General features: G+C 62.8%; 202 protein-coding genes, 14 tRNA genes and 1 riboswitch (1 of these 217 only partly in view). Of the genes, 126 read left to right on the plus strand and 90 right to left on the minus strand.

Going from position 1 to position 211,421, the window contains the following annotated elements; genetic code table 11:
- From ASE26_RS28555 to ASE26_RS28585, 7 genes are all read left to right on the plus strand, one after another.
- Positions 1-496 carry the final stretch of an efflux transporter outer membrane subunit gene (locus tag ASE26_RS28555; protein ID WP_057247363.1) on the plus strand. The gene continues 878 nt to the left of window position 1, outside the view, so only the last 496 of its 1,374 coding nucleotides appear in the window; its start codon lies off the left edge, out of view; the stop codon is at positions 494-496.
- Positions 497-558: 62 nt separating this feature from the next.
- The gene (locus ASE26_RS28560) at positions 559-3,120 is read left to right on the plus strand and encodes a chemotaxis protein CheB (RefSeq protein WP_082591502.1); all 2,562 of its coding nucleotides are present in this window, start codon (positions 559-561) and stop codon (positions 3,118-3,120) included.
- Positions 3,117-4,649, plus strand: a complete 1,533-nt coding sequence (locus ASE26_RS28565; RefSeq protein WP_057247364.1) for a PAS domain-containing protein — start codon at positions 3,117-3,119, stop codon at positions 4,647-4,649. The genes ASE26_RS28560 and ASE26_RS28565 overlap by 4 nt, the downstream gene beginning before the upstream one ends.
- A gap of 69 nt (positions 4,650-4,718) precedes the next feature.
- Positions 4,719-6,854, plus strand: a complete 2,136-nt coding sequence (locus ASE26_RS28570; protein WP_373922096.1) for a S46 family peptidase — start codon at positions 4,719-4,721, stop codon at positions 6,852-6,854.
- 233 nt (positions 6,855-7,087) lie between these two features.
- Positions 7,088-7,702, plus strand: coding sequence for a nicotinamide riboside transporter PnuC (gene pnuC, locus ASE26_RS28575; RefSeq protein WP_055935785.1), 615 nt, complete (start codon positions 7,088-7,090; stop codon positions 7,700-7,702).
- Entirely contained in the window at positions 7,699-8,214 is a 516-nt protein-coding gene (locus ASE26_RS28580) for an AAA family ATPase (RefSeq protein ID WP_055935788.1), read from the plus strand. The genes pnuC and ASE26_RS28580 overlap by 4 nt, the downstream gene beginning before the upstream one ends.
- A 3-nt stretch (positions 8,215-8,217) precedes the next feature.
- Positions 8,218-8,922, plus strand: a complete 705-nt coding sequence (locus ASE26_RS28585; RefSeq protein WP_057247365.1) for a hypothetical protein — start codon at positions 8,218-8,220, stop codon at positions 8,920-8,922.
- Here ASE26_RS28585 and ASE26_RS28590 read toward each other — a convergent pair.
- Together ASE26_RS28590 and ASE26_RS28595 are read right to left on the minus strand one after the other, a co-directional pair.
- On the minus strand, positions 8,919-11,012 hold the full coding sequence (locus ASE26_RS28590) for a TonB-dependent siderophore receptor (protein WP_055935793.1): 2,094 nt from the start codon (positions 11,010-11,012) through the stop codon (positions 8,919-8,921). The two genes, ASE26_RS28585 and ASE26_RS28590, sit on opposite strands and share 4 nt — an antisense overlap.
- A gap of 73 nt (positions 11,013-11,085) precedes the next feature.
- Positions 11,086-11,184: riboswitch (TPP riboswitch) on the minus strand.
- Positions 11,185-11,191: 7 nt separating this feature from the next.
- On the minus strand, positions 11,192-12,361 hold the full coding sequence (locus ASE26_RS28595; RefSeq protein ID WP_055935796.1) for an iron-containing alcohol dehydrogenase: 1,170 nt from the start codon (positions 12,359-12,361) through the stop codon (positions 11,192-11,194).
- A gap of 125 nt (positions 12,362-12,486) precedes the next feature.
- Here ASE26_RS28595 and ASE26_RS28600 point away from each other — a divergent pair, with 125 nt between their 5' ends.
- From ASE26_RS28600 to ASE26_RS28610, 3 genes are read left to right on the plus strand one after another with little or no spacing between them, the layout of a single operon-like run.
- Complete coding sequence (locus ASE26_RS28600; protein WP_055935798.1) at positions 12,487-12,786, plus strand: hypothetical protein; 300 nt, start codon at positions 12,487-12,489, stop codon at positions 12,784-12,786.
- A gap of 36 nt (positions 12,787-12,822) precedes the next feature.
- The gene (locus ASE26_RS28605) at positions 12,823-13,281 is read left to right on the plus strand and encodes an immunity 26/phosphotriesterase HocA family protein (RefSeq protein WP_055935801.1); all 459 of its coding nucleotides are present in this window, start codon (positions 12,823-12,825) and stop codon (positions 13,279-13,281) included.
- A 40-nt stretch (positions 13,282-13,321) separates the two neighbouring features.
- Positions 13,322-13,705 (plus strand): GFA family protein, encoded by a 384-nt coding sequence (locus ASE26_RS28610; protein WP_229207265.1) that lies wholly within the window; start codon positions 13,322-13,324, stop codon positions 13,703-13,705.
- Between the two features lie 73 nt (positions 13,706-13,778).
- Here ASE26_RS28610 and ASE26_RS28615 read toward each other — a convergent pair whose 3' ends face one another.
- The 5 genes from ASE26_RS28615 to ASE26_RS28635 all read right to left on the minus strand — a co-directional run bounded on the left by ASE26_RS28615 (position 13,779) and on the right by ASE26_RS28635 (position 17,749).
- Positions 13,779-14,204 (minus strand): hypothetical protein, encoded by a 426-nt coding sequence (locus tag ASE26_RS28615; protein ID WP_057247366.1) that lies wholly within the window; start codon positions 14,202-14,204, stop codon positions 13,779-13,781.
- The gene (locus ASE26_RS28620) at positions 14,201-14,629 is read right to left on the minus strand and encodes an Imm50 family immunity protein (RefSeq protein ID WP_057247367.1); all 429 of its coding nucleotides are present in this window, start codon (positions 14,627-14,629) and stop codon (positions 14,201-14,203) included. Before ASE26_RS28620 ends, ASE26_RS28615 begins: the two co-directional genes overlap by 4 nt.
- 171 nt (positions 14,630-14,800) lie before the next feature.
- Positions 14,801-15,904, minus strand: a complete 1,104-nt coding sequence (locus ASE26_RS28625; RefSeq protein WP_057247368.1) for an alpha/beta fold hydrolase — start codon at positions 15,902-15,904, stop codon at positions 14,801-14,803.
- A complete protein-coding gene (locus tag ASE26_RS28630) occupies positions 15,901-16,446 on the minus strand; it encodes a hypothetical protein (RefSeq protein WP_057247369.1) in 546 nt (181 codons plus the stop codon). The genes ASE26_RS28625 and ASE26_RS28630 overlap by 4 nt, the downstream gene beginning before the upstream one ends.
- 43 nt (positions 16,447-16,489) lie before the next feature.
- Positions 16,490-17,749, minus strand: a complete 1,260-nt coding sequence (locus ASE26_RS28635; protein WP_057247370.1) for an RNA polymerase sigma factor — start codon at positions 17,747-17,749, stop codon at positions 16,490-16,492.
- A 71-nt stretch (positions 17,750-17,820) separates the two neighbouring features.
- Here ASE26_RS28635 and ASE26_RS28640 point away from each other — a divergent pair, with 71 nt between their 5' ends.
- Positions 17,821-18,813, plus strand: a complete 993-nt coding sequence (locus ASE26_RS28640; RefSeq protein ID WP_055935830.1) for a LacI family DNA-binding transcriptional regulator — start codon at positions 17,821-17,823, stop codon at positions 18,811-18,813.
- A gap of 1 nt (position 18,814) precedes the next feature.
- On the opposite strand, the gene ASE26_RS28645 is transcribed toward ASE26_RS28640, so the two are convergent.
- The 6 genes from ASE26_RS28645 to ompR form a co-directional block, all read right to left on the minus strand.
- Positions 18,815-19,561 carry a hypothetical protein gene (locus ASE26_RS28645; RefSeq protein ID WP_055935833.1) on the minus strand — a complete coding sequence of 249 codons (747 nt, stop codon included), beginning with the start codon at positions 19,559-19,561 and terminating at the stop codon, positions 18,815-18,817.
- Positions 19,562-19,645: 84 nt separating this feature from the next.
- On the minus strand, positions 19,646-20,344 hold the full coding sequence (locus ASE26_RS28650) for a YciI family protein (protein ID WP_055935837.1): 699 nt from the start codon (positions 20,342-20,344) through the stop codon (positions 19,646-19,648).
- Positions 20,345-20,355: 11 nt separating this feature from the next.
- The gene (locus ASE26_RS28655; protein WP_055935840.1) at positions 20,356-20,781 is read right to left on the minus strand and encodes a YciI family protein; all 426 of its coding nucleotides are present in this window, start codon (positions 20,779-20,781) and stop codon (positions 20,356-20,358) included.
- Positions 20,782-20,794: 13 nt separating this feature from the next.
- Complete coding sequence (locus ASE26_RS28660) at positions 20,795-21,280, minus strand: VOC family protein (protein WP_057247371.1); 486 nt, start codon at positions 21,278-21,280, stop codon at positions 20,795-20,797.
- A gap of 175 nt (positions 21,281-21,455) precedes the next feature.
- Positions 21,456-22,790: a sensor histidine kinase gene (locus ASE26_RS28665; RefSeq protein ID WP_229207266.1), complete on the minus strand. Its 1,335-nt coding sequence runs from the start codon at positions 22,788-22,790 to the stop codon at positions 21,456-21,458.
- A 25-nt stretch (positions 22,791-22,815) separates the two neighbouring features.
- Entirely contained in the window at positions 22,816-23,580 is a 765-nt protein-coding gene (gene ompR / locus ASE26_RS28670; RefSeq protein ID WP_055935850.1) for a two-component system response regulator OmpR, read from the minus strand.
- A 185-nt stretch (positions 23,581-23,765) separates the two neighbouring features.
- On the opposite strand from ompR, the gene ASE26_RS28675 reads away from it, so the two are divergent.
- From ASE26_RS28675 to ASE26_RS28685, 3 genes are all read left to right on the plus strand, one after another.
- Complete coding sequence (locus tag ASE26_RS28675) at positions 23,766-24,116, plus strand: hypothetical protein (protein WP_156410024.1); 351 nt, start codon at positions 23,766-23,768, stop codon at positions 24,114-24,116.
- Positions 24,117-24,254: 138 nt separating this feature from the next.
- Positions 24,255-26,144: a flagellar assembly protein A gene (locus ASE26_RS28680; protein ID WP_156410025.1), complete on the plus strand. Its 1,890-nt coding sequence runs from the start codon at positions 24,255-24,257 to the stop codon at positions 26,142-26,144.
- 48 nt (positions 26,145-26,192) lie between these two features.
- Entirely contained in the window at positions 26,193-28,055 is a 1,863-nt protein-coding gene (locus tag ASE26_RS28685) for a flagellar assembly protein A (protein ID WP_229208218.1), read from the plus strand.
- Between the two features lie 45 nt (positions 28,056-28,100).
- On the opposite strand, the gene ASE26_RS28690 is transcribed toward ASE26_RS28685, so the two are convergent.
- Complete coding sequence (locus ASE26_RS28690; protein WP_057247374.1) at positions 28,101-29,126, minus strand: HDOD domain-containing protein; 1,026 nt, start codon at positions 29,124-29,126, stop codon at positions 28,101-28,103.
- Positions 29,127-29,253: 127 nt separating this feature from the next.
- On the opposite strand from ASE26_RS28690, the gene ASE26_RS28695 reads away from it, so the two are divergent.
- On the plus strand, positions 29,254-29,724 hold the full coding sequence (locus tag ASE26_RS28695) for a chemotaxis protein CheW (protein ID WP_055935861.1): 471 nt from the start codon (positions 29,254-29,256) through the stop codon (positions 29,722-29,724).
- Here the strand turns inward: ASE26_RS28695 and ASE26_RS28700 are convergent.
- From ASE26_RS28700 to ASE26_RS28715, 4 genes are all read right to left on the minus strand, one after another.
- Positions 29,694-31,664, minus strand: coding sequence for an ATP-binding cassette domain-containing protein (locus ASE26_RS28700; protein ID WP_055935864.1), 1,971 nt, complete (start codon positions 31,662-31,664; stop codon positions 29,694-29,696). The two genes, ASE26_RS28695 and ASE26_RS28700, sit on opposite strands and share 31 nt — an antisense overlap.
- 71 nt (positions 31,665-31,735) lie before the next feature.
- Positions 31,736-32,626 carry a 50S ribosomal protein L3 N(5)-glutamine methyltransferase gene (gene prmB / locus ASE26_RS28705; protein ID WP_055935866.1) on the minus strand — a complete coding sequence of 297 codons (891 nt, stop codon included), beginning with the start codon at positions 32,624-32,626 and terminating at the stop codon, positions 31,736-31,738.
- A 10-nt stretch (positions 32,627-32,636) separates the two neighbouring features.
- On the minus strand, positions 32,637-33,770 hold the full coding sequence (gene dapE, locus ASE26_RS28710; protein ID WP_057247375.1) for a succinyl-diaminopimelate desuccinylase: 1,134 nt from the start codon (positions 33,768-33,770) through the stop codon (positions 32,637-32,639).
- Positions 33,767-34,120 carry an ArsC family reductase gene (locus tag ASE26_RS28715; protein WP_055935872.1) on the minus strand — a complete coding sequence of 118 codons (354 nt, stop codon included), beginning with the start codon at positions 34,118-34,120 and terminating at the stop codon, positions 33,767-33,769. The genes dapE and ASE26_RS28715 overlap by 4 nt, the downstream gene beginning before the upstream one ends.
- 118 nt (positions 34,121-34,238) lie before the next feature.
- Between ASE26_RS28715 and ASE26_RS28720 the strand changes: the two genes are divergently transcribed.
- Positions 34,239-35,117 carry a hypothetical protein gene (locus ASE26_RS28720; protein ID WP_055935876.1) on the plus strand — a complete coding sequence of 293 codons (879 nt, stop codon included), beginning with the start codon at positions 34,239-34,241 and terminating at the stop codon, positions 35,115-35,117.
- A gap of 9 nt (positions 35,118-35,126) precedes the next feature.
- On the opposite strand, the gene ASE26_RS28725 is transcribed toward ASE26_RS28720, so the two are convergent.
- From ASE26_RS28725 to dapC, 6 genes are all read right to left on the minus strand, one after another.
- Entirely contained in the window at positions 35,127-35,576 is a 450-nt protein-coding gene (locus ASE26_RS28725; RefSeq protein WP_200953846.1) for a thioesterase family protein, read from the minus strand.
- Complete coding sequence (locus ASE26_RS28730) at positions 35,576-37,114, minus strand: helicase HerA-like C-terminal domain-containing protein (protein ID WP_055935884.1); 1,539 nt, start codon at positions 37,112-37,114, stop codon at positions 35,576-35,578. Before ASE26_RS28730 ends, ASE26_RS28725 begins: the two co-directional genes overlap by 1 nt.
- A 42-nt stretch (positions 37,115-37,156) precedes the next feature.
- A complete protein-coding gene (locus ASE26_RS28735; protein ID WP_057247376.1) occupies positions 37,157-37,927 on the minus strand; it encodes a PEP-CTERM sorting domain-containing protein in 771 nt (256 codons plus the stop codon).
- 184 nt (positions 37,928-38,111) lie between these two features.
- A complete protein-coding gene (locus ASE26_RS28740; RefSeq protein ID WP_055935890.1) occupies positions 38,112-39,251 on the minus strand; it encodes a PilT/PilU family type 4a pilus ATPase in 1,140 nt (379 codons plus the stop codon).
- Positions 39,252-39,275: 24 nt separating this feature from the next.
- Positions 39,276-40,097 carry a 2,3,4,5-tetrahydropyridine-2,6-dicarboxylate N-succinyltransferase gene (dapD, locus tag ASE26_RS28745; protein WP_055935893.1) on the minus strand — a complete coding sequence of 274 codons (822 nt, stop codon included), beginning with the start codon at positions 40,095-40,097 and terminating at the stop codon, positions 39,276-39,278.
- Positions 40,094-41,311 carry a succinyldiaminopimelate transaminase gene (gene dapC / locus ASE26_RS28750; RefSeq protein ID WP_055935898.1) on the minus strand — a complete coding sequence of 406 codons (1,218 nt, stop codon included), beginning with the start codon at positions 41,309-41,311 and terminating at the stop codon, positions 40,094-40,096. Before dapC ends, dapD begins: the two co-directional genes overlap by 4 nt.
- An 89-nt stretch (positions 41,312-41,400) precedes the next feature.
- Between dapC and ASE26_RS28755 the strand changes: the two genes are divergently transcribed.
- Positions 41,401-43,224: a DUF4153 domain-containing protein gene (locus ASE26_RS28755; RefSeq protein ID WP_082507533.1), complete on the plus strand. Its 1,824-nt coding sequence runs from the start codon at positions 41,401-41,403 to the stop codon at positions 43,222-43,224.
- Here ASE26_RS28755 and ASE26_RS28760 read toward each other — a convergent pair.
- Positions 43,221-43,967, minus strand: a complete 747-nt coding sequence (locus ASE26_RS28760) for a Mut7-C RNAse domain-containing protein (RefSeq protein ID WP_055935900.1) — start codon at positions 43,965-43,967, stop codon at positions 43,221-43,223. The genes ASE26_RS28755 and ASE26_RS28760 overlap by 4 nt on opposite strands.
- Entirely contained in the window at positions 43,931-44,872 is a 942-nt protein-coding gene (gene gcvA, locus ASE26_RS28765; RefSeq protein ID WP_055935902.1) for a transcriptional regulator GcvA, read from the minus strand. The genes ASE26_RS28760 and gcvA overlap by 37 nt, the downstream gene beginning before the upstream one ends.
- A 98-nt stretch (positions 44,873-44,970) precedes the next feature.
- On the opposite strand from gcvA, the gene yfcF reads away from it, so the two are divergent.
- Positions 44,971-45,633: a glutathione transferase gene (gene yfcF, locus ASE26_RS28770; RefSeq protein ID WP_055935905.1), complete on the plus strand. Its 663-nt coding sequence runs from the start codon at positions 44,971-44,973 to the stop codon at positions 45,631-45,633.
- A 48-nt stretch (positions 45,634-45,681) separates the two neighbouring features.
- On the opposite strand, the gene ASE26_RS28775 is transcribed toward yfcF, so the two are convergent.
- Entirely contained in the window at positions 45,682-46,098 is a 417-nt protein-coding gene (locus ASE26_RS28775; RefSeq protein ID WP_373922097.1) for a MerR family transcriptional regulator, read from the minus strand.
- 31 nt (positions 46,099-46,129) lie between these two features.
- On the opposite strand from ASE26_RS28775, the gene ASE26_RS28780 reads away from it, so the two are divergent.
- On the plus strand, positions 46,130-46,537 hold the full coding sequence (locus ASE26_RS28780) for a hypothetical protein (protein ID WP_055935908.1): 408 nt from the start codon (positions 46,130-46,132) through the stop codon (positions 46,535-46,537).
- 1 nt (position 46,538) lies between these two features.
- The gene (locus ASE26_RS28785; protein ID WP_055935919.1) at positions 46,539-46,928 is read left to right on the plus strand and encodes a VOC family protein; all 390 of its coding nucleotides are present in this window, start codon (positions 46,539-46,541) and stop codon (positions 46,926-46,928) included.
- Here ASE26_RS28785 and ASE26_RS28790 read toward each other — a convergent pair whose 3' ends face one another.
- On the minus strand, positions 46,929-47,891 hold the full coding sequence (locus ASE26_RS28790) for a dipeptidase (RefSeq protein WP_055935921.1): 963 nt from the start codon (positions 47,889-47,891) through the stop codon (positions 46,929-46,931).
- A 93-nt stretch (positions 47,892-47,984) separates the two neighbouring features.
- On the opposite strand from ASE26_RS28790, the gene ASE26_RS28795 reads away from it, so the two are divergent.
- The gene (locus ASE26_RS28795; protein WP_057247377.1) at positions 47,985-49,241 is read left to right on the plus strand and encodes a DEAD/DEAH box helicase; all 1,257 of its coding nucleotides are present in this window, start codon (positions 47,985-47,987) and stop codon (positions 49,239-49,241) included.
- A 125-nt stretch (positions 49,242-49,366) separates the two neighbouring features.
- Here ASE26_RS28795 and ASE26_RS28800 read toward each other — a convergent pair whose 3' ends face one another.
- Genes ASE26_RS28800 through ASE26_RS28810 form a run of 3 tightly spaced genes read right to left on the minus strand, consistent with a single transcriptional unit; the run spans position 49,367 to position 51,760 of the window.
- On the minus strand, positions 49,367-50,026 hold the full coding sequence (locus tag ASE26_RS28800; protein WP_055935927.1) for a hypothetical protein: 660 nt from the start codon (positions 50,024-50,026) through the stop codon (positions 49,367-49,369).
- A complete protein-coding gene (locus tag ASE26_RS28805) occupies positions 50,023-50,988 on the minus strand; it encodes an MlaD family protein (RefSeq protein ID WP_055935929.1) in 966 nt (321 codons plus the stop codon). Before ASE26_RS28805 ends, ASE26_RS28800 begins: the two co-directional genes overlap by 4 nt.
- A 4-nt stretch (positions 50,989-50,992) precedes the next feature.
- Positions 50,993-51,760 (minus strand): ABC transporter permease, encoded by a 768-nt coding sequence (locus ASE26_RS28810; RefSeq protein WP_229207268.1) that lies wholly within the window; start codon positions 51,758-51,760, stop codon positions 50,993-50,995.
- A 49-nt stretch (positions 51,761-51,809) separates the two neighbouring features.
- Between ASE26_RS28810 and ASE26_RS28815 the strand changes: the two genes are divergently transcribed.
- The 4 genes from ASE26_RS28815 to ASE26_RS28830 all read left to right on the plus strand — a co-directional run bounded on the left by ASE26_RS28815 (position 51,810) and on the right by ASE26_RS28830 (position 57,552).
- Positions 51,810-54,692 carry a pitrilysin family protein gene (locus ASE26_RS28815; protein WP_082507546.1) on the plus strand — a complete coding sequence of 961 codons (2,883 nt, stop codon included), beginning with the start codon at positions 51,810-51,812 and terminating at the stop codon, positions 54,690-54,692.
- Positions 54,693-54,715: 23 nt separating this feature from the next.
- Positions 54,716-55,594, plus strand: coding sequence for a sulfurtransferase (locus ASE26_RS28820; RefSeq protein ID WP_055935935.1), 879 nt, complete (start codon positions 54,716-54,718; stop codon positions 55,592-55,594).
- Between the two features lie 37 nt (positions 55,595-55,631).
- Positions 55,632-57,005 (plus strand): cytochrome P450, encoded by a 1,374-nt coding sequence (locus ASE26_RS28825; protein ID WP_055935937.1) that lies wholly within the window; start codon positions 55,632-55,634, stop codon positions 57,003-57,005.
- Positions 57,006-57,129: 124 nt separating this feature from the next.
- Positions 57,130-57,552 (plus strand): hypothetical protein, encoded by a 423-nt coding sequence (locus tag ASE26_RS28830; protein WP_229207269.1) that lies wholly within the window; start codon positions 57,130-57,132, stop codon positions 57,550-57,552.
- On the opposite strand, the gene ASE26_RS28835 is transcribed toward ASE26_RS28830, so the two are convergent.
- The gene (locus ASE26_RS28835) at positions 57,549-58,586 is read right to left on the minus strand and encodes an AraC family transcriptional regulator (RefSeq protein WP_055935940.1); all 1,038 of its coding nucleotides are present in this window, start codon (positions 58,584-58,586) and stop codon (positions 57,549-57,551) included. The genes ASE26_RS28830 and ASE26_RS28835 overlap by 4 nt on opposite strands.
- 68 nt (positions 58,587-58,654) lie before the next feature.
- On the opposite strand from ASE26_RS28835, the gene ASE26_RS28840 reads away from it, so the two are divergent.
- From ASE26_RS28840 to ASE26_RS28850, 3 genes are read left to right on the plus strand one after another with little or no spacing between them, the layout of a single operon-like run.
- Positions 58,655-60,262 carry an FAD-binding oxidoreductase gene (locus ASE26_RS28840; protein WP_055935943.1) on the plus strand — a complete coding sequence of 536 codons (1,608 nt, stop codon included), beginning with the start codon at positions 58,655-58,657 and terminating at the stop codon, positions 60,260-60,262.
- A complete protein-coding gene (locus tag ASE26_RS28845; protein WP_082507534.1) occupies positions 60,259-61,878 on the plus strand; it encodes a glycerol-3-phosphate dehydrogenase/oxidase in 1,620 nt (539 codons plus the stop codon). The genes ASE26_RS28840 and ASE26_RS28845 overlap by 4 nt, the downstream gene beginning before the upstream one ends.
- Positions 61,875-63,437: an FGGY-family carbohydrate kinase gene (locus ASE26_RS28850; protein ID WP_055935946.1), complete on the plus strand. Its 1,563-nt coding sequence runs from the start codon at positions 61,875-61,877 to the stop codon at positions 63,435-63,437. The genes ASE26_RS28845 and ASE26_RS28850 overlap by 4 nt, the downstream gene beginning before the upstream one ends.
- A 72-nt stretch (positions 63,438-63,509) precedes the next feature.
- Here the strand turns inward: ASE26_RS28850 and ASE26_RS28855 are convergent, their stop codons facing one another.
- A complete protein-coding gene (locus ASE26_RS28855; protein ID WP_055935949.1) occupies positions 63,510-64,871 on the minus strand; it encodes a diguanylate cyclase domain-containing protein in 1,362 nt (453 codons plus the stop codon).
- Positions 64,872-65,141: 270 nt separating this feature from the next.
- On the opposite strand from ASE26_RS28855, the gene ASE26_RS28860 reads away from it, so the two are divergent.
- The 3 genes from ASE26_RS28860 (at position 65,142) to ASE26_RS28870 (ending at position 66,565) form a co-directional block, all read left to right on the plus strand.
- The gene (locus tag ASE26_RS28860) at positions 65,142-65,945 is read left to right on the plus strand and encodes an SPFH domain-containing protein (protein ID WP_055935952.1); all 804 of its coding nucleotides are present in this window, start codon (positions 65,142-65,144) and stop codon (positions 65,943-65,945) included.
- Positions 65,946-66,020: 75 nt separating this feature from the next.
- Positions 66,021-66,155 (plus strand): hypothetical protein, encoded by a 135-nt coding sequence (locus ASE26_RS31920; RefSeq protein ID WP_255357028.1) that lies wholly within the window; start codon positions 66,021-66,023, stop codon positions 66,153-66,155.
- Between the two features lie 95 nt (positions 66,156-66,250).
- On the plus strand, positions 66,251-66,565 hold the full coding sequence (locus ASE26_RS28870) for a hypothetical protein (protein WP_055935958.1): 315 nt from the start codon (positions 66,251-66,253) through the stop codon (positions 66,563-66,565).
- An 11-nt stretch (positions 66,566-66,576) separates the two neighbouring features.
- Here ASE26_RS28870 and ASE26_RS28875 read toward each other — a convergent pair whose 3' ends face one another.
- The 7 genes from ASE26_RS28875 to ASE26_RS28905 all read right to left on the minus strand — a co-directional run bounded on the left by ASE26_RS28875 (position 66,577) and on the right by ASE26_RS28905 (position 73,383).
- Entirely contained in the window at positions 66,577-67,050 is a 474-nt protein-coding gene (locus ASE26_RS28875; RefSeq protein WP_055935961.1) for a lipase secretion chaperone, read from the minus strand.
- Entirely contained in the window at positions 67,050-68,342 is a 1,293-nt protein-coding gene (locus ASE26_RS28880) for a triacylglycerol lipase (RefSeq protein ID WP_055935964.1), read from the minus strand. Before ASE26_RS28880 ends, ASE26_RS28875 begins: the two co-directional genes overlap by 1 nt.
- 118 nt (positions 68,343-68,460) lie before the next feature.
- Complete coding sequence (locus ASE26_RS28885; protein WP_057247378.1) at positions 68,461-69,717, minus strand: triacylglycerol lipase; 1,257 nt, start codon at positions 69,715-69,717, stop codon at positions 68,461-68,463.
- A gap of 16 nt (positions 69,718-69,733) precedes the next feature.
- Complete coding sequence (locus ASE26_RS28890) at positions 69,734-70,927, minus strand: PLP-dependent aminotransferase family protein (protein WP_055935969.1); 1,194 nt, start codon at positions 70,925-70,927, stop codon at positions 69,734-69,736.
- 19 nt (positions 70,928-70,946) lie between these two features.
- On the minus strand, positions 70,947-71,408 hold the full coding sequence (locus tag ASE26_RS28895) for a RidA family protein (RefSeq protein ID WP_055935973.1): 462 nt from the start codon (positions 71,406-71,408) through the stop codon (positions 70,947-70,949).
- A gap of 68 nt (positions 71,409-71,476) precedes the next feature.
- A complete protein-coding gene (locus ASE26_RS28900) occupies positions 71,477-72,409 on the minus strand; it encodes a DMT family transporter (RefSeq protein ID WP_082591503.1) in 933 nt (310 codons plus the stop codon).
- A complete protein-coding gene (locus tag ASE26_RS28905) occupies positions 72,406-73,383 on the minus strand; it encodes a threonine dehydratase (RefSeq protein ID WP_055935976.1) in 978 nt (325 codons plus the stop codon). Before ASE26_RS28905 ends, ASE26_RS28900 begins: the two co-directional genes overlap by 4 nt.
- A gap of 120 nt (positions 73,384-73,503) precedes the next feature.
- Here ASE26_RS28905 and ASE26_RS28910 point away from each other — a divergent pair, with 120 nt between their 5' ends.
- Positions 73,504-74,937 (plus strand): PLP-dependent aminotransferase family protein, encoded by a 1,434-nt coding sequence (locus tag ASE26_RS28910; protein WP_055935978.1) that lies wholly within the window; start codon positions 73,504-73,506, stop codon positions 74,935-74,937.
- Here the strand turns inward: ASE26_RS28910 and ASE26_RS28915 are convergent.
- The 19 genes from ASE26_RS28915 to ASE26_RS28995 form a co-directional block, all read right to left on the minus strand.
- Positions 74,934-76,268 carry a LytR C-terminal domain-containing protein gene (locus tag ASE26_RS28915; protein ID WP_055935981.1) on the minus strand — a complete coding sequence of 445 codons (1,335 nt, stop codon included), beginning with the start codon at positions 76,266-76,268 and terminating at the stop codon, positions 74,934-74,936. The genes ASE26_RS28910 and ASE26_RS28915 overlap by 4 nt on opposite strands.
- A gap of 12 nt (positions 76,269-76,280) precedes the next feature.
- Positions 76,281-77,240, minus strand: a complete 960-nt coding sequence (locus ASE26_RS28920) for a type II secretion system F family protein (protein WP_055935983.1) — start codon at positions 77,238-77,240, stop codon at positions 76,281-76,283.
- A 12-nt stretch (positions 77,241-77,252) separates the two neighbouring features.
- Positions 77,253-78,230: a type II secretion system F family protein gene (locus ASE26_RS28925; RefSeq protein WP_055935986.1), complete on the minus strand. Its 978-nt coding sequence runs from the start codon at positions 78,228-78,230 to the stop codon at positions 77,253-77,255.
- Between the two features lie 3 nt (positions 78,231-78,233).
- Complete coding sequence (locus ASE26_RS28930) at positions 78,234-79,607, minus strand: CpaF family protein (protein WP_082507536.1); 1,374 nt, start codon at positions 79,605-79,607, stop codon at positions 78,234-78,236.
- A gap of 34 nt (positions 79,608-79,641) precedes the next feature.
- Entirely contained in the window at positions 79,642-80,802 is a 1,161-nt protein-coding gene (locus ASE26_RS28935; RefSeq protein ID WP_055935990.1) for an AAA family ATPase, read from the minus strand.
- A gap of 8 nt (positions 80,803-80,810) precedes the next feature.
- Positions 80,811-81,338: a TadE/TadG family type IV pilus assembly protein gene (locus ASE26_RS28940; RefSeq protein ID WP_057247379.1), complete on the minus strand. Its 528-nt coding sequence runs from the start codon at positions 81,336-81,338 to the stop codon at positions 80,811-80,813.
- 7 nt (positions 81,339-81,345) lie between these two features.
- Positions 81,346-81,804 (minus strand): TadE/TadG family type IV pilus assembly protein, encoded by a 459-nt coding sequence (locus ASE26_RS28945; protein ID WP_055936433.1) that lies wholly within the window; start codon positions 81,802-81,804, stop codon positions 81,346-81,348.
- Positions 81,805-81,809: 5 nt separating this feature from the next.
- The gene (locus tag ASE26_RS28950) at positions 81,810-83,393 is read right to left on the minus strand and encodes a pilus assembly protein TadG-related protein (protein WP_055935997.1); all 1,584 of its coding nucleotides are present in this window, start codon (positions 83,391-83,393) and stop codon (positions 81,810-81,812) included.
- A gap of 9 nt (positions 83,394-83,402) precedes the next feature.
- The gene (locus ASE26_RS28955) at positions 83,403-83,678 is read right to left on the minus strand and encodes a hypothetical protein (protein ID WP_057247380.1); all 276 of its coding nucleotides are present in this window, start codon (positions 83,676-83,678) and stop codon (positions 83,403-83,405) included.
- A 9-nt stretch (positions 83,679-83,687) separates the two neighbouring features.
- On the minus strand, positions 83,688-85,259 hold the full coding sequence (locus ASE26_RS28960) for a type II and III secretion system protein family protein (RefSeq protein ID WP_057247381.1): 1,572 nt from the start codon (positions 85,257-85,259) through the stop codon (positions 83,688-83,690).
- Between the two features lie 13 nt (positions 85,260-85,272).
- Complete coding sequence (cpaB, locus tag ASE26_RS28965) at positions 85,273-86,121, minus strand: Flp pilus assembly protein CpaB (RefSeq protein WP_055936006.1); 849 nt, start codon at positions 86,119-86,121, stop codon at positions 85,273-85,275.
- 24 nt (positions 86,122-86,145) lie between these two features.
- Entirely contained in the window at positions 86,146-87,462 is a 1,317-nt protein-coding gene (locus ASE26_RS28970; RefSeq protein WP_200953848.1) for an ATP-binding protein, read from the minus strand.
- A 12-nt stretch (positions 87,463-87,474) separates the two neighbouring features.
- Positions 87,475-88,092: an isoprenylcysteine carboxylmethyltransferase family protein gene (locus tag ASE26_RS28975; protein ID WP_055936009.1), complete on the minus strand. Its 618-nt coding sequence runs from the start codon at positions 88,090-88,092 to the stop codon at positions 87,475-87,477.
- The gene (locus ASE26_RS28980) at positions 88,089-88,676 is read right to left on the minus strand and encodes a prepilin peptidase (protein ID WP_055936012.1); all 588 of its coding nucleotides are present in this window, start codon (positions 88,674-88,676) and stop codon (positions 88,089-88,091) included. Before ASE26_RS28980 ends, ASE26_RS28975 begins: the two co-directional genes overlap by 4 nt.
- On the minus strand, positions 88,673-89,725 hold the full coding sequence (locus ASE26_RS28985) for a phosphatase PAP2 family protein (protein WP_055936013.1): 1,053 nt from the start codon (positions 89,723-89,725) through the stop codon (positions 88,673-88,675). The genes ASE26_RS28980 and ASE26_RS28985 overlap by 4 nt, the downstream gene beginning before the upstream one ends.
- On the minus strand, positions 89,722-89,898 hold the full coding sequence (locus ASE26_RS30370; RefSeq protein ID WP_082507537.1) for a Flp family type IVb pilin: 177 nt from the start codon (positions 89,896-89,898) through the stop codon (positions 89,722-89,724). Before ASE26_RS30370 ends, ASE26_RS28985 begins: the two co-directional genes overlap by 4 nt.
- 66 nt (positions 89,899-89,964) lie before the next feature.
- Positions 89,965-90,138 (minus strand): Flp family type IVb pilin, encoded by a 174-nt coding sequence (locus ASE26_RS30375; protein WP_082507538.1) that lies wholly within the window; start codon positions 90,136-90,138, stop codon positions 89,965-89,967.
- 460 nt (positions 90,139-90,598) lie between these two features.
- The gene (locus ASE26_RS28990; protein ID WP_055936016.1) at positions 90,599-91,288 is read right to left on the minus strand and encodes a response regulator transcription factor; all 690 of its coding nucleotides are present in this window, start codon (positions 91,286-91,288) and stop codon (positions 90,599-90,601) included.
- 7 nt (positions 91,289-91,295) lie between these two features.
- Entirely contained in the window at positions 91,296-92,957 is a 1,662-nt protein-coding gene (locus tag ASE26_RS28995; protein WP_055936019.1) for a sensor histidine kinase, read from the minus strand.
- A 156-nt stretch (positions 92,958-93,113) separates the two neighbouring features.
- Between ASE26_RS28995 and htpG the strand changes: the two genes are divergently transcribed.
- Complete coding sequence (gene htpG, locus ASE26_RS29000) at positions 93,114-95,024, plus strand: molecular chaperone HtpG (RefSeq protein WP_055936021.1); 1,911 nt, start codon at positions 93,114-93,116, stop codon at positions 95,022-95,024.
- 9 nt (positions 95,025-95,033) lie between these two features.
- Here htpG and ASE26_RS29005 read toward each other — a convergent pair whose 3' ends face one another.
- Positions 95,034-96,926 (minus strand): hypothetical protein, encoded by a 1,893-nt coding sequence (locus tag ASE26_RS29005; protein ID WP_057247382.1) that lies wholly within the window; start codon positions 96,924-96,926, stop codon positions 95,034-95,036.
- A 125-nt stretch (positions 96,927-97,051) separates the two neighbouring features.
- Here ASE26_RS29005 and ASE26_RS29010 point away from each other — a divergent pair, with 125 nt between their 5' ends.
- From ASE26_RS29010 to ASE26_RS29035, 6 genes are all read left to right on the plus strand, one after another.
- Positions 97,052-98,248, plus strand: coding sequence for a hybrid sensor histidine kinase/response regulator (locus tag ASE26_RS29010; protein WP_057247383.1), 1,197 nt, complete (start codon positions 97,052-97,054; stop codon positions 98,246-98,248).
- Positions 98,241-99,248 carry an ABC transporter substrate-binding protein gene (locus ASE26_RS29015; RefSeq protein WP_055936038.1) on the plus strand — a complete coding sequence of 336 codons (1,008 nt, stop codon included), beginning with the start codon at positions 98,241-98,243 and terminating at the stop codon, positions 99,246-99,248. The genes ASE26_RS29010 and ASE26_RS29015 overlap by 8 nt, the downstream gene beginning before the upstream one ends.
- Before the next feature lie 6 nt (positions 99,249-99,254).
- Positions 99,255-101,780 carry an ATP-binding protein gene (locus ASE26_RS29020; protein ID WP_057247384.1) on the plus strand — a complete coding sequence of 842 codons (2,526 nt, stop codon included), beginning with the start codon at positions 99,255-99,257 and terminating at the stop codon, positions 101,778-101,780.
- Entirely contained in the window at positions 101,777-102,634 is an 858-nt protein-coding gene (locus tag ASE26_RS29025; RefSeq protein ID WP_057247385.1) for an RNA polymerase sigma-70 factor, read from the plus strand. Before ASE26_RS29020 ends, ASE26_RS29025 begins: the two co-directional genes overlap by 4 nt.
- Before the next feature lie 35 nt (positions 102,635-102,669).
- On the plus strand, positions 102,670-103,710 hold the full coding sequence (locus ASE26_RS29030) for a diguanylate cyclase domain-containing protein (protein ID WP_229208219.1): 1,041 nt from the start codon (positions 102,670-102,672) through the stop codon (positions 103,708-103,710).
- Positions 103,711-103,800: 90 nt separating this feature from the next.
- Positions 103,801-104,244: a carboxymuconolactone decarboxylase family protein gene (locus tag ASE26_RS29035; protein ID WP_057247386.1), complete on the plus strand. Its 444-nt coding sequence runs from the start codon at positions 103,801-103,803 to the stop codon at positions 104,242-104,244.
- Here the strand turns inward: ASE26_RS29035 and ASE26_RS29040 are convergent.
- From ASE26_RS29040 to kynU, 4 genes are all read right to left on the minus strand, one after another.
- Positions 104,241-104,831: a CHRD domain-containing protein gene (locus ASE26_RS29040; protein WP_057247387.1), complete on the minus strand. Its 591-nt coding sequence runs from the start codon at positions 104,829-104,831 to the stop codon at positions 104,241-104,243. The genes ASE26_RS29035 and ASE26_RS29040 overlap by 4 nt on opposite strands.
- 127 nt (positions 104,832-104,958) lie before the next feature.
- On the minus strand, positions 104,959-105,606 hold the full coding sequence (locus ASE26_RS29045; RefSeq protein WP_055936053.1) for a ribonuclease T2: 648 nt from the start codon (positions 105,604-105,606) through the stop codon (positions 104,959-104,961).
- Positions 105,603-106,442 carry a tryptophan 2,3-dioxygenase gene (gene kynA, locus ASE26_RS29050; protein ID WP_055936056.1) on the minus strand — a complete coding sequence of 280 codons (840 nt, stop codon included), beginning with the start codon at positions 106,440-106,442 and terminating at the stop codon, positions 105,603-105,605. Before kynA ends, ASE26_RS29045 begins: the two co-directional genes overlap by 4 nt.
- 8 nt (positions 106,443-106,450) lie before the next feature.
- The gene (gene kynU, locus ASE26_RS29055; RefSeq protein WP_057247388.1) at positions 106,451-107,689 is read right to left on the minus strand and encodes a kynureninase; all 1,239 of its coding nucleotides are present in this window, start codon (positions 107,687-107,689) and stop codon (positions 106,451-106,453) included.
- Positions 107,690-108,325: 636 nt separating this feature from the next.
- On the opposite strand from kynU, the gene flhD reads away from it, so the two are divergent.
- From flhD to ASE26_RS29130, 15 genes are all read left to right on the plus strand, one after another.
- Complete coding sequence (gene flhD, locus ASE26_RS29060) at positions 108,326-108,643, plus strand: flagellar transcriptional regulator FlhD (protein ID WP_055936061.1); 318 nt, start codon at positions 108,326-108,328, stop codon at positions 108,641-108,643.
- Positions 108,644-108,654: 11 nt separating this feature from the next.
- Positions 108,655-109,203 carry a flagellar transcriptional regulator FlhC gene (gene flhC / locus ASE26_RS29065; protein ID WP_055936066.1) on the plus strand — a complete coding sequence of 183 codons (549 nt, stop codon included), beginning with the start codon at positions 108,655-108,657 and terminating at the stop codon, positions 109,201-109,203.
- Positions 109,178-109,945, plus strand: a complete 768-nt coding sequence (locus ASE26_RS29070; RefSeq protein ID WP_057247389.1) for a class I SAM-dependent methyltransferase — start codon at positions 109,178-109,180, stop codon at positions 109,943-109,945. The genes flhC and ASE26_RS29070 overlap by 26 nt, the downstream gene beginning before the upstream one ends.
- 95 nt (positions 109,946-110,040) lie before the next feature.
- The gene (motA, locus tag ASE26_RS29075) at positions 110,041-110,901 is read left to right on the plus strand and encodes a flagellar motor stator protein MotA (protein ID WP_055936071.1); all 861 of its coding nucleotides are present in this window, start codon (positions 110,041-110,043) and stop codon (positions 110,899-110,901) included.
- Positions 110,902-110,919: 18 nt separating this feature from the next.
- On the plus strand, positions 110,920-111,864 hold the full coding sequence (motB, locus tag ASE26_RS29080; RefSeq protein WP_055936073.1) for a flagellar motor protein MotB: 945 nt from the start codon (positions 110,920-110,922) through the stop codon (positions 111,862-111,864).
- Positions 111,865-111,871: 7 nt separating this feature from the next.
- Positions 111,872-112,420 (plus strand): hypothetical protein, encoded by a 549-nt coding sequence (locus ASE26_RS29085; RefSeq protein WP_055936076.1) that lies wholly within the window; start codon positions 111,872-111,874, stop codon positions 112,418-112,420.
- A 35-nt stretch (positions 112,421-112,455) separates the two neighbouring features.
- Positions 112,456-112,821 carry a response regulator gene (locus ASE26_RS29090; protein WP_055936079.1) on the plus strand — a complete coding sequence of 122 codons (366 nt, stop codon included), beginning with the start codon at positions 112,456-112,458 and terminating at the stop codon, positions 112,819-112,821.
- Positions 112,822-112,835: 14 nt separating this feature from the next.
- Positions 112,836-115,067 (plus strand): chemotaxis protein CheA, encoded by a 2,232-nt coding sequence (gene cheA, locus ASE26_RS29095; RefSeq protein ID WP_055936082.1) that lies wholly within the window; start codon positions 112,836-112,838, stop codon positions 115,065-115,067.
- Complete coding sequence (locus ASE26_RS29100; protein WP_055936085.1) at positions 115,064-115,543, plus strand: chemotaxis protein CheW; 480 nt, start codon at positions 115,064-115,066, stop codon at positions 115,541-115,543. The genes cheA and ASE26_RS29100 overlap by 4 nt, the downstream gene beginning before the upstream one ends.
- Before the next feature lie 46 nt (positions 115,544-115,589).
- Positions 115,590-117,293 (plus strand): methyl-accepting chemotaxis protein, encoded by a 1,704-nt coding sequence (locus ASE26_RS29105; protein ID WP_057247390.1) that lies wholly within the window; start codon positions 115,590-115,592, stop codon positions 117,291-117,293.
- A 29-nt stretch (positions 117,294-117,322) separates the two neighbouring features.
- A complete protein-coding gene (locus tag ASE26_RS29110; protein WP_055936092.1) occupies positions 117,323-118,171 on the plus strand; it encodes a CheR family methyltransferase in 849 nt (282 codons plus the stop codon).
- Entirely contained in the window at positions 118,152-118,772 is a 621-nt protein-coding gene (gene cheD, locus ASE26_RS29115) for a chemoreceptor glutamine deamidase CheD (protein WP_200953849.1), read from the plus strand. The genes ASE26_RS29110 and cheD overlap by 20 nt, the downstream gene beginning before the upstream one ends.
- A gap of 17 nt (positions 118,773-118,789) precedes the next feature.
- On the plus strand, positions 118,790-119,869 hold the full coding sequence (locus tag ASE26_RS29120) for a chemotaxis response regulator protein-glutamate methylesterase (protein ID WP_055936098.1): 1,080 nt from the start codon (positions 118,790-118,792) through the stop codon (positions 119,867-119,869).
- Positions 119,870-119,990: 121 nt separating this feature from the next.
- Positions 119,991-120,380 (plus strand): chemotaxis response regulator CheY, encoded by a 390-nt coding sequence (gene cheY / locus ASE26_RS29125; protein WP_028104141.1) that lies wholly within the window; start codon positions 119,991-119,993, stop codon positions 120,378-120,380.
- 76 nt (positions 120,381-120,456) lie between these two features.
- The gene (locus ASE26_RS29130) at positions 120,457-121,668 is read left to right on the plus strand and encodes an EAL and HDOD domain-containing protein (protein WP_057247391.1); all 1,212 of its coding nucleotides are present in this window, start codon (positions 120,457-120,459) and stop codon (positions 121,666-121,668) included.
- 48 nt (positions 121,669-121,716) lie between these two features.
- Here ASE26_RS29130 and ASE26_RS29135 read toward each other — a convergent pair whose 3' ends face one another.
- Genes ASE26_RS29135 through ASE26_RS29150 form a run of 4 tightly spaced genes read right to left on the minus strand, consistent with a single transcriptional unit; the run spans position 121,717 to position 126,325 of the window.
- Positions 121,717-123,681 carry an LTA synthase family protein gene (locus tag ASE26_RS29135; protein WP_057247392.1) on the minus strand — a complete coding sequence of 655 codons (1,965 nt, stop codon included), beginning with the start codon at positions 123,679-123,681 and terminating at the stop codon, positions 121,717-121,719.
- A gap of 4 nt (positions 123,682-123,685) precedes the next feature.
- A complete protein-coding gene (locus ASE26_RS29140; RefSeq protein WP_055936113.1) occupies positions 123,686-124,489 on the minus strand; it encodes a hypothetical protein in 804 nt (267 codons plus the stop codon).
- Positions 124,476-125,129 carry a hypothetical protein gene (locus tag ASE26_RS29145; protein ID WP_055936115.1) on the minus strand — a complete coding sequence of 218 codons (654 nt, stop codon included), beginning with the start codon at positions 125,127-125,129 and terminating at the stop codon, positions 124,476-124,478. Before ASE26_RS29145 ends, ASE26_RS29140 begins: the two co-directional genes overlap by 14 nt.
- Positions 125,126-126,325 (minus strand): exo-alpha-sialidase, encoded by a 1,200-nt coding sequence (locus ASE26_RS29150; RefSeq protein WP_082507539.1) that lies wholly within the window; start codon positions 126,323-126,325, stop codon positions 125,126-125,128. Before ASE26_RS29150 ends, ASE26_RS29145 begins: the two co-directional genes overlap by 4 nt.
- Positions 126,326-126,531: 206 nt before the next feature.
- On the opposite strand from ASE26_RS29150, the gene ASE26_RS29155 reads away from it, so the two are divergent.
- Positions 126,532-126,786, plus strand: a complete 255-nt coding sequence (locus tag ASE26_RS29155; RefSeq protein WP_055936118.1) for a hypothetical protein — start codon at positions 126,532-126,534, stop codon at positions 126,784-126,786.
- Positions 126,787-126,793: 7 nt separating this feature from the next.
- Here the strand turns inward: ASE26_RS29155 and panC are convergent, their stop codons facing one another.
- From panC to ASE26_RS29175, 4 genes are read right to left on the minus strand one after another with little or no spacing between them, the layout of a single operon-like run.
- Positions 126,794-127,633 (minus strand): pantoate--beta-alanine ligase, encoded by an 840-nt coding sequence (gene panC, locus ASE26_RS29160; protein WP_055936121.1) that lies wholly within the window; start codon positions 127,631-127,633, stop codon positions 126,794-126,796.
- 9 nt (positions 127,634-127,642) lie between these two features.
- Positions 127,643-128,563 carry a ScpA family protein gene (locus ASE26_RS29165; protein WP_055936123.1) on the minus strand — a complete coding sequence of 307 codons (921 nt, stop codon included), beginning with the start codon at positions 128,561-128,563 and terminating at the stop codon, positions 127,643-127,645.
- A 20-nt stretch (positions 128,564-128,583) separates the two neighbouring features.
- Positions 128,584-128,826: a DUF3460 family protein gene (locus tag ASE26_RS29170; protein ID WP_307147164.1), complete on the minus strand. Its 243-nt coding sequence runs from the start codon at positions 128,824-128,826 to the stop codon at positions 128,584-128,586.
- 17 nt (positions 128,827-128,843) lie between these two features.
- A complete protein-coding gene (locus ASE26_RS29175; protein ID WP_055936129.1) occupies positions 128,844-129,851 on the minus strand; it encodes a porin in 1,008 nt (335 codons plus the stop codon).
- A 183-nt stretch (positions 129,852-130,034) separates the two neighbouring features.
- Between ASE26_RS29175 and ASE26_RS29180 the strand changes: the two genes are divergently transcribed.
- The 4 genes from ASE26_RS29180 to ASE26_RS29195 all read left to right on the plus strand — a co-directional run bounded on the left by ASE26_RS29180 (position 130,035) and on the right by ASE26_RS29195 (position 132,362).
- Complete coding sequence (locus ASE26_RS29180; protein WP_055936132.1) at positions 130,035-130,214, plus strand: hypothetical protein; 180 nt, start codon at positions 130,035-130,037, stop codon at positions 130,212-130,214.
- A 29-nt stretch (positions 130,215-130,243) separates the two neighbouring features.
- A complete protein-coding gene (locus ASE26_RS29185) occupies positions 130,244-131,146 on the plus strand; it encodes a DMT family transporter (protein WP_055936135.1) in 903 nt (300 codons plus the stop codon).
- A gap of 357 nt (positions 131,147-131,503) precedes the next feature.
- On the plus strand, positions 131,504-132,013 hold the full coding sequence (locus tag ASE26_RS29190; RefSeq protein WP_373922098.1) for a hypothetical protein: 510 nt from the start codon (positions 131,504-131,506) through the stop codon (positions 132,011-132,013).
- A 34-nt stretch (positions 132,014-132,047) separates the two neighbouring features.
- Positions 132,048-132,362 carry a hypothetical protein gene (locus tag ASE26_RS29195; RefSeq protein ID WP_055936138.1) on the plus strand — a complete coding sequence of 105 codons (315 nt, stop codon included), beginning with the start codon at positions 132,048-132,050 and terminating at the stop codon, positions 132,360-132,362.
- A 194-nt stretch (positions 132,363-132,556) separates the two neighbouring features.
- On the opposite strand, the gene ASE26_RS29200 is transcribed toward ASE26_RS29195, so the two are convergent.
- Positions 132,557-133,036: a GNAT family N-acetyltransferase gene (locus tag ASE26_RS29200; RefSeq protein WP_055936140.1), complete on the minus strand. Its 480-nt coding sequence runs from the start codon at positions 133,034-133,036 to the stop codon at positions 132,557-132,559.
- Between the two features lie 2 nt (positions 133,037-133,038).
- Positions 133,039-135,192 carry a methionine--tRNA ligase gene (gene metG / locus ASE26_RS29205; protein ID WP_055936143.1) on the minus strand — a complete coding sequence of 718 codons (2,154 nt, stop codon included), beginning with the start codon at positions 135,190-135,192 and terminating at the stop codon, positions 133,039-133,041.
- Between the two features lie 82 nt (positions 135,193-135,274).
- Between metG and apbC the strand changes: the two genes are divergently transcribed.
- From apbC to ASE26_RS29310, 21 genes are all read left to right on the plus strand, one after another.
- On the plus strand, positions 135,275-136,357 hold the full coding sequence (gene apbC / locus ASE26_RS29210; protein ID WP_055936146.1) for an iron-sulfur cluster carrier protein ApbC: 1,083 nt from the start codon (positions 135,275-135,277) through the stop codon (positions 136,355-136,357).
- Complete coding sequence (locus tag ASE26_RS29215) at positions 136,357-137,436, plus strand: hypothetical protein (RefSeq protein ID WP_055936148.1); 1,080 nt, start codon at positions 136,357-136,359, stop codon at positions 137,434-137,436. The genes apbC and ASE26_RS29215 overlap by 1 nt, the downstream gene beginning before the upstream one ends.
- A 10-nt stretch (positions 137,437-137,446) precedes the next feature.
- On the plus strand, positions 137,447-137,833 hold the full coding sequence (locus tag ASE26_RS29220) for a DUF4399 domain-containing protein (RefSeq protein WP_055936151.1): 387 nt from the start codon (positions 137,447-137,449) through the stop codon (positions 137,831-137,833).
- Positions 137,834-137,943: 110 nt separating this feature from the next.
- Positions 137,944-139,338, plus strand: a complete 1,395-nt coding sequence (gltX, locus tag ASE26_RS29225; RefSeq protein ID WP_057247393.1) for a glutamate--tRNA ligase — start codon at positions 137,944-137,946, stop codon at positions 139,336-139,338.
- A gap of 75 nt (positions 139,339-139,413) precedes the next feature.
- A tRNA-Ala gene (locus tag ASE26_RS29230) sits at positions 139,414-139,489 on the plus strand.
- A gap of 35 nt (positions 139,490-139,524) precedes the next feature.
- Positions 139,525-139,600: transfer RNA gene (locus ASE26_RS29235), tRNA-Glu, on the plus strand.
- Positions 139,601-139,626: 26 nt separating this feature from the next.
- Positions 139,627-139,702: transfer RNA gene (locus ASE26_RS29240), tRNA-Ala, on the plus strand.
- 38 nt (positions 139,703-139,740) lie between these two features.
- Positions 139,741-139,816, plus strand: a tRNA-Glu gene (locus ASE26_RS29245).
- Positions 139,817-139,841: 25 nt separating this feature from the next.
- A tRNA-Ala gene (locus ASE26_RS29250) sits at positions 139,842-139,917 on the plus strand.
- 30 nt (positions 139,918-139,947) lie between these two features.
- Positions 139,948-140,023, plus strand: a tRNA-Glu gene (locus ASE26_RS29255).
- Between the two features lie 113 nt (positions 140,024-140,136).
- Positions 140,137-140,640 carry a hypothetical protein gene (locus ASE26_RS29260; RefSeq protein WP_055936156.1) on the plus strand — a complete coding sequence of 168 codons (504 nt, stop codon included), beginning with the start codon at positions 140,137-140,139 and terminating at the stop codon, positions 140,638-140,640.
- 80 nt (positions 140,641-140,720) lie between these two features.
- Positions 140,721-141,818 carry a cytochrome c oxidase subunit II gene (locus ASE26_RS29265; protein ID WP_055936159.1) on the plus strand — a complete coding sequence of 366 codons (1,098 nt, stop codon included), beginning with the start codon at positions 140,721-140,723 and terminating at the stop codon, positions 141,816-141,818.
- Positions 141,819-141,829: 11 nt separating this feature from the next.
- Positions 141,830-143,644 (plus strand): cytochrome c oxidase subunit I, encoded by a 1,815-nt coding sequence (ctaD, locus tag ASE26_RS29270; RefSeq protein ID WP_055936162.1) that lies wholly within the window; start codon positions 141,830-141,832, stop codon positions 143,642-143,644.
- Complete coding sequence (locus ASE26_RS29275) at positions 143,641-144,276, plus strand: cytochrome c oxidase subunit 3 (RefSeq protein ID WP_156398161.1); 636 nt, start codon at positions 143,641-143,643, stop codon at positions 144,274-144,276. The genes ctaD and ASE26_RS29275 overlap by 4 nt, the downstream gene beginning before the upstream one ends.
- A 3-nt stretch (positions 144,277-144,279) precedes the next feature.
- The gene (locus ASE26_RS29280; RefSeq protein WP_055936165.1) at positions 144,280-144,936 is read left to right on the plus strand and encodes a heme-copper oxidase subunit III family protein; all 657 of its coding nucleotides are present in this window, start codon (positions 144,280-144,282) and stop codon (positions 144,934-144,936) included.
- Between the two features lie 9 nt (positions 144,937-144,945).
- Positions 144,946-145,281, plus strand: coding sequence for a cytochrome C oxidase subunit IV family protein (locus tag ASE26_RS29285; protein WP_055936168.1), 336 nt, complete (start codon positions 144,946-144,948; stop codon positions 145,279-145,281).
- 39 nt (positions 145,282-145,320) lie between these two features.
- Positions 145,321-145,396, plus strand: a tRNA-Glu gene (locus ASE26_RS29290).
- A gap of 31 nt (positions 145,397-145,427) precedes the next feature.
- Positions 145,428-145,503: transfer RNA gene (locus ASE26_RS29295), tRNA-Glu, on the plus strand.
- Between the two features lie 47 nt (positions 145,504-145,550).
- The gene (gene earP, locus ASE26_RS29300) at positions 145,551-146,696 is read left to right on the plus strand and encodes an elongation factor P maturation arginine rhamnosyltransferase EarP (protein ID WP_055936171.1); all 1,146 of its coding nucleotides are present in this window, start codon (positions 145,551-145,553) and stop codon (positions 146,694-146,696) included.
- Positions 146,697-146,761: 65 nt separating this feature from the next.
- Complete coding sequence (locus ASE26_RS29305; protein WP_055936174.1) at positions 146,762-147,337, plus strand: elongation factor P; 576 nt, start codon at positions 146,762-146,764, stop codon at positions 147,335-147,337.
- Between the two features lie 133 nt (positions 147,338-147,470).
- Positions 147,471-149,048 (plus strand): amidase, encoded by a 1,578-nt coding sequence (locus ASE26_RS29310; protein ID WP_055936177.1) that lies wholly within the window; start codon positions 147,471-147,473, stop codon positions 149,046-149,048.
- 83 nt (positions 149,049-149,131) lie between these two features.
- Here ASE26_RS29310 and dbpA read toward each other — a convergent pair whose 3' ends face one another.
- The 9 genes from dbpA to ASE26_RS29350 all read right to left on the minus strand — a co-directional run bounded on the left by dbpA (position 149,132) and on the right by ASE26_RS29350 (position 156,299).
- Complete coding sequence (gene dbpA / locus ASE26_RS29315) at positions 149,132-150,541, minus strand: ATP-dependent RNA helicase DbpA (RefSeq protein WP_057247394.1); 1,410 nt, start codon at positions 150,539-150,541, stop codon at positions 149,132-149,134.
- Positions 150,542-150,544: 3 nt separating this feature from the next.
- Entirely contained in the window at positions 150,545-150,778 is a 234-nt protein-coding gene (locus ASE26_RS29320) for a hypothetical protein (RefSeq protein ID WP_055936184.1), read from the minus strand.
- An 83-nt stretch (positions 150,779-150,861) separates the two neighbouring features.
- Positions 150,862-152,523 (minus strand): acid phosphatase, encoded by a 1,662-nt coding sequence (locus ASE26_RS29325; RefSeq protein WP_057247395.1) that lies wholly within the window; start codon positions 152,521-152,523, stop codon positions 150,862-150,864.
- A 45-nt stretch (positions 152,524-152,568) separates the two neighbouring features.
- On the minus strand, positions 152,569-153,117 hold the full coding sequence (locus ASE26_RS29330) for a hypothetical protein (RefSeq protein ID WP_057247396.1): 549 nt from the start codon (positions 153,115-153,117) through the stop codon (positions 152,569-152,571).
- Positions 153,118-153,170: 53 nt separating this feature from the next.
- A tRNA-Met gene (locus ASE26_RS29335) sits at positions 153,171-153,247 on the minus strand.
- A gap of 48 nt (positions 153,248-153,295) precedes the next feature.
- Positions 153,296-154,447, minus strand: coding sequence for a class I SAM-dependent methyltransferase (locus tag ASE26_RS29340; protein ID WP_055936447.1), 1,152 nt, complete (start codon positions 154,445-154,447; stop codon positions 153,296-153,298).
- Positions 154,448-154,562: 115 nt separating this feature from the next.
- Positions 154,563-155,486 (minus strand): hypothetical protein, encoded by a 924-nt coding sequence (locus ASE26_RS29345; protein WP_055936195.1) that lies wholly within the window; start codon positions 155,484-155,486, stop codon positions 154,563-154,565.
- A gap of 62 nt (positions 155,487-155,548) precedes the next feature.
- Positions 155,549-155,761, minus strand: a complete 213-nt coding sequence (locus ASE26_RS30380; RefSeq protein ID WP_200953850.1) for a hypothetical protein — start codon at positions 155,759-155,761, stop codon at positions 155,549-155,551.
- 31 nt (positions 155,762-155,792) lie between these two features.
- Positions 155,793-156,299 carry a putative metalloprotease CJM1_0395 family protein gene (locus tag ASE26_RS29350; RefSeq protein WP_057247398.1) on the minus strand — a complete coding sequence of 169 codons (507 nt, stop codon included), beginning with the start codon at positions 156,297-156,299 and terminating at the stop codon, positions 155,793-155,795.
- A gap of 93 nt (positions 156,300-156,392) precedes the next feature.
- Here ASE26_RS29350 and ASE26_RS31315 point away from each other — a divergent pair, with 93 nt between their 5' ends.
- Positions 156,393-156,557 carry a hypothetical protein gene (locus tag ASE26_RS31315; RefSeq protein WP_200953851.1) on the plus strand — a complete coding sequence of 55 codons (165 nt, stop codon included), beginning with the start codon at positions 156,393-156,395 and terminating at the stop codon, positions 156,555-156,557.
- On the opposite strand, the gene ASE26_RS29355 is transcribed toward ASE26_RS31315, so the two are convergent.
- From ASE26_RS29355 to ASE26_RS29365, 3 genes are all read right to left on the minus strand, one after another.
- Positions 156,546-160,283, minus strand: coding sequence for an AAA family ATPase (locus ASE26_RS29355; RefSeq protein ID WP_057247399.1), 3,738 nt, complete (start codon positions 160,281-160,283; stop codon positions 156,546-156,548). The genes ASE26_RS31315 and ASE26_RS29355 overlap by 12 nt on opposite strands.
- A complete protein-coding gene (locus ASE26_RS29360; RefSeq protein WP_057247400.1) occupies positions 160,280-161,530 on the minus strand; it encodes an exonuclease SbcCD subunit D C-terminal domain-containing protein in 1,251 nt (416 codons plus the stop codon). The genes ASE26_RS29355 and ASE26_RS29360 overlap by 4 nt, the downstream gene beginning before the upstream one ends.
- Before the next feature lie 67 nt (positions 161,531-161,597).
- Positions 161,598-164,198 (minus strand): diguanylate cyclase domain-containing protein, encoded by a 2,601-nt coding sequence (locus tag ASE26_RS29365; protein WP_055936207.1) that lies wholly within the window; start codon positions 164,196-164,198, stop codon positions 161,598-161,600.
- 189 nt (positions 164,199-164,387) lie between these two features.
- On the opposite strand from ASE26_RS29365, the gene ASE26_RS29370 reads away from it, so the two are divergent.
- From ASE26_RS29370 to ASE26_RS29405, 8 genes are all read left to right on the plus strand, one after another.
- Positions 164,388-165,620 carry a winged helix-turn-helix domain-containing protein gene (locus ASE26_RS29370; protein WP_055936210.1) on the plus strand — a complete coding sequence of 411 codons (1,233 nt, stop codon included), beginning with the start codon at positions 164,388-164,390 and terminating at the stop codon, positions 165,618-165,620.
- On the plus strand, positions 165,617-166,609 hold the full coding sequence (locus ASE26_RS29375) for a DUF2804 domain-containing protein (RefSeq protein WP_057247401.1): 993 nt from the start codon (positions 165,617-165,619) through the stop codon (positions 166,607-166,609). The genes ASE26_RS29370 and ASE26_RS29375 overlap by 4 nt, the downstream gene beginning before the upstream one ends.
- Positions 166,610-166,621: 12 nt before the next feature.
- Positions 166,622-168,985 carry a bifunctional acetate--CoA ligase family protein/GNAT family N-acetyltransferase gene (locus ASE26_RS29380; RefSeq protein WP_057247402.1) on the plus strand — a complete coding sequence of 788 codons (2,364 nt, stop codon included), beginning with the start codon at positions 166,622-166,624 and terminating at the stop codon, positions 168,983-168,985.
- Between the two features lie 156 nt (positions 168,986-169,141).
- Positions 169,142-169,762 carry a hemerythrin domain-containing protein gene (locus ASE26_RS29385; RefSeq protein ID WP_055936218.1) on the plus strand — a complete coding sequence of 207 codons (621 nt, stop codon included), beginning with the start codon at positions 169,142-169,144 and terminating at the stop codon, positions 169,760-169,762.
- A gap of 80 nt (positions 169,763-169,842) precedes the next feature.
- Positions 169,843-172,410: a DUF349 domain-containing protein gene (locus tag ASE26_RS29390; RefSeq protein WP_057247403.1), complete on the plus strand. Its 2,568-nt coding sequence runs from the start codon at positions 169,843-169,845 to the stop codon at positions 172,408-172,410.
- Entirely contained in the window at positions 172,407-172,859 is a 453-nt protein-coding gene (gene moaE / locus ASE26_RS29395; RefSeq protein ID WP_200953852.1) for a molybdopterin synthase catalytic subunit MoaE, read from the plus strand. The genes ASE26_RS29390 and moaE overlap by 4 nt, the downstream gene beginning before the upstream one ends.
- 54 nt (positions 172,860-172,913) lie before the next feature.
- Positions 172,914-175,496, plus strand: a complete 2,583-nt coding sequence (clpB, locus tag ASE26_RS29400; protein ID WP_055936224.1) for an ATP-dependent chaperone ClpB — start codon at positions 172,914-172,916, stop codon at positions 175,494-175,496.
- A 108-nt stretch (positions 175,497-175,604) separates the two neighbouring features.
- Positions 175,605-176,195 (plus strand): HD family hydrolase, encoded by a 591-nt coding sequence (locus ASE26_RS29405; RefSeq protein ID WP_057247404.1) that lies wholly within the window; start codon positions 175,605-175,607, stop codon positions 176,193-176,195.
- Here the strand turns inward: ASE26_RS29405 and ASE26_RS29410 are convergent.
- Entirely contained in the window at positions 176,179-176,973 is a 795-nt protein-coding gene (locus ASE26_RS29410) for a helix-turn-helix domain-containing protein (RefSeq protein ID WP_057247405.1), read from the minus strand. The genes ASE26_RS29405 and ASE26_RS29410 overlap by 17 nt on opposite strands.
- Before the next feature lie 99 nt (positions 176,974-177,072).
- Between ASE26_RS29410 and ASE26_RS29415 the strand changes: the two genes are divergently transcribed.
- The 3 genes from ASE26_RS29415 (at position 177,073) to aceA (ending at position 180,493) form a co-directional block, all read left to right on the plus strand.
- Complete coding sequence (locus ASE26_RS29415) at positions 177,073-178,281, plus strand: MFS transporter (protein WP_057247406.1); 1,209 nt, start codon at positions 177,073-177,075, stop codon at positions 178,279-178,281.
- A 167-nt stretch (positions 178,282-178,448) separates the two neighbouring features.
- Positions 178,449-178,943, plus strand: a complete 495-nt coding sequence (gene rraA / locus ASE26_RS29420; protein WP_055936236.1) for a ribonuclease E activity regulator RraA — start codon at positions 178,449-178,451, stop codon at positions 178,941-178,943.
- Positions 178,944-179,191: 248 nt separating this feature from the next.
- The gene (gene aceA / locus ASE26_RS29425) at positions 179,192-180,493 is read left to right on the plus strand and encodes an isocitrate lyase (protein ID WP_055936239.1); all 1,302 of its coding nucleotides are present in this window, start codon (positions 179,192-179,194) and stop codon (positions 180,491-180,493) included.
- On the opposite strand, the gene ASE26_RS29430 is transcribed toward aceA, so the two are convergent.
- On the minus strand, positions 180,490-180,948 hold the full coding sequence (locus ASE26_RS29430; protein WP_055936242.1) for a GNAT family N-acetyltransferase: 459 nt from the start codon (positions 180,946-180,948) through the stop codon (positions 180,490-180,492). The genes aceA and ASE26_RS29430 overlap by 4 nt on opposite strands.
- Positions 180,949-181,020: 72 nt before the next feature.
- On the opposite strand from ASE26_RS29430, the gene ASE26_RS29435 reads away from it, so the two are divergent.
- Positions 181,021-181,941 carry a 23S rRNA (adenine(2030)-N(6))-methyltransferase RlmJ gene (locus tag ASE26_RS29435; protein WP_055936245.1) on the plus strand — a complete coding sequence of 307 codons (921 nt, stop codon included), beginning with the start codon at positions 181,021-181,023 and terminating at the stop codon, positions 181,939-181,941.
- Between the two features lie 67 nt (positions 181,942-182,008).
- Complete coding sequence (locus ASE26_RS29440; RefSeq protein WP_057247407.1) at positions 182,009-183,277, plus strand: EAL and HDOD domain-containing protein; 1,269 nt, start codon at positions 182,009-182,011, stop codon at positions 183,275-183,277.
- 1 nt (position 183,278) lies between these two features.
- Here the strand turns inward: ASE26_RS29440 and ASE26_RS29445 are convergent, their stop codons facing one another.
- Positions 183,279-184,004, minus strand: coding sequence for an SAM-dependent methyltransferase (locus ASE26_RS29445; protein ID WP_055936250.1), 726 nt, complete (start codon positions 184,002-184,004; stop codon positions 183,279-183,281).
- A 1-nt stretch (position 184,005) separates the two neighbouring features.
- Positions 184,006-184,596, minus strand: a complete 591-nt coding sequence (locus ASE26_RS29450; protein ID WP_057247408.1) for a Maf-like protein — start codon at positions 184,594-184,596, stop codon at positions 184,006-184,008.
- Between the two features lie 117 nt (positions 184,597-184,713).
- Between ASE26_RS29450 and ASE26_RS29455 the strand changes: the two genes are divergently transcribed.
- The 32 genes from ASE26_RS29455 to ASE26_RS32230 all read left to right on the plus strand — a co-directional run.
- The gene (locus ASE26_RS29455) at positions 184,714-185,211 is read left to right on the plus strand and encodes a DUF177 domain-containing protein (RefSeq protein ID WP_055936256.1); all 498 of its coding nucleotides are present in this window, start codon (positions 184,714-184,716) and stop codon (positions 185,209-185,211) included.
- Between the two features lie 133 nt (positions 185,212-185,344).
- Positions 185,345-185,527, plus strand: a complete 183-nt coding sequence (rpmF, locus tag ASE26_RS29460; protein ID WP_055936259.1) for a 50S ribosomal protein L32 — start codon at positions 185,345-185,347, stop codon at positions 185,525-185,527.
- An 85-nt stretch (positions 185,528-185,612) separates the two neighbouring features.
- Positions 185,613-186,713: a phosphate acyltransferase PlsX gene (gene plsX / locus ASE26_RS29465; RefSeq protein ID WP_082507540.1), complete on the plus strand. Its 1,101-nt coding sequence runs from the start codon at positions 185,613-185,615 to the stop codon at positions 186,711-186,713.
- On the plus strand, positions 186,667-187,656 hold the full coding sequence (locus tag ASE26_RS29470; RefSeq protein ID WP_057247409.1) for a beta-ketoacyl-ACP synthase III: 990 nt from the start codon (positions 186,667-186,669) through the stop codon (positions 187,654-187,656). Before plsX ends, ASE26_RS29470 begins: the two co-directional genes overlap by 47 nt.
- Positions 187,657-187,697: 41 nt before the next feature.
- On the plus strand, positions 187,698-188,639 hold the full coding sequence (gene fabD, locus ASE26_RS29475) for an ACP S-malonyltransferase (RefSeq protein ID WP_055936265.1): 942 nt from the start codon (positions 187,698-187,700) through the stop codon (positions 188,637-188,639).
- Positions 188,640-188,651: 12 nt separating this feature from the next.
- On the plus strand, positions 188,652-189,398 hold the full coding sequence (fabG, locus tag ASE26_RS29480; protein ID WP_057247410.1) for a 3-oxoacyl-ACP reductase FabG: 747 nt from the start codon (positions 188,652-188,654) through the stop codon (positions 189,396-189,398).
- A 143-nt stretch (positions 189,399-189,541) separates the two neighbouring features.
- Entirely contained in the window at positions 189,542-189,781 is a 240-nt protein-coding gene (gene acpP, locus ASE26_RS29485) for an acyl carrier protein (RefSeq protein ID WP_055936274.1), read from the plus strand.
- Between the two features lie 39 nt (positions 189,782-189,820).
- Positions 189,821-191,065 carry a beta-ketoacyl-ACP synthase II gene (gene fabF, locus ASE26_RS29490; protein WP_055936277.1) on the plus strand — a complete coding sequence of 415 codons (1,245 nt, stop codon included), beginning with the start codon at positions 189,821-189,823 and terminating at the stop codon, positions 191,063-191,065.
- Positions 191,066-191,142: 77 nt separating this feature from the next.
- Positions 191,143-191,526: a protein YgfX gene (locus tag ASE26_RS29495; RefSeq protein ID WP_057247411.1), complete on the plus strand. Its 384-nt coding sequence runs from the start codon at positions 191,143-191,145 to the stop codon at positions 191,524-191,526.
- A 24-nt stretch (positions 191,527-191,550) separates the two neighbouring features.
- A complete protein-coding gene (locus ASE26_RS29500) occupies positions 191,551-192,129 on the plus strand; it encodes a sigma-70 family RNA polymerase sigma factor (protein ID WP_055936284.1) in 579 nt (192 codons plus the stop codon).
- 9 nt (positions 192,130-192,138) lie between these two features.
- Positions 192,139-192,396 carry a hypothetical protein gene (locus tag ASE26_RS29505; protein WP_055936287.1) on the plus strand — a complete coding sequence of 86 codons (258 nt, stop codon included), beginning with the start codon at positions 192,139-192,141 and terminating at the stop codon, positions 192,394-192,396.
- A 106-nt stretch (positions 192,397-192,502) separates the two neighbouring features.
- Positions 192,503-193,987 (plus strand): DegQ family serine endoprotease, encoded by a 1,485-nt coding sequence (locus ASE26_RS29510; RefSeq protein WP_055936291.1) that lies wholly within the window; start codon positions 192,503-192,505, stop codon positions 193,985-193,987.
- Positions 193,988-194,133: 146 nt separating this feature from the next.
- A complete protein-coding gene (locus ASE26_RS29515; RefSeq protein WP_055936294.1) occupies positions 194,134-194,376 on the plus strand; it encodes a glutaredoxin family protein in 243 nt (80 codons plus the stop codon).
- 137 nt (positions 194,377-194,513) lie between these two features.
- On the plus strand, positions 194,514-196,307 hold the full coding sequence (gene lepA / locus ASE26_RS29520; RefSeq protein ID WP_055936297.1) for a translation elongation factor 4: 1,794 nt from the start codon (positions 194,514-194,516) through the stop codon (positions 196,305-196,307).
- A complete protein-coding gene (gene lepB / locus ASE26_RS29525; protein ID WP_055936300.1) occupies positions 196,304-197,233 on the plus strand; it encodes a signal peptidase I in 930 nt (309 codons plus the stop codon). The genes lepA and lepB overlap by 4 nt, the downstream gene beginning before the upstream one ends.
- A gap of 27 nt (positions 197,234-197,260) precedes the next feature.
- The gene (locus tag ASE26_RS29530) at positions 197,261-197,632 is read left to right on the plus strand and encodes a DUF4845 domain-containing protein (protein ID WP_055936456.1); all 372 of its coding nucleotides are present in this window, start codon (positions 197,261-197,263) and stop codon (positions 197,630-197,632) included.
- A 6-nt stretch (positions 197,633-197,638) separates the two neighbouring features.
- The gene (gene rnc, locus ASE26_RS29535) at positions 197,639-198,427 is read left to right on the plus strand and encodes a ribonuclease III (protein WP_055936303.1); all 789 of its coding nucleotides are present in this window, start codon (positions 197,639-197,641) and stop codon (positions 198,425-198,427) included.
- 18 nt (positions 198,428-198,445) lie between these two features.
- Positions 198,446-199,348 (plus strand): GTPase Era, encoded by a 903-nt coding sequence (era, locus tag ASE26_RS29540; protein WP_055936306.1) that lies wholly within the window; start codon positions 198,446-198,448, stop codon positions 199,346-199,348.
- Positions 199,348-200,124: a DNA repair protein RecO gene (recO, locus tag ASE26_RS29545; protein ID WP_082507541.1), complete on the plus strand. Its 777-nt coding sequence runs from the start codon at positions 199,348-199,350 to the stop codon at positions 200,122-200,124. Before era ends, recO begins: the two co-directional genes overlap by 1 nt.
- A 9-nt stretch (positions 200,125-200,133) precedes the next feature.
- Positions 200,134-200,892 (plus strand): pyridoxine 5'-phosphate synthase, encoded by a 759-nt coding sequence (gene pdxJ, locus ASE26_RS29550; protein ID WP_057247412.1) that lies wholly within the window; start codon positions 200,134-200,136, stop codon positions 200,890-200,892.
- A complete protein-coding gene (gene acpS / locus ASE26_RS29555; RefSeq protein ID WP_055936317.1) occupies positions 200,889-201,287 on the plus strand; it encodes a holo-ACP synthase in 399 nt (132 codons plus the stop codon). Before pdxJ ends, acpS begins: the two co-directional genes overlap by 4 nt.
- Positions 201,280-203,133, plus strand: coding sequence for an excinuclease ABC subunit UvrC (uvrC, locus tag ASE26_RS29560; protein ID WP_055936320.1), 1,854 nt, complete (start codon positions 201,280-201,282; stop codon positions 203,131-203,133). The genes acpS and uvrC overlap by 8 nt, the downstream gene beginning before the upstream one ends.
- Before the next feature lie 65 nt (positions 203,134-203,198).
- Complete coding sequence (gene pgsA / locus ASE26_RS29565; protein ID WP_055936323.1) at positions 203,199-203,789, plus strand: CDP-diacylglycerol--glycerol-3-phosphate 3-phosphatidyltransferase; 591 nt, start codon at positions 203,199-203,201, stop codon at positions 203,787-203,789.
- An 80-nt stretch (positions 203,790-203,869) separates the two neighbouring features.
- A tRNA-Gly gene (locus tag ASE26_RS29570) sits at positions 203,870-203,945 on the plus strand.
- A gap of 90 nt (positions 203,946-204,035) precedes the next feature.
- Positions 204,036-204,111, plus strand: a tRNA-Gly gene (locus ASE26_RS29575).
- A 41-nt stretch (positions 204,112-204,152) separates the two neighbouring features.
- Positions 204,153-204,228: transfer RNA gene (locus ASE26_RS29580), tRNA-Gly, on the plus strand.
- Positions 204,229-204,244: 16 nt separating this feature from the next.
- A tRNA-Gly gene (locus ASE26_RS29585) sits at positions 204,245-204,320 on the plus strand.
- Positions 204,321-204,368: 48 nt separating this feature from the next.
- Positions 204,369-204,442 (plus strand) — tRNA-Cys (locus ASE26_RS29590).
- A gap of 362 nt (positions 204,443-204,804) precedes the next feature.
- Positions 204,805-205,272, plus strand: a complete 468-nt coding sequence (locus ASE26_RS31000) for a hypothetical protein (RefSeq protein WP_156398163.1) — start codon at positions 204,805-204,807, stop codon at positions 205,270-205,272.
- Positions 205,273-205,521: 249 nt separating this feature from the next.
- The gene (locus ASE26_RS29595) at positions 205,522-205,800 is read left to right on the plus strand and encodes a hypothetical protein (protein ID WP_055936326.1); all 279 of its coding nucleotides are present in this window, start codon (positions 205,522-205,524) and stop codon (positions 205,798-205,800) included.
- Positions 205,801-206,231: 431 nt separating this feature from the next.
- The gene (locus ASE26_RS29600; RefSeq protein WP_057247413.1) at positions 206,232-210,545 is read left to right on the plus strand and encodes a hypothetical protein; all 4,314 of its coding nucleotides are present in this window, start codon (positions 206,232-206,234) and stop codon (positions 210,543-210,545) included.
- Positions 210,546-210,591: 46 nt separating this feature from the next.
- Positions 210,592-211,421 (plus strand): RHS repeat domain-containing protein (locus ASE26_RS32230; RefSeq protein ID WP_162259205.1); only part of this gene is annotated, 830 nt, incomplete at its 3' end.

Below are 211,421 nucleotides of genomic sequence, written 5' to 3' on the forward strand. Positions count from 1 at the left end.
CGGCATTGCCCGCAGCGCCTATTTCCCCAGCCTGAGCCTGGGCGGCAGCTATGGCGTGGCAGGCAGCCAGCTGGGCGGCTTGTTCAGCGCCTCCAATACCCTGTGGTCGCTCGGCCTGTCGGCAGCGCAGGCGGTGTTCAATGCCGGCGCCACAGGCGCCCGCGTCGACCAGGCCAGCGCCGCAAGCGATGCGGCGGTGGCGGCCTATCGCCAGGCTGTCCTGAACGCCCTGGCCGACGTGGAGGACCAACTGGCGGCCAGCAGGGTGTTGGCGCAGCAGCAGTCGCTGCGCGAGACTTCGGCCAATTCCGCTACCCAGGCCGAGCAGCAGATGCTGAACCGCTACCGCGCCGGCCAGGTTGGCTATACGGACGTGGTGGCGGCGCAGGTCGCCGCGCTTAACGCCCGGCGCTCGCTGTTGCAGGCGCAAGCCGACCGGCAGTCAACCGCGGTGGCCCTGGTTCAGGCGCTGGGCGGCGGCTGGCACGTACGGTAAATCGTCCCGCCGGCGGTAACTGCCGGTTTGCCATTTTCTTGCCGCACTGGCATGATGGCGGGATGACTAATCCATTAGTTTCTTCCGATTCGGAGGCCGCAGAAGTGGTACGGCACCGCCACGTGGTGCAGATCGTCGGCATGGGCGCTTCCGCCGGTGGACTGGATGCGATTTCCGAGTTCCTTGCCTCCATGCCGTCCCGCACCGGCATGGCATTCGTGGTGCTCCAGCACCAGGATCCATCGCGCCGTGGCCTGTTGCCGGAACTGCTGCGCCGGATCACCTCCATGGAAGTATACGAAATCGCCGAGTCGACGGAAGTGCGGCCGGATCACGTGTACGTGGCGCCGCCCAATTTCGACCTGGCTTTTTCCGGCGGAAAGTTGATGGCGGTGGAAACCTCCGACACCCATGCCCGCTATCCGATCGATTCGTTTTTCCGTACGCTCGCCGCTGAAAAGGGGCAGGCGGCCGCCGGCGTGGTGTTTTCCGGCATGGGCACGGACGGCACTGCCGGCCTGCGCGCCATCCAGGAAGCGGGCGGGGTAACGCTGGCGCAGGAACCCAATTCGGCCAAGTTCGATTCCATGCCGCGCAGCGCCATCACGGCCGGCGTGGCCGATTTCGTGGCGCCGCCCGGTGCCATGCCGATGTGGCTGTGCCAGGTGCGCTCGGTGCCGCACGGCGGCGCCCACGGTGCGGCGCGGGCGCGGCGCCAGGCTTTGCGCGAGCTGATGTCGCTGCTGCAGCGCCATACCGGCAACAACTTCACCGAATACAAGATGAGCACTGTGCTGCGCCGCATCGAGCGCCGCATGAAACTGCACCAGCTCGATTCGATGGAGTCTTACGTGGCCTACCTGCGCGAGAACACCGGCGAGGTGCAGCTGCTGTTCCGCGAGATGCTGATCGGCGTGACCAGTTTTTTCCGCGACCCGACGGTCTGGGAACACCTGTGCAACGAGACCATTCCCGCACTGTTGGCGGCCAATCCGGACGGCGCCGCTTTCAAGGCGTGGGTGCCGGCCTGCTCGACCGGCGAGGAAGCCTACACCCTGGCCATGGTGTTCGACGAGGCAGTGACGCGCGCCAGCGGGTTGGGCAAATTTTCGCTGCAGATCTTTGCCACCGACCTGCATGGCGACGCCATCGACAAGGCGCGCCAGGGCATGTTCGGGCGCGCCGTGGAGGATGCGCTGTCGCACGAGCGCCTGCTGCGCTATTTTATAGTCGACGGTGCCGGCTACCGCATCCGCAAGGAGCTGCGCAATATGATCATCTTCGCGCAGCAGAACATCATTTCCGACCCGCCGTTCACCAAACTCGATATTCTTAGCTGCCGCAATCTGCTAATCTACTTCAACCCAAAACTGCAGGAACAGTTGATACCGTTGTTCCACTATGCCTTGAAACCGGAAGGCTTGCTGGTGCTGGGGAGCGCGGATACGCCAGGCAGCTACAACGAGTTGTTTACGCCGGTGCCGGGATGCGGGCGCATTTACCGCCGCCTGGACGCCAGCACGCAGCGCGTGGCGAACTATTTCCCGACCAAGATCGCGAAGGCTGCGCAACCAAGTTCCATCGAAGTTACTACCATGACCATGAACGGCAATATCCAGACACAAGTAGAACACCTGCTGCTCAAAGCCCATACGCCGGCGGCAGTCATGATCAATAGCGATGACGATATCCTCTACATCCACGGCCGCACCGGCACCTTCCTGGAGCCGGCTGCCGGCCGCGCCAACTGGAACATCCACGCCATGGCGCGCGACGGCCTGCGCTACGAACTGGCGGACCTGATCGAGCGCGCCAACCGCAGCGAGTCGACCGAAACCGTGCGCGAGCTGCTGTTCAAGGACGGCGCGGCCTCGCTGCTGGTCGACATGACGGCCGAAGTTCTCCGCGAAGACGCCCATTCCGGGCATAACCTGCTGGTGACGTTCAACGCTTCGCCGATGCCGGCACGCAAGCGCGGCAGCCGTGGCGCCGATCCGCGCCCGCAGGAGCTGGAACAGCAGCTGACCATGGCGCGCCTGGAACTGCAGGCGGTGCGCGAAGAAATGCAGACCTCGCGCGAGGAACTGAAGGCGGCCAACGAAGAACTGCAGTCGACCAACGAAGAACTGCAGTCGACCAACGAGGAACTCACCACCTCGAAGGAAGAAATGCAGTCGCTGAACGAAGAGCTGTACACCGTCAACGCCGAACTGCAGTCCAAGGTGGACGACCTGTCGCTGGTCAACAGCGACATGAAAAACCTGTTGAACAGCACCGACATCGCCGTCATCTTCCTGGACAGCCAGATGAACATCCGGCGCTATACCAACCAGGCCACCCAGTTGTACAAGCTGATCGCCACCGACCTGAATCGCCCGCTGAGCGATATCGCCAATGACCTGGTGTATCCCACCATGGAAGACGATGCGGCCGAGGTGCTGCGCTCGCTGGTGTTCTGCGAGCGCCAGATCCCGACCCGCGACGGGCGCTGGTTCATGGTGCGCATCATGCCTTACCGCACGGTCAACAACGTGATCGACGGCCTCGTGCTAACCTTTGTCAACGTCACCGAACTTAAACTGCTGGAAGCGCGTTTAACGCCTGAAGGAGGCAGCCTAAAATGAGCGGTACCGACGCCCTGCGCCAATGGCATGAGCTGCAAGTCAGCCAGCTGGAACTTGAAGTCCAGAGTGCCGCCCTGGCGGAGCTCGAGCGTCAGAAACGCGAGGTGGAGCAGGGCCTGCTGCGCTATGCGGGCCTGTTCGACCAGGCGCCGGTATGCTACCTGGCGCTGGCGCGCGACGGCATGATCGCCGGCGCCAACCGCGCCGCGGAGACGCTGTTCTCCATGCCGTTGCAGGATTTGCCGGGCCAGCCGGTGGAGCGCTTCCTGGCGCCAGCGAGCCAGCAGTCCTTGCGCCAGTTGCTGGCCAGCCTGCACGCCGACGGCGGCAGCGCTGCCATCGATGCGCACCTGTTCCAGGGCATCGGCGGCGGGCGGGTACACATCGAAGCCAATCTTGATCATGCCGGCGAAGCAATCCGCATGGTGATCAGCGAGGTCCGCTCGCACCAGCAGAATGATGCGGCCCTGCGCCGCGCCTTCGCTGTGCTGGACAATCTCGGAGAGGGCGTGGCGGTGGCCGATGCCGATGGCGCCATCGTGGCGGTCAATCCGGCTTTTTCCGCCATCAGCGGGCTGACGGATGTGAAGGCTATTGGCAGCGACCTGGCCGAGCTGTGTGGCGCGGAGACGGCCCTGAAAGTGCTGGCCGGGGGCAACTGGCAGGGCGAGTTGAGCGGACGGCGCCCGGACGGCGGAGACTACCAGACCACCCTGTCGCTGCGCACCCTGGCCGGGCCGGACGGCGGCGTGGCAGGCGTGGTGGCGGTGCTGTCCGATATCAGCCGCCGCAAGCAGGCCGAATCGGCCCTGCAGGACCTGCACCGCAACCTTGAAACGCGCGTGGTGCAGCGCACCGCGGAACTGCTGCACGCCAACGGCCAGCTGCGCCAGCTGTCGGCCCACATGGCGGCGGTCAAGGAAGAGGAGCGCAAGCGTATCGCGCGCGAAATCCACGATGAACTGGGGCAGAACCTGCTGGCCCTGAAGCTGGACATCGCCAAGCTGAACGAGCGCATGACCGGCCGCCAGACCCGCTTTGCGCGGCGCGTGGGGGCGGCGCTGGAGAATATCGACGCCACGCTGCGCAGCGTGCGCGGCATCATGAACGAGCTGCGGCCCTCGGTGCTTGACCTGGGCCTGGCGGCGGCGCTGGAATGGCTGGTGAACGACTTCCGTCACCGCAGCAGCCTGCATTACGAACTGGCCCTGCCCGGCGAAGCCGTGCTGGCGGCCATCGACAGCGAAACCAGCCTGGTACTGTTCCGCATCGTGCAGGAAGCGCTGGTCAATGTGCTGCGCCACTCGCGCGCCGCGCAGGTGGCGGTGCGGCTTGGGCTGGAGCAGGACGTGATCCTGCTCGAGGTGGAGGACAACGGCATCGGCATTGCGCCGGCCTGCCGCGAGCGTCCCGGCTCGTTTGGCTTGATCGGCATGCAGGAACGGGTCGACGCCTTGCACGGCAGCTTCGCCCTGAACGACTACGAGCCAGGCGCAGGGTGCTGCGTGACGGTGCGCCTTCCGTTGTAAAAAAGTCAATAGCCCTGAGGCTCCGGAATGCGTATACTGCCGGAGCTTTTATACGTTCAGGGGACTGTTTTGACTAAAAAACTCGCACTTCCGGCAGCACTGCTACTCGCTTTTGCACCCGCCATGGCCGACGAAGGCCAATGGCAGCCGCACCAACTGCCGCAACTAAGGGCGGAATTGCAGCGCATCGGCATCACCATCCCGGCCGAACGCCTGGCCGACCTGTCCAAGCATCCGATGAGCGCCATCGTGTCGCTGGACGGCTGCTCCGCGTCGTTCGTGTCCCCTGAAGGCCTGGTGGTCACCAACCACCACTGCGCATACGGCGCCATCCAGCGCAATTCGACCGCTGAAAAGAACTACATCGCCAACGGCTTCCTGGCCAAGACCCGCGCTGAAGAACTGCCGGGCGGCCCGACCACCCGCGTCTACGTGACCGACAAGGTGGAAAACGTGACAGAGCGCGTGAACGGCGGGCTGGACAAGTTGACCGGCAAGGATCGCCACGCCGAAGTGAAAAAACGCATCAAGGCGCTGATCGCCGATTGCGAAGCCGACAAGAACTACCGTTGCTCCGTGCCGGCTTTCCATCGCGGCGCCGAGTACTACCGCATCCGCCAGATGATGATCAAGGACGTGCGCCTGGTATACGCGCCGCCGGAATCGATCGGCAACTACGGCGGCGACATCGACAACTACGAGTGGCCGCGCCATACCGGCGACTATTCCTTCCTGCGCGCCTACGTCGGCAAGGACGGCAAACCTGCCGAGCCATCGCCGGACAATGTGCCGTACAAGTCGAAGGACTTCCTGGTGGTTTCCGCCGAAGGCCTGAAGAACGGCGATCCGATCCTGCTGGCAGGCTACCCTGGCCGCACCAGCCGCTACAAGCTGCCGGTCGAGATCCGCTACGCGCGCGACCTGAGCTACCCGATGATGGTGGCCGACTACCAGGCCGACCTCGATGCGATCGCCGCCGCCACCAAGGGTAAGGAAAATGACGTGGTGCGCTACGCCAGCGTGGTCAAGTCGATCAACAACCGCATGAAGAAGACCCAGGGCCTGCTGGACGGCTTCGCCCGCAAGGACATCGCCGCCATCAAGGACAAGCAGGACGCGGATTTCCGCACCTGGTACGGCAAGCAGCCCAAGTCTTCTCCAGCCATGCTGGCCGAACTGGATGCCGCCATTGCCGCCGACATGGACTTGAGCGACGACGAATTCGCCTACGGGGTGGCGACCTACAGCGACTTGCTGAAATCCGCGCGCACCGTGTATCGCCTGGCGCTGGAAAAGCAGAAAGCCGATGCTGACCGCGAGCCGGGTTTCCAGGAGCGCGACATCGCCAACATCAAGGCGCGCCTGAGCCGCCTGGAGCAGTCGCTGGTTCCTGCGGTCGACCAGGCCCGCTACGTCGCCGGCCTGCAGCGCTACGTCAAGCTGCCAACCAAGGCGCATCCACAGTGGCTGGACAACCTGACCCCGGCCTTGGCCGACGTGCCAGGCATGTACCAGAAGACCGGCCTGGCCGATACCGCCACCCGCCTGGCCTGGATGGAGAAGGCACCGGCTGACTTCGAGCAGTCGAGCGACCCGTTCATCAAGCTGGCCGTGCGCATGCATGGCGTAGCCATGACGCTGGAAGAGCGCCGCAAGGAAGTCGACGGCAATCTCGAGAAGATCATCCCGCAATACATGGCCGCCGTGATCGCGTGGAAGAAGTCGCAGGGCAAACCGGTCTACCCGGACGCCAATTCCACCTTGCGCGTGACCTACGGCACCGTGTCGTCCTACCCGGGCCGCGACGGCATCACCAAAGGTCCATTCACCACTGTGGAAGGGATCCTTGAGAAGCACACCGGCAAGGAGCCGTTCGACGCGCCGAAGGCGCTGATCGATGCGGTCAAGGCCAAGCGCTACGGCCAGTTCAAGGACCCGGTGCTGGGCACCGTGCCGGTCGACTTCCTGTCCTCGGCCGACACCACCGGCGGCAACTCCGGTTCCGCCATCGTCAACAAGCGCGGCGAACTGATTGGCTTGAACTTCGACTCCACCTACGAGTCGATCACCAAGGACTGGTACTTCGACCGCGACATCACGCGCGCCATCCACCTGGACGTGCGCTACATGCTGTGGGTGATGAAGGAGGTTGACCATGCGGACAACCTGCTGAAGGAAATGAGCATCAAGTATCCGCAGAAGTAAGCAGAAAAAAGGGGCTCGTAGAGAGCCCCCTTTCGTTTTTGGGCAAATCTCTTAAACCCACTTAAACACTCTTATTCGCCCTTGTTTGCTCTTAAATCGGCGTACTTTGTTTCGTAAGGTCATCGCCTGCGGACCTTCGGAGCGCTGCGCTCCATTCTCATAATGGCAAGCTCGCGTTTTCGCCGTGGCTTTCCTGCTCATGGCATAATCCGGCCTCATCCAAACGCAATTACATGAACGAAACCATCTCCCTGTTCGGCCTGGCCACCACCAATCCATTGGAACTGGTGTCGTTCGTGCTGTCCGTGCTGACCGTGTGGCTGAACATCCGCCAGAACCACTGGGCCTGGCTGTTCGCCATCGTGTCCTCCGCGACTTACGGCGTGGTGTTCTTCGGCGCCAAGCTGTACGGCGACGTGGCGCTGCAAGGCGTGTTCATGACGGTGTCGTTCTGGGGCTGGTACCAATGGCTGCACGGGAATCACGGCCAGCAACTGGGCGTCTCGACGCTGAGCGCGCGCAGCCGCGTGCTGTCGGGCGTGGCCTGGCTGGCAGGCTTCGGCATCCTGGCCTGGTTCCTGCGCCGTTTCACCGACACCGACGTGCCGAACGCCGACGCCTTCCTCACCGCCGGCAGCCTGGTGGGACAAGCCCTCCTGTCGCGCAAGAAAATCGAAAACTGGCACGTCTGGATCATCGTTGACGTGCTGTACGTCGCACTTTACGTGCACAAAGGCCTGATGCTGACGGCCGTCCTGTACGGCATGTTCGTCGCCATGGCCATTGCCGGCCTGCTGGCCTGGCAGGGCAGCAGCGAAGAACCGGAAGAAGCAGTCGTCTGGAAATGAAGCAGCCTTACCGCGTTGCCATCATCGGCGCCGCAGCCTCCGGCAAGACCACACTGGCACAGGCGCTGGCCGAGCGCTACGGCGCCATCTGGGTCCCCGAATACCTGCGCGAATTCTGCGACGCGCGCCAGAGCGTGCCGGTATCGACCGACCAGTTCCACATCGCCACCACCCAGGTGGCGCGCGAAGACGCGCTGGCCGCGCAGGTCGGCCGCTTCCTGTTTTGCGATACCACCCCGCTGATGACGGCGGTCTACAGCATCCATTACTTCGGCGGCATCGACGAGCAGCTCGAAAGCCTCGCGGCGTCGCGCCAATACGACATTACCCTGGTCTGCAAGCCTGAATTTGCATGGATTCCTGACGGTCTTCATCACGAAGAGGAAGATGTCAGCGGTATCATTGACTCGATCCTGCTCGACGAGCTGGCCCGGCGCGGCGTGCCCTACACGCGCATCTCGGGCGGCCTCGAAGAGCGCCTGAAGCAAGTAGCTCAACTCCTGGGAGGTTGAAGCATGAAAAATCTGCTCGCGTGGGCCGCCATGCTCCCCCTGGCGGCGTTTGGCGAGACCGGTTATTACATGGTCACCACCTATGATGTGGAAGGCCAGGCTTCAATCGACTACAAGTACTGGAACGCCCACTACAAGAATTTGCGCAACACGGCCAGTCCGGAAATCGGCATCGGCTATGGCGTGACGTCGCGCTGGTACACCGAATTGACTACGCAATGGTTCCAGCGCGACGGCCGGCAGACGCGCAATACCGGGGTTGAATGGCAAAACGACTTTCTGCTGACGCAAGGGCAGTACGAGGTGGACGTGGCGCTGCATACCCTGGTGGAGCGCGCCAGGCGGCGTGACAACGGTTACGCGGTGGAGTTCGGCCCGGTGCTGCAAATGCAGGCCTGGCGTACGCAGTTGAACTTCAACCTGTTCTTCCAGCGCGAAATGGATAACGGGGAGCAGAACGAAACCGAACTGGCCTACCAGTGGCAGGTCAAGCAGCGCTGGAAGCGCTGGTTTTCGCCCGGCCTGCAGGGCTTCGGCGAAGTAGGGAAGTGGAATGACTGGCTGCCGTCGAAAAAACAATCGCACCGCGCCGGCCCGGCATTCTTCGGCGAAGCGGGCCACTTCAAATACGAAGCGGCCTACCTGTTCGGCAGGAATTCAGGACGCGCAGCGAATTCGTTCTCGATGCGCGCCCAGTACCTCTTTTAGAAGTCCACCTGCGCCGACAGCATGAAGCTGCGCGGCGATCCAGGGAACAGGTAGCCGCCCAGTTCCGGCGTCACATCACGCCAGTAGAACTTGTCGAACGCATTCTTCACCTGCGCACGCAAGATCACCGCCGAACCACCCACGCGCGTGGCGTAAGAGGCGCCCAGATTCACTACATGGTACGACGGCACCATGGTCTTGTTCTCTTTGTCGAATGCCTTCTTGCCTGCGAACTGCCAGTTCGCGTTCAGCTTCAGGCCGGGAACATCGCTCACAGCGTAATCGGCCCAAACGGTCGACTTGACGTTCGGCACGTTGGTCACGCGCTTGCCGTCGACGTCCGCCAGGCCGGTGCCTTCCTGCTCGGTGTGGATCGCAGCCATCGATGCGCCCAACTGCAGCTCGCGGCTCACCTTGCCCTGCGCGCTGAATTCCAGGCCGCGGTGGCGTTCCTGGCCGCTGCGCACGAAGGTATTGGTGGCCAGGTCCGTGAACTCCAGGCCCTGGTCGATCTGGTACAGCGCGGTCGACAGCGTGATGCCGTTGACTTCAGCCTTGGCGCCCAGTTCCACCTGCTTCGATTTGCCCGGAGCCAGCGCATGGTTCTCGTTCTCGGTCTTGAATGGCGCCACGCCGCCGTACTGCAGGCCCTGCGCGTAGTTCACGTAGTAGGACAGCTTGGCGCTCGGGCTGAACACCAGCGCCACATTCGGCAGCCAGAAATTCTCGCGCACCGGCGCGAACTGGCCCAGTTCATTGCGGCGCAGCGATGCGTAGCGCACGCCGGTATGCAGCGCCAGTTGATCGGTCAGGCCGATAATGTCCTGCACGTAGGCGGAGCGTTCATGATCGTTGCGGCGCTCGGAAACCGCACCCACGTCTTTGCTCGACATCGGTACCGCGACCGGGCGATAGATGTTGCTGACGCCAGCAAATTCATACACATAATCGCCCCAGCTCTCGCGGTTGCTAAAGAAGGACAAGCCCGCAGCCAGTTCATGACGGATCGAACCGGTCGCAAAGCGGCCATTCAACTGCGCCTTGGCGGACAGCGGTTTCTTCTCTTCACCCAGGCTGCGGTAGTCGTAGACGTCGTAGTCGCCGTTGCTGCAGAAGCCGGGCCACAGCAATTCGTTCCCGCAGCCGTAAGGGAAGGCGGTGTAATCGTCGCGCTTGAAACGGTGCTGGTTGGCGCTCAGTGTAGCCTTCCACTCCGGCGAAAGCTGGTACTGGAAGCTGACGCCGATATTGCTGGACTCCGTTTCTACAGGCTTGGCCCAAGGCTGATCATTCAGGAAGGTCGCAGCATCGACCACCGGCAGGTTGGTGCCGCCAATCAGCTGGAAGCCTGGCGCCGATTTTTGCGATTTCTTCTGGTAGTCGGCGTCGATTTGCAGCAGCGCCTGCGGGCTGATGCGGAAGTCGAACGCGCCGGATACGAAGCTGCGGTGGCCGTCGGCACCCTTGATGATGGAGCGCATGCGCTCACCCGCGGCATTGATGCGGTAGCCGAAACGGCGGTCTTCGAAACGGCCGCCCAGGTCCATGGTGCCCAGCACCGAACCGCGCTCGCCCACGGCAAACACGGCGCTGCGCAGATTGTTGTCGGTTGGGCGCTTGGTCACATAATTGACCACGCCGCCCGGCGCCGCAACGCCAGCCTGCAGGCCAGCCAGGCCGCGCAGCACTTCGATACTCTCCTTGTTTTCCAGCGGGATCTGGGCGTCGCCGGAAATCGCGTGGCCATCCTTGCGGTAGGAGTTGGCGTTATTCAGCTTGAAACCGCGGATGGAGAACTGCTCGGCATAGCCGACCGCGTTGTAGGCGTCGCCGATGCTGGCGTCGAACTTGACGGCATCGGTGGTGCTGAAAATGTTCAGGTCCTGGATCTGTTCGCGGGTTACCACGCTGACGGAAGCAGGGGTCTGCAGCAAGGGCTGCTCGCTGAAACCGGCCACGGAGGCGCGTTCGGCCGCAACGCGGTTGGCGGTGATGACCACTTCGGTCATTTTCTGGTCCTGCGCAAAGGCGGCAGGGGCGAAGGCGGAAGCTACGGCCAGTGCGGCCAGGGTAAGGCGGTATTGAGTCATTTTTGTGCTCTTGCTGTATGTTGCGCCAGCGGGAGAGCACGAGGGGTGAGAGCGGGGCCCCAGGCTGCGGGACCTTCAACCATCTACGCTTTCCTTCGCTGGCATTATCCAGATCAGGTTCGGAGGGTATTTCTCACCCCGCGCACATGCGCGAGGACCCCTAGCGAGGCGGTATTGTACTACAGGCTCAATTGCAGCGCCTTGCGCACGTCGCCAGGCGTGATATCGCGGCGCTCGCCCAGGCCCGTCAGGCCGGCAGCTTCCAGGGCGGCGACAACGGCGTCGATCGCCTCCGAACCCAGGCCATAACCGGACAGGCGGGTCGGCACGCCCATCTGCTCGAAGAAGGCGCGCGTGTTGCCGATGGCCGCGTCGATACGCTCATCTTCGCTGCCTTTGCCGGCATGCAGGCCCCATACGCGCTCGGCATATTGCAGCAGCTTGCCGCGCTTGGCTTCGCGCCGAATCTGCAGCACGCCCGGCAGCGCAATCGCCAGCGTCTGCGCATGGTCCAGGCCAAACAGCGCGGTCAGTTCATGGCCGATGCCGTGCGTCGCCCAGTCCTGCGGCACGCCGACGCCGATCAGTCCATTCAGCGCCATGGTGGCAGTCCACATGATGTTGGCGCGCACTTCCACGTCGTCCGGGCGCGCCAGTACTTGCGGGCCCAGTTCCAGCAAGGTTTGCAGCAGGCCTTCGGCAAAACGGTCCTGCACCGGCGCGTTGGCCGGATAGGTCAGGTACTGTTCGGTGGTATGGACGAAGGCATCGACCACGCCGTTGCCGACCTGGCGCAGCGGCAGGGTCAGCGTCTTTGCTGGATCCAGTACGGAGAAGCGCGGATAAACGTGTGGGCTCATGAAAGCGCGCTTTTCCTGCGTCTCTGCGCGGCTGATCACGCTGGCGCTGTTCATTTCCGAACCGGTCGCCGGCAAGGTGAGCACGGCGCCAAAGGGCAGGGCGGCCTTCACTACCTTGCCGCCGATTTTCAGGATGTCCCAGGCATCGCCGTCATACGCTGCAGCGGCGGCAACAAATTTTGTACCGTCGACAACAGAGCCGCCGCCCACTGCCAACAGGAAGTCGACGTTCTCGCGGTGGATCAGCTCAACAGCTTTCATCAGCGTTTCATAGCGCGGATTCGGCTCGATACCGGCGAACTCCAGTACCGGATGTTCCAGGCCCGCCAGCGCAGCGTGCACTTCGTCGTAGGTACCATTGGACTTGATACTGCCGCCGCCGAAGAGCATCAGCACGCGTGCATTGGAAGGAATATGTTTTGCCAAGGAGGCAATTTGACCCACGCCGAAGATCACGCGGGTTGGATTGTGGAATTCGAAATTTTGCATAGTGCCGCGAATTATCGCGCAAATCTCACCCATCCGTGCGACACCCCGCCGGACGCCTTGCTACACTTGAGAAATCCGCGCCGCAGGCTGACAATGCGTGTACCCGCATGCCTAAGGAGAGTGAGATGACGCAGGAACACGTGGTCGAGCCGCGCGATTATTTGAATGCCCAGGTGCTGGACATGCACCGGGCACTAACGTCGCTGAGTGAAAAGATCGAAATGCTGGATATGCATAACCAGCGCATCGAAACGTGCACCGATCCCGAGCTGAAGCTGGTCATGGCCAGCCATCGCGATGCCACGCGCAAGCAGATCGCGATGCTGCTGGAATGGGTGCGCCGGCGCGACCCGAAAATGGACAAGGAAATGAAGGACGCGCTGTTCAAGGCGGGACCGATCGCCGCGCAATACCACTACGAATGATGTCCTGGTATCGCGCTGCAAACAGAAAGGAAGTCGATGAAGTTGCAGCCGTACCGGGAGGGCAGCTGGTTTGCCATCCCGCTTGGAAATGGCGGCTATGCCACCGGACTGGTGGCCCGCCTGTCACCGCAAGGAAAGGTCATGCTGGCCTACCTGTTCGGACCAACCCACTGGACGCTGCCGACCCTGGCGGACGTGCAGCCGTTGACGCCGAACGATGCGCTGAAAGTGATCCGCACCGGCGACATCGCTGTGGCTAACGGGCGCTGGCCGGTGATTGGCAACAGCATTGGCTTCGAGCGCGGCGACTGGCCGGTGCCGATGTTCATCCGCCGTGCCGACGCCCTGAAGCGCGCCTGGCAAGCAACCTACGGCGACGACCCGGCCAAGCCGGAACGCGAGGTATCCGTGCCATACGACACGGACGGGTTGGAGAGTGATTCGCTGTTTGGCTACGGCTCTGCGGAACTGCTCATGACCAAATTGCTGGAGTAGGGGGACCCCTATGTACACGGGCGGCTGTTTTTGCGGCGCAGTGCAGTACGAAGCAGACGCGCCGGTGTTGAATTGCACCTGGTGCCATTGCTCAATGTGCCGCCGCCTGTCCGGCGCGCCCAGCGTGGCCTGGTTCAGCGTGCCGCGCACCCAGTTTCGCTACGTGCGGGGCAAGCCCGCCATCTACCATTCCAGCCCCGGCGTGACGCGCGAATTCTGCGGTACATGCGGCACCCATCTCACCTTCGCCGACGACAGCACACCGGGGGAAATTGACATCACCACTGCCAGCCTGGACGACCCTGAAGCGCTGCCGCCGCAAGACCACACCTTCGCCGACAACCGGTTGCACTGGGAACCGATCTGCGACGACCTCCCACGCTACCGCCGCACGCGCCGCGACGGCGCCCTCGAGCGCGCATAGCTGTACCAAGGTGGGCAGCCCGCCCGGCCCGTATGGCGTTTCCGCTGAAATGCCTCGCTATTTGCCATTATAACTAGCTGGCATCGAGTTGATTTAACCAATCTTCGAACCACTCAAGCGGAAGGCGCACTTGGAGAAAGTCGAGATTCTGCAGTTCTTCCAACGTATAAGTGTTCGCCAGATACAGCCCCCATTGGGCATCGACATCGGCCGCTACACGGATAGCGACATCCATCGTATGGACCGTCTCGATGTCAAGCATCGCCATGTGAAACCGTTCGCACCAATGTGCTACGTCTTGATGCGAGATTTTGCCTTCGTTCGGCGTCACCGCCCAAGACAATACTGAGCTTAATGATTCGACTGTGAAGGGAAGGTCGATCTTCTTCGAAACCGATTCGCTCCACGAACCCACTAATTTATTTCGGCCATGCTTCTTGCCGGGCTTAAAAGTATGGTCAGTCATGGCGCTTGCCGCTTTGGGCGGGATAGTGATCATCGTCGATACCAGTCCTTGGGTTCTTCAAAAACAGCCGAATTGAATGGATACAGGGCAGCACTCACATATGCATATCTAAGCTCTACATTGAATTGATTGCTCGAAATCTTGAACTGACCATCTGGTCCGAATGACGCCGCCACATCGAGATTGCCTTCATGCGCAGCGCCGGATATGGATAACTTGTTCAGGTCAAAAAAGGACAGCCGCAACTGGACGCTGTCGTTGCCATTCTCAGCCCATCGCCCGGGACTAGGCTCGGGTAGTTCAGCGAAGTTCAGGCTGACATGAAAATCGCCAGCTTGACCAATAACTATCTGTGCCAGGTGCAACCGGTCGAGCGAAGGTGATCTCCCTCCAAATGGATTGGCCAGCGCAGCTTTGTTGTCGAGATATTCGATCCAGTTTAAAAATCTTTCGTCCATGTTCCCTCGAACAGTCGAATGTAAGGCTCAGCGGTAATCCAGATTCACTGCGTCGGACGATGTGATTGTGGGCATGGCTCAATGCAAACAGGGTGACCGCAACTAAACGGTCCTCGGACGTTTTGAATCTTCGGGCAGATTCTGGTAGCCAGCGCAGTTAAGACTACCAAGCTACGGCGAGACGCGTCCATCTACGTCGCGTGCCAGTGGCGCACCATCGCATCGCAAACGATTTGAACATTTACTGATTTGATCCAGCACTTCCACAACCGCTTGTGTTACGGCTGCAGGGTGGTCTCCCTGTATGCCGTGCGACGCAGCAGGTACAACACGTTGCTTACCCAGGGTTGATAGCGCTGCGATCTCCTTATGGATTTGCTCGTTCTCGTCTTCCATGGCCTTGTTGACGGCGCTTTGCGGTTTGGATGGGTCCATGTAGGGACTCACGCCGCGCGTCAGTACTACCAGTGGAAGGTCGCCAAATGGCTTGCGTAAGGCACGCAATTGTTCGTTACTTGTCGCAAACGCATTGGCTTCGTCGACACGGGTGCGCCAATACGATTTCGTCATCATCATCGCCTTGACCTGCTTGCCCAGCACTGGGCCGAAGTGTTGCGATGGATTTCCGGCGCAGCTGGCGGCCGCGTTGCTTCGGGGCGTAAACCCCTTTGTTGCGGCCTGCAGACATTGTTTATCATGCTCCTTGACCATCTCATAGACCTTCTCCAGGAGGCCTTGTGATGCCTTGTTACTGCGCATGGTCTCGTCCTCGCTCTGAGGTTCGACCAGCACCAATCCCTTTACCTCCCCGGGGTAGCGATAGGTATATACCTGCACGTTACTTCCGCCCAACGAGTTTCCAACCAGCAGGTATGGAGGCTTGATGTCAGCCGCTGATAACGCCCGGTGCAGATCATCTACAGCATTCTCCGACGTATTGGGACGCGGTGAAGAATCGCTGAAGCCGAAGCCTGCGCGGTCATAAATGCAAGAACGCGCATGTTTGGCCACCTCGGGCTGCACTTTGAACCAGTTCCAGCCTGCATCGCCTGCGGGACTGTCGAAGATGACCGTAGTGGCGCCTTGACCTGAGCAATAGAGGTTTATCTTGCGCCCGCCAATGTCAACCTGCTGATGTGGCTTGGCAAACGTGGCAGCGGAAGACCCATCTGCTGCCGCGTTCGCGAATAGCGGCAAACAAAGGGCCAAAAAACAAAAGCGGGACTTGATTCGAGCATGCATCTTCACTGCTGCCTGGCAGTAATTCTGGGTCATTTTTTGAAGCGCTCCATGTCTATCAGTTCGAAGTTGCCCATTCTTTGGAGAGTCGGAGCGAATGTTCCCCACAGCTCCTTCGTCGTGCCTGCGATCGAGACGACAGCGATGTCCATACCGTCGCTGCCCCAGAAGAGTGAGTAGCGAATGTGGTGGGGACCTTCCACAGTTTCGAGACAAACGCGGGTGAGCAGCCCTTGATCCTTCTCTGCGCAGGACTGAATGACCTGGACACCCTTCTTCTTTGCCGCAACAAAGTCGAGGATGAATTCCTTTGCAGTCTTGCCGGTACCTTCTTTGACGCCAACGAAGGTCTGGACCCGAACCCCGGTCGTATACGGACGATTACCGCTACTGTCTTCTCGCGAGATCGTCCACATATACATCGAGCCGTGGTGACCTTCGGAATAAAACCACGACTTCGGGCGTTGAATCTTTCCGCCGGTAGGCTCAAGAATCTGCGTTACGAACTCGGTTGACGGCGATTCGGCGAAAGCCGGGGTTCCAAATGCGAGGGTGGCGAATGCGAATAATGTCTTCATGCGTATAGGGTTTCGTCGAGCCCGGTGCGGCTGACAGAACGGTCTAGCTGCAGGCGGCAGCTCTTGTCAACAATAGGTGGCGCTCCTGCTCATTCTGCGTAAGTTTCGCGGCGCGTTCGAATTCAAAGCGCGCTTCGGGCAGGCGGTTCAGCTTGAACAGGAAGTCGCCCCGCACGCTTGGCAGCAGGTGGTACTGCTTGAGCGCCGGCTCATCCACCAGTTGGTCTACCAGCTCCAGCCCGACCGCCGGCCCATAAGCCATGGCCAGCGCCACAGCGCGATTAAGTTCCACCACCGGCGAGGGGGCACGCGTGGCCAATGCAAGGTACAAGTCCGCGATCTGCTGCCAATCGGTGTCCTCGGCCCGTCGCGCGCGGGCGTGGCAGGAAGCGATGGCCGCTTGCAGCACATACGGCCCGGGTACGCGATCCAGGGCCTGCGCCCGCTGCAGCGCCGCCAGTCCGCGCCGGATCAGCATCTGGTCCCAGCGCGTGCGGTCCTGCTCCAGCAACAGCACCGGCTTGCCTTCGGCATCGGTGCGGGCGCGCGAGCGCGATGACTGGATCTCCATCAGCGCCACCAGGCCATGTACTTCCGGTTCGCCCGGCACCAGTTCGGCCAGGATGCGTCCCAGCCGCAGCGCTTCGTTGCACAGGGCAGGGCGCATCCAGTCGGCGCCAGCGCTGGCGGAATATCCCTCGTTATAGACCAGGTAGATCACCTGCAGCACTGCGCCGAGGCGCTCTTCCCGTTCGACGCCGCGCGGCACTTCGAACGGCACCTTGGCCTCGCCCAGCGTGCGCTTGGCGCGCACGATGCGCTGTGCCACGGTCGTTTCGGAGGCCAGGAAGGCGCGCGCGATTTCATCGGTCGTCAGGCCGCCCAGCAGGCGCAGGGTCAGCGCTACGCGCGCTTCCATGGTCAGCACCGGATGGCAGGAAATGAAGATCAGCCGCAGCAGGTCATCGCCGATATTGTCATCGAGTTCGCGCTCCAGGTCCGGCGCAGCATCCTGCAGCAAGCCTTCAATTTCGTAAGTCAGCTCGGGCTCTTTTTCGTGCACCAGTTTCTGGTGCCGAAGGTAGTCGAGTGCCTTGTTCTTCGCCGCCTGCATCAGCCAGGCGGCTGGCCGGTCGGGCGTGCCGTTCTCCGGCCAGGTTTCGAGCGCGCTGACCAGTGCATCCTGCGCCATTTCTTCCGCCAGCGCGACGTCGCGCAGCATGCGTGTCAGGACTGCGATGATCTTTGCTTCTTCAATGCGCCAGACAGCGTCGATGGCGCGGTGGATGCTGTTGTCGTTCATGCAGCTACTTTACCATCAAGGCCATGGCTGCGTGATAAACTCGGCAACTTTTCCAATAATGTATCAGGGCGATGAAGAAGAACGTAGCGACAATCCGTGATGTGGCAGCCGCCGCAGGGGTATCCACTGCCACGGTTTCCAAGTTCGTCAACGGGGCGCAGCGCTTCTCGCCTGCGGTCGAAGCCCGCCTTACCTGCGTCATCGAGGAACTGGGCTACCGCTCCAACCCCATGGCGCAATCGATGATCACCGGCCGCACCAGGGCCATCGGCCTGTCGGTGCTGGACATCACGAACCCCCATTACGCAAGTGTTGTGAAAGGCGCCAACCGCGTGGCCCAGGCCCACGGCTACACCTTGCTGCTGGTCGATACCGAAGAAACGCCGGAGCGCGAGCGGCAGTTGCTGGAAGCCCTGAGCCGGCGCGTGGACGGCATGATCGTCTATTCCCGCACACCGGAGGAGGAATTGGGCTGGCTGCTGGCGCTGGACCGTCCGTCTGTATTTTTCGGCCGCCCGGACTGCATACAGCTGCCCTCCGTGGCCAGTGACGACCAGCTGGGCGCCTTCATGGTCACGCGCCACCTGCTGGCACAAGGCCACAAAAGCGTCGGCTATATGGGCTTTCCCAATTCGCGCCGCAATCCCGAGCGCATGGCAGGTGTGCGGGAAGCTCTCGCGGCGCAAGGCCTGGAGTTGAGTGAATTCGAAGCTGAAGCGCCTACTTCGATCGCAGGCGAGAAACTGTGTTCCTCGATCGTATTGGGCCGGCAGCCGCCCGACGCCCTGGTCTGTTTCAACGACCTGCTGGCGCTAGGCTTCATGAAAGCCGCGCAAACCTTGGGCTTCCGGGTTCCAAACGATATTTCCGTGGTCGGCTTCGACAATATCCAGTTTGGGAATTTCGTCTCGCCCGCCCTTACCAGCGTTGACCTGAATAGCGAACAAATGGGTGCAGCGGCGATGGAGAAACTCCTGGCATCGATCGAAGGCCAGGAAGTCGAGCCCCTTACGGTAATCAACGCGCAGCTTGTGCTGCGCGCCTCCACCGCAACGCGCGCCTGAATTATTTTTTTGCGCGCGAAGCGCTTCGTCTGCGCGGAGTCTTTTGAGCCTGCGCAGGGGGCGTTAGATAGACGACTATTCCGTTCGCGCGTTCATGGCGCCACACCGGCAAAATCCAGTGAATGAAATCGCTGGCTGACCATGCGATAATTCCAATGCCCATCCAGGCAAGAGGTATCGCCACCAGTTCGTAGACCGGTTCCGCTTCAAAGTAGAAGATCCAGACAAGAAGTATAAGTGCCGGGTACAGCAAAGCGAGCCAGACGATGTAGCCGAGCAGGTTGTGCTCTCGACCTTCTTTGGCGCTGGGTCCCATGAAACAGGCGACTTCCCCACGCGTGAATAGATGCGATGCAATCGGTTCCCGCAGCCACTGGTCTTCCCGGCCCGAGATGCGCACGACGCGCCAGGTCAACAGGCAGGTCAAATTCACTAAAATGAAGAACGCGCGCGCCGGTGCGGGCTGTGGGTCGAGAGTGAACGCAATAATCAAGGCCGGGGCCAGGCACGATAGCGCTGCAGGAAGCATGAAAAGGGCGCCGATCAACACCATGCGTGTTACGTACCGTGCCGGAGTTTTCAGAAGTGATCCTATGACGAAGATACAAGGTGCCTGGGCAACCAGATACTTGTACGCCGCCCAAACTTCGTCCCATCCAACTACAGGTATGGCCAGGGCTGCGCCGAAGGTGGCCATAAGGAGCCACCACCCAGCGCCAAGATGCCATATGTTTTGTTTCTCGCTCATGCGCCATGTTGGCACTGGCGCGGGAGGGAGCCATTGATAATTGGCAAGAAGCCGTCGCACCGGGAGGCGCGACGGTGGTTTGCTTTAATTGGCGGAGGCGACCTTGCGCAGTTCTACTTCCATATCGCCCGGGTTAGGGTAGGGGTAGGACTTGACCCAGGCGATAACGTCATCGCGTGACGCCGCATCTACCGCCCAATAGCCGGCAATCAGTTCCTTCACTTCGGCGAACGGACCGTCGGTGATGAAGGGTTTGCCGCCGCTGAACTTGACGCGCGCACCGCGCGCGGTGGACTTCAAGCCTTCGCCCGACAATGCAATACCAGCGGCGACGCCGGCATTGTTGGCGCGGTTCATGATGTCGATCACCACGGCAGGCGGCTCGAAGTCCTGCTCCGCTACAGCATCGGAGCGCAGCAGGATGGCCCAGGCGGCATGCTTGGGCGCTTCGCCGGTGTCGAAGCCTACGCAGCCGCCGGGGCAGCCGGCTTCGCGCACTTCGACCACGGCGCAGCCTTCAGCATCGGCCGAGGGCCAGCGCGCAGCCAGTTCGCTGGCGGCGCGGCGGTCTTCGGCTTCGATGAAGGTGAAACCGGCCACGCTCACGTCCGCAAACGGGCCTTCTTCGTACAGCCACTGGCCGTCGCGGCGGCGCATGCGCAAGCCGCCGTCGGCACTGGAGCGCAGCCATTTGGCACCCGGTACGGCCTGCACCAGTTCAGCGGACGGGAAGTTGTCCTTTTCCGACGCGGCGTCGGCCTTCCGAATAACCATGTACTGCATTGAAGTCTCCTTTATACGGGCGCTGCGATCTTGCTCGCGATGCGCGCTTCCTGTTCACGCAGTTCAGGCGTGAACTCGGCGCCGAAATCCTCGGCCTCGAACACTTGGCGGATTTCGATATCTGAGTCGCTTTCCATCGGATTGGGGCAGCGCTTGACCCATTCGATGGCTTCAGCCAGCGACTTTACCTGAATCAGCCAGAAGCCCGCAATCAGCTCCTTGGTTTCCTGGAACGGGCCGTCGACGACGGTGCGTTTGCTGCCCGAGAAGTGCACGCGGGCGCCGCGCGAACTTGGGTGCAGGCCTTCGCCGGCCAGCAGCACGCCGGCATTCACCAGTTCCTCGTTGAACTTGCCCATGGCTTCGAGCAGTTCGGTTTTCGGCATCTTGCCCGCTTCGGAATCCGGGGTGGCTTTTACGATGAGCATGAATCGCATGTTGTCGGTCTCCTCAGGCTTTGCAGTCAGGTGATTTGTCCATCATTTCCTTCATCCCTTCCTGCATCTGTTCGGGCGTCAGGTCGCGCTTGTGGGTGGCGATCGACCAGCTGTGGCCGAACGGGTCGACCAGCACGCCGTAACGGTCGCCCCAGAACATGTCTTCCGGCGGCATCTTGGCGGTGCCGCCGGCGTCGATGGCGCGCTTGTAGGCGGCGTCGACATCTTGCACGTAAATGTGCAGGGTCACCGGCGTGCCCTTGTAGTGTTTCGGGCCGAAGCAGCCTGCGTCAGGGAAGTCGTCGACCAGCATGATGTGCGAATCGCCGATGCTGATCTGGGCGTGCATGATCTTGCCGCCCGGGCCAGGCATGCGGGCGTTCTCTACCGCGTTGAAAGCTTTTTTGTAGAATTCGATAGCGGCTGCGGCGCCTTCGCACACCAGGTGCGGGGTAACCGTGTGCATGCCTTCTGGAATCGCTTTGACAGTCATGGTCATTCTCCATTCATTGTTGAGGAAAGAGGACACTTTTGCGGCCTCCATATTCCCACGACGAACGCGGATGCGCCAGATCGACACGATTACAAAAGATTTTTTTTAGCCAGCCATTCCGGGGGGGGGGCAGGCCGGCTGCCCCTGCGGGGATGGAACCCCTGACGGCAGAACAGACGGTTTAAAGCGCGCGCAAAGAAATAGTGAACTTCAGCCCACCACCCTCACGGTTGGCAACCTCCAGCTCCGCCTCATGCCGCGACAGCACCCGATCCACGATTGCCAGCCCGAGCCCAGCCCCATTCGCCTGTCCGCGCGCCGTATCCAGACGTGTAAACGGCTTCAACAGCTGCGCGATCTGATCCTCAGGCACGCCCACGCCATGGTCCTGCACCTCAATCACCACCCGCTTGGCCGTATGCATCCCCCGCACCGAGCACTTGATATCAAGCTCGGTCACCTCCGACCCCGGCGTCTTGCCATAGCGCCGTGCATTCTCAACCAGGTTGGCAATCACTCGCTTGAGGTCGGTCGCGTTGCCCAGCACATGCGCCTGTTCAGGGATCTCAGCCGTAACCTTGACATCGGAATGCCGGCCGGCCTCATGCGTGCAATCGGCCAGCAGCGCCGCCATATCCACATTGATAAAGCTGGAAGCCTCGGTTGGCTTGGCATAGTCGAGGAACTGCGCAATGATCGCATCCATCTGTGCAATATCCGACTGCATGCCCTCGCGCGCTTCCTGCGACAGGTTGGCCATTTCCACCTCGAGCTGCATGCGCGCCAGCGGCGTGCGCAAGTCGTGGGAAATACCGGCCAGGATCACCGCACGGTCGGATTCGACCTGCTGCAAGTCATCCACCATCTGGTTGAAGCTGCGGTTGGCCTGGCGCACTTCCTGCGGCCCGACTTCCGGCAACGGCTCCGGATGGCGGCCCTGGGCAATCTCGCGCGCAGCGGCGGTCAGGCGTTTCAGCGGCAGGTTGATCAGGCTGGAAATCAGCGCCGCACCAAGCAGCGACACCAGCGCCACCACACCGGCCCAGCCCAGCCATTCGACCGGACCCTGCAGGCGTTCGCGCTCCAGCATCAGCCAGTAACGGTCGTCGGCAATCTTGAAGCTGACCCAATAGCCCGGCACCCCATTGACTTCCGAGGAAAAACGGGTATCGGCGCCCAGCTTGGCGCGCACCAGGGTCTGGATGTCGGCCATCAGCCCCGAGCTTGGCGGCGGCGCCACCTCGTCGTCGTCCTCCATGGTGAACACGCGGATGCCTTCGTTCGACACCAGCTCGAACAGCAGCTCGCGCCGCAAGTCGGTCGCCGAATGGGTGAGGGCGGCGCGGGTGATGGTCACCACCGACACCACCTGGGCGGCAGTCTGCTGCGCCAGCGGCTCGCGCTGGACATAGTTGACCATGCCGAACCAGGCCGACATGGAGAGCGTGGTCAGCACGCTCAGCAGGAGGAAAGTGCGCCAGAACAGGCCGCTGGTCAGCGACGCCGGGCGTGGCATGCGGAATTTCATCGACAGCCCAAAATCAGCGTGGCTGGCCCTCGGGGATGAAGACGTAGCCCAGGCCCCACACCGTCTGGATGTACAGCGGGCTGGACGGGTCCGGCTCGATCAGCTTGCGCAGGCGGGAAATCTGCACGTCCAGGCTGCGGTCGAACACTTCGTACTCGCGGCCGCGCGCCAGTTCCATCAGCTTTTCGCGCGACAGCGGCTGGCGCGCATGGCGCGCAAACACTTTCAGCACCGAGAATTCGCCGGTGGTCAGGGGCACGGTTTCGCCGTTCTTCTTCAAGGTACGCGTGCCCAGGTCCAGCACGAACTGGCCGAACTCGAAGGTTTGCGGGTGCTCGGAAGGCGCGCCCGGGATTTCGTCCGGCTGCTTGCGGCGCAGCACGGCGCCGATACGGGCCACCAGCTCGCGCGGGTTGAACGGCTTCGGCAGGTAATCGTCGGCGCCCATTTCCAGGCCCACGATGCGGTCCACATCCTCGCCCTTGGCGGTCAGCATGATGATCGGGGTCTGGTCGCCGGCGCCGCGCAGGCGGCGGCAGATCGACAGGCCGTCTTCGCCGGGCAGCATCAGGTCCAGTACCAGCAGGTCGTAACGTTCGCGCAGCCACAGCTTGTTCATGGCGGTGGCGTTTTCGGCGGTGACGACGTTGAAGCCTTGCTCGGTCAGGTAGCGGCGCAGCAGGTCGCGCAGGCGGACGTCATCGTCCACCACCATGATCTTGGCCTGGTGGCCTTGCTGGCCGCCGGTCGCGGCTGGAGGGGTAGTGGTGGTATTCATGGGAAGGATTGATCTTGTTGAATTGTCAGATGCATGTCGCTATGGTAACGTCATATTGATTGCCGGTGCCATACCGGTGAAAACTCATTACAAATTCTTACAAACTTTACCCAGTCGCTCTTACTATGGGAAGTTGTAGCGCATACACTGCGGGCATGGATACGGCAAGTACGACGAGGACGGCGATGAAACTTGGTGCGAAAACAGGAGTGGGCAAAGCGGCTTTGGCGCTGTGCGCCGGCCTGTGCTGCACCTTGATGGCCGGCGCGCATGCGCAGTCCGACCAGCGCGGCCGCCAGCAGGAACGCCGTGAAGCGCCACGCGACTTCCGCGACAATCGTATGAACGACGCCCGTGAGGCGCGCTATCCACGCCAGTATGAAGGAAGGATGGACGATGCGCCACGCATGGTGGACGACCGGGACAACGCAGACTCGCGCCGTACGGGCCGCATGACCCCGGACGAACGCCGCGACCTGCGCCGCCAGATCAATGAAGCGGGCCAGCAAGTGTATTCCCTGCCGCGCAGGCGGTGACTTTGTGACGTTTACGTAACGTTAGGAAAACTTTCGGCCCCAAAAACCTCCGGAATTTGATGTTTTGCGTGTAATATTGATTGCCCGCAAGACAACGCGCCCCGGCGCGCCCATGATCAGGGCACTGGAGGAGGAGCTTTGTCCCAAATTGCACAACAGGAGAGCGCCGGCAACCTGCCGGCCGGTGTAGTCCAGCGCCCCGACGGGGTCTACCTGGACATGCGCCTGCTCGCGCCTGAACTGGTCGCCGCGGTCGATGCCTTGTTCCGCAGCGGCTATGTGCTGCGCGGCCTGGATTACCCGGTGCTGGCGCGCGCCCTGTACGGCGCAGGGGCGGAACTGGCGCCCAATCCCGAAATGCTGGTACGCCTGGGCGACCGGCTCGAGCCATTTCCATCCGCGCGCAAGCCCCTGTACCGCAACGTCAAGATCCGCGACGGCGAGGCGGAATACTTCTTTGAACCGATTTACCTGCCGGCCGAGGAGCTGTCGGACGGCACGTTGCTGCCGGAACGCCAGGCGCAACTCGATTTCGACGAATTCGTCGCCGATATGTGGCTGAAGAATGTGCGCTTCGGCATCCAGGTGGCGGCTGTGCGCGCCGCGCTGGCAGCACCCAAGGGTGAACGCGTGGCGGCGGCCCTCGACCTGGAGCCGACCCCGGCGCAGGACGCGCGCGTGGTTGAAGTGGCGTCCGAGCTGCACCGCAGCGATGCGCCGCGCCAGCGCGCGGACGGCACGGTCGACCTGACCAGCTTCCAGAACCGCTTCCCGCAGATCAAGCAGGGCATGCGCCTGCTGCAAAAACTGCCGGGCGTGCCGGGGGAGCCGGGCCGCAATATCGCCGGCCAGCCGCTGGCCGCGCTGGCGCCGAATGACGTCGATCTGGGCCGCCTTGCGGGCGAGGGCACGGTCATCGCCCGCGAGCCTGACGGCGAATTCCTGGTAGCCGCGCGCGAAGGTTTCCTCAATGTCGACCCGAAAAGCGGGCAGGTGGCGCTGAGCGACAAGATCATCAGCCGCGAAGGCGTGTCCGGCCGCACCACCGGCAACCTGGAGCTGATGGGCGCCTTTGAAGAATTCGGCGACGTGCAGGAGCTGCGCGACGTGAACGGCAGCGACATCACGGTGCACGGCGACGTGTTCGGCAACATCAACTCCAGTGGCGGCACCATCGTCCTGGGGCGCAACCTGGTGGGCGGCCGTGCCATCAATGCAAAGGGCGACATCCGCATCGAGGGCGTGGCCTCTGGCGCCACCATCCAGACTGCCTGCGGTACCGTCACCATCACCGGCCGCGCCGAAAGCTGCGTGATCAGCGCGCCCCGGGTGGTGATCGCGCAAGCCTCCAACTGCGAGATCTTTGCCGACGAAGTAAATATGGAGCTGGCCATCGGCTGCGCCGTCGCCGGCCGCAGCGTCATAGTGGAAAGCGCCGGCCCGCGCAAGAGCAGCGAAATGTTCGTCTATGTGGTGGTGAAAGACGTCGCCGGCCACGACGCCGAGCTGGAAGCGCTGCAGAAGCAGGTCGCTGTGCACGAGGTGGAAATTGCTGCCTGGCGCGCGGAACACGACCGCCTGAATGCCATGTCCGAGGTGCGCAGCTACCTGACGCTGGCGGAAAAGCTGCGCAAGGGCGAGATCCACCTGACGCCGGCGCAGGTGCCGCACCTGAAGAAAGTGGCAGGCGCGGTGGCGCCGCACATCAAGCAGATCGGCCAGCTGGTGCAATCGATCAAGGTGGCGGAAGATGCCATCGCTGGAGCGCGCGCCCGCCGCGACGAATTGGAAGCCCTCAAGCGCGATGCCGCCGCCCGCTCCTCGGTGCGGGTCAGCATGGTCGACGGCGAAGTGCTGGTGCGGACCTTGCCCCTGGGCGAGGCGGTGGCGGCCAACTTCATGGCGCAGCCCAAGGATTACAAAGCCATGCTGCGTGGCCCGCGGCTCGATAGCATGGCCATCTTCGCCGGCTCCACCGGCAGCGTAAACTGGCATGGCGCGGCCCCGGCCGAGGCGAGCGTAGCGTAGTGGGCCGATAGCCGTACAATGGCGCAAGAAGATAACCCGGGAGACAAGGTGCCTGCAGACGCTGCCACGGCCGCCGCGGCGGCTGGCAATCTGCCATCGTCGCTGGTCCAGCGTGCCGATGGTGTGTATTTCAAGGCGGAAGCCCCGGCGGCTTTGCTGCAGGCGGCTGCCAACCAGGTATTCCTGTCCGGCGCCTGCTTCCGGGGCCTGGATTACGGCGTCTTCATCCGCGCCGTGTACGGCGTCGGCCCCGAACTGCCGGAAGGCATGGACGGCCAGCCCCTGTGGCGTTTCGCCGACGATGTCGTGCCATTCCCCAGCGGGCGGCGCGACCTGTACAAGTCGGTGCGCATCGTCGGCGGCGAGGCGGAATATTATTTCGAACCGGTGTTTATTGAAGCCGAAGGCGAGGCGCCGGTTCCGGCCCATCTCGATTTCGGCGAGTTCGTGGCCGATATGTGGACCAAGGGCATCCGCTTCGGCATCGATGCGCCGGCGGTGCGCGAGGCCATTGCCAGCGGCAAGGTGGCGCGCCTGATCGTGGCGCGCAGGCTGCCGCCAGTGCCGGGACGCGACGCCGCCATCGTGGAGGTTTCGGAAAGCATCCACCGCTCCAATGCACCGCGCCTGCTGGCCAATGGCCGCTTCGACCTGCACAGTTTCCAGAACCGCTTCCCGCAAGTGAAAGCCCGGGCGCGGCTGCTGCGCCGCGAGCCGCCGCAGGCGGGCACGCGCGGCTTCGAGCTGTCCGGCATCGTGCTGGAACCGCCGCCGGCGCGCGACCTGGAGCTGGCCACGGTGGCCGGCGAGGGGACTGTGGTGGAACATCATGATGGCGTCGACTACCTGGTGTCTTCGCGCGAAGGCTTCATCAACGTCGACAGCAAGAGCAAGCGCATTTCCATCGGGCCCAAGATCGTCAGCCGCGAAGGCGTGTCCGCGCGCACCACGGGCAACCTCAAGCTCGACGGCGATTATGAGGAATTCGGCGAAGTGCAGGAGCAGCGCACGGTGGAGGGCGGCAATATCACCGTGCATGCCGACGTCTTCGGCAATATCGTCTCGCGCGGCGGCACCATCGCGCTGCAAAAGAACCTGATGGGCGGCAGCGCGACCAACGCCGACGGCAATATCCGCGTGGCGGGCGTCGCTTCCGGCGCGCTGCTGCAGGCGAAAAAAGGCGAGGTGGTGCTGGGCAAGGCGCAGAACTGTGTGATTACCGGTTCGCGGGTGATCATCACCGAGGCTTACAACTGCGAGATCATGGCCGACGAGGTGCTGATCAAGCTGGCCGCCGGCTGCGCCATTGCGGCGCGCCGCATCGAAATCGATAGCGCCGGCCCGCGCAAGCAGGCCGAAATGCAGCTCCACGTGATGGTGCCCGATACCGGCAAATACGACGACAAGCTGGCCGAATGCGCCTTCCGCGCGGACAAGCAGGAGCAGCAGGCGCAGCGCTGCAAGGAGCAGATGGACGCCATCACCGCCGACCAGGAAGTGCGCAACTACCTGCAACTGGCCAGCAAGGTGCGCAAGCAGGAAGTCACGCTGAACCAGGAGCAGCTGGCGCTGTTCCAGAAAATGGCGCTGAAGGTCGGCCCGTCACTGAAGATGGTGGCGCGGCTGCAAGTGGCGATGAAGGAAGCGCAGGCCGCGCAGCAGAAGGAACAGGAACTGGGTGAGCATGTCTACAAGCAGAAACTGTTGGTTGTCGGCGGTGCGCGCTGCACGGTACGCATGGTGGCCGGCGACATGGTAGTGCGCAAACTGGTGTTCAATCCCGACCTCGGGCCGGCCTACCTGCTGCCGCCAAAAGAAGTCAAACTGCGCGTCCGCGCCCCGCTGGGCACGCAGCCCCCGCTCTTCATCGGCAGCGGCGGCCAGTTCGACTGGAGCGGCAGCGCAGCATGAAAGTCGGGGTCAGGTCTGGCGGATTGCCAGACCTGACCCCGACTTTCAAATAGCAGCGTAGCAGGGCATGGCGCCCAGCGGCAGGTCGTGGAACAGGTTGTGGTCCGTGTCGTTGATTGCCCGGTTGGCTTGCAGGACCCGGATCTTGGACAGGTAATCGCCCACCGCCAGCACGCGCGCCATCGGCGTGCGCTGTTCCCCCTTGCGCATGGTTCCCTGTTCGCGGATCGCTTGCGTGATCGAGGGCGGGAAATTCCACGCTTCCGATATGCCGGCCGAAATGGCGAGCGACTCGTGGGCCAGGCGGGCGCGGAAGGTAGTCGAGCCCAGTTCGCCTGGCTTGGCACCAGCGCTGTCGAGCACTGGCAAGGCAGTCAACAGGCCCGCATTCACCACCAGCCCGGCCAGGAAGGCCTCGAACGGATCGACGCCGAATTCCGGCGCCAGCATACGGCAGGCGACGGCGCTTTTTTCGGACTGCTCCCAGATGCGCGGCGCCAGCAGCTTGGTGTAATGGCCCGAATTCAGGTCGATGATGGGGCGGAACGCGACCGTGGTGATCAATTGGCGCAAGCCCTCTTGCCCAACCACGATCACGGCGTGTTCGACGCTGTTGATGCTGGTCACCTCGCCGCTGTTCTGGATGGCGGCATTGGCCAGGCGCAGCACGGACCCCACCAGCACCAGGTCGTTGGAAATCTTGCGCGCGATGTCGGCGCCGGCGAAATTCTCGCTGCGCAGGCTTTGCAGCAGTTGCGGGATCACGCCCGGCATGCGGCGCAGCATGTCGGCCGCATTGTGCCCCGACTGCGCGGCCAGGATCAACTCGTGCAGCACGCGGCCCTCGGGCGCCGTGGTATCGAGCGATTCGTCCTGGTGCAGGCCAAACAGCCAGCGCTGGAAAGTGGCGTTGACCAGGTCCTTCTGTTCGAAATCGGGGCCGCCTTCGAGGGCGGGCGACAGCACCGGGACCGGCGCCGGCGTGGGCGTTGTCCGTGCCGGCGCGGCAGGAGCTGCCGGCTGGGGCCGGCTTTCAGGTGTGGCGAGCAATCGCTTCAGCCATTGGAACATGGGTGCTTTCCCAGCAATTGTTATGAAAGCATTGTAGCCCAGGCTGCAATCTTTGAGGATGGTCAAACTGCTTGCTGTTGCGTAACGGTACGATGGAACAGCGTATCAGCGGAATCAGAGGAGCAATATGGAAGCCGACCTGCGACAGTACCTGACGTTCCGCCTGGGCGGCCTTGAATACGCGCTGGACTACCGCCGCGTGCAGGAGTTGCGTCCATTGAGTGCGCTCGAACGCATTGCGTCGGGCGGGGAGATCGTTGAAGGCGTGGCTTTGTCGCGCGGGGTCATCATGCCCATCGTCGACATGCGCGTGGCGTTCGGCCCACGTCCGCTGGCGCACGATCCGCGTACCGACGTGATCATCCTGCAGCTTTCAACCTGCGTGATGGGGATGGTGACCGATGGTGTAACCGACCTGGTGTCGTTGCCGGCCAGCGCAGTCCACCCCCTGCCGCACGGGGGCGAGGAGGTGGACTACCTGCTGGGGATGGGACAGCTCGGCGAGCGCCGGCTGATCATGCTTGATATCGACCGCCTGATGGCGGTGCGCGCGGCGAAGCGCCCGCGTCAGGCGGCCAGTGCTTCGAGTTGCTCCTGAAGCTCGAGCCATTCGCCTTCCAGCTGCTCCAGCTCCTTGCTGCACTCGACCTGGTCGGCCAGCAGGGTTTTCAGCTTCGGCTTGTTTTCAGCTTCGTAGACGGCCGGATCGGCCAGGGCCGAGTCGATCGCAGCTTTCTGTTCGCTGCGCTGGGCCATGGCGGCTTCCACCTTTTTCAGGCGATTTTCCAAAGGCTTGCGCTGGGCCGACAGGCGCTGGCGCTGCTCGGCTTCCAGGCGCTTTTGTTCCTTGCGGTCGGTGGCGGAAAGCGGCGTGTCCTCGACTGCGCCGGCTGCCGGGGCGGCAGCATTTGCTGCGGCCGGTGCCGCAGCTGCAGGCTTGGCCATCTTGGTTTGCAGCAGCCAGTCCTTGTATTCATCGAGGTCGCCGTCGAATTCGCGCAGGCGGCCGCTTTCGACGATGATGAATTGCTCGGTGGTGGCGCGCAGCAGGTGGCGATCGTGGGATACGACCAGCAGCGTGCCTTCGAACTGCGCCAGCGCATCGGTCAGCGCCTCGCGGGTTTCCAGGTCCAGGTGGTTGGTCGGTTCGTCCAGCAGCAGCAGGTTAGGGCGCTGCCATACGATCAGGGCCAGCGCCAGGCGCGCTTTCTCGCCGCCGGAGAACGGGGCGATCTTGCTGGTCACCATATCGCCAGGGAAGTTGAAGCTGCCCAGGAAGTTGCGCAGCTCCTGCTCGCGCACGGTCGGCGCCATCTTCTGCAGGTGCCACAGCGGCGATTCGTCGTGGCGCAGCATCTCCACCTGGTGCTGGGCGAAGTAGCCGATCACCAGGCCTTTGCCGGTGGTGGCGGTGCCCGTCAGCGGGTCGATGTCGCCGGCGATGGTCTTGATCAGGGTCGACTTGCCGGCGCCGTTCACGCCCAGCAGGCCGATACGCTGGCCTTGCACCAGCGAGAAGGTCACGCCGCGCACAATGGTCTTGTCGCCTTGCTCGGTGTGGTAGCCGCAGTTCACGTCTTCCATCACCAGCAGCGGGTTCGGCGCGCTGACCGGATCGCGGAATTCGAAACTGAATTCGGCAGCCGCGCGCAGCGGTGCCAGTTCTTCCATCCTGGCCAGCTGCTTCATGCGGCTTTGCGCCTGGCGCGCCTTGGTGGCCTTGGCCTTGAAGCGGTCGATGAAGGACTGCAGGTGGGCGCGGGCGCGCTGCTGTTTCTCGATAGCGGAAGCTTGCAGCACCAGTTGCGCCGCGCGCTGGCGCTCGAAGCCGGAATAGTTGCCCGAGTAGCGTTTCAGCTTGCGGTCGTCGATGTGGACGATCACGTTCACGATCTCATCGAGGAAATCGCGGTCGTGGGAAATGATGATCAGGGTGCCTGGGTAGCGCTTCAGCCAGTCTTCCAGCCAGATGATCGCGTCCAGGTCCAGGTGGTTGGTCGGTTCGTCCAGCAGCAGCAGGTCGGAAGGACACATCAGCGCCTGCGCCAGGTTCAGGCGCATACGCCAGCCGCCGGAGAAGCTGGCCACCGGCTGCTGCATCTGCTCCAGCGAGAAGCCCAGGCCGAGCAGCAGTTGCTCGGCGCGCGACTGCACGGTGTAGGCGTCGGCATCGGCCAGTTCGGCGTGGACGTGGGCAATGTCGATGCCGTGCTCCGGCAAATCCGGCAGCGCTTCCAGGCGCGCCAGTTCGGCCTGCAGTTGGCGCAGGTGGGCGTCGCCGTCGATGGCATAGTCGATGGCGGTACGCGGCAGGGCAGGGGTTTCCTGCGCCACGTAGGCCATGCGCCAGCTCTTCGGGAAATCGATGTCGCCCAGGTCCGGGTGCAGCTCGTTGCGCAGCATGGCGAACAGGCTGGATTTGCCGGCGCCATTGGCGCCGATCAGGCCGATCTTGTCGCCCGGGTTCAGGGTCAGGTCGGCGGATTCCAGCAGCGGCTTCAGGCCGCGCATTAGGCTGACGTTGATGAAGCGGATCATTTTCTTTGGTCGTTTCTTTGAAACCGGCAGTGCGGTGTCGGACCCCGCAGGCCAGACACCGCACTACCGGTTTAGAGTTTCAGTTGGTCAGCGGTAAGCAGGAACACCATATCGTCGCCCTGGCTGGTGGTCAGCCAGGTCAAGCCCAGTTCCCCGAAAGCCGCCTCCGCAAACGCTTTCTCATTGCCGATTTCAACGATCAGCAGGCCGTCATCGGTCAAGCGCTCAGCCGCGCCGGCGACAATCTTGCGTACCAGGTCCATGCCATCGGCGCCGCCGTCCAGGGCGATCTGCGGTTCATGCAGGTATTCCTTCGGCAGCTTGGACATCGACGAGGAATTCACATACGGTGGATTGGTGATGATCAGGTCGTACTTCTTGCCCGCCGGGACGTTGGCATACAAGTCCGACTGGATCAGGTTCACGCGGTCCGCGAGTTCGTACTTGTCGACGTTCCTGCGCGCCACTTCCAGCGCATCGCCGGAAATGTCGACCGCATCGACTGCGGCGTCGGGGAAGGCATCCGCCATCATGATCGCCAGGCAGCCGGAACCGGTGCACAGTTCCAGGATATTCGACACGTTCTCCGCATCATTGACCCACGGCGCGAAGTAGTTCGGGATCAGTTCCGCGATATACGAACGCGGCACGATGGTGCGCTCGTCGACGTAGAAGTTGTAGGTGCCCAGCCAGGCCTCATTGGTGATGTAGGCAGCCGGCACGCGGTCGTTGGCGCGGCGCTCGATCACAGCCAGTACTTCGGCGACTTCTTCCGGCTGCAGGCGCGCGTCCATGAACGGCTCCAGGCGGTCCAGCGGCAGCGCCAGGGTGTGCAGGGTCAGGTAGGCCGCTTCATCGTAAGCCTCGGCGCTGCCGTGGCCGAAGAACAGCCTGGCCTTGTTGAAACGGGTGACTGCGTGGCGAATCAGGTCGCGCGGGGTGGTGTACAGGGTGGTATCCATAGTTTTCTTCTTAGCGCAGGAGGTTTTCCAGGGTGCGGCGGTAGATGTTCTTCAGCGGATCGATAAAGCGCACTTCGATGTGCTCGTCGATCTTGTGGATGCTGGCGTTCGGGGGGCCAAATTCTATCACCTGGGGGCAGATCTGGGCGATGAAGCGCCCGTCGGAGGTGCCGCCGGTGGTCGATAGCTCGGTGTCGACGCCCGTTTCATCCTTGATGGCGTGGCACAGCGCCTCGGACAGCGTGCCGCGCGGGGTCAGGAACGGCAGGCCGGACAAGGTCCAGTCAAGCTGGTATTCCAGGCCGTGCCTGTCGAGGATGGCATGCACGCGTTCGCGCAGGCTCTCGTGCGTCGAAGCCGTCGAAAAGCGGAAATTGAAGTCGATGTGCATGTCGCCCGGAATCACGTTGTTCGCGCCCGTGCCGGCCTTGATGTTCGACATCTGCCAGGACGTCGGCAGGTAATACTCATTACCGTGATCCCAGACTTCCGCCACCAGCGCGGCCAGCGCCGGCGCGGCCAGGTGGATCGGGTTCTTCGCCAGTTGCGGGTAGGCGATGTGGCCCTGCACGCCCTTGATGGTCAGGCTGCCCGACAGCGAACCGCGGCGGCCGTTCTTGATCATGTCGCCCAGGGTCTTGTCGGAAGTCGGCTCGCCGACGATGCAGTAATCGATCGCCTCGTTGCGCGCCTTCAGCTTTTCCACCACCTTGATGGTGCCGTCGGTGGCCGGCCCTTCTTCGTCGGAAGTGATCAGGAAGGCGATCGAGCCTTTATGCCCAGGGTTCGCAGCCAGGAATTCCTCGCAGGCGACGACCATGGCGGCAATCGAAGTTTTCATGTCGGCAGCGCCGCGGCCATACAGCTTGCCGTCGCGGTGGGTCGGGTAGAACGGTTCGGACGACCACTTTTCGACCGGGCCGGTCGGCACCACGTCGGTATGGCCGGCAAACACCAGCACCGGACTTTCAGTGCCCTTGCGCGCCCACAGATTGGTCACTTCGCCGGAAATGATGGTCTCGCACTGGAAGCCCAGCGGCTCCAGCCAGGACTTCAAATGGTCCTGGCAGCCCTTGTCGTCCGGCGTGACGGACTCGCGCCCGAGCAGCTTTTCGGTCAGGTCGAGGGTACGGGACGCGCTCATGCCGCGAAAATTTCCTGGTACATGGCGTCGTTGAAACCGACATGCGCTTTCGGGCCGGCGCCAACCAGGACCGGGCGCTTGATCACGGACGGATTCTCCAGCATCAGGGCGACGGCAGCATCGGCGCCGGTAACGGCAGCCTTGCGCTCGTCGGGCAGGGCGCGCCAGGTGGTGCCCTTCTTATTGACCAGCACTTCCCAGTCCAGGGTTTTCAGCCAGGTGCGCACGGTGGCTTCCTCCAGGCCCTGTTTCTTGAAGTCGTGGAAGGTGAAGTCGTGCTGCTGGCCAGCCAGCCATACGCGGGCTTTCTTGACCGTGTCGCAGTTGGGGATGCCGTAGAGAATTATCATCGAGAAGTTGTGCTGGGGCCGCGCTGCAGCCGAAGGACGACATTATATCGTGGCACCGGGGGTGACAAGCCGTGTACGTTTTGCTAATGTTACTGAAGATCATCAAAGGACCAGCTGCATGACTGCCCCGACCAGGACCGAAGCGAAAATTGACACTTCCAATTCGCATTACCTGGAACAGCGGGCGCTGGAACTGGCGCTGTCGCGCGCCGCATCCGAGGGCGAACGCGCCGCCATCGAACGCCTGGCGGCGCTGCGCGCCGAACTGGAGGTGAAGCGTGAAGCGCACAGCCAGCTGATGAACGCCCGCCGCCATGCCCGGGGCGAGTTTTATAGCGACGCCAAGGTCAAGGCCATCAATGAAATGGGCCCGCGCCGCGAGGACCTGGACAAGACAGTCAACCATTACTACGCAAAGCAGGACGGCGCCAAGGGCGTGCTGAAGGTGCATGGCCTGTCGCATTTTGGCGCGGTGACGGTATCGCGGCGCAGCAGCCTTTCCGCAGCCCCGCCGGACATTATTGACGATGTGCGGCAGATGCTGGAGCTGGAGGACGCCTTCGCCGATGCCTGGGCCGCGGCAATTGACGATCCGGCCTACAACGCCGGCCTGGCGCAACGCCGGCTCGATGCGGCCAAAATGTTCCGCACTGCGAGCATGCCAATGTGGCTGGTCTCCCAGCCAGAGTGCCCAATGCAGCGCGATATGGATGCCGCGACACTTGGCCGTGCCTGGAGCAAGCTCGAATCGATCAGCGCGGAGCAGGGGCTGGCGCCGCTGTCCAACTACGTCGGCATTGATGGCCAGGCGGAAGAGGACGGCGCGCCGGCTGCGGAAGTGCTGGCAGCGGTGGATGGACTGCTGGCGGCTATTGGCGCTTCGACGAAAAAGCTGCCGGCTAAAAAGGCCACGCTGGCAGCGCTGGAAGAAGTGCGCGCCATCCTGCAATGGGCGGAGCAGCACCAGGCGCGCGTCTACTTCGAAGTTGAATTCTGAGCGGCGGCTTCAGGTCGCGCTGAAGGCCGGAACGTATATTTCGCTGAACTCGGGCGGGCGACGCTTGGGGCGGCCGCTGGATAGCTCGATGCATACCAGCTCCCAGCGAGCGCGCAGCACGGTAGTGTTGTCGCGCCGGCGCACCAGCTGGAAGCAGCGCTGCATCGAAAGGGAACTGTCGCCAGGTAGCAGCCAGGTACCGAGCAGCAGCTCTTCCCCCTCGTTCGTGGCGAAGATGTAATCGAACTCGCTGCGGCGGATCGCCATGCCGCGATCCAGGCGTTTGTAATCGGCCAGCGTCAGGCCAAGTGCGTTGGAATGCGCCCAGCCAGCTTCCTCGCACCAACGCACGTAGACCGCATTATTGGTGTGGCCGAGACCATCGATATCGCCCGCTCGCGGCGTGACGGGCACGATGAAGGGCGCCGGCCGATCCCAGCAAACTGCCGATTGCGCCATCAGCGCTTCTTGAGGATGGAGCCGAGCACGCCGCGGATGATTTCGCGGCCGACTTGCGAGCCGATGCTGCGGGCGGCGGATTTGACCATGGCCTGCACGGCGGTGTCGCGCTTGCTGCTGCCGCCGAACAGGCCGCCCAGCACGTCGCCCAAGATGGAGCCTCCACCGCTGTCTGCCGGCGCTTCGGCCGGCGCCTGTGCGGTGCCGCGGCCCATCGGGGCACGGCCGCCCGGGGCTGGCGCAGGGCTGGCGCCGGCGCCGCTCACGCGGCCGGTCAGCTTCTCGTAAGCGGATTCGCGATCGACGGCTTTTTCGTACACACCCGCCACGACCGAGTTGTCGCGCGCGGCCTGGCGCTCAGCAGGGGTGATGGGGCCGAGCTGCGATGCCGGCGGCAGCACGAAAGCGCGCTGCACGATTTGCGGCGTGCCTTTCTCGTCGAGGAAGGAAACCAGTGCCTCGCCGACGCCAAGTTCGGTTATCACTTGCGCCACGTCGATGGCCGGATTCGGACGGAAGGTCTCCGCGGCCGATTTAACCGCCTTCTGGTCGCGCGGCGTATAGGCGCGCAGCGCGTGCTGCACACGGTTGCCCAGCTGCCCCAGCACGGTTTCCGGGATGTCGAGAGGGTTCTGCGTGATGAAGAATACGCCCACGCCCTTCGAGCGGATCAGGCGCACCACCTGCTCGATCTTTTGCAGCAAGGCTTTCGGCGCTTCCGCAAACAGCAGGTGCGCCTCGTCGAAGAAGAACACCAGCTTGGGCTTATCGATATCGCCCACCTCGGGCAGGTTTTCGAACAGTTCGGACAGCATCCACAGCAGGAATACCGCGTAGATGCGCGGAGCGTTCATCAGCTTGTCGGCAGAGAGGATGTTCACCACCCCTTTGCCTGCCGCATCGGTTTGAATCAGGTCGTCGATGTTCAGCATCGGCTCGCCGAAGAACTGCTCGCCGCCTTGTTCCTCGATGGCCAGCAGGCCGCGCTGGATGGCGCCGATGCTGGCCGCGCTGACGTTGCCGTAGCTGGTCTTGTAGTCGGCGGCATTGTCGCCCACGTGCTGCAGCATGGCGCGCAGGTCCTTGGTGTCGAGCAGCAGCATGCCGTTGTCGTCGGCAATCTTGAACACCAGTTGCAGCACGCCCTCCTGGGTATCGTTCAGGTTCAGCATGCGCGCCAGCAGGGTGGGGCCGAGGTCCGAAACGGTGGCGCGCACCGGGTGGCCCTGTTCGCCGAACACGTCCCAGAAGGTGACCGGGCAGGCGGCCCATTGCGGGGTTTCCAGTTTCAGCGCTTCCAGGCGCTTGGCCATTTTCTCGCTCGCCGCGCCGGGCTTGGCCATGCCGGACAGGTCGCCCTTGATGTCGGCCATGAATACGGGCACACCGATATCGGACAGGGACTGCGCGATGCGCTGCAGCGTGACCGTTTTGCCGGTACCGGTGGCGCCGGTAATGCAACCGTGGCGGTTCACCAGGCTGGACAGCAAATCGAGGGAAAGGGTGTCGGTTTTGGCGATCGGCAGGGCGGTGCTCATAGGGACAGAATTTCTTGTTGATATGAAATTCCGATCATACCATCAGGCTTGCCGATATCGACTTCGTGTTGCGGACAGCGTGGCCAGGCCAATCAATAGCAGCGCAATCGTTGCGGGCTCAGGAATCGACACCGTAGTCGCCAGGTATTCAGCTCCCGAGCCGGACTGGATGGTGGTGCCTTCAGGGACCAGGAATTCCAGCGTCGCTGTATTCCCGAAATGGGCAAAGCCGCCGAAAGTACCGCTGACCTGCAGCAGTGCTGCGAGTGAAATCGGAACGCCATAATCCAGTGCGAACGTTGCGCTCAGGCCGGGGCTGCTGGCGCTTGCCAGGGGTTCGGGAAGGTTACCGAACCAGTCGGCGACGAGGGCAATATTATTCCCGTCGACAGTCAGGGAAACCGTCATGCTGGCGGAAGTTCCCTGCGTTTCCTCCCCAGCGCCGCCAAGCGTGCCTTCGAAATGCAGGACAACAGTAACTTCCTGTGGGCCGCTAAGTCCTCCCAAAGTGACTGTGTCGCTGAACTGGGCCAGGGACGAGCCAGTACTCATGCTGATGAAGCCGCCGCCCGGTGCAGCGGCATATGAGCTGTCAACACTGGCTTTCAGCACGCCGTAGCCGGCTTGCGCAAGGATCGATCCGTACTGGTCGCTGAAAGTAAGCGCCGTTGTGTCCTGGGCTGTCGAATTGACCACGGCAGGGCACGGTGCGCCGCAGGAAAAGTAGGAAATACTCGACAGCAGCGAGGCCCTGGCCCATGGTCCGCTCAACAGCAAGAAAGTCAGCAGGGACAGGCGTAGTAAGTAATTCATGATCCCCTCCGGAGCGGGCTCGACAAAGTCGATTGCTGTTTGGAGGTGACGCAAGAAATGCACCCGAATAACTAAATTCCATGAATTCAGTTACTTATGGTTGCAGCTTTGTTGGGACCAGGTTTGAGTGTAAAGATTGGCGACACGGCGGGCAAACAATGCCCGCCGCGCGCGTTGCCTGAACTCAGGAGTTCAGGGTGAACTCGGTGAAGGAGGCGTCGGTCGGGGATTTCAGTTCTTCTTCCTCGACAGGTGGTGGCGCTTCCGCGCCATGGTTCAGCAGCCACAGCAAGTTGGTGGCGGAGTCGGCATTGGCCAGCGCCTCATCCTTGGTAATGGCGCCTTCCATGACCAGCTTGTACAGCGCCTGTTCGAAGGACTGCGAGCCCGGCGACAGGGATTTTTCCAGCGCTTCCTTGATCTGGCCGATCTCGCCCTTCTCGATCAAGTCCGAGATGTAGCGGGTGTTGACCATGATTTCGACCGCCGGCGTGCGGGTGCCGCCGCCGGCCGAACGGATCAGGCGCTGCGAGACGATTGCCTTGATGGTCGAGGACAAGTCCTGCAGCAGGGCCGGGCGGTTCTCGATCGGGTAGAAGGAAATGATACGGTTCAGCGCGTTGTACGAGTTGTTCGCGTGCAGGGTGGCCAGCACCAGGTGGCCCGACTGCGCGTACGCCATTGCCGACGCCATGGTCTCGCGGTCGCGGATCTCACCGATCAGGATGCAGTCCGGCGCCTGGCGCATCGAGTTGCGCAGCGCGGTGTAGAAGTCTTTGGCATCGGCGCCGATTTCGCGCTGGTTGACGATCGACTTCTTGTTGCGGAACAGGTACTCGATCGGGTCTTCCAGCGTCAGGATGTGGCCCGAACGCAGCTCGTTGCGGTGGTCCAGCATGGACGCGATGGTGGTCGACTTGCCGGAACCGGTGGCGCCGACCAGCAGCACCAGGCCGCGTTTTTCCATGATCATGTCGGCCAGTACCGGCGGCAGGCCCAGTTCGCCCAGCGGCGGGATGGCCGCAGGGACGAAACGGAACACGGCGGAAATGCTGCCGCGCTGGCGGAAGGCCGACAGACGGAAACGGCCCAGGTTGGCCACGGAGATACCCATGTTCAGCTCATTGGACGTGTCCAGTTCTTCCAGCTGCTCGGGCGAGCAGACCTCAGCCAGCAAGGCCTCCAGGTTTTCGGGCTCGAGCTTTTGCTGGTTGATCGGGATCAGAAGACCGTTGATCTTCAAATGCACCGGCGAGCCTACGGCGAAAAACATATCCGAGGCGTTTTTTTCCTTCATTAGCTGGAACAGGCGGTCCATAGCCATTTTTTGGGTATCTCCTTGTTACGGTTATACGCCGCGCAGCAATTCGTTAATGCCTGTTTTGGCGCGGGTTTGCGCATCGACGCGCTTGACGATGACGGCGCAGTACAGGCTGTACTTGCCATCGGCCGACGGCAACGAGCCCGAAACCACCACGGAGCCGGCCGGCACACGGCCGTAGAATACCTCGCCGGTGGTGCGGTCGTAAATCTTGGTCGACTGGCCGATGTACACGCCCATCGAAATGACCGAGTTTTCTTCCACAATCACGCCTTCCACGATCTCGGAACGGGCGCCGATGAAGCAGTTGTCTTCGATGATGGTCGGGTTGGCCTGCATTGGCTCCAGCACGCCGCCGATGCCCACGCCGCCGGACAGGTGCACGTTCTTGCCGATCTGCGCGCAGGAACCCACGGTGGCCCAGGTGTCGACCATCGCGCCTTCGTCAACGTAGGCGCCGATGTTCACGTAGGAAGGCATCAGCACCACGTTCTTGCCGATGAAGGAACCGCGGCGCGCCACAGCTGGCGGCACCACGCGGAAGCCGCCCTTGGCGAAATCTTCGGCCGAGTAGTTGGCGAACTTGGTAGGAACCTTGTCGTAGAACTGCATGGTGCCGTCGGACGGCATGACCACGTTGTTCTCCAGGCGGAACGACAGCAGCACGGCCTTCTTGACCCACTGGTTGACGATCCAGGCGCCGTTTTCTTTCTGGGCTACGCGCAGCGAGCCGTTGTCCAGGCCGGCCAGCACGTGGCTGACGGCGTCGCGCACTTCGGCAGTGGCGTTGGACGGGTTGATCTCGGCGCGGTTGTCCCACGCGGCTTCAATAATTTGCTGGATGCTCATGATTTCTTCAGTTGTTGGCAGAATTGGACGATACGGCGCGCCGCTTCCAGGCCTTCCCCGGTTTCGGCAACCAGCGCCATGCGGATGCGGTTGCGGCCCGGGTTGCTGCCGTGGGCGTCGCGCGCCAGGTAACTACCCGGCAGCACGGTGACATTGTACTCGGCGTGCAGGCGGCGCGCGAATTCGGTGTCGGACAGGCCGCTGCGGGTCACGTCGGCCCACAAATAGAAGCCGGCGTCCGGCATTTGCACCTCCAGCACCTCCTGGATAAGGGGTGTGATGGCGGCGAACTTAGCGCGGTATTGTGCGCGGTTTTCCTCGACATGGGTTTCGTCGGCCCAGGCGGCGACAGAGGCGGCCTGCACATGCGGGCCCATGGCGCCGCCGTGGTAGGTGCGGTACAGCAGGAATTTCTTCAGCACTTGCGCATCGCCGGCCACGAAGCCGGAGCGCATGCCCGGCACATTCGAACGCTTGGACAGGCTGGAAAACACCACCAGGCGGGCATATGGCTCGCCTTCCCTGGTCAGGCCCAGAATATTGGCGGCCTGCATGGCGCCCAGCGGCGGCTCGTCGCCATGGTAGATCTCCGAATAGCACTCGTCGGCGGCGATGATGAAGTTATAGCGTTCCGACAGCGCGAACAGGTGCTCCCAGTCGGTCAGCGTCAGCACGGCGCCGGTCGGGTTGCCCGGCGAGCAGAGATACAGCAGGCGTACGCGCTGCCAGACTGCTTCCGGCACGCTGTCGTAATCCGGGGAGAAGTTGCGGGCCGGGTCGGAATTGACGAAATACGGCTCGGCGCCGGCCAGGAAAGCCGCGCCTTCATAGATCTGGTAGAACGGGTTAGGGCACATCACCAGCGCGCCGGTATCGGGCGCGATCACCGTCTGCGCGAACGAGAACAGTGCCTCGCGCGAACCGTTCACCGGCAGCACCTGGGTAGCGCGGTCCAGCGTCGGCAGGCCGTAGCGGCGCTCCAGCCAGGACGCGATGGCATTGCGCAGCGCCTCGCTGCCGGCCGTTACCGGGTAGTTGGCCAGGCCATCCAGGTTATCGATCAGTGCCTGGCGGATGAAGGCCGGGGTGGGGTGCTTCGGCTCGCCCATGCCCAGGCTGATCGGCTTGAAAGCGGGGTTGGGCGTGCTGCCGGCGAAGAGCTGGCGCAGTTTTTCAAACGGGTAGGACTGCAGCTTGTCGAGATGTGGATTCATGGCGCGTACGGCTGGTTGAACCATTGATTATAGCCGTACTGGGCAACTGTGGCGTTGCTGCAAAATTGACAAGAGGCTATGATCGATACATGAAGGCCACAACTCCCGAACCTGACCTGCTCGTGCAGGAAACTGTACGCGATGCCGCCGTGACCCGGCGTGTCGGGCAGTTACGCTTGATCGCCGGCCTGATGCAAGGCGCTATATTGTATTTTTTATATCGCGCGCAGCAATCTGGCGCCTGGCCCGCGAATCAGGCCGCACTGTATTTGCCGCTGGTGCTGGCCGCGATCGTGCTGCCGGCGCTGCTGATTTCCAGCCTGGGCCACCTGGAACGGCGGCCATTGGCCTTGTGGCTGGGGGCCGCTGCCGCAGTACTGGCCATGGTTGGCATGCATGACGCCTGGCGCAATGCCCTCGACCACGCGCCCGTGCTGCGCCCAAGCTTCCTGGTGTTCCCGTTCTGCATAGGCTTCTTCTTCGTCGCCCACAGCCTGGTGATGGCCGGTGCACACGACCGGCGCTGGGTCGCGCATTACGCCACCTGCTTTGAAAGCGCCTGGAAGCTCGCCATCCAGCTATTGTTCGCCGGCTTATTCCTGCTTGGCGTGTGGCTGGTGATGTGGATGGGCGCGGCACTGTTTGGCCTGTTGAAGCTGGATTTCCTCGAACGGCTGCTGTTGAAGTCCTGGTTCTCGGTACCGCTGGTGTGCGTGGCGTTTTCCAGTGCCATGCATACCACCGACGTGCGGCCTGCCATCGTGCGCGGCATCCGCAGCCTGTTGCTGGTGCTGATGGCGTGGATCCTGCCGATCGCCATGCTGCTGGTCGGCGGCTTCCTTGCGTCGTTACCGTTTACCGGCCTTGAGGTCTTGTGGCAGACGCGCCACGCCACGGCCGTACTGCTGGCAAGTTGCGCGGTGCTGGTGGTGCTGGTCAATGCCGCTTTCCAGGCCGGCGACGCGGCGGGCGGGCTGGCGCGCATCGTGCGCCTTGCGGCCCGGGTAGCATGCTTCTTGCTGACGCCGCTGGCGGTGCTGGGCGTGTATGCGCTTGGCTTGCGGGTGGCCGATTACGGCTGGACGCCGGACCGGGTGATCGCGGCAGCCTGCCTGCTGGTGGCCTTGTCCTATGCCGGCGGATACCTGCTTGCCGCGGTGCGCCGTGGCGGTCCCTGGCTGGATGGCCTGCGCCAGGTGAATATTGCCGCAGCATTCCTGTCGCTGGCGGTGTCGCTTGCCATGTTCACGCCGGTCGCCGATCCGGCCCGCATTTCCGTGGCCGACCAGGTGGCGCGCCTGGCGCGCGGCGCCACGCCTGCCGACAAGTTCGACTACGGATTCCTGCGTTACCATGGCGCGCGTTACGGCATGCAGGCATTGCAGGCGCTGGCTGCACGCGGCGCAGGTCCTCAGGCCGCGGCCGTACGTATTCGCGCGGCCGATGCACTGGACGAGCGTTATGAGGGCGGGACGGCAGCGCGGGCATCTGCTCCAGCCGCCGGGCCGCCTGACCTCCGCGTGTGGCCAAAGGGCGCGCAATTGCCGGCTGGCTTCCTTACGCAGGATTGGATGAGGACGTGGCAACCGTACACGCCGCCAAGCTGCATGCGCGGTTTGGGCAGGCGCTGTGATGCCATCGTGCTTGATGGCGATGGCGATGGCCGGCCGGATGTGCTGGTGCTGGGTGAGGAGCGCGGCGACGGCGCCGCACTGCTATCGGAGCGAAATGGCAAATGGGAAGTCATCGGCCGGCCGTCAACGGCCCTCGCCGGTTGCCCGCGCTTGCAGCAACGCTTGCGGGCCGGCCAGTTCAAACTCTCTCCCACGCCCTTGCGCGACATCGAGGTGGACGGCCAGCGCATCGTCCTGGTACCGCCGGAACCCGAGCTGCCTGATTGCGCGCCGCGCTAGCCGCCGGCCACGCCCTGGCTCGCCAGCAGCGCCGTCATCCGGCGCCAGTGCGAGCCGCGCCAGAAAACGCCCCGGCAAACGTCGCAAGTCAGGAATTGCTCCTGCGAAGCCCGCACCGATGGCGGCAATTGCGCCGCCACATCGGCCTTCGCCACTTGCCGCAGCGGCGCATTGCAGGCCAGGCAAAGCGTAAACGGCCGCGCGCTGGCTGCCAGGTCCAGGCGCCGGAAGATCTCCGCAAACTGCTCCGCAGGCTTCAACGCCCGCACATAGCAGCCATGCGTGATCCCGCGCCGCTTCAGCAGGTCGCGGTCGCGGGTGAGGGCAACGCGCCCTTCCTCCTCCGACAGCGAGGCCACGGTCGGATCGTCAATCCGGTTGTCATACAGCGTGTCGAAGCCCGCCATGCGCAGCAGCCGCGCCAGCCCGCCCAGATGGGCGTCGGCCACGAAACGCATCACACGCAAAGGTTCGGCGCGCACCCGCAACAGGGGTCGCACGTCGAAAGCCTCGAACTTGGGATAGACCGCCACCCGGTCGCCATCGCACAGGATGCGCTCGAAGCCCGATGATTCGCCGTTGACCAGGATCAGTTCAACCTCGGTATGCGGCACGCCGAGCGCCTCGATCATGTGCTTGGTGGTAGCGGCACGGGCGCACGTCACCGTGAATTCAACCTTGCGACGCCCGCGCGGCAGGAAGTCGTTTAGTTCTTCGTAGAAGCGGAAGGTGGCGCTGACCATGCGTCAGTATAAGGTGATTGCGCTGGCTGTCGCTGGTTCCGGGCGATCTCTGCCTTCAGCCATTTACGGAATGCCCGCACCTGCGGTTTTTGCATGGCGTGTGGAGGGATCACCAAATAGTATTCGTCCGCGCAAGGTATGGCGAGGTCGAACAGGCGCACCAGATGTCCCGAGGCAATCTCCTGCATTGCCACGATATGACGCACCAGCGCTACCCCGTCACCGTCGACGGCGGCACGAATCTGCATGGATAAGTCATCGAACATGACACCGCCGGAGGGTTCAGGCAGGCAGAGTTCGGCCGCCTGGAACCACGGTGTCCAGGGGTCCTCCGAACGCAGCAGGGTGGCCTGTTCCAAGTCACTTGGACAGCGCGGCAATTCGCCCTGACGGTAACGCGGGCTCGCTACAGGATAGAGCACCTCGCCGCTCAGGCGCTCCGTTTCCAGCCCGGGATATTTGCCGCGTCCGAAACGGATGCCGATATCGATCCCTTCCTGCGCCAGGTCCTGTAACTGCTGGCCGACTTGCAGGATTACTTCAACCTCTGGATGTTGTTCGATAAATTGCCGCAGCCGGGGCGCCAGCCAGCGTGCCGCAAAGGAGGGGATCGATGTCACGCTCAAGCGCTGCAACCCTTGCTGCGGTCGCAACTCGGCCGCGCCATCCGCCAACTCCGCCAGGCAGCGCGCCACGGTAGCGGCATAGCGTTGTGCCTCAGGCGTCGCAGTGACCTGTCGCCCATTGCGGGTGAACAGTTGCACGCCCAGCTCCTCTTCCAGGGTTCTTACCTGATGGCTGATTGCTCCGTGCGTCAGGCACAGTTCCGCCGCCGCGCGCGAAAAATTATCGTGGCGAACCGCCGCCTCAAAGGCGCGCAGTGCGGAAAGGTTGGGAAGTCGCATGTGAGTGGTATTAGCAAGGCGGTCAAAAATATATCGTTTTGGCTAGTAATTGGCAAGCAATATCATGCGCTTACTGTTAACCAAACCCGAGCATTACCATGAGTTTCAAACTATATGTAGACAGCCAGTTCATCAGTCCTTACGCCATTTCCGCTTTTGTTGCCCTGCGCGAAAAAGGCCTGGAGTTTGCGATCGAGACCGTCGACCTGGATGCCGGCCAGAACAAGGAATCGTCCTATACCGCCAAGGCCCTGACCGGCCGCGTGCCCTGCCTGGTGCACGACGACTTCATGCTGACCGAGTCGAGTGCCATTACCGAATACCTGGAAGAGATGTACCCTGCACCGAGATACCCGAGCTTGTACCCGGTGCAGACGGAGAAGCGTGCCATTGCTCGCCAGATCCAGGCCTGGATTCGCAGCGACCTGCTGGCGCTGAGGGAAGACCGCAGCACCTACACGGTGTTCTACAAACGGGCGGACCAGCCCGAACAGCCGCTCTCGCCCGCCGCCCAGGCGGCCGCGGACAAGCTGCTGCGGCTGGCCGACCGCGTGGTCAACGGCGATTGCCTGTTCGGTAGCTGGTGCATTGCCGACACTGACCTCGCCATCATGCTGAGCCGCCTGGTGGTGAACGGCGACCCGGTGCCGCAAAAACTCAAGGATTACGTGGCCTTCCAGTCTCAGCGCGACTCCTTGCAAGCGTGGCTGAAGAAAATCAACCCGGTGCCATTGCAGCACACGAAGACGTTGGGCACCTGAAAGACCACGGCAGTCGTCAGGGGGGGCGGGCGCGGCGTCGGGCCGGCTCTATGCAACGGCCGCGCCGGCGCGCATCGGGCACTCCTCCATCTGCGCACCGAGGCGGCGCACCAGCTCGCCGCGCAGTTCCTGCAGGCCGCCGATGCGGCGGTCAATATCGGCCAGCTTGCCCTGCAGGGCCTCACGCAATGCCGCGGCGGTGGCTGCGCTGTCGCGGGCCGGGGCCAAGAGCAGGGGCAGGTCGGCTTCGATCTCCTGCAAGGTAAAGCCCAGTGCCTGCGCCAGGCGGATATAGCGCAGCCAGTCGGCCGCTTCCTCCGGATAGTCGCGGTAGCCGTTGACGCTGCGGCGCGCGGCCAGCAAGCCACGCTTCTCGTAATAGCGCAAGGTATCGCGGCTGAGGCCTGTCGCCTCGGCCAGTTCGCCGATCTGCATGCTGCTGCTCCCAAAAAAGTGCTTGACCATGGAGTGTACTCCAAGGTTTAAGCTGCGCAGCATGAAAACCCAAAACATCCACAAGCTGGTGCGCGCCAGCGCCGCCTACGACCTGCTGCTTACCGCACCCTTTGCCACCCCATGGACCTTCGCCCTTGCGCACGGCCAGCTGTCCGCGCTGAATCAGGCGCTGGGCGGCCTGCCGCTGCCGGCCTTCGGCGCCATGCACCTCCTGTTTGCCTGCCTGATGGGAAGCATCGTGCTGGTCTGGTCCTGGCTGCGCCTGCGCGACCCGCAACCGCAATTCGCCACCTACGACGGCACCGCGCGCTTCCTGTTCAGCACCTGGTTTGCGTGGACATTGGCCGGCGGCGGGCTGCCGCTGGTGTGGCTGTTCATCGTCCCCGAGTTCGCATGGGGCGTCGCCCAGTGGTATGCTGTTCCTCCGTTGAGCAAAAGGAGAGGGTGATATGCAAGCGCAACCTTTAATTGCTGTCAGCAACGTCGAGGCAGCCAGCCGCTGGTACCAGAAAACCCTGGGCCTGAAGAGCGGCCATGGCGGCAACGACTATGAGCAATTGCTGCACGACGGACGCATGGTGCTGCAGCTGCACCGCTGGGACGCCCACCACCATCCCCACATCGGCAATCCCGAGCAGCGCCCCTACGGCAACGGCGCGCTGCTGTGGTTCTGGACCGACGATTTCGACGACGCGGTCGACCGCGCCACGGCTGCCGGCGCGACTGTGCTGGAAGGACCGAAAGAGAACAGCAATGCGCAGCACAGGGAGTTGTGGCTGCGCGATCCGGAAGGTTATGTGGTCGTGCTGGCCGGGCCTTACGGCGACGTCGGCATGTAGCTAGCGCCAGGTCTCGCGCGCCACGCGCAGCATATTGCGGCCCAGGACCTGTTCGATTTCGTTGGGCGCCATGCCCAGCTTGCGCAGTTCGAGCGGCAGCGAGCGCCAGGCATAGATCGGCACGAACGAAGGCGAACGGCCGGCGCGATAGCCGGCCGGCTCCGGCCACCACCATGCCGGGTTGAAGCCGCCGGGCGGCGTATCGTCCAGGTCCTTTTCCCTGAAGCAGATATCCAGCCCGACGCCGGCGTGCGCCACGCCCACCAGGTCGGCCACATACGCCACATGGCGCGCCACGTCAGCCGCAGTCGGCTGCTCGCTGCCGAGGAACCAGGACAGGCCGGACACGCACACCACGCCGCCCGTCGCCGCACAAGCCTGGATCTGTTCATCGGTCACATTGCGCCCATGCGGCACCAGCGCGAAAGGATTGGCATGACTGAACACCACCGGCTTGCTGGAAGCTTCCATGATCTCCAGGCTGCACAGGCGGCCGGTGTGCGAGCAATCGACCATGATGCCCGCCTCGTTCACAGCCTGCAGCACCCGATGGCCCAGGCGCGTCAGCCCGCGCGCCGTGTCATGGCAGCCATCGGCGACGTTGTTGTTACGGTTGTAGGAGAACAGCATCTGGCGCACGCCCAGCCGGGCATACACTTCGGCCATTTCCGGCTGCTCCATCAACGGCATTGCGCCTTCCAGGTCGAAGCCGATAGCCAGCACCCCGTCCGCCGCGGCCTGGATCACTTCATCCACGCCGGACACCAGGCGGTAGCGCCCGGGACTGGCGGCAATGGTGGCGCGGTAGCCGGCAATCACCGACATCACCTGCGAAACCGGATTCATGTCGGCGCCCACGTTGACCGACACATAGTTCACGCCCGCGGAATGGAGCTGGCTGAGGGGTGAAAAGTCCGCCTGCGGATGCTGCGGCAGGCAGATGTGGGCGTCCCAATTGATCATTCTTCTGTAAATGTTGGTAGTTTGATAGCAAACGTATAGTCGCATGAAACCCGGCGCAAGGTATACTGCCGGCTTATCCAATCCAAGCACGCCATGACATTCTCCAGCCTGGGCCTCGCGCCCGCACTGCTCAACGCCGTCACCGAGACCGGCTACAGCACGCCCACCGCCATCCAGACCGCCGCCATCCCGCCCGCTTTGCGCGGCGCCGACGTGCTGGGACAGGCGCAAACCGGTTCCGGCAAGACGGCCGCTTTCGCGCTGCCGCTGCTGCACGCCCTGCTGGAGTCGGGCGGCGCCGGTTCCGGCCAGCGCAAGCTGTACGCGCTGGTGCTGGCGCCAACGCGCGAGTTGGCGGCCCAGGTTGGCGAGACGCTGCGCGGACTGGCCTCGCATTTGCCGTCGCCTGTCAAGGTTTCAGTGGCCTTCGGCGGCGTCTCGATCAACCCGCAGATGATGGCGCTGCGCGGCGGCACCGACATCATGGTCGCCACGCCTGGCCGCCTGCTCGACCTGGTCGAGCACAATGCCCTCAAGCTCGATAGCACCTCGGTGCTGGTGCTGGACGAAGCGGACAAGCTGCTGGACATGGGCTTCGCCGACGAAATCGCCCGCATCATGGCCTTGCTGCCGGCACGCCGCCAGAACCTGTTTTTCTCGGCCACCTTCCCGCCGGCCGTGCAGGCACTGGCCGACAAGCTGCTGCACGAGCCGGTGCGCGTGGCCACCATGGACGAAGCGGGCGACACACCCGACATCACCCAGCGCGCGATCGAGGTCGACCAGTCGCAGCGCACCTCGCTGCTGCGAATCCTGCTGAAAGAAGAGGGCTGGCGCCAGGTGCTGGTGTTTGTCGCCACCAAATACGCCTCCGAGCACGTGGCCGACAAGCTGCGCCGCGGCGGCGTGGCAGCGGAAGCCTTCCACGGCGACTTCAGCCAGGGCGCCCGCAGCTCGGTGCTGAACGACTTCCGCGAAGGCAAACTGAAAGTGCTGGTTGCAACCGACGTCGCAGCCCGCGGCATCGACATCGCGCAACTGCCGGTCGTGGTCAACTACGACCTGCCGCGCTCCCCGGCCGACTACACCCACCGCATCGGCCGCACGGGCCGCGCCGGCGCTTCCGGCCTGGCGGTCAGCTTCATCACCCCCGACGCCGAACAGCACTTCCGCCTGATCGAAAAGCGCCAGGAAGTACGCGTGCAGCGCGAAGGCCTGGCCGGTTTCGAGCCCACCGAGGAAGCCAAGCCGCTGCCCCCCGGCGCCGACGACGGCACCGGCGGCATCAAGGGCAAGCGCAAGAGCAAAAAAGACAAACTGCGCGAAGCCGCCGCCAAGTCCGCCAGCTGACAACAGCCGCGCTCGTGTCACACCATGGGGTCACACCCTAAGTGTGACACGCTCTCAACAATGAATGTGCTTGAGCTCGTGTCACACTCGGGGTGTGACCCCAAGGTGTGACACGGCCTCGGCTGTTATGGGGTGGTGGCGAGCTTGATGCGGCGGCGCAGGCGCTCGGCTTCGCTGGTGTCGCCGGCTTGCTCGGCGCGCTGCAGCTGGACGTTCAGCCAGGCCAGCACCGCCCGGCGCCAGCCTTGGGCGGAGGCGGTGTTGATGGCTGTCGTCACCAGTTCCGGCGTGGCGCGGTTGGATCGCAGCAGTGCCCCGGCGGCGACCATGCGCGACAGCGGATCGCTGACGGCGGCGGCTGCCGCTGCTGCTGCGGTGTCGCTGGCAGCTGCGGCAACCGCGCGTTGCGGCTCGGGCAGCAGGGCGGCCTCGGATGGCGCGGCGCGGCCGGCGAGGTAGCGCGCGTAAGCCTGGTCGGCGGCCGACGCGTCCGGCTGCAGCGGCGTGAAGCCGGGACATTCTTCGAATACCAGCGCCGCTACCTGCACCGCGCAGCGCAGCAGCTCAATGCGGATTGCCAGCGCCGGCTGCGCGGTACTGCCAACCTGGCTGCGCGCCAGCGCGAATTCACGCTCTGCGACCGCTGTCTTGCCTTCCATGTAGGCCGAGGTGGCGCGCTCGGTTGCGCCGGCGGCGTTCAACTGCCAGTCCGGCACCCGCGGACCGCTGCTGCAGGCGGCCAGCGCAACGGCAGCCAGTATTGCGGCGAATTTCGTCATCCTCATGGCAGCTTGATCTCCGGTTCACTGCGCTTGAACGGCCATTTGCGGTTCAGCTCATTGATCATCTGTTCCACCTTGCGCAGGTTGGCATCGACTTCGGCGCGCAGCGTGCTGAGGTCTTCGGTGGCCTCGCGCGTGTTGGCGCCGACGGCTTGCGCCTCCACCAGCACCGCATCCAGCTTCTTCAACGAGTTGCGGGCATCGGCCAGCAGGGCATTCAACTGCTGCACTGCCGCCTGCGTATCGTTGGCCAGGCCTTTGTCGCCGAATACGCGTTTGTCGGCATTGCCCACCAGGCTATCGGCCTTGACCACCAGCGAATTGGCGTTGCGCAGCAGTTCGCGCGCTTTCTGGTCTTCGCCCGCCAGCACGCCGAGCGCGCCGGCGGGGCCGTTCAGCTTCTCGGTCACGCCTTGCACATTGCGCAGGCTGCTGCCCAGTGCCGATTCCTCCGCCGTCAGCGCCGCCAGGTTGTTCAACAAGTCCTTGGCCGTTTGCAGCAGGCGCGGGATTTCGGCCGCCATATCGCCCACCAGCAGCGCGCGCTCGGCATCGGGCGGCAGCGGCGGGTCGGCCGGGATGCCGGTGAAGGCGCGCAGCTTGGCGCCGCCCACCAGGCTCTTTTCCAGCGTGAAGATACTGGTGCTGCGCAGCCAATGCGCGTCCTTGCTCGGTACGTCGACCAGGATGCGGGCCTTGCCGTCCTGCGCCAGTTCGATGCGCTGCACGCGGCCGATCGGGAAGCCGGCGAAGGTCACGTCCATGCCGACCGCCACGCCTTCGGAATCGTCGGCAGTCAGCACCAGCCGCTGCGTCGGCTCGAAAGCGCCGCGCGCGTACATCAGGTACATGACCGCACCCAGCACCAGTGCGACCAGCAGCACCAGCAGGCCCACGGCTTTGGCTTCGGCGTTATGGATCGGCGCCGGTTCCGGGCCGGCTGCGGGAGGAGTCGTTTCGCTCATATCATCAATAATAATTGCCCATCAGGGATGCTGCTTCCACCACCAGTATCACGGAGAACATGCGCACCATGTCCGCCAGTCCGTGCGCGACGCCGATGCGCCGCAGCGGGCTGGACGCGCCGGTGTAATATGAAGAAGCCAGCGGGATCACCGCCACCGCCACGCTGAAAAACACCACCTTCAGCACCAGGATCAGGCATACGGCCGGATTGAAAATCTGCCCCACCACGCGGGTATAGCCCGGCAGCGCCCACGGCGTGAAGCCATACATCACCAGGTAGGTCAGCACCAGGGTCACCAGGCAACTGACCGCAGCCAGCATCCACACCGCAAACACGCCCGCCGCGGCGCGCGGATAAAATTGGGTGCGCAAGGCCGCACGGGCGTCGGGCGCGTTCCCGGCCAGCCTTTGCTGCGCGAATTCGACGCCGGCCGGCAGGGTGGTGCGCAGCGCCACGAACAGCGCCGCCGTCAGCGGCACCAGCTCCAGCACCAGCACGCGCACCACCATTTCCAGCGCATAGCGCGACAGACCGTAGCTCGCCGAGGTGACAACGACGATACGGATGATGACAAGGCTGATCAGCGCGCACAGCACGGAAAACCAGGCCAGGTTGACGGTGGTGGCAACGACGATCTGTTCAGACAGCATGCGCCGGTTATCGCGCCGGTAGCTGGATGGCGCCATGGCGCGCGTCAGCAGCAGCGCGGCGAACTGCAGCAGCTGCCACCAGCTGGTCAGCCATGCGATTGCAGAGCGGTGAGCGTTCATGGTTGGCATACTAGCATTAAGGATGACCTATGGTGTATCGTACTATGTTATGAAACTCCTAAAACTGCTCCTGGCAGCGAGCTTGCTGTGCTGCTCTTTCGTGGCGTCCGGCGCCCCCGATCCGACTGCGCCGCTGCCGCTTGATCCCCAGATCAGGACCGGCAAGCTGGCGAATGGCCTGACTTACTACATCCAGCAGAACCGCCGCCCTGAAAAGCGGGTGGAGCTGCGGCTGGTGGTGAAAGCCGGTTCGGTACTGGAGGACGAGGACCAGCTGGGCCTGGCCCACTTCACCGAGCACATGGCCTTCAACGGTTCCATCCATTTCAAGCGCCATGAACTGATTTCGTGGCTGCAGTCGGTGGGCGTGAAGTTCGGCGCCGACCTGAACGCCTACACCAGCTTCGACGAAACGGTGTACATGCTGCCGATCCCGGTCGACAAGAAGGAAAACCTGGACAAGGGCCTGCTGGTGCTGGAAGACTGGGCCCAGGGCGTAACCTTCAATGATGCGGATATCGAAAGTGAGCGCGGCATCGTGCTGGAAGAACTGCGCCTTGGCAAAGGCGCGACCGACCGCATGAACAAAGTGCTGCTGCCAAAGATCTTCAATGGTTCGCTGTACGCGCGCCGCCTGCCGATCGGCAAGGAGGAAATACTGAAATCCTTCAAGCCCGATGCGATCCGCCGCTTCTACAAGGACTGGTACCGCCCGGACCTGATGGCGGTGATGGTGGTGGGCGACGTCGACCCGCAGGAGGCCGAGCGCCTGGTCGCCAGCCATTTCTCGAAATTGGTGAACCCTGCCAATCCGCGTCCACGCAAGTACCCGCCTATCCCGGAACGCAAGGAATCGGAAGCCATCGTGGTCACCGACCGCGAAGCCCCGTCCAACCTGGTGACGATCCGTTATCCCTTCATGGAACGCGCCGAATCCAGAACGGTTGGCGAGTACCGCACCCACATGGTGGAACTGCTGTCGGCCGCAATGCTCAGCCAGCGCATTGCGGAACTGTCGCAGCAAACCAGCCCGCCGTTCCTGCAAGGCTACAGCAATATGGCCAAGGCCGTGCACGGCCACCAGGCATTCGTTTCAAGCGCCGTGGTGGGCAAGGCTGGCGCATTGCCGGCCATTCGCGCCGTGGTCGAAGAGGGCGAACGCGCGCGCCAGCTTGGCTTCAGCGCGGCGGAGCTCGAGCGCGCCAAGAAGAATATGATGCGCTTCATTGAAAACCTGCACAACGAGCGTGACAAGACCGAGTCCGGGGCCTATGTGAGCGAGTTCACCCGCCACTTCCTGGATGGCGAAGCGATGCCGGGCATCGAGAACGAATACGGCTATTACAAGGACATGCTGCCGGGGGTGACGCTGGAGGAGGTCAACTCCCAGGTGCGCAGCGCGATCCCGGTCGGCCAGAAGAAACTCGTTATCTTCATGGGCAACGACAAGTCGGGCACTGTGGTGCCGCAGGCGGCGCAGATGCTCGCAACCGTCGATGAGGCCGAGAAGGCCACCGTGTCGGCACATGAGGAAAAGGCGCTGGCTGCGAGCCTGATGTCGCAGCCGCCCAAAGCCGGCCGCATCGTCAAGGAAACCTCGGACCAGCTGCTGGGTACCACCGAACTGCTGCTGTCGAACGGCGTCAAGGTCGTGCTGAAGCCGACCGATTTCAAGAACGACCAGGTCCTGATGGCTTCCACCCGTTTCGGCGGGCAGTCGCTGGCGGAGGAGGGCGATATCGTCAATGCCCGCTATGCGAGCGCCATCCTGGCCAGCATGGGCGTCAACGGCTATGCGCCGCTGGACCTGCAGAAGATCCTGGCCGGGCGCAGTGTGCGCTCGGCTTTCGGGATCGGCGGCGTGTCGGAAGGCTATGGCGGCGGTTCCAGCAGCGGCGACGTGGAAACCATGCTGCAGCTGATCTACCTGCAAATGACGCAGCCGCGCCGCGACCAGGCCTTGTTTGATGTCTTCATCGACAAGCAGCAGGAGCAGGCCCGCAACGCCCAGGCGCGCCCGGAAGCGGTGCTGACGGATACCATGCGCACCACCATGTACGGCAACCATCCGCGGGTAGCCCTGACGCCGCGTCCTGAAGAACTGGACGGCATTCGCCTGGACCGGGTGATGGCGCTGCAGAAAGAGCGCTTGTCCAGCGCGTACGGCATGACCTTCTTCCTGGTCGGCAGTTTTGAGCCGGCGAAGATCAAGCCGCTGCTCGCCACTTACCTGGGCGGCTTGCCGGCAGCGAAAATCGCTACCGAATACAAGGATCGCCATGTACGCCCGGTGCGCGGGGTGGTGAAGAAAGAAGTACGCCGCGGCCGCGAGCAAAAGAGCCAGGTCAGCATCGCCTTTGCCGGCGAGGCCAACTACAACGAAGTCGAACAGATGCGCCTGCGCGCGCTGGTCGAGATCATGCAGATCAAGGCGACGGAAGCCTTGCGCGAGCAGCGGGGCCTGGTTTATACGGCGAACATTTCGGGCGGCATGGTACGCCATCCCTACGCCAATTACACCATCAATATCGGCTTGCCGACTGCGCCTGAAAACGTCGACAAGGCGATCGAAGCCACCTTTGCCGAGGTGCGCAAGCTGCAGGAAAAGGGGCCGGAAGAGGCCGACCTGGCCAAGGTCAAGGAAAACTGGAGCAGCAACTACCGCAAAGCCCTGCGTGAAAACGGCTGGTGGCTCATCAACCTGCAGCAAGCGCTGGTCAACAAGACCGACCCCAAAGTGCTGCTGCGCCAGAACGAAATGATTGCCAGCCTGACGGTTGCGGACGTGCAGGCCGCAGCCAAGCGCTATTTCGACTTCAACAATTACGTGCAGGTGGTGATGCACCCGGCCGAGAACAAGCCCGAAGGCAAGGAAGCCAATCCCGACGCAAAGCCGGGGGCGCACGCCGAAGCTGCTAAACTCGCGGATTAAGCGACATTTTTGAATTGTTTTAAATGCATGGTTTCCGTCCCGACCTGGCGCGCTGGCGCCAGCTCCCATCGCCTGCCTGGCTGGCGCGCCTGCTCGATGGCGCGCCCGTGCTGGGGGCGCCTGGCGGGGCATGGGGCCTGTTCGAGGTAGGCTGCGACAGCCTGGCCGACTACCAGTCCGGCCATATTCCCGGCGCCGCTTACATCGACACCAACCGCCTCGAACGGCAGCCATTGTGGAACAAGGTATCCAATGATGCCTTGCTGGCGCTCCTGCTGGAAAACGGCATCCGCCACGACACCACCGTCATCCTGTACGGCCGCAGTTCGCTGGCCGCCGCCCGCGCCGCCCATCTCATGCTGTATGCCGGCGTAGCCGATGTGCGCCTGCTCGATGGCGGCTTCGATGGCTGGCTGCGCGCCGGTCACGCGCTGGAGCAGGGTGCCGGCCCGTTGCCGCAGGCCGCCGCCAGTTTTGGCGCCGTCTTCCCGGCGCGCCCCGACTTCCTGATCGACACCGCCCAGGCGCGCGAACTGCTGCAGCAGCCGGATGGCGCCCTGGTCAGTATCCGCACCTGGCAAGAGCACGTCGGCGCCACTTCCGGCTACAGCTATATCGATGCGCGCGGCGACATCCCCGGCGCACGCTGGGGCCGCGCCGGCAACGATGGCGATGTGCACAGCATGAGCGAATACCAGCACGCTGACGGAACGATGAAACCTTCGGCGGAAATCAGTGCGCTATGGCGCCAGGCGGGAATTGAGCCATGCCAGCGCACCGCTTTCTACTGCGGTACCGGCTGGCGGGCTTCGCTGGCATTCTTCTATGCCTGGCTGATGGACTGGGAGCGCATCAGCGTCTACGACGGCGGCTGGTGCGAGTGGAGCCGGGTCAATCCTTGACCGGCGCTCCGGGAGCGTTTTCTGAAGGAGGCGCAGCATGGATCACCTGCCTGGTCCCGCCGGTTTGCCGCTGGTGGGGAATGTTGGAATCGATACTGCCCATTTCCACCAGAAACTGGAGCAGTGGGCGCGCGAGTATGGGCCGATCTACCGCATGCGCCTGATGGAGCGGCGCTTCATCGTGACCAGCAGGCATGCCGATATTGCGCAGATCCTGCACGATCGCCCGGACCAGTGGCGGCGCTCGCGGCGCGTGGCCAGCATCCTTGAAGAAGCGGCGGCGGTGGGCGTGTTCGCGGCCGAGGGCGAGGAATGGCGCCGCCAGCGCAAGCTGGTCATGCATGCCTTGACGCCGGAAGTCATCAATCGCTTCCATCCCAGGCTTGCGGCCATGTCCGAACGTTTGCGCCTGCGCTGGCTGGCAGCGGCGGAAACCGGGCAGCCGCAACGCCTGCTGCGCGACCTGAAGGCATTTGCCCTCGATGTCGCGATCGGCATGGCCATGGGCCAGGACCAGGACATGGTCCGGAACGAGGACAATCCGCTGCAGCAGGATATCGAATTCGTGTTTACCCAGGTGGCGCGGCGCCTGGTAGCGCCGATCGCCTATTGGCGCACCATCAAGCTGCCTGCCGATCATGCCACCGAGGCCGCCGGCCTGCGCATACGCGCTGCGGTGGACGGCTTCGTTGCCGGCGCGCGGGCCCGCATGGCAGCCAATCCGGCGCTGTACGACAAGCCGGGCAACCTGCTGGAAGCCATGCTGGCGGCGGCGGACATCCCCGGTTCCGGCATCAGCGACGAGACGGTGCGGGCGAATGCCATCATCATGGTGTTTGCCGGCGAGGACACCACAGCCAACACCGTCGCCTGGCTGCTCTACCTGTTGTCGCGCAACCCGCAAGCTGCCGCGCGCCTGGCCGAGGAGGCCGATGCTGCGGCAAGTTCGGCGCAAATGCCTTACCTGGACGCCTGCGTCCAGGAATCCATGCGCCTCAAGCCCGTAGCACCGATCCTGGGCGCGGAGGCGGTGCAGGACGTGGCGCTGGATGGCGTGCAGGTGCCGGCGGGCACCGTGGCCTTCATGCTGGTGCGCCATTCGTTCGAACGCGAAGTGCCGCTGGCCGATGGGGCCGAGTTCCGGCCCGAACGCTGGCTCGATCCCGCCATGAAGGAAAAATTGGACGACCCCGCCCGCAGGATGGTGCCGTTTGGCGGCGGCCCGCGTTTCTGCCCGGGCCGCTATCTGGCCATGAGCGAGATCCGGGTCCTGCTGTCCATGGTGGCGCGCAACTTCACGATCGAGGCCGTGCCCGGCGCGCCGCCGGTGGAGGAGGTGTTCACCGTGACCATGACGCCAAGCGCATTGCCTGTGCTTTTGCGGCCCTGTTCTTCAGCATGGACAAGATGATCGGCAAGGACTTCGAACAGGGGCTGGCGCAGCTGAAGGCGGCTGCGGAAAAATGACGGCAACAGGAAAGTGCAAATAGCGCAACAGGGCTATACTGAGCCTAAACACTCCGCCGGGGGCTGCCATGAAACCGATCCTTTTGTTCGCCGCAGCCCTGCTGGCTGCCCAAAGTACGCTGGCTGGCCCCTTGCGCACCGACCACCCGATTGTCGGCACCTGGCGTTTCGAACTGCCTGATGGCTCCTGTCACGAAATGTACCGTATCCGCGCCGACGGCTCGGCCCTGATCACCAGCGCTGCCGAGATAGCGGAAACCGAGTTCCAGATCGACGACCAGCCCGACGGCGATGGTTTCTACCACTCCAACGACAAGATCGTGAAAGACAACGGCAAGAAGGATTGCACCGGCGAGATTACCGAGGTCGGCCACATCATCCAGTCCTTCATCGTGTTCCATCCTTCGAACAATATGTTCCTGATGTGCCAGCGGCGCGACATGGGAAGCTGCATCGGCCCCTTTGTCCGCGTGCGCGGCACTGAAATCTAGCGCCCCGCCGTGCGCCACGCCCCCGGATTCATGCCCGACCATTCGCGGAAGGCATGGGTGAAAGCGCTTTGCTCCTGGTAGCCAAGCAGGAACGCAATATCGACCAGCGACAGGCCGGGCTGGCGCAAATAGTCGCGCGCAAGGGCAAAGCGCGCTTCGTCCAGCACCTGCTGGAAGCTGGAGCCGGCGTCCGACAGCTTGCGTTGCAGCGTGCGCGGCGCCAGTCCCAGGTCTTCCGCCACGCTGGCAACCCGCACCTGGCCCTGCGACAGCCGGCGCACGATGGCTTCATGCACCTGTGCCGCGATGCCGGCGTTAGCCGCTGCAGCGCGCTGCCTGAGGAGTTGTTCGGCATGCTGCTGCAGCACCGGATAAAGACTCACGTCCGCATTTGGCACCGGCCATGCCAGCAGCGAAGCTTCGAACTGCGCCACATTGGACATCGCATTGAAACGGGGCAGGGCGCCGAACACGCGCATGTACTCGGCGTGGCCGGCCGGATCGCCGCCATCGTGCATCAGCGACAGTTCGGCCGGCGGCAGCGTGGCGCCTGCGAGCCAGTTGCCGAAGACGCGGATGCCGGCAAACACGCTGTCGGCCAGGTGGCGGTGCTGCGCCGGGTAATTCGAATGCCAGGTGTAGTCGGCCAGGGCGCCATGGACTTGCAGCGTGGAGCGTCCCAGGTCGTGCGCCAGCTGTTCGTAGCGCATGGTCTGCTCAAAGGCCTGGCCGAAGTCGCGGCAGCTTAGCAGGACCAGTCCATACACCGTGTAGGTGCCCAGTTTGACGCGCTCGCCCACGTGCAGGCCGAAATGCGGATCGCCGGCCAGCCGGGCGGCAGTATCGAGCAGCTTCACATAGGTATCGGCCGGCAGGGCTTCCGGCAGCGGCTCCAGGGCGCCGGCGGGCAGTCCGGCGGCCTGCTCCAGCGCCTGCGCCGTCACCCCGCGCGCAGCCGCCGCCTCCAGCACAGGTTGCAGGTAGGAGCCCGCTACGCGAGCAGGCTTGGCATGATCGAACAATTCGGCTGGCATGAAAAAGCAAGACTGGCAGGTGGCGATGGATTAAAGTCTATTGAGCAAAGTATAACAAGGGATTGCACATGAAACGATGGAACGGTTGGGGCGACGAGACGGTCGAGTATCCGCTGCATGATGATGCGCTGGCGTTCCTGGCCAGCCTGGTTGGCCAGGGCCGGGCGGTGCAGGATGCCAGTTTCGACGCCGCTTGCGCTTCGCTTGCCGGATCGCGCCTGCCGCCGCACCCCATGATCGATACGGCACCGGCTGTGCGCTTGCGCAATGCGCTTGGCCAAAGCCTGCCGGACTGGCTCAAGTTGCGCTACGGCCGCATTGGCAGCGCGCCGGATGGCGTGGCGTATCCGGAAAGCTCGCAGCAGGTGCGCGAGCTGATCGAGTACGCGCAGCAGCACGGCGTGTCGCTGATCCCGCAGGGCGGCGGTACCAGCGTGGCAGGCCACCTGACCGCGCCGGCCGGCGACAAGCCTGTACTGGCCGTGAACATGACGCGCATGGGCCGCCTGCACCATTTGGACAAGCAGTCGCAGCTCGCCACTTTCGGCGCCGGCGTGCTGGGGCCGGACCTGGAAGCGCAGTTGCGGGCGCACGGCTACATGCTGGGCCATTTCCCGCAATCGTTCGAATACTCCACGCTGGGCGGCTGGGTCGTTACCCGCTCTTCCGGCCAGCAATCCCTGCGCTATGGGCGCATCGAGCAGATGTTCGCCGGTGGCGTGGTGGAGACGCCGCAAGGGCGGCTGGACATCCAGACGTTCCCGGCTTCGGCGGCCGGCACCGACCTGCGCGAACTCGTACTCGGTTCCGAAGGCCGCATGGGCATCCTGACCGAGGCCACCGTGCGCGTCAGCGCGGTGCCGGAATATGAAGCCTTCCACGCCGTTTTCTTCCCGGACTGGGAGCGCGCCGAAACAGCCGTGCGAGCGCTGGCACAGGCGCGCGGCGGCCTGTCGATGCTGCGCCTGTCGAATCCCCTGGAAACGGTGACCATGCTGGCGCTGGCCGGCCACAAGCGCCTGATTGGCCTGCTGGAAGGCTGGCTGAAGCTGCGCGGCTGCAGCGATGGCAAATGCATGCTGATGATCGGCGCCAGCGGCCCGCGGGCCCAGGCCCGCGCCGCCCTGCGCGGCGCCATCTCGACCTGCCGCGGCTTCGGCGGTGTGCACGTTGGGCGCCGCATGGGCGACAAATGGAAGGAAGGCCGCTTCCGCAACGTCTACCTGCGCAACGCCGCCTGGAAGCAGGGCTATGTGATCGACACGGTGGAGACGGCGGTCGACTGGCCGCGCGTGGCGGCGATGATGCGGGCGGTTGAAGCGGCAGCGACCGGTGCGCTGGGCGGCATGGGCGAGAAGGTCCATACCTACACCCACTTGTCGCACCTGTATGCCCAGGGCGCCAGCGTTTATACGACCTTCGTCTACCGCCTGGGCGGCGACTTTGAAACGGACATGGCGCGCTGGCGTGCGCTCAAGCATGCGGTCAGCATGGCCATTGTCGACAATGGCGGCACCATCAGCCACCAGCACGGCGTGGGCAGCGACCACGCGCCATACCTGACGGCGGAAAAGGGCGCCGCCGGCATCGCAGCCATGCAGGCGCTGTTCTCGCACTTCGACCCGCAAGGCATCATGAATCCCGGCAAGCTGCTGCCGGCGGGGCAGGCAGCATGAAGCCGGCTGCCGGCTACGCCGACGCAGGCGGCGCGCAGCACTGGATGCCGGGCGGCCGCGCGCAGGTGGCCGGCTTGCTGGCGCAGGAGTGGGACTTGCTGGTAATCGGCGGCGGCATCACCGGCGCCGGCATCCTGCTCGAAGCGGCGCGGCGCGGCCTGCGCGCCATGCTGGTGGAGCAGCGCGACTTCGCCTGGGGCACGTCGAGCCGCTCCTCCAAGCTGGTTCACGGCGGCTTGCGCTACCTGAAGGAAGGGCAGTTCGCGCTGACCCGTGAATCGGTCCATGAACGCGATGCGCTGCTGCGCGATGCGCCGGGACTGGTCGAGCCGCTGGGCTTTGCCTTTGGCGATTATGCCGGGCGCAAGCCGGGCCGCCGCGCCTTCCTGCTTGGACTGGCAATCTACGACCGCATGGCCGGGCAGCGCGCGCGCCATTATTTCGGCGCGCAGGAGTTCCTGGCAATGGCGCCGCATATCCGCACCGAGGGCCTGCAAGGCGGCATCTGCTACCAGGACGCCAGGACCGACGACGCGCGCCTGGTCATGCGCGTGCTGCAGGAAGCGCAAGCGCATGGCGGCGTTGCCGTCAACTACTGCGCCGTGCAATCGTTGGCAGGGGCGGATGCAGGGCGCGTGCGCGGTGCGTTGGTGCGCTGCGCAGTGAGCGGCGAAACCCACGAGGTCAGCGCCAGGCTGGTGGTGAACGCCACCGGCGCCTGGGCCGACCGCCTGCACGACAAACCCGCAGCGCGCCTGCGCCCATTGCGCGGCAGCCACCTGGTGCTGCCGGCCTGGCGCCTTCCGCTGGCGCAGGCGATCAGCCTGATGCACCCGCACGACGGCCGCCCGGTATTCGCTTTCCCATGGGAAGGCGTCACGATTGTCGGCACCACCGACGTCGACCACCGCACCGACCTGCAGCGCGAAGCTGCCATCACGCAGGAAGAAACCGATTACCTGATGGCCGCCCTGCACGACCAGTTCCCACGGTTGGCAATCAGCGAAGCCGACGTGCTGGCCACTTACGCCGGGGTGCGCCCGGTGATCGACACCGGCAAGGCCGATCCCTCGAAGGAAGCCCGCGACCACGTGCTGTGGCAGCAGGACGGGCTGCTGACCGTTACCGGCGGCAAACTGACCACCTTCCGCGCCATCGCGCTCGACGTGCTGCGCCACGCGGTGCCGCAGCTGCCGCACTGGCAGCCGGACCTCGCGCCGCAGGCCATTTTTCCGGCCGCGGCCAGCGCCGCCAGGCCGCGGCATTTGTCGCCGGGCCAATGCCGGCGCCTGCAGGGCCGCTACGGTGCGCAAGCCGACGCACTGGTCGCCGCCGCCCGGGAAGGCGAACTCGAAGAAATCCCCGGCACCGAAACGCTCTGGGCCCAGCTGCGCTGGGCCGCGCGCCACGAGTCCGTACAGCACCTGGAAGACCTGATGCTGCGCCGCAGCCGCCTCGGCATCCAGCTCTGCAACGGGGCAGCGGCGGTGCTGGGTCGCGTGCGCGCCATCTGCCAGCCGGAATTGGGCTGGGACGACCAGCGCTGGGCTGCCGAAGAAGCGGCATATCTGGCATTATGCCGATCGAACTACAGCCTGCCGAAAGCACGCGAATGAGCAAATACCTCCTTTCCATCGACAATGGCACGCAAAGCGTGCGCGCGCTGCTGTTCGACCTGCAGGGCAACCTGGTCGCCAAGACGCAGGTGCACCTGCAGCCGGCCTACTACTCCGAACAACCCGGCTGGGCCGAGCACAAGGCCGAAAGCTACTGGGACGCCGTGTGCGCCGCTTGCCAGCGGCTGTGGACCGTGACCGACATCCCGCGCAGCGCCATCGCCGGCGTCGCCGTCACCACCCAGCGCGGCACCGTGGTCGCCGTCGACAGCGACGGCAAACCGCTGCGCGCGGCAATCACCTGGCTGGACCAGCGACGCACCGAGCAAGTGCCGCCAATCGGCCCATTGTGGACGGCTGCCTTCAAGCTGGCCGGCGTGGACGGCACCATCGACTACTTCCGCCGCGAAGCGGAGGTCAACTGGATCAAGGCCCACCAGCCCGGCCTGTGGGAGCGCACACACAAATTCCTGCTCCTTTCGGGCTACCTGAATCACTGCCTGAGCGGCCGCTTCGCCGACTCCATCGGCTCGCAGGTCGCCTACATGCCGTTCGACTACAAGCGCCACGCCTGGGCCGGCGCGCGCGACTGGAAATGGCAGGCGCTGGCCGTGCGCCCGGACCAACTGCCCGAGCTGCTGCAGCCGGGCGAAGTGATCGGGGCAATCAGCGCATCGGCTTGCGCCGCCACCGGCATTCCGCAAGGCGTGCCGCTGGTCGCCGCCGCCGCCGACAAAGCCTGCGAAGTGATCGGCGCCGGCGGGTTGGAACCGCATATCGGATGCCTCAGTTACGGCACCACCGCCACCATCAACACCACCACCAGCAAGTACCTCGAAGTCACGCCCTTCATCCCGCCATACCCGGCAGCGATTCCCGGCGCCTACAGCACCGAAGTGCAGATCTTCCGCGGCTACTGGATGGTCAACTGGTTCAAGGAGCAGTTCGGCCATCTCGAGCAATCGGCCGCGGTGGAGCAGGGCATGCCGCCGGAAGCGCTGTTCGACCGCCTGGTGAACGAAGTGCCGCCCGGCTCGATGGGATTGATGCTGCAACCGTACTGGAGCCCCGGCATCAAGGTGCCCGGACCGGAAGCGAAAGGCGCGATGATCGGTTTCGGCGACGTGCACACCCGCGCCCACATGTACCGCGCCATCCTCGAAGGCCTGGCGTACGCCCTGCGCGAAGGCCGCGAGCGCATAGAAAAGCGCAGCGGCACCAGGATCACGGAATTGCGCGTAGCCGGCGGCGGCTCGCAAAGCGACGCCGCCATGCAGCTCACCGCAGACATTTTCGGCCTGCCCGCAGCGCGTGCCCACGTCTACGAGACCAGCGGCCTTGGCGCCGCCATTGCCATCGCAGCGGGCCTCGGGTTGCACCAGGACTTCCACAGCGCCATCAACGCCATGACGCGCAAAGGCCGCGTCTTCCAGCCCGACCCCGCCCACCGCAAAACCTACGACCAGCTCTACCACCGCGTCTACCTGAAGATGTACAAACGCCTGCAGCCCATGTACGCAGAAATCGCCGCAATCACCGGCTACCCCGAGAAGCTATAAAGGAAAAAGTCGGGGTCAGGCCTGGCAATCCGCCAAAATGGCGGATTGCCAGGCCTGACCCCGACTTTCAAATTAGCGTTTGGCGAGGGCGGCGCGGGCGGCTTCGATGGCGGTGGTGGGCGGGCGGGTGGCGCGTACCTGGTTGCGGCCGTCTTCTTTGGCGGCGTACATGGCGCGGTCGGCGGCGACGAACAGGGATTCGATGTTGTCGGTCGGCGTCGGGCACAGCGTTGCTGCGCCGATGCTGACGGTGATGTGGGGTGAAGTCACGGAGCGCGGATGCGGGATGTGCAGCGATTCCACGTGCGTGCGGATCGACTCGGCCATCTGGAAGGCGGCGTCGGCGTCGGTTTCGGCAAACAGCAGCACGAATTCCTCGCCGCCGTAGCGCGCTGCCAGGTCGGTCACGCGCAGCGCATGCGCGCTGATTGCCTGCGCTACCTGCTGCAGGCAGACGTCGCCCTGCGCGTGGCCCAGCGTGTCGTTGTACAGCTTGAAATGGTCGACATCCAGCACCACCAGCGACAGCGGGGCGCCGGTGCGCATGGCGCGCTGCCATTCCTTCTCGAGGAAGGAGTCGAAGTGGCGCCGGTTGGCAATCTTGGTCAGCGGGTCGATCATGGCTGCGCGCTGCAGCGCATCTTCCGACAGCTTGTGGTGGGTGATGTCATGCAGCAGGCCGATGAACAAGGGCTGGCGCAGGAACATCGGCGTCAGCGTCAAGTCCATGCACACCGATTTGCCGGTGCGGTGGCGGATGATCACTTCGCGCGTGCCGTGGCTGTGCGCCGCTTCAGGATTGGCCGCGTAGCGCGCAAAGTACTCGAGGTATTCGTCGGCCACCAGTGGATTGAGCAAGTCGGAAATCGACTTGCCGGCCAGCTCGTGCGACATGTATCCCAGGTACTGGTCGCAGGCGGGGTTGGTGAACTGGATGCGGCCATCGGCTTCGATGATCAGCAAGCCTTCCGCCATATTGTTGACGATGGTGCGCAGGCGCTCCGACTGTTCCTGCTGCGTTTCCGTGGCAAAGCGGATCTGCAGCTGCGTGCGGACGCGCGCGCATACTTCGGCCATGCGCAGCGGCTTGCCGATGTAGTCGACCGCGCCCAGTTCGAAGCCGGCCACGACGTCTTCCTGTTCGTTGCGCGCGCTCATGAACAGCACCGGGATGTCTTCCGTGGCCGGGTGCGATTTCAGGTGGCGGCAAGTCTCGAAGCCGTCCATGCCGGGCATGATGACATCGAGCAGGATCAGGTGAGGGTGCACGCGGCGCGCGATTTCCAGCCCGCGCTCGCCGGAGTTGGCGACGTATGTCTGGTAACCCTGCTCGACCATCAACTTGCGCAGGACCGAGAGGTTGTCCGGCGCATCATCAACAATCAAAATCACGGCATCACGCCGTGGCGAAAAGCTGGTACCGCCTTGATTCATGCTGACTAGGGGTGAGTAGGATATGGCCCTGATGATACCGTGTTGCCAATTGGAATTGTAGAAATTCAAGGAAGGTTTTGCCTAAAAAAGACGTTGGGTTGGTGATAGTTGGTGAAAGTTTCCGTCGAAGTAAGGGAAGTTGTGACATTCCGTGTATATCTGAACATTTTCGCTAACTATTCGGCAACGGTAATCTTAATCATCTTTGCATGATTTTTATCTATCCAGAAAGCAATAGAATGGCGCTTCGTCCAACTCATTAAGATAGCCATGAAAAAACCAAAGCTCCTGCTGGTCCCCATCCTGTTTGCCGCTGTCGCCCTGTCCGGCTGCAAGGTGATCGACACCGGCGAGGTGGGCCTGCGCGTCAACTTCGACAAGACTGTGGAAGCCGAGGAGCGTGTGGCCGGCAGTTTCAACCAGACCATCGTCGGTTCCATCCTGACCTTCCCGATCAAGGACGTCAGCGTCGATGTGCGCGACCTGATGCCGCTGGCGGCGGACAATTCGACCATGAAGGACTTCGACCTGGCGGTGATCTACAACATCACGCCGTCGGCGGTGTCGGACCTGTGGGTCAACAAGAGCCGCTCCTTCCACACGCAGGATGCCAGCGGCGATATCTACCTGATGCACGCCTACATATACCAGACCGCGCGCAACGCGGTGTACAAGGTGGCGCGCAAGTACGAGGCGCTGAACATGAACGACAACCGTTCGCAGATCGAGGAGGAGATCCAGGCCACCATGATCGCGACGCTGAACGATGAAAAGCTGAGCGGCATCACGGTTTCGCAGGTGCGCGTAGGCGGCATGGTGCCTAGCGATGCGGTCAAGGCCAGCGCCGACAACCTGGTGCGCGCGAAAAACGAGGAGAAGACCAAGGAAGTCGAGGTGCAGATCGCGAAGAAGGAAGCCGAGCGTATCGCTGCCCTGAATTCCAATGCCGGCGCCATCTCCTACATGCAGGCGCAGGCCCAGATGAAGATCGCAGAAGGTATCGCTGCGGGCAAGGTGCAGACCGTGGTGATTCCGTATGACTTCAAGGGCATGGTCAACGTCGCCAGCAAATAAATGGGCGCGGCTGTTCTCGCGTGTCATAATCGAAAAGCGATTGGTGACATCGGGAGGGCAAGCGGCGGCGTCGATATGACCCTTTCCGCTGCCGCTACGCCGGAGCGCATGGTGTTTGCCTGGGCCGAGCCGTATATGTGGCTGAAGAATATGATCATCCTGCGGGGATGCCGGCGGCAGCGTGCATTCCATGGCGGCCTTCATTGCTGATCCCAATTTGCGGCTTGGTTTCGGGCGCGGCTATGCTGCCGGACCGGCGTACGAAGATTGCGTAACCCAGTTGCGTAATATCGGCCGCGTTGAGGATGGATGATGGCGATCGTTTGTACGCCATGTTCAGGGTCGGCCGCTTCCAGGCGCTGCTTGCTCCGCAGTTGGCCTACGGCGCTTACCTGAAAGATGAAATCATTGCGGGCAGGGTGCGTATTGAGGATTGGAGTGGCAGCACGCCGCGCGGGCCGGCCAACCTCCTGATGGGCAAGAAGCTGTTCAGCGCCGAGGACTCACGGCGCCGGGCGAACCTGATGAAAGACATGCGCGCCGATGGCACGCTGCTGCGCCTGGTCACCCAATATATGGGACAGGATGAGGCGAGCAGGATGCTGGCGCCGGCGCCTTAGCCCTTACTGCCTTACTGCCTTAGCGTCGGCGCGGCATAGGCCGTGGTGCGCGCCAGTTCTTCCCGCGTGAAGCTTGCGCGCGCGTCGTCGCAGCCGATGTTGGCGGCACATGCTGCCTGCAGTGCTTCCAGGCGTTGCTGCCAGTTCGCTTCGGCCGCCTCCATCCGCGCCAGCGCCTCCACTTGTTCGGCCGGCAGCCGCGCACTGCGCAGGCGATGGACTTCCTGTTCCCCTTTGCCATGGCGGCGTGCATTGCGCACCGCGGCTTCGACGCTTGCGACGGCGGGCGTGGTACTGGCCGTCGGGGCCGCGCTGCGCGGCGGAACCGGCGCAGGCAAGGCCGGTGGCGCGGATGCCGCCGTGCCGCCGCCGGCTGCCGGCGCGGGCGGCGTGAGCGGGACGGCAGGCGAAGGCGCCGGTGCGCCGGCCCGCCACAGTACGGCCGCCAGCGCGACCGATGCAATTGCTAACGTCGCGCGCACCATCACAGGCCGCCAATGATGCTGAGGAGGTTGTCGTAGATCGGGTACACCGCCCATGTCGGAGAATCCCATCCGATCACGTCGAAGTGATCGTACTGGTCGTAGTAGCCGATATAGTTCCAGCTTCCCTTGACCGGCGCGCCGTCGAAGTTGCGCTGCGGCTGGCCGGAAGGGCCGCGCATCGAGACGGTATTGACCACGCCGTCATTCGGGTACCACTCGGGCGCGCGGTAGGAGCCCATGCCGTGCTGCAGGATCGACGGCACCACCCATTCGCCGGCGGTGTTCTTCAGGAAGAAGATCATGTCGTTGCGGGCGTACTGGTAATCGCTGTTCTGGAACGGAGCGATCACGCGGTCGGTGTTGTTGCAGCACCAGTGGCCCTGTTCGGTGGCGCGCGAGCCGATGGAAAAGTAGTAGACGTTGGGTGAAGTCTTCACCCAGCCGTTCAATTGCGCGGCACCGTCCGGCCCCAGGTCCCACTGCGCCGCATCATGGTTGGAAAGCTGCCAGAACGGCGCGCCGCGCGTGCGGTCGATAAAGTCCCCGATCGACTCGGCCGGCCCCTGCGCCAGGCCGTATTGCTCGAGCCGGAACTTGTAGCCGCTGCCGCCGGATCCGCCCAGTCCCGCCATCTCGACCATGCTGCCTGCCAGTTCTGAAACCTTCGGCACGAACTCGACCACCACGTCGCGCAGCGTGGTGCCGTTGTGCGGCGACGAGATTGACGTTGCGCTTTTCACCCAGCCCGCCTTGCCGCCCGCGTACAGGGCGCCGCTGCCTTCCGTGCCGGCGCCGTTCGGCGCGCCTTTTTCCAGCAGCTGGATCAAGGTGCGGATGGTCTGGCCGCCCTGGCTGTGCGACACGAAATGCACCGGGTGCTGGGCATCCCATTGCGGATACAGCGCAACAGGATAGTTATTCGGGTTGTTGGCGGGATCGGTGGCCCAGCATTTGCCGGCCGGCTTCTGGACATGGCCGGCAGCGGCATTGTCTGCCGTATGGCGCGCGCCGTAGTCGGCGCAACCGCCCTTGACCTGGTAATACAGTTCGACCGCACGGTCCCAGTTGGAGCTGACCGGCCCAACGCCGGCGGTGAACACGGGGCGCTGCGTGCCGCGGATATGCGCGGCAATGTCGTTGAAGCCGCCCCAGTACTTGAAGCCGGTGGCAGCAAAGGTCTCCGGCCCGAAACCGAGGAAGCCATGCACCAGCACGACCGGATCGCTATTGGCAGCGTGGGCCGAGGAGGCGGCCAGGCAGGCGGCAAGGGTGAGGCTCGATAGCACTTTCATGCGGTTGTCTCCCGTGGTTTTTTGTGTGATTCATTTCACCACGGGGGGATTGCGCACGGTTGGCGCACAACCGTGCCTGCGGAGCCAATCGCAATGCACGGCGAGCCAGGCGGCCCGCTTAATCGAGTTTGGACAGGATCGCCAGCAGCTTGTCGTACATCTTCAGCGAGGCGGAAGGCTTGCCATCCCAGCCGATCACGTCGAAGTGATCCATGCCGCGCATGGTGTCGACATGATTCCAGGCGCCTTTGAGCGCTTGCCCGGCAAGCGGCTGGATGGTGCTGCCTTCCGGCCCGGCCATGCTGACGGTGTTGACGACGCCGTCGTTGGCGAACCAGCGCTGGTCGGTGCGCACGCGCCCGGCGGCGGTTTGCTGGAACGAACCCATGCCCGGCTGGCCGAAGGACGGCACGACCCATTCGCCCGCCATGCCCTGCAGGAAGAAGAGCATGTCGGGACGCGGGTACTGGAATTCCTTGCCAAACAGGCTTAGCGATTCGGTAGCCTGGGCGCTGAAGGAAAAGTAGTAGACGTCGGGCGAAGTCTTTACCCAGCTATTCAATGCGCTGGCGCCGTCCGGCGACAGTTCCCACTGCGCCGAATCGTGGTTGTCCAGGCTCCAGAACGGATGGCTGCGGGTGCGCTCGAAGAAGTCGTCGATCGATTCCGCCGCACTGGCCTTCATGTTGAACTGCTCGAGACGGAATTTGAAGCCGGCGCCGCTGGAACCGCCGGCGCCTGCCGCCTGCACGGCCAGGCCGGCCAGGGTCGACGCGTCCGGCAGCCAGCCGACCACGATATCGCGCAGCGTAGTGCCGTTATGCGGCGTTGCGATGGAGGTGGCGCTGGTCACCCAGCCGCGTACCGCGCCGCTGCCCACGCTGCCTTGTTCCATCAGCTGGATCAGGGTACGGACAGTCTGGCCGCCCTGGCTATGCCCGACCAGGTGGACAGGGTGCGCGGCATCCCACTGCGGATACAGTGCGGGCGGATATTTGTCGGGGTTATTGGCGGGATCGGCTGCCCAGCATTTGCCGGCCGGCTTCTGGATATGGCCGGCGGCCGCATGCTGCGCCGTGTGGCCTGCGCCGTAGTCGGCACATCCGCCCTTGATCTGGTAATACAGTTCGATGGCGCGGTCCCAGTTCGAACTGACCGGTCCTACGCCAGCGGTGAATACTTCGCGGCCGCTGCCGGCCTTGATGTGCTGTGCGATATCGTTGAAACCGCCCCAGTAGCGGAAAGTGCCGCCCAGGGTGGTGTTGTCGAAGCCAAGGAAGCCGTGCACCAGCACGACGGGAGGCTTGGCATCGGCGGCGTGTGCGCCGCCGGCGGCAAGGCATGCTGCGAGGATGATCCTCGAAATGAATTTCATCCTGCGCAGGCTTGGCTTACATGCGGGCTTTGATCAGCTTGCCCAGCACTTCAATGCCGGCGTGGATGCGCTCCGGCGGCACGGTCACGAAGGACAGGCGCAGGGTGTTGGTGGCCGGCTCGTTGGCGTAGAACGGTGCGCCCGGCACGAAAGCGATCTTGTTCTTGATCGCTTCGTCCAGCAGCTCCATCGCGTTGATGTGCTTTGGCAGCTCGACCCAGATGAACATGCCGCCGTCCGGCTTGGTCCAGGTGGCTTCCTTCGGGAAGTGCTGGTCCATGGCGTCCAGCATGGCCTTGCACTGGTTGCCGTACAGTTCGCGGATGGTCGGGATGTGCTTGTCCAGGAAGCCGTCCTTCACCACTTCGTGCACCACCATCTGGGTCAGTTGCGCGGTGTGCAGGTCGGCTGCCTGCTTGGCCAGTTCCAGGCGGCGCACCATCGGCAGCGGAGCCACGACATAGCCCAGGCGGATGCCGGGGGTCAGCACCTTGGAGAAGGAACCCATGTAGATCACGCCTTCCGGATTCATGGCGATCATTTTCGGGCTCGGCTGGCCGGTATAGGACAGCGCGCCGTATGGATCATCTTCGATCAGCGGCAGGTTCAGGCGGGCGCAGGTTTCCACCAGCTCCTGGCGGCGTGCCACGGACAGCGAACGGCCGGTCGGGTTCTGGAAGTTAGGCAGCGCGTACAGCAGGCGCGCGCCATCCGCGATGGCGTCCAGCGAGGACGGGATCAGGCCTTGTTCGTCGGACGGAACCGAATGGAATTCAGGACGGTACACCGAGAATGCCTGCAGCGCGCCCAGGTAGGACGGGGTCTCGACCAGCACTTTGCTGCCTTCGTCGATCAGCACCTTGCCGATCAGGTCCAGCGCCTGCTGCGAACCGGACACCATCAGCACCTGTTCCGGCGAGATCTTGGCGCCGTTCTGGGACAGCGAATCGGCGATCCACTGGCGCAGCGGCATGTAGCCGTCGGTCGGACCGTATTGCAGGGCGACTTTGCCATTGGTCGACAGTACTTTGTCGTAGGCTGCCTTCATGATCTCCACCGGGAAAGTGGCTGGCGATGGCAGGCCGCCGGCGAAGGAAGTGATCTCCGGCTGCTGGGTGACCTTCAGGATTTCACGGATGAAGGACGCCTGCATGCCTTTGGCACGCTCGGAGAAGTTCCACTGCAATGGGTTCTGGTTCTCGATTTTCATATTCAATCTCTAGCGGGGGTTAAGCGATTTCGGCGATCAGTTCAATTTCAACGCAGGAGCCAAGCGGGATCTGCGCCACGCCAAAAGCGGAACGGGCGTGCTTGCCGGCGTCGCCGAACACTTCGCCCAGCAGCTCGGAGCAACCGTTGGTGACCAGGTGCTGTTCGGTGTAGTCGGGGGTGGAATTCACCAGGCTCATGACCTTGACGATGCGCTTGACGCGGGTCAGGTCGCCGCCGCAGGCTTCCTGCAGGGTGCCCATCATGGCGATGGCGATCGAGCGTGCTGCCTGTTTGCCTTCTTCGGTCGAGATATTCTTGCCCAGCTGGCCAACCCATGGGGTACCGTCGGCTTTCTTGGCGATGTGGCCCGACAGGAACACCTGGTTACCGGATTGTACGTGCATGACGTAGGCGGCTACCGGTGCGGCTGGCGCGGCCAGGGTGATATCGAGCGACTTCAGTTTTTCGTAGACAGACATGTGATTTCCAAGAAAAATGGTTCCGTGAAGTCGTTATTGTACTCTGCGCGTTGCCGAATTCGTCACGGTCAACGGTCCACTTTCATGCGTTTTCCTGCGCCGACAACGGCAATTACGGCAAAAGTGAACAGAATATGCTCAATATGCAAAGTTTCGTTCAGGATCACGGTAGCGGCCACCAACGATAATCCGGGCTGTGCCAGCTGCACCTGTCCGACCCTTGCCACGCCCCCCAGCGCCATGCCGCGGTACCAGAAAAAGAAGCCGATGAACATGGAAAATACGGAGACGTAGCTGAAGCCCAGCCAGGCGCTGGCTGGTGCGGCGGCAATGCTTTGCCAGTCGCGCCGCAGCAGCCAGGCAGTGGCCGGCGCGGCCAGCGGCAATGACAGCACGAGCGCCCAGCCGATCACCTGTTCGCCGCCCATGGTCTGCGACAGGCGGCCGCCTTCGGCATAACCCATGGCGGCCAGCGCCACGGCCGCGAAAACTGCCGGGTCGGCCGCGTGCAGTCCGCCGCCGGACTGGTGCAGCGCAAAGCCAACCACCAGGGCGCTGCCTGCCGCCGCCATGCACCAGAAACCCAGCGAAGGCCGTTCGTGGCCGCGCAAGGCCGCAAACAGGGCGGTTGCCAGCGGCAGGATGCCGACCAGCACTGCGCCGTGCGAGGCGGGCAGCGTGCGCATGGCGATCGAGGTCAATAGCGGAAACCCGATCACGCAGCCGACGGTAACTGCCAACAGCGTTGGCAATTGCGCGCGCGTCGGCAACGGCGCCCGCTTCCAGCGCAGCCAGCACAGGGCCAGTACAGCAGCTGCCACGGCGCGCCCCATCGCAACGAAGACCGGATCGAGGCCCGCCACCGCCAGGCGCGTGAAGGGCAGCGTCAGGCTGAATATGGCGACGCCGATGAAACCGAGCAGCGTGCCTTGCGTTTCCGGGCTGGCGGGCGCCACGGAGCGCTCCTGCCAACCCGGGCCATCATGTGAATAAGGCGTCATGGCAGCACCTCTGACAGCACGCGCATGATCTTCTCCGCATCGACATTGGCCCCGGTCAGCGGCAAACCCACCTTGCGGCCCGCCACGCGCGGATCGTGCTTGAGGCGCATGGCCGCCGCCAGCGCCGCCGCTCCCGCGCCTTCGGCCAGGTTGTGCGTAGCCCGGTAATACAGGCGGATCGCGCGCGCCACCTCTTCATCGCTGACGGCCACCACGTCGTCCGCGTAACGCTGCACGACTTCCAGCGAACCGGCATGCGGGCGTCGGCAGGCCATGCCGTCGGCCAGTTCGGTGGTGGAAGGCGCCTCGCGCAACTCGCCGCCACGGTAGGAATCGAGATAGGCGGTTGCATGTCCCGACACCACGCCGATCACGCGGGTGCGCAAGCCCAGCGCCTCACGCGCTGCAATCGCCGCGCAAAAGCCTGAGCCCTGGCCGATCGGCACGAATACCGTGTCGAGCGCCGGCTGCGCATGGAACAGCTCCAGCCAGTAGCTGGCGACGCCGGCCACGCCGTCCGGGTGGCAGGACGGCACCATGTGCAGTCCTTCACGCCGCGCCAGCGCCTGGGCATATTCATGGCTGGCCTGGAAGTCCTCGCCATGCTCGATCAGTTCCCCGCCGAGGGCACGCACGGCGGCATTCTTTTCCACGCTGTTCCCATGCGGCACAACAATCACGGCGCGTACTCCGTGGCGGCGCGCGGCGAATGCCACTGACTGGCCATGGTTGCCGCGCGTGGCGGCGATCACGCCTTGCAAGCCAGGCTCGCGCTGCATCAGCTGGTGCATATAGGCCAGGCCGCCACGCACCTTGAAGGCGCCGATCGGCGTGTGGTTCTCGTGCTTGACCCAGGCCTCGGTGCCCAGCGCCTCGTTCAGCAGCGGCCACGAAAACTGCGGCGTGGCAGGCATGGCGCCGTAGACGATGGTGGCAGCGGCGTCGAGTTCAGCACGGGTTGGCAGCAGGTTCATGGCACGGGCTCCTTTACTTTAAGCACTGGATATTGGAAGGGGATGGGTGTATCGTAGAATAAGTAACCAGTACAGTACCAATACACTTGCACGGATAATTTCACGCACTGTGATGGTGATATGACCAATACAATCTTGCTAAGCCGCGAAGGCGGGGAGTCGCTCAGCGACCAGATCGTGCGCAGCGTTGCCGCCCGCATCGACGACCGCGTACTGCGCGCCGGCGCTCGCATGCCATCGATCCGCCAATTCGCCGCCTCGCACGGCGTGTCGCCGTTCACGGTGGTCGGCGCCTACGACAAACTGGTTGCGCGCGGCTACCTGGAATCGCGGCGCGGCGCCGGCTTCTATATCCGCGACCGTGCGCCGCTGCAGGCGCCGCAGCCGGCCACGCGCGAGCCCGGCCTGGCGCAGCCGGAAGGCACGCAGGGGCTTGACGTGGTATGGCTGGTGCGGAATATGTTCCGCACCGTGCCGCACCAGCACATGCCGGGCACCGGCGTGCTGCCGGCCGACTGGCTCGATGGGGTGGCGATCGGCAATGCGCTGCGCGCCATCAGCCGCCAGCACAGCAGCATCCTCTTGAATTACGGCGTGCCGCAAGGCTACCTGCCACTGCGCCAGCATTTGCAGCACAAGCTGGCCGAGCTCGAAATCGGCGCCACGCCGGAGCAGATCGTCACTACCGCCGGCGTGACGCAGGCGCTGGACATGGTGGCGCGTGAATTCACCCGCCCCGGCGATACGGTGTTTGTCGACGATCCCGCCTGGTTCCTGATGTTCGGCTCTTTCGCCGCACTGGGTGCGCGCGTGGTCGGCATCCCGCGCCTGGCTGACGGCCCCGATATTGCGCAACTGGCCGAACTGGCCGCGATCCACAAGCCCAAGCTGTACGTGATCAACTCCGTGCTGCACAACCCCAGTTCAACTTCGCTGTCGGCCGCCAAGGCCTTCCAGATCCTGCGCATCGCGGAGGAACACGGCATCACCATCGTGGAAGACGATATCTACTGCGAGCTGCACCCCGGCAGCAGCGTGCAGCCCGCGACCCGCATGGCGGCGCTCGACCAGTTGAAGCGCGTGATCTACCTTGGCGGCTTTTCCAAGACCATGGCCGCCAACCTGCGCGTCGGCTTTATCGCCACCTCGGAAGAAATGGCGCTGCGCCTGGCCGACCGCAAGATGCTGCAGACGCTGACCACCAGCGATATCGGCGAACGGGTGGTGCACAAGGTGCTGTCCGAAGGCAGCTACCGCAAGCATACGGAGCGCATCCGTGCGCGCCTTGACGGCCTGCGCGCGCGCACCGTACGCCAGCTGGAGAAAACGGGAATGCGCATCGCCAGCGCGCCGCCTGCGGGCATGTTCGTGTGGGTGGATGCGGGGCGCGACACCAATGTGCTGACCGAGAAGGCCATGGGGCAGGGCCTGCTGCTGGCGCCGGGCAGCCTGTTCTCGCCAAGCCAGCTGCCGTCCCAGTTCATGCGCCTGAATATAGCTGCGCTGCAGGCGCCGGAGATCTGGCGCTTCCTGCAGCGCGAACTGGGAGCTTAGTCCTTGTGCTGCATGGCGACCATCGACATCGCCGCCGCTTCGGTGGCGGCGGCCAGGCTGGCGCGGGCGTCCTTGCCGAGCACCAGCCGCAGATCGCTGGCTGCCAATTGCTGGCTGGAGAGCTGCACCTTGCCTTGCAGGGCTTTTTGCAGGCTGGCGGCCTGTTTTTCAAAGCCGGGGCTGTACTGGATGATGGTCACCACCTGCCGGTAAGGCTTGGCGTTGCTCAGGCGGTCAACTGGAACCCCCATCTGGCCCAGCACACTGCGGAAGCGGCGCGCCATGCCGGTGACGCCGTTGCCGTTCGACACCTCAAGGCGCGCCATGCGCACCTGGCTGGCCGTTGCGGCCGGCACGGCAGCCTGCACCGCGGGTTTCACTTCGGCGGCGGCGACGATTGGTGCCGCGGATTCGGCCGGCGCGGCTGCCGGCTCGTCGGCAACACGGGCTCGGAGCTCGTATACGTTGCCGGCGAATTGGATCAATTCCATACGGCTGGCGCCATCGCGCGCAGCGCTGGACGGCAGGATGGTCAGCTGTTGCGGTTCTTTGCGGGGCGCGCGCGCCGGTGCCGGTGCCGCGTTGGCCTCAGCCAGGAGGGCCAGGTTCGGGCTGGCAGCATCTGCCACTACCACCGGTGGCGCTTCGACAGATCGCACGGCTGCTGCCGAAGCGGCAAGAATCGGGGCGGGCATTGGCGGAGCATCTTTTGTTGGCACTACGACGGACTGCGCCACCGCGGGCGCGGCTACAACGGATGGTGCCAGGACCGAAGGCGCGGGCGCGGCTGGCGCAACTGTTGGTGCGGCGGCTGGTGCTGCCGACAGCTGCGGCGCACCGGGATCAGGCGCCTTCCCCATTGCTGCTTCCGCCAGCTGCAGGTTCTGGAACGCTTTCGCACCGGCCCCCAGTGCCATGGCGCGGCGCAGGGTCTGCGCGGCACCGGCATTGTCGCCCATGAGATACTGCACATAACCAAGATTGGTGTGAGGCTGGGCTTCACCGGGATAGTCATTGACCACCTTTAACAGGGCTGTGCGTGCCGATTCCAGGTCGCCGCGCTGCGCTTCGATCACCGCTACCGCATTGCGCGCCTCGAGCTGGTTGGCGTCGAGGGCCAGCGATTGCGCATAAGCGCCAAGCGCCAGGGCAAGTTGGCCGCGCTCGTGGTGGAAGCGCGCCAGCCGGTTCCAGCTGGCGGCCTGGTTGCCCGGCATGTCGCCGCGCACCACAGGCTGCAGGGCCAGCGGACGCGATTGAGGCGGAGCGCTGCATGCCGAGAGTAGGCCGCAGCCGACTGCGGCCAAGGCGATTGGCTTGAGCTTGATCATGGCAATTCCTTTCTAGCCAGCGTCGGTGCCGCCCATGGTTGGCAGCAGGACGCGGTAAATCGAGATAAAGGCAGGCCCCATCAACACCACCAGCAGCGATGGGAAGATGAAGAAGATCAACGGGAACAGCAGTTTCAGCGAAATCTTTGCGGCAGCTTCTTCGGCGCGTTGGCGGCGCCGCGTGCGCAACTGTTCGGACTGCACGCGCAGCGAATCGGCGATGCTGGTGCCGAAGCGTTCGGCCTGGATCAGCATCGCCACCAGTGCATCCACGTCTTCCACGCCGGTACGCAGCGCCAGGTTGCGCAGGGCGCGTTCCTTGGACAGGCCGGCACGCAGTTCGAGCGTCACCAGGTTCAGTTCATCGGCCAGGATCGGGCTCTTGATGCCGATTTCGTCGGCCACGCGCAGCAGGGCGGCATCCATCGCCAGGCCTGCCTCGACGCAGACGGTCATCAGGTCCAGCGCGTCAGGGAAGGATTCGAAAACCTCCAGCTGGCGGCGGTTGACCGCCCAGCGCAGCACGAAGTTCGGCAGGTAGTAGCCCAGTGCCGCCGCCAGCAGCAGCCAGAACATCAAGCCATTGCCGGACATGCGGGAGTTCGCCAGCACCAGCGAGGCATACAGCGCCAGCGGCAGGATGATGGCCAGCGCCGTCTTGGCGGCAAAGTACAAGGGGCCCATGGACGCATGGCGCAAGCCCGCATTCATGAAGCGCGTGCGCAGCGCCGATTTCTCCCATTCCTCGCTTTCGCCGCCGGACAGCTTGGCGACCGGCGCCAGCCAGGCTGCGATGCGCGACAGCAGGGTGGGGCTGATGCGCTCGCGCCGGCGCGAGGCGCTGGGCAGGTCGGTAACCTGCTGCAGCCGGCCCTGCACCGGATTGCCGCTGAAGCGCAGCATGACGACGTAGGCGGTGCCGAACACCAGCAGGAATACCAGGGCCAGGAAAGCCATTTGAAGGATGCTCATGTCAGTCTCCCGCTAGACGCGAATCCGGATGATCTTGCGCATTGCCAGCACCCCGAGGAACATCATGGTCAGTGCCCCTGCGACCATTTTCTGCCCGGCCGGGTCGGTGTACAGTACGGCCAGGAAGCTGGGGTTGGTGATCTGGATCATCAGCGCCGCGGCAAACGGCAGCAGGCCAAGCACCCAGGCCGACATGCGGCCTTCGGCCGACAGCACGCGGATCTGCCCCAGCAGCTTGATGCGCTCGCGCACGATCTTGCTGATGTTGTCCAGCAGTTCGGCCAGGTTGCCGCCAGTCTCGCGCTGGATCATGACCGCGATCACGAAGTAGCGCAGGTCGGTGCTTGGCACGCGGGTGGCCAGGTTCATCAGCGCGTCGTTCATCGAGATGCCGAAATTGACCTCGTCGAAAGTGGCCTTGAATTCATCGGCGATCGGTGCGTTCATTTCGTCGCCCACCATCTTCATCGCCGTCGGGAAGGCGTGGCCGGCGCGCAGTGCGCGCCCGATCAGGTCCAGCGCGTCCGGCAACTGGTGGTCGACCTTGGCCAGGCGCTTGCTTTTGGCGCTCAGCACCAGCAGCAGCGGGATGAAGATCGAGAGCGCCATCAAAGGCAGCACCAGGTACAGCGGCAGGCGCAGGAACAGGCCCAGGCCGCCCACCAGAACCGGGCAGATCAGCGACAGCACGATCATGTCCGACACTGTCCAGGTGATGCCGGATTGCTCCAGCAGCCGGTCAAGCTGGCTGACACGCGGCATCTGCAGCAGCAGGCGCTGGAAGGCCGGGGTTTCGCTGAGCAGGCGCTTCTTGATCATCGAAGCGCTTTCGCCGCCGGCATGAGTGCCGGCCGACATCATGCGCAGCCGCCGCGCCACCCGTTCCGCTTCCGGCCCCTTGGCCGAATTCCAGGTCAGGTACATGCCTTCGATCAGCAGCACCACGGCCAGGAAGACCAGGATGCCGGTTACGTAATAGAGGTAGTCCATGGCTTACATCCTCTTTTGTACGGTTGGGTCGAACATGTCGTCGGCCAGGGTAACGCCGAAGGTGCGCAGGCGTTCGCTGAAGCGCGGCCGCACGCCGGTGGCACTGAAGAAGCCCTGCACCGAACCGTCCGTGCCGACGCTGGTCTGCTTGAAGCAGAAGATTTCCTGCATGGTGATCATTTCACCTTCCATGCCGGTGATTTCCTGGATCGACATCAGCTTGCGCTTGCCGTCGGTCAGGCGCGCCACCTGTACCACCACGCCGATGGCGGAAGAGATCTGCTGGCGCATCGCTTTCACCGGCAGGCCGGCGGCGCCCATGCTGATCATGTTTTCCAGCCGGGTCAGCGCATCGCGCGGGGTGTTGGCGTGGATGGTGGCCATCGATCCTTCGTGGCCTGTGTTCATGGCCTGCAGCATGTCCAGCGCTTCGGCGCCGCGCACCTCGCCCAGGATGATGCGGTCGGGGCGCATGCGCAGGGCGTTGCGCACCAGGGCGCGCTGCGTCACCTCGCCCTTGTTTTCGATATTCGGCGGGCGCGTTTCCAGGCGCACGATATGCGGTTGCTGCAGCTGCAGTTCAGCGGCGTCTTCAATGGTGACGATGCGCTCGCTGTGGTTGATGTAGCCGGAGATCGCGTTCAGCATGGTGGTCTTGCCGGAGCCGGTGCCGCCCGAGATCAGGATGTTGACCTTGCTCTTGCCCAGCGCCTGCAGGATGGTGGCCATGGCTTCGGTCATCGAGTTGAAGCTGACCAGTTCCGTCATGCCCAGCGGGTCGGCCGAAAAACGGCGGATCGACAGCACCGGGCCGTCGATGGCCAGCGGCGGGATGATGGCATTGACGCGCGATCCGTCCGGCAGGCGCGCATCGACCATCGGGCTCGATTCGTCGATGCGGCGGCCCACACGCGACACGATCTTGTCGATGATCTTCATCAGGTGCGAGTCGTCATTGAAGGTAATGGACGTCAGCTCCAGGCAGCCTTTGCGCTCGACGTATACCTGGCGCGCCCCGTTCACCAGGATGTCCGACACATTGGGGTCGGCCAGCAGCGGTTCCAGCGGGCCGAAGCCCAGCACTTCATACTGGATGTCGCGTGTCAGGTTGCGCCGCTCGCTGTCGTTGATCACCACCATGTTCTCTTCGAGCAGGCGCTCGACCAGGATCTTCAGCTCGTCGCGGATCTGGTCCTGGGTCAGGCGCTGCATGCTCTCCAGGTCGACCCGGTCCAGCAGCGTCTGGTGGATACGGTGCTTGAGCTGCTGGTAGGCGCGGTTGTCGATCGCTTCGGAAGTGCGCAGGGCGGCGATGTTGCCGTTGAGGGGCGGCGTCGTGCCAAGGCGGTTGCGGAGGTTCGGGGTAGGGATCTGCATGATCGGCTCCATGGGCTGGGCTGGGGGCGCGGGGCTATGCGCGCTGGAGGATGCGTGACAACCAGCCGCGCGACTCGCTACTGCTGTCGCCGGCCAGGGTACGCGCCAGGTCCTGCAATGCCTTGGAAATCGGGCTGGCGCGCTGCAGCTGCAGGATCGGCACGCCCTGGTTGACCGAGGCGGCGGCTGCTTCGTAGTGGTTCGGGATGGTGCGGAACATTTCCATGCCGTAGGCTTGCTCGCAGTCGCGCAGGCGGATGTCGCCGCTGTTCGAATGGCGATTGACGATCAGGTGGATCTTGTCCTTCCGATAGTCCAGCGAACGGAACACCTGCAGCAGCCGCTTGCCGTCGCGGATATACGGCAGCGTGGCTTGCAGGATGGGGAAAATCATATCGGCCTGGTCGAGGGCGCGCACCGAGACGGCATCCAGGCTGCGTCCGATATCAAGCAGTACGAAGTCATAGTGCTGGCGCGCCAGGCGCAGCAGGGCGTCGACGTGCTCGGGATGCACGTCGTTGGCCTGGGTCGGGTCGTCCGGCGCTGCCAGTACGTGGAAATTCGGGGTCACCTGTACCATGCTGGAAAACAGCAGCGAAGCGTCGAGGCGGTGCATCTGCTGCGCCACGCTGGCCACGCTGGCGGCAGGACGCTGGTCGGAGACGAACAGGGAAGCGTCGCCGAACTGCAGGTTGAAGTCGAACAGCGCCACTTTCTTGCCTTCGGCCGCGGCCAGCGCATAGCCCAGGTTGGCGGCCAGGAAGGTGGCGCCGCTGCCGCCCTTGCAGGAAATGAAGGCCAGCACCTTGCCCAGCGAGCGGGCGCTGAAGTTGCGCTTTTCGTCGAGGCGGCGCACCGCCGCCTGCAGCGCGGCGCCGTCGAGCGGGAGCGGCATCACCTCGCGCACGCCGGCGCGCATCGCCTGCATCAGGAAGTCGGGCGTCTGCTGGGTGCAGGCGACGATGATCGCCATGTCCGGGTGCTGCACGCTGAGCGTTTCCAGGCGATCGAGGTCGTCGCCATTGAGCAGCGGCTGGGCTACCAGCAGCAGGTCCGGACCCATGCCGTCGAAGCGCGGCAGCTTGTCCAGCAGGCCCGGCAGCACGTCGACCTGGTCGGTCTGGCTGCGTTCGCGCAGGATGCGGGCGATTTCGAATAGTTGCTTATCGTTGCTGGAGATGGCTGTGATCTTCATGGCATCACTCAATTGGTAAAGCCGAGGCTTTCGGCGTAGACGACGGTGGTGGCTTCCGGCATGGCGTTCAGCGGGCGCGACGCGGTGACGGCGCCGGCTTTGAAGATCAGCGGCCGGTATTCGACATTCTTGACCGATACTTCGACGTACACAATGCATTCCGTGGCGCGGGTGATGTCGTTGCAGGCGGCCAGGTTGTCGCCGGCGTCGAGCGGGACGGCGCTGACCGTATCCACGCCATTCGAGCGCAGGTAGCGGATAAAAATGTTGGCATTGGTGATTTCCGGACCGCCCGGCAAGGTGCTGGCGCCGAACAGCGCGAGGCTCTTGATGGTGGCGCTGTCGGAAACCCAGCGTACGGTCGCTTCGCGCGCGCCGCGGCGGCTGATTTCCTGCATCGAGTTATACACGAACATCATGCGCCCGAACTCGAAAATGGCGTAGATGAAGGCCAGCAGCAGCGCGCCGATGATGGCAAACTCCACGATCGCGGCGCCGGTCTGGCGCTTCAGGCTGGGGCGGGCTGGGGTTCGCATGGCATCCTCACAGCATATAGCGCATGGTGGTGCGCGGGGTCAGGTTGATCAGCCGCACCGAGTTGCCGACGAGCGGTATGGTCTGGCCGATGTTGATGGCGTAGCCGCTGATCTCGACCCGTACCCCGCCCGGGGCGGTGCCGTCGATGCAGGAGCTGTCGTTGTACGAGGCATCCAGGCACGTGACCACTACGTTGCTGCGTGCGAAACCCGGCACCTTGGCGGCGTTGGCAGCGGCGACCACGATATCCTTGGCGTTGCTGACCGAGCTGGAGCTGATGCCGGCTTTTTTCGCCACGCTCATATAGCGGGCGCCGTCGCGCGTGGCCTTGCTCAGGGCGTCGTAGTAGGCGAAGGCACGGCCGAATTCATAGGTTCCCGCCAGCAGCAGGAACAGGATGGTCACCACCAGCGCAAATTCGACCAGGGCGGCGCCGGATTGCTTGGTTGAAGGGCAGGTTCGCATGGCGCTCACTTGTACAGTTTGACTTCGGACGACGGCACTGGTTCCACCAGGCCGGTGAATTCGACCCACAGCTTCTTCGGCGAGCCGCCGAGGTCGGCCTTGCGCTGCATGAAGAACTTGCCGATGCCGACCACGTTCATGACGCCGCAGGACGCGCTGCCCACAGGTGGGGTGCGGCAGTCGATCAGGACGATGTTCAGGATGCGGCGATCCTCGACCCCGGGGCGGCCGGCCGGCGCCAGGAAAGTCGGGCCGCTGGCCTGGTTGTAAGGCGCTGCGTGCTGCGAGGTGAACCCGGCACCGACACTGGTGGGGTAGGTGGCGGCGCTGATGTAGTCGGTGGCGCTGCCTTTCAATCCGTACATCAGCTTGTCGGTGCCGATGACATTGCTGCCGATGGTGCCGTTGGCCTGGGCCGGCGTGACCTCGGTGCTGCCGTTGGCCTGGATGGCTGGCGTGTAAGACCACAGCACCCCGTGTTCGCTATACGGCGTTGGCGTTGCCACGCGCGTAGAGACCGTGCTCGGCCAGACATTGGCCGGGGTGGCGCTGGCCCTGGCTTCCGAGGGCAGCGAGTATTGCGGCAATTTCGGGCTGCCGCTGGTGCTGATCGACTGCTGGCTGGGCAGGGCGGTGCCGCCGGTATCCTGCCAGGCGGCCGGCGCTTCGCCGCTGCCTGAGATGTACTCTTTCACGTTGATGTCGGGCGGCGCCGTGGCCGGATCGCACTTGGAGCCGCCCGAGTAATCGTTGAAGCGCGAGTTGAACGCGTTTTCCAGCGTGGCCGAGACGCCGGTATTGGTGTACACCTGGCCGATGCCCGTCGGCAGTACCGCGCTGTTGCCGACGCAGATAAATGGCTCGACGACATTGGTCGACGAATTGGCCGGGACGCAGCCGTTTGGCGGCGAGTTCACTGGATTGATCTGGTACGGGTCGGAAGTGGCGCCGCCCAGTGATCCCAGGTCGAACACGTTGTACGACACGCCGCGGCGGAAGCCGAATTCGACCACTTCGGTAAAGCTGCCGTAGTCATAGTTGTCGGTGCGGCGGCTCGGGTCGATGGCGCAGATGCCGACCGGCGTCACCGTGTTGACGAAGCGCCCGGCCACCGCCCAGCCATAAGTGGAGGTGCTGTTGTCGCCGGCGATGCGCATCAGCCAGGTATTGATCGATTGCGCGGCGCCGCCCGTACCACCGACCCGCGTATCGACTTCGACGAAGGTGCGGCCGGTGGCGTTGCCCAGGCTTTGCGCCAGCGTGTACCAGGGGCCGTCCGGGCTGGCGGCGAAGCGGAAGTTGGCATCTTCCAGCGTCAGCGTGCCGCCGAAGTCGTAGCGGTTCTTCAGCGCCAGCGCTTTGCCCGACGCCACGGCCTTGTTCAGGCCCGCGTCGGTGTTGTCCAGGTCCTTGCCGCCGGCCAGGGCTGCGGCGTCGGCCAGGTTCTGCAGCTCGGTCTTGACTATGTACAGGTGGCCAAGGTCCAGCACCAGGCCGCTGACCGGGATCAGGACGAGCATGAGCAGCAGGCCAGACATTACGGCGACTGCGCCGCTTTGCTGGTGATGCTTGAGGGTGTGCTGGGCCATGGCAGTCTCCTAGCGGCCGACGCCGATCAGGAAGGTGTTGGTGTTCTTTTCAGGCGCTTTGAAGGACTTCACGTACTGGTCGTAAGCGGCCTTGGAAGCCGGCCCGTCCAGCCCCATGGGCGCCGCCATATTGCGATCGGCGCCGGGGTTCATGATTTGCGCATTGCGCATATCGGTAGTGGCCATGCCGAGATTGCGGTCGACGTTGGGCGCTGGCACCACGCAGGCGGCCAGGGTGAGCGGCAGCAGGGCGGTGCCGGCAGCGCGCAGGAAATGATGGTTCATGATGGCCTCCTAGTTCAAGTCGAATCCGCCCGACTTCTGGGCAGGTTGTTTCTGGTTTTTGTTCTGCGGCGGCTCGCCTTCCATTTTGCCGTTGAAGATGCGTTCCGCGCGGCCAGGGTCCGTCACGTTCGACGTCGGCAGGTTGTTGGCGAAGTCGGGCGGCAGCGGTTTGACCAGGTGTGGCGTAATCACGAACACAAGTTCGGTGCGGTCGGTCTGGAAGTCGTTGGAGCGGAACAAGGCGCCCAGCACCGGGATTTCGCCCAGCCCCGGCACGGCCTTGATATTGGTGCTCGTATTATTCTTGATCAGGCCACCGATGGCGAAGCTCTGGCCGTCGAACAGCTGCACCGTGGTCGCGGCGCGGCGTGTGGTGAACGAAGGCAGGATGGCCGTGCCGTTGACACCGGAGGCCGAGATGCCGACGCCTTCCTTGTTCAGTTCAGACACTTCCGGCGCCACTTTCAGGTTGATGCGGCCGTCGCCCAGCACGGTCGGCGTGAAGCGCACAGCCACGCCGAATTCCTTCTCTTCCAGCGTGACGCGGGTGAAGCCGCCGCCATCGGGGGTAGAGGCGACCGGGATGAAGATCTTGCCGCCGGCGAGGAAACTTGCCTCCTGGCCACTGATGGCCATCAGATTAGGTTCAGCCAGCATCTTCACCAGGCCATCGCGCTTCTGGGCATCGATGGTGAAGGAATTGCCGTTGGTGCTTTTGAAGGCACTGGCCAGCGACGGATTGCCGGTCAACAGGTTCGACAGCAGGGTATAGGTCCAGTTGCCAATAGTGTGATTGAGGCCGATGCTCGCGCCGAGCTGGTCGACCAGGCTTTTCGAGACTTCCGCGACTTTTACTTCCAGCATGACCTGCTGTGGCGCTGCAACGCTCAGCATATTGATGACCTTGAGCGATATGCCGCCTTCGCCGCTGGCCGCCGGCTGCGAGCTGGAGCCGGCCGGCGCGGAAGAGCCGCTGCCAGGGCCGCCGCCGGTGGGGCGCTGGCGTGTGACGAAAGCATTGGCCATCTGCAGCACGTGTTCGGCCATCACTACGTCCGGTACGGTGCCGCTCAGCATGATGGAGTCGGCTGCTGCGCTCACCTTGACCATGCCGGCCTGGCCGGTCAGCTTGTCGATGCCGGCCTGCAGGGTGGCCGTGTCGGCGCTGACGGTCAGGTCGGCAATCACGGTGTCACCGGTCTTTTGCCACACGATCAGGTTGGTGGTGCCGACGGTGCGCCCCAGCATATACACTTCGCGCTGGTTGAGCAGGATCACGTCGGCAATGCGCGCATCGCCCACCGCCACCCGTGCCGCCGGGTGCTGCAGGCGCACGATGCTGGATTTGCCTTCGGCCAGCTGCATGGCCGGCGCCAGCTCGGTGCGGCCTTCCGGCAGCGCAGGCGGCAGCGCCGCGTCCGCTTTCTTGCCGGGCGCGCTGCTGCCCTTGGCCTTCATCTTCGGCTGTTGTGCCACGACGGCTGCTTCGGCACCCACCTGGGCGGCGGCCGGCGTGAGCAGGGAGGGCAAGACCAGCAGGGCGCCCAGGATGCTCGGTACAGCGGTGCTTAACCTTTTCATGAGTAGCTCCGTATCAGAATTGTTGGCTGCTGCGGTCCAGACCTTTGATCATTTCCACTTTCACGCCCGGTGGCGGTACGGTGGCCACTTTGCGGATTGGCAGGGGCTTCGGTGCCGGGGCTGCGGCTGCCACCTTTGCTGCCGGCTCCGGCGCGGCGGCGCCCAGCAGTGTGGTCTTGGTGGCGCCGGTGGTCAGGGCGGGATTCGGGTCGACCTGGTTGCGCAGCACCAGCGACAGGCTGCCGACGCTGCGCGCCAGGTCCAGCTTTTCCACTTGCTCCGGGGTCAGCTCCAGCGTCACCGCATTGACCACTTTCGGCTTCGTTTCGTCGCGTGAAGATTCCTGCGCCACGGCCAGCACCAGGATGCGTTCCAGCACGATCTTGGAGATGGTCGGGTCCTTGGTCTGGGTGCGCTGGCCTTCTTCCTGGGTGTTGACCAGGATGTCGACGTAGTTGCCGGGCAGGGCAAAGCCGGCCACGCCCACCACGTCGTTGACCCGCACCGTCATGGCGCGCTTGCCTTCGGCCACCACCGCCGACAGCCCGCCCAGGGTGCCCGGTGGCGCCAGCTTGCCTTCCAGGATCGGCTCGCCGCGTGTAATGCTGGTGCGGGTGACGCGCGACTCCAGTGCCTTGTCGTCCTTGATTGCGCCCGGTGGCTGCACCGAAGCGGGCCAGTCGACCAGCCGCACCATGTCGGGCGTGATGCGCGCGCCCAGGCTGATGTCCACTTGCGCTACGGCCACCTTGGCGGTGGTACCGCTGGCTTGCGCGCTGATCCAGCGCGCCGCCACCACAACGGCCACGAAGGCCAGGGCGATGGCTACCACCATCATGATCATTGCTCGTGTGTTCCTCATGATTATCCCCTTGCGTCCTTGGCGTTAAATCGCAGCAAAATAGTTATTCCATGCCCATTCAAGCGATGCGGTGTCGAGCGTGGGCAGGCGTCCTTCATAGGCGGCCAGGTCGCGCAATTGCGATACCAGGTCGCGCGGATAGCAGGCCATCAGCGGCCGTTCTTGCGTATGGTGCTGGCGCATCAGCCAGGCGAAGGTCTCGGCCTCGAACGGCACCGAGAAGCGCTGGCAGACCTGGCGGAACACCGTTTCGTACTGTTCCGGCTGCAGCGGGCCGACATGGATCTTGTAGCCCAGGCGGCGCAGGAAGGAGCCGTCGGCCAGCGAATCGGGCGGCAGGTTGGAGGAGAAGATCACCACCACGTCGAACGGCACCGGGAACTTGTAGCCGTTCTGCAGCGACAGGTAGTCGAGCTGGCGGTCCATCGGTACGATCCAGCGGTTCATCAGTTCGACCGGCGAGCAGCGCTGGCGCCCCAGGTCGTCGATGATGAAGATGCCGCCGTTGGCCTTCAGGTGCGGCGGCGCCTGGTACAGGCGGGTCGTAGGGTCGAAGCGCAGGTCGAGCGCTTCCAGGGTCAGCTCGCCGCCGGTGATCACGGCAGGTCGCTGGCTGCGCACCCAGCGCTGGTCGCGCGGGGTGCGGCGGTCGAACAGCATGCCCGCCGGCGCCGTGTCTTCGATGGCGGTATGCAGCACCGGGTCGTAGACCGGGATGATGTCGCCATCGACCAGCAGCGCATGGGGCACGGCGATCTGTCCCTGCAGCAGGCCGTTCAGGCGCTCTGCCAGGTAGGTTTTTCCGCTGCCGGCCGGACCGTGGATAAAGATGGCGCGGCCACTGTTCATGGCCGCGCCCAACTGGTCAAGCACTGCAGGGCTGGCGACGATGCCATCGAACGTTTTGCGGATGTGTTCGCGCTTGACGTGCATATGCGCCACGCTATGGGCGCGCACGCGTTCGGCATAATCGCTAAAGGTGACCGGGGCCGCGCCGGCATAAGCGTCGCGGCGCACGAATTCGGCGGCGCGGGCGCGGCCCGTATCGGACAGGTTGTAGACGATGTCGGCGTCGGTGTTGCTGCTGCCGCGGCGCATCATCTCCATCAGTTTTTCGGTGCGCATGAACGACAGCACCGGGTCCAGCACCGAGGGCGGCAGCTTCAGGTGGCCGGCCAGGTCGTTGAGCTTGATCTGGCCGCGCTGGTACAGCACCTTGCTGGCCAGTTCCACCAGCAGCAGGAAGGGCAGCCCGGTTTCTTCCACCGTGCGCGGTGCGGGAACGCGCAGCGGGTCGTCAGCCCAGGGGCGCTTGCTTGGTTCTTCAAAATCGGCAGGCATGGCGGACCTCTCTTAAAACACCAGTGGCAGGACGCGGTATTTCACGCGGCGCATATACAGCAAATATTCGCTGTCGCGCGACAGGAACCGTTCTTCGCGCTGCAGGCGGGCCAGCAGCAACAGGGAAGCAACCAGGCAGGTGGCGGCATTGTCGAAACTCGTGTTGGACAGCACATAGCCCACGTAGCTGAGCAGGTAGCTGGCGTACAGGGGATGGCGGATGCAGCGGTACAGGCCGCTGGTCTTGATCTGGCGCCGGGCGGCCACCAGGCCGAAGCTGCGGTTGAGCGACAGCAGCCCGCCGATCTGCAGCAGCACGCCAAGCACGATCAGGGCGCGTGCAGCAGGCAGCATGCCTTCACCGTTGGGGGCGAAGAAGAAAGGGGCGCCGGTGGAGGCGATGGCCAGCGCCCAGTCCAGCGGCGAGTGCGATACCGCAGCTGGTTCCGAGCGCAGCATGAACAGTGCCGCCACCAGGGTTTCGGAAGCCACGAACAGCAGGTAGGTCCAGTCGCCGCTCGTGTTGAAGGCACGCGCATGGGCTACCGAGAACAGCAGCCAGACGCTGGCCAGCGCAGCGGCGGCAAGCACGTTGACAGCGCGCGAACCGAGGATGTGGTTGGCATTCATAGCAGGCTCCAGCCGAAGTAACGGGTCAATAAGAGGTAGCACACCGTGCCGCTGGCAATCGCTACGGCGTAGGGCAACTGGCCGGTGGCAGCGACCGGGGCATCGATGCGGGCGCTGCCGCCAGTCATGCCGCGCAACACGCTGCCCAGCACCATTTCCTTGACGTTGCCGCTCACCTTGCGCAGACTGCCCTGGCACAGGGCCACCAGCAGGGCCAGCATGCCGCCGGCCAGCACGCTGGCCAAACCGGCGCCCAGGATATCCAGTGGGCCGAGGAAGGTTCCCAGCATCGCCATCAGCTTGACGTCGCCGGCGCCCATTGCACCCAGTGCATACATTGGGAGCAGCAGGACCAGGCCCAGCACCATGCCCGCTGCCGCCTTCAGCAAGCCCAGCGCGCCGAACGGTTCGCTGAACAGGCCGGCGCCCGGTGTTACGGTGCTCTGCAGCGCCAGGCCGGCGAGCAGGCCCAGCACCACCAGCTGGTTGGGGATGCGGCGGCTGCGTACGTCGCTGGCCACGGCCCATGCCAGCAGGCAGGCCAGCAGCGCGATCGGCAGCAGGGCGCGGCTATCGAAGCTCATTGTTCGCTCCGCTGCAGCAGCTTGCCGCACAGGGTCCAGATCAGGATGGCGCCCAAGGCGCCGGCATAGCCGTCAATGGCGTAATGCCAGCCCAGGTGCACCGAGCCGACCTGGATCAGCACGGCAAACATGGTGAGCGCAATGCCGGCGGCGCGGTGCAGGCGCCAGCCGAGCAGTGCCAGCAGCACCGAGCTGGCTACGTGCATGCTGGGCATGGCGGAAATGCTGAGGGCATTGGTGCCGCTATGCAGCGAGTAGTCGTGCCACAGCGTGTCCTGCACTTGCAGCGCCATGACCGGGATCACCTTGTCGGCATCGCGCAGGTAGTGCATCAAGCCGGCAAAAGGATCGGCGCCGCCAACCATGAAGCCGTAGTAGCAAGGCCCGACGGAAGAGAAGGCCATGGCCAGGGCATTGCCGAGCAGGCTCCAGCTCAGCACGAAGCTCAGCATGAACTGCATGCGCAGCTGGCGGCGTTCCAGGTTGAAGGCCAGCCAGTAGACGGTGGCCAGCACGATGAAGAACCACAGGTGGTAATTGAAATTCAGGATGGCCGTCATCAGGGGGCTGCCGAATACGGGCTGCAGCAGATGCCAAGGCTGCACGCCGCCATGCAGCCAGGCGTCGGCAGCAGCCATGCGGGCGTCCCAGGCATAGGGCTGTACCATCGGCACGGCGGCCTTGAGCACGGTGAAGCTGGCGGCGAACAGCGGCATCATGCCCAGCACCGGTGCGGCAAACAGCAGGCGTTCGCGCGTCAGGTAAGCCGCCAGGTGTTGTTTCAGGTAGCGCACCAGCTGGTCGGGGCGCTTGAAGATCATGACGTAAATTGTGTAGCCGCACAGTGCAAAGACCAGGCCCATGGCAAGCGTGGCAAGGTAGCCTTCCAGTTGCAGGTTGTGGCGGTATTTTTCCGGGTAGGCGGCGCACAGCACGAGCGCGGCGGCCAGTTCCAGGCCGACGATGGCCAGCAGCAGCCCATGTTCGCGCAGCAGGGCGCGGGGCAGGCTGGGGCGGGTCGCGATGCGTTGGATCAGGACGGCGCTCATGATGTGGCCAACATGACTTGGGATTTGACGAAGGTGAACAGCGCAAGGAGCTGGGTGCCGGCGGTGCCGACGCTGACAACGATGACCACGGCGATCAGGCCTGCCAGCAACGCGTACTCGATTGCCGAGACGCCAGTGTCTTTGCGGAGGAAGCGTAAGAATTGGTCTTTCACGATCGACCTCCAGGTAAAAGTTCGTCCGGGGAGGCGATGTTGCCTCGCCGGACGAAGTTGCAAGATTTAGCTGTTGGCCGAGGTGAGCGCCGTGCCGATCTTGTCGAAGGTCTTATCCAGCTGGGTACCGATCAGTTTCACGGCGGCGATGATCACCACAGCGATCAGGGCAGCGATCAGGCCGTATTCGATTGCGGTTACGCCTTGTTCGTCGCGGATGAATTTTTGGATGGCTTTCATGATGATTCCTTTCAGGACGTTTAATTAACTGCACCAAAGTGTTTGCAGCTTCACGGAACAAGCCCGCTTCACCTGCCTTTTCCAAGCGCTAGAAGCACAATGATGCCGACGACAACTGTCAGTGAGGCTACAAGCACATATTCGTAAAAGGCCCGGCCGTCTTCCTCGGCGATGAAGCTTGCGATTCGGGGCGGCGTGAATCTGTTACGCATTCTGTACTCCGGACATGGTTGTGTTGGCCTTGCCTGGTTCTAGTCTCAGCCGACATGTCTGCCGTGCTGATGAGTCCACTTTAGGCTTGTGCGGTTTGAGTTCCATCAAACATCTGTCCTGTTTGGGCCATGACAGAACTCCTCTTTTTCCAGCAGGAATCGGGACATTTGTCCCGGTTCAATGAAGATATATTGGAGGAAATATTTTCGGCACCCCTGCCGGTAGTGGGCAAGGGGCGAGGATGACGCTACAGGTCGGCCTGGTCGAGCCTGTGCTTGGTGGCGAACACGTAAAGGTCGAGGCGGTTTGATACGCCGAGCTTGTGGTAGATGGTGGTCAAATGATTGCGTAAAGTGTGCTCGGAAATAAACAACTGTTGCGCCAACGCCTTGTTAACCGCACCGCCGCCTGTTGCGATTAAGCTGCAGATGCGCCTTTCCTTGGCGGTCAGCTGGGAAATCTTGTCCAGTTCGGGGTCCTGCCGCCGCGTCCCTTGCGGATTGCGCATGGCTTCGAACACGCGGCTCAGCATGATGCCATCGAGCCACAGCTCGCCGCCATGCACTTTTTCGATGGCTTTCAGGACATTCTCGGCCGGTTCATCCTTGCTGACCACGCCGCGTGCGCCCAGCATTACCGCACGGTCCAGCAGTTCGCGGTCGCGCGTGCCGGACAGCACCAGCACGCGCGCGCCGTTACAGCCGGCCAGCAGGCGCGGCATGATGTCGAGCGAACAGGTGCCGCCCAGGTCGATGTCCAGCAGGATGACGTCAGGCAGCACCTCGGGCGCCATGGACAGCGCGCTGTCGCAGTCGCGCGCGGTGCCGACCACCAGCATGTTCAGCGCTTCGCTTTCGATCAGCTTGCCCAAGCCCCATAGCAGGGTCTTGTGGTCATCAACCAGCATGATGCGGATACGTTTATCGGCTTGCCCCATATGCCCCTCACACCGGAATCACGATCTGTACCGCAGTGTTGTTCTGGCGACCGCGCAGCACGCGCGCTTCGCCGCCCAGCGCAGCAGCGCGTTCAGCGATAGAGCTCGGTGTAAAGTCTAGCACCGGCTGACCCGAACATTCATTCTCAATTCGCACGCTCAACTGGCCGGCAGTGCAGGCCAGCTCGATATAGCCGTTGCGCGCTGTTGTATGTTTGCAGATATTGCTCATGCCCTCGTTGACGATCTGGAACACTTCGGCCGCCAGCCGGTCGCTCATATGCAACTCGCCCTTGGTGTCGACATTGATGTGCACGTCATAGAACTGGCGCAGCTGCGCCGCCTGCCGGCGCAGCGCAATCAGCAATTCCGGCTCCTTCATTTCCAGCCCGCCGCGCAGGCTCTTGGCGTAGTTGCGCAAGTCGCGCACCACCTGCGAGGTGACGTCGAGCAGGTTGTCCAGGTCCGGCACCAGCGGGTTGCCGGGATCGGCTTTCAGGCGGATGCCCGAGACGCCGTGGCGCAGGCCGATATAGGGTTGGATCGTGGTGTCATGCAAGTCGCGGGCGATACGCTCGCGCTCGCGCAACACCGCTTCCGATGCCATGCGGTCCAGCAATTCGATATTCTCGATCACCGGGAAGGCCTGGGCCGCGATCTGCAGCAGGAACAGGGCGTCCGACTTGTGGAAGTGGTGGCGCTGCGATACCACGATCAGGCGTCCCGAGCCGCGCCGCAGCGGCAGCGGCACCGCGATCAGCGACAGCGCATCGAGCAGTTCGGCCAGGGTTTCGCCGGCCTCGGCATCTTCTTCCGTCCAGCACAGCAGTTCACTGTCGTAGCTTTTGATCTGCAGCACGCGGCGCAGCCAGGCGCCGCGCGGCTGGCGCATCAGCAAAATGGCGTCCTCGCCGCACACCAGCAGCGGCGCGGCAGCATCCGGCGCCAGGTTGCTGGCGTGGATCGGCCGCCCGGCATTGGCCGAACTGGCCGCGCGCAGGGTCCAGCTGGCGGCGCCGTTATCGTGCATCAGCAGGATGCAGCTGTGGGCGTGGTAGAACTGGCGCGTCTGCTCCAGCACGGAGCTGATGGTGCGGTCGACCCCGAAGCGCGGATTGGACATCTGGCTCACCGCGTGCAGCAGGGCCATGCGCTGGCGCTGGATCATGGCCATGCCGCCCCAGTGCGCGATCATGTAGCCGAGCGCCAGCAGGAAGGTGGCGCGCAGCATCGTGACCGCCATCTCGGCTTCGCTATGCGTGTACAGCGATGTGAGGGCGAAGGCCATTGAGGCGGCAATGGTGATGCGGGCGCCGTCCTCGAAGCCGTGGCTGAAGGCCGCGGTCAGGATGGCGAAGAAAAACAGCAGGAAATAGAAGCTGGAATCGCCGCCGGTGACATACACCATCAGCGTGAACCAGCCGACGTCGAGCCAGTGCACCAGCTTGCTGCGCACCAGCAGGGCGCGGTTGGCCAGCAAGAGCAGGGTCACGCTTTGCAGCAGGTAGGCCAGGAACACGCCCAGCGACACCACGTCGGCGCGGCCGGCCGGCTCCACCACGAGGGTAAACAGGCACGCTACCGCCAGTACCAGGCGCATCCAGCGCACCATGGAGGCGTCCGAAGTATCCTTCGGCAGGGTGGCGTGCAGCAAGCCTTCGTTGATCACGGTTTCTCCGGCGCGTCGTTGTTACCATGCTAAGAGAACCATTAGTCCTTGTCCACAACAAGGTTGTATTTTTGAAACGTTGCCGGGGCTTGAAATCGGGCGAAACGGCCCCAAGTGAGCAATTCCGCAGTTCCCTACAAGACTATTGAGGTAAAAATGGCAGAAAACAAGCAAACCATGGGCTTCCAGGCAGAAGTAAAACAGCTTCTGCAACTGATGATCCACTCGCTGTACTCCAACAAGGAAATCTTCCTGCGCGAGCTGGTCTCGAATGCTTCCGATGCGGCCGACAAGCTGCGTTTTGAGGCGATCAACAATGATGCCCTGTACGGCAACGACCACGAACTGAAAATCGGCGTCAGTTTCGATAAGGAAGCGCGCACCATCACGATTTCCGACAATGGCATCGGCATGAGCCGCGACGAGGCGATTTCCCACCTCGGCACCATCGCCAAGTCGGGCACCAGGGAATTCTTCGGCAAGCTGTCCGGCGACCAGCAAAAGGATGCGGCCCTGATCGGCCAGTTCGGCGTCGGCTTCTACTCCGGCTTCATCGTGGCCGACAGGATCACGGTCGAATCGCGCCGTGCCGGCCTGGATGCGGCGCAAGGCGTGCGCTGGGAATCGGCGGGCGAGGGCGATTACTCGATCGAGCAGATCGAAAAGGCCGGCCGCGGCACCGATATCATCCTGCACCTGCGCGAAGGCGAGGAAGAATTGTTGTCGAGCTGGAAACTCAAGTCCATCATCCGCAAGTACTCCGACCACATCTCGCTGCCGATCCAGATGCAGAAGGAAGAGTGGGATGAAGAGAAGAAGGAAACCGTACTGAAGGACGAGCTGGAAACCATCAACCAGGCCAGCGCCCTGTGGGCCCGCTCCAAGAGCGACATCACGCAGGAACAGTACGAGGAATTCTACAAGCACGTGTCGCACGATTTCGGCGCGCCGCTGGCCTACACCCACAACCGGGTGGAAGGCCGCAGCGAATACACCCAGCTGCTGTACATCCCGGCCAAGGCGCCGTTCGACCTGTGGGACCGCAACAAGCGCGGCGGCATCAAGCTGTACGTCAAGCGCGTGTTCATCATGGACGATGCAGAACAGCTGATGCCGGCTTACCTGCGCTTCGTCAAGGGCGTGATCGACTCGGCCGACCTGCCGCTGAACGTGTCGCGCGAAATCCTGCAGGAGTCGCGCGATGTGAAGGCGATCCGCGAAGGTTCGACCAAGCGCGTGCTGGGCATGCTGGAAGAACTGGCCAATGCCGACGAACAGGAAAAGAAGGACAAGTACGCGAGCTTCTGGACTGAATTCGGCCAGGTGCTGAAAGAGGGTGTCGGCGAAGACTTCGCCAACAAGGAACGCTTGGCCAAGCTGCTGCGCTTTGCCTCGACCGCCAATGAAGGCGAGGAGCAGAGCGTGTCGCTGGAAGCGTATGTCGGGCGCATGAAGGAAGGCCAGGACAAGATCTTCTACGTCACCGCCGACAGCTTCGCCGCCGCCAGGAATTCGCCGCACCTGGAGATCTTCCGCAAGAAGGGCGTCGAAGTGCTGCTGCTGACCGACCGTGTCGACGAATGGATGCTGTCCTTCCTGAACGATTTCGAGGGCAAGGAACTGCATTCGGTCGCCAAGGGCGGCCTGGACCTGGGCGCAATGGAAGACGAGGCGGAGAAGAAAGAGCACGCCGAGACCGAGACCCAGTACCAGGAACTGGTCGGCAAGATGAAGGAAGCGCTGGCCGACAAGGCCAAGGAAGTGCGCGTCACCTTCCGCCTGACCGATTCGCCAGCCTGCCTGGTCGCCGACGAGCACGAACTGTCGGGTAACCTGCTGCGCATGCTGAAGGCAGCCGGCCAGGCCGCGCCGGAATCCAGGCCCATCCTGGAAATCAACCCGCAGCACCCGCTGGTCACGCGCCTGAAGTACGAAGACGCGGCCGGCGCCAAGTTCAGGGACTGGGCCCACATCCTGTTCGACCAGGCCCTGCTGGCCGAAGGCGGCACATTGGCCGACCCGGCCTCCTTCGTCAAACGCATGAACGACATGCTGTTGTCCAAGTAACCAAGTAAGCTAGTGCCCGCGCAAGCGGGCGCAGTCATACAGGTAGTAGGTCTTGCCGTACTCGCTGTCGCTGGCCTGGGCGATCGCCGCGACGCCCAGCGGCGTGGCGAGTACGACATAATCCAGCACCGGATCGGCGCAGGCAAACTGCAATCCGGCGCGGCTGGGCGGCGGCAACTGCAGTGCGCCCAGCCTGGTCTGCAGGATGTCCAGCGCAACCACCGCGTCTTCTCCTCCCAACTGCCTTAAACGCTCCATGCGTCGCATGCCTTCCACGGCGGTGCCGCGGTTGAAGGCCAGGCCTGTGATCTGGGCATTGGAAGCATAGTTCGAGCGGTGCAGCAGGAACCAGCTGACCATGACATTGTTTTGCCAATACAGTACGGCATCCTGCGCGATCAGCGGCGCGAAAGCCGACTGGACCGCGCGGGCGCCGCTGGCCGACAGTTCGTGCTGGCGATGCACCGGAATGGCGGCGTACAGCACGGACAGGCAAAGCATGCTGAAGGCCAGGCCAAAGGCCAGCAATTGCGGCGCCTTGCGCCGGCTGCCGCTGCAGCGCCGGATGAGCAACAGCAGCCCGGTCCCAAGCAGTGCGCCGGCACCCAGCTTGAAGGCGGCCGAGGCCCACAGCAGGACCAGCCAACCCGGCTGCGGGGCCGGCTCGACGGCGGCTGTTTTCAAGGCCAGGAACGTCACCTGCCATCCCCAGGCCAGGATCATGGCAGCCAGGCCAAGCAGCGCGGCCGCGTTGCCCCATGCCGGCCAGCGCAGCGGGGGACGCGGCGCGAAACAGCACAGCATTGCCCCTGCCAGCAAGGCGACGCCGCCGCCCACCGTATCGCGGGTGAGGGCAGCCAGGCACAGTGCCAACAGCAACACGCGGACCAGGCGTTCGCGGCGCCAGTAGGCGGCCAGCAGCCAGGCCAGGGCCAGCCAGGAGCACAGGTGCGTCATCCACAGCAGGCGCCACGGCTGGGCTTGCAACAGCAGCAGGTTGCTGGCGAGCCCGGTGCCCGCCCAACTGGCCAGCAAGCCAAGCGCTCCCAGCGCCGCTGCACAGCGGAACAGGCGCGCCGTCATGCCCTCGGCCAGCCAGCCTGCCGTCAGCACCAGGCAAAACGCCAGGCCGGTCCGGCTGACCCAGTCCTGTGCCTGCCAGGCGGTCCAGGCCATCATCGGCGCGCGGCTGTTGACCAAGGCCAGCCATTCGGCGTCCATGCCGAGCAACAGGCGCCCGAACGGGGGAACGCCGGCGCCAACCAGGGCCGCCGTCAGCGCAAGGCCGGCCAGCAGCGCCGCGGCCAGCGCGCGCCAGCTGCCCCAGGCGAAGAGCAAGGCGCCGGCCAGCAGCGGGGCGCAGGCGATCAGCGGATGCAAGGCCAGGGCCAGGCAAGCCGGCAGCAGGCCCCAGCCCCAGCGCTGCCGTACGAAGCAGCCCAGCGCCAGGATGCCGAGGCCTTCGGCGAACAGGCGCGGCGTCAGCAGGGATTCGGCGAGGTGGAACACGTCCGGGCTCGGCCCGTAATCGGCGGGCCAGGCAAACAGCATCGCCAGGCCGAGCCAGAGATAAAAGCCGCGCAGCACCGCAACGGCCAGGAAGGACGCGGCGCCGATCCATAACAGGTAGCCGCCTAGCTGCAGGGTGAACGTGGCCGGCTGCAGGCCAAATTCTGCAATGGCAGCGGCATATAGCGGACTGAACAGGGTAAAGGCATCCTGCGAGCCGTGCAGGAAGAACAGGTCGCCCTGGAAATTGGCTGGATACAGGCGGCGCATTGCCTGTACTGCATACAGCATGCCGTCGTGCCAGATGCCGCGCCAGGGATGGGTAAACAGCCAGAGTGCCAACAAGCTCGTCAGCATCAGGGGCGTGCTTCGTTGGCGGAAGATGGGGCGCATAGCTCCGTCCATTCTGAAACTGTGGCGTCCAAGCCGCAAGCATTTAAATGCTAGTTAGATTTGGTGAGACTTTAGCCAGTTGTCAAGCGGCATAATCAAAGCAAGCCCGCCTTCGCGAGGATTGCATGACGGAAGTTCGCAAGCAGCGTATTCTCATCGTTGACGACCAGAGCGTCCACACTGTGGCGTTGTGCGACGTGCTGCGCCAATATCAGTTTGATGCCGAAGGTTGCTCCAGTGCCGAGTCAGCGCTGGAGCTGCTGCGCAGCCAGTCCTTTGACCTGATGCTGTCCGACCTGAACATGCCTGGCATGGACGGCATCGGCCTGGTCAGGGAGGCCCTGCAGCACGACCCGGACCTGGCCTGCATCATCATGACCGGCGAGGGCAGCATCGCCACCGCCGTGCGCGCCATGCAGGGTGGCGCCCTCGATTACATCGTCAAACCCTTCAAGGCGTCATCCCTGCTGCCGGTGCTGGCGCGGGCGCAGGCCACGCGTGCCCTGCGCCTGGCCAATGCCGAGCTGGAACGCCAACTGCGGCAAAACGTGATGGAGCTGGCGGAAGCCAACCACCGGCTGGAGCAGGCGCGCACCGCGGCCGAACATGCCAACTCCGAGAAGTCGCGCTTCCTGTCGAATATGAGCCATGAGCTGCGCACGCCGCTCAACGGCATCCTCGGCTTCGCGCAAATCCTGGCAGCCGACAAGCTGCCGGCCACCCAGCTCGAAAAGCAGCGCTTCGCGCGCAATATCGTGCAGTCCGGCCAGCACCTGCTCAAGCTGGTCAACGAAATCCTCGACCTGGCGCGCATCGAAGCGGGCAAGGTGCCGCTGGCAATGGAGGCGGTCGATTTGCCGACCGTGTTGCAGGAATGCCGCATGATGGTCACGCCGCTGGCCGCCAAGCGCGATATCAGCCTCGGTTTCGGCGAGGTGCCGCAGCGGCGCCTGCGCGCCGACCGCACGCGCCTGGTGCAGGTGCTGATCAACCTGCTGTCCAACGCCATCAAGTACAACCACGACCAGGGCCGCGTCGCCGTGGCCTGCGCGGCGGCGGAAGGCAGCCGCCTGCGCATTTCCGTCAGCGACACCGGGCCGGGGCTGGAACCGGACCAGGTCCAGCACATCTTCCAGCCATTCCACCGCCTCGGGCGCGACGAAGAAGAGGAGGGCAGCGGCCTTGGCCTTGCCCTCACCCGGCGCGTGGTCGAGGCAATGCAAGGCGCCATCGGCGTCGAGAGCCAGCCGGGCCAGGGCAGCACCTTCTGGGTGGAACTGCCGCTGGCGCCGGAAACTACCCAACAGGTGCAACATGCGTAGCCGAACCATGCAGGTCCTTGCCGTGTTGTTCATCGTGCTGGCGCTGGGCGTGGCCTGGCTGTGGCAGCAGCAGCGGCGGCCGGCACTGCCGGCGCAGTCGCTGGTGATCGCCGCCAACACCGCCTACGTCGGCACCTGCGCGGTGGTGGCGGCGGAGCGGCGCGGCTACTTCGCCGAGCAGGGCCTGCAGGTCAAGGTGCTGCCTTTCTCGAGCGGCAAGGCGTCGATGCAGGCGGTGCTCGACGGCAAGGCCGATGTCGGCACCGTGGCCGATATCCCGATCGTGTTTGCCGCCATGGACGGGGTGCCGGTCAAGGTACTGGCGACCTTTTTCCGCACCGGCAAGGACCACGGCATCATCGGCCGCCGCGACCATGGCGTGCTGACGCCGGCCAGCCTGAAAGGCAAGCGCATCGGCGTCACGCAGGGTACCTCGGGCCAGTTCACGCTGGACGTGTTCCTGAACTGGCAGCGCATGGACGGCAGCGAAGTCACCATGGTCAATTACAAGCCGGAAGAGCTGGGCCAGGCGCTACAGCGCGGCGACGTCGACGCGGTGGCGGGCTGGGAGCCCTTCCTGGGCGCCATGCGCAAGCAGCTGGGCGATACGGCGGTCAGCTTTTCCGGCGAACAGGCGTATGAAAGCATCTACAACCTGGTCTCGCTGCAGCGCTTTACCGGCGAACGGGCAGGCGTCATCCCGCGCCTGCTGCACGCCATCGAACTGGGCTCGGCCTGGTGCGAAAAGTCGCCGGGGGAGGCGCAGCCGCTGCTGCCGGCCACCGCCAAGCTGAGTCGCGACGAAGTGCTGGCCGCCTGGCCCACATACCACTTCGGCCTGGAACTGGACCAGTCGCTGTTGCTGGCCTTCGAAGACCGGGCCCGCTGGGCCATCCGCAACCGCCTGGCCAATTCACGGGAAGTGCCGAATTTCCTCGACAATGTGTACCTGGAAGGATTGGGCGAGGTGCGGCCGACTGCCGTTACCGTCATCCACTAAGCCGCCATGAAGATCATCACTCGACTGAAGTGGGCCCAGTGGCTGTGCCTGGGCGGCGTGGCGCTGGCCGTGATCCTGATGCTGGGCGCCACGCGCCAGGTCAGGCAGGAATTGCTGCGCAACGAACGGGCCGGGGCAATCGTCAGCGGGGTGGTGGCGCTGCGCTACCTGTCGCTGGAGTATGCGCAAACCCAGGAGCGGCGCTCGTACGTGCAATGGCAGTTGCGCAAAGAATCGCTGCAAGGCTTGCTGCTGCGCGACGACTTGTTCAGGGAAGCCGATGAAGCGCGGCTGCTGCACGAGCTGCAGGAAAGCCTGCCACTGCTGGCGCGCCATTTTTCCGAGTTGCTGCTGGTGCGGCAGGAGCTGCACGCGACGCCGGAACGGGCCGAAGTGCTGCACCTGCTGGAAGCGCGCCTGTTCGGCCAGCTGATGTCGCGCACCCAGGACATGATCCGCGATGCGGAAGAGCTGGCGCGCCGCAGCCGCGAGGGCGTGCTGAGCGCGCAGCAGAATGCCACGGGCGTGGCGGCGGCGCTTGGCCTGCTGCTGGCGATGACGGTGCTGGGCGCACTGGCCCTGACCATCCGCAGCGTGGCGCACCCGCTGGAACGGCTGCGCCGGGGCGCCGAGCTGGTGGGGTCGGGCAAGCTGGATTTCCGCATGAATATGAAGGCGGTCGACGAGGTGGGCGATTTGGCGCGTGCCTTCGATGCCATGACCGAACGCCTGCGTGCGACCACGGTATCGCGCGATGAACTGGTCAGCGCCAATTCCGCCCTGCATGACGAGATGGAGGTGCGCCATGGCGCCGAGCTGAAAGTGCAGGCGCAGCTCGGGCGGCTCAGCCTGCTGCACCAGATGACGCGCTCGATCGGCGAGCGGCAGGACTTGCGCAGCATCCTGCAGGTGCTGGTGCGCAGCCTGGAAGACCAGTTGCCGGTGGATTTTGCCTGCGTCTTCCTGCTGCAGGAAGGCGTGCTGGAAGCGAGTTGCGTCGGCCTCGGCAATGCCTTGCTGCCGGGCGATGCGGCGCTGAAGGAGGGCGCCCAGGTGTCGATCGACAACAACGGCCTGGCACGCTGCGTCAAGGGGCAACTGGTGTACGAGGCGGACATCGGCGGCAGCGAGTTCCCGTTCCCGCACCGGCTGGCGCGCGGCGGCCTGAATTCGCTGGTGCTGGCGCCGCTGCAAGCGGAGAGCGTGGTGTTCGGCGTGCTGGCCGTGGCGCGCAACATCCCGAATGCCTTCTCCAGCGGCGAATGCGAATTCCTGCGCCAGCTGAGCGAACATGCGGCCCTGGCGGCGCGCCAGGCCCAGTTGTACGGCGCGCTGCAGCAGGCTTACCATACCCTGCATGCGACGCAGCAGTCGGTCACGCGCGAAGAGCGCCTGCGCGCCCTGGGCCAGATGGCCAGCGGCATTGCGCACGACATCAACAACGCCATCTCGCCGGTGGCCCTGTACACCGAGACCTTGCTGGAAACCGAGGAAGGCCTGAGCGCCAGCGGCCGCAACCACCTGCAGGTGATCGCCCGCGCCATCGACGACGTGGCCGCAACGGTGGCGCGCATGCGCGAACTGTACCGCCGCCGCGAGCCGCAGATGGAACTCGCCAGCGTCAGCCTGAATGTGCTGGCGCAGCAGGTGGCCGACCTGACGCGGGCGCGCTGGAGCGATATGCCGCAGCAGCGCGGCGTGGTGATCTCGATGAAGCTGGAACTGGCGCCGGGCTTGCCGGCCGTGATGGGCTCCGAGCCGGAAATCCGCGAGGCGCTGACCAACCTGGTGTTCAATGCCGTCGATGCCATGCCCGAAGGCGGCGCGCTGGTCCTGCGCACCCGCAGCACCGGCGAACATGCCATCGTCGACGTGGCCGACAGCGGCGTCGGCATGGACGAATCGACGCGCCGCCATTGCATGGATCCGTTCTTCACTACCAAGGGCGAGCGCGGCAGCGGCCTGGGGCTGGCCACCGTCAATTCGATGGCCGAACGCCACAGCGCCGTGGTGCAGGTGGAATCGACGATCGGGCAGGGCACTACGGTGTCGCTGGCCTTCCCGCTGCCGCTGGCGCATCCCGCCATCCCGCCGCTGGAAGCCCCGGCCACTGCGGTGCCGGTGGCCGAGCCCATGCGCCTGCTGGTGATCGACGACGATCCGGCCGTACTGGCCTCCATGACCACCATCCTGCAGCGCGATGGCCACAGCGTGGTGGCGGCCAATGGCGGTGCCGCGGGCATCGAGCAATTCCGCGCTTCGATGGAATCGAGCCTGCCGTTCGACGCGGTGTTCAGCGACCTGGGCATGCCGCACGTCGACGGGCGCAAGGTGGCCGGCTGCATCAAGGAGCTGTCGCCCAATACGCCGGTGATCCTGGTCACCGGCTGGGGCCAGCGCCTGATCCCCGAAGGCGACGTGGATGCCAAACCCGCCAGCGTCGACGAGGTGCTGAGCAAGCCGCCGCGCGTGCGCGAACTGCGCGAGGTCCTGCTGAAAGTGCACAAGGTCGGGTATAGTCCTGCGTCATGAATAATCCAACCGTATTTGCCGCGCACCGGGCGCGGTTGTTTGCCATCGCCTATCGCATGCTGGGCGTGCGCGCCGATGCCGAGGACGTGGTGCAGGATGCCTGGATCCGCTGGCAGGGCGCCGATACCAGCGCGGTGCGGTCGGCCGAGGCCTGGCTGGTGACGGCGGTCACGCGGCTTGCCATCGACCGCCTGCGCACGGCCATCGCCGAGCGCGCAGCCTACGAGGGACTGTGGCTGCCGGAACCGCTGGTCGCCATCGATGAGGAAACGCCGGAAGCCCAGGCCGAACGGGCCAGCGACCTGTCGCTGGCCTATATGTGGCTGCTGCAGCGGCTTGGCCCGGAGGAGCGCGCTGCCTTCCTGCTGCGCCAGGTGTTCGACTATGACTATCACGAGGTGGCCGAGCAGCTTGGCAAATCCGAGGCGGCCTGCCGCCAGATGGTGAGCCGGGCCGGCGAACGTGTGCAGCAGGGCCAGTCGCGCTTCGACATACCGGCCGCCACCCACCGCCAGCTGCTGCAGCGTTTCGTGGCAGCCTCGGCCAGCGGCGACAAGGAAGCGGTGCGCGCCTTGCTGGCGCAAGACCTGGAGCTGGTTGGCGACGGCGGCGGCAAGGTCAAATCCTTCGGCATCGTCATTACCGATCCGGACAAGATTGCGGCGCTGTACGCCGGCATGCACAAGCTGGGCGCCATCGAATACCGTGCCGCCCTGGTCAACGGCGAGCCAGGCCTGCTGCGTTTCGTGGACGGCAAGCTGGAGTCGGCGCAAGGCTTTGCCACCGACGGCCAGCGCATCACCGGCATCTACGTGGTGCGCAACCCGGACAAGCTGGCGCATATTATCAACTGACGTTTGCAGGCAGGAAGGCCGCGGAGGATCCCGACATGTTGAGCGAAATTCGCGAGCGTGGCATGCAGGTTGGGGTGGCGGACTTGCTGCGCGCCATACAATACCTGCCGGTCGGCCTGTCCATCATCGACCGCGACCTGCAATTCAGGTTCTGGAACGACAGCTTTTGCCAATGCCTGGATTTTCCGAACAGCCTGATGCAGCCGGGCGTGCTGCTGGAAGACCTGTTCCGTTTCAATGCGCTGCGCGGCGAATTCGGGCCAGGCGATGCGGAAACCCAGGTGCGCGAGCGCATCGAGCTGGCGCGCCAGTTCGTGCCGCACCGTTTCCGCCGCACGCGCGCCAACGGCACGGTGCTGCAAGTGACGGGCCGGCCCATGAGCGACGAGCAGGGCCGGGTGGTGGGCTTTGTCACGATCTATGAAGACGTCACGACCGAGGCGCGCCAGCAGCAGGAACTGGAGCAGGCGCACCAGAAGCTGCTGTCGGCCTATGAGGACTTGCGGCGCGCCCAGCTGGACAATAGCGAACTGGAAAAAGACCGCTCCAAATACTACCAGCTGGCGGTGCGCGACGCGGTGACCGGCCTCTACACGCGCCACTATATGGAAGATGCCGCCGCCCGCCTGCTGCAGCAGCATGAGCGCGACGCGGCCGAGCGCGTGGGTTTGCTGGTGTTCGATGTCGATCGTTTCAAGCTGGTCAACGACAACCATGGCCACCTGGCCGGCGACCTGGTGTTGCAGCGCATAGGCAATCTGTTGAACAGCCACACGCGCCGCATCGACATCGCCGTGCGCAATGGCGGCGACGAGTTTGCCGTTTTCCTGCCCAAGCTCGACCTCCAGCATTGCCTGCAATTTGCCGAACGGCTAAGCAGCGAGGTGCGCGCCCTGCGTTTCGAAGGCAGCCTGGCCGCGATCGAACTGTCGATCAGTGCCGGCGTGGCCGAGCATCAGCCGGGCGAGCCGCTGGGCGACCTGCTGCAGCGGGCCGATGCCGCCCTGTACGCCGCCAAGCGAGCCGGGCGCGACCGGGTTTGCAGCTTTCCCGCCCAGGCGGGAAAAAATCTTTAGCCCGGCTGTCACAAAGCGGCAGGCTGCTCCGTCTAATGGATAAGAAGGCCGCACAGTGCGGTCTTTACCATCAGACCGAAAGGATTTTCCATGAGCACCCTGCGTTACAACTACTTCCAGCTGTCCCAGAAATCGTTCCAGAACCTGCTGGCGCTGTCGAATGGCCTGAACCGCGAACTGCTGGGCAAGAAACTGGTGGACCTGGTGCTGCTGCGCGTGTCGCAGATCAATGGCTGCGGCTTTTGCATCGACATGCATTACCAGGATCTGTTGAAGATGGATGTCGAGCCGCGCCACGTGAACGCGGTGGCCGGCTGGCGCGAGGCGCCATTCTTCAGCGAGCGCGAACGCGCCGCGCTGGAATGGTCGGAGTTGATTAATGCGATTCCAGTCCGCGATCCCGACGACGCAGCTTTCGCCCGTGTCCAAGAGCATTTCTCCGGCGAAGAGATCGCGGAACTGGGTTTCGTGGTTGCGGTCATCCGTTCCTGGAATATGCTGAACGTCGCGTCGCGCAACCCGATCCCTCGTTAATTTTCCCTCTTGCGCAGTAACAGCAAGGGCAGGCCGGCCAGCAGCATGAGGAACTGTGCCGGCTCGGGAATCGGCGCGGCCAGGAAGCCGCGGATTTCACCGCTCGGGTAGACGCTCGAGTGAATGTTGAAATACGCGGCGCCGGCATTGAGTCCGGCCAACAATGCAGCTTCGGCGCCGGCCGTGGTGCCGCCATTATTGGCCAGGAAGGCCGGGTTCCAGAACGATTCCTGCGAGGTGCTGAAGAAGGAAGCGTAACTGCCGCTGGTTTCATTGGCCGGGAAGCCGGTGAACGTTGGCAGCATGGTCGCAACACCGGCATTGCCGTCGCCCGGAACGGCGGTGCAGCAATGGATGTGGGCAGCACCGCTCAAGCCTTCCAGGTCGGTAAAGCTGGCTGCAATGGTCATATAATGGTTGTCGATATCGAACAGCACGGTCACGTCGCCCGTGGCTGCCGAAGCGTTGGGCGGGGATTCCGCGGCGCCGCTGAGTGCGGCGTTGAAGACAAGCGGATCAGCTTGCGCTGCTCCGCATGCGCCAATCAAGGCCAGCGTCGCCAGCCCCTTATTCAGATGAGTTCCCATTCAGTGGCTCCTCAATGTTCGCGAGCCCGCGGTAACGGTTCCCCCCGTGGTATGGCAAGCAGGCGCGCAGTACAGCGCGCTTATTGTCGCCGCAAGCGCACCCGGTGCGGCGCACGAATGCTGACGCTCATCTGACGTTCTTCATGAGAAAGTCCGCTTGCCCGCAGCTCTTCTGCGAGTAGGCGATGGCTTCCTGCGAACAGCTGCGCGATTTGCCGTCCTTGCTGAAGCAGACGCGCGCCTCGCGCAGGAAGCGGCCGCCGGAGCCGCATACCGGCAGCACCGAGTCCCTGGCCAGCCACGGATTGGCCTTGTGGAAGGCATCCTCGAACTGGCCTGGCGTGACGCGCACCGGCTGCTGCGGGCGCGCGAAGGCGGCCGGGAGCTTCAGGCTGTCGCGCAGCCTGGCGCTCAGCGCCAGGTAGTCCTGCGGCTGCAGGCCGGAGCAGGAGCCATGCTTGTTCCACTCATGGAACAGGAGCTTTGGCGAAGGGTAGAGCGATTCGTACTGGTCGCGCAGGCCGTTCGAAATCCTGCTGCGGCCGCAGCTTTCCGGGTAGCCGCGCTCGTACTGCGGCCACAGGCCGTGCAGCACGAAGCCAAGCTGGCGGCCGGTGGCGCATTGCGCCGGGTCGCCGCCGCCACGGCCGGCACAGTATTCCGGCGACCAGGACAGCGACATCACGTAATAATCGAAAACACCGGGGCGGTCGTCGCGTGCCATGGCTGGCAGTGCACACGCCGCGGCCAGCAAGGCAGCGAACAAGCGTTTCACAAAGCGGTCCTTAAAGCGAATAATTCGGGGAACAGTACCACATCCAGCATCTTGCGCAGATAGGAAACGCCGGCGGTGCCGCCGGTGCCGGTCTTGAAGCCGATCACACGTTCCACCGTGGTGACATGGCGGAAGCGCCAGAAGCGGAAAGCGGTTTCCAGGTCCACCAGCTTTTCCGCCAGTTCGTACAGCGCCCAGTAGCGCGTGGTGTCGCGGTACACCTCGAGCCAGGCATCCTTGACCGACTCGTTGGCCACGGTCGGCAGGGTCCAGTCGCCGTCCAGGCGCGCCGCATCGATGTGCAGGCCGTTGCGTGCCAGCAGGCGGATCGCTTCGTCGTACAGCGATGGCGCATGCAGCGCCGCGTCGAGCAGGGCATGCGCTGCCGGCGCCTGCTGGTGCACGGCCAGCATATTGGCATTCTTGTTGCCGAGGATGAATTCGATTTCGCGGTACTGGTGCGACTGGAAGCCGGACGACGAGGCCAGGTAAGGGCGGATCGCCGTGTATTCAGGCGGCGTCATGGTGGCCAGCACGTCCCAGGCATGCACCAGCTGGTCCATGATGCGCGCCACGCGGGCCAGCATCTTGAAGGCCGGCGGCAGGTCGTCGCGGCGCAGATGGCCGACCACGGCGTGCAGCTCGTGCAGCATGAGCTTCATCCACAATTCGCTGGTCTGGTGCTGCACGATGAACAGCATCTCATTATGGTTGGGCGACAGCGGGTGCTGCGCGCTCAGGATTTTTTCCAGGCCCAGGTAATCGCCATAGCTCATGGACTTGGAGAAGTCCATTTGTGCCCCATGCCAGGCGGCGTCTTTCTTTTCTTCGGTCATGTCGGGTCTCAGGTTACAGCGCCGCGGGCGGCAGTGATGTCGTAGGCCTTGTCGTCCAGGATCTGCTTCAGGATTTCCACCGCATCCCATACGTCGGCAAAGCTGGTGTACAGCGGCGTGAAACCGAAGCGCATGATTTCGGGCTCGCGGTAGTCGCCGATCACGCCGCGTGCGATCAGGGCTTGCATTACCGCGTAGCCGTAAGGGTGGGTAAAGCTCACTTGCGAGCCGCGGCGTGCGTGATCGCGCGGGGTGACCAGGCCCAGTGGATGGTTCGGGCAGCGCTGCTCGACCAGGGCGATGAACAGGTCGGTCAGGGCCAGCGATTTGGCGCGCACCGCATCCATGCTCGTTTGCGCGAAGACGTCGAGGCCGCATTCCACCATGGCCAGCGAAGTGACTGGCTGGGTGCCGCACAGCGCGCGGCCGATACCTTTGGCGGGCGCGAAGTCGGGCGCCATGGCGAAGGGATTGGCATGGCCCCACCAGCCGGACAGCGGATGGCTGAATTTGTCCTGGTTGCGCTGCGGGACCCAGATGAAGGCCGGCGAGCCGGGGCCGCCGTTCAGGTATTTATAAGTGCAGCCGACGGCGAAGTCGGCGCCGTCGGCGTGCAGGTCGAGCGGCACGGCGCCGACCGAGTGGCACAGGTCCCACACGATCAGCGCGCCGTGCTGGTGGGCGAGGGCGCTGGCGGCTGCCATGTCGTGCTGGTAGCCGGTGCGGTAGTTCACGTGGGTCAGCATGACCACGGCCGTTTCGGCCGTGATGGCGGCCGGCAGCTGGTCGGGGCTGTCGACCAGCCGTACTTCATAGCCGCGGTCGAGCCACGAGGTCAGGCCCTGGGCCATATAGATATCGGTAGGGAAGTTCGAACGCTCGGTGATGATCACCTTGCGCCCGGTGTGCGCCTGCGCGTGCAGGGCGGCGGCCAGGGCCTTGAACAGGTTGATCGAGGTGGTATCGGTGACGACGACTTCGCCTTGCCTGGCACCGACCAGCGGGGCCAGTTTGTCGCCCAGGCGTTTCGGCATCTCGAACCAGCCGGCGCTGTTCCAGCTGGTGATCAGGTCCTTGCCCCATTCCCTGGCGATCACTTCGGTGGCGCGGGTGAGGGCGGCTTTAGGGCGGGCGCCCAGGGAGTTGCCATCGAGGTAAATAACGCCGGCAGGCAGGTCGAACTGCTCGCGCAGCGGGGCCAGGGCGTCCGCGGCGTCGCGGGCCAGGCAGTCGGAACGGGAAATCATGCAGGTGCTTTCCTTGAGACTTAAACAAAGTGAGATTGTAGCAACCTTTTGCGCGCCCAAAACCGGTAAACCGGTGTCAGACCCGCAGGGTCTGACACCAACCTGCGACCGTTGCGGACCGGTGCCCGACCCTGCGGGTCAGACGCCGAACTACCGGTTTTATTGCTAAGCTATTGATTTTAAAAGAACTAAAAAATTTTCAAATATTTTTTCAAAAAACCCTAAAGTTTCCCGACTCCTTGCCGTTACCGATTTTAGAAGCCCGGTAAAAGGCTTGCTGTTCGGCAGTTTGGAATGAGTGAAAAAAATTTAAAATTTTTTGCTCAGGACCCTAAAGTTCCTCCAAACCCCGCCGTTACCAGTTCAGATGTCGCAAAAAAGCATCTCGGCGATATCTATTTTTACCCTCGGCTCCTGTGTTTTTAGCGAGACCGGGCACCCCGCAAAACCGCGCCGTTACTGGCGTTGCCCCTCTATGGGCAGCCCTCTGTAGGACAAAATCCTACGGGGTCACTTCGCCTATTCCCGACCCAAAATACAGCGCGCCGCCTCTATGCGCTTTGGCGCGTCTCCAGCAGAATGTATCTCAACAGCAACGAAAATTGCGTTGCAAGCTGAAACTGACTGGAGATGGACATGACTGCAAACGACATGATGGCTGAAATCCGCGATGCGAACCTGAGCTACCTGATGCTGGCGCAGCAGATGATCCGTGCCGACAAAGTCACCGCGATCTTCCGTCTCGGCATTTCGGCCGACATCGCCGACCTGATCGAAGGCATGAGCAATGCCCAGATCCTGAAACTGGCAGGCGGCAACATGATGCTGGCCCGCTTCCGCTTCGACGACAGCGCCATCCTCGGCATGCTGACCAACTACAATAAGGACCGTTCCCTGGCCCAGTCCCACGCCGCCATCCTGATGGCTGGCCAGGCAGTTGAAGAAATCGCTTAAGGAGCGACGCCATGAGCAAGAAGAGTGTGGTGACCGAGGCGCAGGAAATCCAGCTGGCTATCGAGCTGATCAACCTGGGTGCCCGCCTGCAGCTGCTGGAAACTGAAGTGTCGCTGTCGCGCGAACGCCTGCTCAAGCTGTACAAGGAACTGAAAGGCATGTCGCCGCCGAAAGGCATGCTGCCTTTCTCGACCGACTGGTTCCTGACCTGGCAGCCGAACATTCACTCGTCGCTGTTCATGAACATCCATAATTTCCTGCTCGAGCACGCAGGCGCCAGCGGCATCCACGCCGTGATGAAGGCATACCAGCTCTACCTGGAACAAATGCCGCCGGCCGCCGGCGAAGAGCCGCTGCTGTCGCTGACCCGTGCCTGGACCCTGGTCAAATTCGCCAGCAACAATATGCTGCAGCTTAAGCCTTGCACTTGCTGCAAGGGTAAGTTCGTAGTCGACGCCATGGACTTGAACCGCGACTACAAGTGCGGCTTGTGCCATATGCCTTCGCGTGCCGGCAAGACCCGCAAGGCCAAGGATGCCGCCGAAGCGCTCGCTGCTTAGAATCCCCGCCTTCCAGGCGCTGCTGGCCCAGGCCGGCGCGATGCTGCCATGCGCCGCGCTGGCAGTTGCGCTTGAATCGTTCGGTCATGGCTTGACCATGCTGCAAGCCGTGCTGCTGCAAGGCTTGTTCGCTGCCGCTATCGGCTGGAAGATCGGCCTGGCGCGCTGGTGGCTGCCGATCCTGCTGCTGTTCCCCATCGCATTACTGGCCGGCCTGGCCCTGCATCTGCCGCCATGGCTGGCCGCCGCGGTCTTCCTGGTCTTGCTGGGCTGGTACTGGTCCACCTACCGCACCCAGGTTCCCTACTATCCTTCCAGTCGCGCCGTGTGGCGCGCCGTACTGGCCGAGCTGCCGCAGGGCAGGGCGCTGCGCATGATCGATATCGGCAGCGGCCTCGGTGGCTTCGCCTTGCACCTGGCGCGCGCGCGGCCCGAGTCGGAAGTTGTTGGAATTGAACTGGCGCCGGTGCCGTGGCTGGTGTCGCGCTTGCGGGCCGCATTCTGCGGCAGCCGTGCCCGTTTCGTACGTGGCGACTATGAGCAGTTAAATTTTGCAGAATATGACCTGGTGTTTGCCTATTTGTCGCCGGCTGCCATGCCGGCCTTGTGGAACAAGGCCCAGAGCGAAATGCGGGGCGGTAGTTTGCTTGCCAGTTATGAATTTGAGATTCCTGCAGCAAACGGCATCAAGACCATTCGCACCACAGAGGGTGGTCCGCCCCTTTATATAAGAGCGTTTTAAAGGCAGTTTTCCTTGCCGCAGAGGCGTCTTCACGTTATTGTAGTTCCACTGTGGAATATTATTGCTTTTAACTAGCTTTCGGGGAGATCGCGCGCTTGTTAGTCATTGTCGGTTACCTCATCGTCCTCGGCTCCGTTTTTGGTGGTTTCGCGCTGTCCGGCGGCCATTTGGCGGCCCTGTTCCAGCCACTGGAGCTGCTGATGATTGGCGGCGCTGCTGCCGGCGCTTTCTTTGTTGGCAATAACGGCAAGTCGATCAAGGCCACGCTGGCCGCGCTGCCAACCTTGTTCAAAGGTTCACGCTATACCAAGGATTTGTACATGGAGCTGATGTCGCTCCTGTTCGACGTGCTGTCCAAAGTGCGCAAGGAAGGCCTGATGTCGATCGAAGGCGACATCGACAAGCCGGAAGACAGTCCGCTGTTCAGCAAATATCCGGCGGTGCTGGAGGATCACCATATCATCGAGTTCATGACCGATTACCTGCGCCTGATGGTGTCGGGGAATATGGATGCTTTCCAGATCGAGAACCTGATGGACAACGAGATCGACACCCATCACCAGGAAGGCCATGTGCCGGCCCACTGCATCGCCAAGCTGGGCGATGGCTTGCCGGCCTTCGGTATCGTGGCGGCGGTGATGGGCGTGGTGCACACCATGGAATCGGTGGGCATCCCGCCGTCCGAGCTGGGCATGCTGATCGCGCACGCGCTGGTCGGTACCTTCCTCGGCATCTTGCTGGCCTACGGTTTCGTCGGCCCGCTGGCCAGCCTGCTGGAGCAGAAGCTGGAAGAGTCGACCAAGATGTTCCAGTGCGTGAAAGTCACGCTGCTGGCCAGCCTGAATGGTTATGCCCCGGCACTGGCTGTGGAATTTGGCCGCAAGGTACTGTACTCTACCGAGCGCCCCAGCTTCTCCGAGCTGGAAGAACATATCAAGAAATCGAAGTCGAAGTAATGGAAGCGAGGACCTGCCATGGCTGAAGAAGGCCTGCGGCCCATTGTCGTCAAGAAGATCAAGAAGGGCGGGGGCGGCCACCACGGCGGCGCCTGGAAGATCGCTTACGCCGACTTCGTGACGGCGATGATGGCGTTCTTCCTGCTGATGTGGCTGCTCGGTTCGACTACCAAGGGCGACCTGAACGGTATTTCCGAATACTTCAAGACGCCGCTCAAAGTCGCCATGCAAGGCGGCTCCGGCAGCGGCGACAGTTCTTCGGTGATCCAGGGCGGGGGCTCGGACCTGTCGCGCCGTACCGGCCAGGTCAAGATGACGGACGATCCGGCGCAGTCGAAATCCTATAACCTCGATGCCGCCAAGAAGGCGCTCGAAGCGGAAGAGAAATCACGCCTGCAGGCGCTGCGTGCCCGGATCGAAATGACCATCGATACCAATGCCGAACTCAAGAAGTTCAAAGAGCAATTGCTGCTGGACTTTACCAGCGAAGGCTTGCGCATCCAGATCGTCGACTTGCAAAACCGCCCCATGTTCAATGCCGGCAAAGCCGACTTGCAACCGTATGCCGGCGAAATCCTGGAAGCCATTGCGCCGGCCCTGAACGACGTGCCGAACAAGATCGGCCTGTCCGGCCACACCGACTCCACGCCGTATTTCACCGAAACGGGGTACAGTAACTGGGAACTGTCGGCCGACCGCGCCAATGCCTCGCGCCGCGCGCTGCTGCATGGCGGCCTGGCCGACAATAAGATCCTGCGCGTGGTGGGCCTGGCCAGCGCTGCCCACCTGGACCGCGCGGATCCTTTCAACCCGATCAATCGCCGCATCAGCATCATTGTGATGAACAAGAGGACCGAGGAGAATGTGCTGCGTGACGGCGGCAAATTGCAAGTCGGCCTCGATACGGAAGCTACGCAAGCCGCGGCGGCAGCGGCACCGGCTGCGCCGGCAGGGAAGAAATAGAGACTTTATGACAAGAAAGAAGATCCTTGGCTCGCATGTGAAACGCCTGCTGTCAGGCGTGTCGGACCATGGCCGGCGCCACCTGACGGAAGTCGAGACCGACCTGCTGCAGACCAACCTGCTGCTGGAGGAAGCGATCGACAAGCTGACGCGCAACTTCATGGCGATCCATGAAGCGGTCAGCGCGCAGCAAGCGACCATCGAGCTGCTGCTGCAAGGCGGCAATCCGTCGGCCGAAGACAAGGCGCGCCTGAAGGAAATGAACGAACAGGTAAGCGGCTACGTCAACGCCGCCATTACCAGCATGCAGTTCCAAGACATGACCAGCCAGCTGATCGACCGTACCCTGAAGCGCGTCACCGGCTTGCGGGAATTCCTCGGCACGCTGGGGGCGCACGGCGCCGAAGTGGTGCCGGAATCGGGCAGCGACGAGATCGTGGACCTGCTGAGCAAGGTCAGCATGGCGCTGGCGATCCAGAGCCTTGAACTGCGCAGCGTGCTGCGCAAGGCGGTCAGCCAGAAGCACCTGGAAAGCGGCGACATCGAACTGTTCTGAATACACACAAAAATTTTACTAAGTGAGAAAAAAAGATGGCTAAAACAATTCTTGCAGTCGACGACTCCTCCTCGCTGCGCCAGATGGTGGCATTCAGCCTGAAGGCAGCCGGCTACCAGGTGGTGGAAGCAGTCGACGGACAGGATGGCCTGGAAAAGGCCAAGCTGCAAACCGTGGACCTGGTGCTGACCGACCAGAACATGCCGCGCATGGACGGCCTGCAACTGATCAAGCTGCTGCGCGAGCAGCCGTCGTACGCCAAGGTTCCCATCTTGATGCTGACCACCGAATCGTCCGACGAGATGAAGGCCAAGGGCCGCGCCGCCGGCGCGAATGGCTGGCTGGTCAAGCCTTTCGACCCGCAACGCTTGATTGAGGTAGTGAAGAAGGTCATTGGCTAATTAAGGGGTGTGGCATGACCATCGACATTAGCCAGTTCTACCAGGTCTTCTTCGATGAAGCGGAAGAACTGCTGGCTGAAATGGAGCGTCTGCTGCTGGGCGTGGACGTCGAGTCGCCCAGCGAAGAAGACTTGAACGCGATTTTCCGTACCGCGCACTCGGTGAAGGGCGGGGCGTCGACGTTCGGCGTGACCGACATGACCGAAGTGACGCACGTGCTGGAGACGCTGCTGGACCGCATCCGCAAGGGCGAGATGGCCTTGACGTCGACCCATGTCGACGCCTTCCTGGCGGCCAAGGACATCCTGAAGATGCAGCTGGACGGGCACCGCCTGGGCAGCGCGGTTGACCAGGAAGCCGTGGGCGACGTGCGCATGATGCTGCAGGAGCTGGCGCAGGACGTGCACATCGAAGCGATGGCGCCGGTGGCGTCGGGCTTCAGTACGCCGGAAGCGCAGTCGGTCGACCACAGCGGCGGCAAGCGCTACCGGCTGGAGTTGCCGCCCATGGTGCACCGCGAGGTCGAGGCGCTGGCAGCGGAACTTGGCCTGATGGGCCACGTGGAACTGGTGCCGCTGGACGCCGAGCGCCACGCCATGATCGTCACCACCCACGAATCGCTGGACGATATCGTGGCCATCTGTTCCTTCGTGATCGATGCCGAGCAGATGAAGGTCAGCGAGCTGCCTGCGCTGAGCCCGACCCAGGCCGCGCGCGAGAACGCCGAGCGTGAACGCAAGGAAGCGGAGCTCGGTTATGGCTTCTTCGATCCCCTGCCAGGCGCAGGCGCCGCTGCCGCTGCCGCAGCCCCCGCGGCCGACGGCGAAGGCTACGGCTTCTTCCAGCCGCTCGACGAAATCCGCGGCAATGCCGGCGCTGCCGCCGAAGATGCGCGCGGTTACGGCTTCTTCCAGCCGCTGGAAGTGATCCGTGCCCAGGCCGGCGTCCAGGATGCGCCGGTGGAAGCAGCCAAGCCGAGCGAAGAGCTGGAAAAGAAGGCTGCCCGCAAGGAAGCGGAAAAACAGGCCCACGCGCCGGCCGGCGGCGAATCGTCCTCGATCCGCGTCTCGGTGGAGAAGGTCGACCAGCTGATCAACCTGGTGGGCGAACTGGTGATCACGCAAGCGATGATCGAACAGCGCGCCAGCACCATCGACCCGGTGCTGCACGAAAAGCTGCTGAGCGGAATTTCCCAGCTGACCCGCAACACGCGCGACTTGCAGGAATCGGTGATGTCGATCCGCATGATGCCGATGGACTTCGTGTTCTCGCGCTTCCCGCGCATGGTGCGCGACCTGGCCACCAAGCTTGGCAAGAAGGTCGAATTCGTCACCAGCGGCGCCGCCACGGAACTGGACAAGGGCCTGATCGAACGCATCGTCGACCCGCTGACCCACCTGGTGCGCAACTCGATCGACCACGGCATTGAAATGCCGGACGTGCGCAAGGCGGCCGGCAAGTCGGAAACGGGGCGCCTGTTCCTGTCCGCCTCGCACCAGGGCGGCAGCATCATCATCGAAGTCTCGGACGACGGCGGCGGCTTGAACCGCGACAGGATTTTGGCAAAGGCGCGCCAGAACGGCTTGCCGCTGTCCGACAATATGACGGACGCCGATGTCTGGCAGCTGATCTTCGCGCCGGGCTTCTCGACCGCCGAACAGGTGACCGATGTGTCGGGCCGCGGCGTCGGCATGGACGTGGTCAAACGCAATATCACCGCCATGGGCGGCACCGTCGACATCCGCTCCGCCAAAGGCTTTGGCACCACCATCTCGATTTCCCTGCCGCTGACGCTGGCCATCCTGGACGGCATGCTGATCCAGACCGGCGAAGAGGTCTACATCCTGCCGCTTGGCTTCGTGCTCGAATCGCTGCAGCCGGCGCCGGAAGACGTCAAGGAAATCAGCGGCAAGGGCCGCGTCATCAAGGTCCGTGGCGAATACCTGCCGCTGATCCCGCTGTACCAGATTTTCGATATCACACCGCGCTTCACCGATCCATGCCAGGGCATCCTGGTGATCGTGGAAACCGAGGGCAAGAAGGCCTGCCTGTTCGTGGACGAACTGGTGGGCCAGCAGCAGGTCGTGGTCAAGAACCTGGAATCGAATTACCGCAAGGTGACCGGCATTTCCGGTGCCACCATCCTCGGCGACGGCGGCGTGTCGCTGATCCTGGACGTGACGGCGCTGGTGCGCTCGTCGCGCCAGCTGGTTGACGAATCAAACTTTGTGAAGGAAGAACCATGAGCGACGCAGCAAGCGCCGGAACAGCCGTCCAGGAATTCCTGGCTTTCAAGCTGGGCGCCGAAGAATACGGCATCGATATCCTGAAAGTGCAGGAAATCCGCGGTTACGAAGCGGTGACCCGCATCGCCAATGCGCCGGAATTCATCAAAGGCGTGATCAACCTGCGCGGCATCATCATCCCGGTGGTGGACATGCGCATCAAATTCAAGCTGGGCGAACCGGTGTACGATCAGTTCACCGTGGTCATCATCCTCAATATCAATGGCCGCGTGGTGGGCATGGTGGTCGATTCGGTATCGGACGTGACGTCGCTGACGCCCGAGCAGATCAAGGCCGCACCAGACATGGGTACCGCCTTCAGTACGGAGTACATGATCGGCCTCGGCACGATCGACGAGCGCATGCTGATCCTGGTGGATATCCAGCGCCTGATGTCCAGCCCGGAAATGGGCTTGAGCGAAAAACTGGCAGCCTAAAACATAAGAATACAGATCCGGCAGGATACTAGGGGGAGAGAACAAAATGAACATGCGCGAATACAAGATAGGTACCCGGCTTGGTTTTGGTTTCGGGATTATTCTGCTGATCCTGGTCGGCACCGTGCTGCTGACCAACGTGCTGAACTACCGCAACAAGTCCGCCCTGATGACCGGCCTGGATGTCTCCGGTGCCAAGGAATTGCAGGCGCAGTCGATGAAAAGTGCAATGCTGGAAACCGGTATCGCCATGCGTAATATCGGCCTGCAGTCGGACGTCAGCCTGATGCAGAAGGAAGAAGAGAAGGTCAAGGCCAACCGCGCCCGCTACGACGCGGCGCGCACCAAGCTGCAAAGCCTGGGCCTGAACGACGCCGAGAAGAAGGTGGTGAACGACATCTCCGCCCTGCAAACCGACGTTGATGCAGCCTTCAAGGAGGCGATGGGGCAGATCATGGCCTTCAACGCCGAAGGCGCAGCGAAAGTCATTGCCGGCCGCATCGATCCGCTGCAGCAGCAGACCCTGACTGCGCTGAACAAGCTGGTCGATTTGCAGCAGGCGGCGGTCGCCGACTTCAAGGAAAGTTCCAACAAGGCCGACCGCAGCCTGACCATGTGGATGGTGGTGCTGGCGGCGGTAGCGGTCGGCGTCGGCATTCTGTGCGCCCTGGCCATCACCAAGTCCATCACCCGTCCGCTGTCGGGCGCGGTGGAAGTGGCGCAGAAAGTGGCTGCCGGCGAACTGACCTCGCAAGTGACGGTGGAGGGCAAGGACGAAACGTCCGAACTGCTGCAGGCGCTGAAGGACATGAACGAAAGCCTGGCCAATACCGTCGGCCAGGTGCGCGCATCGACGGAAACCATCACCACCGCCTCGCAGGAAATCGCGACCGGCAACGCCGACCTGTCGGCCCGCACCGAATCGCAGGCCTCTTCGCTGGAGGAAACCGCGGCGTCGATGGAAAACCTGACCTCCACCGTGAAGCAGAACGCCGACAATGCGCGCCAGGCCAACCAGCTTGCCGTATCGGCATCCTCGGTGGCCGTGAAGGGCGGCCATGTCGTGTCGCAAGTGGTGGACACCATGGGCTCGATCAAGCAGTCGTCGACCAAGATCGTGGACATCATCGGCGTGATCGACGGCATCGCCTTCCAGACCAATATCCTGGCGCTGAATGCCGCGGTGGAAGCGGCGCGCGCCGGCGAACAGGGCCGCGGCTTCGCCGTGGTGGCATCGGAAGTGCGCAACCTGGCGCAGCGCAGCGCCGCGGCAGCCAAGGAAATCAAGGCCCTGATCGACGACTCGGTCGACAAGGTCGATGCGGGCGGCCGCCTGGTCGATGAAGCCGGCCAGACCATGGGCCTGATCGTGACCTCGATCAAGCAGGTGGCCGACATCATGGGCGAAATCACCGCCGCCACCCTGGAACAGAGCCACGGCATCGAGGAAGTCAACGCCGCCATCGGCCAGATGGACGAGATGACGCAGCAGAATGCCGCGCTGGTGGAAGAAGCCGCCGCCGCCGCCGAATCGATGCAGGACCAGGCCAACAACCTGGCCCAGGCGGTGTCGATCTTCAAGCTGGCCGGCGACGAATTCGCCAAGCGTGCGGCGGCAGCGCCGCGCAAAGCCAGGCCGGCGGCGCCGGCGCGCAGCACGGCGGTAGTGCCGGCCACCCCGGCCGCGCAGCCGGCGAAGAAGAAGCTTGCGGCTGCCGCCCCATCCGGCGACGACTGGGAAGAGTTTTAACGTCCATGTAACCGCGGAGAGCTATAAAAATGGCGCTGACCAAAGAGACCGTGAAAGAGTTTGACTTCAACGGCAAGGATTTTGAACGGGTCCGCGCGATGATCTACAAGCGGGCCGGCATCGCGCTGGCCGACTCCAAACAGGAGATGGTGTACAGCCGCCTGGCGCGACGCTTGCGCGCCACCGGCATCAATAGTTTCGTACACTACCTGGACGACCTGGAAGCAGGGCGCCTGGGCAACGGCGAGTGGGAGGCGTTCACCAATGCCCTGACCACCAACCTGACGTCGTTTTTCCGCGAATCGCACCACTTCCCGCTGCTGGCCGAGCACCTCAAGGCCAAGCGCGGGGAACCGATCAACATCTGGTGCTCCGCCAGTTCCACCGGCGAGGAACCGTATTCGATTGCCATCACCTGCTGCGAAGCCTTCAACACGCTGACGCCGCCGGTGCATATCCTGGCCACCGATATCGACACCAATGTGCTGGCCACGGCCGCCAACGGCGTCTACCCGATGGAGCGGATCGACAAGCTGTCGCCCGAGCAGCAGCGCCGCTTCTTCATGAAAGGACGCGGCGCCAACGAAGGCATGGCGCGCGTGCGGCAGGAACTGCGCTCGCTGATCACCTACCGGCAGGTCAACCTGCTGGACGAGAGATGGGATATTCGTCCCGGCTTCGACGTGATCTTCTGCCGCAATGTGATGATCTACTTCGACAAGGCAACGCAGCGCAAGATCCTGTCGCGCTTCGTGCCCTTGATGAAACCGGATGCCCTGCTGTTCGCCGGCCATTCCGAGAACTTCCTTTACGTGTCGGACGCTTTGAAGTTGCGCGGTAAGACTGTCTACGAACTCGATGAGCGCAAGAGGGCATGACATGGATAAAGAACAATTCGCAACCAATGTCTATTACGACAGGACCTTCGACTGCGACGCGGCGAAGATCCTGCCGGGCGAGTACTACTACACCCAGAAGGACATGCTGATCGTGACCGTGCTCGGCTCCTGCGTGTCGGCCTGCATCCGCGACCGGCTGACCGGCCTGGGCGGCATGAACCACTTCATGCTGCCGGACGGCGGCTCCGATGCCGGCAGCCCGGTTTCCGCCTCGGCGCGCTACGGCACGTATGCGATGGAAGTGCTGATCAACGACCTGCTGAAGGCCGGCGCGCGGCGCGACAACCTGGAGGCCAAGGTGTTCGGCGGCGGCGCGGTGCTGAAAGGCTTCACCGCGATCAACGTCGGCGAACGCAATGCCGCCTTCGTGCAAAGCTTCCTGAAGAACGAGAAGATCCGCATCATGGCGGAAGACCTGTGCGACATTTACCCGCGCAAGGTCTACTTTTTCCCCAAGACCGGCAAGGTGCTGGTCAAGAAACTGATGCAAACCCATAACGACACCCTGGCGCAGCGTGAAAACGACTACGCCAACCGCCTCAAGGCCAAACCGGTGGCGGGCGAGGTCGAGCTGTTTTAAGAAACCAGGTGTACATAATGAACAAGATCAAAGTCCTGATTTGCGACGACTCCGCGCTGATCCGCAGCGTGATGACGGAGATCATCAAGAGCCAGCCGGACATGGAAGTGGTGGGCGTGGCGCCCGACCCGCTGGTGGCGCGCGACCTGATCAAGCAGACCAACCCGGACGTGCTGACGCTGGATGTCGAGATGCCGAAGATGGATGGCCTCGACTTCCTCGAACGCCTGATGCGCTTGCGGCCGATGCCGGTGGTGATGGTGTCTTCGCTGACCGAGCGCGGCTCGGAAATCACGCTGCGTGCGCTGGAACTGGGCGCGGTCGATTTCGTCACCAAGCCCAAGATTTCGATCCAGTCCGGCATGCGCGAATACGCCGACCTGATCTCCGACAAGATCCGCGCCGCCTCCAAGGCCCGGGTCCGCGCCCGCACCCTGCCTGCTGCCGGCGCGGCAGGCGAGGGCGGCACGACGCTGCCGCAATTACGGAACCCACTGATGTCTTCGGAAAAACTGATTATTGTCGGCGCGTCAACGGGCGGCACGGAAGCCATCCGCGAGTTCCTGATGCAAATGCCGTCGGATTGCCCGGGCATCCTGATCACCCAGCACATGCCGGAAGGCTTTACCAAATCGTTTGCCAAGCGCCTCGATTCGCTGTGCAAGATCTCGGTCATGGAAGCGCAGGGCAATGAACGCGTGCTGCCAGGCCACGCCTATATCGCGCCGGGCCATTCGCACCTGCTGCTGACCCGTTCCGGCGCCAACTACATGACCAGGCTGGACCAGGGCGAGCCGGTCAACCGCCACCGCCCATCGGTCGATGTGCTGTTCCGTTCGGCAGCCCAGAATGCCGGTAAAAACGCGGTTGGGGTGATCCTGACCGGCATGGGCAAGGACGGTGCGGCAGGCATGCTGGAGATGAAGAACGCCGGGGCGTATAATTTCGCGCAGGACGAAGCCAGCTGCGTGGTGTTCGGCATGCCGCGCGAGGCGATTGCCGTTGGTGCAACGCACGAAGTCGGCGCCTTGCCGGCGCTGCCCGGGATGGTATTGGGTTATCTTGCGCAGCATGGCTCGCGTGCATTGCGCGTTTGACACGTGATTGACAGTTTTGGGGTAGTTAGTTCGCCTTGGAGCAACGAAAATGCTATCCTACAACTTGCTGGGTACACCACTTTAATTAATAACCGCGTAAGTAGAAACAACGGAGCAATTCATGGCTGATCCAAAGATGAAATTTTTGGTTGTTGACGATTTCTCGACGATGCGCCGCATCGTGCGAAATCTCTTGAAGGAACTGGGTTATGCCAACGTGGACGAGGCGGAAGACGGCGTGATGGCGCTGGCTAAACTGCGCGCGGAGCAATTCGACTTCGTGGTCTCCGACTGGAACATGCCGAATATGGATGGCCTGACCATGTTGCAGAACATTCGTGCCGACCCGGCGCTGGCCAAGCTGCCGGTGCTGATGGTGACCGCCGAGGCCAAAAAGGAAAACATCATCGCGGCTGCGCAGGCAGGCGCCAACGGCTATGTGGTGAAGCCGTTCACCGCGGCCACCCTGGATGAAAAGCTGAACAAGATTTTCGAAAAGCTCGGCGCTTGATCCCGGCTTTACAAGTAATTTGCGGTGGCGGCCCTGGCCGCCGCCGTTCCCTCCCGAATCAAGCATAAGACCACGTATGCATCAGTCACATTTCCTGGTTCGTGAACCCCTGCTCGATCCCGAGCAGCGCGTGGTCGGCTACGAACTTACATGGCAGCAGGAAGCTGCGACCCATGTGCCCTCCCTGGAAGAACTCGAGGGCCTGGTCGGTTTCGTTGCCGGCCAGGTGAATCACCCCGAACACGGCTGGCTGCTGAAACAGAAGACCCTGTTCCTGCAAGCCGTGCCGGGCATGCTGTCGACCGATTCCATGTTCGACCTGCCGCCCGAGCACACCGTGCTGTCGCTGAAAACCTCCGAGCTGGCCAATCCGACCACGCTGGCGGCCGTGCAGGGCCTGCGTGCCGGCGGAGTCGGCATCCTGCTGCGCGAAGCCGACCTGGCGCGCGTGGGCAGCCGCCTGGGCACCATTTGTTCGTATGTCGAAGTACGCTTTACCGGCGCCGATGTGGCCGCGCAGGCGCGCGCCTATTCGCTGCTGAAGACGTCCAATATCCGCATGGTGGGCCGGCCGGTCACCACCTGGTCCGATTTCGATGCCTGCGCCGCCCTGGGGCTGGATGCCTTTGTCGGCAAGCTGCACCTGACCCCGCGTCCGGGCAGCGAGGGGCAGGGTTTGAATCCTTCCCAGACCATCATCTTGCAACTGATGCAGATGGTGAATGCCAATGCCGACGTGGTCCAGCTGGAAAGCGTGCTCAAGCGCGATGCGGCCCTGTCGTACAAGCTGCTGAAGTACATCAACTCGGCCGGTTTTGGCGCCGGGCGTGAAGTGCAATCGCTGAAACAGGCGATCCAGCTGCTGGGCTACCAGCCGATGTACCGCTGGCTGACGCTGCTGCTGGCGACCGCTTCCACCTCCGGCTTCTCGCCGGTGCTGCTGGAAACTGCCGTGGTGCGCGGCCGCCTGGCTGAATTGCTGGGCCAGAAGGCACTGGGCAAGGCTGATGCGGAGAATATCTTCGTAGCCGGCATGTTCTCGCTGCTGGACCGCCTGCTGGGCATCCCGATGAAGGATGTGCTGCAAGAGATCCAGCTGAACGACGAAGTGGTCAAGGCGCTGCTGACGCGCGGCGGCAAGTACGGCCCGTTCCTGGCACTGGCCGAAGCTTGCGAACTGAATTCGAACCTGGTCAGCTCGCTGGCCGATTCGCTGTCGCTGACGCCGGAAGACGTCAACAAGGCCCACCTGTCGGCCCTGGCCTGGACCCAGAGCGTCACGGCGTAAGCAGCGCTGGAGCGCCCGTTGCCGGGCGCTCCATTCCCCACCGAAAAATTACTTGGTCAAGCGGTAGCGCTGTTCGCGGTACAGCAGCGAAGGCGCGATCACGTGCGCCATGGCCTGGTCGACCTGGGCCTGGGTTGGCCTGGTATCGGTCAGCTGCAGCTCGCCCTTGGCGAAGTCGTAGCGGCCGATCAGCGGCTCCTGGCTTGGGCGCAGGATGGTTGCGGTGTCGCCTTCGAGCCAGGTGAAGTAGTTATCGAACTGCATGATCGCGCGGCCCGGGGTGGTGCTGTCCTTGACGAAGTCACGGCCGATCATCGGGTGCGTGCTGGAAATGCCGATCATCGACAGCAGGGTAGGGCCGAGGTCGATCTGGCTGGCCAGGGTCGTGATGCGTTTCGGCGCCACGTCCGCCCCCAGGATCAGGCCCGGGATGTGGAACTTCTTGATCGGCATCAGGCTGTTGCCGTACACGCGGTTGTCGTGGTCGGCCACGATCAGGAACACCGTATCCTTCCAGTAATCCTGCTTTTTCGCCTCGGCGATGAACTTGCCGAGCGCGTAATCGGCATATTTGACGGCGTTGTTGACGGTCTGCTTGGCCGGGTCGTGCAGCTCGATCTTGCCATCCGGGAATTCAAACGGTTCGTGGTTGGAGGAGCTGAAAATCAGGCTGAAGAAGGGCTTCTTCTGCGCATGCAGCTGTTTCAGGCGCTCCAGCGATTTGTCGAACAGGTCTTCATCGGATGCGCCCCAGCTGCCGACAAACTTCGGCTGCATTTCGCTGCGGTCGACCACGTTCTGGAAGCCGTTGCCGGTGAAGAAGCTGCGCATATTGTCGAAGTGCGCCTCGCCGCCGTACACGAATTCAGTGTGGTAGCCCTGCTTGCCCAGGCCCAGTGCCAGCGTATAGAAGTTCTGCTGTGCCAGCGAGAGCTTGACGACGCTGCGTGCCGGGGTCGGCGCATAGCCCGCGACGACAGCTTCAATGCCGCGCACCGAACGGGTGCCGGTGGCATACAGCTGCTCGAACCACCAGCCTTCGTTCTTCAGTTTTTCCAGCTCCGGCGTGACCGGCAGGCCGCCCAGCGATTGCACGAAGGTGGCGCCCAGGCTCTCTTCCAGCACGATCACCAGGTTGAGCGGCTTGTCGCGCTGGATGGCGGCTTGTTGCGCATGCAGGGTTGGCAGTTCCGCTTGCGTGAACTGGTAATCGCGCAGCCATGGCGCCGACGTCACTGCCGGGAACACTTTCTCGCGCGGGAATTTGCCGTAGATCTCGGAGGAATTGGCCTCCTTGCGCATCGAGGCGATGGCATCGATGACCGACCATGGCGAATTGATGATCAGCGAATTGACCATGGCATCGCCGGTCAGCGCGAACGTCGCCGGATTGGCCGGGCGGTGCTCGGTGGTGGAGCGGATCTGGAAGCCGACCAGCAGCACCAGCAGCGGCCAGGTCAGCAGCACCAGCTTGGGCGACCACATGCCGGTGCCGGCGGACGCCGACTTCAGCAGGCGGAACACCAGCACGCTCAGCAGGACGGTGCCGCTGACGCCAAGAATCACCGCGAGGCGGAAACCGTTCCACAGCGTGGCGGCGACTTCCTTCGGATAGGACAGGTATTCGATGAACAGGCGGTTCGGCCTGAAATCGTATTGCATGATGAACTGCGGCGTGGACAGTTCCATGAAGATGATGAACAGCAGCCCCAGGCTGGCCCAGGTCACGGTGAACAGCTTCCATGCGCGCGCCGAATAGCGCTGGGCCAGGAAAGGCGCCAGCACCAGCGGCAGCGCGAGCAGGTAGCCGAGCAGGATCAGGTCGGCGCGTACGCCTTGCACCAGCATCTCACCCAGGATGCCGGTGGCGCTGACGCGCTCCCATTGCCAGGCGGCCAGGCCAAGGCGCGAGAGCGAAAGGATCACCAGCCCGGCAAGCACCATCTGCACCAGGGTAGCGTAAGGGCCTGCCCATTGGGTCAGGCGGGCAAGGCGGGCTGCAGCGCGGTTCATGTTGTCAGCCCATCATGGCGCCGGCGCCGGCGCTGAGCAGCCAGGCGGTCAGCAGCAGGAATGCCATTACGCAGCTGAACAGCTTATCCACCAGGCGCGCTTCCGCCGTCTGCTGGAATACTGCCGGCTGGCCGTAGCCAAAGCCGAGGAAGTAGGCGGCAAAGATGGTGGACATATAATGCACCGCGCCGAACAGTTCGCCCAGCTCGCCTTTGCGCGGATGGTCGATCAGCACGTGCGACAGCGCCACCAGCACCAGGTAGATGACGGAGACAGGCAGCGGCGGCAGGTAGACGCCGAACTTCTCGACGAAATTGCGCACGGCAGGACGGCTGCGCGCCAGCAGCGGCAGGATCACGTTGTGGGTCAGGCCGGCCAGCAGGATCATCTTCAGCATGATGGTCTTGTGGATGCTGCCGCCCTTGCCGATGGCCAGGTTATGCAGGTTGGTTTCGCCCTGGCGGTTGTTATGCTGGAAAAATTCGGACGATTGCACATGCAGGATGCGCTGGAACCAGCTGATCTCTTCCATTGCCGCGGCGGCCACCAGCAGGCCCAGGCCAAGCATGCCGAGGGTAGCCAGGTCGAAGCCGTTGCGCTTCCAGCGCTCAATGGCGGCAAACACCAGCAGGCCCGCAGTCATGGCAAAGCACAGGAACTGCAGCCATTCGACGATGCCGTCTTCGGTCAGTACGCGCATCAGTTGTTCCGGCGAATTCTTCACCGACACTGCCAGCAGCAGCGCGAAAATATTGATGGCGATGCCGGTCAACAGGACCGGATGCGAATACCATTTACGGTTTAACACTGACTACTCCTTGATTGTTTGTTGCAGAATTGCGTTCCCGCTTGCGCCAGGCCCGGATGGCGAGCGTCAGCACGGCCCAGAGCCAGAGCATGGGATCGAGCAGTGCATCCCACAGGTTCCCGGTGGGCAGGCGCAGCAAGGTGAACAGGGTGAGGGCAGCCAGCGCAGCAAAGGCTTGCGGCCGCCAGCGGCCCTGGACGATCCAGGCCGCGCACAGCACCATGACGGCCAATGCGAACAGTGGCGCCCCGCGCGGGCCGAAGCCCCAGAAATACAGGCTGAGCGAGATCAGGCCCAGCGCGTCAAGATAGAGGACGGTGCCGAACAGCGCGATCGTGCAGGCCAGGGCCACGGGCATGACGCCGGCAGCGGCTGCCGGCCGCCAGGGCCGGGCCAGGCGCACCAGGCAAAGGCCGGCCAGCAATCCGCTCGGCCACTGCAGCGCGAGGGCAATCCAGTAAGCCGGCGAAAGCTTGCCAGGCAACAGCGTCACTACGATCATGAAGCCCAGCAGCAGGGCTGTTGCCCGCCGCGAAAGCTGGCGCGAAGCCGGCAGCAGGCTGACAAGCAAGGTGGCGAGCACGATGCCCCATGCCACCTTGCCATACGTGTTTTGCAGCAGCAGGTCAGGAAGGGTCATTCCGCGCCCCCTTTGAAATCCAGGTCGATCACATGGTGCGCGATCGCTTCGCGGCGCGAGGTATAGGTGATGTGCAGCTCATCGCCAACCTGGTGCAGGTCGGGATAGGAAAATTCTTCGCCGGCGCTGCCGTGGGCGATGTCGGTGACGTGCGTCCAGTTGCGGCCGTCGTCGGTGGTCGACAGGCGCAGCACATTGCGGTCGGATCCGCCGGGCACGATATGGTTATGCAGCAAGGCGATACTGCCGTTGCTGAGGCGCAGCGCGCTGAGGGAAGTACTCTGGTTCGGCAGGGAGAGTGCGGGCAGGTCGTCCCAATTGACGCCGCCGTCGCTGCTGCGCGCATGCTGCACCCGCTGCTCGCCGCTCGAATCGCGCATCCAGGCGTGCACTTCGGAAGAGGAGAAGGGGACGATGGTTGGCTGCAGCGTCGAAATGCGGCTGCCGATGCGCGAGATCCAGCGCGGATCGCCGTTCTGGTCGAAGGCCAGCATCAGCGGATATTTGATGCCCATTTCAAAATAGGCAGGCAGCAGCCAGCCGCCATCGGCCAGGGCAACCGGCGTCGTGCGGACCAGCATGCTGGTATTGAACAGCGGCGACATCGGCAGCACGCGCTTGACCGTGAAGCTCTTGCCCAGGTCATCGGATACCATCTGGACGATGCGCGAGGCGGCCCAGCCGCCCAGGCCGGTCGCCACTACATACAGGTTGATGCGCCCGTCGGCGGCCCCCCAGGCAACCGGGTTGCCGACGCGCCGGACGCCGTAGCCAAGGGCGGCCGACAGCGACTCGCGGCTGGCCACTTCCCACGGCTGGCTCCACTTGCCATTTTCCCAATGCGAGGAATAGACCTTGACGTCTGGCCCGCTTTCGCGGCTGCCGGCCCACCAGAATGCAGCCATGCGGCCGCCAGGCAGCGGCGTCATGGCGCTGGAATGCGCGGATGGGGCGTTAGGCGGCCTGGGCAACAGCGTGGCGGAACGGGGGATGAATTTCACCTTGCCCGGCTGGGCGGGGACAAACAGCATGGCCGAGCTGGTCTGGCGCGTGTTGATCCAGCGCTTGTATTCGGCCCCGGCGGCAATGACGAGGATTGCGACGCATAACACCTTGACTAAAAGTGATGCGCTGCTGCTTCGGTCTTGAGTGCTGTCAGCCGTGGTAATGGCGCTAGCGCCCAAGCGGAATTCCATCCTGTTATTCCTATATACTGAAGGTCAGTCTGCAAATGAAAATTCACAAGAGGAGCATCCTACAATAAAGAAAGCAATTGTGGGAATTTTCTGATCGAGCGTTTAAAAGTTAGCAATAAACCAGTTGCGCTAAATCAACGGTTGGAGTCATTAAGCGGAAATATTGTCTGCGTAGCATCGGAACCACTCTAGCTACAGGAGGCGCCATGTTCTTCGTACGTTACTGCTGGACGTCGTCGCTCAAGGTACAGGTGGCAATTTGGATTGCGCTGGTGGCAGCGCTGGCTTCTGCGCATGGCACCAGCGCACAGGCTGAAGAGTTTGCGGTATCGCATCAAAGCCGCTGCATGCAAGAGCCGGGTTCGCCTGCTGTCGAGTTATGTGCGATGCGCACCATCCAGCTGGCTTCGCAATTGCATGGGCTGGAATTCGGCGACCAGGTCGCCGAGGCGCTGCGGTAAGAGCCGCTCAGATCTCGAGATTGTCGATCAGGCGGGTGGTGCCGAGTTTGGCGGCGGCCAGCACCACCAGTTTTTCGCCTTGCGCCAGGTCGCCGGCGTTTGGCGGTTGCAGGTCGTTGCGCTTGCGGATCGAAATGTAGTCAGGCTTCCAGCCGCGCGCAGCCAGTTCGTCCATTGCCTTGTGCTCAAGCTGGAATACGTCGAGGTGGCCGCCGCGCACGTCGTCTGCCACCTGGTTCAGCACGCGGTACAGCGCCGGTGCCTCGGCGCGTTCGCCGGCCGACAGGTACATATTGCGCGAGGACAGGGCCAGGCCGTCATCCGCGCGGTAGGTTTCGGCGGCGATGATCTCGGTTGGCATGCCAAGCTGGCGCGCCATGTTGCGTACGATCATGAGCTGCTGGTAGTCCTTCTTGCCGAACACCGCTACTTTTGGCTGCACGCAGGAAAACAGCTTGGTCACCACGGTGCAGACGCCGCCGAAGAAACCGGGACGGAACTCGCCTTCCAGCGTATTGCCCAGGCCGTCCGGCGGCTGCACGCGGTATTCCTGCGGCTCCGGGTACATATCCTTTTCAGTCGGCGCGAACAGCACGTAGACGCCTTCTTTCTCCAGTTTTTCCACGTCAGCCTGGAAGGTGCGCGGATATTTGTCGAAGTCTTCGTTCGGGCCGAACTGCAGGCGGTTGACGAAAATGGAAGCCACGACCGGGTCGCCGTGCTTGCGGGCCAGGCGCATCAGCGACAGGTGGCCTTCATGCAGGTTGCCCATGGTCGGGACGAATGCCGTGCGTAACTGGCCACTGAGCTGGTCGCGCAGTTCTTCGATATTGGAGATGATTTTCATAGTTTTTAGTCAGGCAGGCGAATACGCAAGACGCACGTAAATCGGTGCGAATGGCTCCGCCTGGGTAATTTCAATCAGGGTTTCCTTGGCCAGCTCGAGCATCGCGACGAAGTTCACCACCACCACCGGGGGCGGCGATTCCGGGTTGAACAACTCGGTGAATTCGATGAAACGGCTCGATTGCAGCTTGCGCAGGATGGAGGTCATGTGCTCGCGCACGGACAGCTCCTCGCGGGTGATCTTGTGGTGCTGCTTCAGCGTAGCGCGCTTCATCAGCATGCGCCAGGCGTCCTGCAGGTCGACCACCTCAACTTCCGGCCAGGTCGGCACCAGGCTTTGCTCGATGAAGACCTGGGTGCGCACGAAGTCGCGGCCGACCTGGGGCAGGGTGTTCAGGTCGTAGGCGGCCAGCTTGATCTGCTCGTATTCGAGCAGGCGGCGCACCAGTTCCGCGCGCGGGTCTTCCGCTTCCACGTCGAGGTCGTGCTGGCGCTGCGGCAGCAGCAGGCGCGACTTGATCTCGATCAGCATGGCCGCCATCAGCAGGTATTCCGCCGCCAGCTCCAGGTTGGTCTTGCGGATCTCTTCGACATAACTCAGGTATTGAAGCGTTACCTGGGCCATCGGGATGTCGAGGATATTGAAGTTCTGCTTGCGGATCAGGTACAGCAGCAAGTCCAGCGGGCCCTCGAACGCTTCGAGGATGACTTCCAGCGCGTCGGGCGGGATATACAGGTCGTTCGGCAGCTTGAGCACCGGCTCGCCATACAGGCGTGCAAAAGCGGCGCCGTCGGCTTCCGCCGGGGCGCTTGCTTCGGGTGGCGCGTCTTCCGCGCCGCTGCCTGGTCCGCCTGCGTCAGGCGGCAAGTCCGCGGCGACGGCCAGTTCAGCCTGTTCGGCCTGATCGTCCACCGCGTCTTTTGGCGACATGCTGTGTGCCGTCCCGGCTCTTATACCTTGTTCTGGTACACGTAAGCCTGTTGCTTGACCGACGAAGCCTTGTTACGGGCCTGGTCGTCCAGCGAGGTCGAAGGCTTGTCCCACAGGATCGCGCGGCCGGCTTGCTGGCCTGCTTCCATTTCCGGGTTCTTGGCTTTGAGGTCCTTGATGAACAAGGAATGGTCGGATTCGTATTTGTGGTTCTGCTTGAGGAATTTCATATCGTGAAAATAACTGGGTTCAGCAACGGACATTTTACCGTCTTTTCTCTTCAGAAACGATGCCGAATGCCAGCGACGTAGGTATTTCCCTTGCTAGCGTTGCTAATCTTGTCGTACAGCAGTACCGCATACACGTCCGTACGAGGCGAAAGGTTGTAATCGTAGCCGGCTGCAGCGGTGTCGCGATGGAATTCAGGTACCACCTTGGCTTCTTCGGTCAGGCGCGACCAGGCCACCATCCAGCGCCCCGCGCCGCCATGGGTTGGCACAGTGAAGCCGGCCTGTACGGAATGGGCATCGCGTTCGCTGACCTTGGCATGGTGGTCGGAATAGGAGGCGAACAGCTTGATCGCCTTGAAGTCGTAGGAGGCCGCGGCAAGGTAAGTACGCTGTTCCGGCACGGCCGCACTCAAGCCTGGGCCAAAGCGCACATTGACCGCGCCTGCCGTCACAGCCAGCTCTTTGCCGACGTATTTTGCGACGGCCGCCCAGTTGTTATTGTGCGCACCCGGCTGCTCGCCCAGCGAGTATTGGGCGACGAAGGTGGTGTCATGCACCGGGTTCGAGGCGTACTGGATCGAGTTGCTCCAGCCGGTATCGCCCAGCGTCGCATTGCCGCCGGCAGCGGTGTAAATCTGGTTGATCAGTGGCGAAAAGCGGGTCGAGGGACCAAAAGGGTTGATCTGCCCGGCGGCGACAAACAAGGGGTTGGCGATGCGGCCCATGCGCAACATGCCGAACTCACCGGCCAGGCCAACGTTGGCATTGCGGGCGAACATCGCCTCGCCGGGGAAGCGTCCCGCTTCGCCGGTATCGCCGCGGAAAAAGCCTTCGATCTGGAACTGGGCTTTCAGGCCGCCGCCCAGTGCTTCCGTACCGGAAAAGCCGTAGTAGGAAGTGATCATGCCGCCACTGTTGACGGCGTTGACGGCTTGCGGGGCGCTGGCGGTGGCTGTACGGCCGGCGTAGGCGTCGACGACGCCGTAGAGCGTAACCTGGGTTTGCGCCGACGCAGCGACAGGAAGGAGGAGGGTGATGGCTGGGAGCAGTCGTTTCATGAATACCTTCTTAATATTGTTGTTTAGGCCTCGTGCTGCGTCCCCATTGTCACTGCTGCCCAGTTCGGCGACAAGGAAAACTTCCCTTGCCGTGGGTGTGCAGCCACGCCGGTTTGCCAGCGCACAGACCCGCAGCAGTGCGCATCCCACAGTAAAGGCTCGATTTCGCTAAAGGAGGCCGCCATGGCTCAGGGTAAACAACTCAGCAATCAGAATCGCCAATCGGTGCAGACCGTCGAGTCCGACCAGACCGGCAATAAAGACACCGCCAAACGCAACACCAGGAACGAGGCATCACGCACCAAGGCTGGCAGCAGCGAAGGTGCCGGCGGCGGGGCAAAGCAGAAGGCCAAGCGCGGTTAGTTCAGAAATAGCGTATCCTTGCGGGCACCATGAAAGCCCGCACAGCAATACTTCTGACCATACCGCCATTGCTCTGGGCGGGAAACGCGATTGTTGGCCGGTTGGTGGCACACGATGTGCCACCAGTCATGCTGAATTTCCTGCGCTGGGCGATTGCTTTCGTTTTGCTGTTGCCATTTGCCGGGCCGATTTTCCGCCGCGGCAGCGGGCTCTGGGCAAACTGGCAGCGCTTTACCGTGCTGGGTTTGCTGGGCATCGGGCTGTATAACGCCCTGCAATACCTCGCCTTGCAAAGCTCCACCCCGATCAATGTGACGCTGGTTGCATCGGGCATGCCGGTCTGGATGATGCTCACCGGCTGGCTTTTCTTTGGTGCCGGCGTGTCGCGGCGCCAAGTGGCCGGAGCAGTCTTGTCGATTGCCGGCGTCCTGCTGGTGTTGGCGCGCGGCGAATGGTCGCATTTGATGGAATTGCGCCTGGTGGCGGGCGATGTATTCATGATCATGGCCACAATCGCCTGGTCTTTATATAGCTGGCTATTAACGCGCACCACCGGTCCGGCGGATATTCGCAGCCATTGGGCAAGTTTCCTGCTGGCGCAGGTGGCTTTTGGCGCGATATGGTCGGGCCTGTTTGCTGCCGGCGAATATGTTTTATCGACTGCCTCAATTCACTGGAGCTGGCCGCTGCTTGCTGCGCTGGCCTATGTTGCAATTGGCCCGGCGATTATTGCATTCCGCTGCTGGGGCGCTGGCGTACAGCAAGCCGGGCCGGCAATTGCATCCTTCTTTGTAAATCTCACGCCTTTATTTACTGCAATGTTGTCCTCCTTGATTCTCGGTGAAGCGCCAAGAATTTATCACGCGATTGCATTTATCCTGATCGTCGGCGGGATTATTATCTCCTCCGGCCGTGCGACGACCCGGCGCTGAATCTGATAATTTCAAATTTTCTGATGGAGGTTGCCATGCGTATCCTCATCCTTGCCGCGCTTGCGGCCATCATCTCCCTGAGTGCCTGCCAGAAGCCGCCACCCAAGCCGCCTAAACCTATTGCTGCCATGAGCCAAGTAATAGCCTGAACATGCCAGGTATTGGCGCGATGGCGGGTTTGATTTAAAACCCGACATTCCCCCCAATTATTAATGCGCGCAATTAGTCCTTTCGACGACATTACCTGCACGGGTATTCAAAGCGGCACCTGGAAATTGACTCGAGCTTATAGGGCGCGCCCAGTATACAAGCCGAATTAGGGCAGGATCGGCGGCGGCAGTAGTCGGGGCGACGGGCATGGTCAATACCTGGGCTGACCTGTTGCTCAAGTACTGGCAGTTCACCGAAATGGCTGAGATGGTGGCACCTTACAAGGACCTGCCGCCGTCAACCTCGCTGGCTTCGATGGATCTCTCGCTGCAGCGCGCCCTGGCTGCTGAGCCGGGCATGAAAGTTGGCTTTGTTGCATTCCCGGGCACGCCATTCACCAGCGCCCACCACTATGGCATTTTCATGCGCGGCGACCAGGTGCTGACCTCGCGCTTGTACCAGCCGGTGCTGGTCGATGTGCAGACGGCACAGGTGACCGACAACCGCGACCTGCCTTGGTACCTGACCGCACCGCTGATTTCGCAGCCGCTGCACTTCGGGGGCTATGGCGGCCAGCTGATGAAACTGCTGTGGGCGCTGCTGGATATCGAGACTATCACTGCGCTGGTTGGCGATGGCTGGTGGGATGCGGCGTCCGCAGTCGCCCTTGGCGCGCCGGCAGTTGTGGGCATTTACTTTGGCTGGATGCGCGTTTGAATTTTCTTGACATGCCCCCAGTTATAATTTCGGCATGAATGGTTTTCTTTGTGCCTTATTGATGGTCGTTGGCGGGACGATCTCGTGCTTCCTGCCGATCGGCCTGGTTTTACGGGGCACGCTCCCCGCGGCGGTTGCCGCGCTTGGATTCCTTGCCTACGAACCGGTGCGCGAGGAGGCTGTACGCGTGGAAGCGAATGGCCGCACCATTGCACCCAGCTCGATGCGTATCGAGTGTTCAGGCAGGTCCGGCAAGGTACACTACACGTTCAGTGTGGATGGGGTGGAGTACCAGGGCACTGCTACGCAGCGTCGTTGCCCCGCATCCTCAGTGATGTATCACATTTGACGGTAACCTATCAGGCCGACAATCCTGCAGTTTTTACAACGCTGCCAGATGCGCCGGTTTCGCGCGAAGAACAGGAAGTTTCTCTTGTTGTTCTATTTCCCGTTTACGCTTTTCAGCCTTGCCGCATGGGGCAGCGTTGACGAAGCCAGAAGCCGCGCCAGGAAGGGCGCGGCGGAAGGCGGCGTCAGTGCCCGCTAATGCCGGAGATGGCGCCGCATCACCAGCGGGGCCGGCTCAAGCGGATTGGCGTGCGAGTATTCGAGTTCTTCGGCAAGGGTGAATTCGTAGGCGGTGTAGAAGTCGATCAGCTTGGGCTGGTCGCTGCGCACGGCGAGGCGCAGTTCTTCGATGCCAGCTGCAAGGGCGTGGTGGATCACGGCTTCCAGCAGGTGCTGCGAGAGGTTGGTGCCGCGGTAGCCGGCCACTACGCCCATGCGCAGGATTTCCCACACATCGGGCTCCGCGTCGAGCGGCAGCCAGCGCACGGAGCCGATCGGCGTATCCCCATCGAGCAAAATAAAACCGCCGCCGTCGCGCAGGTGTTCGGCGACGTAGACGGCGGTTTCACGGTGCCCGCTGGAGGTGACGCTGACCTTGCCGGCCCACGCTTTGCGCGTGAGCTCGGCGATCAGGGGCGCATCTTCAGCGGTCGCTTCGCGAACTATTATGTCCATGCTTAACGGACGCGCATGCCCGGCTCGGCACCCGGCCACGGATTCAGCACGTAGATGCCTGGATTGGCTTTTTCATCCTTGGCGGATGCGGCCAGTACCATGCCTTCCGACACGCCGAACTTCATCTTGCGCGGCGCCAGGTTGGCGACCATCACGGTCAGTTTGCCGACCAGGTCTTCCGGCTTGTACATCGACTTGATGCCGGAGAAGACGTTGCGGTAGCGGCCTTCGCCCACGTCCAGCGTCAGGCGCAGCAGCTTGCCGGCGCCTTCCACGTGTTCGCAGTTGACGATCCTGGCGATGCGCAGGTCGATCTTGCTGAAATCATCAATCGAAATCTCGGGAGCCAGTTCTTCGATGTCGCCTGCGGCGGGGGCCTCAAGCGCCGGCGCTGCTTCGGCAGCAACGGCAGCTGGTGCTGGAGCCGCTGCGGCTTGCTGTGCAGGTGCATCAAACAGGTCTTCGATCATCTTTGCATCGACGCGGGTCATCAGGTGGCTGTAAGCGCCGATAGTACGGCCCAGCATTGGCTCCCATGCTGCGCCGGATGCGACCGAGGTATCAGCCCAGGTGTAGGCGGCGTCGTTCAGGAAGGTGCGCACGTTGGCGGCAACGCCCGGCAGCACTGGCGACAGCAGGATGGTCAACTGGCGGAACAGGATCAGGGCAGCGGTGCAGACGTCGTGCAGTTCGGCCACCTTGGTTTCGTCCTTGGCCAGGATCCACGGCTTGTTCTCGTCGACGAAGCGGTTGGCCACGTCGGCAATTTCCATGATCTCACGCAGGGCTTTGCCGAATTCGCGCGATTCGAAGTTGGCGCCGATGGAGGCCTGGCGTTCGCTGCCGTCTTCTGCCAGCAGCGCCTTCCTGATCCATTCCTGCGAAGAGGCGGACAGGGAAGGAGCCAGCTTGCCGTCGAATTTCTTGGCGATAAAGCCTGCGCAACGGGATGCGATGTTGACGAACTTGCCGATCAGGTCCGAGTTCACGCGCGCCACGAAGTCGTCGCCGGTGAAGTCGAGGTCTTCGACGCGGGAGTTCAGCTTGTAGGCCAGGTAGTAGCGCAGCCACTCCGGATTCATGCCCAGGTTCAGGTAGCGCAGCGGCGAAATGCCGGTGCCGCGCGACTTGGACATCTTCTCGTTGTTCACGGTCAGGTGGCCGTGCACCGCAACCTTCATGCGGTCGATGGTCGGGTGCTTGGCGAATTGCAGCATCGCCGGCCAGAACAGCAGGTGGAAGGAGACGATGTCCTTGCCGATGAAGTGGATCTGCTCCGTACCTGGATCGGCCAGCAGCGCGTCGTAGTCGAGGCCTTTTTTGCCGCAGTAGTTTTTCAGCGAAGCCAGGTAGCCGACCGGCGCGTCCAGCCAGACGTAGAAGTACTTGTTCGGCGCGTCAGGGATTGGGATGCCGAAGTAGGGCGCATCGCGCGAAATATCCCAGTCGGCCAGCTTTTCGCCGGCTTCACCCAGCCACTCGGATACCTTGTTCACCATTTCCGGCTGCAAACGGCCAGGGGTGTTCAGCCAGTCGCGCAGGAACTCGAAGCAGCGCGGGTCGGACAGCTTGAAGAAGTACTGTTCCGAAGGCTTCAGGATCGGGGTGGCGTTGGTAAACACCGAATACGGGTTAACCAGGTCGGTCGGCTGGTAGGCCGCGCCGCACACTTCGCAGTTGTCGCCGTATTGGTCCTTGGCGTGGCACTTCGGGCACTCGCCCTTGATATTGCGGTCGGCCAGGAACATGCCTTTGACCGGGTCGAAGAAACGGTCAACGGTCTTGGTCTGGATCAGGCCAGCATCGCGCAGCTTGCGGTAGATGCCCTGCGACAGTTCCACGTTTTCCGGCGAATCGGTGGAATACCAGTTGTCGAACGCGATGTGGAAGCCGTCCAGGTACTGCGGACGGCCGGCGGCGATCTTGGCCACGAATTCCTGCGGGGTGATGCCTTCCTTTTCAGCGGCGATCATGATCGGGGTGCCGTGGGTGTCGTCGGCGCCCACGAAGTGCACCTCGCGCAAACCGTCGCCTTCGGCCTGCATTCGCTGGAAACGGACCCAGATATCGGCCTGGATGTACTCCATCATGTGGCCGATGTGGAAGGCAGCGTTTGCGTATGGCAGGGCAGTGGTGACGAACAGCTTGCGAGTCATAATTGATGCGCTTTTAAGGTGGATAAAAAGAGCATTTTACCAGTGGATGCGCTAGACTGCGCCATCACCAATGGAGAATTGAATGAGTATCACTGTAGATGACGTCAAATCAGCACTGTCCAAAGTAATTGACCCTGATACCAATAAGGACTATGTCTCCTCCAAATCGGTTCGCAACCTGAAGGTCGAAAGCGGCGAAATCAGCCTGGATATCGAGCTGGGTTACCCGGCCAAGTCGCAAATCGAATCGATCCGCACCAACGTGCTGGCTGCCCTGCAGCCGCTGGGCGCCAAGGTCAACCTGAGTATCGCCAGCAAGATCATTTCGCACTCCGTGCAGCGCGGCTTGAAGCTGATGCCGAACGTGAAGAATATCATCGCCGTTGCCTCGGGCAAGGGCGGCGTGGGCAAATCCACGACTGCCGTCAACCTGGCGCTGGCGCTGGCCGCCGAAGGCGCCTCCGTGGGCGTGCTGGATGCCGATATCTACGGCCCGTCGCAGCCGATGATGCTGGGCGTTTCCGGCCGTCCGACCACGTCCGACGGCAAGACCATGGACCCGATGGAAGGCCATGGCATCCAGGTTTCATCGATCGGATTCCTGATCGACCCGGACGAGCCGATGGTATGGCGCGGCCCGATGGTCACCCAGGCCCTGCAGCAGCTGCTGGAGCAGACCAACTGGCGCGACCTCGATTACCTGATTGTCGACATGCCGCCCGGTACCGGCGACATCCAACTGACACTGTCGCAGAAGGTGCCGGTGACCGGCGCCGTGATCGTGACCACGCCGCAGGATATCGCGCTGCTGGACGCACGCAAGGGCCTGAAGATGTTCGAGAAGGTCGGCATCCCGATCCTGGGCGTAGTGGAAAACATGAGCACCCATATCTGCTCGAACTGCGGCCATGTCGAAGAAATCTTCGGCCACGGCGGCGGCGAGAAAATGTGCGCCGACTTCGGCGTCGACTTCCTTGGCGCGCTGCCTTTGAAGCTGGCGATCCGCGAGCAGGCCGATTCCGGCAAACCGACCGTTGTCGCTGAGCCGGATGGCGCGGAAGCCGCCATCTACAAAGCGATTGCGCGCAAAGTGGCAGTGAAGGTGGCCGAGAAGGCCAAGGATTTGAGCAGCAAGTTCCCGAGCATCGTCATCAAGCACGACTGATGCGCAGCGCCTTCCCACGCGCGGCCTTTGCCGCACTGGCCGGCCTCGCCGCGTTGGCGGGCTGCTCAGCGTTGCCTCCGTCCCCTGCGAACGTCAGGTCAACGTGGGTGCCGCAGCAGCACGCAGCTAGCGCGGAATTGCGCGGGCTGTCCGTCCTGAGCGACAAAGTCGCGTGGGCCAGCGGCGCCAAGGGTACTGTGCTGCGCACCGTCGATGGCGAGCATTGGACTTTGCTGGCAGTGCCTGGCGCCGAAGCGTTCGACTTCCGCGACATTGAGGCATTTGATGCCAATACGGCCATCGTGATGGGCGCCGGCCCAGGTGCCGCGTCGCGCATGTACCGTACGCGTGATGGCGGCGCCACCTGGCAACTGCTGGTCGTCAACAAGGACGCAGAAGGCTTCTGGGACGCGATGGCATTCTGGGATGCCCGCAACGGCATCGTTTTCGGCGATCCAGTAGGCGGCGCCTTCCAGGTCCTGCTGACGAACGATGGCGGCGAGAGCTGGCAGCCGGCAAATGATCCGCAAGGCCTGGCCGCGCTGCCGCAGGAAGGTGCCTTTGCAGCCAGTGGCACGTGCCTGAGCGCGGGCGTGGATGGCAATGCATGGTTCGTCACCGGCGGAGCGGCGCAATCGCGCGTCTTCCGCTCGGCTGACCGTGGACGCAGCTGGCAGTCGACAGCCTTGCCCATTCCCGCTGCTGCAGCAAGCAAGGGCGCTTTCTCGGTAGGTTTTGCCGGCCGAGGGCCGGGACTGGTTTCGGGCGGCGACTATAAAGAGCCTGCGCTGGGCACCCTGAACGGGGCAGTGAGCAGTGATGGCGGCGCACGCTGGTCGCCAGCGCAGATCCTGCCGGCCGGCTTCATGTCGGCGGTGGTGCCAGTGCCAGGGGCAAGCAACACCTTTGTCGCCGTCGGCCTGGCTGGCTCCGGCTACACCCGCGATGGCGGCAAAAGCTGGACAATTATCGAAAAGGAAACGAAACTGAACGCCGTTGGCTTTTCAGCTTCCGGCGCCGGATGGGCGGTCGGACCGAAGGGCTTGATCGTCAAATACGTTGGACCCCCTCTAAGATAAGGAGACAGACATGCAGAAAATCCTGGCGGCACTCGCAATGGCCCTGGTTGCCGGCACTGCGGCAGCGCAATCGGTGGACTTTACTGAGCCCAAGAGCGGCGCAGTCGTTAGCAGCCCGTTCAAGGTCAAATTCGCCGTCACCGGCATGGAAGTGAAGCCCGCCGGCTCGATGGACAGCAACACCGGCCACCACCACTTGATCATCAACGGCGACAGCATGAAGGTCGGCGAATCGATTCCCTTCGATGAAACCCACCTGCACTTCGGCAAAGGCCAGACCGAAACCGACGTCACCCTGCCGCCAGGCACTTACAAGCTGACCATGCAGTTCGCCAATGGCGCCCACCAAAGCTACGGCCCCGGCCTGTCGAAATCCATCACCGTCACTGTTAAGTAAAAAGTCGGGGTCAGGTCCGGCAATCGGACATTTTGTCCGATTGCCGGACCTGACCCCGACTTTCATTACGGTAGAATTACGCCTTTATATTTTTTCGCTTTCCATTCGAGATGACTCAAGTCCGTACCCGTTTCGCACCTAGCCCGACCGGTTTCCTGCACGTCGGCGGCGCGCGCACTGCGCTGTATTCCTGGGCCTTCGCCCGCCACTTCGGCGGCACTTTCGTGCTGCGTATCGAGGATACCGACCTGGAACGTTCGACCCCGGAAGCCGTGCAAGCCATCCTGGACGGCATGCAGTGGCTCGGCCTGGACCACGACGAAGGCCCGTTCTACCAGATGCAGCGCATGGACCGCTACCGCGAAGTCGTGGCGCAGATGCTGGCCGCCGGCACCGCCTACCATTGCTACTCGTCGCCGGAAGAGGTGCAGGCGATGCGCGACAAGGCGGCGGCGGCAGGCGAGAAGCCGCGCTACGACGGTACCTGGCGTCCGGAAGAGGGCAAGACCCTGCCGGCAATCCCGGCCGACCGCAAGCCGGTGGTGCGCTTCAAGAACCCGCTGGACGGCGACGTGACCTGGACCGACGTGGTCAAGGGGCCGATCACCATTGCCAATAAGGAGCTGGATGACCTGGTCATCGCGCGCCCCGACGGCACCCCGACCTACAACTTCTGCGTGGCAGTCGACGACTGGGACATGAAGATCACCCACGTGCTGCGCGGCGACGACCACGTGAACAACACCCCGCGCCAGATCAACATCCTGCGCGCGATCGGCGCCGAGCTGCCGCAATACGGCCACCTGCCGATGATCCTCGGTTCCGATGGCGCCAAGCTGTCCAAGCGCCATGGCGCCGTGAGCGTGATGGAATATCCGGCCCAGGGCTACCTGCCGGAAGCCATGCTGAACTACCTGGCCCGCCTGGGCTGGTCGCACGGCGACGACGAACTGTTCTCGATGGAGCAGTTCTGCCAGTGGTTCAACCTGGAGAGCCTGACCGCTTCGCCAGCCCAGTTCAACTACGACAAGCTGGCATGGGTCAACAACCACTGGATCAAGCAGTGCGACAACGCCCGCCTGGCTGAACTGGTCACGCCTAAATTGCTGGCCGAAGGTGGCAGCCTGGACGGCGCGCCTGAACTGCCGCTGGTGCTGGCCCTGCTGAAGGACCGCACCAACACCATCAACGAGCTGGCCGAAGCCGCAATGCTGTTCTACCGCGCGCCAAATCCGGATGCTGCCTTGATGACCCAGCATTACACCGATGCCGTGAAGCCAGCCGTAGCGGACTTCGCTGCCCGCATTGCTACCGTCGAGTGGACCAAGGAAGCCATCGCCGCCATGATCAAGGAAGTGCTGGCGGCGCACGGCCTGAAAATGCCTCAGCTGGCCATGCCGCTGCGCCTGATGGTGGCCGGCCAGCTGCAGACGCCTGCGATCGATGCAGTGCTGCAATTGTTTGGACGCGACACTGTGGCAGCCCGCCTGTCGAAGTTCGCGTAAATAATTTCGACAATCTTGCAAATTAGCATTTGCAATTCAAAGAAGGGCTGCTATACTTCTGTCTCCTTGCAAAACGGGGGTATAGCTCAGCTGGGAGAGCGCTTGCATGGCATGCAAGAGGTCAGCGGTTCGATCCCGCTTACCTCCACCAGTTTTGCGAAGGAAAAGCAGTAAAGTTAGTCCAGGGTCCCCATCGTCTAGAGGCCTAGGACATCACCCTTTCACGGTGAGTACCGGGGTTCGAATCCCCGTGGGGACGCCAAGAGCAGTAACAATCTGTGCCAGCATGGGGGTATAGCTCAGCTGGGAGAGCGCTTGCATGGCATGCAAGAGGTCAGCGGTTCGATCCCGCTTACCTCCACCAACGCGGCAGAGATTGAGTAGTAACGGAAAGTCCATATGGTCCCCATCGTCTAGAGGCCTAGGACATCACCCTTTCACGGTGAGTACCGGGGTTCGAATCCCCGTGGGGACGCCAGCTTTTCGCATTATGTTGTGCCCAGGGGGGTATAGCTCAGCTGGGAGAGCGCTTGCATGGCATGCAAGAGGTCAGCGGTTCGATCCCGCTTACCTCCACCAACAAGGCACAACGTAGCAATAGTCCAACAGGTCCCCATCGTCTAGAGGCCTAGGACATCACCCTTTCACGGTGAGTACCGGGGTTCGAATCCCCGTGGGGACGCCATAATTCTTCTTACTTCCATTTAAGCCTGCCTAAAAAACGTGCAAGCTTAACTCCTTTGCATCTTCGGTGTTTGCGTACTAATATGAGTTACGAACCCTGCACAGGAGGAAGTCATGGAACTTCGCGTGTTGCAATCGCATCGCTGGGTGGCGCGCCAGGCTGACTGGACGGCCGCAGCCATCGCCGGTTTCGGTGCCGGCGGTATCCTGATGTTAATGGAGTTGATGTGGGCCACCGTGCAAGGCGGTGACCGATGGCTGACAACCCGGATGGTAGCGGCGATGGTCATGGGCTGGGAGGTGCTGCAAAGCTCCGGCTACGACCTGGCAGTCGTGATTGCAGCGCTGGCAGTGCACTATATCCTCGGTATTACCTTCGCCATGATGCTGGCGGCAATCATCGCACCGTTCCAGCTTGATTCGAGCACGGGCCTGGTGGCGCTGACCGGTGCCGCGTTCGGCGTGCTGCTGTATGTGCTGAATTTCTACGGCATGTCCGGCGCCTTCACCTGGTTCGCCGATCTGCGAGGTTGGACAACCTTTGGCGCCCATGTCGTCTTCGGCGCCTGCTGCGCAGTGTTCTACCGCATGCTGGAGAGGCCGGAAAAACACGAGTGAATAAGCCTTAGCATTGCGCCCCGCCATTGAGCGGGGCGTAGCCGTGTGTAGTTTCCCCATAACTAACCGGGCTTATCATTATGGCGTTGGCAATCTCCCTCATCCTGATTGTTCTTGGCGCGATTATTTTTCACTGGCTCAGCCCATGGTGGCTGACTCCCATAGCCTCCAACTGGCAGGCGATGGACGATGCTTTGATGATCACACTCGTGATCTGCGCCGCCCTCTTCATCATCATTCACCTGTTTGTCGCCTACGCCGTGGTCAAGTTCCGCCATCGCGAGGGCCATCGTGCCGCGGCGGAATCGCATAACCGCAAGCTGGAATGGTGGCTGATCGGGGCCACCTCGCTCGGTATCGTGGCGATGCTGGCACCGGGCTTGAACGTTTATGCCAAGCTGATTTCCCCGCCGGCAAACGCCAGCGTGTTTGAGGTCATGGGCAAGCAGTGGGATTGGCATTTCCGCCTGCCGGGCAAGGACGGCAAGCTTGGCGCGACGGACGTGCGCTTCATTAATGCCACCAATCCTTTCGGCATCAATCCGCAGGACCCGGCCGGGCAGGACGATGTGCTGGTCGACGGTAGTGAAATCCATATCCCGCTTGACCAGCCGGTGAAAGTGCTGTTGCGTGCGCAGGATGTGCTGCACGATTTCTACGTGCCGCAGTTCCGCACCCGCATGAATATGGTGCCGGGCCTGGTGACCCAGTTCTGGCTCACGCCGACGCAAACCGGGCGCTTCGAAGTGCTGTGCGCGCAGCTGTGCGGAGTGGGGCACTCGAATATGCGCAGTGCCGTGGTGGTCGAGGAGCAGGCAGTCTACGAAGCCTGGCTGGCCAAGCAGCCAACTTTCAGCGGCCATGGCGCGGTGGGTGGTGTCGGCGGACCTGCGGAGCCGGGCAAGCAGGGCAGGTTGATCGCGCAGTCGAAAGGCTGCGTGGCGTGCCATAGCGTTGACGGCGCACCGGGCGTCGGCCCGAGCTGGAAAGGTTTGTTTGGCAAGCAGGAGGCGCTGGAAGGCGGCACCACCGTGGCGGTGGATGAGGCCTACCTGAAGCAATCCATCAACGACCCCAAGGCCAAAGTGGTCAAGGGCTTCCCTAACATCATGCCGCCCAACCAGCTGAGCGATGAGGAAATGGCGGCAATGATCGACTACATCAAGACGGTACGCTGAGGAGACCTCGCATGTCTTATGGTGAACAGCACGGCCACGACCACGATGATGGGCACGACCACGCGCCGACCAGCTTCTGGACCAAATATGTCTGGAGCCAGGACCACAAGGTGATCGCGATCCAGTACACGCTGACGGCGCTCTTCATCGGCACGGTCGGCCTGATCCTGTCGGACCTGATGCGGCTGCAGCTTGGCTTCCCCGGAAAATTCCAGTTCATCGACCCGAACAGCTATTACCAGTTCATCACGATGCACGGCATGATCATGGTGGTGTACCTGCTGACGGCATTGTTCCTCGGCGGCTTCGGCAATTACCTGATTCCCCTGATGGTCGGGGCGCGCGACATGGTGTTCCCGTTCCTGAACATGCTCTCTTACTGGTTCTACCTGTTGGCGGTTGTGGTGCTGTGCGTGAGCTTCTTCGTGCCCGGCGGGCCGACCGGCGCGGGCTGGACGCTGTATCCACCGCAAGCGATCTTGCCGGGCACGCCGGGCGTTGAGTGGGGCATTATCGTCATGCTGGTTTCGCTGGCGATCTTCATCGTCGCGGCTACCATGGGCGGCTTGAACTATGTGACCACGGTGCTGCAGGCGCGTACGCGCGGCATGACCCTGATGCGCATGCCGCTGTCGGTGTGGGGCATTTACGTGGCCACCATCCTGGCGCTGCTGGCATTCCCGGCACTGTTCGTCAGCGCGGTGATGATGTTGTTCGATAAGACGCTGCACACCAGCTTCTTCATGCCGGCCCTGGTGTCGATGGGCCAGCAGCTTGACTACAAGGGCGGCAGCCCGCTGCTGTTCCAGCACCTGTTCTGGTTCTTCGGCCACCCGGAGGTGTACATCGTCGCCTTGCCGGCCTTCGGCGTGATCTCCGATCTGATCAGCGTACACGCCCGCAAGTGCATCTTCGGCTACCGCATGATGGTGTGGGCCATCGTGATCATCGGCGCCTTGAGTTTCGTGGTGTGGGCGCACCATATGTACGTCAGCGGCATGCATCCTTGGTTCGGCTTCTTCTTCGCCACCACGACCCTGATCATTGCCGTGCCGACTGCGCTGAAAGTCTATAACTGGACCCTGACCCTGTGGCGCGGCGACATCCATTTGACGGTGCCGATGCTGTTTGCATTGGGCTTTATCAGCACCTTCCTGATTGGCGGGCTGACTGGCCTGTTCCTTGGTAACGTCAGCGTAGATATCCCGCTGTCGAATACCTACTTCGTGGTGGCGCACTTCCATATGGTGATGGGCGTGTCGCCGGTGCTGGCGGTGTTCGGCGGGCTGTATCACTGGTACCCGAAAGTGACCGGCCGCATGTACAGCGAAACGCTGGGGCAGGCGCACTTCTGGATCACCTTCATCGGCGCCTATGCGATCTTCTTCCCGATGCATTACCTCGGCATCCTCGGCATGCCGCGCCGTTATTACGCTTACGAGAATTACGCCTTCATCCCCGAATCGGCGCATACGCTGAATGCCTTTATCTCGGTGGTGGCGCTGATTGTCGGCGTGGCGCAATTGCTGTTCCTGTTCAACCTGGCGTGGAGTGCGCGCAAGGGCGCGGTCGCGGGCGGGAATCCGTGGCGCGCGGCCAGCCTTGAGTGGTACACCCCGCAAACCCCGCCCGAACACGGCAACTGGGGGCCTGAGCTGCCATCCGTGCACCGCGGGGCCTATGAATATGGTGTCGACGGCCCTGGCGCTGGCGGCGATTACATCCCGCAGAATGCAGGGCCGGAGTACGGCCCGGATCCGCATGCCCCGCCGCCGCATCCCAAGGCGCGCATGACCCATCATGATCCGGTGGAGGTGCCGAAATGAGCGCCGATGCTGCGTTGAGGGCTGGCGGCAGGATTCCCGGACTACCCGGCGGCGATGGCGGCCAACGCAATCCGCAGGATGCGCGCCGCATCGGATTGTGGGTCTTCATGGCGGTGGTCACCACCCTGTTTGGACTGTTCGGCGTAGCGTACATGATGCGCGCCGCCTATGAGGACTGGCGCCCCATCGCTTACGTGCCATGGCAGCTTTACGGAAGCACCGGGCTGCTGGTGCTGTGCAGCCTGAGCTGGGAATTGGCGCGGCGCCATGTCGCTGCCGGCCGGCGCGAGGCAGCGCGCAGCGCTTCGATTGGCGCGTTGCTGCTGTCGGCCGTGTTTGTGCTGTGCCAGTTCAACGCCTGGCAGGCGATGATGGCCGCTGACTACGGCGTGGCTGCGAATCCTGCCAACAGCTTCTTTTACCTGATCACCGGCCTGCATGCGCTGCACGTGATGGGCGGCATGGTGGCGGGCGCGTTCGCCGTGCGCAGGGCAGGGCAGGCGATCGGCCTGTGCGCACGGTACTGGCATTTCCTGTTTGTCCTCTGGCTGGCGGTGTTTGCCTTGCTCTACCTGGTGACGCCGGAACTGGTCAGGGCCTTCTGCACAACGATAGGCATTCCAGTGAGGTGAGGTATGGATACCGGCACCAACGATTTGAAAGGCTTTGTCTCCGACTGGGCGGGCGACCGCGTCGCATTCCGCGTCCCGTGGGGCAAGGCGATGATGTGGATCTTCCTGCTTAGCGACACCTTCATCTTCGGCACCTTCCTCACCGGCTATATGTCGGTCCGCATGGCCACCACCGCGGCGTGGCCGAATCCCAGCGAAGTTTTCTCGCTCACGATCGCCGGCACCAGCTATCCGCTGATCCTGATTGCGATCATGACCTTCGTGCTGATTACCAGCAGCGGCACGATGGCGATGGCGGTCAACTACGGCTACCAGCGCAACCGCAAGATGGCGGCGGCCTTGATGCTGGCGACGGCGGGCTTTGGTTTGCTGTTCGTCGGCATGCAGGCTTTTGAATGGAGCAAGCTGATACACGAGGGCGTGCGGCCATGGGGCAATCCGATGGGTGCGGCGCAATTCGGCTCATGCTTCTTCATGATTACCGGCTTCCACGGGCTGCACGTGTCGGCGGGCGTGATCTATCTGTCGATCATCGCGCGGCGCGTGCTGAACGGGCATTACGAGAAAAAGGGTTATGACATCGTCGAGATCACCGGGCTGTATTGGCACTTTGTCGACCTTGTCTGGGTATTCATCTTTGCATTGTTCTATCTCTGGTAGGAGGCCGCCATGTCCGAAGCTACCGCAGCACATCAACAGCACCCGATAGGAACCTACGTCAAAGTCTGGATCCTGCTGTTCGTATTGAGCTTCTTCTCATACCTGGTGGACTTCTTCCACTTGCAGGGTTTGTTGCGCTGGTCGCTGATCCTGGTGTTGATGGCGCTGAAAGCCGGCTTTATCGTTGCCGTCTTCATGCACATGAAGTGGGAGAGGCTGGCGCTGATCTTCGCAATCACCTTGCCGCCACTGGCGATTCTCGTGCTGGTGGGGATGATGTCGGCGGAGTCACATTATGTGAATGCAAACCGCACCGAACACTTCGCAGTTGCGCCCTTGAAATGAGGCTTGCACGCTGATATAATTCGCGCACGCTTTTACGACGTCCCCATCGTCTAGAGGCCTAGGACATCACCCTTTCACGGTGAGTACCGGGGTTCGAATCCCCGTGGGGACGCCAAGTCATTTCAAAAGCGCAGTGCAAGTCCAGGGTCCCCATCGTCTAGAGGCCTAGGACATCACCCTTTCACGGTGAGTACCGGGGTTCGAATCCCCGTGGGGACGCCACAGATTAGAATGAAGCCGCCTAGTGCGGCTTTTTCATTTTCCGGCTTATGACATCCAGCTTGTCCCTCCATCTATTTTGCAAAGTTGTCGATAACTTCGGCGACATCGGCATCTGCTGGCGCCTCTCGCGCCAACTGCAGCGCGAGCATGGCATCGCCGTCACGCTGTGGGTCGATGACTTGCGTTCATTCCAGCGCATGTGTCCGCAGGTCGATGTGACGGCAGGGCTGCAGCTGGTCGAGGGCATCACCGTGCGCCATTGGGCTGCGCAGGATGGCGAATTCACGCCGGACGACGTGGCCGACATCGTGATTGAATTCTTCGCTTGCGACATCCCGCCTGGCTATATCGCTGCGATGGCGCAGCGGCCGGAGCGGCCGGTGTGGCTGAACCTCGAGGGCCTGAGCGCGGAAGAGTGGGTGGAGGGCTGCCACAGCTTGCCATCCAAACATCCGCGCCTGCCGCTGACGAAGTACTTCTTCTTCCCGGGCTTTACCGAAAGGACTGGCGGGCTCTTGTACGAAGAGGGGCTTGAGGTTGCGCGCCGCGCCTATGTCTCCGATCCCGCTGCCGTATCGGCATTCCTGTCGTCGCTGGGTGTAACGGACGCCGAAGCGGCGGCAATCAAGGTATCGCTTTTCTGTTATCCATACGCCCCGGTCGCCGCGTTGTTCGCGGCGTGGCGCGATGGCGGGCAGCCGGTGGCTTGCCTGGTGCCGGAGGGTGTGGCGAGCGACGCCGTCGCAACCTTCCTCGGCCAGCCAGCACTGCCTGGCGCGGCGCGCAGCGAAGGCGCGCTGACGGTGCGCGTATTGCCGTTCGTGCCGCAGCAGGATTACGACAGGCTGCTGTGGTCCTGCGACCTGAATTTTGTGCGCGGCGAAGATTCCTGGGTGAGGGCGCAATGGGCTGGGAAATCCTTCATCTGGCACATTTACGCGCAGGATGAAAACCTGCACCATAAGAAGCTGCGCGCTTTCCTGCAGCGATATGCGGCCGGCAGCGCGTTCGATGAGTTCTCGCTGTGCTGGAACGGCGCCGGCGCAGGCGTAGGCGACTGGCCAGCCTTGTGGAAAGCCCTCGCAGCGGCAATGCCTGAAATTTCGGCAAAGTCGTCACAATGGCAACAGAAAATCCTGGCCAACGGCGATCTGGCCACGAATTTGACTAAATTTTGTGCATCGCTCAGGTAACACATTAGAACCCCGTGCTATAATGCGCGGTTACTGCAACTCCCCTTAACCGGTATATATTCGCTATGAAATTCGCAAAAGAGATTCGTGTCGGCAACATCATCATGGTTGAAGACAAGCCATTCATCGTTCTGCGTTCCGACGTCAACGGCTCGTCCCGCACTGGCTTCACCTACAAATGGAAGATGAAGAACCTGCTGACCGGCTCCCCGCTGGAAAACGTGTTCCGCGGCGACGACAAGTTCGACGTGGTTGTTCTGGACAAGAAGCCAGTGACCTACTCGTACTTCGCTGACCCACTGTTCGTCTTCATGGACGAAGAGTACAACCAGTTCGAAATCGAAGAAGAGAACATGGGCGAAGCCGTCAACTACCTGAAAGACGGTATGGAATGCGAAGCTGTCTTCTACGACGGCAAGGCAATCTCGGTTGAACTGCCAACCACCATCGCACGCCAGATCATTTACTCGGAGCCAGCTGTCAAAGGCAACACCTCCGGTAACGTGACCAAGGAAGCGAAACTGGAAAACGCCATCGAAGGCCGTAACTTCTCGATCCAGGTGCCACTGTTCGTGTCGCAAGACGACGTGGTCGAGATCGACACCCGTACCCACGAGTTCAAGAAGGTCGTTCGCGGCTGATTGCAGCTGTTTGTTGCAATTACGCAATACGAAGCCCGCGCAAGCGGGCTTTTTTGCTTTTCGGCAGTATTAATTACTTGCAAACTGCTGGTATTCTACTGGTTTGTGCTTTTCTTGATTGAGGGCGTACCAGATGGATCGAAGGGGGTTCGTGAAGTTGGGGTTGGCTGCCGGCGGGGCGGCCAGTTTGCCGCGTACGCAGGCCGCAGTGCCGTCCGTGCTCGATGCCGGAGTCCAGCATCAGCAAGAGCTGATGTCCGCCAATAAGCTGACCTCGCACGCACTGACCTCGCAGTACCTGTCGCGCATCAATACGATCGACAAGTCCGGCCCCCGCATCAATTCCATCATCGAGATCAATCCGGAAGCGCTGAAGATCGCGCGCGAGATGGATCGTGAGCGCCACCAGCGCCGTGTGCGCGGCCCGCTGCACGGCATTCCTGTACTCCTGAAAGACAATATCGCGACAGCTGACCGTATGAGCACCACCGCCGGATCGCTGGCGCTGGCCGGCGTGCGGGCGGCGCGCGACTCCCACGTGGCGGCGCGCTTGCGCGCGGCCGGCGCGGTCATCATCGGCAAGACCAATTTGAGCGAATGGGCGAATATGCGCTCGAACCATTCGGTCAGCGGCTGGAGCGCGCGCGGCGGCCTGACGCGCAACCCTTATTCCCTGGACCGCAACTGCAGCGGCTCCAGTTCCGGTTCCGGCGCTGCGATTGCAGCCGGCCTGGCGACGCTGGCTGTCGGCACCGAGACCGACGGCTCGATCGTGTCGCCCGCATCGATCTGCGGCCTGGTGGGCATCAAGCCGACCATTGGGCTGGTAAGCCGCAGCGGCATCATACCAATCGCCCATTCGCAAGACACGGCCGGCCCCATGGCGCGCAGCGTTTCGGACGCGGCGCTGATGCTGGCCGCAATGGCAGGCGTTGACGCTAGCGATCCGGCGACGCAGGATGGCGCCGGCAAGGCGGCTGATTATTCGGCCGCCCTGAAGCGCGACGCCCTGCGCGGCAAGCGCCTCGGCGTTGCCCGCAATTTCTTCGGCGGCAGCGATGGTGTCGATGCCGAAATCGAGAAGGCGCTCGAAGCGCTGAAGGCGCAGGGTGCAATCCTGGTCGATGTGCAGGTGCCGAACACGGAAAAATACGGCGACAGCGAAACCGAAGTGCTGCTGCACGAATTCAAGGCCGACCTGGCGGCCTACCTGCGCGACTATGCGCCGAACGCGAAGGTCAGGAACATGGCCGACCTGATCGCTTTCAACCGGCAGAATGCCAAACAGGAGATGCCGTATTTCGGCCAGGAGTACCTGGAACGCGCCGAAGCCAAGCCGGGCCTCGACAGCCAGGCCTACCAGGATGCGCTGGCCAACAACCGCCGCTACTCGCGGGAAGAGGGCATCGACCTGGTGCTGAAAGCGCACGAACTGGACGCGCTGGTCGCGCCGACCGACGGCACCGCATGGCTGACGGACTTCATCAACGGCGACCACTATGGCAAGAGTTTCTCTTCGCCTGCGGCGGTAGCGGGATATCCGCACATCACGGTGCCGGCAGGTTATGTGCGCGGCTTGCCGATCGGCCTGTCCTTTGTCGGCACGGCATTCAGCGAAACGGCCTTGATCGGCATGGCTTACGCATTCGAGCAGGCGACGATGGTGCGCCGCGCACCACAATTCCCCGCCAGCGTCTCGATCCGCCCCTGAATGTCCACTTCGGGGTCAGGAAGCAAAGTGGGCATTTCCGTTAGGAATGTCCACTTTTGTTCCTGCCCCCAAAGTGGACATTGTTAGACTTCGATAAAGCGCATCTTGAAGTTGCGGCCTTTGAAGCTGCCGAAGTCGCCTCCCTTGATAGTGCTGGCGGCCTTCAGGCGGTCGAAGGCGTCGTGGGCGATGCGGCGGTCGAGTGCGACGTAGGTCTGGAATTCGGTGACGTTGATCTTGCCGACTTGTTCCTTGGTCAGGCCGCCGTCGCCGCACAGCGCGCCCAGCACGTCACCGGCGCGCAGCTTTTCCTTCTTGCCGCCGGAGATGCACAGCGTCAGCATCGGCGCCGGTTCGGCGTTCACGAATTCGTCTTCGGCCAGCCCCTTGAAATCGTGCCATTCGACGGGGGCGCCCTGGTACTCCTCGATCAGCTTGACCCACTTCTTCTCGTTCGGGGCGCACAGGGTCAGCGACAGGCCTTTCTCGCCGCCGCGGCCGGTGCGGCCGATGCGGTGGATGTGGACTTCGGTGTCGCGCGACACGTCGGCATTGATCACCGCTGCCAGGTTGGCGATATCGAGGCCGCGGGCGGCGACGTCGGTGGCGATCAGGATCGAGCAGCTGCGGTTGGAGAACAGCACCAGGACTTCATCGCGCTCGCGCTGTTCCAGTTCGCCGTACAGCGCCAGCGCCGAGAAGCCTTCCGCGTGCAGTTCATCCAGCAATTCCTTGCAGTGCACCTTGGTGTTGCAGAAGACGATGGCGGAAGCCGGCTGGTAGTGCTTGAGCAGCTTGCCGACGGCCTTGTCGCGCTGGTCGAAGCCGATCTCGTAAAAACGCTGCTCGATCTGGCCGCCGCTGTGCTGTGCTTCCACCGTCACTTCGACCGGATCGGCCAGGAAGGCTTCGGTGGCCTGGCGAATGTCGTCCGGATAGGTGGCGGAGAACAGCAGGGTCTGACGGCGCTTGGGGCAGGCGCGCACGATGCCGGCGATTTCGTCGTAGAAGCCCATGTCCGTCATGCGGTCCGCTTCGTCCAGCACCAGGGTGCGCACATTGGACAGGTCGAGCGATTCGCGCGACAAGTGGTCGCGTACGCGGCCCGGCGTGCCCACCACAATGTGGGCGCCGAATTCCAGCGAGGCGATTTGCGGGCGCATCGGCGTGCCGCCGGTCAGCACCACCACCTTCACGTTGGGCACGCAGCGCGCCAGGCGGCGCAATTCGTTGGCCACCTGGTCGGCCAGCTCGCGGGTAGGACAGAGCACCAGGCTTTGTACTGCGAACCAGGCGGTATTCAGGTTGCACAGCATGCCGATGCCGAATGCTGCGGTCTTGCCGCTGCCGGTCTTGGCTTGCGCAATGAGGTCGCGGCCTTCGATGATCGATGGAAGGCTTTGCGCCTGGATCTCGGTCATTTCGCGGTAGCCCAGCGAGTCCAGGTTGGCAAGGAGTTTTTCGGACAGTGGCAGGGTGGCGAAAGAGGTCATTTTTTAGTCCTGCCGCCAGATGGGCAGGCCGGTGAGGTCCAGGTTGGGATCATTTTGCCAGATCGGCAGGCCGCTGGCGTCGGTTGGCCCGAGTTCGCCCAGCAGTTCAAGTTGTTCCTGTTTGCGCGGAGAGCGGCGTACGCGCGGCGGCGGGGGAAGCCTGGCTTCCGCCGTCATCGGCTCGGCAGGCTCGAAGCCTGGCAGGTCGATTGTCGCGTTGTCTTTTTTATCTCTCATTATCCGTCGCAGAAAACAAAAGCCCGGCTGAATCAGTCGGGCTTCCTTTTTAGAACCGGAGGATTGTATCACGGGCAACCATCTCAACGGAAGGCGAGGGCTCCCGTCAGGTCGCCCGGCGGCAGAGCACCGCGCTCGGCGAAGGCCTTATTGCGCTCGGCCAGGCCCTCCAGCAATGGCAGGCCATGCAGGCGGGTGATGAAGCGCAGGATCGAGGTGGTGTCGTAGAAGCTGTGGTCCACGGTGGACTTCTTGGCGAACGGCGACACGATAATCGCAGGGATGCGCGAGCCGGGACCCCAGCGGTCGCCCGTCGGCGGCGCCACGTGGTCCCACCAGCCGCCGTTTTCGTCGAAGGCCACCACCACCACCATGTTTTCCCACTGCGGCGATTTCTTCAGGTGCTGCAGGACGTTGACGATGTGCTGGTCGCCCGATTCGATATCCGAGTAGCCGGCGTGCAGGTTCAGGTTGCCCTGCGGCTTGTAGAAGCTCACCGCAGGCAGCTTGCCCGCCACCACGTCGGCCAGGAATTTGTTCGAGATCGGGCTGTCACCCAGGCCGCCATCGCGGATGTGGGCGGAGCGTGCGGCGGTGCCAGGGGCGAACTGTTTGAAATAGTTCAGCGGCTGGTGGTGGTATTGGAAGTTCGGCTTGGTGCCGCCGCCCTTGTGGTCCAGCGCGGCCTGGAAAGCGCCGCCATACCACGCCCAGCTTACCCCTTTGCGCGACAGCAGGTCGCCGATGGTGTCATACGTCTGCGGCGGCAGGTAGCTCGGGTCTTCCGCATTGGCGTGCAGTGGATCGCCGCCCGGCGCCGGGCGCACCCAGCTTGGCTGGTAAGGCGGAGCCATGGTGTTGACGGCGAATCCGTCGGGCGTGATGGCGCCGTCGTTGACGTAGTGCGGCCGGCCTTCCATTGCCGATTTCGGGCTCTTTGGATCAAGCGCCAGGGTGCGGCCGGTCGGACCATCGGACAACACGGCGATCTTGCGCTTTGCTGGGCTGTTGGCGGCGTCCGGGTAGACCGGGCAGCGGCCGGAGACCAGGAACTGGTGGTTCAGGTAAGAGCCGCCGAAGGCCGCCATGAAGAAATTGTCGCACAGCGTGTACTGGCGCGCCACCTGCCACAAGCCGAGGTTCTTTTCCATCTCGCTGTAGTAGCCCATGACCATGCCGCCGGTATTGCCCCAGGCGACGAAGCTGTCGTTCTTGCCGCCGTTGATCTGCATCTGGTTCTGGTAGAACAGGTGCCACAAGTCGCGCGTGATGACGGATTCTGGCAGCGGCTTGCCTTCGGCGTCGACCAGCTTGAACGGCGCGTTGGGCAGGCCGCTAAGCTGGTCTTCTTTCAGTTCATAGCGTTTGCCGGCGATATCCTGCGGCACCGGCACCAGGCCGCCCCAGACTTTCGGCAATGTCGGCAGGATGCTGCCGTCGTAGTCGCGCTGCTGGTAGTCGGCTGGCTTCAGGGCCGACATCGGCGATGCCAGGCCAGGAAAGTCGGCAAACAGGTTGTTGAAGCTGCGATTCTCGAGGTAGATCACCACCACGTTCCGGATGTTGGCCTGCAGCTTGTCGTCCAGTGAGGCAGCCCTGGCCGGCTGGGTTGCCTTCGAGGCCGGGGCGGCAGTCACGCCGGCCAGGCTGGCTGCAAGGCCGGCCGCACCGGCCGCCTGGAAAATGCGGCGGCGCGCCGGGCTGGCCGGCAGGTCTGGGGTCACCTTCTTTGTTTCGTCGTTCACGCGTTGCTCCTGCTGTTCTTGTCGCGTGCAATTGTGACAGTTCGATTACAAAAAGGCGAGGGTGCCGCGCTGGTAGGTCTCGCGCACTTCGGCAATGGGCAGGTGGGACGAGGAGTACAGCACTGCAGCGTGTTCGAACAGCGCGGTTGGCGACAGCAGCATGGTGCTGGAGAATGTGCGGCGATATGGCGCCAAGGGTTGCACCACCTTGCCGAATGGCGTGTCGGTTTCGTCCAGCAGGCGGTTCATTTCGGGCGTCAGGCGGCTTGGGACATACCAGTTGTCCGCCTCCGAGAACAGGTGGCTGCCGCAGTAAAGCTGCACGCGGCGGTATTTGATGTCTGTGACGGGCACACCCAACCGGGCAAGCGTTTCGGCGCTGGCGGCTTTGCTGTTCCCGCGCACCAGGCGGGCCACGACTTTCGGTGCTGCGGCCATGGCGTGGTCGGCGCACCATTTTTCCAGCGTCAGCGTGGCGCTATTGCTGGCCAGGATGTCGGCGCTTAGCTTTTGGGCGAGGAGGTCGGGCGAATTGGCGGGCGTCGCGCATGCCGCCAGCAGGGGCAGGGCTGCAAGGTAAGGAATTATCCGCATTGGTGCACCCGGAAATGAAAAAAGCCGTTGCATGGGCAACGGCTTTTTGAATCTGGTTGCGGGGACAGGATTTGAACCTGTGACCTTCGGGTTATGAGCCCGACGAGCTGCCAGACTGCTCCACCCCGCGTCTGAGGCAAGCATTATAGCTCGCACTTCTTACTTCCGCAAGGTCGATTTATGCGATTCCCAAACGCCACAGTGAAGTGGTCTCTGCCGAGCGCGCTTCATGCAGGGGATCGCTGGCGTCGCCGGCTTTCGGGTGGACTGGGCGGGCGTCAAGGCGGCCCAGTACCTTCAGGCCGGCGGCAGCGATCCATGCTTCCAGTTCCGCGCGCGACCGCAGGCCGAGGTGCTCGGCCAGGTCGGACAGGATCAGCCAGCCTTCGCCTTGCGGTGCGAGGTGTGCCTTCAGGCCGGACAGGAAGCCGCGCAGCATGCGGCTGTCGGGGTCGTAGACCGCGTGCTCAACCGAGGAATTCGGACGGGCGGGCACCCATGGCGGGTTACAGACCACCAGCGGCGCCTGGCCAGGCGGGAACAGGTCCGCTGCCAGCAATTCCACCTGGCCGTCCAGCATCAGGCGGGACAGGTTGTCGCGCGCACAACTCAGGGCGCGGCGGTCCATATCGGTGGCGACCACGCGCTTCACACCGCGCTTGGCCAGCACGGCGGACAGCACGCCGGTGCCGGCGCCGATATCGAAGGCCAGTTCCGCAGCCCCTTTCGGCAGCGGGGCATCGGCCACCAGTTGCACGTATTCGCCGCGCACCGGCGAGAACACCCCGTAATGCGGGTGGATGCGTTCGCCCAGCGCTGCCACCGGCACGCCGGCCTTGCGCCACTCGTGGGCGCCGATCAGGCCTTGCAGTTCGCGCAGGGAAATCACGAAGGCATCTTCGCCGCGGCCGTAAGCCTCATTGCAAGCCTGCGCGACGTCGGGTGCACGGCGCAGGGGAATGCGGTAGCCGGGTTCGAAGGGAATCAACAGCATGGCCAGGGTGCGGGCGCGCTGCGACTGGGCCTGGCGGTGCAGGTGGAAGGCTTCGGTAGGGCCAGTCGGCGATTTGGCGGCGGCGGCCTTACGGCCCTTGCCGCCTTTGGCCTTCTTAGGGTCGGCGCGGCGGGCCAGCGCTTGCAGCAATTGGCGCGCGTTGTGGAAATCGCCGCGCCACAGCAGGGCAGTGCCTTCGCAGGCGAGGCGGTAAGCGACGTCGGCGTTCATGGTGTCGTCGGCAACCTGCACGCGCTTGGGCGGCGGGTTGCCCGATTCGGAATGCCAGCGCGCGGAGCGCGGCTCGCCTTGTTCTGTCCAGTAGATTTCTTGCATAGTGGCCAATGTGTAAACGAAGAAATTCGGGGTCAGGTCTGGCAATCGGACAAAATGTCCGATTGCCAGACCTGACCCCGAATTTCAAATCAGGAGGCTGTCATTATACGCGCGCTCAGGCGGCTGGCGGTTCCTCTGGGGCCGGGGCGATTGCCGGTGCAGGCGGGGCGATATCGGTCGCCGCTGGATCGGTTTCCTCGCTTGGCGGGTCGATCTCGCCGTCACGGGCGGCTTTGGCGGCGTGCGCCAGTTCGGCAGCCTGGCCAGGTTCGGATTGCAGGCGGCCGTAGGCCTTGGCTTTCTCGCTGGCGTTGGCCGGCAGGTAAGTGTCCAGCGACGATTCGGAATCGACCAGCTTGAGCAGGCGCATGGTCAGGTTGCCGGCATCGCTTTCCTGGCCTTGTTCGTCCTGCTGCTTGAGGGTGGCGCTGATATTGCGGTCCATCAGGCGGAACAGGTCGGCCAGGCTGCCGGGGAAGTCGATATCCGGGAATTCCACTTCCGGCAGCGGCATGGCCGGATTCTGCCCGGCCTGGTCCTGGCGGCGCCCAGGCACACTGGATGCCGCGCCGGCGCTCATGGTGGCTTCATACTGGATTTCCACTTCAAAGCTCAGCTTGCGGCCGTCGGCGGTCGTGATGGTGCCTTTGCCGAGGAAATGGGAATTTTCGCTCAGGCTGAAACCGAAAGCGTCAGTCACGCCATCGGCACCTTCGGCATGCAGGGCGCCGGCGGCGAAGCTGGCGTTCGATTCCAGTGCCACGGAGTCGAAGGAGATCTTGGCCCCCTTGGCGTTGTCGCCGAGCAAACTTTTTGCAAAGCTGCCGATCAGGTCCTGTGCCATGTCGACAGTCCGGTTGCCCAGCTGGTCGACGCGTTTTTGCAGGTCGACGGCATTGCTGGACAAGGAAACCGCGCTATCCGCATTCACATCCCTCACCGCGTTGGCGCGCGAAGGCTTGCTTTCCGCCTGCGAGGTGGCCGGGGATGTGGAAGTGTTCTGGTACTGGCGTGGGCCGATGGAATTCAGTGGGTTCATGATAGGCAACCTTTAGGGGCACTACCCCTGATACGGCAAGTTTCCGAATTTCTTGAGCTTTATCAATGATGATGAGTCCACAAACCGTTCGATTCGAGATAGGACTTGACCGCTTCCGGGGCGCCGGTGGCGTGCAGCTTCACTTCGCCACAGGTACAGACACCATAGTACGGCGTTATGTGCGAGCACGCAGATGTTTTCTGCAATGCAACTTTAACCGCTTTGCTGCATTTCGCGCATTTGAAAGTGAGGGTGCGTGGGGCTTTCAGGAACATGGCCAGGACTCCGGGCAAAAGGACGATTTTATCAGGCCAAGATATCGATCGTAGATTGCTTTTCGGAAAGGTCGTATCCGCGCTGGACTTGTTGTTGCTTTGCTGAAATCTCGGCCTGGGCTTGCAGGGCCATCTGGCCGGCGCTGGCGGCCACGCTGCGGTCCTGGCCGGAAGGATCGGCAGGCGCCAGGGCTGCCGCCTGCACCTGGCGTGCTTTGGCGATGGTTTCTTCCGGCGTGCGGCCGGGCGAGGTGTCGATATTGACCTCGCCGCCAACGGCGTAATTCACGCCGTCCGGGCCGCGCTGGTAAGTATAAGTGGCGCCGGAGGTGGCAAGGCTGCCCGCTGCGGCAAGGTGGGCTTGCTCATGCTGGCGGACCTTGAGGTCGCGCGTCTTGAGCTGGTCGATTTTTGCCTGGTCTTCGGGGGAATATTGCAGCTGGGCTGCCTGGGTGCTTTCACTGCGCGTGGCGCTGCGCGCAGGTGCGCTGGCCTGCGGCGCATAGGTGCTTGACGATTGAATGGCGCCGATTCCCATTTACACATCATAACAAATTGGCTGGCGTATTCCGTCAACTGCCGGCCAGTTCCTGCGTTGAAGGAGTGACCGTCATGCCGATGGAGGTTTACGATGGATAAGTCGAAGCAACCGAGCAAGGAAGCAGTGCGCAGCTGGCTGCAGTCGCGCCAGCAAGAACGCCGTCCTTTGCCCGACCCGCAGCAGATCCGCCGTGAACTCGGTTGGGAAATGGTGCGCGCCGAACAGGACCAGCGTACCTGGCGTTTAGCTGACTGACACTGCGCTGCGGCCGTTGGCAGCCGGCTGCACCACGATCCTGGTGGCGATCCGTTCGGTCATTTCCTGTACGTGGGAGATCACTCCCACCTTCCTTCCCATCGACTGCAGTCCATCCAGAGCGTCCATTGCGACGCGCAGGGTCTCCGCATCCAGGCTGCCGAAACCTTCGTCGATGAACAGCGATTCGACGCGCACGCGGTTGGACGACAACGAGGCCAGGCCGAGCGCCATGGCCAGCGAAACCAGGAACGACTCACCGCCGGACAGCGAGTGAACCGAGCGTTTTTCATCGCCCATGTGCAGGTCGCGTACCAGCAGGCCGAGCGAAGGCTGGGCGGGGTTGTCGATGCGTTCGAGCTGGTAGCGCGGCGCCAGTTGCGACAGGTGGGCGTTGGCATAGCCGAGCAAGACGTCCAGCGTGAATTGCTGGGCGTAGTTGCGGAACTTCTTGCCGTCGGCGGAACCAATCAGCTCACTCAACTGTGCCCAGCGGCGCTCTGATTCCTGTTGGCGGGTGATGCCGGCCAGCAGCGCTTCGGCGGACTTGCGGCGGGCGTCGTCCTGCGCCAGTTGCAGCTTGAGGGCGGCGGCGTGATCCTGGGCCTGCTTGCGTTCTTCCTGCAGTGCCGCCAGCGCCTGTTCCAGCTCGCCGGCGTTGCCTGGTTCTCCGGCTGGCGCACTTGCCAGGTGTTCGGCGTGCTGGGTTTCGCGCTCGGCCTGCACGGCCTGGGCCGAGGCCAGGGCCTGGTCGAGCGCCTGGATGCTGCTGCGCTCGTCGCGCATCGCCTGCGGGGAGTGGGCGAGCAGGGCGCGCAGCGTGTCCAGGCTTTCGATGCCAAGCGACTGGTGGTCTTTGAGCCAGGCATGCAGGCGCGTGGAAGCGCTTTTCGCAGCGGTATCGAGCGCTGCGAGGCGCAGCCTGGCCTGTGCGAGGGCTTCATCGGCGCGGGTGCGCTGCTGGGCGGCATGCTGTGCCGACTCCTGGCGCATCTGCAGTGCGGCGCGGGCGGCGTCGACCGCCGCGCGCAGTTCGGCCTCCACCTCGCGCACAGGGCGGCCTTGCCATAGCCCCTGGCGTTCGGCTGCTGCAGCGTCGCGCGCAGCGCGGGCGGCATCGGCGGCGGCTTGGGTTGCGCGGGCATCGGCTGCGCTGCGTTCCAGGGCGGCGCGCAAGGCCTGGAGTTCGATGGCGATGGCGGCAATGGCGGCAGTGCGCTCGTCCGCCGACTGGCGCTGCGCCAGCCACTGCCTGCTTTCGCGCGTGCGCTGTTCGTGGAAGCGCGCCGGACTTTCCTTCCATTCGTCCTGCCAGCCGGTGCGCGCCAGCGGCGCGTCAAGCTGGTCGAGCAGGTTGGCAATTTGCAGTGCGGTGTCGATGCGCTGCTGGTCCAGGGCTTGATGCTGCGCTTCCGACTGAGCCAGGGCGGCTTGGGCGGTGGACAAGGCTTGCTGCTGGCGGCTGCACTCGGCTGCCGCTTGCTCGCATGCGGTTTGCGCCACTTCGCGGGTGCGGCTAGCCTGGCGTTGGGCGTGCTCCTGGCCCTCAAGTGCGCGTAACGCCGCCTGCAGCGCGTCGGCCTGCGCCGCCAGCCAGGCCGGGACGTCGCCGCCGGCGGCAGCCTGGCCGCCGTGTGCGGCCAGGGCCGTGTGTGCAGCTTGCCAGCGCGCCTCGGTGGCGGCGAGGGCATTGCTGATGCTGTGCTGTTCGACGCCGATCGCTGCCAATTGCTCGACGCTGGATTGCAGGCGGGCCTGCTGCTCGGCCTCATGCTTCATATTGCGTTGCAGCCTGTCGCGGCAATCGTGCACTTCGGCTTGCAATTGCGCCAGCATGGCGTGCAGCGGGCCGTCTTCGTTGCGGTAGGGATGCGCGTGCGATCCGCATACGGGGCAGGGGGCATCGTCCTGCAACGCTGCGCGCAGCTTTTCGACGTTCTCGCCGGTGGCGGCTTCTGCCAGCTTCAGCGAGCGCTCGGCCTGGGTCGAGGCGGCGACGAGTGCAAGGTTGGCCTGGCGGGCGGCGGCGACTTCCGCCTCGGCGCTGTCGCGGGCCGTTTGCAGCGACGTGCAGCGTGTCGCCAGATCCAGCCGGCGCGTGCCGAGTTGCGCCAGTTCTTGCCAGGCGGCGCTGGCATCGGCCAGCAGCGCGCGGCACTGGTCGAGTCGTTGCCGTTGCTGCGCATGGCTGTCGGCGTCAATGCCGGCCAGCGCTTTCGCAGCTTGTTCGCGCTGGAATTCGGCCTGGCGCAGGCGCTCGCTGGCTGCATCCAGGCTGTTGCGGGCGTGCACTTCGTCCTGACGCTGGCGGGTCGCTGCCTGCTGCACGGCGGCCAAGGACTGCGAGTGTTTTTCGGCACGGTCGGCCTGTTGGCTGGCTTGCGCAAACAGGACGTCCCAGCGCGCCCAGTCGCGCGCCACGGCCGACCAGTGTTGGTGCGCGGCCAGCCATTGCACGGATGACTGCTGTTCGTCGGCGAGGGCCGTTTGTTGCGCTTCACGCGCGGCCAGGGCGGCCTGGGCGGCAGCGTCGGACTGGGCTGCCGCGTCGCGGGCGCTGGCGGCTTGGCCGAAGGCGGACTGCAACGATTCCAGGCGCGTATCGAGTGCTTTTGCCTGGTCCAGCAGTGGCGCTGCAGCTTGCTGCGCATTTTCTGCTGCGGCCAGCGCAGCGCCGGCCTGCTGGACCTCGCCGGCCAGGACTGCCAGCGCCAGGCGGGTACGTTCGGATTCCTGCTCTGCGATCGAAATCGCGGATTGGGTGGCGGCGCGTTCGGCCGCAAGCCGCACTACCTCGTCGTCCAGTGCGCGTGCCGGCTGCACCGCATCCAGCTGCGCCAGCAGGGCACGACGCGGCGCGGCGGCGTCGGCTTCATGCCGCCGCTGTTGTAAATGCTCGCGCGCCTGCTGCACTGCCGCGGCCAGGCGTTCGGCTTGCTGGTGCCAGCGCAGCTCGGCTTCCAGTGCGCCAAGGCGCTGTGCCGAGGCGTGCAGCGCTGCGTCGGCGGCGTCGGACTGGGCGAGGATGTCGGCGCGCTGCTCCGCCGACAGCGGTTGCTGGTTTGCCAGGCCGGCGCTCAGTGTTTTCAATTCCAGCTCTTCGGCGCGCCAGCGTTCAAAGGCTCGCTTTGAAATCTCGCTGTAAATGCCGCTGCCGGTCAGGGTTTCGAGCAGGGTGCCGCGCTCGTCGTCCCTGGCCTTGAGGAAGGCGGAGAACTCGTTCTGCGCCAGCAGGACGGCGCGCGTGAACTGGTCGAAGGTCAAACCGATACGCTGCACGATCTCGGCCATGACTTCAGTCTTCTTATGGCCCAGTGGCTGCTGGCCCGGCAGTTTTTGCAGCGTCATCGCGCTTGGCTGCAAGGCGCCTGTAGCCTTGGTGCGGGCGCGCCGCACGCTCCAGCGCGCGCGATAGGACTCGCCGTCGTTGCCGACGAAGTCGACTTCAGCCCAGCCTTCGGCGGCGCCGCGGCGCAGCAAGGTGCGCGGGTCCTGCGAGGAGACCGGGTCGCCGACATCCGGCGTTTTGCCTTCAGCCTTGTGAAGGCGTGGCGTGTCGTCGTACAGCGCCAGGCAGAGGGCGTCGAGCAGGGTGCTTTTCCCGGCGCCGGTTGGACCGCTGATCGCAAACAGGCCGGCGTCGGACAACGGTTGGGCGGTGAAGTCGACCGAGAACTGGTCGGCCAGCGAGGCAAGGTTCATGCCGGAGATGCGCAGGATCCTCATGGACGCACCAGTTCCGCAAAGGCGGCCAGTTGTTCGGGCGGCGCTTCGGTACCGTAACGCAGCTGGTAAAGGCGCTTGAAAATGTCGTCCGGCTGCAGAGTGGCCAACTGGTCGAGCGACAGCGCGGCCTCCTCAAAGGATGCGCGGGCCGCGCTGGATGTTTCGATTTTCGCCAGCCGTACCGGTTTGCCTTGCAGGGCTTCTTCGATGGCTGCGCGCAAACCGGGCTCCGGCGCGGCGAGCCTGATGCGAACTTCGAGCAGCGGCTGCTGTTCCAGCGGGACGTCCGGCAGTTCCAGCGCGGCCAGGGCGGTTTTCACTTCCTGCAGCGGCGCCGGTTTTTCCGGCACACGCAGCAATTGCACCGCACGCGGAACCGGCAGGGCCGTGATTTCGCCGACCTGTGCGCCTTGCAGGTCAATGCGCAGGACCTGGTGCGTGTAGCTGGTTTCGGCAAATGAGAGGGGAATCGGGCTGCCGCAGTAGCGGATATGGGCGTGCGGGCCAACTTGCTGGGCAAGGTGCAGGTGGCCCAGGGCCGCGTAGGCGATAGGCGGCGGGAAAATGCCGGTTGGGAGCATCTCCGTGCCGCCGATCACGATGCGGCGTTCGGATTCGGCCGACATGGTGCCGTTGACCATATGGCAGTGGCCCATGGCGACAATGGCCTGGCTTTGGGAGGCGCGGCTGCCTGCCAGTTCCAAAGCCTGGCGGTACAGCTCCGCAATACCGGCGAGGTAGGGATCGGCCTGCGGCGCCGCATCTTCGCCGTCTGCGGCTTCCTGCGGCGCCAGCCGTGGCACGTCCCCATGGCGCAGGAAGGGAACTGCAAGCACCCAGGCGGCGGTGGCACCGTCCTTACCGGTCAGCGGCACCAGCATGCGCTCGATGGCGAGACTGCCGTCGGCATCGCGGTGCGGGTAGCCGATCACGGTGGTGCCGTGAACTTCCAGCAAGGGACCGGGAGCTTCGAGGCGGCCTGGCGAATCGTGGTTGCCTGCAATAACGACAATATCGAGCTGCGGCGCGCGGGCGCGGGCCTGCTGCAGGAAGGTGTAAAGCTGGCGCTGCGAGGCCGCCGATGGATTGGCGTTATCAAAAATATCGCCGGCCACCAGCAGGGCATCGGCTTGTTCGGACACGATGGTATCCAGCAGCCAGTCCAGGAAACGCTGGTGCTCGTAGTGTCGGTCAAAATTATGCAGCGACTGGCCAAGGTGCCAGTCGGAAGTGTGCAGCAGGCGCATGAAATGTAAAGCAGGGCGAGGGAAGCGCAAATATAGCGCAAACGGCAGGCGAATGCCTTGATCCCGGTCAGGCCGCGTTCGGGGAGCGCATTTCCGGCAACGGCAGGGCGCTGCGGAAAGTGTTGCGGCCGGCCTGCTTGGCCTCGTACAAGAGCAGGTCGGCCCGTTTCAGCAATTCCGCCGGGCTGACTTCCTCGTCGCGGTAATAAGTCAGGCCGATGCTGGTCGAGACATTGGCCAGGATGCCATCCAGCTCGAACGGCTGCTGCATGGCGTTCACGATTTTCATGGCTGTCACGGCGGCATCGTCGGGCTTGGAGATGTGGTCCATGATGATGGTGAATTCATCCCCGCCCAGCCGCGCCACGGTATCGCTGGCGCGCACGGTATTCGACAGGCGCGCTGAAAATGCCTTCAGCAGCGCATCGCCGACAGCATGGCCATACGTATCGTTGACCGGCTTGAAGCGGTCGATGTCCAGGTACATCACCGCCATCAGGCCGCCGCTTTCGCGGCATGCCACCATGGTTTCGTTCAGCTTTTGCAGGAAGCCGGCGCGGTTGGTCAGCCCGGTCAGCGCATCGACCTGCGACAGGCGCAACAAGCGCTGTTTCTCGCGCTTTTGCGCCGTCACGTCCTGGCGCATCACGTGGAAGCCGATCACGGTGATGCCATCTTCGTCAAACTGGGGAATGTAGACGACGTCGTAGGTGCGCAGGTAGTCGCCGTTGTCGTCCTCCTCCTCGAAGGTCAGGGTTTCGCCGCGCAGGACACGGGCGATATAGGGCTGCAGCATGGCGTAGCGCTTGTCGCCTACAGTCTCCTGCACCGTGCGCCCCGTCACTTGCAGGCCGGTCTTGCTGAATTCGCGTTCATACGCAAGGTTGTGGAAGCGGTAGATTTCCTCGAAATCGACGTAGGCGATCATGGCCGGCAGCGTGTCGGCGATGGTGCGCAGGCGCGCTTCGCTCTCGCGCAGCGCCATCACTGATTTTCGCACCAGCGTGATGTCGTCCAGCGTGCCGACATAACCTGCAATCGCAGCGTCGATCACGATCGGCGCCACTTTGATCGAGGTCCAGACGACTTTTCCGTCCGGATGCACGCAGCGCAGCGTTTCCTGGAAAGCCTGCTGCGTGGTATTCAGGTGGCGCAGCGATGCGCGCAGCATGTCGCGGTCGTTGGGATGAACGGCATTGAACCAGCCGTCGCCCAGGGCCGTTTCGCGCGACATGCCGGTAATCGCTTCAAAGGTCCGGTTGACATAGCTGCATTTGCCATCCTTGTCGGCGCGCACCAGGCCAAGGGGTGAGGCGTCGTTGACGGCCTGCAGCTCCGCCTGGTTCTGGCGCACCGCCATTTCGGAACGTTTGCGCTCGGTGATGTTACGCGCCGTGACAGCGACTCCGTCCTCGATGGCGACGATCTGGTGCCGCAGCCAGAGCTGCTCGCCGAAGACAGTCGATTCGAATTCTTCTTCCAGTGGTTCGCCGGTGCGCATCACGCCAAGGCATTTGTCGAACAGGCCTTCGCTATGCCAATGCGGCAGCATATCCCCCATGCGCTTGCCGAGCGCTTCATCGGCGGCGTGGCCGAGGACGCGCGCACCGCGCTCGTTCACGTCGACCAGGATGAAGTCCGTGATTTCGCTGTTGTTGCCGCCGGCGCGGCAAGCCTTGATCAGGAACAGGGCGTCAAGGCTGGCGTCGACTGCGGCGTGCAGCTTTTCGCGCGCATATGTCGCCTCGCGGGTGCTTACACGCAGTCGCTGCGCCTGCTGCGTCAGCAGCAAGCTGAAGACCAGCACCACGACCGAGACGATGGCGGTAACGCCAAAATAAAGGCGCCGCTGGCTGTAGTACTTGGCCAGCGCGTGCTCCTTGGCGTCGCCCACCACGGCGGTCAGCGAATAGCGCGGCATGTCGCGGAAGCCGTAGATGCGCTCGGTCTTGTCGATCGGCGTCTTGAGCAGCAGTTCTTCCGGCAGGTTGACCGGATCGGACGGCGCCACATAGTCGATGGTATCCGTGATGAACAGCTTTTCATCAACCCGGCCAGTGGCCAGGGCGGTGTCGCGGCTGATCAGCATGACCAGGCCGCCTTCGTCCACATGCAGGCGATCGTAATCCTCGACAAAATAGGCCGGATCGATCATCAGCACGATGACGCCGGCAAACTTGCCGGCCCTGTCGTCCAGCCGGCGTGCGATCTGGATCTGCCACTTTTTCGTAATCGGTTCCACCATCGGATTGGTGACCAGGGCCGCGTCGGCGGCGGTGGTGGACAGGGCCTTGAAGAATCCCTGGTTGGCGGAGTTGGCCGGGAAGGCGCCGTGCATGCTGTCCAGCAGCTTGCCGTTGGCGTCGATCAGGGCGATCGGCAATTCGAGGCGGGCCGGCATGACGGAGTCCAGCAAGCCACCACGTTTGCTGAATTCAGGCAGGCGCAGGGCGCCGTTGGTTTCTTCGAATTTGAGCTTGAAAAGCTGGGTCGCGTGGTCGGCCTGGCGCAGCAGGTGGCCGGAGTGTTCGGCCAGCGTGCGCGCCAGCGAGTGGCTGTGCTGCACGGCGTCGTAATGCGCGCTTTCGGCGTCCTGCCTGACCTGGTAGAAGACGTCGGCCCACATGATCACCAGCAAAACCAGCGTGAAAGAGGGCAGCAGTATCATGCGATACAGCTTGCGGAAAATCTGACGGGCGGTTGATGTTGGCACAGGCTCATTTTGCACTCAAACCCCGGCAGCGGGGGCAAAAAAGCGGAGCGATGCAGCCTTGCCGCCACCATCATTCGCAAAATGCCGGGAAATACTGTCAAATCGCTATTAGAATAGGCGTTCACCTCCTACAGGAATCAAGTCTTGACCGAACTGAATCTCACCCTCGCCGCGGCGCGTGCCCTGCACCTGGCGGCGCAGGGCTTGCTGCAGCCGCGCCGGCGCAAGGCGCAAAAGGCCGACGTGCTGCAGGCGATCCGCGGCATGGGCGTGCTGCAGATCGACACCATCCACGTGGTGGCGCGCAGTCCCTACCTGGTTTTGTGGAGCCGCCTGGGCGATTATCCCCAGCCCTGGCTGGAGGAGCACCTGGCTGAAGGCGCGCTGTTCGAATATTGGGCGCATGAAGCCTGTTTCGTGCCGATCGAAGACTACCGCCTGCTGCGCCACCGCATGGTCGACCCGAGCGCAATGGGATGGAAGTATTCGGCGCAGTGGATGCAGGAGCGGCGCGCCGACGTGGACCGGGTGCTGCAGCATATCCGCAGCAATGGGCCGGTGCGTTCGGCCGACTTCGAACGAAGCGACGGCAAGGGCGGTGGCTGGTGGGAATGGAAGCCGGAGAAGCGTTCGCTGGAGGTGCTGTTTACCGCCGGTGAGTTGATGATCGCCCGCCGCCACAATTTCCAGCGCGTATACGACCTGGCCGAGCGCGTATTGCCGGGCTGGAACGACAGCCAGATGCCAGGCATGGATGAAACCCGGCGCGAACTGGCGCTGAAATCCGTGCGCGCCCTTGGCCTGGCACGCAGCGCCTGGGTGGCCGACTACTACCGCACCAAGCCGCCGCGCCCCGACCTGGAAGCGCTGGCTGACCAAGGCCTGCTGCTGCGTGCGCGCGTCGAGGGCTGGAAAGATCCCGTTTTCGTGCACCGCGATCTGGCCGACCTGGCACAGGCCGCCGCCAACGGCAGCCTGGCGCCGACCCTGACCACCATCTTGTCGCCGTTCGACCCGGTGGTGTGGGACCGCCGCCGCGCACTGGACCTGTTCGGCTTCGACTACCGCCTGGAATGCTATACGCCGGCCGAAAAGCGCCGCTTCGGCTACTTCACGCTGCCGATCCTGCGCCGCGGTGCGCTGGTAGGGCGCATCGATGCCAAGGCGCACCGCCGCGGCGGCATCTTCGAGCTGAAAAACCTGGCGCTGGAACCGGGCGCCCGCGTGAGCGGGCGCTTCGTGCGCGACGTTGCTGGCGCCGTGCAGCGCCTGGCCAACTGGCACGCTTGCCCGCATGTGCAGGTGCAGGCCAGCGATCCGCCCGAATTCGCAGCCACGCTACAGGCGGAGCTGGACGCACAAGGAGTCGCACAATGAAGCTGGCCCCCGCACCGCAACGCGTGGTCGGCGCCGACGGCAAGCCGTTACTGGGCCGCTTTTCCGGCGCGACGGATTCCTTCGACTGGCATCTGCTGGCCGGCGAACATGCGCGCAGCAGCCTGTGGCGCCGCTTCCACCACAAGAAATGGCATTACGTGTCGCTGGTTTCCGAGCATGTGATGGCCGCAGTTGCCATTGTTGACCTGGGCTGGACCAGCACCTGCTTCGCCTATGTTTTCGACCGCCACGACAACGACATGATGGCCAATTTCTCGCAAGACGGCCTGCCGGGCCGCATGTCGGTCGGCGTCGGCGGGCACGCTGGCGCCGCCAGCTGGTTCCGCACGCGCAGCACGCAGATCAGCATCGAGCCGCTGGAAGGAGAACGGTACCAACTGGCCCTGCGCTGCCCTTACATGGAAATCGACGCCGAATTCGGGCCGCCGATCGCGCCGCTGCTGCTGGCCACGGGACCGGTGCAGGGCGGGGCGCTGCACGGCACGCAAAAGTCACCCGGCATGCCTTTGAGCGGCCAGGTGCGCACCTTCCGCGACGAATACAAGCTCGATGGCGGCGTCGCCAGCTTCGATTATTCGAACGGCCTGCTGGCGCGCGAGACGTCATGGCGCTGGGCTTCCGGGCATAGCCTGGAAATGGGCTTCAACCTGCAATCAGGCTATTTCGGCGGGAACGAAAATGCGCTCTGGATCGATGGCGAAGTAGTGCCGCTGGCGCCCGCGCATTTCATTTTCGACCCGCACGACCCGATGCAGCGCTGGCATATCTTCACGGAAGACGACCAGCTTGAATTGTTCTTCACCCCGGACGGGGCGCGCCGCCAGAACCGCAACCTGCTGGTGGCCGCCAGCCGTTATATCCAGCCGGTGGGCCACTTCAGCGGCTGGGTGCGCGGCGAACCGGACGGGCCGAAACGCATCGTCACGCAGCTTGCAGGCGTGACCGAGGATCACTATTCACGCTGGTAAGGGAGCGCCGCCATGAGTATCAGGAATATGGACAGCCTGTTCGAGCCCGGCTCGGTGGCCATTGTCGGCGCCTCGCTGCGGCCCGAGCGCATGGGTACCCAGGTGATGAACAATATGGCCGAAAGCGGTTTTGCCGGCGCGATCTGGCCGGTCAACCCGAAGTACGAGCAGCTGCGCGGCATCCCGTGCTATCCGCGCCTGTCGGCCTTGCCGCGCACGCCCGACCTGGCCATCATCTGCACGCCGCCGGACACTGTAGCCGCGCTGATCGCCGACCTGGGGGGGCGGGGCACGCGCGGCGCCATCATCCTGACCCCGGTCAGCGACACCATCCGCCAGCAGGTCATGCGCGCCGCGCGCCCCTACCTGCTGCGCATCCTCGGCCCGGGCGGCATCGGCCTGGTGGCGCCATTGGCAGGCTTGAACGCCAGCGCCGCCCACGCCGGCGCCAAGCCGGGCAAGACCGCCTTCATTTCGCAATCGGCGACGCTCATGACGGCGGTGCTGGACTGGGCGCAGCTGCATGGCATCGGCTTCTCGCGCGTGGTATCGGTGGTGGAGGGCGGCGATATCGACCTGGGCGACATCCTGGACTACCTGGCGGCGGACGACGACACCAGCGCCATCATCATGCACATCGAATCGGTGACCTGCGCCCGCAAATTCATTTCGGCCGCCCGCCTGGCCGCACGCGGCAAGCCGGTGGTGGTGCTGAAGGCAGGCCGCAGCGGCGACGACAAGGTTTATGACGCGGTGATCCGCCGCGCTGGCATGCTGCGCGTGTATTCTTCGGCCGACCTGTTCGACGCGGTGGAAACGGTGGCGCGTGCCAGGCCCACGCGCGGCACGCGCCTGGCGATCATGAGCAACGGCAGCGGCACCGGCAAGCTCGCGGCCGACGCCCTGCAATATGTGCACGGCAAGCTGGCGCAATTTTCTCCCGACACCGGCAAGCGCCTGCGCAACGAACTGCCGCCCGGTCTGTTGCTGGCCAACCCGATCGACATCGGCGGCGAAGCCAGCGCCGAGCGCCATGTTGCCGTGGCCGGCGCCTTGCTGGCCGACCCCGGCGCGGACGCGCTGTTGATCGTGCACGCGCCATCGTCGGCGGCAGCCAGCACCGGCGTGGCGCAGGCTCTGGCGCCGATGCTGCGCCAGAGCGGGCGCAGTGTGCTTTCCTGCTGGCTGGGCGGCGCTTCGGTGGCGGGCGCACGGCAGGTATTTGCCGATGCCGGCCTGCCGACCTACGACACGCCCGAAAAGGCGGTGCGCGCCTACAGCCAGGTGGTGCAATACTCGCGCAACCAGGCCTTGCTGATTGAAGTGCCGGGCCAGGTGCCGGCGCATTCGGTGCCGGAGCGGCAGGCTGCGCGCAACCTGGTGCAAGCCGCGCGCGCCGCTGGCCAGGGCGAGCTGGCGCCAGCCGACCTGGCCGCACTGCTGGCAGCGTACGGCCTGCCCTTGGCAAGCGAGCCGGCCGGCGGCAATGTGCAGCAGCTGCGCATCGCCATGCAGGTCGATCCGGTCTTCGGCCCCGCCATCAGTGTCGGCCTGGGCGGCAGCGCCGGCCGCGTGGTGGACGACCGCGCCGTCGGCCTGCCGCCCTTGAATACCGTGCTGGCGCGCGACATGCTGCGGCGCACCGGCGTCGGCCGCGCCCTGGCCGATGAGCGCGAAATCCTGTGCGGCGCCCTGGTGCACGCCGCCGAACTGGTGGCCGACATCGGCGAAATCGCCGCACTGGAGATCGATCCCGTCACCGTGGTGGACGGGGTGCTGCAGGTGCACGGCGCCCGTGCCGTGCTGGGCCCGCGGCGCGCCGAAAGCAGCATGGCGATCCGCCCTTATCCGCAGGAGCTGGAGCAGGAAATCCAGTGGCAGGGCGGCCCCTTGTTACTGCGCCCGATCCGGCCGGAAGATGCGCCGGCCCACGTGCGCTTCTTCAGCCAGCTCGACCCCGACGACGTACGCTTGCGCTTTTTCTCGGCGATGAAGGAGTTGCCGCCGACCCAGCTTGCACGGCTGACCCAGATCGACTACGACCGCGCCATGGCCTTTATCGCCACCCGCACCGGTGCCGATGGCCAGGCGGAAACGCTGGGTGTGGTACGGGCAGTGGCCGACCCGGACAACCAGAAAGCGGAGTTCGCGATCATCGTGCGTTCCGACCTGAAAGGAAAAGGGCTGGGAAATATCCTGTTCCAGAAACTGCTTGACTATTTCCGCAGCCGCGGAACGCGTGAAATCACGGGTGAAGCGTTGTCGGAGAATATCGGAATGCAACAACTTATGCGCAGATTTGGCGGAACAGTGACGGCGTCGCGAGAAGCTGGTATGGTTGATCTTCGCCTTGCGCTGGATGGGAAAACCTCCTAAATTGGGCAGGGCGTGTGACGTTACATTGATGTACGTCAAAGCGAATCTGTCGGGCTTATTTACACTTGTACTTCCGTTTCCGCGTAGCGATATTTGGGAGCAAGAATGTTAACGGCCACATATACATTAGTTGCGTTATCCGTTGAACAGGCTAACGTGCGCCTTAGCCTGCTGTCGTTTCAAAAATACGTGCAATCGACGCTGTTGCGGCAACAGCGCCTGACCCTGTCCCAGCTTGAATATGCTTGCGAAACCCTGGAGCGCCTGTACCAGGCCTGCCATTGGCGCAAGATCGAGCTGTACCTGATTCCCGCGCTGCAAGATGCGACGGAACAAGCCAACCAGTTGCTGGACGAGCTGAGCCGATTGAACCAGTCTGCCTTGTCGGTGATCCGGCGGCTGCAGGCGGACCTCGATTCGGCGGTGGAATACAGCGAACAGCAAGTGACGGAAATTTGCCAATCGATTGAGACTTTCTGCACCGTGCTGCTGCAGCGCCTGGAGAAAGAGGAAAAGGAACTGTTTGCGATCGCCCGCGCCACCATTGGCGGCGAAGCGTGGTTCGATATTGCGAACAAGTTCCTGGCCCATGATGCCCAAGTGGTGGAAGCGCGCCGTGTCCCGGCCTCCGCCGAAAAAGACAGGAAAGCCTTGTTGGAAGCCAAGCAGGTGCGTGCCTCCCTGCGAAGTGAAGACGAGGCCGCAGTTCCTGTGCCGAAGCTGCGCTACCACCGGCGCACGCGTTCGGCCCATCGCGCCGCTGCGGATACGGCCTGAACACGCCGTGCCTGCATTCGCCGCCCCTGTCGGGCGGCGCTGCGCTATGATGGTGGTTTTGATCCATTCATAGCACATCTATGTTTGAGTTCCTTTTCAAGCAGCAGGCCAGCCAGGCCAGTGTTGCCGGCCAGCCCAGCTCCGGCGGACCGCAGGCACCGCTTGGCACTCCCGCAGAACGCCGCTCGGCGCAAGCCGAGCTGGCCCGCAACCTCGCGGGCGACGAAGCTGCTGCGGTTGAGCTTATCCTGAACAGTGAATTTGCCGACGTGCGCCTGGCGGCAGCCGAACATGTCGTATCCCAGGATGCGCTGGAGAAAGTGCAGCAGGCGGTGCGCAACTCGGACCGGCGGGTGGCCAAGCTCATGCAGGGGCGGCTGGATGCGATCCGGCACGTGCAGGCCGAGCAGAAGCAGGCGCAGGCCTCTATTGCTCTCGCGCAGCGTTTGTTGGCAGATGAAAAGCTGACCCCGAACCTGGTGGCTGACCTGGACCGTCAATGGAAGGTGGTTGATGCGGCGCCTACGGCGGCGGCTGAATTTGCCCATATCCGCAATGCGCTGGCCGAGCGGCTGGAAGCCCAGGTTTCCCTGCAGCGCGCCATGATCGATGCGCTGGCAGCCTTGCGCAAGCATCCCGATGCCGCCGAGCTGGCGCGGCTGACCGCCGAACATGAAGCCCATATGGCGGCGCCCGAACGGGCTTCCCTGCCGCGCCACCTGCTGAACGATTTCGATGCCACACTGGCGGCCGAGCGCGCCGCGCAGCCGCCGGCTGCCAACGCCGCCCTGGCCATGCCGGCGTCCCCCGCGGCGCAGGCCGCGGCCAGCCCGGGCACGGAGGACAGCGCCGCGCCTGCCCCGATGGCCAGCGCGCCCGCGCCGGCGCAAGGCGACGCCGTCCTGCATGCCGACGGCCACGATGCCACTGCCGCCCGCGCAGCGCGCCCGCCACGGGAAAAGCACAAGCCGTCGCCTGCCGAGCAGGAAGCCAACCGCCAGTTCATGGAACTGGTGGAAGCCATGGAGGCAGCACTGGCGCAAGGCCAGCTTCATATTGCCGCCGAGCACGATAAAACGCTGAAAGAAAGCAAAACCGGCCGCTTGACGCCGGCCCAGGCCGAGCGCCTGGCCCATGTGCGCGCTGACTTGAAGCGCCTGGGCGACTGGGCACGCTGGGGCGGCAACGTCTCGCGCGAAGAACTGGTGCACGCCGTGGAAAGCCTGCCGGCCGAAGGCCTCGGCATGAGCGAGCTGGCCAAGAAAGTCGGCAGCATGCGCGAACGCTGGAAGGCGCTGGATGGCGTCTCCGGCGCCGCACCCAAGTCGCTGTGGGAAAAATTCGACGCTGCCTGTACTGCCGCCTACGCCCCCGCCGCCGCCCATTTCAAGCAATTGGCGGATGAACGCCACTCCAATGCTGCAAAAGCGCAACAGCTGGTCGACGAGGCGAATGCCCTGATCGCGAGGGACACAGCGCAACTGGAAGCCGCCGGCGGCGCCGAGGTCGACCGCGAGGAATCGGCCTCCGGCAACCTGCCGCACACCCATGACTGGCGCACGCTTGCTTCATCGACGCAGCGGCTGCGCCAGGCCTGGGGCCGCCTCGGCACCATCGACCGCAAGGACAAGAAGCGCCTGGACACGGCCTTCAGCAAGGCAATGGACGCCTTGATGGCGCCCCTCGATTCGCAGCGCAAGATCGAGGTGGCGCGCCGCGAGCAATTGATCGAGGAAGTCGGCAAACTCAATCCGCTCGAACGCCACACCATCGATACTCTGCGCCGCCTGCAGGAATCCTGGCAAGGCCACGCCCGCGCCCTGCCGCTGGAACGCAAGACCGAGCAGGCGCTGTGGCAAAAATTCCGCGCCGCCTGCGACCAGATTTTCGCCCGGCGCAAGGAACACGCCCACGCGGCCGACCATGAGCGCAAGGCCCACTTGCACGCACGCGAGGCGATTTGCGCGGGCCTGGAATCGGCCACCTTCGAAGGCGACGACAAGGCCGTATTGGCCGCCATCGGCAAAGCGCTGAAAGATGGCGCCGCCGCATGGCATGCCTCAGGCGTAGTGCCGCGCGCCAGCGAACAGAAAATCGACCAGCGCTACCGCGCCGCCGTCGGCGCCCTGCAATCGCAGGCGGAATCCATCCGCAAGCGCGCCGGTGCGGCGCAAGCCAGCGCCCTGCGTGAAAAACTGCGCCTGGCGCAGGCGCTGGAAAGTGCACTGGCCGAGGCCGGCGATATCGATGGCGCCGCATGGAGCAATCGCTGGCAGGCGCTGGCGGCCCTGCCTGCCGAGCAGGAGCGCACCCTGCGCACCCGCTTTGACGCCGCACTGAAAGCGGCCGGGGAGGGCGCCGCGGCGCGGGCCGCTTATGCCGGCCAACTGGATACCAACCGTCAACCCCTGCTGTCCGAAGTGCTGCGCCTCGAAATCATGGCCGGCATCGACAGCGGTGCTGAATTTGCGAAAGACCGATTGAAAATGCAGGTGGAAGTATTGCAATCCTCCCTCAAGTCCGGCCAGAAGCCGGCCAGCCACTCCGCCCAGTTACTTGCCCTGTGTGCCATGCCCGCACTGGTGGACGCACGCACTGCCAGCCGCATCGAGCAGTTGTTCCGTAAGATTGGCGCGGAGGGGAAATGATCGAAGTACGGATCCAGGCCGAAGATTTCGACCTGACGCAAGAAATGGCGCAACTGCGCGCCGGCAACGCTAAAGTTGGCGCTATAGTCAGCTTCGTCGGCACGGTGCGCGACTTGAACGAAGGCGCCTCCGTTGCAGAAATGGAGCTGGAGCATTACCCCGGCATGACCGAGCAGTCGATCCAGGCCATCATCGACCAGGCCAAGGTACGCTGGCCGATTTATGGCGCGCTGGTCATCCACCGCGTCGGGCCGCTCAAGCCCATGGACCAGATCGTGCTGGTGGCGGTCACTTCACCGCACCGGGGCGAGGCATTCTCGGCTTGCGAATTCATCATCGATTACCTGAAAACCGAGGCGCCGTTCTGGAAGAAAGAACAGACGCCGGAAGGCGCCCGCTGGGTCGATGCGCGCAACAGCGACGATGAAGCTTTGAGAAAGTGGTCTTGAAAACTGTCAACGCGTCCTTAGATTGTCGTTGACAATTCATCAGGAGCGTTCGACATGCGTCAAGACAAACTTACAACAAAACTGCAGGAAGCACTCGCCGATGCCCAGAGCCTGGCCGTCGGCAACGACAACCAGTACATCGAGCCTGCGCACCTGCTGCTGGCCCTGCTGAACCAGGAAGACGGCGGCGCGCGTTCGCTGCTGCAGCGTGCCGGCGTGAATGTCGGCGGGCTGGCGCAGGCCTTGAAGCATGCGCTGGAGCGCATGCCCAAGGTGTCCGGCGGCGACGTCACGGTCGGCCGCGAATTCGTCAATATGCTGAACCAGGCCGACCGCGAAACCCAGAAGCGCGGCGACCAGTTCGTCTCCAGCGAGATGGTGCTGCTGGCGATTGCCGAAGACAAGGGCGACGCCGGCAAGCTGGCGCGCGAAAACGGCTTGCAGCGCAAGGCGCTGGAAAGCGCCATCGACGCCGTACGCGGCGGCGCCAAGGTCGACTCGCAGGAAGCGGAAGGCCAGCGCGAAGCCCTCAAGAAATACACCCTCGACCTGACCGAGCGTGCCCGCATGGGCAAGCTGGACCCGGTGATCGGCCGCGACGATGAAATCCGCCGCGCGATCCAGGTGCTGCAGCGCCGTACCAAGAACAATCCGGTGCTGATCGGGGAGCCCGGCGTCGGCAAGACCGCCATCGTGGAAGGCCTGGCGCAGCGCATCGTCAACAACGAAGTGCCGGATTCCCTGCGCGGCAAGCGCGTGTTGTCGCTCGACATGGCGGCGCTGCTGGCAGGCGCCAAATACCGCGGCGAGTTCGAGGAGCGCCTGAAGTCCGTGCTGAAGGAGCTGGCGCAGGACGAAGGCCAGACCATCGTCTTCATCGACGAATTGCACACCATGGTCGGCGCCGGCAAGGCGGAGGGCGCCATGGACGCCGGCAATATGCTGAAGCCTGCGCTGGCGCGCGGCGAGCTGCATTGCCTCGGCGCGACCACGCTGGATGAATACCGCAAATACATCGAGAAGGATGCCGCGCTGGAGCGCCGCTTCCAGAAGATCCTGGTCGACGAGCCAAGCGTGGAAGCGACCATCGCCATCCTGCGCGGCCTGCAGGACAAGTACGAGCTGCACCACAAGGTGGAAATCACCGACCCTGCGATCATCGCAGCAGCGGAGCTGTCGCACCGCTACATCACCGACCGTTTCCTGCCCGACAAGGCGATCGACCTGATCGACGAAGCCGCCTCGAAGATCAAGATCGAGATCGACTCCAAGCCGGAGGTAATGGACAAGCTGGAACGGCGCCTGATCCAGCTCAAGATCGAGAAGGAAGCCGTCAAGCGCGAAAAGGACGAAGCCTCGCGTGCCCGCCTGCAGTTGCTGGACGATGAAATCGCCAAGTTGCAGCGCGAGTACAACGATTACGAGGAAGTGCTGAAGGCCGAAAAAGCCAATGTGCAGGGCACCACCCACATCAAGGAAGAAATCGAGCGCATCAAACAGCAGATGGAGGAGGCGACGCGCGCTTCCAACTGGCAGCGCGTGTCCGAACTCCAGTACGGCAAACTGCCGGAACTGGAAGCGCAACTGAAGCAGGCCGAAGCCGCCGGCGCCGCAGAATCGTCCGGCGACAAGCCGAAACTGCTGCGCACCCAGGTCGGCGCCGAAGAAATTGCCGAAGTGGTGTCGCGAGCGACCGGCATTCCGGTCTCGCGCATGATGCAGGGCGAGCGCGACAAGCTGCTGCACATCGAGGAGAAGCTGCACGAACGCGTGGTGGGGCAGGACGAAGCGATCAGTGCCGTGGCCGATGCCATCCGCCGCTCGCGCGCCGGCCTGTCGGACCCGAACCGCCCGTATGGTTCCTTCATGTTCCTCGGCCCGACCGGTGTCGGTAAAACGGAGCTGACCAAGGCGCTGGCGAACTTCCTGTTCGACTCGGAAGAATCGCTGATCCGCATCGACATGAGCGAATTCATGGAGAAGCACTCGGTAGCCCGCCTGATCGGTGCGCCGCCGGGCTATGTGGGCTACGACGAAGGCGGCTACCTGACCGAAGCCGTGCGCCGCAAGCCCTACAGTGTGATCCTGCTGGACGAGATTGAAAAAGCGCACCCGGACGTGTTCAACGTGCTGCTGCAGGTGCTGGACGATGGCCGCATGACGGACGGACAGGGGCGCACCGTGGACTTCAAGAACACGGTGGTGATCATGACCTCGAACCTGGGCTCGCAGAAGATCCAGTCGCTCGACGAAGCTGATCCGGCAGTGGTGAAGCTGGCGGTGATGGCCGAAGTACGCGGCCATTTCCGTCCCGAGTTCATCAACCGGATCGACGAGATCGTGGTGTTCCACGGCCTGGACGACAAGCATATCGGCTCGATCGCCCGCATCCAGCTGCAAATCCTGGAGCAGCGCCTGAAACGCATGGACATGGGCATGGAAGTGAGCGACGCCGCGCTGCAGAAGATCGCCGAAGCGGGCTACGATCCGGTGTATGGCGCACGTCCGCTCAAGCGCGCAGTGCAGCAGCAGATCGAGAATCCGTTGTCGAAGCTGATCCTGGAAGGCCGCTTCGGCCCGAAAGATACGATCCGCATCGAAGCCGACGGCAACGAGCTGGCCTTCCGCAAGGCCTGAGCTCAGCGGCCAGGCGTCCGGCAGACAACTTGCCGCCGGCGCCGGGCTTCTCCGGTGGCAGCCGAAGTCCAGGGGCGATAAACGTATGGATCTCGATAGGAGCACTGCATGAATGAGTCAAGGTTGGCGGGCCGGCTGGCGTTCCTGCGCGAAGCAGAGCGGCTCAAGAGTGTCCTGCGCAGTGGCTTTACCTCGAGCGGCCGGCCGGAGAGCACCGCCGAGCATAGCTGGCGGCTGGCGCTGATGGCGCTGGTGTTCGCCGACGAACTGCCCGGCCTCGATCTGGCCCGTGTGCTGAAGCTGTGCATCGTGCACGACCTCGGCGAAGCAATCCATGGCGATATTCCTGCAATCCACCAGCATGCCCATCCCGGCAAGTCAGCGCAGGAACGCGAAGACTTGCACATCCTGGCGCGCGACCTCGACCCGCTTCTGCGCGCGGAAATCATCGCCCTGTGGGACGAGTATGAAGCCGCCGCCACGCCAGAAGCCCAGGCGGTAAAAGCCTTCGATAAACTGGAAACCATCCTCCAGCACAACCAGGGCGATAACCCGCCCGGTTTCGACTATGCCTTCAACCTGGGGTACGGCCGCAAGCACACTGCCACGGCACCGTTATTCGTGAGGCTGCGTGAAATGGTCGACGCCGAAACAAGCCGGCGCCAGCAGGGCGCAGCGCCGATCAGACGCGGGAGCTGAAGAATTCGGTCGGCGGGCAGCCGAAGGTCTTGCGGAACATGGCAGTGAAGGCCGACTGGCTCGAGTAGCCCAGCGCATCGGCCACTTGCGACAAGGGCATGCCGCCGGAAATCATCGGCGCGGCGTGCGCCAGCCGGGCCTGCTGGCGCCACTGGCCGAAGCTCATGCCCAGTTCTTTTTCAAACAGGCGCGCCAGCGTACGCTCCGAAGCACCGGCTTTGCTGGCCCATTCCTCTAAAGTCTGGGTCGCGCCCGGATCGGCAAGCAAGGCATCGCACAGGCCTTTCAGGCGTTTGTCGCGCGGCATCGGGACGCGGATCGGGCGCGTTGCCAGGTGCGGCAGTTCATCCAGAATCAGGTTGCTGATCAATTGGGAGCGATGGCTTGGCACTTCCTGATCTTCCTGCTCCAGCGCCATGACCAGCTCGCGCAGCAGCGGTGACACTTCGAGTACCTTGCATGGTTCGCCGGGGAACGGATCGTAAGACGACACGAAATAGACAGGGCGCAGCCGGGCGGCCGCGATCACGCTCAGCGAGTGTTCGACATTGGCCGCGGTCCAGATCGCGCGTTGCGGCGGCACGATCCAGCTGCTGTCCATGGCGTTCAGGCGGATCACGCCGTTCAGTGCCAGGGTCAGTTGCGCGCAATCGTGGGAATGCCATTGCAAGGCCCGTTCGCAAATCAGGTCACGGGCGATCATGGTGACAGGCTGTCCGTCGCTCGGTTCGCGGCGGCTTTCGTGTGGTCCGGTATGGGTGACGACCTGGATCGGCATGGGTTGGCGGTTTTGCGATAAATGATGTCATCCTAGCTCAAAACAGACGCTCTAGGTTTTCCTACAATATTTCCATTCTCAATAGGAACGAGGTACGGAATGGATAATCAAACCTTACGCACGGACGCCCGTGTGATCGGCCTGGTCGGGCTGGCGCACGGCGTCTCGCACTTTTACCACCTGATCCTGGCAGCGCTGTTTCCCTGGCTGAAGACGGCCTTTGGCCTGAGCTACTCCGAACTGGCATTGCTGATGACGGTATTCTTCGTCGTTTCCGGCATTGGCCAGGCCCTGGCCGGCTTCGTGGTCGACCGGGTGGGCGCGCGCCGTGTGCTGTTCGCCGGCATGGCGATGCTGGGCATATCGGCCCTGGTGCTGTCGAACGCCCAGAATTATGCCGGCCTGCTGGCGGGCGCGCTGATGGCAGGCATGGGCAACAGCATCTTCCACCCGGCCGACTACACGATCCTCAACCAGCGCGTATCGCGCGACCGGTTGGCGCATGGCTTTTCGGTGCACGGCATCAGCGGAAGCCTTGGCTGGGCTGCTGCGCCGCTGTTCCTGACGGGAGTAGCCAGCGCCACCGACTGGCGCACAGCCCTGTTGTCGGCGGCTGCACTGCCTGCGATTGTGCTGGCGATCCTGTGGTGGAACCGTGAAGCGCTGCGAGCCGACCCGATTGCTGCGCATGCGCCCGGCGCCCAAAACGGAGGGTCGCTTGACTTCCTGCGCCTGCCTTCGGTGTGGATGTGTTTTGGATTTTTCTTCCTGACCGCGCTGGCGCTGGGCGGCATCCAGAGTTTCGCCTCGACCGGCCTGGTCAAGCTATACGGGATGTCGCTGGCGATGGCGACCAGCGCGTTCACAGCCTACATGCTGGCATCCGCGGCAGGCATGATGCTGGGCGGCTTCCTTGGCGCTGGCCGCAAGAACCATGACCGCACGATTGCCGCCGCATTCGCACTGGCTGCCGTACTGGCGCTGTTGCTTGGGCTGGCGGTTGTACCTGCCTGGGGCGCGCTGGTATTGATGGCGCTGGTCGGCTTCTTCTCCGGCATAGCCGGCCCATCGCGCGACTTGATGATCCGCGCCGCCGCGCCGAAGAATGCCACGGGCCGCGTGTATGGCGTGGTGTACTCCGGCCTCGACAGCGGCCTGTCGGTCGGCCCACTGTTGTTCGGCCTGATGATGGACGCCGGCAAGCCGCAGTTTGTCTTTGCCGGCATTGCCTTCTTCCTGCTGCTCGCAATCGCCACCGCCACAGGCGTCGGCAGCCGCACCCGCGCCACTGCCGGCGCCGCCGCGTAAATAGGTTGCCAAATTCGGTGCCAGGTCTGTCATTTGGACAGACGGCACATTCCTTTGATCTTTCTCAATACGCAAAATGACCCAGATTTGCGTATTGAGCTAAATCAAAGATATTGTGTCTGTGTCCGAATGACAGACCTGGTACCGACTTTTTTGGGAGTGATGCTATGAGTTTTGCTACGACTGACCTTTGTGATGACAATCCTGGCATGCTGGATGACGGTAGCCTGCAAGTGCTGTCGCCATTTTTCCGCCACTTTGGCAAGCGGGCCCGGTTTGCCGGGCCGGCGGCGACGCTGAAGGTGCATGAGGATAATGCGCTGGTGCGTGCAACCCTGGAAACCCCGGGCGCGGGAAGGGTGCTGGTGGTGGACGGTGGGGGCAGCTTGCGCCGGGCTTTGGTCGGGGGCCAGCTTGGTTTGCTGGCACAGAATAATGGCTGGGCTGGCGTGATCGTCGATGGTTGCGTGCGCGATAGCGCGGAATTGGCGGAGTGCGATGTCGGCATCATGGCCCTGGCTACGCACCCCCAGCGCAGCGCGCGCGATGGTGTCGGTAAGCGTGATGTGAACGTGCAGGTTGCCGGCGTGGCCATCCAACCAGGCGACTGGATTTATGCGGACCTGGATGGGGTGCTGGTGGCACGGCAAAAGCTTGCCTGATATTGTTGCGCTTTCCACGATGTGAAAACATCGTTTCATGCGATGGAAAGTGCACCAATTCAACCAACCTTGTTTCTCTCGAAATGAGAAATTACGTTCCGTATCATGGAATATTGCTGCTAAGCGCATGATTCGTCGAGGATAAATAGTGCTCATGTGTCTTATGTAAGACAGTGTTGCACCCAAACAATCAAGCCTAAGATATCCCTAACGGTTTTCGTTTTCTAACGCTTTCGTAGGAGATCATCATGGCAACTCGCGCCGAACAAATCGCTGCTTTGCAGCACGATTGGGATACCAATCCACGCTGGAAAGGCGTCACCCGCACCTATAGCGCGGAAGACGTGGTGCGTTTGCGTGGTTCCCTGGCCATTGAACACACCCTGGCAAAGCGCGGCGCGGAAAAGTTGTGGCACCTGGTGAACAACGAGCCTTTCGTCAATGCGCTCGGGGCCCTGACCGGCAACCAGGCCATGCAGCAGGTGAAGGCCGGCCTGAAGGCGATTTACCTGTCCGGCTGGCAGGTGGCGGGCGACGCCAACCTGGCCGGCGAAATGTATCCGGACCAGTCGCTGTATCCGGCCAATTCGGTGCCGATGGTTGTTCGCCGCATCAACAACACCTTCCAGCGTGCCGACCAGATCCAGTGGTCCGAGGGGAAGGATGATATCGATTATTTCGCGCCCATCGTGGCCGACGCGGAAGCCGGCTTCGGCGGCGTGCTGAACGCCTTTGAGCTGATGAAGGCCATGATCGAGGCGGGCGCTTCCGGCGTGCACTTTGAGGACCAGTTGGCGTCCGTGAAGAAGTGCGGCCATATGGGCGGCAAGGTGCTGGTGCCTACCCGCGAGGCGCTCGAAAAGCTGGCCGCTGCGCGGCTGGCGGCCGATGTGATGGGCACGTCGACCCTGGTGATTGCACGCACCGACGCCGAGGCGGCGGATTTGCTGACTTCCGATGTGGACGATAACGACAAGCCTTTCTGCACCGGCGAACGGAGCGTGGAGGGCTTCTACAAGGTCCGCAACGGTCTGGACCAGTCGATCGCGCGCGCGCTGGCCTATGCTCCTTACGCTGACCTGGTGTGGTGCGAAACCGGCAAGCCGGACCTGGCCTTTGCCAAGGCATTCGCCGAAGCCGTTCATGCCCGGTTCCCGGGCAAGATGCTGGCCTATAACTGCTCGCCGTCCTTCAACTGGAAGAAGAACCTGGACGACGCCACCATTGCCAAGTTCCAGAAGGAGTTGGGCGCCATGGGCTACAAATTCCAGTTCATCACGCTGGCGGGCTTCCATTCGCTGAATTACGGCATGTTCAACCTGGCCCACGGCTATGCGCGGCGCCAGATGTCGGCCTTCGTGGAGTTGCAGGAAGCCGAGTTCGCGGCCGCAGCCAGGGGCTTCACCGCCGTCAAGCACCAGCGCGAAGTCGGTACCGGCTACTTTGACGCCGTGACCCTGGCCATCCAGCAGGGCCAGAGCTCCACCACCGCGCTGCACGGTTCGACCGAAGACGCGCAGTTCTTCGACGAAAACAAGAAGGTCGCCTAACCGCGGGTCATGAACACGCAGTCCAGCAGGATCCCCGACGGGTGCTGGTACTGCATGCTTTCGATGGCGCGATAGCCTGCTGCTTCGTAAAAGGGCACGGCATTCAGCGAGGCGTAAAGGTGCAGGGCCGTGGGGTGGCTGGCCAGCTGCTCCAGGGCGCGCATCAAGGCCTTGCCGACGCCTCGGCCGGCAAAATGCGGGTCCACGAAGACCGCATCGACTTCATTGCGTTCCCGTTCGAGGATGGCGTAGCCGGCGAGTTCGCCGCCGATGTGCGCCTTGATGCCGCCGCCTTGCTTCAGGAGTGCGGGATAGGCCGCAGGGGCCGGGGCCGCGGCCCAGGTGTTCAATATATCCGGCGCGTAATGGGCGGCGCATTGCTTGCGAAGCGCGCGCGTGCGCAGTTCCCACAGGGCTGGAATGTCGGTGCTGGCAGCTGGCAGGAAGGCAATCATGCGGCCAGTGTACCGCAGGCCATGATGCGCATGAGATAATGCGGGCAAATCTTATCTTCCCGCCTCTCTTTTATGTTCAGTTACCGCCACGCGTTCCATGCCGGCAATCATGCCGACATCCTCAAGCACTTTGTCCTGGTCCAGGTCCTCGAATACCTGAACCAGAAGGACGTGCCGTATACCTATATCGACACCCACGCCGGCGCCGGCGTCTACTCGCTGGACAGCGCGCAAGCCACCAAGACTGCCGAATTCGAGACCGGCATCGGCCCGTTGTGGGAGCGTGATGACTTGCCGCAGCCGCTGGCCGACTACGTCCAACTGATCAAGGACCTGAACCCGAGCGGCAAGCTGCGCTTCTATCCTGGCTCGCCGTATTGCGCCGAAATCGTGGCGCGCGAAGAAGACCGCCTGCGCTTGTTCGAGCTGCACCCGTCGGATGCCAAGATCCTTGCCGATAATTTCTACAAACTGGAGCAGCACCAGGCTGCCAATGGCCGTCGTCCGACTGCGCGCGGCAAGCGCGTGATCGTCAACAAGGCCGATGGTTTCCTCGGCGTGAAGGCGCTGCTGCCGCCGCCGTCGCGCCGCGGCTTCGTGCTGTGCGATCCTCCTTACGAGGACAAGCAGGACTACAAGAAGGTCACCGAGATGCTGAACGATGCGCTGAAGCGCTTCCCGACCGGCACGTACGCGGTCTGGTACCCGGTGCTGCAGCGCATTGAGGCGCGCAACTTTGCCGAGCGCATGAAGCACTTGCCGGCCAAGAGCTGGCTGAACGTGACCCTGTGCATCAGCACGCCGACGCCTGACGGCATTGCGCTGCACACGAGCGGCATGTTCCTGCTGAATCCGCCGTACACGCTGGAGCCGATACTGCGCCAGGTGCTGCCTTATCTGGTCCAGGTTCTGGGCCGTGATGCCGGCGCCCAGTTCACGCTGGAGAGTGGTGATGCGACCACAGCGAAGAAAGGTGCGTCGCGCAGCGCATAAAAATATTGCCAAGACTGCACTAATGGGTATAGTCTTGTAACCATGTGTTTTAGCAATGGGGAAACCCATGACAGCCGTGGTTGAAAGTGAAGTGCCGATTCCAATGCCGTATGCCAATCAGTTCTTCTTGGCACGGCAACCCATCCTCAACCGCAGCCAGCGGCTCGTGGCCTACGAGCTGCTCTATCGAAATGCCGAAGTCCATGAAGCCCATGTGACTGACGGTGCCCATGCCACTGCTTCCGTCATTGCCCATGCTTCCGAGCTGGGCATGGAGCAGGTGGTTGGCGACCAGCTTGCCTTCGTCAATGTCGATACGACGGGGTTGATGAGCGATTTCATTCACTTCCTGCCCAACGATAAGGTCATCCTCGAGGTGCTGGAGTCGGTGGAGCCGACGCCGGACGTGCTGAGGCGGGTGCAGGAGTTGAAGCAGGCGGGCTACAAGTTCGCCCTGGACGATGTGGCGGGCGAGAGCGAGGCGGTGACGGCTTTGCGGCCGCTGATGGACGTGATCAAGGTCGACATCAAGCAGATCGAACGCGGCCGCTTGCCCGAATTGACGCGCTACCTGCGCAATCCGAACCAGAAGCTGCTGGCCGAGAAGGTGGAGACGGTCGAGGAGTTCCGCGAATGCATGGACCTGGGTTTTGAGTACTTCCAGGGCTATTATTTTGCGCGGCCGGTAATCCTGAGCGGGAAGAAGATTACGCCTTCCCAGTTGTCCATCATGCACTTGCTCGACTTGCTGAACCAGGATGCGGACCAGCGCGAGGTGGAGCGCAGCGTCAAACATGACCCCTTGATTTCCCTGAACCTGCTGCGGCTGGTGAATACGCCGTCGGTGGGAGCGCGCTTCCGCATCAATTCGGTCGGCCACGCCTTGATCGTCCTGGGGCGGCGCCAGTTGCAGCGCTGGCTGCAGATCCTGCTGTATGTGAAGGGCTCGGAATTCGATTCGCCGCTGCTGCAGATGGCGACCACGCGCGGCAAGACCATGGAGCTGGTGATGGGGCATACGCGGCCTTCCGAGAGGGTGGCGGCGGATATCGGCTTCACGGTTGGCATCATGTCGCTGATGGATGCGCTGTTCTCGGTGCGCATGGGCGAAATCCTTGATAGCGTCAATGTGCTGGACGAGGTGCGCGATGCGCTGCTGCATCGCGAAGGCGAACTGGGCCTGGCGCTGCGCCTGATCGAACTGATCGAGCGGGCGCAGGAGGGGCAGGAACTGACCGGCATCCTGCACAAGCTCGAGCTGGCGCCCTCGGCGCTGTATGCCTTGCAGTGCGAGGCGTTCGAGTGGGTCAATGAATATGCCCACTCGGTTCAATAGCCTATTGGGCCAGTAGCAGGAAAACCGTAGGCTTCTTGTGGAAGTCCGGCGCCTTGCCGGAGTCAAGCAGGCCTTTCCATTGAGCGCCCGTGCGGGTGTGGATCGTTTCCGTTGCCAGGCTGATGTCGGTGGCCACGCAGATCAGCGTGCTGCTGTGGCATGCGCCGACCAGCGCTTCCAGCATGGCGGCGTTGCGGTAGGGCGTTTCGATGAACAGCTGCGTTTGCTTTTCCTGGCGCGAGCGGGTTTCCAGTTCTTTCAGGCGCTTGGCGCGTTGCGCGGCATCGGTCGGCAGGTAGCCGTTGAAGGCGAAGCTCTGGCCGTTCAGGCCGCTGGCCATGACGGACATCAGGATGGAGGAGGGGCCGACCAGCGGGCGCACCGGGATGTGGCTGGCGTGGGCCAGGCGGACCAGGTCGGCACCGGGATCGGCCACCGCAGGGACGCCGGCCTCGGACAGCAGGCCGACATCGTGGCCGGCTTTCAGGGGCTCGAGCAGGGCTTGCAGCGCTTGGGCCGGCGTGTTGATGTTCAGCTCGCTGATGGCGATTTCCTGGATCGGCTTGGCGGTGCCGACTTGTTTCAGGAAGGCGCGCGCGGTCTTGGCGTTTTCGGCGACGAAGTGGGTGAGCTGGCTGGTAAGCTGCTGCACGTGCTGCGGGATGACCTGGTCCAGTGATTCGGTTGGGCCCAGGGTGTTAGGGATTAAAAACAGTGTTCCAGTCATATTACTTGGTAAAGAAGGTGACGCCGGCGGCGCGCAGCATGCCGGTCAATGCGATCAGAGGCAAGCCGGTGAGGGCAGTCGGATCGTTGGAGTCGATGCGTTCGAGAATGGCGATGCCCAGCGCTTCGTTCTTGGCGCTGCCGGCACAATCATAGGGCTGTTCGAGGCGCAGGTAGGCATCCAGTTCTTCATCCGGCAGGTCGCGGAACTTGACCGTGGTGCGGATGTCTTCAAGCTGGTGGGTATTGTTGCGCCCATCCCACAGGCACAGGGCGGTATGGAATACCACTTCGCGGCCGCGCATTTTCTGCAATTGGGCCAGCGCATTGGCATGGTTGCCAGGTTTGCCGATTTGTTCATCGTCCAAAGTGGCGACCTGGTCGGAGCCAATAACCAGTGCGCCCGGATGGCGGCAAGCCACGGCGGCGGCCTTTTCACGGGCCAGTCGCAAAGCGGTGGCGGACGGTGATTCGCCCGGTTGAGGGCTTTCGTCGATATCCGGTACGTCGACTGTGAAGGGCAGCTGGAGGCGCGACAGCAGTTGCCGGCGATAGGCCGAGCTGGATGCAAGGATGATGTTGGTTGTTTTCATCAGGGAAATGTTATATGCTCTCTGCGCCGTAGAAAAAGAGCGAAAAGTCTCGCAAGTCTTTGACGTGGTGTGGAAAATCCTGTTATTATCGCAGGTTTTCGAGGGAAATTTTAGCCAATGAATGCTTTTGAGATCGACGCTTTTGAATTTTGTCGGACCAACAGCAGCAAGGAAGGGGTAGCTCCCGTCGCTGAAATGACCCGGTTTGGCAAGGAATGCGCCAATACTTCCGGTGAGGTGTCCTGGAAGGTGGAAGGCGGTTCCAGCAAGCAGGGCTACCCGCAGCTGCGCCTGACCGTTGCCGGTAAAGTGCAACTGGTGTGCCAGCGCTGCCTGAGCCCGTTTGAATATGAAATCGATTCATCGACCATCCTGCTGCTCGGCAAAGATGACGCGGATGCGGACGAGATCGAGGAAGTCATTGACGATGAAAGCATTGACGTCATCGTTGGTGCGCGCTCCATGAATCTCATGGACCTGGTTGAAGATGAGGCCCTGCTGGCCTTGCCGCAAGCGCCGAAGCACGAGGTGTGCCCTGATACCTCGCTGGTCGACTCTGCGAAAAATGAGAAGGCATCGCCCTTCGCCGGCCTGAAAGGCCTGAAAACGAATTAATCGGTTTGTAGTAGCAAAGAACGTGTCAAAACGCGTGCAGTAATCGAGTTTGGCATGGATGTAAAAGCTCGATTCGCATGTTTTTGCGCATCGGATGTGTTAAAATCTTAGAACTTTAGTATTAGGAGTCATCATGGCTGTTCAACAGAACAAGAAATCCCCGTCGAAGCGCGGCATGCACCGTTCGCACGATTTTCTGGTAGCACCGAACCTGGCCGTTGAGCCAGTGACCGGCGAAACCCACCTGCGTCACCACATTTCGCCTAACGGCTTCTATCGTGGTCGCAAAGTGCTGAAGACCAAGAACGACGAGTAATCGACGTTTGTAGCCTTTGGCCACAAGACAAAGCGGTGCTACGCAGGTTCTCTGACGTCGCGCCGCTTTTTCTTTGAGTTATACAATGACAATCAAAATCTCTATCGACTGCATGGGTGGCGATCATGGCCCCTCAGTTACCATTCCCGCAGCAATCTCTTTCCTCAAGCACGAACCGAACGCCGAGCTGATCCTCGTTGGCCTGGAAGACGTTATTCGCGCTGAATTGAAGAAGCACCACGCCGAGGCCGAACCGCGCCTGACTATCCTTCACGCATCTGAACAGGTCACCATGGATGACCCGCTCGAGGTCGCTTTGCGCCGCAAGAAGGATTCGTCGATGCGCGTGGCCATTGAGCAGGTCAAGGCGGGCAATGCCGCCGCGTGCGTTTCTGCCGGCAATACCGGCGCGCTGATGGCAGTCTCGCGCTATGTGCTGAAAACCATGCCTGGCGTCGACCGCCCGGCGATCTGCAGTATCCTGCCTAATCAGAAGAACGGTCCGACCTACGTGCTGGACCTGGGCGCCAACGTGGATTGCGAGCCGCACCACCTGCACCAGTTCGCGATCATGGGTTCGGTGCTGTGCCAGGCTGCCGAGGGCATTGAGCGCCCAAGCATTGGCTTGCTGAACGTGGGTACCGAAGACATCAAAGGTAACGAGGTGGTCAAGGCCACGGCGGAGCTGCTGAAGGCCGACCATGCGCGCGGCGCCCTGAATTTCCACGGCAACGTGGAAGGTAATGATATTTTCAAAGGCACCGCCGACGTGGTGGTGTGCGATGGCTTCGTCGGTAACGTAACGCTGAAGGCGGTGGAAGGCCTGGCGCGTTTGGTGAAGACGGTGCTGACAACCGAATTCAAGCGAAATCCGATCACCATGCTGGGCGCCCTCATTGCGCGCTCGGCCCTGAAGCAGATCGGTAATCGCCTGAATCCTGCCCGCTATAACGGCGCTGGTTTGCTGGGCCTGCGCGGCCTGGTGTTCAAGAGCCATGGCGGGGCGGAGGCGGAGGCCTATGAATGGGCGATCCGTCGTGCATATGATGCGGCAAAAAACGACGTACAAGAGCATTTGTCGGCAATGATTGCCGAACTGATGCCGCAAGAAGAGCCGCCAACCGAACCGAGAGACACGCATGACCCTGTACAGCAAGATCGTAGGCACGGGCAGCTACCTGCCTGAGAAACGCGTCACCAACCATGAACTGGCGACCCAACTGGCTGCCAAGGGTATCGAGACGTCGGACGAGTGGATTGTGTCGCGCAGCGGCATCTCCGCTCGCCACTATGCGGAGCCGGAACAGGCTTCGTCCGACCTGGGCGTGATCGCTGCCAGGCGCGCGCTGGAAATGGCCGGCATGCAGCCGGACGATATCGACCTGATCATCGTCGCCAGCTCGACGCCCGACTTCTACGGCAGCTTCCCCAGCACGGCCTGCATCGTGCAGAAGAAGCTGGGCATGACCAACAACTGCGCGGCAGTGGACGTGCAAGCCGTGTGCAGCGGCTTCGTCTATGCGGTGTCGACTGCGGACAGCTTCATCAAGTCCGGCATGCACAAGAATGTGCTGGTGATCGGCGCCGAAGTTTTCTCACGCATCCTGAATTTCGAAGACCGTACCACCTGCGTGCTGTTTGGCGATGGCGCTGGCGCGATTGTCATGAGCGCGTCGCAAGAGCCGGGCATCCTGGCGTGCAAGCTGCATGCGGACGGTCGTCATTCCGATGTGCTGCGCGTACCGGGCAGCCTGTCCAACGGCGCCATCGCCGGCAGCGCTTTCCTCTACATGGATGGCCAGGCGGTGTTCAAGCTGGCAGTGTCGGTGCTGGAGAAGGTGGCGTACGAGGCGCTGGATGCGGCCGGCATGACCTCCGGGCAGATCGACTGGCTGATCCCGCACCAGGCCAATATCCGCATCATGAACGGCACCGCCAAGAAGCTGGGCATGGCGCCGGAAAAGATGGTGGTGACTGTCGACCAGCATGGCAATACTTCCGCCGCTTCGATCCCGCTGGCGCTTGACGTCGCGGTGCGCGATGGCCGCGTGAAGAAGGGCGATGTGGTGATGATGGAAGGTGTGGGCGGCGGCTTCACCTGGGGTGCCGTCCTGGCGCGCATGTTATAAAATGCAGTCCTTTTTAGAATAAGAAGTCTAAAGGTTGAAAGATGAATAAATTCGCGTTCGTGTTCCCGGGCCAGGGTTCCCAGGCCGTGGGCATGCTGGAAGGTTTTGCCGGCAACCCGGTGGTTGCGCAAACCCTTGCTGAAGCTTCCGATGCTTTGCAGTTCGACCTGGGCAAGCTGATTGCCGAAGGTCCGAAAGAAGAACTCGACCTGACCACCAATACCCAGCCGGTCATGCTGACCGCTGCCGTGGCAGCTTACCGCGCCTGGATCGCCGCTGGCGGTCCGGTGCCAAGCGTGGTTGCCGGCCACTCGCTGGGCGAGTACTCGGCCCTGGTTGCCGCGGGCGTGATTTCCTTTAAAGACGCGGTGCCGCTGGTGCGCTTCCGCGCGCAAGCGATGCAGGAAGCCGTGCCGGTAGGGCAGGGCACCATGGCTGTCATGCTGGGCCTGTCCGACGAAGACGTGCGTGCAGCCTGCGCCGAAGCCGCTGCCGCAGTGCCGGGCGAAATCGTGGAAGCAGTTAACTACAATGCGCCGGCACAAGTGGTGGTGGCCGGCCATACCGCTGCAGTCGAAAAAGCCTGCGAAATTGCCAAGGCCAAAGGCGCCAAGCGCGCCATGCGCCTGCCGGTCTCGGCCCCGTTCCACAGCTCGCTGCTGAAGCCGGCTTCGGACCGCCTGCGCGACTACATGGCGTCGATCCACTTCAACGTGCCGCAAATCCCGCTGATCAACAACGTCGACGTGGCCGTGCTGTCCGACCCGGCATCGATCAAGGATGCGCTGGTGCGCCAGGCTGCCTCCCCGGTGCGCTGGGTGGAAACCATGCAAAAAGTTGCTGCCGACGACATCACGAATGTGGTTGAATGCGGTCCGGGCAAGGTCCTGATGGGCCTGGCCAAGCGTATCGACGCCCGCCTGGTTGGCGAAGCCATCTACGACCAGGCAACCCTCGAGCGCATGCTGGAAACCCTGAAATAAAGAAGGACGATAATGACTCTCGCTAATCAAGTAGCACTGGTGACCGGCGCCTCGCGCGGCATCGGCAAGGCAATCGCGCAGGAACTGGCCCGCCAGGGCGCGAAAGTGATCGGCACCGCCACCACCGAAGCCGGCGCTGAAGCAATTTCGGCTTACCTGGCTGACATCGGCGCCGAAGCAGGCAAGGGCATGGTGCTGAACGTCACCAACGCCGAGCAGTGCGCTGCCATCATCGACGACATCTCGAAAACCTGCGGCGCCGTCGGCATCCTGGTCAACAATGCGGGCATCACCCAGGACAACCTGGCCATGCGCATGAAGGACGAGGAGTGGGACGGCGTGATTGCCACCAACCTGACTTCGGTTGGCCGCCTGTCGCGCGCGGTCCTGCGCGGCATGATGAAAGCCAAGACCGGGCGTATCATTAACATCACCTCCGTGGTGGCATCGGCCGGCAATCCTGGCCAGATGAACTACGCTGCCGCCAAGGCTGGCGTCGAGGGCATGACCCGCGCCCTGGCCCGTGAAATCGGCAGCCGCAACATTACCGTCAACAGCGTTGCACCAGGTTTTATCGATACCGATATGACCAAGGCGCTGGGCGAAGACCAGCATGCGACCCTGCTGACCCAGATTCCCCTGGGCCGCCTGGGCAAGCCGGAAGACATCGCTGCAGCGGTCACTTTCCTGGCTTCGCCAGCTGCCGCTTATATTACCGGTACCACCCTTCACGTGAACGGTGGTATGTATATGAATTGATACGGTTATGCGGCATAATGCCGCACGATCGCATCATTTAATAGTGATTTCAACGTAGATCAAATCAAACGTCGAAATTAGTTTATAGGCGCGCAAACCTGCTAAAATGCGCGCTTTCCGTAACAACATATTGGAGCCATAACATGTCGGATATCGAACAACGCGTTAAGAAAATCGTCGCTGAACAACTGGGCGTCGCTGAAGCAGACATCAAGACCGAATCCTCCTTCGTTGACGATCTGGGCGCCGATTCCCTGGACACCGTTGAACTGGTAATGGCACTGGAAGACGAGTTCGAAATGGAAATCCCAGACGAACAAGCTGAAAAGATCACCACCGTGCAGCAAGCGATCGACTACGCAACTGCACACGTCAAGGCCTAATCAAAGCCCTGACTCTCCGATCCACTCCGGGAGACTCGCTTGAGTTCTAAAAACCGTCGTGTAGTGGTCACCGGCCTTGGTGTAATTTCCCCCGTCGGCAACAGCGTTGCCGACGCGTGGAAAGCAATCACCGAGAGCAAGTCCGGGATCGCAAACATTACTAGTTTTGACGCGTCGGCCTTTTCCACCCGTTTCGCGGGTGAAGTGAAAGGCTTCAACGTCGAGGACTACCTCGACGCCAAAGAAGCGCGTCACATGGATAAATTCATCCACTTCGGCATGGCCGCTGGCATCCAGGCAATCCAGGATTCCGGCATCACGGTCACCGAAGAAAATGCCGATCGCATCGGCGTGATCATTGGTTCCGGCATCGGCGGCTTGCCGATGATCGAAGCGCAGAAGGAAGACTACGACAAGCGCGGTCCGCGCCGTATCTCCCCGTTCTTCGTACCGGCCTCGATCATCAATATGATTTCCGGCAACCTGTCGATCAAGTACGGCATGCGCGGTCCAAACCTGTCCATCGTGACGGCTTGCACCACCGGCCTGCATTCGATCGGTGCGGCTGCTCGCCTGATTGAATACGGCGATGCGGATGTCATGATCGCCGGCGGCGCGGAATCCACCGTATCGCCACTGGGCCTGGGCGGTTTCGCTTCGGCTCGCGCACTGTCCTCGCGCAACGATGACCCAGCTACCGCGTCCCGCCCATGGGACATGGACCGCGACGGCTTCGTGCTGGGCGAAGGCGCAGGCGTCATGGTTCTGGAAGAGTACGAACACGCGAAAGCGCGCGGCGCCAAGATCTATGCAGAATTGCTGGGCTTTGGCATGAGCGCCGATGCATATCACATGACCTCGCCTCTGGAAGACGGCGCTGGTGGCAGCAAGTCGGCGCAAAACGCGCTGAAGAACGCTGGCATCAACCCTGACCAGGTGAACTATGTGAATGCGCACGGTACCTCGACCCCGCAAGGCGACGTGGCGGAAGTCCAGGGTGTCAAGCGCACCTTCGGCGACCATGCCAAGAAGCTGGTTGTCAGCTCCACCAAGTCGGCCACCGGCCACCTGTTGGGCGGCGCTGGCGGCCTGGAGACCGTGTTTACCGTACTGGCGATCCACAACCAGGTGATCCCGCCGACCATCAACCTGTTCAATCAGGATCCGGCATGCGATCTGGACTTCTGCGCCAATACCGCGCGTGAAGCAACGATCAACTATGCGCTGAAGAACTCCTTCGGCTTCGGCGGCACCAACGGCAGCCTGCTGTTCGCTAAAGTCTAAACGGAACTTCCAAGCCTGGCCCCGGTCTTAGCACCGGGGCGAGCGCTTCCGCTGTACCCCCCCAGATTATTTATCCGATGTCGATCGCGGCCTCTGTCGCTGTCCGTCCGTCGCCATGCCTGAACGCTTTGCGGGCAGGAATTGTTGCGTCCGTGCTGGCCGTGGGTGCCTGGAGCGGGCAGCCTTTGCTGGCGGCAGCGGCGCTGGCAAGCCTGCGGCGCGAAGTCAATTGCAGCCACATTGATATTTCCGGTGTCGGAGAAATCCGGCTGACGGTATACCGGAAGCAGTGCCGGGCACGCTTGCTGGACGGCTGCACCGCCTGGCCCGGCGCCTTGCTGCTGCATATGGAGCTGGAACAGGGGCAACGCCTGTGGCTGGTCTTGCTGCCCGATTCAGTCGCGCGCGGCGAATGGCGCCGGCTGCAAGCAGCAGTGCGGGCCCAGCTTCAAAAAATGTGAACCAATCTTCGCGGGGCTGCTCTTATGTCGGAGGACCCAGATCGTGAGCTGGTCGAGCGGGCCCGGGCGGGAGAGCGGGCAGCCTTCGACTTGCTGGTGGCGCGCTACCAGCGGCGGCTGCTGCGGCTGGTGCTGCGCCTGCTGCGCGATCCGGCCGAAGCGGAAGATGTGGTGCAGGAGACCTTCCTGAAGGCGTACCGCGCCTTGCCGCGCTTTCGGGCCGAAGCAGCGTTTTACACCTGGCTGTACCGGATTGCCTTGAACGGCGCGCGCAATGCGATCCTGCGGCGGCGCCAGCGCAGTGCGCCGCAGGCTATAGCGCCGTCCCAGTTGCCGGCGCCGCTGCCCGAGATCGGTACCCCGGAATCGATGTTGCTCAGCAAACAGGTGATGCTGGCGATCGATGCGGCACTCGAGGCATTGCCGCTGGAACTGCAGACCGCCATCGTGCTGCGGGAGATCGAGGGCTTGAGTTATGAGGAAATTGCGCAAATCATGGAGTGTCCGCTGGGAACCGTGCGCAGCCGGATTTTTCGGGCGCGTGAAGCGATTGCGCGGCGCCTGCGGCCTTTGCTGGATTTGCCTGTCGATAAGCGTTGGTGAGGAGGGGCAATGATCTTGCTGCCGGATGAGGAAGGGCTGCCTGTGGGCGCCCAGGTCCATGCGATGATCGGGCAGGCGCTGCGGCAAAGCGTGGCCGGCGTCGAGCCGAGCGCCGGTTTCGCGGCGCGGCTGGCGGCCGCGCTCGATGCAGCGGGACAGGATGGCCGGCCGGCGGCGGCAGGCGCCCAGGCCGGCGAGGGCGGGCAAGCGGGCGAGCCCGCGCGTGATGCGGGGCAGGGCTCGGAGGCTGTTGAAACAGCCTCTTGAAACCGGGCGGGGTTGCCCGCAACATATCGTCACAATATCCGGCTCCCGTTTAACGCGAAGCTGATTTATATTGCTTGTTCTTCATTGACTTTCATTGAACGCAACCATGAAAAAAACCATGATTTCTGCGCTGGTCCTCAGTGCAGCCTCCCTCGGCCTGCCGGCCGTTGCCGGTTTCGCGCCCGCCTATGCAGCGGCTCCCGCCGTGGCCGGTTTACCGGATTTTGCCGACCTCGTTGAACGAGTCGGCCCGGCAGTCGTGAATATCCGTACCACCGAACGCATTACCCAGAAGGATGTCGACGCGGCCGGGCAGGCCGATGAAATGCAGGAATTCCTGCGCCGTTTCTTTGGCGGCCAGATCCCCCGCGGCCAGGGGCAAACCCCGCGCCGCCGCAACCTGCCTTCGCCGGGCCAGGAAATCCAGCGCGGCATCGGTTCCGGCTTCGTGGTGTCGGCCGACGGCTATGTGCTGACCAATGCCCACGTGGTCGATGGCGCCGACGAGGTCTACGTGACGCTGACCGACAAGCGCGAATTCAAGGCCAAGGTGCTGGGCGCCGATGCGCGCGCCGACGTGGCCGTGCTGAAAATCGATAGCGGCAAGCTGCCATACCTGACCATTGGCGACCCGAACAAGGCGCGCGTGGGCGAATGGGTGATCGCCATCGGCTCGCCGTTCAACCTGGAGAACACCGTGACCTCCGGCATCATTTCGGCCAAGGCGCGCGATACCGGCGACCTGCTGCCGCTGATCCAGAGCGATGTGGCGGTCAATCCAGGCAACTCGGGTGGTCCGCTGATCAACCTGCGCGGCGAAGTGATCGGCATCAATTCCCAGATCGCGACGCTGTCGGGCGGCTATAACGGTATTTCCTTTGCGATTCCGATTGACGAGGCGATGCGCGTGGCCGACCAGCTGAAGAAGTCCGGCAAGGTAACGCGCGGCCGCCTGGGTGTGCAGATCGGCGAATTGAACAAGGACGTCGCCGAGTCGCTGGGCCTGAAGAGCAACAAGGGCGCGGAAGTGACCCAGGTCGAATCGGGCAGCCCGGCCGACAAAGGCGGCCTGCGCGTGGGTGACGTGGTCATCAAGTACAACGGCAAGGAGATCGACCGCTTTGCCGACCTGACCCGCATGGTGCTGGGCACGGCGCCAGGCACCAAGTCGACCTTGACGGTGTGGCGCAAGGGCGCCCCGGTGGACGTGCACGTGACCGTGGGCGAGGCCGATCCGGACAGCAAGGTGGCCGGCCGTTCCGGCGGCAGGAAGGGCGAGAAGAAGGATGAGGCGCCTGCCAGCGCAGCCAATACGCTGGGCTTCGTGGTCAGCGACCTGACCCCGGCGCAGAAGCGTGAGCTGGGTGTAAGCGGTGGCGTGATTGTCGAAGATACCGACGGCCCGGCCGAGGCTGCCGGCCTGCGCCAGGGCGATATCCTGCTGATGCTGAATAACCAGGATATCGTGGATGCCAAGCAGTTCAATGCTGCCGTGGCCAAGCTGGATCCGAAGCGGGCCGCTGCCGTGCTGGTGCGCCGCGGCAGCCAGGCGCAGCACTTCTCGCTGCGTCCGACGCCGGCTGCCAAGTAAGCGCTGCCCCATCGTCGCCGCGCGTTTGTCGCCCATCGGGGCGGCAAGCCCGCGGCGGCCTTGCATTCGGTTTGCCGTTATGCCCCGGGGCGCTACAATGGCAACCCGCGCCCGAGGGGGCGCAGACCAGCCGACGCAAGCCCTGAATGCACTTCACACTGTACTCCCGCTCCTACTGCCACTTGTGCGACGACATGCTGGCCGCCCTGAATGCCCTGCAAACCCCGGAAAAGCCGTTTACCGTCGAGGTAATCGACGTCGATGCCGACGCGGCCCTGGTGGCGCGTTTCGATGAGCTGGTGCCGGTGCTATTTGCCGATCCGGCTGAGCCGGAACTGTGCCATTACTTCCTGGACGAGGCCAGAGTACGTGCCGTGTTGTCGGAATGATTGCTGTTCTGGCATTGTTTCTCTAGAAATCCGGCTTTCTCCTCTGAAATCCGGTAAAATGCCGGGGGTTACCCTTGCATTGATTTCCATAAAAAGGCGCTCAAGCGCCTTTTTGTTATAGCTCGCTTCGATTTTTAATGAATAACATTCGCAATTTTTCCATCATCGCCCACATTGACCACGGCAAGTCCACGCTGGCCGATCGCATCATCCAGCTGTGCGGCGGCCTGTCCGACCGCGAGATGGAAGCGCAGGTCCTCGACTCCATGGACCTGGAACGTGAACGCGGCATCACCATCAAAGCCCAGACCGCAGCCCTGAAATACAAGGCGCGCAACGGCGAAATCTACAACCTGAACCTGATCGACACCCCGGGCCACGTCGACTTCTCCTATGAAGTGAGCCGCTCCCTGTCGGCCTGCGAAGGTGCGCTGCTGGTGGTGGATGCGTCGCAGGGCGTGGAAGCGCAGACCGTAGCCAACTGCTACACCGCGCTCGACCTGGGCGTGGAAGTGGTGCCGGTACTGAACAAGATCGACTTGCCGAACGCCGACCCGCCAACCGCGATCGCGGAAATTGAAGACGTGATCGGCATTGAAGCCGGCGACGCGGTGCACTGCTCGGCCAAAACCGGCCTGGGCGTGGAAGATGTGCTGGAATCGATCATCGCCAAGGTGCCGCCGCCGAAGGGCGACCCGGAAGCGCCGCTGCAGGCGCTGATCATCGATTCCTGGTACGACTCCTATGTCGGCGTGGTGATGCTGGTGCGCGTGGTAAACGGTACCCTGCGTCCAAAAGAAAAGATCCGCCTGATGGCGACCGATTCGGTGCAGCTGGTGGAGGACATCGGCATCTTCTCGCCGCGCTCGGTTTCGCTGCCGCAGCTGAGCGCAGGCCAGGTTGGCTTTGTGATCGCCGGCATCAAGGAACTGAAAGCGGCACGCGTGGGCGACACCATCACCACCGTGGCCAAGCCGGCCACAGCGCCGCTGCCAGGCTTCAAGGAAGTGCAGCCGCAGGTGTTCGCCGGCCTGTTCCCGGTCGAAGCCAACCAGTATGACGCGCTGCGCGACTCGCTGGAAAAGCTGAAGCTGAACGACGCCGCCCTGATGTACGAGCCGGAAGTGTCGCAAGCGCTGGGCTTCGGCTTCCGCTGCGGTTTCCTCGGCCTGCTGCACATGGAAATCGTGCAGGAACGCCTGGAACGCGAATTCGACATGGACCTGATCACCACGGCGCCGACCGTGGTGTATGAGGTGGAAATGCGCGACGGCACCGTGATCCACGTCGACAACCCGTCGCGCATGCCGGACCCGAGCCACATCAACGAAGTGCGCGAGCCTATCGTCACCGTCAACCTGTACATGCCGCAAGAGTATGTCGGCTCCGTGATTACCCTGTGTATCGGCAAGCGCGGCTTGCAGATGGATATGGCCTACCATGGCCGCCAGGTGAAGCTGGTGTACGAAATGCCGATGGCCGAGATCGTGCTGGACTTCTTCGACAAGCTGAAGTCCACCTCGCGCGGTTACGCTTCGATGGACTACGAGTTCAAGGAAAACCGCGCCGCCGACGTGGTCAAGGTCGACATGCTGATCAACAGCGAAAAAGTCGACGCGCTGGCCATCATCGTGCACCGCGCCAATGCGCCATACCGCGGCCGTGCCGTGGCGGCCAAGATGCGCGAACTGATCCCGCGCCAGATGTTCGACGTGGCGATCCAGGCTGCCATCGGCTCCAACATCATCTCGCGTGAAAACGTGAAGGCGATGCGCAAGAACGTGCTGGCCAAGTGCTACGGCGGCGACATCAGCCGTAAGAAAAAACTGCTCGAGAAGCAGAAAGCAGGTAAGCGACGCATGAAACAAGTGGGCTCCGTGGAGATCCCGCAAGAGGCATTCCTGGCAATCCTTCAAGTGGACGAGAAATGACACTGCAATCCATCCTGGGCAATTTTGCTTTAATCCTGTTCGTCCTGATGGTGGTGACGGGGATCATCTGGGTCCTCGACCTGGTGGTATTCTCCAAGCAGCGCCGCGCTGCCGCCAACCGGGCCCTGGTCGAATACGACGAGCGCATGGCGCGCTCGGCGGCCAACGGCATCCGCATGGACGAGCAGGGCAATGCCCGCTCCAAGCTGGAAGCGGACATCCTGCGCCAGCCGACCTGGATCGAATATTCGGGCAGCTTCTTCCCGGTGATTGCGCTGGTGTTCTTCCTGCGCTCCTTCCTGTGGGAGCCGTTCAAGATCCCATCGTCGTCGATGGTGCCGACCCTGCTGGTGGGCGACCTGATCCTGGTGAACAAATACACCTACGGCATCCGCCTGCCTATCCTCAACAAAAAGGTGGTGCAGCTCAACGACCCGCAGCGCGGCGACGTGATGGTGTTCAAATATCCGAAGGACATGAGCCAGGATTACATCAAGCGGGTGATTGGCGTGCCGGGTGATAAAATTGTTTATCAAAACAAGCGTTTAACGGTGAATGGCCAGGTGGTTGGCTATACCGCGATGGAAGACTACCTGGAAGAAGGCACCCTTACTTACCAGAAACAGTTCACCGAGCAGCTGGGCGACGTGCAGCACCGCATCCTGAACAATGAGAAGGCGCCGCCGGTCCTGATCGGCCAGGTGGACGACAATTATCCGCACCGCGAAGCGTGCACCTACAACTATGAAGGCTTTTCGTGTGTAGTTCCTGAAGGAAATTACTTTATGATGGGCGACAATCGGGACAATAGTGCCGACAGCCGTATCTGGGGTTTCGTACCGGACAAGAACATCGTAGGCAAGGCTTTCTTCGTCTGGATGAACCTGGGTAATTTCAATTTTGATCGTCTTGGCGGCATTCGCTAAGCAGATAGGGGAGCAAAACATATGCGCATGCAGCGTGAACGTGGCATTAGCCTGATTGGCCTGATTTTTGTGATCGCCATCCTGGGGGTACTCGGCTTGATTGGTGCGCAGATCCTGCCGACCTTCATTGAGTACCGTTCCATCGCGGGTGCGATTGACCGTGCCAAGAAGGATGGCGGCGACAATATCAAGGCAATCCAGGACTCCTTCAACAGGAGTGCCGAAGTAGGCTATATCTCTTCGATTACCTCGCGCGACCTGCTTATCGAGCGCAATGGCGGCGAATTCGACATCAGCTTCGCCTATGAGAAGAAGATTCCCTTGTTTGGCCCGGCCAGCCTGCTGATGGAGTATGAGGGCACGACAAAAAAGGCTGGCGCAAAGAAGAAGGTTGAATAACAAGTGATGAATTTACAGTTATTGCAAACCAGGTTGGGCTACACGTTCCAGGATGTTGGATTGCTCCAGCAGGCCTTGACGCACCGCAGCCACAGCAGTTTGCATAACGAACGGCTGGAATTCCTCGGCGACTCGATCCTTAACTGCGTGGTCGCCTCCATTCTGTACGAACGTTTCAATTCCCTCGACGAGGGCGACCTGTCGCGTGTGCGCGCCAACCTGGTCAAGCAGCAATCCCTGTTCGAAATCGCCCAGAAGCTGGAGCTGTCGCAGTTCCTGCGCCTGGGCGAGGGCGAACTGAAATCGGGCGGTTTCCGCCGCCCGTCGATCCTGGCCGATACCCTGGAAGCCCTGCTGGGCGCCATTTACCTGGACGGCAGTTTCGACAAGGCCGCGGGCGTGATCCGTGCCTTCTACATCCCGATCCTGGACTCGGTCGATCCGCAGACCCTGGGCAAGGATGCCAAGACGCTGCTGCAGGAATTCCTGCAGTCGAAGAAGATCTCGCTGCCGCTGTATAACGTGGTCGCCACCCATGGCGCTGCGCACAGCCAGGAATTCGAGATCGAGTGCCTGGTGCCGAAGCTGGGCATCCAGGTGTTCGGGCGAGGCGGCAGCCGCCGCGCCGGCGAGCAGGCCGCTGCCAAGCTGGCACTGGAAGTCGCTGAGGAAGCCCTGAAGAAGGCGCCGTCCGCGGGCCGCAAGCCGCGCCAGCGCTCGGCCCAGCTCAAGCTGGCCGGCATTGCCACGGTCCAGGGCGAAACGGCGGCTGACAAGAAGCTCGCCAAACAATAACTGAATTGAGTTTGCATCATGACTAGTGCACCCACTCCCGCCGGCTTCCGCTGCGGCTACATCGCCATTGTCGGCCGGCCGAACGTCGGCAAGTCGACCCTGATGAATACGCTGATCGGCGCCAAGGTCAGCATCACCTCGCGCAAGGCGCAGACCACGCGCCACCGCATCACCGGCATCCAGACCGTGCCGGACGCCCAGTTCATTTACGTCGATACGCCGGGCTTCCAGACCCGCCACTCGAATGCGCTGAACAAGACGCTGAACAAGACCGTCACCAACACGCTCGAATCGTCAGACCTGATCCTGTACATCGTGGAAGCGGGCACCTTCGGCCCAGCCGACCAGCAAGTGATGGACCTGCTGCCAAAGAACGTGCCGGTGATCCTGGTGATCAACAAGTCCGACCGCGTGAAAGACAAGGCCGTGCTGATGCCGTTTGCGCAGCAGATCGCCGAGAAGTTCCAGTTCACTGCGATTGTGCCGGTCAGCGCCAAGCTGCGCTTCCAGCTCGACGGCCTGCAGAACGAGATCAAGAAGTACCTGCCGGAAAATGAACCGATCTTCGGCGAAGACGATATTACCGACCGCAGCGAGAAATTCCTGGCATCGGAAATCGTGCGCGAAAAGCTGTTCCGCTTTGTCGGCGACGAGCTGCCGTACACCAGCACGGTGCTGATCGAGAAATTCGAGCAGGAGGGCAACCTGCGCCGCATCTTCGCCGCCATCCTGGTGGAGCGCGACGGCCACAAGTCCATGATCATCGGTAACAAGGGTGCGCGCCTGAAGGAAGTCAGCACCCAGGCCCGCCAGGACATGGAAAAGCTGTTCGGCGGCCCGGTCTACCTCGAGATCTGGGTGAAAGTCAAATCCGGCTGGGCCGATAACGAAGCCGGCCTGCGCGCATACGGCTACGAATAATGTCTGAACTGGCAGCCGCTGCGCCCACCCAGCGCCGCCGCGCGCCAGGGCAGCAGCGCACCGTGGGCACCAGGGTCAGCGAGCAGCCGGCCTTCGTGCTGCATAGCTATCCCTACAAAGAAACTTCGCTCATCGTCGAGCTGTTCACGCGCGATTACGGGCGCGTGGCGCTGATTGCAAAAGGCGCCAAGCGGCCGCACTCCCAGCTGCGCGGCGTGCTGCAAACCTTCCAGCCGCTGACGACCGGCTGGACCGGCAAAAACGAGCTGCGCACATTGACTGACGCCGATTGGGTCGGCGGCATGCTGCCCCTCGAAAAGACCGCGCTGCTGTGCGGCTTCTACCTGAACGAACTGCTGGTCAAGCTGACCGCGCGCGACGATGCGCATGCCAGGCTGTTCGACCATTACGTCTCCACCCTCAACCAGCTGGCCCACAATGAACCGGCGCCGATCGTGCTGCGCAAATTCGAGATGGCGCTGCTGAAGGAGACCGGCGTGGCGGCCGACCTGGCGCGCTGCACCGACACGCGCACGAAAGTCGTGGCCGATGTACATTATGTGGTGGACCCGGATCGCGGCCCGCGTCCGGAGCGCGACGACGACACAGCGCCGCGCGTCGCCGGCAAGACACTGCTCGACATGGAGCGCGAGGATTACACCGACCCGGCCACGCAAGCGCAAAGCAAACAGTTGATGCGCTACCTGTTGTCCTGGCATCTTGGCGGCGCGCCATTGAATACGCGCCAGATATTGATCGATTTGCTGCAACTTTAAGAAAAGAATATGAGCTTCCTGTCTCCCTCCGGCACCGTCATCGACCTTGGCGTGAATATCGATCACGTGGCCACGCTGCGCAATGCGCGCGGCACCGTGTATCCAGACCCGATCCGCGCTGCGCTGCTGGCCGAACAGGCCGGCGCCGACTGCATTACATTGCACCTGCGCGAAGACCGCCGCCACATCAAGGATGCCGACGTGATTGCGCTGGCGCCGCAACTGCTCACCCGCATGAACCTGGAGGCGGCCGTCACCCAGGAAATGATCGACTTCGCCTGCCGCATCAAGCCGGCCGACGTCTGCCTGGTGCCGGAAAAGCGCACCGAGATCACCACCGAGGGCGGCCTGGACGTGGTGCGCTTCCACAAAGAGGTGGAAGCCGCCGTCAAGCAGCTGCAAGGGGAGGGCATCCGCGTTTCCCTGTTCATCGATGCCGACGAAGAGCAGATCAAGGCCGCCGCCGCCGTTGGCGCGCCAGTGATCGAGCTGCACACCGGCGCCTATGCCGATGCCGAAGGCGACGCGCAGGCGCGCGAGCTGGCGCGCATCAAGGACGGGGTGCGCTGGGGCGTGCAGAATGGCCTGAAGGTCAATGCCGGCCACGGCCTGCACTACACCAATGTCCAGGCCATCGCTGCCATTCCGGACATCGCCGAACTGAACATCGGCCATGCCATCGTGGCGCACTCGATCTTCGCCGGCTGGGAGAATGCCGTGCGCGAGATGAAGGCCATCATGGTGTCGACCCGCCTGGGCGCGAAATGATCTACGGGATCGGGACGGACGTCAGCAAAGTACCCCGCATCGCCGCCGCGCTTGAACGCAGCGGCGAGCGCTTTGCGCGCAAGATCCTCGGTCCTGACGAATTCCTGGTCTACCAGGAACGCTGCGCCCGCAGCCCGCTGCGCGGCGTGCGCTATGCTGCGACCCGCTTCGCCGCCAAGGAGGCCTTTTCCAAGGCGCTCGGCCTGGGCCTGCGCCCGCCGATGACCTGGCACACGGCGCAGTTGCTCAATGACGACTTGGGCAAGCCCTATATGGCCTGCAGCGGTGCACTGGGCGAATTCATGTTGCAGAACGCGCTGGTCGCCCATATCTCCGTGAGCGATGAAGAGGATTACGCGGTTGCCTATGCGATCGTCGAGCGAGCGAATGACTGAAGAAACCTTAGACCCACGCGAACAGGTGCTGGCCACCGTTGCCAAGCTGCCCAACCTGCCCGGCGTATACCGCTACTTCGATGCCGAAGACAAGGTGCTTTACGTGGGCAAGGCGCGCGATCTGAAGAAGCGCGTGTCGAGCTACTTCCAGAAGAACCTGTCGAGCCCGCGCATTGCGCTGATGGTCGAGCGCATCGCGCGCCTGGAGACCACGGTAACGCGCAGCGAGGCCGAAGCGCTGATCCTGGAAAACAACCTGATCAAGGCGCTGCAGCCGCGCTACAACATCCTGTTCCGCGACGATAAGAGCTATCCCTACCTGAAGATCACGGGCGGCGACGTGCCGCGCATGGTGTACTACCGCGGTGCGGTGGATCGCAAGCACCAGTATTTCGGCCCGTTCCCTTCATCGTGGGCGGTGAAGGAATCGATGCAGATCCTGCAAAAGGTTTTCATGTTGCGCACCTGTGAAGACAGCGTCTACATGAACCGCACGCGCCCCTGCCTGCTGCACCAGATCGGCCGTTGCAGCGGCCCTTGCGTGGGCCTGATAGCCCCCGAGGACTACCGCAACGACGTCAATAACGCAGCGCGTTTCCTGCGCGGCCGGCAGACCGAGGTGATGCAGGAACTGGAGCAGAAAATGCTGGCCTATGCCACCGAGCTCAAATTCGAGCAGGCGGCGGTGGTGCGCAACCGCATCCAGTCGCTGTCCAAAGTGCTGCACCAGCAGTCGATGGAAACCACCGGCGACCAGGACGTGGATATCCTGGCCGTGGTGGTGCAGGGCGGACGCGCCTGCGTCAACCTGGCCATGGTGCGCGGCGGCCGCCATCTGGGCGACCGCGCCTACTTCCCGACCCATGTGATGGACGCCGAGGTCGTAGCCGAGCGCCCGATCGAGCAGGAAGTGCTGTCAGCCTTCCTGGTGCAGCATTACACGGAAAAGAGCATCCCCGGCACGCTGATCCTGAATATCGAATTCGACCAGCCGGAGCTGATCCTGGCGCTGCAGGAGCAGTGCGGACACCGCATTCACCTGATCTTCCAGCCGCAAGGCCAGCGCCGCCAATGGCAGGACCTGGCGCAAAAGGGCGCCGAGATCTCGCTGGCACGACTGCTGTCCGAACAAGGCTCGCAGCAGGCCCGCACCCGCGCGCTGGCCGAAGTGCTGGGACTGGAAAATGAAGACCTCGACACTCTGCGCGTGGAGTGCTTCGACATTTCGCATACGGCAGGCGAAGCGACCCAGGCTTCGTGCGTGGTATTCCACCATCATCAGATGCAGAACGGCGAATACCGCCGCTACAACATCAACGACATCACGCCGGGCGACGATTACGCCGCCATGCGCCAGGTGCTGACGCGCCGCTACGAGAAAGTGGCCGGCGGCGACGGCGTGATGCCGGACGTGGTGCTGATCGACGGTGGCAAGGGCCAGGTTGAGATGGCGCGCCAGGTGTTTGTCGAACTGGGGCTGGACATCAGCCTGATCGTCGGCGTGGCGAAAGGCGAGGGCAGGCGTGTCGGCCTCGAGACGCTGGTCTTCGTCGATGGCCGCGAGCCGCAGGAACTGGGCAAGGAATCCGCCGCCCTGATGCTGGTGGCCATGATTCGCGACGAGGCGCACCGCTTCGCCATCACCGGCATGCGGGCAAAGCGCGCAAAGGCGCGCCAGACCTCGCGCCTGGAGGAGATCGAAGGCATCGGTGCCAAGCGCCGGCAAAAGCTGCTGTCCCGCTTTGGCGGCCTGAAAGGCGTGATGAACGCCAGTATCGAGGACCTGAAGTCGGTGGAGGGTATTTCCCACACCCTGGCAGAAGAAATCTACCGGCAGTTGCACTAGAGTGGCTTTGAATGCGCCGCCGTTATACACTAGCGGCGCGTCATTACAATTCTTATACACCGCATATGCCTTTCAACATCCCGATCCTTCTGACCTGGTTGCGCGTCGCGCTGATTCCCCTGGTCGTTGGCGTGTTTTACCTTCCTGTCACCTGGCTCACTCCGCACGAACGCAATCTGGCCGCCACGCTGATCTTCATCGTCGCCGCCGTTACCGATTGGTTCGACGGCTTCCTGGCACGCCGCTGGAACCAGACTTCGGCATTTGGCGCCTTCCTCGACCCCGTAGCCGACAAGCTGATGGTGGCAGGCGCCTTGCTGGTACTGCTTAACCTGGACGGCGGCAGATGCCATCCGATCGTCGCCTTCATTATCATTGGCCGCGAGATCACGATTTCCGCCCTGCGGGAGTGGATGGCGCAGATCGGCGCCTCCAAATCGGTGGCGGTCAGTTCGATCGGCAAGATCAAGACCGCCGCGCAAATGAGTGCCATCCCAATGCTGCTCTACTACGACGTGCTGTGGGGTGCCATCGACACGCGCTTCTGGGGCGACCTGCTGCTGTGGCTGGCCAGTGTGCTGACTGTGTGGTCCATGTTCTATTACCTGAAGAAGGCATGGCCCATGATTAAGGAACGTTCGGGCAACTTATCCTAAATAACAATATTGCCCCTTGACAGCGCCCATAGTTCATCTATAATGCTGGCCTGCTGTTGATGACGGCGCAGTGATGCGAAGCGGGAGTAGCTCAGTTGGTAGAGCGCAACCTTGCCAAGGTTGAGGTCGAGAGTTCGAGACTCTTCTCCCGCTCCAAAAGTCATCAGCAACAAAGCGGTAAGCAAGCAGTAATAATCGCACTGGAAATATGAGAATGTTTCTGCGATAATGCGGTTCCTCTGAAATGCGGGAGTAGCTCAGTTGGTAGAGCGCAACCTTGCCAAGGTTGAGGTCGAGAGTTCGAGACTCTTCTCCCGCTCCAGTTCACTGGAGCAGCAGTAGTAGTAAATGAAATAACTCCATGCGGGAGTAGCTCAGTTGGTAGAGCGCAACCTTGCCAAGGTTGAGGTCGAGAGTTCGAGACTCTTCTCCCGCTCCAAGTTTTTCAAACCCATGCGGGAATAGCTCAGTTGGTAGAGCGCAACCTTGCCAAGGTTGAGGTCGAGAGTTCGAGACTCTTTTCCCGCTCCAGAATTCGAAGAGACACGCGACCTGCCGCGGCTCTTGTGTGACCCCTTCGGCGGGGTAGCAAAATGGTTATGCAGCGGCCTGCAAAGCCGTGTACGCCGGTTCGATTCCGGCCCTCGCCTCCAAAACGTCAAGGGTTTGCTGCTGTGAGTGGCAAATCTGATAAAAGTCCCCGAGAAATCGGGGATTTTTTTTGCTTCGCGAATCGCACTGGTTCGATACGTCTCCTGCATACTTGGTGTTTTCAGCATAGATGTTTAGACCACGCTCTATCAAGCTGAGCCACAGCATTTAGTCGGCGAAATCCGAAATGATTTGTTGACGAACTGTTGAGAGGCGACCTCGAGGCAAACGGCAAATCGTGGAACAGTTCCTCAAGTTTCGACGGATGAGCTTTTGAAGGAGTCTTGTCACTGGTGGGCACGCCCTGGATCGGGGAACGCGGCTGCGCTGACAATGCAGCAATCACTCAAACGTTGGAATGATAATGACCAAAAGATCTTCAAAAGTGTGTTTGGACGCGCTGATGGCGTCCCGTAACTTTATTAAAGAGATTGCTCGGCGGGAGCTACAGGCGGGTCTGGCGCTGAGCACTGAAGACTTCAGACATGCCACGTGGGCCGATTACAATTATCGTGATCCAAAGGGCAAGCACGACCCATCGGGGGTAAATGCATTTGTAAAGACGGAAGACGTCTCACATACGATTTATTTGGGTGGGCTTTGGAATGTAATAAGGGAAAAAGGTGCAGTTGAAATTGGTGCGCTAATAGTTCATGAATTGACCCATTTTGATGACATTGGCTATTCAACTGATGGCTACAGCAAAGTAGGTCGAGGCAGTGGAACAGTAAATAGTCCTGCTGAGATGGGAAAAATGCGGAGGGAGTTTCCTGAGCATACTTTGCAGCATGCATACTCGATTGAAAATTACGCTAGGGATACTGGGAAATGATCAATACAGCGTTGGGAATGTCGATGGTTGCAATGATCCATACGATTGGCCACCGGTTCAAACGACCTTCTATTATGGAGGTGACTGCGATCTACGGATAAAAGAACGCTAGCGAAGTCTGTCTATTCTATTTGCGGAGAACGGGTATGAAACGACCTGCACATATATATGTGATGACGGGACCTCGTTTTATATAAATCTGAGCAATTGGAAGCAGCCGAATTGCCCAGCCTATTGAGGGAATGGGAAATGAACTTTCGTTTTGATCTCACCAAGGAAGCCGTGGCAGCGCTACTTAGCTTCTTAAAGGAAATTCCAGAAGTCGAATTTGCTGTTTTTGCGCCGGTTCAGGATGCAAGGGATGCCGAGAAAAAAAGGTGGGCCATGGGCATTTACGACAAGAAGAACCTGGGCGCCGAAGAGACGATCCTCGTGGGTGGACTTGAGTTCTACATTGATCCATCCATGTCGGCGGCGTTGTACGGTCAGACGCTCTCCTATATCGACGGTGCATTTGTCATTGTTTGATATTTGAATTTCTCGACCCGAAGACCTAGAAAGGTGACCGTCGACACCTGGCGCCTGGCCGCGCCATTTTTTGCCAGCATCGAAGTCTGACTGATGATGCTGGTGGCCGCAGCCACGGTGGGTCGCGTGTTCCTTGCTGCGATGGGAGATGCCCGCGCTGCTGGCAATTGGCATTGCTGTCGGATATCTCGTGCTGCGCCCCGTGTTGCATGCCAAAGGCATCCTCAGTTGGCCATTTCTGTAGGGCTAGTCTGCGCAATGATTGCTCTATGGCAATTCGCTTGCTCGTGAAAATTTTCCTCACGGCCCCCTAAACTTTCACACAAATCTCTGGATACCTTGCTAGAGGGGTCACAACACGAATTGACGTGTCTTGATCGTACGCATGGGTTACGCAGGCGCCCCGCGCGCCGAAAAATCAGGGACTACAAATGGTAGCGATCGTTAGCGGTAATGGCGCAGGCATCTTGAACACCTCGGCTGGCACGCTCGGCCAAGGCGGAGTGTTTGGCAATGCAGCAAATGGAAACTCAAAAGACTCCGTCTACATCAATATTGCCAACGGTAACCTTTTGTTGCAAGACCAGGATGACTGCATCGTTGCGCGAGGTGTCGATTCGGAAATCGTGCGGACCTACAATTCACAGGGCCAGCTGAATACTGGCGACGGTGTCGGCTGGCGGCAGGCCACACGCAGGCAATTGACCGGCCTGACGGGCACCGTCAATACCGCCGGCAGCACCATCACCCGCATCGTCGGCGACGGCAGCGCGACAGTGTTTACTTACGATGTCGCGCGCGCGGCATACTTCACTACCGAGGGCGGGGGCGCCTACCAAACCATTACGTTCAGTGCCGCCAACAATCAATGGACCTGGCAGGCGGATCACAATGATCTGTACGGTGAGCATGAAGTCTACAACGGTACCACAGGCCTGATTTACTCCGCGACCGACTACAGGTATGGAGCAATTTTTTACTTTACCCACGACAGTTCCAATCGGCTGACCAAGCTCACCAATGCACATGGCGACACCACCTACTTTGATTACGTGAACGGTAATGTGAGCAAGGTCCGTACGGTGATGGCTGGCGTGACGGGGGATTTCAGCCGGGTCAGCTATCAGTACGATGCCTTGAATCGCCTTACCGGCGTTATCACCGACCTGACGCCGGAAAACAAGGCTGACGCCAAGACCTACACCGTCAACTACACCTACCTTTCGAATACCTCCCAAGTAGAAACGGTGACTCAAAGTGACGGCACGCGACTGAACTTCACTTATGTGCTCCACGACGGTAAAAATAAAGTAGCCAGCGTCACCGACGCCCTTGGCCGAAGCACCTCATTCGACTATACGCAACCCGGCAAGACGATTGTCACCGACAGTCTTGGCTTCAAGACCGCCTACGCCTACGACGCGAACGGCCAACTGCTCAGCGTAACGGCGCCTGCGGTGGCGGGTGTATCGCAAATTACCCAATTCGAATATGACGCTGCGGGTAATATCTCGCGCACTGTCGACGCGCGCGGCCTGGCGACCACTTATGGCTACGATGGCAACGGCAACCGCATCCTGGAGCGCGACTCCACCGGCGCGACGATTACCCGTACCTTTTCCAGCGCCAACAAGGTGCTCAGCGAAACGCGGTATATCGATCTCGATCCTGATGGCGCAGGCGGCCTGTTGCCGACCCAGAAGCTGACGACGCGTTATGTCTACGACACTTACAATGTCGTACGCTTCATCATCAGCCCGGAAGGCCGGGTGCGGGAATACCGCTACAACGCCCAGCATCAGCTCCTGGTGGACCTGGCGTATATCGGCATCAAATTTGCCGAGAACAGTGCGGAATCGGCCTACGCTTACAACGCCATGGTGACGTGGTCGCAGAGCACCGCGGTCAAGGCCGCGGCGGCAACCCGGGTCGACTACGCTTACGATGGACGCGGCCTGGTCATGCAAAGCACTTCGTACGCCGCAACTGCCGGTGCCTCAAATGCCGCGCCTGCAATCGGCCCTGACACGGCGATCGTGCAATATGTGTACGATCATGCCGGCCAGTTGCTGCAATCGATCGACGGCAACGGCAACACGACGACCTATGCTTACGATGGCCTCGGCCGCCAGCTCTCCGCTACTGACCCGCAACAGAACGTAGTGCTGCACACCTATGACGATGCAGGTAACCGTATCGTCACCCGTCGCGCGGACGGCGTTACCAGCACTTCGACCTACGATAAATCAGGCCAGCTGTTGGCTACCGTGCTGGCAGAAGCGAATGGCACGGTGGTGGGCACTAGCAGCTATTTGTACGATAACGCAGGCAAACTGCGCACAGTCATTGATCCCAATGGCGGCCGTAGCCACATCCTCTACGACGAGGCAGGCCGCAAGGCCGCAACGGTTACGGCGGCCGGTAGCCTGACCGAGTACCGCTATGATGCCAACAACCAGCTCGCGCTGACCATCGCCTACGCAACTTCGGTCAGCCAAGCTTCGTTGGCTGCCCTGATCGGCACCGACGGCAAGCCAGTGACTGCGACGCTGGAAACGGCAGGCCTGCGTCCGGCAGCTACAGCGGCAGACCAGCGCGAATGGCGCCTGTACGACAATGCCAATCGCCTGCTCAAAACGGTCGATGCACTTGGCTACGTGACCGATTACAGCTACGACGGTGCATCGCGCCTGCTTGATACAATCCGGCGTGCGACGGTGATCGATTTGACGGCATTTGCCGCTAATCCGAACGTCGCCAACGCGAGCCCCGCGCCGCATGCCAACGACCGCGTCGCGCGCAACAGCTACGACAAAGACGGCAAGCTGCGCTTCACGATGGACGGTGAGGGCTACCTTTCCGAATTCCAGTATGACCTGGCGGGACGCCATACCGGTACCGTGCGTTACGCCGCCGCAGTCGACCCAGCCGCCCGTTCGGGTAGCGGCTGGATGACGGCCGCGGCCAGCTCGGTTGGGATCACTGCCAGCACCACTTATGATGGCCGGGGCCAGGTGGTATCGCAAACGGATGGCGCAGGCAACACGACTACATTCACCTACGATGGCCAGGGCAACGTCCTGACTTCAACTACGGCGGGTGTGGCAACGTGCTTCGTCTACGACAAGCTTAACCGCCTGATCGAGAGCCATGCAGACGCCAATGCCAGCAACGTCACCAGCAAAGTCGCCTACGATGCGCAAGGCAACAAGGTTGCGGTCACTGATGCGATGGGCAATACGACTCGTCTTGTTTATGACGCCAGCAACCGTCAGGTCTTCAGCATTGACCCGTTGGGCATCGTTACCGAGACCAGGTACAACGCCAACGGCAATGCAGTAGCGACAATCCGCTATTCCAAGGCGATCAATGTAGTCAGCGCTGAGCAGGTGCTGGGCGCTTCCGATGTGCGAGCGGTGCTCAGTGCCGATATCGAATCGGTCGTGCACCAGCGTTACGACCGGGATGGCCGCCTGACCTGGACCGTGGATGCGACGGGCGCCGCCACGCAGTTGGTCTACGACGCAAAGGGCAATGTAGTCAGGCGGATCGCCTACAAGAATGCGCTTGGCACAGATGAGTTGGCAAGCCTGGCAGCAAATCCCGGTGCAGTGCCTGTGCCTGCCAATGAGTTCACTGCCACCAGTTACATCTATGACGAAAATGACCGACTGGTGTTCACGATCGACGCCATGGGCGCGGTCGCGGAAAGTCGCTATGATGCCCAAGGCAACGTCATCGAGACGGTGCGTTATGCCACGCCTATCGATACCAGTAATACGCAAACGCCGGCAGTATTGGCGGTCAGGGCGCTGCTGCGCGTGGACGCCGCGAAGGACGTGCACGAATTCCGGCGCTATGACAAAGAAGGGCACCTGACATGGAGCGTCGATGCTGCTGGTGCTGCGACGCAGTTCATCTACGATGCTAATGGTAATGTAGTGAAGCGCTTGGCATATACCGACCCGCTGACGGCGGCGGCCCTGGCATCGCTGGCGGCTGACGCGTGTGCGCTTCCCGCCCCGGCTGGCGCATCGAGCATGACCCAGTTCGCGTACGATGGCGACAACCGCCTGGTCTTTACGGTCGATCCGCTGGGCATCGTGAGCGAGAACCGCTACGATGTGCGCGGCAACGTTGTCGAGACCGTGCGCTATGCCGTGCCGATTACGCTGGCCAATGACGCCCAATTGACCGTAGCGTCCATCAAGCCGCTGCTGCTGGCGGACGCGAAAGACGTACATCAATTCCAGCGTTATGACGCGCTTGGCCGCCTGGCCTGGAGTGTCGACGGCACGGGTGCCGCAACGCAGCTCTTCTACGACAACAGCGGCAACCTGATCAAGCGCCTGGCGTTCACTGAACGCCTGACGCCAGCAGCCATGGCATCGCTGGCCGGCAACGCGAGTGAGCTGCCGGCGCCAACCGGTGCGTCGGCAATGACCCAGTACGCCTACGACGCCGACAATCGCCTGGTCTTTACCGTCGATGCGCTGGGCATCGTCACCGAGAATCGCTACGATGTGAATGGCAAGGCCGTTGAGACGGTGCGCTATGCAACTCCAGTTGCAGTGGGCGACAGCACGCAGCAGCTGAGCGCAGCGGCGATCAAGGCCCTGGTGCAGGCCGACGCGGCGAAGGACGTGCATCAATTCCAGCGCTACGACAAGGACGGCCGCCTGGCCTGGAGCGTGGACGGCACCGGCGCCGTCACGCAGCTCATCTACGACACCCAGCATCGGTGACGTGCACCCCATAGGTCTCGATGTCGCTAAGGCATTCGTNAAGGACGTGCATCAATTCCAGCGCTACGACAAGGACGGCCGCCTGGCCTGGAGCGTGGACGGCACCGGCGCCGTCACGCAGCTCATCTACGACACCCAGGGCAACCTGGTCAAACGCCTGGCATACGCTGGAGGCCTTACGGCATCGGCGCTGGCCTCCTTGAGTGCCGACGCGAGTGCAATTCCGGCGATAACTGGCGCATCGACTATGACCCAGTACGTCTACGATGCCGACAACCGCCTGGTATTTACGATCGATGCGATGGGCGCGGTCGCTGAAAGCCGCTACGATGCCCTGGGCAACCTGGTCGAAACAGTGCACTATGCGACGCCCATCGCGYTGACGGCGGTAAGTGCGACGGATGGAAAAACACTCAGCCTCGCTGGCGGGTCCTTCCCAGCTATCGTTGGGGCAGCCGCAGCGGTCGACACCACGAAGACGTACAAAGTGCGCGCACGCGTACGGCAAACTAGTGGCGAGGCCGAAGTCACTGTCGGCGTGAGGACGACGGATGCGAACGGGAAGATCCTGCAGAATATCGCTCCGGGCGCCACATCCAGTTATCCTGGCGGATATTATTCCTATCCGGCCGGAAAGGCCATCCGGCTCAAGCCCGAAATGGGCTGGCAGGTATTCGAGGGCACCATATCCGGCGAATTCATTCCTGGCCCGGACGCCTACGACGCCCACAAATTTATCGCTGGCAGCAAGTATGCGGCGCCTCTGTTCCTGTATAACTATTACGGCACCCCAGCTGCCGACGGCAGTATGGGCGTCGAGGTCGACTACCTCGAGTTCATTGATGCTGCTGGCAATGTCCTCAATGCCAATAGCAG

The sequence above is a fragment of the Duganella sp. Root198D2 genome, assembly GCF_001428585.1.
GTDB lineage: Bacteria > Pseudomonadota > Gammaproteobacteria > Burkholderiales > Burkholderiaceae_D > Rugamonas.

Coding starts and splice junctions, on each gene's coding strand:
- ASE26_RS28560 (WP_082591502.1), top strand. CDS start 559: ATGACTAATCCATTAGTTTCTTCCGATTCGGAGGCCGCAGAAGTGGTA.
- ASE26_RS28565 (WP_057247364.1), top strand. CDS start 3,117: ATGAGCGGTACCGACGCCCTGCGCCAATGGCATGAGCTGCAAGTCAGC.
- pnuC (WP_055935785.1), top strand. CDS start 7,088: ATGAACGAAACCATCTCCCTGTTCGGCCTGGCCACCACCAATCCATTG.
- ASE26_RS28580 (WP_055935788.1), top strand. CDS start 7,699: ATGAAGCAGCCTTACCGCGTTGCCATCATCGGCGCCGCAGCCTCCGGC.
- ASE26_RS28585 (WP_057247365.1), top strand. CDS start 8,218: ATGAAAAATCTGCTCGCGTGGGCCGCCATGCTCCCCCTGGCGGCGTTT.
- ASE26_RS28590 (WP_055935793.1), bottom strand. CDS start 11,012: ATGACTCAATACCGCCTTACCCTGGCCGCACTGGCCGTAGCTTCCGCC.
- ASE26_RS28595 (WP_055935796.1), bottom strand. CDS start 12,361: ATGCAAAATTTCGAATTCCACAATCCAACCCGCGTGATCTTCGGCGTG.
- ASE26_RS28600 (WP_055935798.1), top strand. CDS start 12,487: ATGACGCAGGAACACGTGGTCGAGCCGCGCGATTATTTGAATGCCCAG.
- ASE26_RS28605 (WP_055935801.1), top strand. CDS start 12,823: ATGAAGTTGCAGCCGTACCGGGAGGGCAGCTGGTTTGCCATCCCGCTT.
- ASE26_RS28615 (WP_057247366.1), bottom strand. CDS start 14,204: ATGATCACTATCCCGCCCAAAGCGGCAAGCGCCATGACTGACCATACT.
- ASE26_RS28620 (WP_057247367.1), bottom strand. CDS start 14,629: ATGGACGAAAGATTTTTAAACTGGATCGAATATCTCGACAACAAAGCT.
- ASE26_RS28625 (WP_057247368.1), bottom strand. CDS start 15,904: ATGACCCAGAATTACTGCCAGGCAGCAGTGAAGATGCATGCTCGAATC.
- ASE26_RS28630 (WP_057247369.1), bottom strand. CDS start 16,446: ATGAAGACATTATTCGCATTCGCCACCCTCGCATTTGGAACCCCGGCT.
- ASE26_RS28635 (WP_057247370.1), bottom strand. CDS start 17,749: ATGAACGACAACAGCATCCACCGCGCCATCGACGCTGTCTGGCGCATT.
- ASE26_RS28640 (WP_055935830.1), top strand. CDS start 17,821: ATGAAGAAGAACGTAGCGACAATCCGTGATGTGGCAGCCGCCGCAGGG.
- ASE26_RS28645 (WP_055935833.1), bottom strand. CDS start 19,561: ATGAGCGAGAAACAAAACATATGGCATCTTGGCGCTGGGTGGTGGCTC.
- ASE26_RS28650 (WP_055935837.1), bottom strand. CDS start 20,344: ATGCAGTACATGGTTATTCGGAAGGCCGACGCCGCGTCGGAAAAGGAC.
- ASE26_RS28655 (WP_055935840.1), bottom strand. CDS start 20,781: ATGCGATTCATGCTCATCGTAAAAGCCACCCCGGATTCCGAAGCGGGC.
- ASE26_RS28660 (WP_057247371.1), bottom strand. CDS start 21,280: ATGACCATGACTGTCAAAGCGATTCCAGAAGGCATGCACACGGTTACC.
- ASE26_RS28665 (WP_229207266.1), bottom strand. CDS start 22,790: ATGCCACGCCCGGCGTCGCTGACCAGCGGCCTGTTCTGGCGCACTTTC.
- ompR (WP_055935850.1), bottom strand. CDS start 23,580: ATGAATACCACCACTACCCCTCCAGCCGCGACCGGCGGCCAGCAAGGC.
- ASE26_RS28675 (WP_156410024.1), top strand. CDS start 23,766: ATGAAACTTGGTGCGAAAACAGGAGTGGGCAAAGCGGCTTTGGCGCTG.
- ASE26_RS28690 (WP_057247374.1), bottom strand. CDS start 29,126: ATGTTCCAATGGCTGAAGCGATTGCTCGCCACACCTGAAAGCCGGCCC.
- ASE26_RS28695 (WP_055935861.1), top strand. CDS start 29,254: ATGGAAGCCGACCTGCGACAGTACCTGACGTTCCGCCTGGGCGGCCTT.
- ASE26_RS28700 (WP_055935864.1), bottom strand. CDS start 31,664: ATGATCCGCTTCATCAACGTCAGCCTAATGCGCGGCCTGAAGCCGCTG.
- prmB (WP_055935866.1), bottom strand. CDS start 32,626: ATGGATACCACCCTGTACACCACCCCGCGCGACCTGATTCGCCACGCA.
- dapE (WP_057247375.1), bottom strand. CDS start 33,770: ATGAGCGCGTCCCGTACCCTCGACCTGACCGAAAAGCTGCTCGGGCGC.
- ASE26_RS28715 (WP_055935872.1), bottom strand. CDS start 34,120: ATGATAATTCTCTACGGCATCCCCAACTGCGACACGGTCAAGAAAGCC.
- ASE26_RS28720 (WP_055935876.1), top strand. CDS start 34,239: ATGACTGCCCCGACCAGGACCGAAGCGAAAATTGACACTTCCAATTCG.
- ASE26_RS28725 (WP_200953846.1), bottom strand. CDS start 35,576: ATGGCGCAATCGGCAGTTTGCTGGGATCGGCCGGCGCCCTTCATCGTG.
- ASE26_RS28730 (WP_055935884.1), bottom strand. CDS start 37,114: ATGAGCACCGCCCTGCCGATCGCCAAAACCGACACCCTTTCCCTCGAT.
- ASE26_RS28735 (WP_057247376.1), bottom strand. CDS start 37,927: ATGAATTACTTACTACGCCTGTCCCTGCTGACTTTCTTGCTGTTGAGC.
- ASE26_RS28740 (WP_055935890.1), bottom strand. CDS start 39,251: ATGGCTATGGACCGCCTGTTCCAGCTAATGAAGGAAAAAAACGCCTCG.
- dapD (WP_055935893.1), bottom strand. CDS start 40,097: ATGAGCATCCAGCAAATTATTGAAGCCGCGTGGGACAACCGCGCCGAG.
- dapC (WP_055935898.1), bottom strand. CDS start 41,311: ATGAATCCACATCTCGACAAGCTGCAGTCCTACCCGTTTGAAAAACTG.
- ASE26_RS28755 (WP_082507533.1), top strand. CDS start 41,401: ATGAAGGCCACAACTCCCGAACCTGACCTGCTCGTGCAGGAAACTGTA.
- ASE26_RS28760 (WP_055935900.1), bottom strand. CDS start 43,967: ATGGTCAGCGCCACCTTCCGCTTCTACGAAGAACTAAACGACTTCCTG.
- gcvA (WP_055935902.1), bottom strand. CDS start 44,872: ATGCGACTTCCCAACCTTTCCGCACTGCGCGCCTTTGAGGCGGCGGTT.
- yfcF (WP_055935905.1), top strand. CDS start 44,971: ATGAGTTTCAAACTATATGTAGACAGCCAGTTCATCAGTCCTTACGCC.
- ASE26_RS28775 (WP_373922097.1), bottom strand. CDS start 46,098: ATGGTCAAGCACTTTTTTGGGAGCAGCAGCATGCAGATCGGCGAACTG.
- ASE26_RS28780 (WP_055935908.1), top strand. CDS start 46,130: ATGAAAACCCAAAACATCCACAAGCTGGTGCGCGCCAGCGCCGCCTAC.
- ASE26_RS28785 (WP_055935919.1), top strand. CDS start 46,539: ATGCAAGCGCAACCTTTAATTGCTGTCAGCAACGTCGAGGCAGCCAGC.
- ASE26_RS28790 (WP_055935921.1), bottom strand. CDS start 47,891: ATGATCAATTGGGACGCCCACATCTGCCTGCCGCAGCATCCGCAGGCG.
- ASE26_RS28795 (WP_057247377.1), top strand. CDS start 47,985: ATGACATTCTCCAGCCTGGGCCTCGCGCCCGCACTGCTCAACGCCGTC.
- ASE26_RS28800 (WP_055935927.1), bottom strand. CDS start 50,026: ATGAGGATGACGAAATTCGCCGCAATACTGGCTGCCGTTGCGCTGGCC.
- ASE26_RS28805 (WP_055935929.1), bottom strand. CDS start 50,988: ATGAGCGAAACGACTCCTCCCGCAGCCGGCCCGGAACCGGCGCCGATC.
- ASE26_RS28810 (WP_229207268.1), bottom strand. CDS start 51,760: ATGAACGCTCACCGCTCTGCAATCGCATGGCTGACCAGCTGGTGGCAG.
- ASE26_RS28815 (WP_082507546.1), top strand. CDS start 51,810: ATGAAACTCCTAAAACTGCTCCTGGCAGCGAGCTTGCTGTGCTGCTCT.
- ASE26_RS28820 (WP_055935935.1), top strand. CDS start 54,716: ATGCATGGTTTCCGTCCCGACCTGGCGCGCTGGCGCCAGCTCCCATCG.
- ASE26_RS28825 (WP_055935937.1), top strand. CDS start 55,632: ATGGATCACCTGCCTGGTCCCGCCGGTTTGCCGCTGGTGGGGAATGTT.
- ASE26_RS28830 (WP_229207269.1), top strand. CDS start 57,130: ATGAAACCGATCCTTTTGTTCGCCGCAGCCCTGCTGGCTGCCCAAAGT.
- ASE26_RS28835 (WP_055935940.1), bottom strand. CDS start 58,586: ATGCCAGCCGAATTGTTCGATCATGCCAAGCCTGCTCGCGTAGCGGGC.
- ASE26_RS28840 (WP_055935943.1), top strand. CDS start 58,655: ATGAAACGATGGAACGGTTGGGGCGACGAGACGGTCGAGTATCCGCTG.
- ASE26_RS28845 (WP_082507534.1), top strand. CDS start 60,259: ATGAAGCCGGCTGCCGGCTACGCCGACGCAGGCGGCGCGCAGCACTGG.
- ASE26_RS28850 (WP_055935946.1), top strand. CDS start 61,875: ATGAGCAAATACCTCCTTTCCATCGACAATGGCACGCAAAGCGTGCGC.
- ASE26_RS28855 (WP_055935949.1), bottom strand. CDS start 64,871: ATGAATCAAGGCGGTACCAGCTTTTCGCCACGGCGTGATGCCGTGATT.
- ASE26_RS28860 (WP_055935952.1), top strand. CDS start 65,142: ATGAAAAAACCAAAGCTCCTGCTGGTCCCCATCCTGTTTGCCGCTGTC.
- ASE26_RS31920 (WP_255357028.1), top strand. CDS start 66,021: ATGACCCTTTCCGCTGCCGCTACGCCGGAGCGCATGGTGTTTGCCTGG.
- ASE26_RS28870 (WP_055935958.1), top strand. CDS start 66,251: ATGGATGATGGCGATCGTTTGTACGCCATGTTCAGGGTCGGCCGCTTC.
- ASE26_RS28875 (WP_055935961.1), bottom strand. CDS start 67,050: ATGGTGCGCGCGACGTTAGCAATTGCATCGGTCGCGCTGGCGGCCGTA.
- ASE26_RS28880 (WP_055935964.1), bottom strand. CDS start 68,342: ATGAAAGTGCTATCGAGCCTCACCCTTGCCGCCTGCCTGGCCGCCTCC.
- ASE26_RS28885 (WP_057247378.1), bottom strand. CDS start 69,717: ATGAAATTCATTTCGAGGATCATCCTCGCAGCATGCCTTGCCGCCGGC.
- ASE26_RS28890 (WP_055935969.1), bottom strand. CDS start 70,927: ATGAAAATCGAGAACCAGAACCCATTGCAGTGGAACTTCTCCGAGCGT.
- ASE26_RS28895 (WP_055935973.1), bottom strand. CDS start 71,408: ATGTCTGTCTACGAAAAACTGAAGTCGCTCGATATCACCCTGGCCGCG.
- ASE26_RS28900 (WP_082591503.1), bottom strand. CDS start 72,409: ATGACGCCTTATTCACATGATGGCCCGGGTTGGCAGGAGCGCTCCGTG.
- ASE26_RS28905 (WP_055935976.1), bottom strand. CDS start 73,383: ATGAACCTGCTGCCAACCCGTGCTGAACTCGACGCCGCTGCCACCATC.
- ASE26_RS28910 (WP_055935978.1), top strand. CDS start 73,504: ATGACCAATACAATCTTGCTAAGCCGCGAAGGCGGGGAGTCGCTCAGC.
- ASE26_RS28915 (WP_055935981.1), bottom strand. CDS start 76,268: ATGATCAAGCTCAAGCCAATCGCCTTGGCCGCAGTCGGCTGCGGCCTA.
- ASE26_RS28920 (WP_055935983.1), bottom strand. CDS start 77,240: ATGAGCATCCTTCAAATGGCTTTCCTGGCCCTGGTATTCCTGCTGGTG.
- ASE26_RS28925 (WP_055935986.1), bottom strand. CDS start 78,230: ATGGACTACCTCTATTACGTAACCGGCATCCTGGTCTTCCTGGCCGTG.
- ASE26_RS28930 (WP_082507536.1), bottom strand. CDS start 79,607: ATGCAGATCCCTACCCCGAACCTCCGCAACCGCCTTGGCACGACGCCG.
- ASE26_RS28935 (WP_055935990.1), bottom strand. CDS start 80,802: ATGAAGATCACAGCCATCTCCAGCAACGATAAGCAACTATTCGAAATC.
- ASE26_RS28940 (WP_057247379.1), bottom strand. CDS start 81,338: ATGCGAACCCCAGCCCGCCCCAGCCTGAAGCGCCAGACCGGCGCCGCG.
- ASE26_RS28945 (WP_055936433.1), bottom strand. CDS start 81,804: ATGCGAACCTGCCCTTCAACCAAGCAATCCGGCGCCGCCCTGGTCGAA.
- ASE26_RS28950 (WP_055935997.1), bottom strand. CDS start 83,393: ATGGCCCAGCACACCCTCAAGCATCACCAGCAAAGCGGCGCAGTCGCC.
- ASE26_RS28955 (WP_057247380.1), bottom strand. CDS start 83,678: ATGAACCATCATTTCCTGCGCGCTGCCGGCACCGCCCTGCTGCCGCTC.
- ASE26_RS28960 (WP_057247381.1), bottom strand. CDS start 85,259: ATGAAAAGGTTAAGCACCGCTGTACCGAGCATCCTGGGCGCCCTGCTG.
- cpaB (WP_055936006.1), bottom strand. CDS start 86,121: ATGAGGAACACACGAGCAATGATCATGATGGTGGTAGCCATCGCCCTG.
- ASE26_RS28970 (WP_200953848.1), bottom strand. CDS start 87,462: ATGCCTGCCGATTTTGAAGAACCAAGCAAGCGCCCCTGGGCTGACGAC.
- ASE26_RS28975 (WP_055936009.1), bottom strand. CDS start 88,092: ATGAATGCCAACCACATCCTCGGTTCGCGCGCTGTCAACGTGCTTGCC.
- ASE26_RS28980 (WP_055936012.1), bottom strand. CDS start 88,676: ATGAGCTTCGATAGCCGCGCCCTGCTGCCGATCGCGCTGCTGGCCTGC.
- ASE26_RS28985 (WP_055936013.1), bottom strand. CDS start 89,725: ATGAGCGCCGTCCTGATCCAACGCATCGCGACCCGCCCCAGCCTGCCC.
- ASE26_RS30375 (WP_082507538.1), bottom strand. CDS start 90,138: ATGAAAGCCATCCAAAAATTCATCCGCGACGAACAAGGCGTAACCGCA.
- ASE26_RS28990 (WP_055936016.1), bottom strand. CDS start 91,288: ATGGGGCAAGCCGATAAACGTATCCGCATCATGCTGGTTGATGACCAC.
- htpG (WP_055936021.1), top strand. CDS start 93,114: ATGGCAGAAAACAAGCAAACCATGGGCTTCCAGGCAGAAGTAAAACAG.
- ASE26_RS29005 (WP_057247382.1), bottom strand. CDS start 96,926: ATGCGCCCCATCTTCCGCCAACGAAGCACGCCCCTGATGCTGACGAGC.
- ASE26_RS29010 (WP_057247383.1), top strand. CDS start 97,052: ATGACGGAAGTTCGCAAGCAGCGTATTCTCATCGTTGACGACCAGAGC.
- ASE26_RS29015 (WP_055936038.1), top strand. CDS start 98,241: ATGCGTAGCCGAACCATGCAGGTCCTTGCCGTGTTGTTCATCGTGCTG.
- ASE26_RS29020 (WP_057247384.1), top strand. CDS start 99,255: ATGAAGATCATCACTCGACTGAAGTGGGCCCAGTGGCTGTGCCTGGGC.
- ASE26_RS29025 (WP_057247385.1), top strand. CDS start 101,777: ATGAATAATCCAACCGTATTTGCCGCGCACCGGGCGCGGTTGTTTGCC.
- ASE26_RS29030 (WP_229208219.1), top strand. CDS start 102,670: ATGTTGAGCGAAATTCGCGAGCGTGGCATGCAGGTTGGGGTGGCGGAC.
- ASE26_RS29035 (WP_057247386.1), top strand. CDS start 103,801: ATGAGCACCCTGCGTTACAACTACTTCCAGCTGTCCCAGAAATCGTTC.
- ASE26_RS29040 (WP_057247387.1), bottom strand. CDS start 104,831: ATGGGAACTCATCTGAATAAGGGGCTGGCGACGCTGGCCTTGATTGGC.
- kynA (WP_055936056.1), bottom strand. CDS start 106,442: ATGACCGAAGAAAAGAAAGACGCCGCCTGGCATGGGGCACAAATGGAC.
- kynU (WP_057247388.1), bottom strand. CDS start 107,689: ATGATTTCCCGTTCCGACTGCCTGGCCCGCGACGCCGCGGACGCCCTG.
- flhD (WP_055936061.1), top strand. CDS start 108,326: ATGACTGCAAACGACATGATGGCTGAAATCCGCGATGCGAACCTGAGC.
- flhC (WP_055936066.1), top strand. CDS start 108,655: ATGAGCAAGAAGAGTGTGGTGACCGAGGCGCAGGAAATCCAGCTGGCT.
- ASE26_RS29070 (WP_057247389.1), top strand. CDS start 109,178: ATGCCGCCGAAGCGCTCGCTGCTTAGAATCCCCGCCTTCCAGGCGCTG.
- motB (WP_055936073.1), top strand. CDS start 110,920: ATGGCTGAAGAAGGCCTGCGGCCCATTGTCGTCAAGAAGATCAAGAAG.
- ASE26_RS29085 (WP_055936076.1), top strand. CDS start 111,872: ATGACAAGAAAGAAGATCCTTGGCTCGCATGTGAAACGCCTGCTGTCA.
- ASE26_RS29090 (WP_055936079.1), top strand. CDS start 112,456: ATGGCTAAAACAATTCTTGCAGTCGACGACTCCTCCTCGCTGCGCCAG.
- cheA (WP_055936082.1), top strand. CDS start 112,836: ATGACCATCGACATTAGCCAGTTCTACCAGGTCTTCTTCGATGAAGCG.
- ASE26_RS29100 (WP_055936085.1), top strand. CDS start 115,064: ATGAGCGACGCAGCAAGCGCCGGAACAGCCGTCCAGGAATTCCTGGCT.
- ASE26_RS29105 (WP_057247390.1), top strand. CDS start 115,590: ATGAACATGCGCGAATACAAGATAGGTACCCGGCTTGGTTTTGGTTTC.
- ASE26_RS29110 (WP_055936092.1), top strand. CDS start 117,323: ATGGCGCTGACCAAAGAGACCGTGAAAGAGTTTGACTTCAACGGCAAG.
- cheD (WP_200953849.1), top strand. CDS start 118,152: ATGAGCGCAAGAGGGCATGACATGGATAAAGAACAATTCGCAACCAAT.
- ASE26_RS29120 (WP_055936098.1), top strand. CDS start 118,790: ATGAACAAGATCAAAGTCCTGATTTGCGACGACTCCGCGCTGATCCGC.
- cheY (WP_028104141.1), top strand. CDS start 119,991: ATGGCTGATCCAAAGATGAAATTTTTGGTTGTTGACGATTTCTCGACG.
- ASE26_RS29130 (WP_057247391.1), top strand. CDS start 120,457: ATGCATCAGTCACATTTCCTGGTTCGTGAACCCCTGCTCGATCCCGAG.
- ASE26_RS29135 (WP_057247392.1), bottom strand. CDS start 123,681: ATGAACCGCGCTGCAGCCCGCCTTGCCCGCCTGACCCAATGGGCAGGC.
- ASE26_RS29145 (WP_055936115.1), bottom strand. CDS start 125,129: ATGACCCTTCCTGACCTGCTGCTGCAAAACACGTATGGCAAGGTGGCA.
- ASE26_RS29150 (WP_082507539.1), bottom strand. CDS start 126,325: ATGGAATTCCGCTTGGGCGCTAGCGCCATTACCACGGCTGACAGCACT.
- ASE26_RS29155 (WP_055936118.1), top strand. CDS start 126,532: ATGTTCTTCGTACGTTACTGCTGGACGTCGTCGCTCAAGGTACAGGTG.
- panC (WP_055936121.1), bottom strand. CDS start 127,633: ATGAAAATCATCTCCAATATCGAAGAACTGCGCGACCAGCTCAGTGGC.
- ASE26_RS29165 (WP_055936123.1), bottom strand. CDS start 128,563: ATGTCGCCAAAAGACGCGGTGGACGATCAGGCCGAACAGGCTGAACTG.
- ASE26_RS29170 (WP_307147164.1), bottom strand. CDS start 128,826: ATGTCCGTTGCTGAACCCAGTTATTTTCACGATATGAAATTCCTCAAG.
- ASE26_RS29175 (WP_055936129.1), bottom strand. CDS start 129,851: ATGAAACGACTGCTCCCAGCCATCACCCTCCTCCTTCCTGTCGCTGCG.
- ASE26_RS29180 (WP_055936132.1), top strand. CDS start 130,035: ATGGCTCAGGGTAAACAACTCAGCAATCAGAATCGCCAATCGGTGCAG.
- ASE26_RS29185 (WP_055936135.1), top strand. CDS start 130,244: ATGAAAGCCCGCACAGCAATACTTCTGACCATACCGCCATTGCTCTGG.
- ASE26_RS29190 (WP_373922098.1), top strand. CDS start 131,504: ATGGTCAATACCTGGGCTGACCTGTTGCTCAAGTACTGGCAGTTCACC.
- ASE26_RS29195 (WP_055936138.1), top strand. CDS start 132,048: ATGAATGGTTTTCTTTGTGCCTTATTGATGGTCGTTGGCGGGACGATC.
- ASE26_RS29200 (WP_055936140.1), bottom strand. CDS start 133,036: ATGGACATAATAGTTCGCGAAGCGACCGCTGAAGATGCGCCCCTGATC.
- metG (WP_055936143.1), bottom strand. CDS start 135,192: ATGACTCGCAAGCTGTTCGTCACCACTGCCCTGCCATACGCAAACGCT.
- apbC (WP_055936146.1), top strand. CDS start 135,275: ATGAGTATCACTGTAGATGACGTCAAATCAGCACTGTCCAAAGTAATT.
- ASE26_RS29215 (WP_055936148.1), top strand. CDS start 136,357: ATGCGCAGCGCCTTCCCACGCGCGGCCTTTGCCGCACTGGCCGGCCTC.
- ASE26_RS29220 (WP_055936151.1), top strand. CDS start 137,447: ATGCAGAAAATCCTGGCGGCACTCGCAATGGCCCTGGTTGCCGGCACT.
- gltX (WP_057247393.1), top strand. CDS start 137,944: ATGACTCAAGTCCGTACCCGTTTCGCACCTAGCCCGACCGGTTTCCTG.
- ASE26_RS29260 (WP_055936156.1), top strand. CDS start 140,137: ATGGAACTTCGCGTGTTGCAATCGCATCGCTGGGTGGCGCGCCAGGCT.
- ASE26_RS29265 (WP_055936159.1), top strand. CDS start 140,721: ATGGCGTTGGCAATCTCCCTCATCCTGATTGTTCTTGGCGCGATTATT.
- ctaD (WP_055936162.1), top strand. CDS start 141,830: ATGTCTTATGGTGAACAGCACGGCCACGACCACGATGATGGGCACGAC.
- ASE26_RS29275 (WP_156398161.1), top strand. CDS start 143,641: ATGAGCGCCGATGCTGCGTTGAGGGCTGGCGGCAGGATTCCCGGACTA.
- ASE26_RS29280 (WP_055936165.1), top strand. CDS start 144,280: ATGGATACCGGCACCAACGATTTGAAAGGCTTTGTCTCCGACTGGGCG.
- ASE26_RS29285 (WP_055936168.1), top strand. CDS start 144,946: ATGTCCGAAGCTACCGCAGCACATCAACAGCACCCGATAGGAACCTAC.
- earP (WP_055936171.1), top strand. CDS start 145,551: ATGACATCCAGCTTGTCCCTCCATCTATTTTGCAAAGTTGTCGATAAC.
- ASE26_RS29305 (WP_055936174.1), top strand. CDS start 146,762: ATGAAATTCGCAAAAGAGATTCGTGTCGGCAACATCATCATGGTTGAA.
- ASE26_RS29310 (WP_055936177.1), top strand. CDS start 147,471: ATGGATCGAAGGGGGTTCGTGAAGTTGGGGTTGGCTGCCGGCGGGGCG.
- dbpA (WP_057247394.1), bottom strand. CDS start 150,541: ATGACCTCTTTCGCCACCCTGCCACTGTCCGAAAAACTCCTTGCCAAC.
- ASE26_RS29320 (WP_055936184.1), bottom strand. CDS start 150,778: ATGAGAGATAAAAAAGACAACGCGACAATCGACCTGCCAGGCTTCGAG.
- ASE26_RS29330 (WP_057247396.1), bottom strand. CDS start 153,117: ATGCGGATAATTCCTTACCTTGCAGCCCTGCCCCTGCTGGCGGCATGC.
- ASE26_RS29340 (WP_055936447.1), bottom strand. CDS start 154,447: ATGCAAGAAATCTACTGGACAGAACAAGGCGAGCCGCGCTCCGCGCGC.
- ASE26_RS29345 (WP_055936195.1), bottom strand. CDS start 155,486: ATGAACCCACTGAATTCCATCGGCCCACGCCAGTACCAGAACACTTCC.
- ASE26_RS30380 (WP_200953850.1), bottom strand. CDS start 155,761: ATGTTCCTGAAAGCCCCACGCACCCTCACTTTCAAATGCGCGAAATGC.
- ASE26_RS29350 (WP_057247398.1), bottom strand. CDS start 156,299: ATGGGAATCGGCGCCATTCAATCGTCAAGCACCTATGCGCCGCAGGCC.
- ASE26_RS31315 (WP_200953851.1), top strand. CDS start 156,393: ATGGATAAGTCGAAGCAACCGAGCAAGGAAGCAGTGCGCAGCTGGCTG.
- ASE26_RS29355 (WP_057247399.1), bottom strand. CDS start 160,283: ATGAGGATCCTGCGCATCTCCGGCATGAACCTTGCCTCGCTGGCCGAC.
- ASE26_RS29360 (WP_057247400.1), bottom strand. CDS start 161,530: ATGCGCCTGCTGCACACTTCCGACTGGCACCTTGGCCAGTCGCTGCAT.
- ASE26_RS29365 (WP_055936207.1), bottom strand. CDS start 164,198: ATGATACTGCTGCCCTCTTTCACGCTGGTTTTGCTGGTGATCATGTGG.
- ASE26_RS29375 (WP_057247401.1), top strand. CDS start 165,617: ATGAAGCTGGCCCCCGCACCGCAACGCGTGGTCGGCGCCGACGGCAAG.
- ASE26_RS29380 (WP_057247402.1), top strand. CDS start 166,622: ATGAGTATCAGGAATATGGACAGCCTGTTCGAGCCCGGCTCGGTGGCC.
- ASE26_RS29390 (WP_057247403.1), top strand. CDS start 169,843: ATGTTTGAGTTCCTTTTCAAGCAGCAGGCCAGCCAGGCCAGTGTTGCC.
- moaE (WP_200953852.1), top strand. CDS start 172,407: ATGATCGAAGTACGGATCCAGGCCGAAGATTTCGACCTGACGCAAGAA.
- clpB (WP_055936224.1), top strand. CDS start 172,914: ATGCGTCAAGACAAACTTACAACAAAACTGCAGGAAGCACTCGCCGAT.
- ASE26_RS29405 (WP_057247404.1), top strand. CDS start 175,605: ATGAATGAGTCAAGGTTGGCGGGCCGGCTGGCGTTCCTGCGCGAAGCA.
- ASE26_RS29410 (WP_057247405.1), bottom strand. CDS start 176,973: ATGCCGATCCAGGTCGTCACCCATACCGGACCACACGAAAGCCGCCGC.
- ASE26_RS29415 (WP_057247406.1), top strand. CDS start 177,073: ATGGATAATCAAACCTTACGCACGGACGCCCGTGTGATCGGCCTGGTC.
- rraA (WP_055936236.1), top strand. CDS start 178,449: ATGAGTTTTGCTACGACTGACCTTTGTGATGACAATCCTGGCATGCTG.
- aceA (WP_055936239.1), top strand. CDS start 179,192: ATGGCAACTCGCGCCGAACAAATCGCTGCTTTGCAGCACGATTGGGAT.
- ASE26_RS29430 (WP_055936242.1), bottom strand. CDS start 180,948: ATGATTGCCTTCCTGCCAGCTGCCAGCACCGACATTCCAGCCCTGTGG.
- ASE26_RS29435 (WP_055936245.1), top strand. CDS start 181,021: ATGTTCAGTTACCGCCACGCGTTCCATGCCGGCAATCATGCCGACATC.
- ASE26_RS29440 (WP_057247407.1), top strand. CDS start 182,009: ATGACAGCCGTGGTTGAAAGTGAAGTGCCGATTCCAATGCCGTATGCC.
- ASE26_RS29445 (WP_055936250.1), bottom strand. CDS start 184,004: ATGACTGGAACACTGTTTTTAATCCCTAACACCCTGGGCCCAACCGAA.
- ASE26_RS29450 (WP_057247408.1), bottom strand. CDS start 184,596: ATGAAAACAACCAACATCATCCTTGCATCCAGCTCGGCCTATCGCCGG.
- ASE26_RS29455 (WP_055936256.1), top strand. CDS start 184,714: ATGAATGCTTTTGAGATCGACGCTTTTGAATTTTGTCGGACCAACAGC.
- rpmF (WP_055936259.1), top strand. CDS start 185,345: ATGGCTGTTCAACAGAACAAGAAATCCCCGTCGAAGCGCGGCATGCAC.
- plsX (WP_082507540.1), top strand. CDS start 185,613: ATGACAATCAAAATCTCTATCGACTGCATGGGTGGCGATCATGGCCCC.
- ASE26_RS29470 (WP_057247409.1), top strand. CDS start 186,667: ATGACCCTGTACAGCAAGATCGTAGGCACGGGCAGCTACCTGCCTGAG.
- fabD (WP_055936265.1), top strand. CDS start 187,698: ATGAATAAATTCGCGTTCGTGTTCCCGGGCCAGGGTTCCCAGGCCGTG.
- fabG (WP_057247410.1), top strand. CDS start 188,652: ATGACTCTCGCTAATCAAGTAGCACTGGTGACCGGCGCCTCGCGCGGC.
- acpP (WP_055936274.1), top strand. CDS start 189,542: ATGTCGGATATCGAACAACGCGTTAAGAAAATCGTCGCTGAACAACTG.
- ASE26_RS29495 (WP_057247411.1), top strand. CDS start 191,143: ATGTCGATCGCGGCCTCTGTCGCTGTCCGTCCGTCGCCATGCCTGAAC.
- ASE26_RS29500 (WP_055936284.1), top strand. CDS start 191,551: ATGTCGGAGGACCCAGATCGTGAGCTGGTCGAGCGGGCCCGGGCGGGA.
- ASE26_RS29505 (WP_055936287.1), top strand. CDS start 192,139: ATGATCTTGCTGCCGGATGAGGAAGGGCTGCCTGTGGGCGCCCAGGTC.
- ASE26_RS29510 (WP_055936291.1), top strand. CDS start 192,503: ATGAAAAAAACCATGATTTCTGCGCTGGTCCTCAGTGCAGCCTCCCTC.
- ASE26_RS29515 (WP_055936294.1), top strand. CDS start 194,134: ATGCACTTCACACTGTACTCCCGCTCCTACTGCCACTTGTGCGACGAC.
- lepA (WP_055936297.1), top strand. CDS start 194,514: ATGAATAACATTCGCAATTTTTCCATCATCGCCCACATTGACCACGGC.
- lepB (WP_055936300.1), top strand. CDS start 196,304: ATGACACTGCAATCCATCCTGGGCAATTTTGCTTTAATCCTGTTCGTC.
- ASE26_RS29530 (WP_055936456.1), top strand. CDS start 197,261: ATGCAGCGTGAACGTGGCATTAGCCTGATTGGCCTGATTTTTGTGATC.
- rnc (WP_055936303.1), top strand. CDS start 197,639: ATGAATTTACAGTTATTGCAAACCAGGTTGGGCTACACGTTCCAGGAT.
- era (WP_055936306.1), top strand. CDS start 198,446: ATGACTAGTGCACCCACTCCCGCCGGCTTCCGCTGCGGCTACATCGCC.
- recO (WP_082507541.1), top strand. CDS start 199,348: ATGTCTGAACTGGCAGCCGCTGCGCCCACCCAGCGCCGCCGCGCGCCA.
- pdxJ (WP_057247412.1), top strand. CDS start 200,134: ATGAGCTTCCTGTCTCCCTCCGGCACCGTCATCGACCTTGGCGTGAAT.
- acpS (WP_055936317.1), top strand. CDS start 200,889: ATGATCTACGGGATCGGGACGGACGTCAGCAAAGTACCCCGCATCGCC.
- uvrC (WP_055936320.1), top strand. CDS start 201,280: ATGACTGAAGAAACCTTAGACCCACGCGAACAGGTGCTGGCCACCGTT.
- pgsA (WP_055936323.1), top strand. CDS start 203,199: ATGCCTTTCAACATCCCGATCCTTCTGACCTGGTTGCGCGTCGCGCTG.
- ASE26_RS31000 (WP_156398163.1), top strand. CDS start 204,805: ATGACCAAAAGATCTTCAAAAGTGTGTTTGGACGCGCTGATGGCGTCC.
- ASE26_RS29595 (WP_055936326.1), top strand. CDS start 205,522: ATGAACTTTCGTTTTGATCTCACCAAGGAAGCCGTGGCAGCGCTACTT.
- ASE26_RS29600 (WP_057247413.1), top strand. CDS start 206,232: ATGGTAGCGATCGTTAGCGGTAATGGCGCAGGCATCTTGAACACCTCG.